The following is a 189,652-nucleotide window of genomic DNA, read 5'->3' on the forward strand; positions in this document are numbered from 1 at the left end:
CCACGCCTCCCGGGCCGCGTCCCGCAGCCGGCGCCGCATGTCCTTGTCGTCCTTTGGCAGCGCGTTGACGTGCCGGTGGCGCAGGCCCGCGACCGTGGGGTGATGGTCCCAGGAGCCGTCGTCGTCCTCGCCCGAGCTGCCCTCGGGCCAGAAGAGCGTCGCGGGCGACGGCCAGGCGTCGTCCCACGGACGCTCCGCCTCCGCGACCAGCCGCCACTCGTGGCCCGGCAGCCGGCCCTCCGGTGGTACGAGGGTGAGCCGGGCCCGCACGGTCACCGTGCCGCCGGCCCGCCAGCGGGCCTCGAAGACCCGCCGGGCCGGGTCCTCGGCCGCGGGCGGCTCGGCGAAGTCGTCGATGTCCCCGCTCTCCTTGTGCCGTCGCAGGGTGCGGCGGACGACGTTCTCGGGGGCGGGACCGGTGTGGCGGCCCCGGGCCGCCCAGAGGGTCTGCGGGGTGGTGGCGCGGTCGCCGGCGGAGTTCGACATGAGCCAATCTGCTGATGGGGGCGGGTGTGCCTCCCAGTATCACCGTTCAGCGGGGCGACACGGCGGCGGGGGCCCGGCCCCGCGCGTCGCCCGGGGGTGCGATCGGAGCGCGGGGTGTGCGCCGTACGCCCGGGGTGTGCGCGGTGCGCGTCAGGTGACCGCGGTTCACCCGTGCCCGGCCGGCGGTCGCGGCGTCCACAATGTCCGGCGAACGGGGCCCGCCCGTCCATCCGCTTCGGGGCGGACCCCGTTCACCCCGGCCGGCACCCACCGGAACGGAGGGAGCTTACGCCCCGCTCTCCCGCAGCATGTCCTCACGCTCGACGAGCTTCACGCGCTCGCGGCCCTGCGGCTCGCCCAGGGCACGCTCTGCGGCGTCCAGCCTGTACCAGCCCTCCCAGGTGGTGAAGCGGACGTTCCGCTCGGCGAGGAAGGCGTCCACGGCCTCCGGCTCGGGCGAGGCGGGGGTGTGCAGACGGCCGCCGGCGTAGTCGTCCAGCAGGTTGGCCACGGTCTCGTTGGCGTCGCCCTTGGTGTGGCCGATGAGGCCGACGGGGCCACGCCGGATCCAGCCGGTGACGTAGGTGGACTGCAGGTGGGTGCCGCCCTCCTCGATCACCCGGCCGCCCTCGTCCGGGACCGTTCCGGAATCGATGTCCCAGGGGAGCTTGGGCAGTTTCTCGGAGAGGTAGCCGACCGCGCGGTAGACCGCCGTGACGTCCCAGTCCTTGAACTCGCCGGTGCCCTTGACGTTGCCGGTGCCGTCCAGGGCGGTGCGCTCGGTGCGCAGGCCGACGACCTTCCCGTCCTCGCCGAGGATCTCGGCCGGCGACTCGAAGAAGTGGAGGAAGAGCTTGTGCGGGCGGTCGCCGACGTCGCGGATCGCCCAGTTCTCCAGCGTCTTGGCGACCATGTCGGCCTGCTTGTTGCCGCGCCGCGTCTCGATCGAGCCCTCGTCGTAGTCGATGTCCTCGGGATCGACGATGACCTCGATGTTGGGGGAGTGGTCCAGCTCCCGCAGCTCCATCGGGCTGAACTTCGCCTGCGCCGGGCCACGGCGGCCGAAGACGTGGATCTCCACGGCCTTGTTGGCCTTCAGACCGTCGTAGACGTTCGGCGGGATCTCCGTCGGCAGCAGCTCGTCGGCGGTCTTGGCGAGGATGCGGGCGACGTCCAGGGCGACGTTGCCGACACCGAGCACGGCGACCTTCTCTGCCTCCAGGGGCCAGGTGCGGGGCACGTCCGGGTGACCGTCGTACCAGGAGACGAAGTCGGCGGCGCCGTAGGAGCCGTCCAGGTCGATGCCGGGTATGCGCAGCTCGCGGTCGGCCATGGCGCCGGTCGAGAAGATCACCGCGTCGTAGAAGGCGCGCAGGTCGTCCAGGCTGATGTCCGCCGGGTAGTCGACGTTGCCGAACAGGCGGATCTGCGGCTTGTCCAGCACCTGGTGCAGGGCGGTGATGATGCCCTTGATGCGCGGGTGGTCGGGCGCGACGCCGTACCGGATCAGGCCGAACGGGGCGGGCATCCGCTCGAAGAGGTCGATGGAGACACCGGGGTCGGCGGCCACCTCGGACTTGAGCAGGGCATCGGCGGCGTAGATCCCGGCGGGGCCGGCTCCGACGATGGCTACCCGCAGGGGGCGCGGCATGATCAGGTTCCCTTCGAGCGTGAATGGGCGACTTGATCACGAAGCCTAAATTAAGGGTGTCCTAAGTCGGTACGCGGGTCCCGTCTATGACCTCATAAGCTGATCTTATGGCTGACCCAGAGGTGCCTTATGGACGGGGCGGTGTATCTCATGGCCGGGGCGGGCGGAGGTCGGGGCACGCGGCGCCCCTCGGGTAGGTGGCCGGCACATTGGTGCGCCGTGTCGACCGGCAGTCGCTCGGCCGGTTCCTCGCCGACGAGGTCGCCGCCATCGCCGCCCCGCTGGGCCTTGATCCCGGACAGGAACCTGGGACGCCGCGGCGGGCCCCCGTCAGGCCGGCCGGATGATCCGGTGGATCGCTGCCTCGCCGGCGCCGTAGATCGACTCCTCGCGGATGGACGATCCCGGTCCGGGGGCGTGGACCATCATTCCGTCGCCGACGTACAGGCCCACGTGCCGGTCGTCCTCGAAGAACAGGACGAGGTCGCCCGGTTCGAGCCCGGCGGCCGTGAGCGGCGTTCCGGCCAGCGCCTGCTCGTGCGCGGCCCGCGGCAGCGTGACACCGGCCGCCTTCCACGCGGCCTGGGTGAGGCTGGAGCAGTCGTAGGAGTCCGGCCCGGTCGCACCCCACACGCACGGCTTCCCGAGCTGCGCCCGGGCGAAGGCGATGGCCTTCGCGGCACGGAGAGCGCGAGGCGACTCGACCGAGGCGGGTGCGGGCAGGGGCAGGGGGAGGGGCACGGTGCCGGTCACGGGAACGGTGGTGCCGGCCGGCGGCGCGCCTGCCGTCGGCGCTGCCGACAGCGCGGGTTCCGCGCCCTGCCGCTGCCACTGGACCGTCGAGGTCATGGCGGGTTGCGCCGTCTGCCGCACCCCCGCCGACCAGTCGGGCGGTACCGGTACCGGCTGAACGGCGGTGTCCGGCGGGCCGAGCCGGGCGGTGCGCCCGGACAGCTGGTCTCGCGCTGTGTCGAGCTTGCGCCGAATTCCGGCCTTCGACGCAGCAGGGGACAGGCGAACGAATCCGGCGGTGCCGGGGAGTGTCCGGGGCAGCCGCACCGCCGCCGGCTGAGCGACGGGCTGCTCGGCGACCGGCAGAACGGCAGGGCTCACCGTTCCTGCCGTGGCCCAGCCGACCGGTTCCGCCGTTTCCGCCGTGGCCCAGCCGACCGTGTCCGCCCTTTCCGCCGTGGCCCAGCCGACCGTGTCTGTCGTGCCCCAGCGGCCCGGTTCTGCCGTTTCTGCCGTGGCCCAGCCTGCCGTGTCTGCCGTACCGCCGCTCAACGCCGGCGCGGAGTCTGGAAGTTCCATGCTGCTCGCGGCATCGACCAGCGCCGTCCGCCCGGTCTCCAGGGCCGGCGGGGGCCCGGTCTGCGGAGACCCCACCGGCAAGGGCCCGGCCGGAAGGAACCCCGCCTGCAAGGGCCCGGCCGGCAGGGACCCGCTCGTCGGCTCAGTCGCCGTTCCCGTCGTCAGTTCGGCCACTGCCTGGCCGGTGCCCAGTTCCAGCGCCGCGGGCCGCTGTCCGGGCAGACCGCCCATCTCCAGCGCCGCGGGCCGCTGCCCGGACAGACCGCCCATCTCCGTTGCCGCGGCCCGCTGTTGAGGCAGGCTGCCCATGCCCAGCGCCCGCCGCTCACCGCCCGGAAGGGCACGGCTCTCCCCGCCACCTCCCGGGAGACGAGGGGGAGCAAGGTCCTCGCTGCCACCTCTCGGGAGACCGAGGGGCTCACTGCCGCCAGCCGGCAGGGCGCGGGTCTGCCGCTCGACCTCCGCGAGCGGAAGCCCGTCCACCCGCTCTCGTGAACGCGCCGACGCGGCAGACCTGTCGGGCAGCCGGTCCGCGGGCAGTACGGCGGGGACGGTCGGGCCGATGTCGGCGCGTGCCGCGTCGAACCACTGCCGGGCGACCTCGTCCAGCGCCGGGTCCGGACGCCGGCCCGCCCGCTTGGCCAGCGGTACGCCACGTGAACGCGTCCGGGCGGCCATGGCCCGGGTCGCGTTGAAGTTACCGGTGTCGTTCTCCGCCCGGTCGTAGAGGGATGCGATCCGCTGTCGGACCTCGTCGCGGCTCTCCGGCGCCATGGAAGACGTGCTCCTTCCTTGCCCTGCAGGGCAGTTGGGCGGCTCGCCGGGGCAGAGCCGGGCGGCGGCCTCGCGTCAACCTAGCCAACGTGTGTACCTCGTGTGAAGGTTGAGGTGTGAAATGTCCGATACATATTCGTGATGTTCGCGACGGTGTTCGACAGGGAAGGGGCGGCGGCCATGGTTTCCTGTGAGGTCCCGGTGAATTCGTGATTCGGCTGAACGCAGTGGCTCCGCCCGCCGTATGAAGCCGGGGGACTCCATGCCCGGCCGCCGGCCACACCCACCGGCGGTCGGGCCACCGGCGATCACACACAGGGGACGACCTTGGTACGCAACAGGCGCAGACGCCCGACCGGCGCACGACGCGCGACCCTCGGCGCGGTCGCCCTGATGCTCGGCGGAGCCGGGCTCGTCGGGGCGAACGTCTATGCCTCGGCCACCGAGGGCTGGGGTGACGGATCCGGCACGGACGCATCCGGACGCGTGCTGTCCTCGGGCATGGCGACCATCGACTGCCCCGATGTCGGCAGTCGGCTGACGGCCGTGCCGGACGCGGCGCGTCCCGATGTCGACCGGGAACTCGCGGTGCTGGACCAGCAGATCGCGGCGGCGTACCAGCAGGTGCAGCAGGCGGGGCGGACCGGCGGCCAGGACGCCGGTTCTCCCGAGGAGACCATCGTGAAGCCGCTGGAGGAGAAGCGGTCGGAGTCCATCGGACGGATCGCCGACGCGATCGGCCGGGCCGGGGAGCGCCCGCAGGGCCTGGACGATCTGGCCGCCTGCACCCTGCGCCCCGGCGACAACGGTCAGGCCACCGGCACCCCGGGCGACGACGGCCGGCAGGGCGGCACCGGCCAGGGGCAGAACGGCGGCGGCCAAGGGCAGAACGGCGCCGGCCAGGGCGGCAACGGGCCCGTCGTCTCGGACTACGCGGACATCACCGCCGTACCGCCCGAGGCGCCGGCCCCGCCGCCGCAGGCCGACGCCTCGCGCGGCACGTTCACCTCCGACTGCGGGGTCAACGCGGGCGGCCTGTTCAACTCCGACAACGTCATCGTCGCCCCCGGCGTCACCAACGGCGCCCACCACTTCCACGACTACGTCGGCAACCAGGGCAACAACGCCTTCGCCGGCGACGAGGACCTGGCCAAGGCCGGTACGAGCTGTGCGGACCAGGGCGACAAGTCGTCGTACTACTGGCCGGTGCTGCGCCTGCAGAACGGCACCCGGGAACGGGACGCCGGAGCCCCGGGCGGCGGTACGGAAGGCAACGCGGGCCAGATCGTGACCCCCGAGCAGGTCACGCTGACCTTCGTCGGGAACCCGCGTGGCAAGGTCACCGCCATGCCGCGCCTGCTGCGCATCATCACGGGGGACGCCAAGGCCTTCGTCAACGGCCCCGGCAACGCCAACGCGTCCTGGAGCTGCACCGGTTACGAGAACCGGCAACTGAAGGACAAGTACCCGCTGTGCCCGCCGGGCAGCGACGTGGTGCGCACCTTCCGCTTCCAGAGCTGCTGGGACGGCCGCAACATCGACAGCGCCAACCACCGTACCCACGTGGCCTTCACGGCCCCCGACGGTTCCTGCCCGGCGGGCTTCGAGCCCATTCCGCAGCTCGTGCAGCGCATCGTCTACGACGTCGACGCGCCGAGCACCGCGGACGGCGGCCGTACCGTCCCGCTGTTCGCGGTGGACTCCTTCCCGGAGCAGCTGCACAAGCCCGTCACCGACCACGGCGACTTCATCAACGTCTTCGACGAGAACCTGATGGGCGAGATGGTCGACTGCATCAACTCCGGCCGCACCTGCGGTTCCTCCGCCGCCGACGACCCCGCCACGACGCCGACGTCCACGCCCACGGCGAGTTCGAGTGCCACGGCAGCGCCGGGTGGCGGCTCCGGCGAGGACAGCGGCGGAAGTGCCACCTCCGCGCCCGCTCCGTCGGCGTCCCGATCCGCTGAGGTGCCACGGCTCGACGCGACGACGTCGCCCGCCCGCACCACCCGGCACGACACGGACGACAAGGCGGCACCTGCCGTGTCCGCCGAACCCCGGTCCACGCCGGCGCGTTCGGCACCGGCCCCGTCCGTGGCCGCGTCGAGTCGGGCCGCCACCGCCGCCGCGTACGCCCCGCCGACGGTCGCGGGGACCGAACCCCAGGCGAGCCGGGGCGGTCTGGCGGAGACGGGCGCCCATCTGTGGCCCGCGGCCATCGGCACGCTGCTCGCCCTGTCGGGTCTGTTCATGCTCCTGCGGGCCAGGCGCATGCGCTACTGACGGTTCGCGGACGGCGGCGGCCACCTTCGAGGCGGTCGCCGCCATCCGCTCACGACCCCTTGTGGGAGCGCTCCCAAGAGGGTGAGGATGGGGCCATGCCGTCCCTCGATCCGAACCCGCTGATCCGGTCCTACCGCCCCGCCGACCGCGACGCCGTGGCCGACGTCTGCGTCCGCACCGCGCACAACGGGGGCGACTCCCGGGCCCTCTACCCCGACCAGCGCCTGATGCCGTCGCTCTTCGCCGAGCCGTACTGCCACTTCGACCCGGACCTGGCCTTCGTACTGGACGACGGCACGGGCCGGGCCGTGGGATACATCGTCGGTACGGCGGACACCGAGCGCTTCGTGAAGGACTTCCGGCGGAGCTGGATCCCCCGGCTGGCCGGCCGCTACCCGGAGCCCGTGGCGCCGCCCCGCACACCCACCGAGGAGATGATCCGCCTCCTGCACCACCCGGAGCGGATGCTCGTCCCCGAACTCGCCGCCTACCCCGCCCATCTGCACATCGACCTGCTGCCGCCCTGGCAGGGGCAGGGCCACGGCCGCCGCTTGGTGCACACCTTCCTCGACGCCCTGCACGGTAAGGGCGTCGAGGCGGTCCACCTCGGCATGGTCACCGTCAACACCGCCGCCCGCGCCTTCTACGACCGGGTCGGCTTCCACGAGATCCCGGTCGCCGACGCGGGCCCTCTCACCTACCTGGGCCGGGCCACGGCCCGTGCCTGAGCGGCGGTCCTCAGCCGACCCTGAGCGTCTGCTTGGCGAGGTCGTAGGCGGGCCGCATCTCCTCGTGCTCCTGGGTGTCCATGCCCCCGAGGTGCAGGACGACGGGGCCCTCGGGCGTGCTGACGGCGAAGGCGCTCTCCTTCTTCGTCTCGTCCAGGAGCTTGCTCGTGTAGAGGTACTCCACCTCCACCGCGGAGACGCCGCCGCCGGTCTTGAAGGAGTGGTACCTCGCCTTGCTGACGTTGTCCTCGGCGGCGACGAACGCGCGCAGCACACCTCCCGCGTCCGTGTCGCCGCCCTTGCCCCTCCACACGCGCAGGAAGCCGATGTTGCCCGCCGGCTTGGCGTCGATCTCACAGGCGGCCGTGACCGGGCCCTGCCGGAGGAAGGCGTCGGCGAGCGCCCCGCTGAGGTCGCCGTCCTCGCCCTTCGAAGACTCGGCCAACTCCTTGTCGGCGTCGATCGACTTGGCCTTCCAGTGCTGCGCGATGTCGAAGGTCACGGGCAGTTCGCAGGCAGAACCGGCCGCGCCGACCGTGCCGCCGCGGGCCGCCGCCGCACCCTTCGCACCCGTGCCCCCGGCCGCCGCGCCCTTGGCGCTCGCCGACGCGCTCGCGGACTTCTCCCCGCCGCCGTCCGCGGACTCGGCGCACCCGCCGAGCACCGCGGCGAGCGCCGCCGCCACGACGATGCGGCCTCCGACCGCCCCCACCCCGACCTGCACTGTTGCCTCCCCTTCGGTCCAGAGCCGTCACTGTAACCGAGGGCACCGACAACGCCGACCGCGATGCGGCTCACCGGACGCGGCTCACCGGCTGTCCCTCACCCGGCCTCGCGCACACAGTGCAGGAAGAGATGCGGCTCGGGTCCCGCCTCCAGGGCGCTCGGGGTGAACAGGGTCTGCTCCTCGGCCAGGACCGTCAGGCCCGCGCCGACGGCCACTCCGGTGAAGGCCTCCGCGGTGAAGCTCGTGATCCGGACCGGCTGCCCCATGAAGAGACCCTCGGTGTCCTCCAGGTCCAGCGGCACGGTGGCCAGCGCGACGAGGCCGCCGGGCCGTACCGCACGGGTCAGCTTCTCCACGACGGCCGCCTGCTCGGCGCGGGACATCTGCAACAGCGAGAAGTACGCGCACGCGGCGTCGAACGCGTCCTCGGGCAACGGCGTCTCCCGGATGTCGGCGAGCCGGAACTCGGCCCCGGGCACCTGCCGAGCGGCCAGGTCGACCATGACCGGTGAGACGTCGATGCCCAGCACGCGGTGTCCGGCCCCGGTCAGCGTCTGCGCGGTCGGGCGGCCCGTCCCGCTCCCCACGTCCAGCACCCTGCTGCCCGGCGCCAGCCGCTCCACCAGCCAGCGCAGCGACGCCCGGTGCGGTGCGGAGCCGGCGAACGCCTGCTCGTAGGCGAGCCCCAGCGCGTCGAACACCACGGCGGCCTGCGCCCTGCGGTCCTCGTCGACCACGGCTGATCCTCCTGTCTCGGTCCGGCCGCGCGTCCCGTCCCCGGCAAGCCGGTCGCGTGGCCCTGAACCGCGCCTCGAAGTGTGCTCCGAAGTCTGCCTGGAAAGTCGCCTGGAAGCCGCCGTTTGCGAGGGACGGTACGCGCACGGCAGGGTGCGGGATGTGCCTACCCTGCTGATCATCCACCACACCCCTTCACCGAACTGCCAGGCCCTGTTCGAGGCGGTCGTGTCAGGAGCGACGACACCGGAGATCGAGGGCGTGCGCGTCGTACGCCGGGCGGCCCTGTCGGCCACCGCCTCCGACGTGCTGGAAGCCCACGGCTACCTGCTCGGCACGCCCGCCAACCTCGGCTACATGTCCGGCGCCCTCAAGCACTTCTTCGACCAGATCTACTATCCCTGCCTGGACGAGACCCGCGGTCGCCCCTTCGGCTTCTACGTCCACGGCGGCAACGACGTCACCGGTGCCGTCCGCGCCATCGAGACCGTCACCACCGGCCTCGGCTGGCGCCGGGCGGCCGAGCCGGTGACCGTCACCGGCGAGCCGGGCAAGGCCGACATCCAAGCCTGCTGGGAGCTGGGGGCCACGGTGGCGGCGGGCCTGATGCCCGGCGCCTGAGCCGCCCGGACGCCCCCGCGGTGCGGTCGCATGAACGTGGGGTACCGGTCACGCGGCCACTGGAGAGGTCTTCGTGCGCCGTACGACGTCCGGGTGAGGGACCAAGGCCTCCCGGACGCCGGCATCCGCTGCCCCGGCGGCGGAGCAACTACGCACGGCCACCTCGGCGTTGCCCGCGCACGCACGAGCCGGGGGCCGAGCCCGCTCGCCCGGCACCTCGTCGGCGATCCGCGCGGTCAGCCTCCGCACCCGGGGCGCGTCCTCGGCGGCGAGCGTCGGCTGCCCTTACCCGTGCTCCCTCCCGTGCGCGTCGGCGCCGTCCCGGCCCAGGACGAAGGCGCCCCGAGCACGTCCTCCGGCGCCGGGCCGAACACCCCACGGGAACGTCCCGGGCACACCCGGCGGTGCGCGCGACCCGGCGGAGAGGGCCGCGCTGCCGGTCGCCAGGGCGATCAGGTCGTACGCGGCGAGAACGTCCATGGCGGCCATTCACCCACCGGCCGGTGGACACCACCCGTCAAACGGGCATTCGGAGCAGAATGGGCGTGCGCGGAAGCGCGGTGCCGGTGATGATCGGCACGGGGGAGACACAGCGGAGAGGAGGGCCCGATGCTGTCCGCATGGGCCGGGGCCCTGGTGCCCGTCTTCAGCGACACCGACGTGAGCGGCACCCGGCACCTGGTGCGGCCGTCCGGTACCGGATACGTCCTCGCCGCCAACCACACCTCGTTCTTCGATCCCGTCCTGCTCATCGGCACCCTGCACCGGCTCGGCCTGCGCCCCGCCGTACTGGCCACCGCCGGGCTGTGGCGGGTGCCCCTCCTGGGCCAGGTCCTCACCCGGGAGGGCCATGTGCCCGTCCACCGGGGCGGCCGCCGCGCCCCGGACGCCCTCCGGGCCGCCGCCGACGCCCTCACCGCCGGGCGCGGCGTGCTCATCTACCCCGAGGGCGGCCTGCCCCGCTACCGCGCCTCCCACGACCGCCCGCCCGGACGCCTGAAGTCCGGGGTGGTCCGTCTCGCGCTGTCCACGGGCGCCCCGGTGCTGCCGGTCGGGCACGCGGGCGCCCGCCGGGTCTCCTCCGGCAGCCTCGCCAGACAGCTCGCCGGCTGGGCCACCGCGCCCGTACGCCGCCCCCGCGTCCACGTGCACATCGGCCCCGCCCTCCGGCTGGACACGTCCGACCACCCGCTGGACGACCTGGAGACCGCCCTCGCCCAGGCATGGTCGATCGCGGTCAGCGCCCTGGAGGACGGGGCGGGGGAGGAAGCAGCCGAGAGGGAGGACCGGGCCGACGGGAAGCAAGGCCCCTGAGGGTGCGGCAGGTCAGGCGGGGGTGGCGGGCAGAGGAGGGCGGGCCCGGTGTGTACGCAACCTCCACCCCGCCGACCCCGCCGGCGCCCGGCACGGCGGCTCACCGGCCGGCTCGACGCCGGCGCCCGGCCGGTCCGCCGGTTCGAAGGCCCCGGCTGGGGCTACGGCGTACGGTGGCCGGACCCGGACCGGGTGACCGGGCGCCGCCGGGACGATTCCTGACGGCCGCGGCAGCGCGTCGGCGTCCCGGTGTCGTGCCGGTGCCACACGGCGTCCACCACGCGGCCGTCGGGCAGGGTGTGGCGGCGCGGGCCCTGGTCGGGGACGAAGCCCGCGTGGGTCAGGGCACGCCGGCTCGCGGTGTTCCCGGGCTCGGCCCCGGCCCGGACCGTGGCCAGTCCGAGGTGGGTGTGGGCCAGTTCCAGGCCCGCGCGGAACAGCTCCGCACCCAGACCCCGGCCACGGCAGCCCGGGGCCAGCCAGCCGCCCATCTCGCCCGCCAGGTGCTGTAGTTCGAGGGCACCGGCGTAACTGAGGTCGGACCGGCGCACGCAGACCAGCAGGAGCGGGTCGTCCGGGCCGGGCGCGAACGGCTCGGCCAGCTCGCGGGGGATCCGCCGGCCGTCCTCCCCGGCGGGCCGCCAGGCCAGCAGGGTACGGCGGACAGCGGGGTCGGGCAGCACCTGGTCCGCCTTGGTGCCGAGCCACCGTTGCGCCTCCGCGTCCGCGCTCGCGGCGAGCGCCGCCGCCACGTCCAGGAGGGTGCGCGGGGTGAACAGCAACAACCGCTCGGTGCCCAGCACATGCCGCCCGGGCTCGCACCGTCCCGGCACCGGAAGCCCCGACGCGATCCGGCTACGGCGGAACAGGGACCAGCCCATGAGACCCCCGGCACTCCGGCGCACACGGCGGACACGGCACCGATCCACCGACAGCACGGACGCTCCGCACCGGCGGCGAATCTAGCGGGTCCTGGGCGGGGATGCCGTACCGCCGTGGGATGCGGTCGAAGGCAGGGGCGCTGCTGAGGGTGCGGGCTCGGGTCAGTCCGCCTGTTCCTGGGAGCGGGGCTTGGGACGGGTGCCGGTCCAGGACGGGTCGGCGGCCGGGGTCGCGGTGGGGGTGAGGGTGTGGTGCATGGCTGTCCTTCGGACGAGTGGGGGATGGTCCGGGGGCGGTGTGGTGCGTGGTACGCGGGTTCCGGTGCGGCCTCCCCTCTCGTCGGCGCAGGAGAGATCTCTTCGCAGGAGAGATCTCCCACCCGCGGCGGTGTTCTTCAGCGGACGGCCGGGGCGGGACGTATGGCCCCGGAGGCGAGGTGGTCGGGGCCGTGGGGCCCAGGGAGTCGACCGGGTCGCTCGCCTCCGGGTGGTCCAGGGACGCCGGCGGGGGCCGGCAGCCGGTGCGGAGCGGTCATCGACGAGGACAACGGCCGTTTCCGTACGGCGAGTCGTCCGTCCTGGTCGGTCGGTCGAGGGAGCCGTCGGTGGAGGGAGGGCGGAGCCATCGCCGTGCGCCTTTCGTCCGGCCTCTGGGGTGAGGGTGCGGGCGTCGGCCGGCCGCTCGGGCAGCAGACGTCCCACCGCCTGCCGGCAGGCCGTGGTGGCGGCCAGTCTCCCCGAGCCGGCCGCGCCGCCTGCTCCATCGGTCGGCCGGAGCAGTGCGTCCACTCTGGCACCCGCCAACCACGCTCCGCAACCGACAAGTTGAAATTTGCAAGGGGCGAAGTGCATGCTGCATCCGCCGGAACGTGATCGAATGGGCGGAGCGCACGGATCACGTGCGAGGGTGTCCGGTGACCTGACGAGGGGGTGGGCGTGAGCGCGGAGACCGACTGGGGCGGCGCCCCGTCCGTGCTGCGCATGATCCTCGGCAGGCGGCTGGAGGAACTGCGCACCCGGGCCGGCCTCAACTACGCCGAGGCGGGCGCCGCCATCGGGGTCAGCCACTCCACGATCCGCCGCATGGAGGCCGCCAAGGTGTCCCGGCTGCGGCTCACGGACGCCGAGAAGCTCCTCCAGGTCTACGGCGTCACCGACCAGCAGGAGATCGACACCTTCCTGCAGTCCGTGCGCGAGGCCAACAAGCGCGGCTGGTGGCACACGTACCGCGATGTCATGCCCGACTGGTTCGCCGCCTACCTCAGCCTGGAACAGGCGGCCCTGCACATCCGCGCCTACGAGAACCAGTCCGTGCACGGCCTGTTGCAGACCGAGGACTACGCCCGCGCCCTGCTCACCGCCGCCGGCCCGCACGTCCGCGCGGAGGCCGTCGAGCGCCGCGTCGCCCTGCGCATGCGCCGCCAGGAACTGCTGACCAGAGCCACGCCGCCACGGCTGTGGGTGGTGATGGACGAGACCGTGCTGCGCTGGCCGGTCGGCGGCCCCGAGGTGATGCGCGCGCAGATCGACCACCTCATCGAGGTCAACCGGCTGCCCCAGGTCACCGTGCAGCTCATGCCGTTCGCCAACGGCCCGCACCCCGCCCTGACGGCCGGCGCCTTCCACCTCTTCCGGTTCCGGGCCCGTGAACTGCCCGACATCGCCTATCTCAGCGGCCTCCTCGGGGCCGTCTACCTCGACAAGGCCGACGAGGTCGTGGTCTACCGGGAGGCCCTGGACCGGCTGAGCGCCCAGGCCGCGTCCGCCAGGAAGACCGAGACCCTGCTCGCCGCGCTGCGCAAGGAGTGGTGACCCGCCCCGACACCTGCCCGCCCCACCACCTGCCCGCCCCGCCCTCGTACCTGCTGACGCGAAGCCCCGAGCCCCACCTGACCGAATGGGAGACACGGCGTTGCCCGACAACGGATGGCCGGCCGACCGGATCGACACCGAGAACGCCCACTCCGCCCGCATCTACGACTACATACTCGGCGGCAAGGACTACTACCCCGCCGACAAGGAGGCGGGTGACGCCATGTCCCGGGAGTGGCCCGCGCTCCCGGTGCACATGCGGGCCAACCGCGACTTCATGAACCGCGCCGTGCGCTGGCTCGCCGAGGAGGCGGGCATGCGCCAGTTCCTGGACATCGGCACCGGCATCCCGACCTCGCCGAACCTGCACGAGATCGCCCAGGCCGTGGCCCCCGAGTCCCGGGTCGTCTACGTCGACAACGACCCGATCGTGCTCACCCTCTCCCAGGGCCTGCTGGCCAGCGCCCCCGAGGGCCGGACCGCGTACATCGAGGCCGACTTCCGTGACCCGGCGGCCATCCTGGACGCCCCCGAGCTGCGCGAGACCCTGGACCTGAGCCGGCCCGTCGCCCTCACCGTCATCGCGATCGTCCACTTCATGCTGGACGCGGACGACGCGGTCGGCGTCGTACGGCGGCTGCTGGAGCCGCTGCCGTCCGGCAGCCACCTCGCGATGTCCATCGGCACCGCCGAGTTCGCGCCCGAGGAGGTGGGCCGGGTCGCCCGCGAGTACGCGGCCCGCAACATGCCGATGCGGCTGCGCACCCTGGACGAGGCCCACGCGTTCTTCACGGGCCTGGACCTGGTCGAGCCCGGCATCGTCCAGGTGCACAAGTGGCACCCCGACGGCAGCGGCGAACAGGGCATCAGGGACGAGGACATCGCGATGTACGGCGCGGTCGCCCGCAAGCCGTGACAGACCCGGGGCCGAGGTCCGACCCACCTCCCGGACCTCGGCCCCGCCTCCCGTCGTACGACGGCGCGCCTTCGCGCGGGAGCCGCCCGCACCGCAATGACCGACAAGACCTGCTCCGCAACGACCGGAAAGAGTGGAGTGGAGAGCGGAACCGGGAAGCGGGAAACGCGGTCTTAGGGTCTGTCGACGGCCGGTATCGGACCGGTCGCGAAGAAACCGGGGGAATGGGACACATGTCCATGCGCAGCCGTAAGACCCTCCTCACCGCCGCGGCCCTCACGGCCGGCCTCACCCTGGCCGCCGTCACGCCCGCCCTGGCGGGGGCCTCCGCGAGCGGCACGACCCGTGCCGCCGCCGTGTCGTCCGCGCAGGGCGACCCGCGGAACGTCACCCAGCACGTGGCCGACTTCTACGGCGCCTACATCGACGCCGTCTGGGCCACCGACGACCCCACCGCCGCGACCGCCGCCAAGGCGCTGCGGGGCTTCTACCTCTCCGCCGCCGCGCAGAAGAAGGTCACCGCCTTCGAGAAGAGGGAACACGCCGACGGCATCCTGTTCGCGCAGAACGTGCCGGTGAAGTGGAAGGTGGCCTACACCGGCTCCGGCGCCGGTCACGCCACCAGCAGGGTCACGCTCACCTGGGGGGACGGGCCGCACCCGCAGGTCAGCCGGATCGACGTCCAGTCCGACCTGAAGACCCTGAAGATCACCGACCTGAAGCCGGCCGGCTGACCGGGGCCCGGACGCGGACCCCGCCCCGCCCCACTCGGAGCGGGGTCCGCGCCCGCCGGGCCGTTCCTCCGCCGGGCCGCCCGGCGTCGCTCGGGCCGAGGCGGGCGCGGGCGCCCGGGGTCAGGCGTTGGGGTCGAAGGGGATGCCCGACGGCATGGAGTGCGCCAGCGCGTACTGGAAGTCGCCGTCGTCGATCTTGATCGTGGCGGCCCCGAAGTCCGCGCTCAGCAGCTTCTCGCGGTAGCCCGCCGGATAGCCGTTCCAGCCGACCAGCCGCGGGTAGAACCAGCCGCCCGTCACGTTCTCCGGCGGCTCGTCGTTGGTGTTGGCGAACCGGAAGCAGTGGGTCGAGACGCCGTCCTTGTGGTAGACGATCTTCGGGTGGGTGCCGTCGAAGCGCACCGAGGAGCGGGCCGCCACCTGGTAGCCCGAGTGCTGGGACACCGAGACGTACTGGACGCTGTTGTCCTTGATCCACACCACGACGTGCTCCCAGTCGTGGGTGTGCCCGATGGCGGCGGGCCCGAGGGTCGCCTGGTCCTTCTCGAAGTAGCTGGCGTACATCACCGCGCACCAGCCGTTGTTGCACTTCTCGCGCGAGTAGGTGTTGGCGTTGGCGAGCTGCGCGTAGTCGTGGCAGTGGCCGTTGACGTCACCCCCCAGCTTCAGGCCGGGGTTGATGGTGCCGTCGCTGCCGATGGCGGCGGTGGCGTAACAACCGTCACCGTCGTAGTCGTAGGCGGGGGAGAAGCTCTGTTCCAGGCCGTCGGCGTTCTGCGGCAGCAACTGCAGGACGCTGGCGCCGGCGGTGCCGGGCGAGGTGAGGACGAGGGCGAGCGCGCCGAGGGCGGCGGCGAGCGCGGAGGTCAACTGACGCACGTGGGCTCCCTGTTGTCGAGGCGCCGCAGATTCTCGCAACGCCTCGGCGGGAGGGGCCACCCTCCGAACTGAACTTTGCCGCAAGGCCAGTTGAACGTGGCGGTCGAAGCCACCCGAGTGGGTGCCGTCGTACCGCTATCGGCCGGAAGTCAGGCGTTCACCCTGACTCCGGCGCAAGACACGGTTCGGGCCGGTGCCCGGACGGTGTTTCGGCGGTGTCCGCGCCGGGGGCTCACCCGTGGCGGGCCTTCTCGCCGCGGCCGTGGTGGCGGCGGCGCTCGACGGGCGTGCGGTGCACCGCGATCAGCGCCGCGTCGTCGCCGAGCCGGCCGCCGACGTGGGCGAGCAGATCGCGCCGCAGGTGGTGCATCAGGGCTTCGGGGCTGTCCTCGGTCCACCGCGCGACCCGGTCGGCGAGCGGATAGAACCGGCCGTGCTCGTCCCGGGCTTCCATGACCCCGTCCGTGTAGAGCAGCAGCGTGTCACCCGGCTCGAAGGAGAACACGTCCAGGGTGTGCTCGGCACCCGCGTGCACCCCGAGCGGCGGCGACGGGTGCAGGCTCGGGACGGTCACGACGTGGCCGGGGCTCAGCAGCAGCGGCGGCGGATGACCACAACTCGTCATCCGGGTGACCGGGTCGCGGTCCGGGATGTCCACGAGCAGCGCGGTGGCGAACCGCTCGCCCTCCTCCTCGGGGCTCTCCAGATCGGCCGCGTAACGGGTGACGCTCTGGTCCAGCCGGGTCGCCAGCTCGGACAGCGGGATGTGCCGGTGGGCGCTCTCCCGGAACGAGCCGAGCAGCAGCGCGGCCTCACCGATGGCGGGCAGCCCCTTGCCGCGGACGTCACCGATGAGGAGGCGGACCGAGCTGTCGGACACGGTCGCCGCGTAGAGATCGCCGCCGATCTGGGCCTCGTCCTCCGCGGCCAGGTACAGCGAGGCGATCCGCAGCGGGCCGATCTGCTCGGGCAACGGCCACATCAGGACGTGCTGCGCGGCCTCGGCGACCGTGCGGACCTGGGCCAGCTGGGCCTGCCGGCGCTCGCGTAGGGTGCTGTAGAGGACCGTGAGCACCACGAGGATCACGAGGGTGACGAGCTGCACGACGTGATTGGTGGTGGTGAGCCCGCCGCGGTGGACGCCGATGAGGAACTGCGCGGCCACCGCGAGCGCCCCGATCCCCGCCGTCGCCCGGGGACCGGCGAAGGACGGGGTGAGCGCGGGCGCGATCACCAGGGCCGGCCCGAGATGGATGTCCCAGGGCAGCCGCAGGTCCGCCACCGTGATCACCACGATGAGCACGATCGGGAGGACCAGCAGCGCGTGGACCGACTGCCACCGCTGCCGGAGGCGGACGCGCGCCCCGGGTGCCATGCCTACCAGCGTGCTCCCGGCCTGGTCGACCGGCCACTCGCTGAGCGCCGCTGCCGCACGGCGACTGCCGTCGCCGCGCAACCGCCCCGCCCGCCGGTACCGCAGGCCCCGGCACCGGCGGGCGGGGCCTGCGGCACCCCGGCGCTCGTCATCGAAGGAGTGAAGCCTTCCGGTGACGCCGTGTCGCCGGCGGCGCGCCGGGTACCCGTACGCACCCCGGGGCCGATCCGGCCGCCCCGGGACGCAGGGTGCCGAATGGAGAGGTCATGACGCACAACGGGGAGGACACCGCGCCCCTCCGGCGACCGGAGGTCACCGAACTCCGGCTCGCCTCGGACGGGGCCGGCCTGGAGTTCACGTCCGCGCCGGAACCGGCGCAACTGCCGCACGACCGCAGTCAGGCGATCCTGGAGGCCGCCAAGGAGATCGGCTCGCTCCTCAAACGCGCGGGCCACCCCTTCGCGCTCGCCGGCAGCGTGGCGGTCTACGCCCACGGCGGCAGCCGCTACCTCCAGCACGACGCGGACTTCGCCATCCTGCCCGACGACGCCGAGGCGGTGGCCGCCACACTGAGCGAGGCCGGTCTGCCCGTGCGGACCCCACCGGAGGACTGGCTGCTGAAGACCACCTGCCACGGCCAGAACGTCGACATCATCTTCGCGCTGGCCCACCAGCCCGTCACCCGCGACATGCTCGACCGGGCACACGTCCTGCCGGTCGACTCGGTGCTCATGCCGGTCCTGTCGCCGACCGACCTGATCCGCAGCCTGATCAGCGCCTTCTCCGAGCACTACTGCGACTTCGGGTCGGTCCTGCCGGTGGCCCGCGCCGTCCGCGAGAAGGTCGACTGGGACGAGGTCCGCACGACCTGCGGCGGCCAGCCCATGCCGGCCGCCTTCCTCTTCCTTCTCGAACGGCTGAACGTGATCGATGCCCAGGAGGGGCAGCCATGACCGACACGAGCCCGCCGCCCCCGTCGGCGGCAGGGAGTCTCGACTACCGCGTCGCCCACCTCGCCGAGCACCTGGCCTGCGGAGACCTCGCGGAACTCGGCGTACGGCTCGAACTGCGCGGCGACGCCGTCCTGCTCACCGGCACCGTGCCGTCCACCCAGTGCCGGGACGACATCCTGCGCATGGCCCGCGAGGAACTGGCGGGGCACCCGGTCCACAGCGACCTGCTCATCGCCGGGACCTCCTCGCCCGACCACGGAGAGGACCTGACATGATCCGCGTCGCGGCCGTGGGCGACATCCACATGGGCCCCGAGAGCCAGGGCACCCTGCGGCCCTCCTTCGAGACACTGCCCGCGTGTGCCGACGTCCTGCTGCTCGCCGGCGACCTCACCCGCCACGGCACGCCGGAGGAGGCCGCGATCGTCGCCCGTGAGATCAAGGACCTCGGGGTGCCCGTCGTCGCCGTACTGGGCAACCACGACCACCACGACGAGCGGCCCGAAGAGGTCACCGCGATCCTCCGTGACGCGGGCGCGCACGTCCTCGAAGGGCAGGCGGCCGTCGTCACCGCCGACGGCGCCCGGATCGGGGTCGCCGGGACCAAGGGCTTCGGCGGCGGCTTCGTCGGCCGCTGCGCGGGGGAGTTCGGCGAACCGCTGATGAAGGAGTTCGTCCGCTACACCCGGCGGAGCGCGGACGGCCTGCACAGCGCCCTGAAGAACCTGGAGGAGTGGGACTGCGACGTGCGGATCGCGCTGACCCACTTCTCACCGGTGCCGGACACCCTGGCCGGGGAGCCGCTGGAGATCTACCCCTTCCTCGGCAGCTACCTGCTCGCCGAGGCCATCGACACCGGCGGCGCCGACCTCGCCGTGCACGGCCACGCCCACGCCGGCACCGAGCACGGCATCACCAGCGGGGGCGTCCGCGTACGCAACGTCGCCCAGCCGGTGATCGGCCAGGCGTTCCACGTGTACCACCTGCCTTCCCGGCACGGGTGACGGGACGGGGCGCCGGACGGTGCCGGGACGGGGGCCGGACGGTGCCGGGCGGGTGGTCCCGGGCGGGGCGAGCCGGTCGACGCGGATGGCATTGGCCGGGGCCAGTCGACTCACATCCGACGAGGCCGGCCCCGCCGGAGCCGTCGGCCCGCGCGGGCGCTCCGCCCGGGGGGGCACGCCGCCGTGCTCACCGCCTCACGGACGGTGGCGTGGCCGTCCTTCGTGGGGAGTGTGAGCCGCACCGGTTGGTCGCGCTGATGCCCGGTGCGGCCGGTGCCCGGTGGGGCTAGCGGTCGGCGCGGCTGGGGTCCGTGCGGATGGCCCCCGGGTACGGCTTGCCGGCCCGCCCGTGCCCCGCCGGGGGCGTCACGCCGCCGTGCTCAGTGCCTCGCGATCGGTGACGTCGCCGTCCTTCGTGGGCAGTGTCAGCGGCACCGGTTCGCAGCGGCGGCGCAGCAGCAGGCCCGCGCCGATCGACCCGGCGATGAGGAGGCCGCCGGCCACCAGCGCGCCGCGTGCGCCGGCCCACTCCATGAGCAGGCCCAGCAGCGGCGGACCGCCGAGGCTCCACACCGTGCCGACGCTGCTCCACACGCCGAGCACCCGGCCCCGCAGATGCGGCGGCGGATCGGTCTGGAGGACGGCCGTGCCGGCGGTGTCGGAGACGGACTCCACGATCGCCATCGGCAGCACCAGGACCAGCAGCACGGCCAGCGACGGCGACAGACCCGCCACCACCTGGAGCAGCGCGCCCCCCGCCGCCAGCAGACCCACGGTCCGCACGGACGGCCTGCGCAGCCGGGCGCCGAGAATGGCGCCGAGGATGCCGCCGACGGCGAGCACCGTGGACACCGTGCCGAACGCCCCGGCGCCGCCGGCCAGCGGTCCCGTGACGAGCACGGCGAGGGTCAGGCCGTAGTTGCGCCCGAAGACGGAGCTGAGCCCGGTGATGCCCGCGAGCGCGACCAGGCGGGGCCTGCGCGCGAAGAAGGACAGGCCCTCCCGCACGGTCATGCCCGCGCGCGCCGGAACCGCCCGAACCCCGGCCGCCGGCTCCCCGGCGGTCCCGGGCACCGGCCGCAGGAACGGCACCACCGCGGCCACGAACAGGAACGACAGCCCGTTCGCGGCGTACGCGGCGGACGTCCCGAGGAACCCGACGGTGACCCCGGCCAGGGCCGTGCCGGCCAGCCGGCCCGCGCTGTGCACCAGCGCGCCCACCCCGATCGCGGACGGCACGTCCTCCACCGGCACCAGATCGTTGCCGAGCAGGGCACAGGCCGGTCCGTCGACGGTGGCGATGACGCCGGTCACGCCGGCCAGCACCAGCAGCGCCGTCATGTCGATCCGGTCCAGCGCCACGAGCAGCGCGGTGGTGAAGGCGACCGCGGCGAGCAGGGCCTGACTGACGGTGACCGTCAGCTTCCGGGGCCAGCGGTCCACGGCAGCGCCGCCGAGCAGGCTCACGAACAGCGCGGGCGCCGCCTGCACGGACATGGACAGTCCGGTCGCCGCCGCCGAGCCCGTGATGTGCAGCACGAGCAGGTTCTGCACGGTGAGCTGCATCCACGTGCCGGCGTTGGAGACGAAGTTCGCGGCCGACCACCAGCGCATGCCCCGGTGCCGCAGGGATCGCCACGGCGAACGCGAGGCCGGGGCGGTGAGGGGTGCTGACGGGGGCTGGACAGGGTCAGAAGACACGACGGGGTACTCGGCAACCGGGAAAGTGGGAGGACCGGCGAGCCCGTCGGATCGGCAGCGCTGCACGGCCGGGGCTGCCAGGTCAGGGCGCCGACCATGGTGGCAGACGGGACGGCACGGTCGACGCCACCGCGTCCGCCGGTGCCCGCTGGTCTCCGCCAAACACCAGCGGGCATACGGTGGTTGGGGCGCGCGTGGGGTTCCTCACAGGGCCGGTTTCGGCCTGTCCGTTCCGGGTAGGCGCGGACGGCGGACCGAGCGGCCCACCGGAGGAGCACGGTCGTGCACCGGCAGGGACGGACGACGGCGCCGGACCCCCGCTCACGACCCGGCGCGGTCGGCCGCCGCTTCCCCCGCAGCGACACGGGACAGGCCACCCCGTGCCGGTAGCGAACCGGCCACCGAACGCGTCGCCCTGCGACTGCGGCTGCCGCTCCGGCGCCGTCTTCCTGCCCGTGTCCACCGCGGCGACCGCCGGCTTGCGAGGTGGTGTGCGGCACCTCACGGCGTCACAGCCGAGCGGTCCTGCGGCTCCCAGGACCCGCAGAGCCCCGGACCCCCAGGAGGCACCGTCGGCGCCATGACCAGGACCCGCGGTCGCCGGGCGGAGTTCCCCCGGGCTCACCTAGCGATTGACGGCCCTCATCCCCGCCTCGTCATACCGATCACCCGCCGCCGCAGGCAGCTCCGCGTCGATGCGGGCCAGGTCGTCCTTGGTCAGCTCGATGCCCACCGCGGCGGCGTTCTGCTCCAGGTACGTACGGCGCTTGGTGCCCGGGATCGGCACCAGGTCCTCGCCCTGGGCCAGCACCCACGCGATGGCGAGCTGGGCCGGGGTCACGTCCTTCTCGGCGGCGATCTCCTTCACCTTCTCCGCCAGCCGCAGGTTCGCCTCCAGATTGGCGTCCGCGAAGCGCGGGTTCGTGCGCCGGAAGTCGTTCTCGTCCAGCTCGTCGGGCGAGGTGAAGCGGCCCGCGAGGAAACCCCGGCCGAGCGGTGAGTACGGCACGAAGCCGATGCCCAGCTCCCGGCACGTGGGCAGCACCCCGGCCTCCACGTCCCGCGACCACAGCGAGTACTCGCTCTGCACCGCGGTGACCGGGTGGACGGCGTGCGCGCGCCGGATGGTCTCGGCGCTCGCCTCGCTCAACCCGATGTACCGCACCTTGCCCTCGGCGACCAGCTCGCCCAGCGCGCCGACGGTCTCCTCGATGGGCACGTTCGGGTCGACCCGGTGCTGGTAGTACAGGTCGATGTGGTCGGTGCCCAGCCGCTGCAGCGAGCCGTGCACCGAGCTGCGCACATGCTCGGCCGAGCCGTCCTGCCGGCCGACCGTGCTCATGTCGCCGGGGACGGCGTCGTCCATCCGGTAGTTGAACTTCGTGGCGATGACGTACTCGTCGCGGTGGCCCCGGATCGCCTCACCGACGAGCGACTCGTTGGTGAGCGGCCCGTAGACCTGCGCGGTGTCGAGGAAGTCGATGCCGAGTTCGAGGGCGCGCCGAATGGTCGCGATGCCCTCCTCCTGGTCGGCGGAGCCGTAGAAGGCGGACATCCCCATGCATCCGAGCCCGATGGCCGATACCTGGAGGTCCCGCAGCCTGCGCTTGTGCATGTGGGGTCACAGCCTTTCGTGCATTCGACGGTCGTTCTCCGGGCGCGAGGGCCTTCCTCCATCTAGCGACGGAATCCGGCACCCGGCATCCCGTGGGGGAGCCGGGTGCCGGCACGCGCACCGGCGCTGTGTGACGCTACGAGCTGGAGCGCTCTCCAAGTCAAGCCGTGCCGGGGGCGGGACGGTGTTCCGCGGTGTTACGGATTCAGCCGTACCGGCAGTTCGAACAGGTCGTTCTGGGTGACCACCGGCTTGTTGCGCAGCTCGGTCGCGGGGACCGCGAGCTCCAGGCCGGGGAAGCGGGCGTACAGTGCGGGCAGGGCGACGCCCGCCTCCAGACGCGACAGGGCGGCGCCGGGGCACACGTGCGGGCCGTGGCCGAAGGAGATGTGCCGGTTCCTCGTGTCACGGGTGATGTCGAACTCGCCGGCGGTCGGGCCGTGGGCACCCTCGTCGCGGCCGATCGCACCGTACGACACGATCAGCGCGTCGCCGGCCGGGATCACCGTGTCGCCGACCGGTACGTCCTCGGTCGCGAAGCGGATCAGGACGTGGGAGGTGGGGGTGGAGTAGCGGAGCGTCTCCTCGATGACCGCGGACCAGTCGGCCCGGCCCGACAGCACCAGGGCGCGCTGCTCGGGGTGGGTCGACAGATTGACGACGGCGTTGACGATCAGCGAGATCGTCGTCTCGTGGCCCGCCGCCACCATGAGCTGGAGGGTGGAGACGATCTCCTCGTCCGTGAGGTGGTCGCCGTCCTCCGAGGCGAGGATCAGCGCGCTGGTCAGGTCGTCGCCCGGCGCGGCCCGCTTGGCCGACACCGTCTGCGCCATGATCTGCGCCAGCTCCGTGAGGGTGGCGACGACCTCCTCCGGCGGCGTCTGCGTGGAGAAGAACTTCTCGAACAGCACCTTCAGCCGGGGCAGCAGGCCCTCGTCGATGCCCATCAGGTCGGCGATGACGTACATCGGCAGCGGGTAGGCGAAGGCCGCCTTCAGATCGACGGTCCCGCCGTCCGACGGCAGCGCGTCCAGCAGGTCCTGGGTGAGCTTCTCGATCCGCTCCCGCATCCGCTCCACCCGGCGCGGGGTGAGCGCCTGCGCGACCAGGGTGCGCAGCCGGCGGTGGTCGGCGCCGTCCACCGTGAGCATCGAGCGGCCCGGGTTGGCCAGGCCGATCAGCGGCCAGTCCGCTGGTATCTCACCGCGCCGCCACGCGCCCCAGACGTTGATGTCCTTCACCAGCCGGGGATCGGTGAGGAGCGCCTTGGCCTCGGCGTGGTGGGTGACGGCCCACACCGGGACACCGCCCGGCAGTTCGACGGCGGCGAGCGGGCCGGCCGCGCGCAGCGCCGCGCTCTCGGCGTCCAGGTCGGTGACGAAGGGATCGAGGGCGATGCGGGGTGCTTCGGTACCGGTCGTCATCGTGACGTGCCTCCCAGGGCAGGGGTCGGGTACGGCGGGTACGGCGCCGTTCCGGGGGCGGCCCCCGGGCGGGCGGCGGAACAGCGGTCGGCCGAGGCGCGGGTCAGCGGGCGGGTACGGGGCTGAACCGGACGGGCAGCCCGGACAGCCCCCTGAGCCAGGGCGAGGGCCGGCGCGTGAGGGACTCGGCGGGCACCGCCAGATCGATGTCCGGGAGCCGGTCCAGGACCACCTCGATACCGGTCCGGGCGATCACCTCGGCGATCTCCTGCGCGGGGAACGGGCAGCGGTGCTCGCCGTGACCGAAGGAGAAGTGCGCGTTGTTGCCGCCGGTCAGCGCGGAGGCGTCGGTCCTCACCTGCGGGTCGGAGTTGGCCCCTTGCAGACCGAGCAGCAGCAGATCACCGGCCTTGACGCGCCGGCCGCCGAGGTGCGTGTCGCGGGCGGCCCAGCGGCCCGCCACGTTCTGCGTCGGCGTGTCCTCCCACAGCACCTCGTTCATCGCCTCGGCGACGCTGTTGCGCCCGCCGAACAGGGAAGCGGCGAACCGGTCGTCCGTCAGCATCAGCCGCAGCGAGTTGCCGATCCAGTCGGCGGTCGGCTGGTGCCCGGCCGCCATCATCACCATCAGGTCCTGCGCGATCTCCTCGTCGCTGAACCCGCTCTCGTCGGCCAGCATCCGGGAGACCACGTCGGCCGCCGGCTCCTTCTTCCGGTCGGCCAGCAACTGCGCCATGGACGCGGCCAGATGGGCCTGTCCCGCCAGTGCCCGCTCCCGCCCGTCGATCATGTCGTTCAGGGCGGTGACCAGCCCCGGACCGTCCTCGTCCGGGAAGCCGTACAGCCGGGCCAGGACCCGTACCGGCAGCAGCATCGCGTACTGCGTGACCAGATCGGCCTCGCCCGCCGAGCACAGCGCGTCGATCAGTTCGTCCGCGAACCGCTCGGCGTGCGCCCGCAGTTCGAACGGGTCCACCTCCTCCAGCGCGTTGCTGACCATCGCCGCGCGCTGCCGGTGCCGTTCGCCGACCGTGTAGAGGATCGACGGCTGCTTGTGCCCGATCATCGGCAGCAGCGGCCAGTCCGCGGGGATGTTCTCCCACTGGTTCCACAGGTCGGAGTCCCGGCTGAACAGCACCGGGTCACCGGTCACCTGGTGCAGTTCCCGGTAGCCGAGCACCAGCCAGGCGGGGATGCCGCCGTCGAGCAGCACCGGCACGACGGCACCGTGGTCGCGCCGCATCTCCCGGTACAGACGGGCCGGTTCGGTCTGGAACCGGGGTCCGCTCAGCGGGACGGCGTCGGGCGTGGTCACACGAACTCCTGTCGGGGCAGGACCGTCCGCGCGGACGGGTCGGCGTACCGGTTCTTCACGTGCTGCACCAGAGTGATCAGCACCTGCTTGCCCGACTCCCGGGAGCGGGCGTCGCAGTCGACCAGCGGCACCTGCGGGTCCAGGTCGAGGGCCTCGCGGACGTCCGCGCCGGCGCGGACCGGGCCGCCGAAGTCGTTGCAGGCCACGATGAACGGCGTGCCGTGGTGCTCCAGCCGGTCGATGGCGTACCAGGAGTCGTCGATGCGCCGGGTGTCCACCAGGACGACCGCCCCGAGCGTGCCGGAGAACAGCCGGTCCCACAGGAACCAGAACCGCTCCTGGCCCGGCGCGCCGAACAGGTACAGCACATTGCGGGCGTCCAGGCTGATGCGGCCGAAGTCGAAGGCGACGGTGGTGCCGGACTTGCCGCGCACCTGGCGGATGTCGTCCACCGTCGCACCGGCCTGCGTCATCGTCTCCTCGGTGTTGAGGGGGCGGATCTCGCTGACCGAGCGGACCAGCGTGGTCTTGCCGACGCCGAAACCGCCCACGACCACGATCTTGAAGCCCTGGTCGGCGGTGGCACCCAACGGGGTGCGCGCGGGAGTGCGCGCGTCAGAGGTTGCGGAGTCCAACGAGCACCTGCTCCAGGATGTCGGGATCGGTAATGGCCGGTCTGCTCGGATGCCGGGCGCTGACCCGGCCCGCCGCCAGCAGATCGCACAGCAGCACCTTGGTGATGCCCACGGGCAGTCGCAGTTCGGCGGCGATCTCCGCCACCGAGGCGGGCAACCGGGTCAGCTCCAGGATCGCCACGTGCTCCGACTGCATGCCGGCCGCCGGCTCCGACTCGGCGACCACGAGGGTGACCAGGTCGAAGGGGTTGTCGGGGTCGGTGCGGGTGCGTCCCTGGGTGATGGTGTACAGCCGGTCGGGGGCGTCGTCCCGGCCCGGGCGGTTGATGCCCGGACGGTCCAGGTCCCGTCGGCCCGGGTCCGGTCGGCTCATGACGTGCGGGGCGGAGCGGTGAGGTGCTCGCCGAGCTGCTCCACCAGCTCGCTCATGTTGTGCCCGATGACGCCGGCGTCCGCGTCCTCCGTGGCGATCACGGCCAGATGGGCGCCGGCGCCCGCCTCCACGATGAACAGCACACCGCCGTAGAACTCCGTCATCGCCGAACGCACACCGCCGCTGCCGTCGCCGAACTCCACGGACGCGCCGTGCGACAGCGACTGGATGCCGGCGGCGATCGCGGCGAGCTGGTCCGCCTGGTCGACGCTCAGCTCCGGCGTACGGCACAGCTTCAGCCCGTCCCGGGACAGCACGAGCGCGTGCCGGGCCCCCGGGGTCCTCTCCAGCAGGCCCTCCAGGAGCCAGGTGAGCTTGTCGTCGGCGGTGGTCGGGCCGGTCATGAAGTGGTGTCGCCTTCCGGGTACGCGTGCGGGGGAGAGGGGGCGGGGGAGCCCTGGTCGTCGGCGCCGTGCGAGGAGTCGCCGGCCGGCACACCGTCGTCCGGGGGCGGGGTGGCTGCTCGCTCGTCCGGCGCCGTGGTGTGCGAGGGGTCGGTGGTGTGGTTCCGGGACCGGTCTGCGGTGGGGTCGGTACGGCGGGTGCCCGGTGCGGACGGGCGTACCGCCTGCCGGAAGCTGCTGAAGCGGGCGGCGCGGGTCCTGCCCACGTCGGAGGCCGGGGCGGTGCCGGGTACGTCGGCGGCCGGTGACGTGCGGTGGCGCGTGCTGTCCGGTGCGGTGTCGTGCTCGGCCGTGTGCGTCGCGGTGCCGTGCGCGGCAGATGTGGGTGCCGTCGCGGTGCCGTGCTGTGCGTCGTGTGGTGCGGTGTCGTGCTCGGGGGCGGCCGTTGGCGTGCGGTGCTCGGCCGTGTCCGTCGCGGTGCCGTGCGCGGCAGAGGTCGGCGCGGAGCGGGGTATGTCGGTGTTCGGCGCGGTGCCGGGGTCCGAAGTTCCCCGGGGCGTAAGGTGCTTGGGCGTTTCCGGCGCCGTCCGGGCGCGTTCCGCTCGGGCGAGGGTGCGGCCCCGGCGACGCCTGGGCAGACCGGCCGGACCCTCCTCCGTCGCCCCGGCGGACTCATGGACGACGGCGGTGTCCACGGCGGCCGGTGCCGGCGCGGACGGGCCGCTCTCCGGTCGCGGGGCCGCGGCGGCCGGATCGGCGGGTGCGGAGGCGGGGCTGGTCAGGATCTCCTGCGGGATGAGCAGCAGCACGCCCGTGCCGCCGCGCGCCGACGGCCGGAACGACACCTTGAGCCCGTGCTTGCGGGCGAGCCGGCCGACCACGGCGAGTCCGAGCCGGGTGCCGGTCAGACCGCCCAGTTCGGAGACGTCACCGGAGACCGCCCGCTCGGCGCGGCGCAGCTGCACCTCACCCATCACCAGCCCGCTGTCCTCCACGGACACGATGACCCCGGCCGGCACCTCCTCCACGTAGACGTGGACCTCGGCGGTCGGCGGCGAGAAGTTCGCGGCGTTGTCGAGGAGTTCGGCGAGCGCGTGCATCACGCCCTCGGCGGCGTGCCCGGCTACGGCGGCCTCGCTGACCGAGTGCACCCGCACCCGCCGGTACCCGGCGATCCGCCCCATCGCGCCGCGCAGGATCGACTCCATCCCGATCGGCCGCGCCCAGCGGCGGCCCGAACGCGCCCCGGTGAGCACGGCGATGGAGTCCGCGAGCCGGCCGGCCTGGGCGGTGCGGTGGTCGAGATGGAGCAGGTCGGCCAGCACGTCCTCGTCGGTGTGCCGGTCCTCCATCGCGCGCAGGTCGGCGAGGGTCGCGGTGGCGAGGGCCTGCATCCGGGCGGCGGCGTTGGAGGTCGCGGCGACCGCGGCCGCCCGTTCGCGCCGGGCGCGCTCCAACTCGCCCGAGAGACGGGCGTTCTCCTTCGCGAGCCGCTCCAGCTCCCGCGCGCCGTCCTCTTCGAGACGCGCGCGTTCGGCCGCGAACGAATCCGTGAACTCGGTCCGCTGCTGTGCGAGTTCGTCGATGAGCCGCTGCTGCTCCCGGCGCGCCTCCTCGGCCGTACGGGCCTGCTGCTGGAGCAGCCGACCGACGTCCTCGGTGACGCTCTCCAGCCTGCGCCGGGTGCCGCGCGCGATTCGCAGGGCGTGCGCGGCCGTGGCCACCGCCGCGCTGAGCACGACCGCGGCCGCGCCCGCGCCCGCGGCGAGCGGGGTGCGCACCGAGTCCGGCGCCGCCGCCACGGCCGCGCAGACCACGAGCGCCGACAGCGCACCGGTCACGACGAGGGCGGAGACGAACGTACGGAGGGAAGGTCGGTCGCCGGGATGCGTGGGCGCGGTCATCGGTCCGGTCTGATCCTTGCGGCGGAGACGGCAGGCTGGGCGGGACTGGCAGGAACATCGGGCGGTGCGACGTGACACCGGTGGTGAACTGACGGTCACTATACGAGAGTTCGTGATCGAAACAGAAAGGTTCCGTGTTCGTTCCGGACCGCGGCCCCGGACATGCCTGTGTCCGAGGACGTTTCCGCGGGTGTGCCGGTTGCCTCCCGGCCCCCTGTTTTCCGCGCCGTACGCCTGTGGGTCTTCCCACACCGGCGTGCCCCCGCGGCGGATCTTGACGCCCGCCTCCGGGCTCGCTGGACTGCACGGAGGGCGGGTCGGACCGGAGCGTTCCGTACATCCGTACGATGGCGCCTGAAGTGGACGGATGACGGACGAAACGCCTCGCACGGTCGGACCGCCGGGAGCGAGGCGAAGGGGGCGATGCGCATGACGGGGGACCCGACGGCGACGGGCTGCCGTGCCTCATGACCGCTGAAGGGCGCACCCCGCGAGTCCGCCCGCCGCTCGCGCGGCTCGCCCGGTTCACCGGACGGACACTGTCGGGCGAGTGGCACGCCATCGTCGTCGACCCGGTGCGGCGGCTCGTGCGGCGCGGACTGTCCGGGCTGCTGCTGGCCTTCGTCGCCGCGTTCGGCGTCATCTTCTTCCACGACATCGCCCAGCACCCCACGGGAGCGCTGTGGGTGGAGCGGCTCGGCGGGGTCCGGGCCGAGCTGCCGCTGTGGCTGTCCCTGCTCCGCACCCCCGTGTCGCTGTACGTCCCCGCGCTCGACCTGCCGGTCTGGGCGGGCATCACCCAGCTGTTCCTCGCCTTCGCCCTCGCCGAACTGGCCCTGGGCCGGGCCCGGACCCTGGTGATCGCCTACGCCACCACCCTGGCCGGCACCCTCACCGCCCGCCTGATGATCGCGCTGGGGCCCGGCTGGTGGGGGTTCGGGCTGCCGCCCGAGGCCGGGCGGGTCCTGGACACCGGGCCCTCCGCGGCCGTGGTCGGCCTGTTCACCTATCTCTCGGTGGTCCGGCGCGCGCCCGTGGTGTTCACGCTGACCGGCGGCTCGATGGTCTGGGAGTCCATCGCCGTCCCCAACCTGGCCGGCCGCGAGCACCTGATCGCGGTGGCCGCGGCCATCGTCCTCGGTCTGCTGCACGGCCGGGGGGAGCGGTTCCGCTCCGTCCTGCGGTCCCTCTGGCCCACGCGTCGACGGCACTCCCGCACCGCCCCGCCCGCCCCCGGTCCCACCCTGCCGGCCGAGCGCCCCGGAAATACCCATGCAAAGGTCCCGTCACATTTCCTCGAACGCTAGTCCGGCTCGGTGGAATCAGCAGAAACCTTTTCCGGGAAATACCTGCTTCGACCACCTGCTCTTCCGTGAGGACGGCGAGCCGGCCGAGGGCATCTGGGAATGCTGGACCACCCTCAGCGCGCTCGCCGAGGCCACCTCCCGTATTCAACTCGGAACGCTCGTCCTGTGCACCGCTTTCCGGAATACCGCCGTCCTTGCGAAAATGGCGGTGACGCTCGACTCGATCAGCACGCCCGCGCCCGCCGGCTCATTCTCGGACTGGGCGCCGGCTGGCACCGGCCGGAATTCGAGGCGTTCGGCATCGATTTCGATCACCGCGTGGCCCGCTTCGAGGAAGCCGTGCACATGATCGCGTCACTGCTGCGCACCGGAAAGGCGGAATTCGACGGCCGTTACTCGTGGGCCCACGGCGGCGAACTCCGTCCGCGCGGGGTGCGGCCGGGCGGCCCGCCCCTGCTGATCGGCGGCACCGGCCCCCGCATGCTCCGGGCGACCGCCCGCCACGCCGATCTGTGGAACGGCTGCTGGTTCGGGGACCCGGCCGGCTTCGCACCCGCTCTGCACACCGTGCGCGAGGCCTGCGCCGCCGTCGGCCGCGACCCGGCCACCCTGCGGATCACCGCCGGGGTGAACGTCGTACCCACCGCCCGCGCGGAACCGCCGGACCCGCGGCGGCCCGTCCTCGGCGGCACCCCCGCCGACCTGGCCGCGGGCCTCGCCGGCTACCGCGATTCGGCGTCGACCACCTCGTCTGCAACCTCAACCCCCACCACGCGGCGGCGCAGCGCGCCCTCACCGAGGCCCTCCGGCGCTACCGGAGCGAGCCGGACCCGACCGAGGAGGAACCCGTTCCATGACCTGGACGACCTGTACGACCTGATCGCCGAGGCCCTCACCGCGCACCTGGCCGCGTCCGTGCGCTACCCGGACCACCTGGCGCTGCCCGGCTTCCACATCTGGCTGGAGGCCGCCATCTTCACCCGGCCCCGGGCACCCGTGCACTTCGACATCCAGCACCAGGCCTTCGACTGGCCCCCGGGCACCGACACCGACCGCCTGCTCTCGTTCGCCCTGCCCCTGAGGGTGCCCGCGGCCGGCGGCGGACTGAACCTGTGGGAGGCGACGTACCAGGACTTCCGCCGCTCACTGGCACGCGGCTGGGTGGTGAGCGCCGCCGACCTGCAACGCTTCCACGCCCGGCGGTACGTCCCCTGCACACCCGGCCGGCTCTACGTGCACTCCGGGCACGTCCTGCACCAGGTCGCACCCAGCGCCGGCGTGCGCGCCGGCGACGAACGCCTCACCCTCCAGGGCCACGGCGTCTGGTGCGCCGACCACTGGCAGCTCTACTGGTGAAGCCATGACCGTACTCACCCCCGCCGACCTCGACGACTTCACCGAGCGCGGCGACTGCGTGCTGCGCGGCGCGTTCGACGAGCGCCGCGCCGCCCCGGTCCGGGACGCCGTCTGGCGGCGCATGCGGGACAAGGCCGGCATCGACCGCGCCGACCCACGCACCTGGCCCGCCGTGTACGACATCGAGGAACGGCTCGACCTGTCCGAGGTCCGCGCCTGCTTCCCCGACGTGCTCGCGCGGGCCGTCGAGGAACTGGTCGGACCGGGCCGCTGGCGCGGCGAGCGGGACTGGGGATTCTGGCCGGTGAACTTCGCCCACGGAGCGGACCGGCCGGCGGGGGCCGTGCCCGTGGAGGGCTGGCACGTCGACGGCAACTGGTTCCGGCACACCCTCGACGCACCCCACCAGGGGCTCCTCCTGATCGGCCTGTTCTCCGACATCGCGCCCACCGGCGGCGGCACCCTGGCCGCCGAAGGCAGCCACCGCCGTACCGCCCACGTCCTCGCCCCCCACCCCGGAGGGCTCGGCCACCGCGAGCTGTTCGACCTCGTCCTGGCCGAAGCCCTCGGCAACATCACCGAACTCACCGGCAGCGCCGGGGACGTCGTCCTGGCCCACCCCTTCCTCTTTCACACCCGCGGCTGCAAACACACCGGACCGCCCCGCTTCATCAGCAACACCGAGGAGGGCCTCACCGCACCCCTGCGCCTCCACAGCGGCGACGACCGGGCCCGTTCCGTACTGGAGCGATCCATCCGCTCCGCCCTCGCCGCGCCCGCGCCGGCCTTCCCCGGGGGACTGCGCTGCCGCTTCTGACCCGCCCGGCCCGGCGCGCCCGTGTGGCGCCGCCCACCCCGTCAGTGTGATGGTTTTCGCACATCGACCCGTGCGGGCACCCCCTAGGGTGGCCGCGAGTACGGCAGGCGTGGCTGACACCAGGGTGTTCGTCGCCGGCAGGCAGCTGAAGGGAATCCATGATGTTCCGCAAGGTGCTGGTCGCCAACCGTGGAGAGATCGCGATCCGCGCGTTCCGGGCGGGCTACGAACTCGGCGCGCGCACCGTCGCCGTGTTCCCGCACGAGGACCGCAACTCGCTGCACCGGCTGAAGGCCGACGAGGCGTACGAGATCGGGGAGCCGGGGCACCCGGTGCGGGCCTACCTCTCCGTCGAGGAGATCGTGGGCGCCGCCCGCCGGGCGGGCGCCGACGCCGTCTACCCGGGGTACGGCTTCCTGTCCGAGAACCCCGAACTGGCCCGCGCCTGCGAGGAAGCCGGCATCACCTTCGTCGGCCCCAGCGCGGCCACCCTGGAGCTGACCGGCAACAAGGCCCGCGCGGTAGCCGCCGCCCGCGCCGCGGGCGTCCCCGTTCTCGGCTCCTCCCAGCCCTCCACCGACGTGGACGAACTGGCGCGTGCCGCCGAGGAGATCGGCTTCCCGGTCTTCGTGAAGGCGGTCGCCGGCGGCGGCGGGCGCGGCATGCGCCGCGTGGAGGACCCGGCCCAGCTCCGCGAGTCCATCGAGGCCGCCTCCCGCGAGGCCGCCTCCGCGTTCGGCGACCCGACTGTCTTCCTGGAGAAGGCCGTCGTGGAGCCCCGCCACATCGAGGTGCAGATCCTCGCCGACGGCGAGGGCAACGTCATCCACCTCTTCGAGCGGGACTGCTCGGTGCAGCGCCGCCACCAGAAGGTCATCGAGCTGGCCCCCGCGCCCAACCTGGACCCGGAGCTGCGCGACCGGATCTGCGCCGACGCCGTCCGCTTCGCCCGCGAGATCGGTTACCGCAACGCCGGCACGGTCGAGTTCCTCCTCGACCGCGACGGCAACCACGTGTTCATCGAGATGAACCCGCGCATCCAGGTCGAGCACACCGTCACCGAGGAGGTCACCGACGTCGACCTGGTCCAGGCCCAGATGCGGATCGCCTCCGGCGAGACCCTCGCCGGCCTCGGCCTCTCCCAGGACACGGTCACCCTGCGCGGCGCCGCCCTCCAGTGCCGCATCACCACCGAGGACCCCGCCAACGGCTTCCGCCCGGACACCGGCCGGATCAGCGCCTACCGCTCCCCGGGCGGCTCCGGCATCCGCCTCGACGGCGGCACCACCCACGCCGGTACGGAGATCAGCGCGCACTTCGACTCGATGCTGGTCAAGCTCACCTGCCGGGGCCGCGACTTCCAGGCGGCCATCGGCCGGGCCCGGCGCGCGGTCGCCGAGTTCCGCATCCGTGGCGTGGCCACCAACATCCCGTTCCTCCAGGCGGTCCTCGACGACCCCGACTTCCAGGCCGGCCGGGTCACCACCTCCTTCATCGAGCAGCGCCCGCACCTGCTCACCGCCCGCTCCTCCGCCGACCGCGGCACCAAGCTGCTCACCTACCTCGCCGACGTGACGGTGAACCAGCCGCACGGACGGCGGCCCGACCTGCTCGACCCGCTGACCAAGCTGCCGCCGCTGCCCGCCGGCGAGCCGCCCGCCGGCTCCCGCCAGCTCCTCGTGGACCTCGGCCCCGAGGGCTTCGCCCGGCACCTGCGCCAGTCGCCGACCATCGGCGTCACCGACACCACCTTCCGCGACGCCCACCAGTCCCTGCTCGCGACCCGGGTGCGCACCAAGGACCTCCTCGCCGTCGCCCCGGTCGTCGCCCGTACCCTGCCGCAGCTGCTGTCCCTGGAGTGCTGGGGCGGCGCCACCTACGACGTGGCGCTGCGCTTCCTCGCCGAGGACCCCTGGGAGCGGCTGGCCGCCCTGCGCGAGGCCGTCCCCAACATCTGCCTCCAGATGCTGCTGCGCGGGCGCAACACCGTCGGCTACACGCCGTACCCGACCGAGGTGACCGACGCCTTCGTGCAGGAGGCCGCCGCCACCGGCATCGACATCTTCCGCATCTTCGACGCCCTCAACGACGTCGGCCAGATGCGGCCCGCCATCGACGCCGTACGCGAGACGGGCACCGCGATCGCCGAGGTCGCCCTCTGCTACACCGCGGACCTGAGCGACCCGTCGGAGCGCCTCTACACCCTCGACTACTACCTGCGCCTCGCCGAGCAGATCGTCGAGGCCGGCGCCCACGTCCTCGCCATCAAGGACATGGCCGGCCTGCTGCGCGCCCCGGCCGCCGCCAAGCTCGTCTCGGCGCTGCGCCGCGAGTTCGACCTGCCCGTGCACCTGCACACGCACGACACCGCCGGCGGTCAGCTCGCCACCTACCTCGCCGCGATCCAGGCCGGCGCCGACGCCGTCGACGGCGCGGTGGCCTCCATGGCCGGTACGACCTCCCAGCCGTCGCTGTCGGCGATCGTCGCCGCCACCGACCACTCCGACCGGCCCACCGGCCTGGACCTCCAGGCGGTCGGCGACCTGGAGCCGTACTGGGAGGGCGTCCGGAAGATCTACGCCCCCTTCGAAGCCGGCCTCGCCTCCCCGACCGGGCGCGTCTACCACCACGAGATCCCCGGCGGCCAGCTGTCCAACCTGCGCACCCAGGCCGTCGCCCTCGGCCTCGGCGACCGCTTCGAGGACATCGAGGCGATGTACGCCGCCGCCGACCGCATCCTCGGCCGGCTGGTGAAGGTCACCCCGTCCTCCAAGGTCGTCGGGGACCTGGCCCTGCACCTGGTGGGCGCCGGGGTCTCCCCGGACGCGTTCGAGGCGACCCCCGACAAGTTCGACATCCCCGACTCGGTGATCGGCTTCCTGCGCGGCGAGCTGGGCACCCCGCCCGGCGGCTGGCCCGAGCCGTTCCGCACCAAGGCGCTCCAGGGGCGGGCGGCAGCCAAGCCCGTGCCCGAGCTGTCCGCCGAGGACCGTGAGGGGCTGGCGAAGGACCGGCGGGCCACCCTCAACCGGCTGCTGTTCCCCGGGCCGACCCGCGAGTTCGAGACGCACCGCCAGTCCTTCGGCGACACCAGCGTCCTCGACAGCAAGGCGTTCTTCTACGGCCTGCGCCCGGCCAAGGAGTACGCCGTCGACCTGGAGCCCGGCGTCCGGCTGCTGATCGAGCTCCAGGCGATCGGCGAGGCCGACGAGCGGGGCATGCGGACCGTGATGTCCACGCTCAACGGCCAGCTGCGGCCCATCCAGGTCCGTGACCGTGCGGCGGCCTCCGACATCCCGGTCACGGAGAAGGCGGACCGCTCCAACCCGGGCCATGTCGCGGCACCCTTCGCCGGTGTGGTGACCCTGGCCGTCGCCGAGGGCGACGAGGTGGCGGCGGGTGCCACGATCGCCACCATCGAGGCCATGAAGATGGAAGCCACGATCACGGCCCCCAAGGCGGGCCGCGTCTCCCGCCTCGCCATCAACCGCATCCAACAGGTGGAAGGCGGCGACCTCCTGGCGGAACTGACCTGACACCACCGACCCCGCCGCCCCGGCCGGGCTCCGGGGCGGCGGGCACTTGGGGGGGTGCCGCACGGGCGCGACCGTCGGCAGACGGCTTCCCACGCCTGGCCGCCCGCGGGCGCCGCTGTCCGGGCGCGGGCGGGGTGCAGGGCGTCGAGTCGGACCCGGCACTGGTCCACTGTGAGTCGGACCCGGCGCTGCCCCAGCCTCCGCTACCCCCGGCCGATGAGGTGGCGCAGGCGGGCGAGGAGGAGGTTCGGGTCGTGCCGGGTGGTGGACGCGGCGCTCGGGACGTACACGGTTCGGCCGCGGACGGCCACGGAGGACGGGTTGGACAGACCGTCCCGTGCGGTGAGCACGGTCGTCACGGTGCCGTCCGCGCTGACCAGGACGACCCTGTTGCCGGTGTTCAGCGCGGCCAGCACGCTCCTTCCGTGGCCGGGAAACGCGAAGTCGTCGATGCCCGCGAGTCCGTCGGCCCGGGTCTCGACGGGTCCGGCGGCGCCGTCCGGGAGCACCGGGATGCGCAGCAGCGTGCCCCGGTCGGTGTTGGACACCCACACGGCGTCCCGGCGCACCTTGACGCCGTTGGCGCCGAAGCCGCGCGCCGGCGCCGCCGGGAGCGGAGCGAGCGCCGCGCCCTTCGCCCACGCCGTGGCCGAGCCGCCCGCCTGCGGGACGCGCCAGACGGTGCCACGTGCCGAGTCGGCGACGTAGAGCACGCCCCGCTGCTCGTCGAGGGCCAGCCCGTTGGGCAGCCCGTCGGCCGGCAGCGCGGCGATCTGCTCTGGCGCGTCGCCGGGGGAGAGGCGCCAGACGCCGGTCGCGCTGGTGCCGGTGGCGTAGTTGACGTACAGCGTGCCGTCGTGGGCGCGGGCGATGCCGGTGACCACGGGACTGTGCAGCAGGGGCGTACGGGAGTGCGCGACGGCGGGCAGGGTGGCGCGGGTTTGGACGCGGCCGTCGTCGGTGACGTGGGCGATCTGCCGGGCGAAGGCGAAGGCCAGGTCGGCGGAGCCGTCGGGGCCGAGCGCGATGTTCTCGGGCGTCTGCCCGGCGGCCAGGTCGAGGTGCGCGAGGACGCGGGTGTCGGTGACGAGCGGCTCATGGGCTGCGGCTGGCGCGGCGATGAGGCCGAGCGCGAGCGCGGCCGCGGCGGCTCCGGTCAGACGCGGGCGGCGGGGGAGGCGGGGCATGTGACCTCTTCTCGGTCGGCGCGGGGGGCGCCGGCGTGCGGGGTCACACCAACATGGCGGGGGACGGGGCACCGGTGGCGGGAGCCGGGGCCGCGGGATCGCCCGCGCGGACCACCGGCACGCGCCGTACGAGGCACACCGGGACGTGCCGTACGAGGCACACCCGCACGCTCGCTACGAGGCACACCGGGTGACGGACCGCCCGGCCGCGGTCCGCGCGGGCCCTGTCAGTCCCAGAGCGGATACGTCATGACCTGCTTGAAGCCCTCCGGACGGCCCTCCTGGTAGGTGAGGCTGATCCGGCTGTAACGCTGCACGTCGGGGTGCTTCTTCCAGGGTTCGGTGTCGTCGAGCCGGACGGTCACCGGGTACGCGTGGAAGGAGCCGGCCGCGCAGTACGGCTTGCAGTCGTTGACCATGTTCATGCCTTCGGCGACCGCTCCCTCCGGACTCCACTTGGTCCAGTGGAGTCCGGTGAGGCGGCTGTTTCCGTCGCCGCAGGCCAGGATGAAGTCACCGGGGCGGACGGTGCGGTTCCACAGGCAGTCGACCAGGACCGGCTGCGACGTACCGGTGTGGGACGGCGACGTACCGGCGCGGGGCTGCGTCGCTGCGGTGCCCGGCGGACTGGCCGTCGCCGTGGTCATGGCCGCTGTCAGCAGGGCTCCCGCCGCGAGGGCGACCGCCGTTCCCGTCACTGATCCGCGCATGGTCGCTCCCACCCGTCGTGCTGTGTCCGACCGCGTGCACCCGACGCTACGACCGTCCCGCCGTTCGCACCAGTCGCGCAGGTCGGGCCGCGTGTCAGCCGTGCGAGACGGTCAGCCCGTAGAAGGCCACGCGGGCACCGTTGGTGGTGCTGTCCGAGGAGGACTGGTTGTAGGAGCCGGCCTTGAAGTACTGCTTGTACGGCTTGAAGGAGGACGGGATGGCGTAATGCGTGGTCGTGCCGTTCACGGTCAGGTCGATGGTGTTCCCGCCGGAGACGGCGATGGTGTAGCTCCAGGTCTTGCCGATGGACACGTGCCCGACGGGGTGCTGGGTCTGGCCGCCGGCCGGCGAGTCCTCGGTGCCGAGGACGATGTCCCCGCCCGCGCGGTAGTACAGCTCCACCAGCGGCTTGGTCGAGGAACCGCCGGAGCCGAGGTGGATCTGGCCGACGCAGACGTTCTTGGTCACGGACACCACGCGCAGGGTCGCGCTCATCCGGTGGCTGCCGCTGAGCGCCCAGTCGGCGGCGGAGCCGTCGCGGTTCATCTCGCGCAGCTCGGAGCGGGCGTACTTGGAGTTCGGTGTGGTGACGCCCTTCTCGGGCGCCCAGAACGTCATGGCGCCGTCGCGGGTGTCGGTGTAGAAGTACGCGTCCTGGTAGCCGTTCGCGCCCTGGAGCCGGGACGACGGGATGGTGGTGGGCTTGCCGGGGGAGCCGACGGGCTCCTGGAGCTGCCACACGGACAGGTCGAAGTTGCCGCCGGGTGCGACACGCGGGTCGGCCGCGTCGGCGCTGCCGGTGCCGAGGGCGGTGAGCGCGATGGCGAGGACGGCGGTGGTCGTCGCCGCGGGTATCCGGGATCGGGTCATGTGGGGGGTCCCTTCGTCGGACCGGATGAGGATCGAGCGCGAGTCCAAGTTCATGTACGTGAACGCTGGACTCATTCTTGTCCTCCGATGACCCGAGAAGGTAAAGGTCTGAACCAGACACGTCAAGAGTGGGCGGCCGACTCGCACGTCATCGTCGGTCCCTCACCAGGAGCCCTTCGGTGCCGCTCGGCATCCCTGGCCTCTCACCGCGCTGGTGCCGACGTCGTCGACCCGGTCGCAGTGCCAGTCGTTCCGGCCCGCCCGGTCCTCGATGTAGACGCCGTCGCCTTCGGTGATCTCAAAGACCTTGGCGCACCCCTCGCCCACGAGCGTGCCGGAGTGCTGGTCCTCGGAGGTGCCGGCGCAGTCGTAGTAGTAGGGCGGCGCGGGCGCGGCGACGGCGGCCGGGGCCGGGAGCGTCCCGCCGCCCGCTGCCAACAGGCCGACGCAGAGGACCGTCACGGTCCGGCGGCGCGTGGTGCGAGCGCGCATGAGGTGTCCCTTCCGGTGCTCGGCCGGGTGAGCGGGCGGGTGCTGCCCCGGTCCCGGCCCCACGCGGGAGCGTTCCACCCGGCCGACCGCCCTCACGCACCGCTCACCCGAACGAGGACGGCGGGTGGTCCCCTGCGCGCCACGGACCGTCAGGCAGCTCCCGGCCGCCAGCTGACCGTCCGTCACGAGGACGGGCTCGCGATGCGCAGCCGTGCCGCGGGGGTCGGTGCCGTGGTCCGGCCGTCACATGGACGGGCTCGCGATGCGCAGCGGTGCCGCGGGGGTCGGTGCGGCGGCCTCGGCCTCGCCGGTGGCGTCCGCCCACCAGTCGGCACCGTCCTCGACGTAGCGCAGCAGCACGCCCTCACGGATCGCCCAGGGGCAGACGACGGCCCGGGGCAGGCCCATGAGCTTCAGCGCCGTGTGCCCGACGACCGCTCCGGCCAGGCTCTGGGCGGCGCGCGGCGCGGAGATCCCGGGCAGCTGGGCGCGTTCGGCGGCGGGCAGCCCGGCGAGGGCGTGCACCGCCGCGCGCAGGTCCCGGCAGACCAGCTCCCGGTCCACGAAGGGACCGAACCGTCCCGGCGCGGCCCCGGACAACCGGGCCAGCTGCTGGAACGTACGGGACGTGACGGCGGCGGTGCGCGGACGTTCCCAGCGGATCCGCGAGGCCACGTCCCGCAGTTCATGGCGGACACGCCGGCGCAGCTCCTTCAACTCGCCCGGTCCGGGCGGATCCTGGACGCCCAGGTACTCCCGGGTCAGCCGGTTCGCGCCGAGCGGCAGGGACGCGGCGAAGTCGGGCAGCCGGCCCCGGCCGAAGGCCACCTCCAGCGAGCCGCCGCCGATGTCGAGCAGTGCCAGCGGCCCCGCCTTCCAGCCCAGCCAGCGGCGCGCCGCCAGGAAGGTCAGCTCGGCCTCCGTCTCACCGGGCAGGGTGCACATGCGGATGCCGGTGCCGGACGCCACCCGTTGCAGCACCTCGTGGCGGTTGGGGGCGCTGCGCACCACCGCGGTCGCGAAAGCCAGCGGGCCGGCCGCGTGCCACCGCCTGGCCGTGGCCCCCGCCGCCGCCACCGCCTTCACCAGTCGCTCCACCGCCTCGTCGGCGATGGTGCCGTCCGGGCCGACCTGTTCGGCCAGGCGGAGCTTCCACTTGACGGTGTGCACCGGCAGCGGAACACCACCCTCCACATCTGCGATCACCAATCGGACCGTGTTCGACCCCGCATCCACCACGCTCACCCGCATGGCCGGGGAGTACCCAGTTCACCGGCGGCCACCCTTCACCACAGGGGGCGTGCCGGCGCACAGCGCACCCGGCCGCGTGCCTCAGGAGCGGCTCGCGCGGCAGTCGGAGGCGGACCGGTGGCGTGAGGCGCACGGGCCGGGGGCCGGCGGAGGCCAGTGCAGTTGCCTTGAGCATCCGCCCACTTCACAGGGCTCCTCTGCGCTTCGGCCCCGCCGCCGTCACCCGCAGCTGCCAGGCCCCGGGATACACTGCCCCGCCCCACCCCGACCGGAGGTCATCTCAGTGTTCCCCGCACGGGTATGCGCCATTGCCCCGCTGGCTCTGGTGATTCTCGCCCTGTCCGGCTGCTCTTCCTGGGGCTGCACCGACACGATGGCGGAGCGCGGTAAGGCGGGTGTCAGGGTGCAGGTCGTGGACACGGATGGGCAGCCTCTCGGCGTCACCGCTGCGGTCGTTGACTGGAGCCTTGAGCCTCACCCGCAGGTGCCCTCCGAAGGTGACCGGGTCCACTTCCACTTCCGCTTCGACGGCGCCGATGGATATTCCGACCCCGCAGTGGACGCCTGCGCGGTCGACAAGGAGCGTGTGGCGTTGGGGTGTCAGAGGGTTTCCTCGTCCCAGGCGTTCGGGCCGGCCGACGATCCCCTCACGGGCGACGACTGGCTCGCCGTCGAGCACCCTGAGCAGGTTGCCGCAGTGTTGCTGATCCCCAATGACCAGTCCTACGACCGACGCACCTGTGAAGTGGACATCAAGGACGGTGGCGGGATGCATCCTCCGGAACCACCCAGCAGGGGGGACCAGTTGTAGGGAGGTCAAGCCGGTTGAGCGCGAGGCACGGGTCTGCCGGCGCCCCGGTGTCTGCGCTGTTTGGTGGTCTGGTTGTGTGCCCATCGCCCCGGTGCGGGACCGCGCTTCCTGGATGGCCTCCTTCCAGGCGTTGGTCAGCGTGCGCGCTGTGCGCTCCGCCAGGCACTCAGCCCGGTGACGGCCCGCAAGGCCTGTACGACGTCCCGCCGGCGCTCACCCACACCCGTGAGCAGCACGGTGAACTCCGGTTCCTCCACCCGACGCCCCCTGCCTGGCCCTGCCGCCCTCCGGCCGGCGTGTCCGAATCCCGGCCCTGTGCGTCCCGACGGCCCCACCGCTGTCCTTGAATGGTCACCCCCACGGTGGGGGCGAGCGGCGGCAGGTGACGGAGCAGATGCGATGAGGGTACTGGTGATCGGCGGCGGTATCGCGGGGACCGCGACCGCCCTGGGCCTGCACAAGGCCGGTGTCGACGTCACCGTCTTCGAGGCCCACCCGGCCACGGCCGAGGACATCGGCGCCTTCCTCACCCTGGCGAGCAACGGCATGCGCGCCCTGGCCGAACTGGACGCCACGCACGCCGTCACGGCCGTCGGTTTTCCGCTGACTTCGCTGCGACTGCTCGACAGCCGGGGCACCGAGGTCGCGCACGCACCGCTCGGCGAGGCGGACGACCCCGCCCTGCGCTACCGCTGTCTGCGCCGCGGCGAGCTGAACGCGGCCCTCCAGGGCGAGGCGGTCCGGCGCGGCATCCGGCTGCGCCACGGCGCCCGGCTGGTGTCCGTGACGGACGGCCCGCACCACGTCACCGCCCACTTCGCCGACGGCTCCACGGCCACCGGCGACCTGCTCATCGGCGCCGACGGCCTGAACTCCACCGTGCGCGGGCTGCTCATGCCCGAGGTCCGGCCCGGGTACGCCGGCCAGCGGGTGTACTACGGCTACACCGGAACCGCGCCCGGTCCCGGCCCGGACGGCGCCATCACCATGGTGCGGGGCAGCGCGACCGCCTTCGGGTACGCCGTGTCGCCGGCGGGGGAGACGTACTGGTTCGCCCGCACCGGCGGCGATCCGCTGCCCGCCGGGAACCTCGCCGCGCCGCCCGCCGTGCTGCGGGCACGACTGCTGCCGCTGCTCAGGCAGGACGACACCCCTGCCGCCGCACTGGTCGAGGCCTCCGCCGACGCCCTCATGGTCACCAACGCCACGGAACTGCCGCTCGGCACCGCCTGGCGCACCGGGCGGGCCCTGCTCGTGGGCGACGCGGCCCACGCCGCCTCCCCGGCGACCGGCCAGGGCGCCTCGATGGCCCTGGAGGACGCCGTCGTCCTGGCCAAGGCCCTGCGCGACCTGCCCGATCCGCAGGCCGCGTGCGCCGGCTACGAGCGGCACCGCCGCCCGCGGACGGAACACAACATCACCGTCAGCGGCGGCCTCACCCGCGGCACCCGCACCCCGTCCCGCCCCGCACCCGGCACGCCCCCTCCCACCGGGCCGGACGAGCGGCTCATCCGCCAACTCGCCTGGAACACCCCGCTGTCCGCCACCCCGCCCGAGCCGGGCTGACCCGCCCCCGACCGCGTGCACGGGGCGAACGAGCCGACGGCCCTGTGACCGCGGGACGGGACCGGCAGTTGAAGGATCTGGTGTCCGAAGACTTGTGGCCGGGTTGGTTCATCTCTTAAATCAAAGCATGAACTAAGCCATGGGCCGTGCCCGTTGAACCCCCACACGTCTGGAGCCGCCGAATGAGACTGAGATCCCTGGGCGCAGCGCTGGCCGCCACGGCCGCGCTGCTCGCCCTGCCCACCACGCACCCCTCGGCCACCGCCGCCGAAACCCCCTTGTCCCAGGGGAAGTCCGCCACCGCGTCGTCCGAGGAGAACAGCGGCACCGCCGCCGCCAAGGCGGTCGACGGTGACACCGGGACCCGCTGGTCCTCGGCCGCGAGCGACGACCAGTGGGTCCGCGTCGACCTCGGGAGCACCGCCACCGTCACCCGGGTCGTCCTGAACTGGGAGGCCGCCTACGGCAAGGACTACAAGGTCCAGATATCCGGGGACGGGAGCACCTGGACCGATCTGAAGTCCGTGACCGGCTCCGACGGCGGCACCGACACGCTCGACGTGTCCGGCCGGGGCCGCTACGTACGGATGCTCGGCGTGCACCGGGCCACCGCCTGGGGCTACTCCCTCTGGGAGTTCCAGGTGTTCGGCACCACGGACGGCGCCCAGGCGGGCTGCGGCACCGCCAACGCGGCCCAGGGCAAGGCCGCCACGGCCTCCTCGACCGAGAACGCCGGCACACCCGCCTCCGCCGCCGTCGACGGTGACACCGGGACCCGCTGGTCCAGCCAGGCCGCCGACCCGCAGTGGCTCCGGGTGGACCTCGGCTCCGTACAGGACCTGTGCAAGGTGGACCTGAACTGGGAGGCCGCCTACGGCAAGGACTTCCAGATCCAGGCCTCCTCCGACGGGCAGAGCTGGAACACCCTCAAGACCGTCACCGGCGCGACCGGCGGCACGGCGTCCTACGACGTCAGCGGCTCCGGCCGGTACGTCCGGATCTACGGCACCGCCCGCGGCACCGGTTACGGCTACTCACTGTGGGAGGTCGCCGTGCACACCGGCACCACCGGCGTCCCGCCCGTCCAGGGCGGCGGCGACCTCGGCCCCAACGTCATCGTCGTCGACCCCTCGACCCCGAACCTCCAGCAGAAGTTCGACGACGTCTTCGCCAAGCAGGAGTCGGCCCAGTTCGGCACCGGCCGCTACCAGTTCCTGCTCAAGCCCGGCACCTACAACAACATCAACGCCCAACTCGGCTTCTACACCTCGATCTCCGGTCTCGGCCTGAACCCCGACGACACGCAGATCAACGGTGACATCACGGTCGACGCGGGCTGGTTCAACGGCAACGCCACCCAGAACTTCTGGCGTTCGGCGGAGAACCTCGCCCTCAAGCCCGTCAACGGCACCGACCGCTGGGCCGTCGCCCAGGCCGCGCCCTTCCGCCGCATCCACGTCCAGGGCGGCCTCAACCTCGCCCCCAACGGCTACGGCTGGGCCTCCGGCGGCTACATCGCGGACTCGAAGATCGACGGTACGGTCGGCCCGTACTCCCAGCAGCAGTGGTACACCCGCGACAGCTCGGTCGGCGGCTGGACCAACGGCGTGTGGAACATGACCTTCTCCGGCGTCCAGGGCGCCCCCGCCACCAACTTCGACAGCGGCCCGTACACCACCCTGGACACCACCCCGGTCTCCCGCGAGAAGCCGTTCCTGTACCTCGACGGATCCGCCTACAAGGTGTTCGTCCCGGCCAAGCGCACCAACGCGCGGGGCGTCTCCTGGCCCGCGAACGCCGGCACGTCGATCCCGCTCGACCAGTTCTACGTCGTCAAGCCGGGCGCCACGGCTGCCACCATCAACCAGGCCCTCGCCCAGGGCCTCAACCTCCTGTTCACCCCGGGCGTCTACCACCTCGACCAGACCATCGACGTCACCCGGCCGAACACCGTCGTCCTCGGACTCGGCCTCGCCACGCTCGTCCCGGACAACGGCATCGACGCGATGCACGTCGCCGACGTCGACGGGGTGCGGCTCGCCGGATTCCTCATCGACGCGGGCCCGGTCAACTCCGACACGCTGCTGCGCATCGGCACCCCCGGCGCCGCCGCCGACCACTCCGCGAACCCCACGACCATGCAGGACGTGTTCATCCGCGTCGGCGGGGCCGGGCCCGGGCTCGCCACCAACTCCGTGGTGGTGAACAGCGACGACGTCATCATCGACCACACCTGGCTCTGGCGCGCCGACCACGGCAGCGGCGTCGGCTGGGACACCAACCGCGCCGACTACGGCCTGCGCGTGAACGGCGACGACGTCCTGGCCACCGGCCTGTTCGTGGAGCACTTCAACAAGTACGACGTCTACTGGAACGGAGAACGCGGCCGGACGATCTTCTTCCAGAACGAGAAGGCCTACGACGCCCCGAACGCCGCCGCCGTCACCCACGACGGCATCACCGGCTACGCGGCCTACAAGGTCGCCGACTCCGTCACCACCCACGAGGCGTGGGGCCTGGGCAGCTACTGCAACTACACGTCCGATCCGTCGATCGTCCAGGCACACGGCTTCCAGGTGCCGGCGACCTCGGGGATCAGGATGCACGACCTGCTGGTGATCTCCCTCGGCGGCAAGGGCCAGTACGCGCACGTCGTCAACAGCACCGGCGCACCCACCTCGGGCACCGACACGGTCCCGTCCAAGGTGACGTCCTTCCCGTAGGACACCGCGCAGCCGACGGTCAGCCGCCGGCCAGGGTCTCGTGCGGGGCCTTCCGGTAGGTGTCCCGGTACAGGGAGGCGAAGCGGCCCGGGTGGTGGAAGCCCCACCGGGCCGCGATCTCCGTGACCGTGACCTCGCCGGGATCGGCGGCCACCAGTTCGTGATGCGCGTGCGCGAGCCGCACCCGGCGCAACTGGGCCAGTGGAGTGGTGTCCAGATGACGGCGGAAGGCGTACTGCAGCGCCCGTACCGTCACATGGGCCGCGGCGGCGATGTCCGCCACCGTGACGGGCTGGTCCGCGTGGTCGTCGATGTAGGCGAGCGCGCGGCGCAGCACCGCCGGGTGTGCGTCGGCGCCGTGGGCGGCGGGCTCGTCCAGCGCCGTGTTGGGGAACGCGGCCAGGACGCTCGCCGCCAGGTGCTGGGCGGCCGTGGCGGCGATCAGCGGCTGGTCCGCGATCTCGGCGTCGGACAGCACATCGTCCCGCAGGTGGGCGATCGTACGGCTGAGATGGCGGGCCGCGGCGGCCGAGCGCGGCCGGTGCCCGGTCAGCCGTACCGGCCGTGAGCCGTCCCCTGCCACCTGGGCGAGCAGTGCGGGATCCAGCATGGTGATGTTGTAGCGGGCGTTGCAGATGCGGCCCGCGTACGGCAGGTCCGGTGGCGCGAACAGCACCACGTCACCGGGGCCGAAGGAGTCCTCGACGCCCTGGAAGCCGTGGTCCCGCACGGTTCCCTCGTGCACGACGCACAGACAGATCCGGCCCAGCGGGGACACCGAGTAGGCCATCTCGAAGTCCAGCGCGAGCTCGTCGACACTCACCGCGGGGATGCCGGCGCGGTGGATCCGGGCCCGGGTCGAGCCGGGCGTCCCGCTGGCGATGCGCATTCTGGCGTAGGCCCGGCTGAGGAAATCCTCCGTCACGTCCAGGTCGTGGCTGTCGAAGGTGAGGGTGTCCATGCCCCCCGGCTGCCCCCGAATTCCGCTTCCACGGCCCGCCGACCAGCCATTTTTCGTTTTCTGTACCGCCGCTTGCCCTGTTGTTCGCCCAGCGGCTGGCGCTCGGCGGCCGGGTCTGCGGAGGGTGAGCGCATGATCGGACGCGACGAGCAGACGGACCAGCTGAAAGCACTTCAGGAGGAGGTGGAGCAGCTGCGCCATGCCCTCGGCTCGCACGCCCTGGTCGACCAGGCGATCGGCGTGGTCATCACCGTGGGCGGGCTGCGTCCGGAGCAGGGCTGGGAGGTCCTGCGGCACATTTCGCAGCACACCAACATCAAACTGCGGGAGGTCGCGCGCTGCCTGGTGGAGTGGCCGTCGCGCCGCCGGCTGCCCGAGGTGATCCGCCGGGCCCTGCCCGCCGCCGTGGAGCACGCGCGCACCCAGGCCGAGGCCACCGGCCGGGAGGACGAACGCGAGGTCCGCTGCGGCCGGCCGGGCTGAACGGCCGGGCCACGGTCGGGCCGCCGGGGCGTGCGGGCGTACGGCGTTCCGCCCGGGCCGAGCGGCCCCGCGGCCGTCAGTCCGCCGTCAGGTGCAGGTCCGCCCAGGCGCGGCCGCGCAGGTCCGCGTCCCCCAGGATGTCCACCGCCGTGCAGGCCAGCGCCTCCACCACCGCCGTCAGCACCCGGCGGGCCCGCTCCGAGGCAGCGGCCTCGGCGAACTCCGGCGTGTGGTCGGAGCCGTCGGCGCCCATGATCGCGACGAACGGGTGGATGGCGGGCACCCGGCCGCTGACGTTGCCGATGTCGGAGGAGCCCAGGTAGACGCCGGGCGTGGGCGCGGTGAGCGCGATCCCGGCGCGGTCCAGGTGCCCGGCGAACCGCTCGGACAGCACCGAGCTGTCCCGGAAGTGCTCGTACCGCACGCTCGCGCGTTCCACCGTGACGGTCGTGCCGGTCGCCAGCGCCACCCCTTCCGCGGCGGTGCGCAGCTGTTCCGCCAGCTCGTCCAGGGCGGCCGTCGTGACCGCGCGCAGCCCGAAGCGGCCCTCGGCGTACTCCGGGACGATGTTGGTGGCCGTACCCCCCTGGGTGATGATCCCCTGGACATGGGATCCCTCCGGCAGCCGCCGCCCGAGTGCCGACAGGACGTTGAACAGCTCGATCAGCGCGGCGAGCGCGTCGATGCCCTCCGTCGGGTTGCCCGTCGGGTGCGCGGCCCGGCCCCGGAAGCCGACCCGGTACTGCTCCTGCGCGGTCAGCGGCGCCCGCACCCAGTCGTACACCCCGGGGTGGAACATCAGGGCGGCGTCCACCCCGTCGAAGACCCCGGCCTCCACCTCCAGCGCCTTGCCACCGCCCCCCTCCTCGGCCGGCGTGCCCACCGCGAGGACCGTGCCCCCGGTGCCGTCCCGCACGGCCTCCGTGACCAGGGCCGCGCCCAGGCCCGCCGCCGCGATCAGGTTGTGCCCGCAGGCATGCCCGAGCCCGGGCAGCGCGTCGTACTCCAGGGGGAAGGCCACCACCGGCCGGCCCTCGCCCGAGCGGGCCGTGAACGCGGTCGGCAGGCCGGCGGCCTCCCGCCGCACCGCGAACCCCGCGCGCTCCAGTTCGCCCGTGAGCAGCTTCGCCGCGCGGTGCTCGGAGAACGCGGTCTCCGGGTCCGCGTGCAGGGCGGTCGCCACGGTCCACAGCGCGTCGGCGCGGCGCTCGGTCTCCTCCCGGATCCGCTGGTACAGCGACAAGAGACCTCCTGGGGTTCGGCGGGCGTGTTCCGTGCCCGCCCGGGTTCCACCGAACGGCCCCCTGACACCGGCCGCGTGTTTGGGGAGCGCGGCCGGTGCAACACGGTGGGTGCGGCACCGACCAGCTCAGGAGGACAGCCATGGATCACTCACGCGTACCCGTCCTGGAAGCTCTGCAGGAGTTCCGGCGGCGAGGAGACGTGGCGTACGGGCCACCCGGGCACAAGCAGGGCCGCGGTACCGATCCCCGGGTGGCCGAGATCCTCGGTCTGGACGTCTTCCGTTCCGACGTGCTCAGCCTCAACGGCCTGGACGACCGCCGCCAGTCCCAGGGCGTGCTGGAGCAGGCCCAGGAGCTGATGGCGGACGCGGTCGGCGCCGAGCAGGCGTTCTTCTCCACTTGCGGCAGCTCCCTGTCCGTGCGCACCGCGATGTGCTCGGTCGCCGGACCGGGGGAGAAGCTGCTGGTGTCCCGCAACGCCCACAAGTCGGTCATCGCGGCGGTGATCATCAACGGAGTGGAGCCGATCTGGGTCCACCCCAAGTTCGACGCCGAACGGCACATGGCCCATCCGCCCGAGGCCGACGACGTGCGCAACCGGTTGCGCGAACACCCCGACGCCAAGGGCATGCTGCTCATCACGCCCACCGACTGGGGCACCTGCGCCGATGTGCGCGCCGTGGCCGACGCCTGCCACGCCTCCGAGGTCCCGCTCATCGTGGACGAGGCGTGGGGCGCCCACCTGCCCTTCCACGACGGCCTGCCCGTCTGGGGCATGAACGCGGACGCCGACCTGGTCGTCACCAGCGTGCACAAGATGGGCGGCGCGATCGAGCAGAGTTCCGTCTTCCACCTCCAGCACGACCGGGTCTCGCCCACCGTGCTCAAACAGCGCGAGGACCTGCTCGGCACCACCAGCGCCTCCAGCCTGATCTACGCGGCCCTCGACGGCTGGCGGCGGCAGATGGTCGAACAGGGACACGGCCTCCTGGACGCGGCGCTGCACCGCGCCGAACGCGTCCGGGCCCAGCTGCGCGAGCTGCCGGGGCTGCGGGTGATGGGCGGGGAAATCATCGAGGAGGGCCTGGCCGCCGAGTTCGATCCCCTGAAGATCGTCGTCGACGTACGCGACCTCGGCATCAGCGGCATGCAGGCGGCCGAGTGGCTGCGCGCGAACTGCCACGTCGACATGGGCGGCTCGGACACCTGCCGGATCAGCGCCTCCATCACCCACGCCGACGACGAGCAGACCGAGAAGCTGCTGGTGGAGTCCGTGCGCTCATTGGTGGAACGCGCGGACACCATCGAGCGACGGCCCGCCGTGCACCTGCCCGAGCCCGGCGCCCTGGAGCTGGAGCAGGCGGTGCTGCCCCGCGACGCCTTCTTCGGCCCCGCCGAGGAGGTGCCCGCCGAGCGGGCCGTGGGCCGTATCGCCGCCGAGACGATCAGCCCCTACCCGCCGGGCGTGCCGGTCGTGGCGCCGGGCGAGGTGATCACCGCGGAGGTCGTCGACTACCTGCGCAGCGGTGTCGCCCACGGCTTCCTCATCCCGGACGCGGCGGACTCCTCCCTGGAGACCCTGCGGGTCGTGGCGCGCCCGTGACGGGCGGCCGAGGGGCCGTAGTCCAAGCCGTACTCCCGGACCCGTCCCGACCTGCGCCCGGCGGGGCCAGCGCCTAGGGTGGCCTGTGCGGGCGGCCGCCGGGTGACCGCCTGCCCCGGGTCAAGAAGCCGGCCCTGCTGACAACACGTCCTCGGCAGGCGGCACTTGGCCCTGCCGGTGGTCCCCGGGTCCGGATCAGCGTCCGGCGGGCCTCCCGCCCCGGCAACGCGATAGGAGACGGCCCGACTTCACCCCGACCGGAAATCCCCGTGATTCCCGGTTTCGGACGCCCCGGCCCGGGGACCTCGGTACGAACCTGTCACAACCCCTTTCATTCGACATTCGCCCGGTACGACCGGTTCCGGCCATGCCCCGACGTGGGCAGCCGTGCGTCGGACACCCACCTCGCCCCTGCCGGGCCCGCCCCGTGACCAGCGAAGGAATCAGAACTGATGAGCGAGACCAACCCCCTGAAGCGAGCGGCGGACAAGGTGGCGGACGCCCTGCAGGGCGGGCCGGCGGGTCCCGAGGACGGCATCCCCGGCAAGCCGGGACCCAAGTCGCCGCCGGTCGCCGAGCCGACCGACCCCCACGAGCCGTACCCGCCCAAGCCGGAGCAGAGCGGCCCGGACACCGTCTCGCCCACCGGGCAGCCGACCGGCGCCGACCAGGCGCGGATGGCACAGAGCGGCAGCTACCTGACCGACGCCCAGGGCACCCGGCTCTACGACACCGACCACTCCCTCAAGGCGGGTCCCCGCGGACCGGTGCTCCTCCAGGACCACCACCTGCGCGAGAAGGTCATGCACTTCGACCACGAGCGCATCCCCGAGCGGGTGGTCCACGCCCGCGGCGCCGGCGCGCACGGCGTCTTCCGCAGCTACGGCACCGCCGCCAACGTGACCAAGGCGGCCTTCCTCGCCGAGGACGTCGAGACCCCGGTGTTCGTCCGCTTCTCCACCGTGCTCGGCTCCCGCGGCTCCTCCGACACCGTCCGCGACACCCGGGGCTTCGCGACGAAGTTCTACACCAGCGAGGGCGTCTTCGACCTCGTCGGCAACAACATCCCGGTGTTCTTCATCCAGGACGCCATCAAGTTCCCGGACATCATCCACGCCGGCAAGCCGCACCCGGACCGGGAGATCCCGCAGGCGCAGAGCGCCCACGACACCTTCTGGGACTTCGTCACCCTGCACACCGAGGCCACCCACCACACTCTGTGGAACATGTCCGACCGGGGCATCCCGCGCTCCTACCGCACGATGGAGGGCTTCGGCGTCCACACCTTCCGCCTGGTCAACGCCGCCGGGGAGACGACCCTGGTGAAGTTCCACTGGAAGCCGAAGCTGGGCGTGCACTCCCTGGTGTGGGAGGAGGCCCAGATCATCAACGGCGTCGACCCCGACTTCCACCGCCGCGACCTCTACGACGCCATCGAGGCGGGCGCCTACCCCGAGTGGGAGTTCGGCATCCAGACCTTCCCCGACACCCCCGACCAGACCTTCGAGGGCATCGACCTGCTGGACCCGACGAACATCGTCCCCGAGGAACTGGCCCCCGTGCAGCCGATCGGGCTGCTCACCCTCAACCGCACCCCGTCGAACTTCTTCGCCGAGACCGAGCAGGTCGCCTTTCACGTCGGCCACCTCGTCCCCGGCATCGACATCACCGACGACCCGCTGCTCGCCGGCCGGCTCTTCTCCTACCTGGACACCCAGATCACCCGGCTCGGCGGCCCCAACTTCCCGCAGATCCCGATCAACCGGCCGCACTCGCCCGTCAACGACATGCTCCGCGACGGCTTCCACCAGACGGCCGTCCACCGAGGCGTGGCCCCCTACCGCCCCAACTCCCTCGACGGCGGCTGCCCGTTCACCCCCGGGGCGGACCTCGATGGCGCGTACGTCGAGACCCCCGTGCGCGTCCCCGAGGCGACCAAGGTCCGCGAGGCGCCCGAGTCGTTCCAGGACCACTTCAGCCAGCCCCGCAGGTTCTGGCTGAGCATGAGCCCGGTGGAGCGCGAGCACATCATCGGCGCCTACACCTTCGAACTCGGCAAGTGCTACGAACAGGCCATCCGGGAGCGGGCGCTGCAGGTCCTGGCCAACATCGACCCGGAGCTGTGCGAGGGCGTCGCCGCCGGCCTCGGCCTGCCCGCCCCCGCGCCCACGGTGCCGCTCGCCGACGTCGAGCCCAGCCCCGCCCTCTCCCAGGTCGGGCACACCTGGCCCACCGACGGCCGGATCATCGGCATCGTCACCGGCCCCGACGGGGACCTGGACGGCGTGCGGGCCGTACGCCAGCAGGTGCTGGACGGCGGCATGGTCCCGCTGATCGTCGCACCGGCCGGCGGCACCCTCGGCGACGGCGCGGACGCCCTGACCGTGCAGCGGACCTACGCCACCGCGCGTTCCGTGGAGTTCGACGCGCTGCTCGTGGCCGGCACCCCCGGCGTCGGCGCCGACGCCTACGGCGCCCGGGACGCCAAGGCAGGTCACCCCAACGGTCACCAGGCCACCCCCGACCCGCGGGTGGGGCTGCTGCTGGCGGAGGCCTTCCGGCACGGAAAGGCCATCGGCGCCGCGAAGGGCGGGCAGAGCGCCCTGGAGGCGGCGGGCATCCCGCTGGAGGCACCCGGTGTCGTCGCCGACGACACCGCCACCGCCGCGCTGCAGCAGCTCACCCAGCTGCTCGGCAGCCACCGGGTCTGGGAACGCTTCCCGTCCGCCGCCTGACGGTCACCGGACGGACGTCCGGACCCGTCGTACGAGCGTCGGCCCCACGCCGGCTCCCCACACCACCGGGAGCCGGCGCGGGGGCGCTCACTCCAGCGTGGTGCGGCACAGCAACAGGCAGATGTCGTCGTCGTGTTCGGAATCGTGGAGCATCGGCTTGAGCAGCGCGTCGGCCGCCCCGTCCAGATCCGCCAGATCCGACCGGCCGAGCGCCCCCATCGCCTGGGCGAGGCGGTCGATGCCCGCGTCGATCCCGGCCGACCGCCGCTCCACCAGGCCGTCCGTGTACAGCGCGAGCGTCGAGCCCACCGGGAGCTCCAGGGTGTGCTCCTCGTACGAGAACGCCATCGGAACCCCCAGCATGATCCCCGGTCTGGCCTCCAGCACCCGCACCTCGCCGTGCGGGCCGCGCGCGATGGCCGGCGGATGCCCGGCCGCCGCCCACACCACACCGGGCTCCCCGGGCGTGAACCGGGCGATCGCACAGGTCGCGTACAGCTCCGGCTGCTGATGCCGGAGCATCCGGTGCAGCAGGGTGAGGATGCGCGCCGGGCCGTTGCCCTCGACGGCGTAGGCGCGCAGCGCGGTCCGCAGCTGGCCCATGATCACCGCTGCGCGCAGCCCGTGCCCCGTGACGTCCCCTATCACCGCCAGCACACTGCCGTCCGGCTGCGAAAAGGCGTCGTACCAGTCACCGCCGATGTTCAGACCGTGCGTCGCCGGCAGATAGCGGGCGGCCAGTTCGAGACCCGGGGTGGCGGGCAGCTCGGTCAGCTGGGCCCGTTGCAGGGCCTCGGCCACGTCCCGGTGCTGTTCGTACTGGCGGGCGTTGTCCAGGGCGATGCCCGCCCGCCGGGCCAGTTCCAGCAGCATGACGGTGGTGTCCGGGTCGAAACGCTCGCCGGGCGCCGCCAGCGTCAGCACCCCCTGCACGGTGCGCGCGCCGAGCGGCAGGCACAGCAGCGGCCGGTCCGGGGAGAGCGCGGAGGCCGGCAGGTCGTCCACGCCGGGGAGGTCGCCGGGGTGGGGGCCCGCGTGCTGCGGGCGGCCGGTGCGCGCCGCCGTCACCGTGGCCGCCGCCCGCTCGGCCGGCAGGATCCGCTCGTCGTCCACGAGCCAGACGTCGACGTGCCGCGCGTACTCCGGGACCAGCAGCTCGGGCAGCCGGCGCAGGATGTCCTCGTGATCGAGGGAGGCGTTCAGCACCGCGCTCGCGTTGGCCAGGAAGGTCAGCAGACGGCGGGCCTTCTCCGCCTCCGCGCGCGCCACCCGCTCCGCGTCGAGGAGCTCGCGCTGCGCCAGCGCCGCCGCCTCCAGCTCGGCGTGCAGCGCCAGCACGCCCTGGTTGGTCTGGTGCAGCTCCTCCCGGTGGAACCGCAGCAGCTTCTCCGTCTCCGCCAGGTGCGCCAGCAGGGCGGCGGTGTCCTCGTCGGCGCCCAGCAGGGCCTCGGCGAGCGGGGCGTCGTCCAGGCCGGGAAGCGGGCCGGTCACAAGGGCGGGGCAGACGAGCGTGTGCTGCCACGGCTCCGGCCCGTCCAGGGCGACCCGCAGCTTCCCGCCCGCCTCGGCGCTCACGGCCAGTTCCGCGCGGCCGGCGTCGACGGCGCGGCGCAGCCGGGCGCCGAGCGCGGTCAGGAAGCGGGCGCGGTCGAGCGCGGACACCCCGGCGTCCGCGGTGAGCCGCGCCAGCAGGGCACGGGCGCGGGCCGCGTCCGCGGTGGAGGCGATGGTCCAGTTCTCAGAGGCGGCTGTCATGGGCGCTGGTCCGGCGGTCGGGGGCCAGTACGGCCACGCTGGTGTCGTCGCGAGCGGGGCGGGCCGGGCTGCCCGCGTCCCGCAGGATGGCCGCGGCCACCACGGACGGGTCGTGGGCGAGCAGCCGGGGGTCCTCCGGCGGTCGCCACCGGCTGGGCAGTCCGTCACTGTGCATCACGAGCAGGCTGTCCTGGCGCCACGGCACCCGGCGCACGGGCACCTGCGCGGGGAAGTACGCGCCGACGATCCCCGGATGGGAGACGAGGGACGTCCAGGAGTCCCCGGTGCGCACCCGGGCGCCGACGTTGCCGACGCCCGAGAAGCTGAGTTCCGCCCGGTCCGTGTCCACCTGGGCCACCGTGACCGCCGCGCCCCGGGTGGGCCGCAGCGCGGTGTGCAGCCGGCGCAGGATTTCGGCCGGCGGCAGATGGGCGGCGCGGCGCAGCTCCGCCACCGCCGCGGTGGAGGCGTGCGCGGCCTTCGGACCGTGTCCGAGACCGTCCGCGAGCAGCAGCGTCAGCAGGCTCCCCGAGCGCACCCAGCTCCACGCGTCACCGCACTGCTCGGCCTGCGTGAGGGCGACCGCGATCCCGCCCGCCGGCAGCGCTGTCGGCGGTGCCCCGCGCCTGACGGGCTCCGGGTCGATCCGCGCCGCCGCCACCGTCCCCCCGCCCGGCAGGCTGTACAGGTGGAAGGCGTTGGCGCTGCGCTGACAGCTGCCCAGACCCGCGCCGAGGGAGCCGGTGGCGGTGGACCAGCCGTCCCGACGCGCGGCGCCGACGTCGGCGATGCCCGGACCGTGGTCGAGCGAGAACAGCTGTACCGACAGGGCCTCCCCGCCGCCGGCCGGCGCCGTCACCAGGTTGACCACCATGCGGCCCCCGCCGGCGTGTTTGAGCAGGTTGGTGGCCAGCTCGGTGGCGACCAGCTCCGCGGCCGCCGTGCGCGCGGCGGCGAGGCCCGCCTCTGAGCACGCCTCACGGGCCGCGATCCGGGCGTCCCGGACACGCGTGGAGTCGTGCACCGGGATCTCCCACACCCGGCTCATCCCACCCCCGCACGGGACGCGGGCACCTGGGCCACCCAGGCGACGGCGGTGACGGTCGTGCCCCGGCCGGGCTCGGTGTCCACACTGAACTCGTGCACCAGCCGCTTCGCTCCGCTCAGCCCGAGTCCGAGGCCGCCGCCGGTGGTGTACCCGTCGGTCATGGCCAGTTCCAGGTCGCGGATGCCCGGACCGCTGTCGATGAAACGCATCCGCAGGCCCCGGCTGCGGCCGTTGTCCAACGGCGTGATCTCCGCCCGCCCGCCGCCGCCGTGCACCAGCGTGTTACGGGCCAGCTCGCTCGCGGCCGTGACCAGTTTGGTCTGCTGCACCAGACCGAAGCCGAGCTGCGCCGCGCACTGCCGCACCTGCTGCCGGACCCAGGCCAGATCCGCGTCCGAGCCGATGGGCAGGCTCGTCGCGGAAGCCTGGCCGGACGACTGCATCAGCTCCCCCTCTGTGCGAGCAGTTCCATGGCACGGTCGACGTCCAGGGCGGTGACCAGGCCGGGCAGGGTGAGCCCCAGCTCGACCAGGGTGATCGCCACGGCGGGCCGCATGCCGGCCAGGACCGTACGGGCCGCCAGCAGGCCGGCGGTGGAGGCGATCTCCGCGAGGACCCGGCCGAGGAACGAGTCGACGATGTCCACGCCGGAGATGTCGAGGACCACACCGGTCACCCGGCTGGTGGCGATGCGGTTGGTGATGTCGTGCTGCAGCTGTTCGGCCATGCCGTCGTGCAGCTCGCCCTGCAGGGAGACCAGCAGGACGTCGCCCAGGGCGAGCACCGGGACCTGGGACGGCTGGGCGGGAGTGGGCTGATTCACCGGGCGCTCGCACCCGTGTCCGCGCGGGACACCTCGATGCCCTGCTTGCCCAGCGCGTAGGCCAGCGCGTCGGACAGCGAGGCGCGGGTGAGCACCGAGCCCAGGTCGATGCCGAGCTGCACGATGGTCTGCGCGATGGCCGGACGGATGCCGGAGACGATGCACTCCGCGCCCATCAGGCGTGCCGCGGCCACCGTCTTCATCAGGTGCTGCGCGACGAGCGAGTCAACCGTCGGCACACCGGTGATGTCCAGGATGGCGTACCGGGCCCGCTGGTCGACGATGGCCTCCAGCAGCGACTCCATCACGACCTGGCTGCGCGCGCTGTCCAGCGTCCCGATCAGCGGTACGGCGACCGTGCCCTCCCACAACTTGATGACGGGGGTGGCCACTTCGAGGAGCTGCTGGCGCTGCCGCTCGATCAGCTCGGCGTTCGCGTCCAGCGCCGTCTCCATCACCACCAGGCGCAGCGTGCCGAGCAGCAGCGTCAGTGCCATCACGCATTCCTGGGCCTGCGGGGTGGCGGGGTCGTGGAACTCCTCGCGCAGCAGATCGACGGCGGGGACGCGCAGGCCGGCCACCTCGTCGGCGATCTGGGCCGGGGTGGATCCGGTGCGGGTCCGGGTCTGGGTCATCCGCCCCAACTGGTCACGCACCGGCGCGAAGCCGGGAGCCGCGATGTCCTCCAGCCGTCCGCCGACGGCCACGTCGGACAGCGCCTCCACCACGGCCTTGCACGCCTCGACCGCCTCGTCACGGGAGACGGTGAAGACCGAGCGGAACAGGGGGGCGTCGGCCCAGCGCTGGGCGATCTGCTCCTTGCGCCGTTCCAGGAAGGAACTCACCACCTGCGGGGCCGATTCGGCCGTGTCGTGCTCGGGCACTCTCATCCTCTCCTCTCGCACAGCCAGGTCCGCCGGTCGGCCGGCTCCCCGTACCGATCATTGCCGACCGCCCACCGTAGCCCCCGCCGTCCGACCGGACCAAACCCGGTCCCGGCAACTTTCCCCAGGTCAGCGTCCTTTGGCCGGAGACACCGCGGGGACCCCGAGCAGGCCGTGACGTACGCCGCTGCGCCGTGACGCGGGTCTCCTGTCCCGATGCGCGGGGTATGAGGTGTTTCACAGGGCTCTGTGCTGATGTGCGGGGTATCAGGTGCTTCGCGGGGTCCCGTGTCGCGGTGCGGGGAACGGGGCAGGCGCCAGGGCCCTGTGTCGCGGTGCGAGGCGCGGGGCAGTCGGCCGACAGGGGCGGGGCATGGCCCGGCCGTCGTCGGCCGTCGGCTCGTCCCGGTCTGCTTCCCGCGCACGTCGTTTCGGCTCCTTCGCTGCGTTCACGTGGTGCCGGCCCGCCGGTGTGTGCCGCCGGGCCGGTGTCGGTGAGCCGCCTACCCCGAAACCCGCGGGACTCTCCTCGCTGTTGCGGACGTCACCCGTGCGTGCGACCGGCCGTGACCGCAGGAGTCAGACGCGCGCCGGTGCCGGGGCCTCCCGGCGGACCGGTGCGGGGTCCGGCTGCGCGGAAGGCCGGCGACGGCGCAGCAGCAGGCGCCGTGCCGGGCGCTCCACCCCCTCGTACAGCACCCAGGACAGGCCGAGCGACACGGCGAACGCGGCCGCGGTGACCGCCGGCCCCGCCAGGGCGCCGAAGTGCGGCTTCTTGCCCACCAGCTCCGTGGCGGCGCGCAGGACCAGCAGGTGGACCATGTAGAAGGCAAACGACAGCTCCCCGAGCCGTACCATCCGCCGGCGGCGCCACAGGGACGGCAGCCCGTGCAGGTCGGCGACCGCCGCCGCCGGGATGAGCAGGGCGAACCCGGCGATGGTGCACACGGTGGCGGAGTAGCCGGGCGTGACCTGCGGAACCATGAAGTAGCCGATGACGGCCAGGGCGAGCGAGGCCTCCAGGCCGGGTCCGCGCCAGCGGCCGAGCAGCACCAGCCGTGCGGTGACCGCGCCGAGCACGAACTCCGGCAGCCGCGCGGCGGGGAACGAGTAGATCGAGTACGTCCACCAGTGGTGGGCGTCCGTCCAGGCCAGCACCAGGACCGCCGCCACCGACAGTCCGCCCAGCGCGGCCGAGCCGCGCGCCCCGAGCCGGCGCAGCAGCAGGATCAGCAGCGGGAAGGCGGCGTAGAAGAACGCCTCGCAGGCCAGCGACCAGCTCACCGGGTTCAGCGTCTGCCACCACGGACGCCACCAGGAGTGCAGCAGCAGCGCGTTCGCCAGCGCCTGCTTCACCGTCGGCCGTGCCTGGTGCGTCAGCGTGTACGCCATGACGAGGGAGATGGCGAGGGTGGCCAGGTGCACCGGGTAGATCCGGGCGACACGCCGCCGCCAGAAGGCGAGCGCCCGGTCGCGGGGCCGGGCCGACCAGGTCAGCACGAATCCGGACAGGACGAAGAAGAACGACACTCCGGTGGCGCCGGAGCCGAAGGCCCAGGACACGAGCCGGCCACCGGTGCCGCCGAACCAGCCGAAGTTGTGCACGTGCAGTCCGAAGACCAGCAGCGCCGCCATCCAGCGCAGCCCGGTGAGAGACGGCAGGGAGGGCAGGGCGGCCGGTGCGGTGGACCCGGCGGTCGCCGGGCCGGTCCGGGCGGGTGGCGTCCGGAGCGCCGGGGTCGTCGCCGTGGTCATCACATCACCTGCCGCAGGGGGATCGCGTGGGGCATGAAGGGGAACGTTGCCCGTCGGCCCCCGGTCCCTCACGCCCCAGGGGAAACATCACACTGCTGCCGAACGACGGACCGCCGTCCATGCCACGGACGGCGGGACCGCGTGCACCCGCACGGGTGAGCGTGTCCGCCGGACAGTCGTTGTGCGGGACCCGCCGCCGACCGGCGCCACCTCCGCGCCCACGGCTGAGTCACTGGTGCCGCCTACAAGGGGGGCAAATCCGGAAAAGCAGAAGTATGTTCCGATTAAAGCGACCACTGGTATCGTCGATAACATGAGCAATAGATCGCTGATCCTGGAGGCGGCGACCGAACTGCTGGAGGCGTCACCCACCGGGGACGTGGCCACCCGCGGCGTCGCCGAGAAGGCGGGTGTGCGACAGCCGGTCATCTACCGCCTCTTCGGTGACAAGGACAGCCTCCTGGCCGCGGTCGTGGATCAGGGGTTCGCGCGGTACCTGGCCGCCAAACGGGCCGCCGAGCCGACCGCCGATCCGATCGCGGACCTGCGGCGCGGCTGGGACCAGCACACCCAGTTCGCTCTGGAGCACCCCAACCTGTACCGCCTGATGGCCGCCCCCGGGCCGGCCTGCGTACCCAAGGCGATCGACGAGATGCACGCGCTGCTGCACGCCACGCTGGAGCGCGTGGCACAGGCGGGGCGCCTCGCGGTCGAGCCGGACCGGGCGGCCGACATCGTCATCTCGGCGAACACCGGTGTCGCGCTCACCCTGCTGACCCGGCCCGGCATGCGGTCCGGCACCGACCTGTCGGCGCGGGTCAGGGACGTGGTGCTGGCCGGGGTCCTCACGCCGGAGGCGTCCACGTGCGACGCGTCCCCGCCGGTGAGCACCCGGCGGGCCGCGACCACCCTGGCGGCGCTGCTGCGGTGCGACCCTCCACGCTCGTTCACCCCGGCGGAACGGGCGTTGCTGGCCGAATGGCTCACCCGGCTCATCGACGACGGCGCCACACCCGGATCCCGCGCCGGCTCATCCCGCACCAGCGGATCCCGCACCAACGCATCCCGTACCAATGGATCCTGCACCCCGGACCGGAGCACGACGTGACGGCTGCGACGACGAAGACATCCACCACCGAGGTCCTGCCCGCCTGCGACCGGGGATCACCCCATCCGCTCTGGCTGGCCGTCCCGTTGCTGCTGGTCATCGCCATCCCGACGGCCGACGCGTTCCTGCCGCCGGACATCCATCTCGCCCACCTCCTGGTCGTCGCCACCGCGTTCACCGCCATGGCCTACGGCCCGGGAGCCACGACGCTGGTCGGCACGCTCGCGGTCCTCGCGCTGATCGCCGCCGGCACGGAGCGGGGAACCCTCGTCACCGAGAGTGTGCTGGTCGAACTGGGCACACTCACCGCGCTCTGCGTGCTGCTGGTCGCCTTCACCCACCTGCGGGACCGGCGCGGACGGGAACTGGTCAGAGCGCGTGCGGTCTCGGACACCGCGCAACGCGTGGTCCTGCGTCCGCTTCCCACGCGCGCCGGACCGCTGTCCCTCGCCAGCGAATACCGCAGTGCCGAGGCCGACACCTACATCGGCGGCGACCTCTACGCCGCGGCCCGGACCGCCCGCTCCACCCGCCTGGTCATCGGGGACGTCCGCGGCAAGGGCCTCGCCTCCATCAGCGACACCGCCATCGTGCTGGGCGCCTTCCGCGCCGCCGCCCACCGCCCGGTCCCGCTGCCCGAACTCGTCGCCTACGTCGAGGACGCCGTCCACTGGGGCCTCAAAGAGTTCTCGGAAGTCGATCCGGACGTCGGGGAACGCTTCGTCACCGCCGTCGTGCTCGACATCCCGGACGACCAGCCCGTGCTGCACATGATCAGCTGCGGGCATCCGCCGCCCCTCCTGCTGAGCCGGTCCTCCGGGACCGCGACCGCGCTCCACGTCACCGACCCCGCCCCACCGCTCGGTCTGGGCGCCCTGTCGGACACCACCTACACGGCGGCGACCTTCCCCTTCCACGTCGGGGACAGGATCCTGCTCTACACCGACGGGGTCACCGAGACCCGCGACAGCGACGGCACGTTCTACCCGCTCGGCGAACGCCTGGCGAAGTGGTCCGACCTCGACCCCCGCCCGCTCCTGCGGGAGATCGTCGCCGATCTGCGCGACCACGCGGGCGGACTGGTCCAGGACGACATGGCCATGATGGTCGTACAACGCGACGGGACGCCCGCCGCCGGCTGACGGACGGAGCCACGTGACCCCGCCCGGCCGGACGTCACAGCAGGTCTTCGACGGTGATCGGGAACCGCCGCACCCGGCGGCCGGTCGCGTGGTGCACGGCGTTCGCGATCGCGGCGGCGGCGCCGACCTGACCGATCTCCCCGACGCCCTTGACGCCCAGCGGGTTCACCACGCCGTCGTCGACCTCGACCAGTTCCACGTCGATGTCGGGAGCGTCCGCGTTGACCGCGACCAGGTACTCGCCCAGGCTCGCGTTGGCCCACTGCCCGGTGCGCGGGTGCATGTGGTTGGCCTCCAGCAGCGCCTGGCCGAGGCCCCAGAGCATGCCGCCCATCAACTGGCTCCGGGCCGTCTTCGGATTGAGCACCCGGCCGGGAGCGAAGGCCCCGGTCATGCGCCGCACCCGGACCAGGCCCAGCTCCGGGTCGACGGCCACCTCCGCGAACTGCGCCCCGAACGTCATCATCGCGAACCCGGTGTCCCCGCCCGGCGGAGTCCACACGCCGAGTGCCTCGGCGTCGGGCTGGAAATTCCGCTGGAGCAGATCGGCGTACGACTCGGAGGCCGTCCCGGCGGTCATCACCCCGTCCCGCACGACCACGTGGAGCGGGTCGGCGCCGTGCAGCGGGGAGCCGGCGTCGGCGACGGCCCGTCGGACGAGCTGGTCGCGCAGTGCGGTCCCGGCACTGTGCACGGCGGCACTGATCATGCCCGCCCCCGCGGAGCCCACCGCGGCCGCGATGGTGGGCAGGTCCGTGTCGCCGTTCTCGAACCGGCAGCGGTCCACCCGCAGGCCGAGGGCGTCGGCGGCGACCTGGGTCATGACCGTGGTGACACCCGTGCCGAAGTCGGGGGTGGCGGCCTGGACGACCGCGGTGCCGTCGGCGTACACACGGGCCCGCGCCCGCTGCGGACCGGCGGGCGGGGCGACCGGGTAGCCGGCGCTCGCCATGCCCGTGCCGATCAGCCAGTGCCCCGCACGCCGCACGCCCGGCCGGGGGTCGCGGCCGTCCCAGCCGAAGCGCGCGGCACCCCGCTCGTAGCACTCGCGCAGGCCGCTGCTGGACCAGGGCAGGCCCGAGGAGGGGCTGACGTCCGCGTGGTTGCGCAGGCGCAGTTCGACCGGGTCCATGCCGAGTTCCTGGGCCAGTTCGTCCATCGCGCACTCCAGCGCGAGCATGCCGCTGGCCTCGCCGGGCGCCCTCATGAACGTCGGGGTCATCGTGTTGGCCCGGAAGATCCGGTAGACCCCGTCGAAGTTCGGGCAGGCGTAGATCTCCGAGGAGACACCGATGGACGGCTCGGCCCAGTCGTCGAAGTGCGAGGTCGGCGACAGCTTGTGGTGCCTGATCGCGGTCAGCCGGCCGTCACGCGTCGCGCCCAGGGCGATGATCTGCTCCTGCTCCTCGCGGTGTCCGACCGACGTGAACATCTGCTCGCGGGTCAGCACCAGCCTGACCGGCCTGCCGACCTCGCGCGCGGCCAGCGCGGCCAGCGCGGCATGGTCGTGGATCATGGCCTTGGAGCCGAAGCTTCCGCCCACGTGGTGAGTGACGACCCGGATCTTCGCCAGCGGTATCCCGAGCAGCCGGGCGACGGTGATCTGCGTGGCGTTGACGCCCTGGGTCGAGTCGTGCAGCACCAGTTCGTCGCCGTCCCACGCGGCGGTGGTGCCCGACGCCTCCAGGGGGTTGTGGTGGTTCGCGGCGTACGTGTAGGTCGCCTCCACCCGTACGTCGGCCTCGGCGAGGCCCGCCTCGACGTCCCCGCGCCGGATCCGGCCCGGCAGCCAGCCGCCGAAGATGCGATCGGGCACGTACGCCCGGTCGCGGCCCTGGTCGAGGGTGATCACCGGCCGTGTCTCCTCGTACTGGACGCGCAGCACGCTCGCCGCGTACCGGGCCCGTTCCCAGGTGTCGGCCACGACGATCGCGATGTGCTGGCCCGCGTAGTGGATCACGTCGTCCTGCATCGGGAAGAACGTCTGCCCCGGCGCCGCGGTGCCGGCCAGCGAGGGGACCAGCGGCGGCTGCTCCGCGATCCTCGGCAGGTTCCGGTGGGTGAGGACGGCGAGCACTCCGTCCTCGGCCAGCGCGGTACTGGTATCGATCGCGGTCACACGACCGCTCGCGACGCGGGATCCGACCAGGCAGGCGTAGGCCGTGCCGGGCACCGGTGTCTCGGCGGAGTAACGGGCACTGCCGGTGACCTTGGACCGGCCGTCGACGCGGTCGAGGGGCTGTCCGATGGCCGTCGCGGTCGTCATGCCGGGCTCCCGGTGCCGTCGTCGGTGAGGGTCTCCAGGGCACGCACGACGGCACGCTGGGCGAGGTCGACCTTGAAGGCGTTCATGGGGGTCGGCCGGGCGGCGGCCAGTTCGGCCCGGGCCGCCTGGGCGAAGTTGACGCGGTTCGCCGGGGCGCCGATCATGAAGTCCTCGACATGCTGCGCCCGCCAGGGCTTCGTGGCCACGCCCCCGAGCGCCACGCGGATGTCCGCCACCGTGCCGTCGACGAGGGACAGCGCGGCCGCCACCGAGACGAGTGCGAACTCGTAGCTCTCGCGGTCCCGCACCTTCAGGTACAGCGAGCGGCGGGCCACGGGCATCGCGGGCACCTCGATCGCCGTGATCAGCTCACCGTGTTCCATGGGGTGCTCACGGTGCGGCGAATCGCCGGGCAGCAGGAAGAAGTCCTCGAAGGCATAGGTCCGCTCGCCCCCGGGGGCCAGGGTGTGCACCCGCGCGTCCACCGCCATCAGCGCCACGGCCACGTCCGAAGGGTGAGCGGCGATGCAGTGTCCGCTGGTGCCGAGGACGGCGTGGCCGCGACTGAACCCGTCGAGCGCCGAGCAGCCCGTGCCCGGATCACGCTTGTTGCACGGTGAGCGGGCGTCCCGGTAGTACGAACACCGCACCCGCTGCAGCAGGTTACCGCCCATCGACGCCATGTGACGCAGCTGTGCCGAGGCACCCAGTTCCAGTGCCTGGCAGATCATCGGGTAGCGCTCACGCACCGTGGGCGACGCGGCGACCTCGCTCATCCGGGCGAGGGCTCCGATGCGCAGGCCGCCCTCACGGGTCGGCTCGATGGCGGTCAGCGGGAGGTGGTTGATGTCCACGAGCCGCCGGGGGTGCAGGACGTTCTGGCGGAGCAGATCGATCTCGGTGGTGCCGCCGGCGAGGAAGTCGCTGGTGGGGTCGGCGCTGACGGCGGCGACCGCGGTAGCGGGGTCGGTGACCCGGGCGTAGGTGATCGGCTGCACGGCAGGGCTCCTAGGTTCCGTCGCGGACGGCCCGGATCGCGGCCCGGATGTGCGGATAGGCGGCGCAGCGGCAGATGTTGCCGCTCATCCACTCCTTGATCTCGCCGTCGTCGCCGGCGTGCCCCTCCTTGAGCAGTGCCACGGCCGACATGATCTGGCCGGGTGTGCAGTAGCCGCACTGGAAGGCGTCCTCGGTGATGAACGCCTGCTGCATGGCGTGCAGTTCGTCCCCCTCCGCGAGCCCCTCGATCGTGGTGACCTCACGTCCCTCACACGTCAGGGCCAGTGTCAGACATGCCAGCACGCGGGTGCCGTCCACCCAGACGGTGCAGGCCCCACAGGTTCCCTGGTCACAGCCCTTCTTGGCGCCGGTGAGGAGAAGATGCTCGCGCAGGGCGTCGAGCAGGCTGACACGGGGCTCGATCTCCAGGGACCGCTCCACGCCGTTCACCGACAGGGTGACCCTGACCGGGCCAGGGCCCCGCTCCGCGAGTGTCTGCCCACGTTGGGTGAGGGATGGACCGTGTACAGACATGGGTCACCTCCAACAAGAGGGCGGTTTCATTCTCATACCGCCTCAAAAGTGCCGCAACCGTACGGCTCTGGTAGGGGGCGGAGTCGGGTGGTAGAGCCGCTACCCCCCTCGGTGCTTGCCCCTTCCACCCGGCCGACGCACGGTTGAAAGGGAAATAAGGGACAAAACGGAATGACGGTCCCTCATCTCCGACCCGACTGACAACACCTCAGAAACTGTGCAGAGGAGACTGGTTATGCGTTGTGCAAAGTGGCCCCTCGCCGCCGTGGCGGGTCTCGCCCTCGCGCTGGGCGGTGCCGCGGCGTCGGCCTCCGCCGCTCCGGCGTCCCCGGCGGCAGCCCACCACACCGTCGATGACCACGGTGGCCACGGAGGGTATGGAGGCTACGGAGGCTACGGACGGGGATATGACAACGTCCGGTACGACGTCGAGGACTACGGCTGGTACGGCGGTCACGGCTACGGCGGCTATGACCACGGTGGCTATGACCACGGCGGATACGGTCACGGTGGCCACGGCCATGACGGTTCCGGCCATGGAGGTCATGGCGGTGGTGGTCATGGCGGTGGTGGTCACGGCGGTGGTGGCCACGGCGGTGGTGGCCACGGCGGTGGTGGTGGCGGTCACGGCCGATAGTTCCGTCGCCAAGGGGACCGGCACCGCGCCGGCCCCCTTCGGCGTGTTCGTGGCGATGGGCCAGGGGGCCGCCCTGTGCGGTCGAAGAGCCACGCCGTCAGCCGCGAGCACCCGTACCCATGGCCGGCCGTTCCGCCCGCGCGGCGGCCTTCTCGGCCCGGCGCCGGGCCTCCCGGACCGCGCGGCCGGCCTGCCGCTCCCGGTCCCGGGCGTCCCGCTCCGCGCCCCGGGCCCGCTGCTGCTCCTCCTCGGCGTCCTGGAGCCGCTCCCGCAGCTCACGGAGCCGCTCCTCCGCGTCGGTCAGCCGTGCGCCGGCCTCCTCCGCCGCCCGCGCGGCGGCGTCGGCCTCCTCCTCGTGTGCGCGCAGCTCCCGCTCGGCCTCGCGTGCCTCGGCGCGGCGTCGGCGTTGCTCCTCCTCACGGGCCTTGTCCTCTCGCCGGCGCTTGTCCTGTCTCCGGCGCTCGTCTTCCTCGCGGTCCCGGTCCTGTTTCCGGCGCTCGCCGTCCTCGCGGCTCTTGTCCTGTTTCCGGCCCTCGTCTTCCTCGCGGCCCCCGCCCCCGGCAGGCTGCTTCGGCTCGGGCGCGGGCCGGCGGCCGAGCACGGCCTCGTCGGTCGCCGGGAACCCGATCGTCGAGTTGAGCGGCTTCACCAGCCGGCCGGCCGCCCACTCCCGCGCGGCCTCCGGATCGGCGAGCGCGGCGTGCAGGGTCTCCTCGACCTCGCGCTGGACGCCCTCGCTCACCGGGTGCCCCGCCTGCGCGGCCAACCGCCGGGCCTGCCGTCCCAGCGCGCCGATCACCTCGTTCTGCCGACGGGCCAGCCTGCGCAGCTGTGTCCCGTCCAGCTCGCGGTGCGCGCGGCGCAGCTCCTCGCCGAGGCCGAGCAGCGGCTGGACCTCTTCCCGCTGCCGGCGCACCAGCAGATTGCTGACCCAGGCGGCCAGGCTCGGCTTCCGCAACGCGCCGATCTCCTTGGCGAGGGCCTGGTCACCGGCCTTGCGGGCGTCCCGGGCGCGGCGGTCGCGGGCGGCCACGAACTCCTCCGGTCGCAGCCCGTACAGCTCGTCGGCGACGGCGTCCAGGTCCATGAGCGTCCCTCCCGACAGCCACCTCGGTGACGGGCTACGAGTCTCTCACTCGGCGGGTTGATGTGCTCTGTGGCTCGTCCGCTGTGCGGCGTGCACCGGCGGGTGTGCGTCGGGTGCACGGAGTCACCGGTTCGCAGGACTGTCGGGCTCGCCGCGCGGATCGCGCCCGTCCCGGGCAACATGATGCGGGAACGCCCGGTACGAGCCTCCGGCCGGCCCGGGATGCATTTGCCTGAGCAAGCGTCCGGCGGGCGGAACGGCGGGTGGAAGGGGGGCGGGGAAGTGGACGTGGGGCGACGACACGAGGCCAAAATTGCACCGTTCGTTTTCTTGAATCCCTCGTGTTTATGAGGATAGGTTCGGCGGCATGACCGCCTCCCCGACCCCGACCACCGCCGAGGAGCTCCGCGGTGCCGGCCTGCGCGTGACGGCAGCTCGCGTCGCGCTGCTGGAGACCGTCCGGGACGGCGACCACCTCGGTGTCGAGGCGATCGCCTCCGGAGTCCGCGATCGCGTAGGCCACATCTCCCTGCAAGCCGTCTACGAGGCCCTTCACGCGCTGACCGCGGCGGGTCTCGTACGCCGTATCGAGCCGGCCGGCCACCCGGCCCGGTACGAGGGGCGTGTGGGCGACAACCACCACCACATCGTGTGCCGGTCCTGCGGCGCCGTCGCCGACGTCGACTGTGCCGTCGGTGACGCGCCCTGCCTGACCGCCGCCGACGACCACGGCTTCGCCATCGACGAGGCCGAGGTCGTGTACTGGGGCCTGTGCCCCGACTGTTCCACCGGCCGCCGTTCCTGAGCACCGAGTTCCGCACAGTTCGGAAGGATTGCCATGACTGAGAACCACGACGCGATCGTCACAGACGCGAAGTCGGAGGAGGGGAGCGGCGGTTGCCCCGTCGCGCACGACCGGGCCCTGTACCCGGCCCAGGGTGGTGGCAACCGCCAGTGGTGGCCAGAGCGGCTCAACCTGAAGATCCTGGCGAAGAACCCCGCCGTGGCCAACCCGCTCGACGAGGACTTCGACTACGCCGAGGCGTTCGAGTCGCTGGATCTCGCGGCCGTGAAACGTGACATCGCCGAGGTGCTCACGACGTCGCAGGACTGGTGGCCCGCCGACTTCGGCAACTACGGCCCGCTGATGATCCGTATGGCCTGGCACAGCGCGGGCACCTACCGCATCAGCGACGGCCGCGGTGGCGCCGGGGCCGGCCAGCAGCGCTTCGCACCGCTCAACAGCTGGCCCGACAACGGCAACCTCGACAAGGCCCGCCGTCTGCTGTGGCCGGTCAAGAAGAAGTACGGCCAGAGCATCTCCTGGGCCGACCTGCTGATCCTCACCGGCAATGTCGCCCTGGAGACCATGGGCTTCAAGACCTTCGGCTTCGGCGGTGGCCGCGCGGACGTCTGGGAGGCGGAGGAGGACGTCTACTGGGGTCCCGAGACCACCTGGCTGGACGACAAGCGCTACACCGGCGACCGCGAGCTGGAGAACCCGCTGGCCGCCGTGCAGATGGGCCTGATCTACGTCAACCCCGAGGGCCCGAACGGCAACCCGGACCCGATCGCCGCGGCCCGCGACATCCGTGAGACGTTCCGCCGCATGGCGATGAACGACGAGGAGACCGTCGCCCTGATCGCAGGCGGCCACACCTTCGGCAAGACCCACGGCGCCGGTCCCGCCGACAACGTCGGCCCCGACCCCGAGGCCGCCTCGCTGGAGGACCAGGGCCTGGGCTGGAAGAGCACCTACGGCACCGGCAAGGGCGGGGACGCCATCACCTCCGGCCTGGAGGTCACCTGGACCAGCACCCCGACCCAGTGGAGCAACGGGTTCTTCAAGAACCTGTTCGAGTTCGAGTACGAGCTGGAGCAGAGCCCGGCCGGCGCCAACCAGTGGGTGGCCAAGGACGCCCCCGAGATCATCCCGGACGCGCACGACCCGGCGAAGAAGCACCGCCCGCGGATGCTGACCACCGACCTTGCGCTGCGCTTCGACCCGATCTACGAGCCGATCTCCCGCCGGTTCTACGAGAATCCGGAGGAGTTCGCGGACGCCTTCGCCCGCGCCTGGTACAAGCTCACCCACCGCGACATGGGCCCGAAGTCGCTGTACCTCGGCCCGGAGGTCCCGGAGGAGACGCTGCTGTGGCAGGACCCGCTGCCGGAGCGCGAGGGCGAGCTGATCGACGACGCCGACATCGCCACCCTGAAGACCAAGCTGCTCGAATCGGGCCTGTCGGTGTCCCAGCTGGTCACCACCGCCTGGGCGTCCGCCTCGACGTTCCGCGCCAGCGACAAGCGCGGCGGCGCCAACGGCGCCCGCATCCGCCTCGCCCCGCAGCGCGGCTGGGAGGTCAACGACCCCGACCAGCTGGCCCAGGTGCTGCGCACCCTGGAGAACGTCCAGCAGGAGTTCAACGCCTCCTCCGGCGGCAAGAAGGTCTCCCTGGCCGACCTCATCGTCCTCGGCGGTGCCGCCGCCGTGGAGAAGGCCGCCAAGGAAGCCGGCTACGAGATCCAGGTGTCCTTCACCCCGGGCCGTGTCGACGCGACCGAGGAGCACACCGACGTCGAGTCCTTCGAGGCGCTGGAGCCGACCGCGGACGGCTTCCGCAACTACCTCGGCAAGGGCAACCGGCTGCCGGCCGAGTACCTGCTCCTCGACAAGGCGAACCTGCTGGGCCTGAGCGCCCCGGAGATGACCGTCCTCGTCGGCGGCCTGCGCGTCCTCGGCGCCAACCACCAGCAGTCGCAGCTCGGCGTCCTCACCACGACGCCCGGCGTCCTCACGAACGACTTCTTCGTCAACCTGCTCGACATGGGGACGACGTGGAAGGCGACCTCCGAGGACCAGACCACGTTCGAGGGCCGCGACGCCGCCACCGGCGAGGTGAAGTGGGCCGGCAGCCGCGCCGACCTCGTCTTCGGCTCCAACTCCGAGCTGCGCGCGCTCGCCGAGGTCTACGCCAGCGACGACGCGAAGGAGAAGTTCGTCAAGGACTTCGTCGCCGCCTGGAACAAGGTCATGGACGCGGACCGCTTCGACCTCGTCTGACCGGCCGGCTCCACCCCGCCTGACCCGTTGAACAGCACGTCCGGGTCCGCCCCGCTGGGCGGACCCGGACGTCCTGCTTTCCGGCGGGACCGGGCGCGTCAGCGGCCCAGCGCCGCCGCGCCCGCCCGCGCGTACCGCTCGTCCAGGTCGCCCGACGGGGCGCCCGCGACACCGATGCCCGCGACCGGGGCGCCGTCGGCGGTCACCGGCGTACCGCCCGCGAGGAACAGCGTGCCCGGGATGTCCTTCAGGGTCGGTGCCTGCGCCAGCCGCTCGGTCAGCTCGGAGGTCGGCGCGTTCCAGGACACCGCGGTGAACGCCTTGCGCTCCGCGGACACGTACGACTGCGGGCCCGCCCCGTCTCCGCGCAGGGTGACCAGCGTGTTGCCGTTGCGGTCGACGACGGCCACGGACACGTGCCGGCCGTCCTTCTCGGCCGCCTCGACCGCGGCGCGCGCCGCCTTCGTCGCCGCGTCCAGGGTGAGGTGCGTGCTCCGGGTCAGCTCTCCGTTCCGGGCCGCGACGGGAGCGGCGGCGGGCGTGGCGTCCGTGGAGCCGGCGGCGTTTGCGGCCACCGTGCCGACGGCACCGGCACCGGCGACGGCCAGGGCGGCGCCGCCCACGAGGACGCGGGCACGCAGGGACGGCTTCTTGCGGCTGGGCATGCTGAGGGACCTTCCGGTAGGGGCTGGGCCGGGGGCGGAGTCGCTCCCGGAACCGATCCTCGGCCCGTTGCGGGCCGGCTTCCGTCGCCGGACCGGATGCCCCGGGGGTCATCCGATCGGATGACACCGAAGGTTCCGGGCGTGGGCACAATGGAGGGAGTTTGCCCAGTTCAGCGGGGAGATGGAGGTGCCCGCGGTGGTCCTGTCCGAGCGCGACGACACCCGTGCCCTCACCGTCGTCATGCACACGGCGTTCTTCGTGCTGCTGTCCGCGTCCGCCGCCCGCTACCTGGCCCGGCACGCCGGCGGATCGCACACCCCTTGGGTGATCGCCCTGTCCGTGCTGCTGGCCGCGCTCTACGTCCTCGGCCCTGCCCTCGGCACCCGGCCCGGCCCGCGCCGCCTCACCTGGCTCGGCCTCGTCGTCGCCGCGTGGGCGCTCCTCGTCGTCCTCGCCCCGAGCTTCGCCTGGTGCGCGGTCCCGCTCTTCTACACCGGCCTGCGCACCCTCCCACCGCGCACCGCGGTCCCGCTGGTCGCGCTCCTCACCGCGCTCGCGGTGGCCACCCAGCTCCGCCTGGCCGGCTGGCCCGACCCGAACGTGCTGCTGGCACCGCCCGCGGTGGCCGCCGTGGCCACCACCGTGTTCGTCGTCATGCAGCGCCAGGCGGCCCGCCAGGACGCCCTGATCGACGACCTGGTGCGCACCCGGCGCGACCTGGCGGCCACCGAGCGCCGCGAGGGCACCCTCGCCGAACGCGAACGGCTCGCCCGGGAGATCCACGACACCCTCGCCCAGGGCATGTCCAGCCAGCGCATGCTGCTCCAGGCGGCCGACCGCCTCTGGGACACCGCGCCCGGCACCGCCCGCGACCACGTCCGTACGGCGGCGGCGATCGCCGAGCGCAGCCTCGCCGAGGCCCGCCGCTTCGTCCACGACCTGACCCCGGCCGACCTGGCCGAGGGCGGCGGCCTGCTCCAGGCACTGCGCGCCGTCGCCGAGCGCGAGACGACAGCCACGCTCACCGTCCGCGTCCACGCCGAGGGCAGCCGACCCGTCCCGCTGCCCGCCCCCGTGGAGTCGGCCCTGCTGCGCATCGCCCAGGGCGCCCTCGCCAACGTCCGCGAACACGCGGCGGCCACCACCGCCACCCTCACCCTGACCTGCCTGGACGACCAGATCGTCCTCGACGTCACGGACGACGGCCGCGGCTACGACCCGCGCACCCCGCCCGCCCCCGGAGCCGCCCCGGCCGACGCGCGCGGACACGGCCTGCCCGCCATCCGCGCCCGCCTGCGCCAGCTGGGCGGCACCCTCACGATCGAGTCGGCACCCGGTGAGGGCACCGCGCTGTCGGCGGCGATCCCGTTGGAGCCGAGATGACCCACACCCCCGAGACGGCCGCACCGGCACCGGTGCGCATCCTCGTCTGCGACGACCACGCCGTCGTACCCGCCGGACTGCTGGCGCTCCTGCGCAGCGCCCCGGACATCGAGGTCGTCGGCGAGGCCGGCAGCGGTGAGGAGGCGCTCGCCCTCGCGCGCAGGACCGCCCCGGACGTCGTCCTCATGGACCTCCAACTGGGCGAGGGCATCGACGGCGTCGAGACCACCCGCCGGCTGCGCGCCGAGCCGTCCGCCCCGCACGTCCTGGTCCTCACCACGTACGACACCGACGCCGACGTCACCCGGGCCGTCGACGCGGGCGCCACCGGCTACCTGCTGAAGGCCGAGCGCGCCGAGGACCTGTTCACGGCGATCCACGCCGCCGCCCAGGGCCGCCCGGCCCTCTCGCCCCCGGTCGCCGACCGTGTCATGTCCCGGCTCCGCAACCCGCGCCCCACCCTGACACCCCGCGAACTCGACATCCTCACCCACCTCTCGCGAGGCCTCTCCAACCACGCCATCGCCCGCGCCCTCTACATCAGCGAGGCCACGGTGAAGACGCATCTGCGGCGCATCTACGACAAGCTCGGCGTGGACACGAGGGCGGGCGCGGTGGCGGTGGCGAAGGAACAGCGCCTGCTGGCCTGACCGGGGCCATGGAACGCCGGTCCGGACGACGGCCGCCAGGGGCGCGGGGCTGTGTCCCTGTGCGGCTCGGCCGCGTGGGCGCGACGAGCCACCGGAAACCCGCGGCCGGGCGACGACCTTCCCCCCGGCGACGCCGACGCGCGACAGCCCCCTACCTCCGCAACGCCTCGAACGCCTCCCGCCCCGCCACCCCGATCGCGAGGTCGATGTCCGGGGCCAGCCCCGCCCGCCGTCCGGCCCGGGTCAGCGCGGCGATCGCCACCCGCTCCCCGGACTCCGCCTCGACGACCCCGATCTCGTGCCGGAGATGCAGGAACGTGCCCGTCTTCCCGCTCCACCGCAGCGTGTCCGTCCGCAACTCGCTCGCCAGCCGCTGCGTGAACACCTGGAGCCCCATCAGCCGCCGCAGCTCCGCCGTCGCCCCGGGACCGGCGATCCCGTCGCACCACACGTGCTCCAGCAGGCCGACGAGCGCCGCGGCCGAACCGGCGTTGGCATGGGCCGGGTCCAGGGTCTCGATGGTGTGCCGGCCCGCCCCCTCGTCCCGGACGGCGAGTTCCAGCGCGAGGGAGAAGTCGTTGCCGGCGGCACCGGCGGCGCACTCGTACAGGTGGTTCATCCGGTGCCGCATCCGGATCCCGTCGCAGCCCCAGGCGCGCAGCCGCGCGTCGACGTCCGCCACCGGTACCAGGTCGAGCAGCGCGTCCGCGGCGGCGTTGTCGCTCACCGACAGCATGAGCGCGAGCAGGTCGCCGACGGCCACGGTGGCCGGGTGGCGGAAGGCGGCGAGCCCGGTGGGACCGACGCTGCTGGTGCCGGGATCCACCGTGACGGGGTGCGCCGGGTCGAGGTCACCGTGCGCGATCCGGTCCAGCACCACCAGGGCGAGCGGGACCTTCGCCACCGACGCCAGGGGGGTCGACTCCTCGATGTCGAAGCCGAGTTGCTCACCGCTGTCGAGGTCACGGGCGAGGAAGGAGCCGCGGACGCCGAGCGCCGTCCAGTCCGCGGCTATGGCCTCGGCGACATCGAGAAGGGCCCGGTCGTCGCCGACGTACACCGGCCGGTGCGCCGGTGCTGTGCCGGCCGGTGAGCGGTGCGCGGTGTTCATCGACCCGTCGTGCCTTTCGGTGAGGTGCCCGCCGAGCCCATCGGTGAGCCGTCTGCCAGAGTCATCCGCGAAGCCGTTGCCCCGCTCGTCCGCAAGCCGTTACCGCGCTGCCCCGCAAACCCTGGCCCGCTCACCCGCGAGCCGCCAGCCGCGCGTGCACGTCCTCGCCGCCGGCCCCCGGCACCGGCCCGCCATGCCGGGCAGGCGCCGCGCCCACGGCCGCTGCCAGCGGTGTGGCCAGCCAGCCCGGTACGGTTCCCGCGCTGTCGCGGCCCGGGGCGGCGCCCACGTCGTACCCCCGGTGCAGGGCGGGGTCGGCGAGGGGTCTCCAAGGGGCCCCGTGCTGCCGCGCGAACGGCTCGGTGCACAGCAGCACACCGCTTCCGGCCAGTGTCTCGGCGAGCGCGGTGGCCGCCGGGCCGGCCGGCCGGATCCTGCTCTCGGGCAGCCCGGCGCGCGCGGCTGCCCGAGACAACCGGTCCTCGAAGTACGGCACTTGGTCCTCCGCCGGGAGCAGCAGGGGCGGTGGTGCGGCGGGTCCGGCGGTGCGACCGCGGCGCGGCCGCAGCTCTTCGAGGTGGACCGTACGCCGCGAGGCCCCGCTCCCGGTCCCGCTGCCCTCCGGCACCGGCGCGGACGCCAGCCCCAACGGCGCCCGGAACGCGGCCTCTTCCGGCGGGGTCCGCACCAGCGCGTACCCGAGCGAACCGTCGGCCAGTCCGGAAACCCGCTCCAGGGGCGGCAGTTCCCGTATGCCGAGGGTGATCCCGTGCTCGGCGCCGGCGCGGAGGGCCCGGGCCAGCGCGACGGGGGCGCAGTCCGCGGGCACTCCGACGGCGCACACCCGGGACCGCCGGGCCGCGCGGGCGACCTGTCGCAACCGCTGGGCCCGGTCCAGCACGTCCCGGGCGTACGGGAGCAGGAGAACGCCCAGTTCGGTGGTCACGGTCTGCCGCCGGGACCGGTCGAAGAGCGAGCCGCCGAAGTGTTCCTCCAGCGTCTTGATACGGCGGCTGAGCAGCGGCTGGGCGATCCCGAGCCGGTCGGCCGCCTGGGAGAAGCTCGCCTCGTCGGCCGTGGCCACATACGCCTCCAGGTGCGCCAGGAGATCCATGCTGCACTCATATCAATTCGGTATGGGACCTTCAAAGTTCTCTCTTGGACATGAGTGGCCTCCCGCTGTTTCGCTGTGCCCGTCGCCGGCCTCCGGTGAAGACCGACGCCGGTGCGGACGCCGGCGACCGACCCCGCCGACCGACCCCGATGACGGGCCGACCTGGGAGGACCTCACCCATGACCGATCTCGACCGCCGCACCCGGCTGCCGCGTCGCCGCCTGATCAAGGCCGGCCTCGCGCTCACCGGCGCCGCCGTCACCACCACCGCGCTCTCCGCTTCCCCCGCCTCCGCGAGCCCGGACGCCGAAGCGCGCGCCGTACACGCCGAGCTGGCCGAGCTGGAGCAGCGCCACGGCGCCCGGCTGGGCGTGTACGCGCGCAACGTCCGTACCGGGCGGACCGTGTCCCACCGGGCGGGGGAGCGGTTCGCGATGTGCTCCACGTTCAAGGCGTTCGCCGCTGCGGCGGTCCTGCGCGACCGGGCCGGGTGCGCGCCGCTGGACCGGGTGGTGCACTACCCGCCGCACGACCTCCTGCCCAACTCCCCGCGCACGGAGGAGAACCTGGCGACCGGCATGACCGTGGCCGACCTGTGTGCGGCGGCCATCCAGTACAGCGACAACGCGGCCGGCAACCTGCTGCTCCGGGAGCTGGGCGGCCCGGCCGGACTCACCCGCTTCCACCGGTCGCTCGGCGACGAGGTGAGCCGGCTCGACCGGTGGGAGCCGGAGCTGAACACCGCGATCCCCGGGGACCCGCGCGACACCACGACCCCGGAGGCGATCGCCGCGAGCCTGGAGCGCGTCACCCTGGGCCGGGCGCTGTCCCGTGCCGACCGTGAGCGGTTCGTCGGCTGGCTGAAGGGCAACACCACGAGCTCGGCACGGTTCCGCAAGGGGCTGCCGAAGGAGTGGGTCGTGGCGGACAAGACCGGTACCGGCGACTATGCGACCGCCAACGACATCGGCGTGGCCTGGACGTCCCGGCGGACACCCCTCGTGCTGGCGGTCCTGTCCGGCAAGGACACCCCCGACGCCCCGGTGGACGAGGCGCTGATCGCCGACGCGGCGGCCGTCGTGGCCCGCACCCTCGCCCCTGGCGAGTAACTCCGGGCAGTATTCAGTGAATTCACTCATCTGAATATGAATCCTTCGCCTCCGACGGACGCCTGGCGGTGACCTTCGGCGGCAGCGTCGTGACGCCGTAGCCACCGCGCCACGGCCAGGGAACGCGGGAGGCCGCCGCGGGCGGCCTCCCGCTTCCTGCTGTCAGCGGGCGGAGTCGGTCCGGGTGATGCCCCTCGTCCAGGCGACCGACGGCAAGGGCACGTTGTCCGCCCGCGCTTGTTCAGCCGACCGGGTCGCCGGGTGACACGGGACGGACCTCCAGGTCCGCCGCGGCCAGCAGGTCGGCGATCAGCTCCGGTGAACCACCGACATAGGTGCTGGCCAGATCCACGTCTCCGCCCACGATCCAGGCGCGGTCCTGTGGCCACCACAGGTCGGGAAGCTCGGCGAACTCGTCCAGCGTCATGGGGGACAGGGCGTCGGCCAGCCGGCCGGCCAGCAGGATCTCGTCCCGGCCCGGTGTCTCGAACGTACCGAACCGGCCCCAGTCCCAGCGGCCGTACCCGCACCACAGCCCGAACCAGCACCGCTCAGGGGTCCCCGTGTGCCGGGTCAGGACGGGCAGCAGGGCCCGTGCGACGTCCGGCGGGGTCGGCCCCTCCCCGGGATGCTCGTCCCACACGCCGGGCAGGCCGTGGTCGGAGCGGTCGACATGGTCCTGGTCCGTCCCGATCACCTCGTGCCAGCGGGTGACCGGTGTGACGCGCGTGCCGTGGGCGGCGGCGACCGTCGACCAGCGCACCGGCCGCTCGTCCAGCCGGGCCGGGTGCAGGATCCGCGCGTAGGCGGCGAAACCCGGCGCGGCGACGCCCGCCACCGTGCCGAGCGCGCCCAGCTCCGATCGGGTCAGCCAGTCGGCGGGGGAGAGGTCGTCGGCCCGTACCCGAAGCCGGCCGTACCACTCCGGAGCGGGGTCCTGGTCGACCAGGGGACAGTCGTTCACCCCCACAGTGTGCCGTGCCGACCGCCCGGAGCGGTCGACCGGGCGGGCCGGGACCGAGGCCCCGGCCCGCCCCCCGCTCAGGACCCGGCAGGCTGCGAGTGGCTGCCGTAGGGGCGGGTGATGATCTCCATGCCGTGTCCGGCCGGATCCAAGAAGTACACGCCCCGGCCGCCGTGGTGGTGGTTGATCTCACCCGGCTGCCTTCCGCGCGGATCGGCGTAGTAGGTGATCCCGGCCTGCCGGATGCGGGTGAAGGCCGCGTCGAACTCCTCGTCGGAGACGAGGAAGGCGTAGTGCTGCATGACGATCGACTCCGCCGGGATGGTGGCGAAGTCAAGGGTCACCCCGTTGCTGGTGGCGACCGGAATGAACGGGCCCCACTCGGGCCCGACCTCCAGCCCCAGGACACGGGCCAGGAACGCGGCGGACTCCCGGTTGTCCCGGGCGTGCACGATGGTGTGATTCAGCTCGACTGACATGAGTGGAATGCCTCCGAGGGCAATCTCACGGGCAACTCCATGCCTCACCCGGCCGGTGACCGACACGCGATGCCGTACGACGATCTTACCGACACCGACACCGACACCGACACCGACACCGGCGCCGACGGGCCCCGGTCCACCACCTGGCCACCCGCCACGGTCAGCACCACCGGCATGTCGACGGCCCGTGTCGGTGGTCCGCCGGCTCGCGCACGGCACGCGGGCTGGGGGTGGCCATGCTGCCCGCCGGGATGAGAGACCGCGAGTTTCCCAGTACCGGCAGTAACATGATCACCTAGTTCCGGGTGTACCAGTCAGTCAACTCGGCGTCGTCCCAGCGACGCGCCCTGCCCGGAGAAGTCCATGTCTTCTGTCAACGACGCGTTGGACAACGCGCGCTTCACCTACGAGCAGCACATGCGGACCTGCCGCCAGTGCCACGCCGACGCCGCCCCCTGTGCCGTGGCGAAGCACCTCCTGCGGATCTACAACCTCGCCCGCAGGGACCGGATGCGGACCGGCGGCCCGGACACGTCCACGGCCTGACCTGCGCGACGCTTTTCACCCGTCGCGAGGAGGGAACCCGGTGGTCTGTCCCGTTCTCCGAGACACAGGAGGCCACCGTGACGGACCAGCAGGGTGATCGTCCGAACCCGGTCACACAGCACGCCCGCCCCGACTTCCCCTCCCAGGACCAGCCGCACCCGGGCTGGACCGGTCCGATGGACCCGCCGCCCGACCACGGCGAGGAGTCCTACCGCGGCGCCGGCCGTCTCGACGGCCGCAAGACCGTGATCACGGGAGGGGACTCCGGCATCGGCCGGGCGGTCGCGATCGCCTTCGCCCGCGAGGGCGCCGACGTGCTGTTCACTTATCTCGCCGGTGAGGAGGAGGACGCCCGCGAGACGTCCCGGCTGGTGGGGGACGCGGGACGCAAGGCGGTGGCCGTGTCCTGCGACATCCGCGACGAGGACAACTGCCGGTCGCTGATCGACCGGGCGGTCGCCGAGTTCGGCCATATCGATGTCCTCGTGAACAACGCCGCCTACCAGATGTCCCAGCCCGAGGGCATCGAGTCGATCAGCACCGAGCAGTTCGACCGGGTGATGCGCACGAACCTCTACGGCATGTTCTGGCTGACCAAGTTCGCCCTGCCGCACATCCCGGCGGGCGGCTGCGTCATCAACTCCACCTCGGTGCAGGCGTACAAGCCCAGCCCGCACCTGCTGGACTACGCGATGACCAAGGGCGCGATCGTCACCTTCACCCAGGGGCTGGCCCAGATGCTCGCCGAACGCGGTATCCGCGTCAACGCCGTCGCGCCGGGACCCGTCTGGACCCCGCTCATCCCGTCGACCATGCCCGACACGGCGGAGTTCGGTAAGCAGAGCCCGCTCGGCCGACCGGCCCAGCCCGCCGAACTGGCCCCCGCCTACGTGTACCTCGCCTCCCCCGAGGCGAGCTTCATCACCGCCGAGATCCTCAACGCGACCGGCGGCACCCCGCTGCCCTGACCCGCGTCCGCCGCGGGGAGCGGTCAGCCGGCCCGGAACGGCGGCTCGGCCAGGAGTTCCAGCAGCCATGCGGCGCTCTCCGCGGCCCCCGGCCGGGGGCCGCCGGGGGTACCGGGGAACATCCGGCCCCAGGAGGCGGCCCGGCCCAGCGCGCTCAGCCGCCAGGCGAAGTTCCGCCGCCCGCCGCAGCTCCGCCGTCGTGCGGCCGCCGCCCGTCCACGGCTCCAGATAGGCGTCGAGCATGCGCGCGTACTGGCCCAGCAGGGCTTCCCAGTCGGGCGGCCCGACCGGCTCCCGGTCCAGCACGGTCCGGAACAGCTCACCGCCGTCGGGGAGCAGCGCCCAGCCGCGTTCGGGGTCGACGGCCAGCGGGCGCAGCACATGCTCCGGCACCCAGCGGGCCAGCGCGGCGGCCAGCGGCCCCTCGAACACGCTGGCCGGCGGGTTCGCCTTGAACCAGACGGCGGCCCGCCGCCCGACGTCCCCCCGCCCACCGACCGGCACCCGGATCAGCACCGACCACGGGCGCAGCCGTACCCCCAGGGCGCCCTCCTCCGCGCGCAGGCCGTGCGCGGCGAGGTGAGCGGCCACCCAGTCGAGGGCCGCGGCACGCCAGGACCGGCGCTCCCACGGCGTCACCGCGTCCGGGTAGCGCCCCCGGTCGACCACCGTCGTGTCGTCCACTCGCATCGCGCCATCCCAGCACCGAGCCGGAGGGTCCGGCCAGCGGTTTTCCCCGCCCCGCCCCGCCCGCCCGGCCGCCGTGGCGTCGTACGGCGACGCACCCCGCACCGCCACAGCCACATACGGTGGGGAACCGGGCCCGAACGGCACCATCGGCCGGCGCGCCTGGGGAGAGCCGCCACCGTCACCACCGGCTTTCCGCCGCCACCCCACAGGTAGCCGCAGGCCGGGCCCGCGGGGCCTGCCCGCGTGGTCCGTCTTCTGCACGAGCGACTACGACAACCGGGCCGGCGCCTCAGTACTCCCGCGTCCGGTGCACTTCGCCCGTCCCCAGGGTGATCACGGCCCGGGGGCGCATGGGGCCGTCGTCGCGCCGGGACAGCAGGACCACCTCCCCGACCACCGCCGACAGGGTGCCGAGTCGCGCGGCACACTCGGCGGCAAGGCGGTTCGGGTCCCGGGTGCGGCCGAGGGACAGATGCGGGGTGAAACGCTCGCCGCGTCCCTGGCACAGCGGGAACCGCAGCCGCAGCTCCCGGTGCAGACGGGCCCAGGGTGCCGGGTCGACCGCGGCCGGGTCGAGCCACACCGTGGCGTAGTGCCGGTGCCGGAAGGACCGCACCCCCGCCAGGCGCGCTCTGAACGCCGTGCTTCGTGCCGCCCCGGCGGAGAGCAGCGGTACGGCCCGCTCGAACTCCTCCTCCGGTACGAAGCCGAACAGCAGGTTCACGTGCGGCGGCCACCGGCGCACCTGTGGATCGTGCTCCCAGCGGATCTCCTGGATCGCCGGCCAGAGTTCCGGCGGCGGCAGCCACGCCACCGCGGTCCGCGGCGTCGGCGCCACCCTGAGCGCGTCCGCCGGCTCGGCCCCGCCGGAAGCCGCGTACCCGTTCACCCGGCCGTGGTCCCGGACAGGGCGGTGCCGCAGTGACGCGGACGCCCGAGGGCGAGGAGGGCCGTGTCGTCGTCGAGTCCGTCGCCGAAGCTGACCAGCAGGCGGATGAGGGCGTCGATCACGGTGCGGGGGTCCGCGGGGGCGAGCTCGCCGGCGAACGACAGCAGCGCGTCGTAGCCGTACAGGTCGCTCTCTCCCGTGCGGGCCTCGGTGAGGCCGTCGGTGTAGAGCAACAGCGTGTCGCCGTGGTGGAGAGCGGTCCGGATCGTCGTGAAGGAGGCGTTGGGGAAGGCGCCGACCAGCAGTCCGCCGGGCGTCGGCAGGTACTCGGCCCGGCCGTCCGCCCGCAGCAGCAGCGCGGGCGGGTGGCCACCGGAGGCCAGGAGGACGCGGACGCTCTGCCCTTCGGATTCCAGGGTGCCGAAGACGGTGGTGCAGTAACGGGGGTCCCCGCCGCCGTAGCGTTCGAGGAGTGCCGAGTTGAGGGCGGACAGGACGGCCTCGGGACCGAGCCCGTGCAAGGCCGCGCTGCGCAGGGTGTAGCGGACGAGGGAGGTCGCCGCCGCGGCCTTCGGGCCCTTTCCGCAGATGTCCCCGAGGAAGAACGCGAAGCGGTCGTCGCCGAGGGGGAACAGGTCGTAGAAGTCGCCGCCCAGCTGTATCGGGGAGGCCGTGTGGTAGTAGGCGGCGGTCTGCACGCCGGGCACCGCCGGAAGACCGGCCGGGAGCAGGCTCTGCTGCAGTACGGCCAGTGCCTCGCGCAGCTGCTCGCGGTCGGCCTCCGCCTGGCGGCGGGCCTCCTCGGCCGCGCGGCGGGCGCGCAGCAGCTCGGTCTCGTAGGCACGCCGGTCGGTGGCGTCGAAGACGGTCGTGCGGATGAGCAGGGGACGTCCGTCGGCGCCGCGCTTCACGGCCGATGTGATCAGCACCGGAAGCCGGGACCCGTCCGCGACCTTCATGTCGAGCGCTATGCCACCCACATGCCCCTGCATGCGCAGCAGCGGCGCGTAGTGGGTCTCGTGGTACAGCTTGCCGCCCACGGTCAGCAGGTCGGCGAAGTGCCGGCGGTGCACGACCTCCTCCCGGGAGAGGCCGAGCCAGCCCAGCAGCGTCTTGTTGACCTTGACGATGGTGCCGTCCATCAGGGTGGACAGGTAGCCGCAGGGGGCGGACTCGTACAGCTCCTCCGTACTGTCCTCCAGCAGGGCGGTGACGTCCGTACCGATGAGTGGCCGTGCCTCCCCGGGGGGCCTGGGAGCCGGGCCGGAGCCGGACATCAGGCCAGCTCTTCCACGAACGTGGTGATCGCCCGGGCGGTGGCCTCGGGAGCGCTCAGTTGCGGGCAGTGGCCGGTGGCGGCCAAGGTGATCAGACGGCTGCCGGGGACGGCGGCGTGGACGTACGCGCCGACCTCCCGGGGCGCGATGACGTCCTGCGCGCATTCGAGGACCAGGGTGGGCACGGTCACCGTCTTCAGGTCCTGACGGCTGTCGGACAGGAACGTGGTGCGGGCGAAGACGCGCGCGATGTCCGGGTCGGTGGCGCAGAAGCTGTTGGTCAGCTCCGCGCCCAGTTCCGGCCGGTGGGGGTTGCCCATGATGACCCGGGCCATGGTCGCGGACCATCCGAGGTAATTGGCCTCCAGCGAGTCCAGCAGCTCGTGGATGTCCGCCGCGGTGAAGCCGCCGCGATAGTCCTCGTCGTCGATGTAGGAGGGTGAGGGGCACACCATGACCATGGAGCCGATCCGGCCCGGTACCGCCGTGGCGGCCAGGACGCCGACCATGGCGCTGACCGAGTGACCCACGAACACGGCGTCCCGCAGGTCCAGCTCCTCGCACACGTCCACCACGTCCTGGGCGTAGCCGTCCAGGGTCGCGTAGCGCTCCTCCCGCCAGGCGGCCAGGTCGGAGCGGCCGGAGCCGACGTAGTCGAACAGCACCACGCGGAAGCGCCGCCGCGCGAGGCCGGGAGTCACGAGGCGCCACAGGTTCTGGTCACAGCCGAAGCCGTGCGCGAGGATCAAGGTCCGACCGGACTCCTGCCCGATGACCCGGACGTTGTTCCTGCGGAGGATGCCCATCTGTCCATCGTCCCACGTCAGGGTCGGACTCGACGGTTCCGTCGCGCCGGCGGTCCCGGCGGTCGAGCGATCACACGGGGACAGCGCCGCACGCTGTGGCGGCGCTGTCGTCGACGCGTTCAGCCGGCCTTCTGCCGTTCGCGGAGCTCGTGCACGTTGCTCGCGGTGAGGGTGCCGTCCTGCTGCTCGTAGTGGGACAGGGCGAGACCCAGGCCGAAGAAGGTGGGGGCCCATTCGCCGACGAAGATGCCCCAGCGGTCGGCGCGGTCCAGGCCGGTGCCGGGTTCCATCTTCAGGGACCCTATCCACGCGGCCACCGTAAGGCCGATGGAGGCCATGCCGGCCAGGTAGGCGTGCTCGCTGCGGATGCCCATCTCGTGCATTTTCTTGATGATCATGGTGTGCTCCAGGTCATGCCGGTGATGCGGACGGTTGCAGTCGCTTCGACACCCACCCGGTTGCCCGATTTGCCGAGAGGCATGTCCATTTCGTGGTGTTTTGTGGCGTTTCTTGATTGCCGCTTCAACATGCCATCGCGGAAGGGCCGGAGCAGGTCAGTCCTTCACCGCTCCGCCCAGCCCGGAGACCAGCCGTCGCTGCACGAGGACGAAGAACACCAGCACCGGAACGGTCATCACCGTGGACGCCGCCATGACCCCGCCCCAGTCCGGCTCGTCGGGCTTGTAGAAGACCAGCAGGGCCATCGGCAGGGTCGACTGCGAGGTGTCGCTGATGATGAACGACTTGGCGAACAGGAAGTCGTTCCAGGCGGAGATGAAGGAGAACACGCTCGTGGCCACCAGGCCCGGCAGGACCAGCGGGAGGAGGATCCGCCACAGGAAACGCGCGCGGCTCGCCCCGTCCAGGTACGCGGCCTCCTCCAGGGACTCCGGAACGGCCCGCACGAATCCGCGCAGCATCCAGATCGCGAACGGCAGCGAGAAGGCGATGTGCGGCAGGATCAGGGAACCCAGCGTGTTCAGCTGACCGAGGTCCCGCATGAGGAAGAACAGGGGGATGGTGAGCGCCTCCACCGGCACCATCTGGGCCACCAGGAACATGATGAGCAGGGTGGTCCGGAACCGGAACCGGAACCGCGTCACCGCGGTCGCGGCGAGGAAGGCGATCAGCGCGGAGGCGATCACGACACTCACCGCGACGACAAGGCTGTTGACGAAGTACCGGCCGAACTCCTGCTGTCCGAACACGCGCCGGAAGGAGTCCAGCGACGGCGAGGCCGTCCAGGGTCTCGGCTCGGTGGACTCGATCTCCCCGGCCGGTCTGAGCGCGCCGAGCAGCATCCAGTACAGGGGGAAGGCGACGACCGCGGCGACCAGCAGCGCGGTCGCCTCGGCGGCGAGCCGCCAGGGCCGCCGTACCGCCCGACCGTGTACGAGGCTCACAGCTCCTCCCCTTGGCGGCGCAGCAGCCGCAGGTACCCCAGCGTGATCGCGAGCAGGACCAGCAGTGTGACGACGCCGATGGCGGACCCGAGGCTGTACTGCGAGGAGGCGAAGGCCTTCTGGTAGGCGTAGACGTTCAGGACCAGGTTCTGTCCGGCGATGCCGCCGCCGCCCGTCATCACGTAGATCTGGGTGAAGACCTTGAAGTCCCAGATCACCGACTGGACGGTGACGATGACGAGGATCGGTCTCAGGACCGGCGCCAGTACCGAGCGCCAGATCCGCCACTGCGAGGCGCCGTCCAGGGCGGCGGCCTCCAGGATCTCGGCCGGCACCGCGCGGATGCCGGCGTAGACGGTGACCATCACGAACGGGAAGGAGCACCAGACGACTTCGAGCAGGACCAGGAGGAACGCGCTGTAACGGCCGTAGGTCCAGGAGAAGTCACCGATGCCCAGGAGGCGGTTGACCGGGCCGAAGTCGGGGTCGAAGAGGAACAGCCAGACCGTCGAACCGGTGACGGTCGGTGTGGCCCACGCCCCCAGCGCGGCCAGCAGGAGGGCGAGTCGCGGGACCGCGCGGACCCGGGTGAGCAGGACGGCGAGCGCGCAGCCCACCGCCAGCGTGCAGACCACACAGGCCGCCGCGAAGCCGACCGTCGCCAGCAGCACCTGCCAGAACTGGTCGTCTGCGAAGAGTTCGGTGTAGTTGGCCAGGCCCCGGAAGCGGGTGGGCTCCCCGCCGCTGACCTGGGCCTGGGTGTACTCCAGGAACGAGATGAGGCCGAGCTGGTAGACGGGGTAGACCAGCAGGCCACCCAGAACGAGCAGTGCGGGCGCGAGACAGAGCCAGGGCGTCCAACCGCCCGAGGCGCGCGGGGCCGCGTTCGAGGTGCGGCTGCCGCCGCGTGGGCGCGACGGGCCACGCACCACCCGCACCCGCCGAGGCTCTGCGAGTTCCGCCCCGGAAGGCGCCGTCAGCCGGCTCACCTGGCGGTTCCGAACGCCTCGTCCATTTTCTTCGCCGCGTCGGCGGAAGCCGCCGCGACGTCCTTCTTGCCGCTGACGATCTCCTGGAACATCGTCGGCAGCACCAGCGAGGCGTCGATCTGGGCCCAGGCGGGCGAGGCGGGTACGAACCTGGTGCCGGCGGCGAGAGTCCGGACGAACGGCTTCACGTACGGCTTTTCGGCCGCGGCCCGCTGCCGTACGTCCGTGAAGGTCGGCAGGAAGCCCATCGTGTCGAAGAGTTCCCCTTGCGTCTTCTTCGAGGCGAGCCGTTTCATCAGGTCCACGGCGAGCGTGCGGTGCGACGTGCTCTTCAGGACGCCGATGTTGTTGCCGCCCGCGAACGCCGGCGCGATCGAGCCGGGCTTCACCCCCGGCAGCGGCACCACCGCGTACTTCCCCTTGACCTTCCCGGCCTCCACGGCGGCGTGGCTGAAGTCGCCGCCGATCGCCATGGCCGCCTTCCCGGAGGCGAACGCGGTCACGGTGTCGTTGCCGCCCATGCCCGCGCACTTGGCGGCGGGACAGTTGTCGTCGCCGAAGAGGGAGGTGTACGCCTCGATGCCCCTCCGGGCGGCCGGGCTGTCGATGGCGGAGGTGTACGCCCCCTCCTTGTCCGTGGCCAGATCACCGCCGTCGGCCCAGATGAACGGCATCGCGCCGTAGGTGTAGGCGCCGCCGACGGCGAGGCCGTACAGGCCGGGTCTCGCGGCCCGGATCTTCTTCGCGGTGGAGATCAGCTCGGCCTGCGACTTCGGTGCGCGCAGGCCGAGTTCGCGGAAGACGTCGGTGCGGTAGTACAGCGCGCGGACGCCGACGAAGTACGGCGCCCCGTAGACCTTGCCGTCCACGGTGACCGACTGCCGGGCGGTCGGATCGGTGTCCTTCGCCTCGCCCCAGGCGTCGAACTCCCGGGTGACGTCCGCGAGTCCGCCGTCCCGCACATAGCCGGCGGTGTCGGTGTTGCCGTACTCGATCACGTCGGGCGCGGACTTCGGGTCGTTGAAGGCGGCCTTGACGCGCTGGGCGCGGGTCTCCACCGGGATGTACTCGACGGTGACGTCGGTGCCGTCGTGCGCCTTCTCGAAGCCGGCGATCACCGTGTCGACGACGCGCTGCTTGGGCTGGTTGTCGACCTCCTGGAAGAGCCAGAGGCGCACGGTGCCGGTCTTCTCGTCCTTGTCGGAGGCGGAGGTGCCGGAGGTCTGGGGTGCGCAGGCGGAGACGAGGGCGGTGGCGAGCGCGGTGAGCCCGACGAAACGGACGGACAGCTTCATGCAGTGCTCCTCCGATGAGGCGTTGCAACATGCGCAATGGTGATTTCGCTGTGCACAACACATCGGAGGCTAGGCACTGCATGAACACGCCACAAGAGGGCGCCACCACTCTGTGACCCTGGGACGCACCCCGCGCAACGCCCGCCGCCCGCCGAGCGGTCCGCGGTCAGTGGACCGGGAAGCCGTTCAGCGCACCGGGAAGGCGGTCACCGGACCGGGAAGCCGAACTCGTACCCCTGCTGCTTCAGCCACGGCAGCACGGTGCGCAGGGCCGTCACCGTCTGGGAGCGGTCGCCGCCCGCGTCGTGGAAGAGGATCGTGGGCCCGTTGGGCACCTCCCGCTCGACGGTCGCGATGATCGCGTCGCTGCCCGGCCGCTCGAAGTCCTTGGAGTCGACGTTCCAGCCCAGCGGCCGCATCCCGTGCGAGGCCGCCAACTTCCGGCTGTACGGGGTGAACGCGCCGCCCGGGGCCCGGTAGTACATCGGCCGTACCCCGCCCGACGCCTTGGTGATCTGCCGCTCGGCGTCCTCGATCTGCTGCGCCTGGTAGGCCGGGGACTTGGTGTCCATGGTGGTGTCGTGCGACACCGTGTGGTCGCACAGCCGGTGCCCGGCGGCCACCACCTGCCGGACCAGCTCGGGGTGTGCCTCGGCCTGGGCGCCGACCATGCAGAACGTCGCCTTCACGCCGTTGTCGCGCAGCACTTGGAGCACCTGCGGGGTCCAGACCGGGTCCGGGCCGTCGTCGATGGTGATGTTCACCGCGTGCTCGCCCCGGTCGGAGGCGTGGACGATGGCGGCGGACACGGGATGTGCCCGGGGCGCGGCGGCCCGGGCGGAGGCGTGCGGTGCGGCCGGCCCGCCGCCGGTCTGGCCGGCCTGCGCCGTCCACACCGACGTGGCGGCGGCCACCGCCGTGACCCCGACCGCCGCCCCGATCACCCGGCCGTACCATCCCCGTCCACCATGCCGCGCCATGTCCGTCCGCCCCCTGCCGTGCCGATGCCTGTGCCGTGCCGATGAGGTGCCGTGCCGAAGCACCGCGCACCCGTTGCACCTGGCAGGACGGCCGGGGTTGAGGGAAGGATCCGTCTGTTACGGATCACGGACAGTTCCGGGGCGCGTCCGGGACAGTCGCCCGTCACCGGGGCCGGATCGCCCCGCTCGACCAGCGCGGCGGCGGCCGGTCCACGAACGGTGGCTGGTGTGGGGCGTGTCCTGCGGCTCCGTCCTCACGCTGCGCCAGGAACCGCTGACCCGGGAGCTGGGCAGACTGTTCCCGGCGGCATTCGCCCGCACCGTCGCCCGCTCCTGGGGAAACGGCCACTTCATCGGTGACGGCGGCTACGGCAGCGATGGCGGGGGCGCGGGGGAGAGCGCGACGGGCCGCACCGTCGGTACCGGCACGGAAGCGCTGGTCGTGGCGACGGACGCGTACGCGTCCGGCCGGATGTCACCGCCCGCTCATGACGGGCCGTGACATCCGGCGGGACATCGTCCAGTTCTGCGGACCCGGTCGCCTCGGGCGCCGAGGACCGCACGCGCCGCCCGGCGGGCGCTCAGCGCACCCGCCGGGAGGGTTCATTGGTGGCCGCTCATCCGGAGCGGCCGCTCACCAGTAGTGACGGCGGCCGGCGACCGCGTGTCCCATGGACCCCATGATCCACAGGATGGCTCCCACCACCAGCAGGATGACGCCGATGGTCCACAGGATCGAGATGCCGGTGATGAAGCCGATGATGAGCAGGATGATGCCGAGGGCGATCATGGCGTGCCTCCAGCCGATGACGGGGCTCCTGCCCTTCGAGTGCCCCCGAAACGCCCGTCCTATCAGCGCGCTCCGACTTTCAAGAAGTTCTGTCGACGATGTTGACTCGGCGATGCGGCGGCCTCACATTACCTAGCGGTAGCACCCCACGGTAACCCCGCTGCCACCCCACGGCCCGCAGCTCGCGGTCGCCCCCGCACGCCTTCTGCGTCGTCCCGCACCCCCAGCCCAGCGCGTCGCCCCCGCACGCCCTCGGTTCGATCGAGCCGCCCGTTCCCGTGCTCCACCACGCCCTGCACCACGCGCCACCGGGCGGAGCCACGGCACCGCCGTGCCCACGGCACCGCCATGCCCACGGCACCGCCATGCCCACGGCACCGCCAGGCCCACGGCACCGCCAGGCCCGTCCGTCCTGTGTCCTGTCCCGAGAGGGGAGAGCACCGCATGCCCATACCCACTCCGCGCCGCCTCCTCACGGCGGCCTCCGCGGCCGTCGGCGCACTGGTCCTCGGCCTCAGCACGGCACCCGCCCAGGCCACCACACCCCTGAACTACGCCGCCCTCGGCGACAGTTACAGCGCCGCCTCCGGTGTCCTCCCCGTCGACCTCACCAGCCCGCTGTGCCTGCGCTCCACGGCCAACTACCCCCACGTCATCGCCGCCCGGACCGGGGCCCGGCTGACGGACGTGACCTGTGGCGCCGCCCAGACCAAGGACTTCACCGAGGCCCAGTACCCCGGTGTCGCCCCCCAGGCCGACGCGGTGACCGCCGACACCGATCTGGTGACCCTCACCATCGGTGGCAACGACAACGGCACCTTCATCAACGCCATCACGGCCTGCGGCACCGCCGGCGTCCTGAGCGGCGGCAAGGGCAGTCCCTGTGCGGACCGGTACGGCACGTCCTTCGACGACGAGATCGACGCCCACACCTATCCCGCGCTGAAGTCCGCCCTGCGCGGCGTCCGGGCCAGGGCTCCCCAGGCCCGGGTGGCGGTGCTCGGTTACCCGTGGATCACGCCGGCCACCGCCGACCCGTCCTGCTTCGTCAGGCTGCCGGTCGCCACCGGCGACGTGCCCTACCTGCACGCCCTCCAGGCGCACCTCAACGCCGTGGTCCGGCGTGCCGCCGAGGAGACGGGGGCCACCTACGTCGACTTCTCCGAGGTCTCGGCCGGACACGACGCCTGTCAGGCCGTCGGGACCCGGTGGATCGAGCCGCTGCTGTTCGGGCAGAACGTCATCCCGGTCCACCCGAACGCCCTCGGTGAGCGGCGCATGGCCGAACACACCCTGAGCACCCTCGGCCTCGGCTGACGGACGCCGCCGCACCGGGGCCGCCGGTCAGGCGTCGGCGAGCAGCGGGTCGTACGGCGTGGAACGCTCACGGCCCGACATGAAGGCCAGGAAGTCCCGCACGAAGGCGCCCCGCGCGTACGTGCCGTCCGCGCCGGCCACGTCCCGGCGGAACCCGGTGCGGAACAGCGCCCGGTACTCGGCCGCGTCGACACGTTGGTCGCCGTCCGCGTCGGTGACGTCGAAGAGGACCTCGGCGACCCTGATCAGGGCGGGACCGGCGAGCGACGGCACGGCCGCCGCGTACTCCCGGGCGCTGACGCGGCCGTCGCCGTCGGTGTCGAGTGCCGCCTGGAGCTCGCGCCACCAGCCGGCGAAGGCGTCGTAGAGCCGCGTCTCCTCCGGCTCGTCCAGGTCGAGGCGGCCGGCGAGTTCCCGGGCCATGGCGGCGAGGTCGGGCCAGTCCAGATAGCCGTCCCCGGTCTGGTCCAGCACCGCCGCGAAGAACTCCTCAGCGCCCCGCCGCGCCGCGCCCCCCGGGTCGGGGTCCGGCTCTTCCGGCGGCAGGGGTGTGATCAGCCGGACCAGGGCCCCGGCCCGCTTCATCCGGTCCCGTAGCGCGCTGATCGTCCGGGCCCGGGGGTCGTCGCCGTCGGGGGAGAGGAAGAGCAGGTCGAGCAGGCCGTCGGTCCGGAGCAGGCCGTCGGGCAGGAACCGCGCGAGGCCGACGGCCAGGTAGGCGCTCTGCATCAGGGTCTGGGCGCCGGGCAGCTCGGGAAGCCCGGCCCGCCGTCGGAAGGGCTCCGGCAGGGACGCCACGGTGATGACACCGATGAGCGGGCCGACGAGCGCGCGGCCGGCCGCCCACAGCGTGGGCAGACCGTGCAGCAGCGGCGGCGCGGGCAGATGGTCGAAGAGCCGGTAGAGGATGACGCGCATCGCCTCCGTGTTCTCCAGCCGCTCCTCGACCACCCGGTCGTAGTACGGCCAGAACTCCTGGACGGTGGGCGGAAGATGCCGGGCATCACCCTCCAGCAGGGCGAGGTAGGCCCGGAATTCGGCGTACAGCCGCTCGATGACGTCCTGCTCCAGGGGCTGCCCGCTGAGGCGACACATCGTGACGCTGCTCTCGAAGAGCGTCGCGACCACCCAGGCCCGCACCTCGGGGTCCAGCGCGTCGTACGGCCGGTCGTGCGCGTCGGTGCCGCGCAGCCGGGCGTGCAGCCGGTTGAGCCGGGCCGCCTCCCTGCGCCGTACCTCGTCGTCGGGCCCGAACATGCGCTGCAGACTGACGATCGTGTTGCGCAGCCGTCGCCACGGGTGCGTCACGAACGTGGAGTTGTCGATCAGGGCTCCGCCGATCTGCGGGTGCGCCGCCTCCAGCACGGTCGCCCGGACGATGGCCGGCGCCCAGCGCGGATCATTGAAGAACGCGTGGAACTGGCTTCCCTCGCCGAAGAGTTGGCCGACACCGGCCTCGGTGCCGGTGTTCCTGGGCTCGTCGCCGCGCGTGTCCGTCACGGTCGTCGTCCTCCGTTCGCGTCGGGCGCCACGCCGCCGAAGCGGCGGTCGCGCTGCTGGTAGGCGTGCAGGCACTCCACGAAGTGCGGCGCGCGGAAGTCGGGCCAGAGCACCGGCGGGAACATCCATTCCGCGTAGGCGACCTGCCAGAGCATGAAGTTGGAGATGCGCTGTTCCCCGGAGGTCCGGATGACGAGGTCCACATCGGGGGTGTCGGGGAACGGCAGATGAGCGGCGAAGCTCCGCTCGTCCACGGTTTCGGCCGGCACCCCGCTGCGGATCAGGGACCGTGCCGCCGCCACGATGTCCCGGCGCCCGCCGTGATCGAAGGCGACGGTCAGCGTCATGCCCCGGTTCTCACCGGTGAGCGTCATCAGATCGGCGAAGTCCCGGGCCAGCGCCGGGGGGATACGGGGATCCGCCACCCCGAGGAACCGGCAGCGGATCCCGCGCGCGTGCAGCAGCGCGGCGTGTTTGCGCACCACGCGGCGGACCAGCCGCATCAGGAAGTCGACCTCGGCGCTCGGGCGCTGCCAGTTCTCGGTGGAGAACGCGTACAGGCTCAGCCACTCCACGCCGGCCGTCCGCGCCGCCTCGATGACGTCGATCACCGTCGTCTCCGCCGCGCGGTGACCCGACGTACGCGGCAGTGAACGCCGCGCCGCCCAGCGGCCGTTGCCGTCCATCACGCAGGCCACGTGCCGCGGCGTCCCGCGGACTGAGCCGCTGCCCCCAACCGTCACGCCTGCCCCCCCCCCGCAGCGATGAGCGGACCCCTCGTCCCGTCCAGAGTGGCAGCCCCGGGTTGCGGACACGGCACAACGCCCGCCGTTCACCCTTGGTACGGCTGTCCGAGGGGCGTGAGGCGCGTGCGGGGGCTCGCCTCCGGACGCGCGCTGGTGCTGCGCCCCACCCCGAACCGCCTGCCCGCCGGAGTGAACGCGGCTCGGGTGGCGCCTGGCGTCGGGGGACATGACGATCTCCTTACCGAGCCCCGCATCCGGTGCACCGAGCCCCGCGTCTCGTGCACCGAGCCCCGCCTCGTGTCCACCGAGTCCCGCCTCCTGTCCACCGAGTCGCGCGTCCCGTGTACCGGGTTCCGCGTCCCGCCCTCCACGGGGTTCCGCATCCCGTGCACCGGGTTCCGCGTCCCGTCGTCCACGGGGTTCCGCATGGCGCCGGCGTACCGGCCTCGCGGCCCTGGCCACGGCCTGCCTGGTGGCCGTCACCCCCTCCGTCCCCCCGGCCGCCGCCGCGCAGCAGCCCCGGGACGCGTCCCACGCCGGACGGCCTGACCCGGTTCGCCCGCGCGCTGCTCACCAGCCGGCTGCTGCCCGCACGGCAGCGCGCCGAGATGCGGCGCACGGTGGCCGCCGACCCCGACCGGCTCTGGCCCGGCGCCCGCTACGGGCCCGGCCTGATCTCCTCACCGCTCGCCGCGCCGCGTGACCCGGAGACGTACTGGCGTGATCTGCGGCGTGCTCGTCAACGCCACCGGCGATCCGCGCACCGTCCACCCCGTGGCGGAGGCGGTGCGCCGCGACTGGCCCGGCTCCCGCCTGGTGACCCTGCGCGGAGCGGACCAGCTAGCGGTGTACGGCGTCTTCGGCAGCCGGTGCGTGGACGGCGCGGTCAACAGCTACCTCGCGACCGGCCACCTCCCGCCCGGTGACCCCGCCTGCCCCACTCGCTGACCACCGGGTACGCGTCTGCCCGCGGCCGACGCCCGTCAGTGCTGCCGTCCCCCGCGCCGCCGGGCCGGCCGTGATAGTTTCAACTTCAACAAAAGTTGCCACTCGGAGGAGCCCAGGTTGACCAGCCCCGTCCAGGCCGGCGCCGACCGGCGGATCTACATCGACAAGCAGAGCCCCAAGGCGTACCACGCGCTGGTACAGACGTCCGAGGCGGTGCGCGCGGTCGCCGCCGACGCCGGCCTGGACCGCGTACTGGTGGAACTGGTCAACCTCCGGGTGTCCCAGCTGAACGGCTGCGCCTACTGCCTGCACCTGCACACCCGGGCGGCGCTGCGGGCGGGGGACACCCCGCAGCGCCTCGGCGTGCTCGCCGCCTGGCGCGACACCGACCTGTTCACGCCCGCCGAGCGAGCTGCCCTGGCCCTCGCCGAGGCGACCACGGCCGCGGCCGACACCGCCGCGCAGGACGCCGCCTACGCGACGGCGCGGGACGTCCTCACCGACGACCAGATCTCCGCCGTGATCTGGGTGGCCGTGACCATCAACGCGTTCAACCGGGTCTCCGTCATGAGCCGGCACCGGGTGCGGGCCGAGCAGTGAGGCGACGCGGGCGTACCGGCTGTCGGGCGTGACGCCCGTGCCGTGATCGGCGTGGACCGGGTGCATGTCTCCGGGACCGCCGGGTCCGGCCACCTGACAGCGCCGGCTTCCGGTCCTGCCGGGTGACGGCCGCCGGTTGGTCACAGACTTAATGTCAGGTAGCCTGACATTGATGCGTAGAGAACCGGAGGTTCCGCATGACCATCGAGTACGCCACCCGGAATCGCGCCCGCTCCTTCATCCCCCCGGAGCCCGGCAAGCCGTACTTCATCGAGAAGGGCCTGGGTGACCGGGCGCATCTGTTCGGTGACCTGGTGACGATCTACGCGGGCGGCGAACAGACCGAGAACGCGTTCAACTTTTTCACCTGCGAAGGCCCGAAGGGGGAGGTGATCCCCGCCCACTCCCACGCGGGCACCTACGAGGTCTTCTACATCACCCAGGGCGCCGTGCGGCTCTTCGTGGAGGACCTTGCGGGCGAGCAGTACGAGAAGCTGCTCACGCCCGGGGACTTCGGCTTCGTCCCGAAGAACTGCCCGCACGCCTACCGCATGGAGCGCCACCACTCACAGATCGTCGGCGTCGCCGCCGGACCGAACGGCACCTTCGAGCGGTTCTTCGAGGCCCTCGGCACCCCGGCGGACGAACTCGGCCTGCCCGCCCGGCCGTTCGTGCCCGAGCCGGAGAAGTTCACGACCGTCCCCCAGCGGTACGACGTGCGGTTCCTGCCCGACCACCAGTGGCGCACCAGGAGTTGACAAGCGTGCCGTACGTCCGGGCCCTGTGCGCGGGTGCCCTGGTCGGCGCCCTGTACGCGCTGCTGCGGGTCAGGTCGCCGGCCCCACCGCCGGTCGCCCTGTTCGGCCTGCTCGGCATGCTGCTCGGGCAGAGCCTGCTGGAGTTGCGGTGAGGCCGGGGGAGGGCTCGCGGCGCTCCGCCGCGGCCGATGTCGTGCGGGCCGCAGGGTGCCGCCGGGCCGTCCGGTGCCGCCTGGCTGTCCGCGTCCGCCGTTCCGCCGGCTTCCTGCGGGCCGCCGGCCTCGCCTTCGTCGCCGGGGGTCTGATGGGTGCCGTCTACTGGCTGCTCGGCCTCCGCTCACCCGCCCCGCCTCTGCCGGGACTGACGGGGTTGCTGGGCATCGTGATCGGCGAACGCGCGGTGTCGGCGGTACGGCAGCGCGCCCGCGCGGCCCGGACGACCCCGGCGTCGGCTCCGTCCGGCCCCGGTCCGGCGTCCGAGGCCCCGGATTCCCCGCACACCGCCCCCGCTCCCACCCCGTCCGACTCCCCTCCCACCCACGAGGATGCCGCCGATGAACCCGCCCGCTGACCGCCCCGGACTCGTCGACGTCCACGCCCACTTCGTCACCGACTCCTACGTCCGCCAGGCCAGGGCGGCCGGGCACGAGCGGCCCGACGGGGTGCCCGCCTGGCCGGTGTGGTCCGCCCGCGCGCATCTGGAGCTGATGGACCGCAGCGGCATCGACACCGCCGTGCTGTCGGTGTCGTCCCCGGGCGTGTCCTTCGGCGATCCGGCCGCCGCCCGAGCGCTGGCCCGCGAGGTCAACGAGGACGGCGCCGGGATCGTACGGGACCACCCCGGGCGCTTCGGGCTGTTCGCCTCGCTGCCGTTGCCCGACGTCGACGGCGCGCTCGCCGAGATCGCGTACGCCTTCGACCAGCTGCACGCCGACGGTGTCGTGCTGGAGACCCACAGCCACGGTGTCTACCTCGGCGACCCCCGCCTGGAACCGGTGTTCGCCGAACTGAACCGGCGCCGGGCCGTCGTCTTCGTCCACCCCACGTCACCGGTGTGCTGGGAGCGCTCCGCGCTGGGCCGGCCGCGCCCCATGGTGGAGTTCGTCTTCGACACCGCCCGCTCCGTCACCGACCTGCTCTTCGCCGGGACACTCGAACGCGACCGGGACCTCAAGGTCGTCGTACCGCACTGCGGGGGCGCGCTCCCGGTCCTGGCCGACCGGATCGACGGCTTCCTGCGACTGTTCATGCGGGACGAGGGGCAGGCACCGGACGCCGTCGCCCAGCTGCGCCGGCTGTACTACGACCTCGCCGGCCCGGGCTTCCCGCGCCAGGTGCCGGCCCTGCTCGGCCTGGCCGACCCGGCGCGGCTGCTGTACGGAAGCGACTACTGCTGGACGCCGGAGGACGCGGCCCGGGCGCACGCCGCCTCCTTCGAGAGCGCACCCGCACCGGTGCCGGGCACCAGCTGGCGCTCCCTGACCACCACCAACGCGCTGACCTTGTTCCCGCGCCTCGCCCGCTGAAGGACACGGTGCGTGAGGACGCCATGCCCGAGGAGGCTGTTGTCCAGGACACCGTGCCCGAGGACACCGTCCCCGACGAGGCCGTGGTCAAGGTCCCGGTCCCCCTACCCGAAGAACCCGTACCCGAAGAACCCGTACCCGAGGACCCCATGGATCAAGATCCCCCGCACGAGGGCACCGCGCCCGCCCCCGGCTTCCCGCTGGAGCTCCTCGACCCGCCGGACCCCCTGCGGCTGCCCCTCCCGTCGGCCGCGCGGCCCGTCCCGGGTGTGCGGCTGGTGCGTGGTGCCGTCTACGCCGTGCCGGACGGCAGTCGGCCGCTGGAGGCCGATCTGTGGCTGCCGGAGGAGGCGCGGGGGCCGGTGCCGGTCGTCGTCTTCGTGCACGGAGGCGGCTGGCGGACAGGACTGCGTGACGACCCCGGACCGCGGTTCCGGCACTGGCGGCCCGGACCGTTCGCCCGGCTCGCGCTCTGCGGTGTGGCCGTGGCCTGCCCGGACTACCGGCTCAGCGGCGAAGCCCGTCACCCGGCTCAGGTCACCGACCTGCGCGCGCTGCTGGTCTGGCTGCGGAACCGGGCCGCTGACCTCGGTCTGGACGCCGACCGGGTGGTCCTGTGGGGTGAGTCCGCCGGGGGGCACCTGGCGGCACTCGCGGCGCTCACCACCGCCGACGGCCGTGCCGGCACGGCGACCGTGCGCGGCTGCGTCACCTGGTACGCGCCCACCGACCTCACCCGCCTCGCCGAGGACCAGCCACCGGGCCGCTTCGACCCGCGCGACCCGGCCACTTCCGAGGCGCTGCTGCTCGGCGCCGCCCCCGTCGACGCACCCGGCCGGGCCCGGGACGCCAGCCCCGCGCTGCGGGTGACGCCCCAGGCACCGCCCTTCCTGGTGCTGCACGGCACCCGGGACGACCTCGTGCCCTGCGCGCAGAGCGACCGGCTCGCGGCCGCACTGCGGGCCGCCCGGGTCCCGGTCGACCATGTTCGGGTGCCCGGCGCGAACCACCTGTGGGTGGGGGCCGCGGAGGACGAGGTCGAGCGGTGCTTCACCAGGACGGCCGCCTTCATCGCACGACACTGCTCCGGAGGATAATCCCCTGGGTACCCGATCTTCCGAGGAGCCATGAGTCATCGCGCCGCAAACCTGCCCCAGCTCCTGTCCGAGGCCCGCCGCTGGTTCGAGGACGCCCTGTTCGCCAGCATGGAGGCGGTGGGTGAGCAGCCGGTGACGACGGCGCAGGCGTCCGTCTTCGCGATGCTCGACGCCGAGGGCACCACCGTCTCGGAACTCGCCCGGCGCAGCGGCGTCACCCGGCAGACGGCCCACCAGGCGGTGCACGGACTGATCGGCCTGGGGCTGCTGGAGCAGGTGCCCGACCCCGAGTCCGCGCGCCGGCGCCTGATCCGTACGACCGCCGAGGGGCAGCGGGTGCACGAGCGGGCGCAGGCCACGATCAAGGTGATCGAGTCGGTGCTGGTGGAGCGCATCGGGCCGGCCCCGGCCCGCGCCCTGCGGGAGGCGCTGACGTCCGACTGGGGAGAGCCGCCGCTCGTCGCCGCTCCCTGAGCCGCCTCACGTGGCGGGGTGCCGCTCCCCGGCCGGTACCGGCAGTATGACGATCCGCTGGACGGCCCGGCTGAGGACCAGCACGCCCGCCACGATCAGCAGGGCCCCGCACGCCTCCGGTACGAGCCACCAGCCCGTTCGGATCCGCTCGCCGAACAGGAAGACGCCCAGGGCCAGGCTCACCACCGCGTCTCCGATGGTCAGCGCGGGCTGTGCGGCGGCCAGCGGGCCGGCCTGGAGCGCGTTCTCCAGCAGGACCACGGAGGCCGCCCCGGCCAGCGCGAAGCCGTACGTCTGCCACGACCGCAGGAACGCCGCGAAGCCGTGGTCGGCGAATGTGCCGGAGGCCGACTTCAGCAGGGCGGCGGTCAGGGCGTTGCCGGTCGCGGACGCGGCCGCCAGCAGCGCGGCGCGCCGGGCCGGCGGCCGCCCCCGGCCGGCCAGCAGGACGGCCCCGGCCATCGCGCCGAGACACAGACACAGGGCCGGGATCCAGCGGACGAGCCGTGCCTGGTCGGTGGCGCCGTGCGGGGCGGCGGCGACGAGCAGGAGGGCGAGCCCGGCCACGCAGCCGCCCACCCCCCACCAGCCCCAGGGCGGCAGCCGCCGGTGCATCAGCGGGGCGGCGACGAGCAGCGCGAAGGGCAGCTCCAGGATGAAGAGCGGCTGGACCAGTGCGAGCGGGCCGTTGACCAGGGCGAGGCTCTGGAACAGCGCGGCGCAGACCACGCCGGCCATGCCGATCAGCCAGGCCGGCCGGCGTGCCAGCTCCGCGACCAGCCGGATCCCGCTGCCCCGCGAGACGGACGCCGCCTTGCGCTGGAAGGCGGTGCCCACGGCGTTGCTCGCCGCTCCCGCGACGGCGAACGCCGCGGCCAGTTCGATCACGACCGTCTCCTGCCTGCGGGTCGGTCTCCCGGAGGAGCTTCCGGCCTTCCCAGCCTACGGAACCGCACGGCCCGCCGCGGTCTGGCCGGAGCCTCCTCGCGCCGGGGCGCACCGGGGCCTGCCGACTGGTGCCCCGGTGTGCGGGTTGCTTCGCAGGGGTGTGCGGTGTCGCTTCGCGGGCGTGTGCCGGTCGGGGTTTCGGGGTGCGCCGGTCGGGGGTCGGGATGTGCCGATCGGGCCGCGGGGTGCGCCGGTCGGGGCCCGGGGTCCCTCGCCCGGTGCTCAGGATGTGCCGGTCGGTGCCGGGGTCTGCGAGTCCGTGGGGTGCCGGTCGGTGCCGGAGCCCGCCGGCCGGTGTTCGCCGGGCGGGGCCGGGAGGTCGCGCCGTGGCAGGGACCTCACGCCGTGGCCGGGCCGGTCGCGCGCAGGGCCGTGTCCGCCTGGCGCACACGCCACTCCTCCACGGTGTCCTGCTGGCGCCGGGCCCGTTCCAGGAGGGTGTCGAGCCGGCCGGGGTCCAGGCGCTTGTCGGTCGCGGCGAGCCGGCGCAGGGTGAGCCACCCCGCGGCCTTGCCCTCGACCGCCAGCCGCATCGCCTCCAGCTCCAGGACCGTGCTGAGCGGAGAACGCCGGACCAGACGGCCGTTCAGCTTCATGCGTCCCACCTTCTCGGCCGTCCAGGCCGCGCAGACCTTCGCGCGCCGCACCGGCACGTCCAGGTCCCGCATGATGTCCAGCAGGGCCGCACGGTCCTCGCCGATCTCCACGGCGACCGGCCCGAGGGCTCTGCCGAGCGCGGAGCCCCGGGCGGACCGCACCAGGTGGCCGATCCGCTGGGTGCCCGCCGTGGCACCGGCGAGGTGGTCGTTGAGGTAGATGCCGAGCAGCTTCATGTCGGCGCCGCCCGTGGTCTGGGGGCCGGGGGTGGCGGGACGGTTCATCGGGCGCCTCCTTCGTGGGTGCCATGGGGTCGTGCGTGGGTGCCATGGGGTCGTGGCCGCGGTGCGGCCGGCGGGCCGTCGCCCGCACCCCGGCCGTGAACCGGCCGTACGGGGTGCGAGATGCCCAGGCGTACCTTGTGCAGGCCGTCCGAGTAGTGCACGAGCGGTGCGGTCGAGGGCCGCGGCAACCCCGCCGCCCGGGTGAGGCTCTCCTCGACGGTGTCGAGCCGAGCCTCGCGCACCGGCCCGGGCGCGTGTTCGACGGGCGTCTCCCAGAGCGCGCCGAGCCGCCGGGTGAAGGCCCGCCACCGCGAGGTCAGCCATACGTCCAGGGGGCCGGGCCGGACCGGCTCGCCCGGGCGGACGGTCACCTCGTACGAGGGCCCGCCGCGTCGCCGGACGCCGGTGTAGAGCACGGTGTCCCCTCGGCGTGCCACCTCCAGGCGGCCCACGTGGTAGGGCACCCCGACCGCGCGGGCGGCCAGCATCACCGGGGAGGACACCTCGATGGACAGGAACCAGAGCCCTTCCCGGCCGTTCCGGTCGCGCACATAGGTCCGCAGATTGGTCTCGGGGAACGAGGGCAGCGCGAGCGGGATCCCGGGCGGGCGCACGTCGGCCATGACGAACGGGGTGAGGCTCACCCACGCGGCGCCGTCGAACGTGTCCACCACCAGACCGTCGGGCAGCAGACGCTGGACCTGGTCGGGGGCGTACGCCCAGTGCACGAAGGTCTGGGTCAGCCAGCCGGCACACAGCGCGGGCAAATACACGCGCTCCTCCGCTCCGTACGAGACCACGCGCACCGACTCCCCCGGGGGCCCGCGCCGAAACCAGGGGAGCGGGCCGGCCTGCCCGGGGCGCACCGGCTCAGGTGGCCCGGGTGCCGCCCCCGCGGCGGATCCGGCCCAGCAGGTCCCGGTGGTAGGCCGCGAGCTGACCGGCGGGCACGGGGGCGGGGCTGCCGGCGAGCGTGTACCAGGTGTCGCTGCCGGCGTGCTGGACGACGACCCGCACGCTGTGGCCGTCGGCGCTCAGGATGGTCGCGACGGTGAGGTCGCCGGTGATGACGCCGACCTCGTCGGTCATCGCGCCGCCCGGGCCGGCGGTGACCCGGTCGACGTAACGGGTGATGGCGGGAGGGATCTTCATGGGCGCAGGCTTCCATCAACACCGCCGTCCGCGCCCGCACCGCGCAGGTGTCGCCGTGCGTGTCCCCGTGTTGGGTGTGCCCGGCCGGGTCTCAGCCGAAGAGCGGGAACCGGTCCGCCGTCGTGCCCAGCGCGGCCCGGTCGGCGCCGGTGAGCGGGGCCCGGCCGGTGCCCACGCGCGCGTAGTGCTCGTCGGTCCAGTCCGGGGGCGCGGGCCGGCCGAGCAGCCCGTCCAGGGTGGCCCGTACCGCGGTCAGGCCCTCGGGCGCCGGCTTCGGTGCGCGCGGGAGCCGGACGGTCAGGTCGAGGTGGTGCACGGTCGCCTCCACGGCCAGGGTGGTCAGCAGGTCCCCGGCCGTGAGCACGTGCCCCTGGGTGGCGACGCGCTGCGCGGGATCGGCCGCCTCCGCCGCGTGCACGGTCGCTGCCAGCGTCTCCAGGTACAGGCCGCGCAGCTGGCCGAAGTCCAGGAACATGCTGCCGTTCACCCGTACCCAGCGCCGGCCGTTCGCGGCCCCGGTGGTGCCCGGCTGCCAGTCCTGCCAGTAGGTCACCGCGTCCCGGTCCGCCGGTTCCCGGACCGGTGTGTGCAGGGCCACCAGGGCGCGCTGGGCGTCCTGGAGGCAGTGGAAGACGAGATCGCGGACCGCCCAGCCGGTACAGCCGGTCGGCAGCCAGGACTCCTCGTCGTCCAGGTCCGCGACGGCCGCCGAGGCGGCCCCGTACGACGCGCGCAGGGCCCGCGCCGGGCCGGCGGGATCAGTGGTGTTCATGCGTTCCCTCGTTCCTCGTGTCACCCGGCGCACTCATACCCGGCTGGAGGTCGCCGTGTCCGCCGACAGCCGCTGGGCCAGGTAGATCGGGATCACCGACAGCAGGACGAGGACGGCGGCCACGACGTTCACCACCGGAGCCTGCTGCGGCCGGGTCATGTTGTCGAAGATCCAGATGGGCAGGGTCTCGATGCCCGGCCCCGCGGTGAACGTGGTGACCACGATCTCGTCGAAGGACAGGGCGAAGGCGAGCAGGCCGCCCGCCAGCAGCGCGGAGCGGACCAGCGGGAAGGTGATGTCCACGAAGGCGCGGAAGCTGGTCGCGCCGAGGTCCATGGCCGCCTCCTCGTACGAGCCGGCGGTTCGGCGCAGCCGGGCCACCACGTTGTTGAAGACCACGACGATGCAGAAGGTGGCGTGTCCGACGATCACGGTGAACAGCCCCAGTCCCACGCCGAGCGGCTCCAGCACCGTGCTGAAGGCCGAGTTGAGGGCGATGCCCGTGACGATGCCGGGCAGCGCGATCGGCAGCACCACGACGAAGGACACCGTGTCCCGGCCGAAGAAGCGGTGCCGGGCCACGGCGAACGCGATCAGCGTGCCGAGGACCAGCGCGACGGCGGTCGCCCCCAGCCCCGCCTTGACCGACACCCACAGGGCTTCGCGGGCACCGGAGTTGTGCGCGGCCACCGACCACCAGTGCACGGTGAGGCCCGGCGGTGGCCAGCTCGCGCTGCGGTCCGGGTTGAGGGAGTTGACCAGGACGAGCAGCAGCGGGACGTAGATCACCGCGAAGCCGAGCCCGGCGCCGATGCGCAGGGCGATGCGCGCGGTGCGGCTGAGGTGCATGGCGCTCTTCTTCTCCAGCTTCCGACGGGTGTGCGGGCGGGCTACAGGCTGTTCAGGGCGCCCGTACGGCGGATCGCCAGCAGGTACAGGACGATCACCGCCACGGGCACGGTGCCGAGGGCGGCGGCCATGGGCAGGTTGAGCTCGATGTTGGAGTACACGAGGTTGCCGATCAGCTGGGTCTTGCCGCCGACGATCTGCACGGTGATGTAGTCACCGAGGCTGAGCGAGAAGGTGAACACCGAGCCGGCGGCGACCGAGGGCAGCACCATGGGCAGGACGACCGAGCGGAAGGTCCGCCCCGGCCGTGCCCCGAGGTCGGCGGAGGCGTCCAGCAGGTTGGCCGGGAGCTGCTCCAGCGCCGTGTGGATCGGCAGGATCATGTACGGCAGCCAGAGGTAGGTCAGGGTGAGGACCGTGGCGGGCAGCCCGTAGCCGGGACCGTTCAGTCCGAACGGCGTGAGCATCCAGTCGGCGAGGCCGCCCTCGGAGAGGATCAGCCGCCATGCGTACACCTTGACCAGGTAACTCGCCCACAGCGGGGTGAGGATGGCCACGACGAGCAGCGGACGCCACTTCGGCCGGGCCACGCGCGCGGTGTAGAAGGCGACCGGGAAGGCGATCACCGCGCACAGCGCGGTCACCGCGAGGGCCACCCCGACGCTGCGCAGGATCACCTGACGGAAGACCGGTGTCGTGAACAGCGCGTGGAAGTTGTCCGTCGACCAGACCTTCACCACCTGGGAGGTGAAGGAGTCCGTCGTCCAGAAGGCGGAGACGAACAGCACCGCGAGGGAGCCGAGGTAGAGGACGGCGAGCCACAGCAGCGGGGCGGTGAGCAGGAGGGCCAGCCGCAGCCGGGGTCTGCGGTGCAGGGTTCCGGCGAGCCGCCGGACGGTGCCCCGGCCGGCGGCGGTCGGCAGATCGGTCGTCACGGCTCAGCCCTTGATCTCGGTCCAGGCCTGCACCCACTTGGCGTACGGGACGCAACGGACGTCCTTGCGGCCGTCGAGGCACTGCTCGATGGGCGTGTTCCAGAACGCGATCTTCTTCCAGTAGTTCTCGTCGGCGGCGTGGTAGACGGTGCAGAAGTTCTTGTCGCTGGTCTCGGCGCACGCCTTGGAGTTGGCGGGGGCCTCGCCGAAGTACTCGGCGACCTGGGCGTTGACCTTGGGGGAGACGATCCAGTCCAGCCACTTGTAGGCGCAGTTGGGGTGCTTGGCCTTGGCGGAGACCATCCAGGTGTCCGACCAGCCGGTCGAGCCCTCCTTCGGGACCAGCGCCTTGACCTTCGCGCCTTCGGAGGCGGCGAGGTTGGCGATGACCTGCCAGGTCGTGCCGACGACCGAGTCCCCGCTCTTGAACGTGGAGACCTCCTTGAGGTAGTCGCTCCAGTACTCGCCCACGTTCGCGTTCTGCTGTTCCAGCAGTGCCACGGCCGCGTCGAACTGCTTCTGGTCGAGCGCGTACGGGTCCTTGATCTTCAACTCCGGCTTGGTGGCCTTGAGGTACAGGGCGGCGTCGGCGATGTAGATCGGCGAGTCGTACGCGGTGACGTGCCCCTTGTACCGCGCGGCGTCGTCGAAGACGGCGGACCAGGAGGTGGGCGCCGGCTTGACCTTCGCGGTGTTGTACATCAGCAGGTTGGCGCCCCGGCCGTGCGGGATGCCGTACATCTTGCCCTTCACCGAGTTCCAGGCACCGTTCTTCAACCCGCTGAAGACGTCCTTGTAGTGGGGGACCAGATCGGTGTTGACGGGGGCCGCGTCACCGGAGGCGATCAGGCGCAGCGAGGCGTCGCCGGAGGCGGAGACGGCGTCGTACTCGCCGGTCTTCATCAGCTTGACCATCTCGTCCGAGCTGGCGGCGACCTTCGAGTGGACCTGGCACCCCGTCTGCTTCTCGAAGTCGGACACCCAGTCCACCTTGGGGTCGTTGGAGCCGTCCTCGACGTAGCCGGCCCAGGCGACGAGGTTGACCTGGCCCTCCGTCCTGCCGAGCTTCGCGGGGGCCTTGAGGTCGGGCGGGTTGAGGCCGGTGGCGGACGTACCGCCGGAGCCGGAGGAGTCGCAGGCGGCGGCGAGCAGCAGAGTGGCGGCGCAGACGGCTGAGGCGCGCAGGGTACGGGCGAGACGCACGGCGTTCTCCAGGGGGACGGTGTCAGGAGGGTGGGGGACGGTGTCAGGAGGGGAGCCGGACGGCGTGCCGGCGGTGCCACTGGAGGCGGACCCGGGTGCCGCGGTAGGCGGCGACGTCCGCGGAGGAGGTCTCCAGGTTCTGCTGGAGCGCGGTGAGCCGGCCGCCGCCGTCCAGGTCGACCAGGAAACGGGTGGCGTCGCCGAGGTAGACGACCTCGGCGACGGTGCCGGTGGCCGTGGCGTGCCCGGGCTCGTCGGCCTCGGCGGACTCCTTCAGGACGCGGATCTTCTCCGGACGGATGTTGTACGTGCCGGCGGAGCCGGTGATCCGGTGGGCCGCCTCGCCCTCCAGCAGGTTGGAGGTGCCGACGAAGGAGGCGACGAAGGGGGTCGCGGGGCGTTCGTAGATCTCCGCGGGGGTGCCGACCTGGGCGATGCGGCCCTGGTCGAACACGGCGATCCGGTCGCTCATCGTCAGGGCCTCCTCCTGGTCGTGGGTGACGAAGACGAAGGTGATGCCCACCTCCCGCTGGATGGCTTTGAGTTCGACCTGCATCTGCTCGCGCAGCTTCAGGTCGAGCGCGCCGAGCGGCTCGTCCAGGAGCAGGACGCGGGGGCGGCCGACGAGCGCGCGGGCGAGCGCGACGCGCTGGCGCTGCCCGCCGGAGAGCTGGGCGGGCCGCCGCTGGCCGTAGCCTTCGAGGCGCACCTCGGCCAGCGCCTTGCGGGCCCGGACCAGGCGTTCCGCCTTGGGTGTCCGGCGGACCCGCAACCCGTAGGCGACGTTCTGTTCGACCGTCATGTGCGGGAACAGGGCGAAGTCCTGGAAGACGGTGTGCACGTCCCGTTCGAACGGGGCGAGACCGGTGACCTCCTGCCCGGCGAGTTCGATCCGGCCCTCGTCGGGGGTCTCGAACCCGGCGACGAGGCGCAGCACCGTCGTCTTCCCGGAGCCGGACGGGCCGAGCATCGAGAAGAACTCGCCGTCCCGGACCTCCAGGTCGACCCCGTCGACGGCGGTGGTCCCGCCGAACGACTTCCGCAGGCCCTGGAGCCGGATGGCCATCCCCTCCATACGGGAACCTTTCTGGCGCGCTGAACGTTGACCGTAAACATATGAAGTCATAGGTCATAGCTCAAGGTCCCCTTAAGGTAAAGCTTGAGTCAACGCACGAGGTGATGGCCGTGAGGCAGCACGAGATCGACGGAGGCGCCCGCGAGGCGGTCTTCAGCCCGGTGGACAGCCGGGCCCGTGTGGACGCCGTCGTCCGCCGCCTCGGCGACGCCATCGAGCTGGGCCTCCTCGCCGACGGCGAGCAGCTTCCCGGCGAGAGCGAACTGGCCGGCCGGCTCGGCGTCTCCACGGTCACCCTGCGCGAGGCGCTCATGGCGCTGCGACAGCAGGGCCTGGTCACCACGCGCCGGGGTCGCGGCGGGGGCAGCTTCGTCTCCCTGCCCGACGTCCCCGCCGACGACCGGCTCAGGGTCCGGCTGCGCGGCTGGAGCACCGAGGAGCTGCGCGACCTCGGCGACCACTGGGCCGCCCTGTCCGGTGCCGCCGCCCGGCTCGCCGCCCAGCGCACCGAGCCCGCGGACCTCCAGCCCCTGCGCCGTACGGCCGAGGAGCTGGCGCACGCCGGGGACACGGCGGCGCGCAGCCGGCTGTACGGCCGCTTCCACGTCGAACTCGCCGCCGCCGCGCAGTCCGCCCGGCTCACCCGTGAACAGGTCGCCCTGCAGAGCGACGTGGGTGCCCTGCTCTGTCTGGTCCTGGCCGACGACGCATATCGTGAAGAAGTTGCGGACCGTCATCGCGCTGTCATCTGCGCCGTGCAAGATGGGGCGCACGAAACGGCCGGCACGCTGGCCGAGCGGTGCGTCAGGGAGTCGACGGCGCGGCTCGTCGCCGTACGTCTCACCCTCTGACCGCGCCGCGTCCGGTTCTTCGTCCGCTGGAGGACACCATGGGCGTCAGCGCCGGGCTCGCCACTGTCGCGACGGACCAGGAGGCGTGGGTGGCCGCGCGGGTGTGCGGCGCGCTGGAGGCCGTCTTCGCATCGGTCGCCGCCACCCGTGCAGACACCGCGGCCGTGCTGGAGCGGGTGGCCGCCGAGGGGCGCCGGCCCGCCAGCCGCGACCTCGCCGCGCTGCGCCCCGGCCTCCATCTGCGGCTGCGCCACGAGGAACTGGTCTCCGGCGCCGGCTTCGTCGCGGCCCCCGGACTGCTGGCCGACGTGCCGGCCTGGCTGGAGTGGTGGCAGGCGGGCGCCGACGGCGCCGTGCGCCCGCTGCTCCTCGACCTCGACCCCGGACGGTCGGCCTACTCCGACTACACGCACTGGGACTGGTTCGCGCTGCCCCGCGACACCGGGCGCCGGGCCGTCGCCGGACCGTACGTGGACTACCTCTGCTCCGACGAGTACAGCCTCACCCTGTCCGAACCGGTGCGGATCCAGGGGCGGTTCGCCGGAGTCGCCGCGGCCGACGTCTACCTGCGGCACTTCGAGGCGGCCGTGCTCCCGCTGCTGCGGCGCCTGCCCCGGTCGGCCCACCTGGTGAACGCCCGCGGCCGGGTCGCCGCCTCTGCCGACCCGGCCCACCTGGCCGGTTCCCTCACCAAGGGCCCGGACTTCGGTGAGCTCCTCACCGCCGGACGGCCCGGTGGGTACGACGGTCTGCGGCTGGTGCCGTGTCCGGGGGTGCCGCTGGTGCTGGTCCTGGCCTGAGCGCGCGCCGGCCGGCCGCGCGCACGCGCGTGACCCCGGGCCGGCCGTGCCCGGGGTCTGTCGTGCGGTACGGGGGCGTCAGGCCGCGAGGCGCTCCGCGAGCTGCTTGGCCTTGCTGGCCGCGGCCTCAAGGGCCTGGTCCCGGGAGGCCTCGTACAGCGGGATCAGCTCGGCCATCGCCGGGTTCTGCGGGGCCATGGTCAGCTCCGGGACGATGAAGTCCAGGTCCATGCCCAGGGCGTCGGCGAGGACGGCCGTGAGGTAGTTCTGGACGTACTCGTACCCCTCGCGCGGGGTGCCCGGCGCGTAGGAGCCGCCGCGGCTGGCGACGACGGTCACCGGGGTGCCCTTGGCGGACGGGGTCTCGCCCGCGGTGCGGCCGAACAGGATCACGTTGTCCAGCCAGGCCTTGAGGGTCGACGGGATCGTGTAGTTGTACATCGGCGCGCCGATCAGCACCGCGTCGGCCCGCTCCAGCTCCTCGATCAGCTTGACGCGCTCCGCGAAGACGGCGGCCTGCTCGGGCGAGTGCGCGGACGGGGGGACGAAGCCGGCGACGTGCGCCTCCGCCGAGAGGTGCGGCACGGGTTCCGCGGCCAGGTCCCGGTAGATGACCGTGCCGTCGGGGTGCTGCTCCTCCCAGTGCTTGCGGAAGGCCTCCGTCACGGCGCGGGAAGCCGACGCCTCGGTCGAGAACACGGACGAGTCGATGTGCAGCAGGGTGGGCATGGGGGATCTCCAGAAATGGGACGGGGCGGCCGGACGCCCGAGGCACCGGCTCACGTTTCGTTCAGAACTATGTTTAACACATCGACTTACTTTTCTTCAGCCCCCTACGGTGAGGTAGTAAGCTGGGGGCATGGCGGCGGAGCAGAACCACGACAGCGCGGCGTGCAAACGGGTGGACGATGGCATCACCCGTGTCTTCCAGTTGCTCGGCAAACGCTGGAGCGGGCCGATCGTGGCCGTCCTCGTCGAACAGCCCGCGTACTTCGCCGACCTGCGGCGGGCCATCCCCGGCATCAGCGAGCGCATGCTCTCCGACCGGCTCGCCGAGCTCGGCGCGGCCGGCCTCGTCCTGCGCGAGGTCGACGAGGGTCCCCCGCTGCGCGTGTCCTACCGGCTGACCGAGTCCGGCGCCGCCCTGGAACCCGCCCTGCGCAAACTGGGGGAGTGGGCCAAGACCTATCTGCCGGAGGTCTCGGGGTGCCCCGAGACCAGCCTGGAACGGCCGGCCGGGGCGCGGAGCTAGGAGCGGGCGCCCCGGGGGCCGCCCGCCGGTGACCGCCCTGCGGGGTGGTCTCCCATGATCGCCCAGGGGTGTGTTCCCCGATGGTCACCCGGCGACGTGGCGGCTGAAACCGCGTCAGTCGACCGGCCAGGTGTGCACCGGCGCGTTGAGGTGCATGTAGTCGATGTACACCTGGGTCATCCGGCGCAGCGCCTCGTGCCGGCCGGCGTGCGTGGTGCCGGCGAGGTGACGGAACATCTCCTTCTGCCACACCGCTCCGTTGCGTGCCGTGACACAACGCTGCTCGATGACGCCGAGCAGCGGCTCCCGCCACGCCGCGTCCATGCCCGAGTGCTCCAGCCCGCGGTGCGCGAGCGGGAGCAGCCGCCGCAGCACCAGCTCCGGCACCGGCACCTCGCCCATCCCGGGCCAGTACAGCAGCGCGTCGATGCCGTGCCGGGCGGCGGCGTGCAGGTTGTCCCGGGCGGCCGAGAAGGACATCCGCGACCACACCGGCCGGTCCTCCTCCACCAGGGCCCGGGTGAGGCCGTAGTAGAAGGCGCCGTTGGCGAGGGTGTCGGCCACGGTGGGTCCGGCGGGCAGCACCCGGTTCTCCACCCGGATGTGCGGCAGGTCGTTCGCGACGGCGTAGACCGGCCGGTTCCAGCGGTAGATCGTGCCGTTGTGCAAGGTCAGCTCGGGCAGCTCGGGGATGTCGCCGCGGTCCAGCGTCTCCGCCGGGTCCTGCTCGTCGCACAAAGGCAGGAGGGCCGGGAAGTACCGCAGGTTCTCCTCGAACAGATCGAAGACGCTGGTGATCCACCGCTCCCCGAACCACACCCGGGGCCGTACCCCCTGCACCTTGATCTCCTCCGGGCGGGTGTCGGTGGCCTGCTCGAACAGCGGGATCCGCGTCTCGTGCCACAGCTCCTTGCCGAACAGGAACGGGGAGTTGGCCGCGAGGGCCACCTGCACCCCGGCGATCGCCTGCGCCGCGTTCCAGTAGCCGGCGAACTCCTCGGGGGACACCTGGAGGTGGAACTGCGTGCTCGTGCACGCGGCCTCCGGGGTGATCGTGTCCGCGTAGGTGTGCAACCGGTCCGCTCCGTCGATCTCGATGCGCAGGTCCTCCCCGCGGGCCGCGAAGACCTGGTCGTTGAGCAGGCGGTAGCGGGGATTCTCCGACAGCGTGTCCTCGCCGATGTCCTCCTGCCGCAGCGTGGGCAGGATGCCGATCATGAGCAGGCGGGTGCCGACGGAGCGGGCCCGCTGGTCGGCGTGGTTCAGCGCGGCCCGGATCTCCGACTCCCAGGCGTCCGGACCGCCCGCCGTCAGCCGCCGGGGCGGGACGTTGATCTCCAGATTGAACCGGCCGAGCTCGGTGGCCCACGCCGGGTCGGAGATCGCCTCCAGCACATCGCTGTTCCGCATCGCCGGCTCGGCGGCGTCGTCGACCAGGTTCAGCTCGATCTCCAGGCCGACCTGCGGCCGCTCCGACTCGAACCGTGCCTCGCGCAGCATCTGCGCGAAGGCGTCCAGGCACTCCTGCATCTTGATCCGGTACCGGCGGCGGTCCTCGCGGGTGAAGACGAGCGCCGGGACATCGCGCCCCATCGACCCTCCAGCGTCCCTCGTCGGACACTTCTCCCCCCAGCGTGGCACCAGCGGCGGATGGCCACCAAGCGGACGGGGCGGGGGGCCGGGCCGGCCGTACGGGAGCGTGCGGTCCGGGGGGCGGGCGGCCGTGCCCGCCGGCCGGTTCGCCCGCGAGGAGGCCGAGGACGGTGATCACGTCACGGGATGGCGGGATGCGCCCCGTGACGCGGCGTACGGCGTGGCGGGCTTGCGCCCGGTGGAATTCGGCCGCGTGGAGGGCTGTACGCGCGGGGGGCTGAGAAGGTCGTCGTCGGTGGCCCGGGTGAGAGGGCCGTCGGTGACTCGGGTGAGGCCACCGGACCGGCCCGCCCGCTCAGCAGCCGCCTCGCGCCCAGGGCGAGGCAGTGGAGTCGGCCGCTGCCGTGCCGTCGGCCCGTGCGCCGCGAGGTTCGCGCGCGGGCCGGGCCCGTCGGTCAGGCGGTCTTGCGGGCCACGCCGCCATAAAAGCCGATCTCGGCCGAGTGGGGCGGCGGCGGGGCGTCCGGGCGCCAGAAGGGCACCTGGGCCAGGCCCGGTTCGACGAGGTCGAAGCCCTCGAAGAACCGCTGCACCTCCGCGTGGGTGCGCAGGTTCAGGGAGGCGGTCGCGTTGGAGTACACGGCCTGTGCGGCACTGCGGTCGGCGAAGTCGCCGGTGGCGTGCGAGAGCACCAGGAAACTGCCCGCGGGCAACGCGTCGCGCAGCGTGGCGACGATCTCGGCGGGCCGGTCCGCCTCGGTGAGGAAGTGCAGGATGGCGACGAGGAGCAGGGCGACCGGCTGGTCGAAGTCGATGAGCTGGCGGACGCCGGGGTGGTCCAGGACGGACCGCGGGTCCCGCAGGTCGCCCAGGATGATGCGGGTCGTACCGGACCGGCTGAGCAGGGCGTTGCCGTGCGCGGCCACGATCGGGTCGTTGTCGACGTAGGCCACGCGGACGTCCGGAGCCACCGACTGCGCGACCTCGTGCACGTTCGGCGAGGTGGGCAGCCCGGTGCCGACGTCCAGGATCTGGCGGACCCCGCTGCCGACGACGTACCGGACGGCGCGCTGCAGGAAGGCCCGGTTGGCCCGCACACCGATCCGCGCCTCGGGTGCCGCGGCGGCGAGTTGGTCACCGGCCCGCTGGTCCACCTCGTAGTTGTCCTTGCCGCCCAGCAGGTAGTCGTAGATCCGCGCGGGATGCGGTTTGCTGGTGTCGATGTCCACGGCCTCGAAGCCGTCCTTCATCACGCTGAGCTCCTCTCGACGACCGTCACGGCCTGGGTCCGCACACGGCCGGCCACAGCTTCCCACATCACCACTCAACTTCCGTCCTCGCCTCGGGAGTTCCCGCAGGCTGCCGACGTGATGTGGCGCGAGGACCGCGAGCGCCGAGCCCGCGCCGACCCCACGCCGTCCGTGCCGGGGCCGTGCCGCCGGGGCCGAGCCCACGCCGCCTGCGGGTCGCCTCACCCGGCCGGACCCTTCCGGCTGGCCCGCACGGACCCGGCGCCGCAGGGTCGGAACAGGATCGGGATCCGGACACGTCCGCCGGTGCGGACCCCACGGACCGGCACGTCGCCTGGCCGCATGGCGGTGGCGGGCCGACCGGCGGGAGCGGGGAACGGTGAATCCACGCGCTCGGGCCGTTCCCCGCCCCGCCGGACCCCGCCGGACCCCGCCGGCTCACGCCGCCCCGCGGGACCGCGCCCGGCACTCGTCGGACCCCGCCCGCGCCCGGCGCTCGTCGGACCGCGCCCGCTCGCGGCACTCGTCGGACCGCGCCCGCTCACGCCGCCCCGCCGGACCCCGCCCGCTCACGCCGCCCCGCCGGACCCCGCCCGCTCGCGCCGCCCCGCGCAGAGGCATCTCCGCCCTCGCCCACCCTTGGCGATCGCGCTCGCATGCACCCTGGCGGGCTTGCCATGTGAAACCGATCGGTTTACGGTGTTGGAAACAGATCGGTTTCCGATTTTGGAGCTGGACATGACGTCGATCAAGAACTCTGTCGCGCTGGTCACGGGCGGCAGCCGCGGTCTGGGCAAGGCGCTGGTGGAGGAGCTGTACGCGCGTGGCGCCGCCAAGGTGTACGCCACGGCCCGCGACCCGCGCAGCGTCACGCACCCCGACGCCGTACCCCTCGCGCTGGAGGTCACCGACCCCGCGTCCGTCGCGGCAGCGGCGGCGCAGGCCCAGGACGTCACCGTCCTGATCAACAACGCCGGCATCTCGGTCGGCGCGCGCTCGTTCCTGGACGCCGCGGTGGAGGACGTACGCCGGGAGTTCGAGACCAACTTCTACGGACCGCTGCTGGTCACCCGTGCCCTCGCGCCGGTCATCGAGCGCAACGGCGGCGGCCACCTCCTCAACGTCCACTCCGTCCTCTCCTGGATCGGTATCGCCGGCTCGTACAGCGCGACCAAGGCGGCCCTGTGGTCGCAGACCAACTCGCTCCGCCTGGAGCTGGCTCCCCGGGGCATCGGAGTCACCGGCCTGCACGTCGGCTACGTCGACACCGACATGGCGGCACATGTGGACGGGCCCAAGTCCGCCCCGCGGGACGTCGCGGCCCTCGCCCTCGACGGCGTGGAGGCCGGGGCGTACGAGGTGCTGGCGGACGACATCAGCCGGCAGGTCAAGGCGGGCCTCTCCGGAGACCTGGCCGCGATGTACCCGCAGCTGTCGGCCTAGCCGTACGGCCCCGAGCCGTCGGCCCCGAGCCGTCGGCCCCGCGCTGCCGCGACGGCCTCTCCACGCCTCGAATCCCCTGGCCGAGGACCCGCTTCCCCATCAGAACGGGGCCTGCGCGACCTCCTGGCCCGCGCCTGACCGCCGCCGTCGCCCCCGCGCCTGACCGCCGCCGTCGCTCCCCGCCCCGGGCCGGCCCCGGGGCTCGGGTGATTGTCAGTGGGTGCCCTTACGGTGAGGAGCAGTCGAGGACCTGCTGGAACGGCCGCGGGTCCGTCTGGGGGAGGGGTGTGCCATGTCCACGGCGTCCGCGGTGTCGACGACGTATCTGGAGCTGTCGCAGGAGGGCGACGGCGCCCACAAGTTCTACGAAGCCACCGTCGACGGACAGGTGGTGACGGTGCGGTACGGCAGGATCGGCGCGGTCGGACAGACGCAGACGACGACGTTCCCGACCGCGGAGAAGGCCCGGGCCGCCGCCGCGAGGAAGGTGGGGGAGAAGGTCCGCAAGGGATACGCCCCGGCGGTCCGGGGACAGCGGGCGCCCCGCGCGGTGACCCGCCGCCAGGTGAGCTCCGCGCCGTCCACCGCCCGTGCCGTGGCCCCGGTGCTGTGGCGCTTCCGCACCGGCTCCGCCGCGTTCGGCATCCATGTCGACGACGACCACTGCTGGGTGGGCAACCAGGCCGGTGACGTCTACACCCTGGACCACCAGGGCGCCGTCCTGGCCCGGTTCAGCCTGCCCGACGGTGTGAAGTGCCTGGTCGCGGACGACTTCTGGATCTACGCCGGCTGCGACGACGGCAAGGTCTACGACCTGTCCTCCAAACTCCCCTTCGCCGCCTACGACATCGCCGCGGACGTCGACATCTTCTGGCTGGACATCCACGAGGGTGTCCTCGACGTCTCCGACCGGGACGGCCGGCTCACCGTCATCGACCACGAGGACGAACACCAGTGGTCCCGCCGCAGCCAGGGCGAGCACGCCTGGATGGTCCGCGCCGACGACCGGGCCGTCTACCACGGCCACCACCGGGGCGTCACCGCCTACGCCCCGGACGGCGGCGGCGAGCTGTGGCACACGCCCACGAAGGGCGGCGTGCTCTTCGGCTGGCAGGAACGGGACGCGGTGTACGCGGGCACCGCGCACCGCGTGGTCCAGCGGCTGTCGAAGGACACCGGCGCCATCGAGGCGACGTACGCGTGCGACAGTGCGGTGTACTCGTGCGCCACCTCGCCCGGCGGCCGGTTCGTGTTCGCCGGGGACGCGGCCTCGTCCGTCTACTGCTTCGACCAGGACGGCACCCGCCTGTGGAAGCTCGGCACGGGCAGCGGCTCGGCACTGTCGATGCAGTACCGCGACGAACGGCTGTACCTGGTCACCACCGACGGTTCGCTGGTGTGCGTCGACGCGAGCGAGGCAGCCGTCTCGGCGGCCCAGCAGGGCACGGTGCCGGTGGTGCGGGACGTCAAACTCGCCGCCGCCACGCCGACGTACGCCCCGGCCACGGCGGTCGCCGCGGTGGCCACGATCGCCCAGGCGCCCGCGGGCTCGGTGGTGGTCGAGTGCGTCCAGGAGAGCGGCCGACTGCGCGTGCACGTCGTCTCCGACGGTTACGACTCCTCCTGGAACGTCCAGTTCCCGCGCGCGATACGCGAACCCGGCGCACGGTACGTCGTGGACGCCCTGCACCCGGCGGCGGGCGGCTTCTACCGCGTCCGCGGCGACATCCGCCGCCTGCTCTGACACCGCGTCACGGCACCGCGCCGAGCGGGAGACAGCGCACCGGGGGCTCGTCGACGCCCCCCGGTCACCCGGCGTTCCCGGCCTCAGCGGCGCCCATGGTCGCCCCGGCTCGCCCGGCGCCCCCGGCCTCCCCGGCTGACCCGGCGCCCCGGCCTTCCCCGGCTCACCCGGCCTCCCCGGCTCACCCGGCGCCGCCGGCTTCACCCGGTACAGCCATGCCCCGGCCTCCGCGTCACCGCCTCCGTCAGGCGTCCGTCCGTGAACAGGGCTCCCGCCGTCCTCCAGCGCCCAGCCGGCGGGCAGCGCTCCCTCGGCGACGGCTTGCCGGTAGGGAGGCGGCGGCCCGGTTCGCTGCCGTGGTGCGGGCACACGGAACCCGGCAGCAGGCCCAGCCCGTCCCGCAGGGAGGCGAGCGGACCGAAGGAGTCGGTGTGCGAGGCGTCGGCCCAGCAGTTGGCGCCGGCGCTGATCCCGCACAGCAGCGTCCCCCGGTCGCAGGACTCCCGCAGCAGCCGGTTCACCCCGTGCACGCGCCAGACGGCCGCCATGTTCGCGGGTGTTGCCGCCGCCGACGTAGATCACGTCCTGGGCCCCGTCAGGGGTGCACCGGCGCCGCCCTGCCGAGGAGGTCCCGGGCCGTGGGGAGTGCCTGGGCGCGGTCCTGAGGGACCACGCCGATGCGGGTGCGGCGGTCCAGGAGGTCGGACTCGTCCAGGGCGCCTTCGTGCCGTACCGCCCAGAGCAGTTCGGCGCGGGTGACCGGGTGGCCGGGGAGCACCGGCTCGGCCAGGGCGGGGTCCTGGGCGGCGAGGGCGTGGACCGCCACGGCCTCGGTGCCGTAGCGGCGGACCAGGCGGCGCGGTGCCGGCAGTGCGCGCAGGCGTTCGGGTGCGGCGGCGCCGGTCAGGGGCAGGGCGGCCGTGGGGGAGGGGGCGGCGCGCAGGCCCCGGGCCGCGGCCGCCGCGTCCACGGCGTCCTGCGCCATCCGCCGGTAGGTGGTGAGCTTGCCGCCGACGACCGTGGTGACACCGTCGGGCGAGGTCAGCACCGCGTGCCGGCGGGAGATGTCGGACGTACGGGGCGCACCCTCGGGGTCCTCGTGGGCGGAGGTGTCCAGCAGCGGGCGCAGTCCGGCGAAGGCACCGACGACCTCGTCCCGGGAGACGGGGGTGTCGAGGGCCGAGCCGAGCACGTCCAAGAGGAAGCCGATGTCGGTCTCGGGGACCTCCGGCACGTCCGGGATCCCGCCGTCGACCGGTTCGTCGGTGAGGCCGACGTAGACCCGGCCGTCCCCTTGGGGCAGGACCAGTACGAAGCGGTTGGTCTCCCCGGGGATCGGGATGTGCAGCCCGGCCGGCAGCGCGCCGAGCCGTTCCGAGCGCAGGACGAGGTGCGTGCCGCGGGAGGGCCGGATCCGGATGCCGTCGGTGAGGGAGCCCGCCCACACCCCGGTGGCGTTGATCACGGCGCGGGCCCTGATCTCGCCCTCCTCGCCGGTGAGTTCGTCGCGGATCCGGGCGCCCGCCCCGGTGAGCTCCAGGGCCCGCACCCGGGTCAGCACCCGAGCGCCGTGGGCGGCGGCCGTCCGGGTCAGGGCGGTCACCAGACGGGCGTCGTCGGTCACCTTGCCGTCCCAGGACAGCAGCCCGCCGCGCAGCCCGGCCGCGCGGACGGAGGGGGCGAGGTGCCGGGCCTCCGTCGCCGAGAGCCGGCGGGGCGCGGGCAGCACCTGCCGCGGGGTCCGGGCGGCCAGCCGCAGCATGTCCCCGGCCCGGAGCCCGGCCCAGGCCAGCGAGGCCTGGGCCCGGGACACCAGCGGGGTCAGCGGCAGCACGAACGGCTGGGCCGCCACCAGGTGCGGGGCCGTACGGGTCATCAGCACCCCGCGCTCGACCGCGCTCTCGTGGGCGACGTCGAACTGCGCGGAGGCCAGGTAGCGCAACCCGCCGTGGATGAGCTTGGAACTCCAGCGGGAGGTCCCGAAGGCCAGGTCATGGGCGTCCACCGCGACGACGTCCAGCCCGCGGGCCGCCGCGTCCAGCGCGGCTCCGGCGCCCGTGGCGCCCAGCCCGACGACCAGGACGTCGACGGTCCGGCCGTCCGCGGCCTCGGCCAGTTCCCGGCCGCGCCGGTGTGCGTTCAGGGACGAGCCGGGCGCGGCCTCGGTGTGGCTCATGGCGTCAGGGTCCTCTCCAGGAGGGTGCGCAGCTCACCGAGGAGCGCGGCGGAGTCCAGCTCCGGATCGTCCTCGTCGGTCATCGTGCGCAGGGACAGGGCGAAGGACTGCACGGTCAACAGCAGGACGCGCGCCTGCCGTTCGGTGTGGCCGGGCCGTACGGACCCGTCCGCGTGGCCCTCGCGCAGCGCGTCGGCCAGCAGCGCCAGCAGCGCCTCCTGGCTCGCGCCGCGCCGGTCGAGCACGTAGGGGAGGAGCAGTTCGGGATCGACGTCGACGATCTTGCGGAAGAGGGGGTGCGCGCGGAACGCCTCGACCCCGGCCACCAGTCCGTCCACGATCCGGGTGCGCGTGGCCGTGCCGGGCGCGGGCTCCGGTATGGCCCGGGTGGCCACGTCGATCCACTCCCGGGTCATCAGATCGCCCACCAGGCTGCGCAGGTCCGGCCAGCGCCGGTACAGCGTCATCCGGGAGACGCCGGCGCGGCGGGCCACGTCGGCGAGCGTGGTGCGCCGTACGCCGACGGCCAGCACACAGTCGCGTACCGCGTCGAGCACGTGATCGTTGTCCGAGCCGTTGCCCGAACCGTTGTGACGAATGGGCGTCATGTGTCACAGTGTAACGCCCCGGGGCCCGGGCGGAAGCGGCCAGGCCCCGCAGGCGGCGCCGAGCCGCACGGACCGAGCACCCCGACCAGCACACCCACCTGTGAGGACGACCGTTCAATGGACATGCTGTGGAACGGCTGGGGCGACCCGGCCAAGGCGGCGCCACTGCCCGACTCGGTGACCGGGCTGCTGCGCGACCTGCTCGGCGTCAAGCCGCGCAGCACGCCCGCGCTCGGCCTGGAGGACATCCGCCTGCCCGCCCCCACCGCGGACCCGGCCGCCCTGAAGGCGCTCGCCGCGGCCGTCGGCGGAGAGGAGCACGTCCGCACCGACCCGGAGAGCCGCGTCCGGCACACCCGCGGCAAGTCCACCCCGGACCTGCTGCGCATCCGCGCGGGCGACCTCGCCGACGTCCCGCAGGCCGTCGTCCTGCCCGCCGGCCACGACCAGGTGCTCGCGGTGCTGCGCGCCTGTGCCGCGCACGGCCTGGCCGTCGTACCCTTCGGCGGCGGCACCTCGGTGGTGGGCGGACTCGCCCCGCAGCGCAGCGCGTTCGTCGCCCTGGACCTGCGCCGCATGAACGGCCTGCTCGACCTGGACCCCGTCTCGCGCACCGCCGTCCTCCAGCCCGGCCTGCGCGCACCGGAGGCCGAGGCCCTGCTCGCCGGGCACGGCTTCACCCTCGGCCACTTCCCGCAGTCCTTCGAGTGGGCCACCATCGGCGGCTTCGCGGCGGCCCGCTCCAGCGGACAGGCGTCCGCCGGATACGGCCGCTTCGACGAGATGGTGCTCGGCCTCACCCTCGCCACCCCCGAGGGGACCATCGAGACCGGCCGCGCCCCCCGCTCCGCCGCCGGCCCCGACCTGCGCCAGCTGATCCTCGGCTCCGAGGGCGCCTTCGGCGTCATCACCTCCGTCACCGTACGGATCCGCCCCCTGCCCGAGACGCGGGTGTACGAGGGCTGGCGGTTCCGCTCCTTCCAGGAGGGCGCCACCGCACTGCGTCGGCTCGCCCAGGACGGACCCCGGCCGACCGTGCTGCGCCTGTCCGACGAGACCGAGACGCTCGTCGGCCTCGCCCAGCCCGAGGCCATCGGCGCCGGCCTGGCGCGGAGCGACGCCGGGTGCCTGGCGATCACGGGATACGAGGGGACGGCCGAGGACACCGCGCACCGCCGCGAACGGGCGGCGGCCGTCCTGACGGACTGCGGCGGCACCCCGGCCGGCGCCGAACCCGGCGAACGCTGGGCGCACGGCCGCTACTCCGCGCCCTATCTGCGCGACGCCCTGCTCGACGTCGGCGCCTTCGCCGAGACGCTGGAGACCGCGGCCTTCTGGTCCCGCGTCCCCGACCTCTACACGGCCGTCCGTACGGCGCTCACCGACACCCTCACCCGGGCCGGCACCCCGCCCCTGGTGATGTGTCACATCTCCCACGTCTACGAGAACGGCGCCTCGCTGTACTTCACCGTCGTCAGTGCCCAGGGCGAGGACCCGGTGGCCCACTGGGCGCCCGCCAAGCACGCGGCCAACGAGGCCGTGCTCGCCGCCGGCGGCACCATCTCACACCACCACGGGGTCGGCACCGACCACCGCGACTGGTACGTCCGCGAGGCCGGCCCGCTCGGCGTCTCGGCCCTGCGCGCCGTCAAACGCCGCCTGGACCCCCGAGGGGCTCCTCAACCCCGGCGTCCTGCTGCCCACCGACTGACCCACCCGATCCGACCGCCTGCTCCGGAGGCCCACCGATGCGCCAGTTCACCGCCGTCGTCAACCCCACCGCGGGCGGCTCCACCGGGGCGGCGACCCTGCTCCGGCTGGCCCGGCTGCTCCGCGAGGCCGGGGCGGAACTGGAGACGGAGTACAGCCACAGCCTCGCCCACGCCCAGGACATCGCCCGCGCGGCCGGTGAGCGCGGCCGGATCGTCCTGGCCGTGGGCGGTGACGGCATGGCGGGCGGCATCGGCGGCGCGCTCAGCGGCACCGGCACCGTCCTGGGTCTCGTACCGGCCGGACGCGGCAACGACTTCGCCCGCGCGCTCGGCCTGCCCGCCGACCCGGCCGCGCTCGCCGGCGTCCTGCTGCACTCCGAGCCCCGGCCCGTCGACACGATCGAGGTGGAGTCGGCCGTCCACCCGCGCACGGTGGTGCTGGGCAGCGTGTACGCCGGCGTCGACGCGGAGGCCAACCGGCACGCCAACAACGCCCGGCTGCTGCGCGGCGCCGCCTCCTACTACGCGGGCGGCCTGCGCGCCGTCACCACCTGGCGACCGGCCGAGTACCGCGTCACCGTCGACGGCGAGGAACACACCCACCGCGGCTACACCGTCGTCGCGGCCAACTCCCCCTACTACGGCTCCGGCCGGCTCGTCGCGCCCGGTGCGCGCGTCGACGACGGCCTGCTGGACGTCGTGCTGATCCGCGAGGCCCCGCGCCGGCTGTTCTTCGCCCTGATGAACGAGCTCAAGTCGGGCGCCCACGTCCACCGCCCGCAGGTGCGCGTCCTGCGGGGGAGGGAACTGCGCATCGAGGCGACCCGGCCCGTCCCCTACGGCGCCGACGGCGAGGTGGAGGCCACCCTGCCGGTCACCCTGCGGGTAAGGCCCGGGGACCTGCCTGTGCTGTACTGACGCCCACGACGCATCAGCCGCGCACCCCTGGGTAAGGAAGGAGTGCCTGGGGAGGGGAGCCGTATGTCGCTGGAGCAGGCCGAGGGTGTGGTGCGGGCGGTCGTCGTGTACGACGGGCGGCTGCTGCTGGTGCCGGACGCGGACGGCTGGACACTGCCCTCGGGCACCCCGGAACCGGCCGAGACCGCGCAGGCCACGGCGGCGCGGATCGTCTACGAGCTCACCGGTTACCTGGTCGACGGCACCGAGCCGCTGGAGCCCCGCGAAACGGCGGGGGAGACGGCCGTGGTCTGCCAGTTGCTGAGCGAGTCACCGTCGGACGGGGGCCGCTTCTCACCGGAGCAGGTGCGCTGGGCCCCGATGGAGGAGACCGCCGGCACACCGTTGCCGGAGAACGTGCGCACGTACCTGCGGGGGCACACGCCCGTGTGAGCCCCGCCGATCACTCAGGGTGTCCCGGGCCCGTCACGCGGTGTGCCCCCGGCTCCCGGTACGTACGGGCAGGCCGATTTCCCTCCGTTCCTTTGCGGTTGCGTGGCCATCCCCACGGGGGTTCAGTGAGTAGGGGCCATTTTGCGCCCTTTTTCCGGTTGCTGCTTCCCGTCCGTACCAGGAGCTGCCATGTCGATGTCGTTCGGTGCGCCGTTCGGTTCGTCGGATGCGTTCAACGAGTTGCTGAATCGTTTCTTCGGAATGTCGCCGACGACATCGCCGCCCGCGGTCCAGCGCGTACCCATCGGACGGCTGCTGACCGAATCGTCGCAGCAACTGCTGAACCTGGCCGCGCAGCGGGCCGCCGACGACGGCACCTCCGACCTGGACACCGAACACCTGCTCTGGGCGGCCACCCAGGTCGACCCCGCGCGCCGGCTGCTCTCCCAGGTGGGCGTGGACCCCGACGCGGTCGCCGCCGAGCTGGCCGAGGTCCTGCCGCGCGAGTCCGCCGAACCCTCCGCGCAGCCGGGCCTCACCCCGGCGGCCAAACGCACCCTCGGCGCCGCCTACGCCCGGTCCCAGGCGGCCGGCGTCTCCTACATCGGTCCCGAGCACATCCTCGGCGCCCTGCTCGGCGACAGCGACACGGGCGCGGCCCGGATGCTGCGCGCCGAGGGCCTGGACACCCGGCGTGTCGCGGGCCTGACCGAGCAGTCGGCGGCGCGCGCCGAGGCAGCCCCCGCCGAACGGAAGAAGCCGGCCACGACCCTGGACGAATACGGCCGCGACCTGACGGAGGAGGCCAAGGCCGGCAAGCTCGACCCGGTGGTCGGGCGGGCCGGGGAGATCGAGCAGACCGTCGAGATCCTCTCCCGGCGCTCCAAGAACAACCCGGTGCTCATCGGCGAACCCGGAGTCGGCAAGACCGCCATCGTGGAGGGTCTCGCCCAGCGCATCGTGGCGGGCGAGGTTCCCGGCGTCCTGAAGGACAAGCGCGTCGTCTCCCTGGACCTGTCGGGCATGGTGGCGGGCGCGCAGTACCGGGGTCAGTTCGAGGAACGGCTCAAGAAGGTCATCGAGGACATCCAGGCGGCGAGCGGCGACATCATCCTCTTCATCGACGAACTGCACACGGTCGTCGGCGCCGGCGCCACCGGCGAGGGCTCCATGGACGCGGGCAACATGCTCAAGCCCGCTCTCGCGCGCGGTGAACTCCACGTCGTGGGTGCCACGACCATCGACGAGTACCGCAAGTACGTCGAGAAGGACGCCGCCCTGGAGCGCCGGTTCCAGCCGGTGATGGTGCCCGAGCCCACGGTCGAGGAGACGGTGCAGATCCTCGAAGGACTCCGCGACTCCTACGAGGCCCACCACCAGGTCCGCTTCGACGACGAAGCCCTGGTCGCCGCCGCCGAACTGTCCGACCGGTACATCAGCGACCGCTTCCTGCCGGACAAGGCGATCGACGTGATGGACCAGGCCGGTGCCCGGGTGCGGTTGCGCAGTGCCGGACGCTCCACCGAGATCGTCAGCCGCGAGGACCGCATCGCCAAGCTGCGCCGTGAACTCGAACAGGCCGTCTCCGCCGAGGACTTCGAGAGGGCCTCGGAGCTCAAGCGGGACATCGCCGAGGCGGAGGGGGAACTCGCCGGCATCGAGGAGCGCCGCGAGGGCGTCGTCTCCGTCACGGCCTCCGACATCGCCGACGTCGTCTCCCGCCGCACCGGCATCCCGGTCTCCCAGCTCACCGCCAGCGAGAAGGAGAAGCTGCTCCGGCTCGAGGAGGAGATGCACGCGCGGATCGTCGGCCAGGACGAGGCGGTCACCGCGGTCTCCCAGGCCGTACGCCGCAACCGCGCCGGCATGGGCGACCCCCACCGCCCCGTCGGCTCCTTCCTCTTCCTAGGCCCGACCGGTGTCGGCAAGACCGAACTCGCCAAGACCCTCGCCGCCCTGCTGTTCGGCGAGGAGGACCGGATGATCCGGTTCGACATGAGCGAGTTCCAGGAGAAGCACACCGTCGCCCGGCTGGTCGGCGCGCCTCCCGGATACGTCGGCTACGAGGAAGCGGGCCAGCTCACCGAGAAGGTCCGCCGGCAGCCCTACAGCGTGGTGCTCTTCGACGAGGTGGAGAAGGCCCACCCCGACGTCTTCAACACCCTGTTGCAGATCCTGGACGACGGACGGCTGACCGATGCGCAGGGCCGCACCGTCGACTTCCGGCACTGCGTCGTCATCATGACGTCCAACATCGGCGCGCGCCGCATCCTGGACCACAAGGGCGATGTCTCCGGCCTCAAGGACGAGTTGATGGAGGAGCTGCGCACCCGGTTCCTGCCGGAGTTCCTCAACCGGATCGACGACATCATCGTCTTCCACGCCCTGACCGAGGACGACCTCGGGCAGATCGTGGACCACCTGCTGGACCGGAGCAGGCGCAAGGTGCGCGCGCAGGGACTGCGCCTGGAGGTCACGGAGCCGGCCAAGAAACTCCTCATCGCCCACGGCCACCAGCCGGAGTTCGGCGCGCGCCCGCTGCGCCGCACGATCCAGGCGGAACTCGACAACCGCATCGCCACCCTGCTGCTCAGTGGCGAGGCCGATCCCGGCGACACGATCGTCGCCGAGGTCCGCGACGACTCGCTGCACTGCACCGTACGCAGGAGCGAACCCGGAGAACCACCGGCGTCCCGGGAAGGCTGAGCGGAGGAGTCCGCGGTGCGGCCCCTCAGCCCCGCGGAGTCCACAGTGCTGCCCCTCAGCCCCGCAGGGCGTCCCGCACGCTGGGGTAGCAGGCCAGGAGGGGGGTGAGGCCGACGATCTCCAGGGTGCGCAGAACGGGCCGCCGTACGCCTGCCAGCCGTAGCCAGCCCCCCGGAGCGTGGGCCTGATGGGCGGCGATGAGGACGTTGATGCCGCTGGAGTCCATGAACGGCACACCGCTGAGGTCCGCGACGGTGCGCGCCCCGTCGGGGTCAGCGGGGGCGAGGGCCCGGCGGAGGGCGCCGGAGGTGTGGTGGTCCACCTCGCCGGTCACCGTGACGACGGTGACACCGTCCACGTCGGTGCGGGTGACCGACAGCGGCTCCGGCCCCGCCTGCTCGTTCGTGTCTCCCGTGTCTGCCACGCGTCCCTCGTCCACGTTCACCCGATCCTTGCCCAGAGCTTCCGTCTCCGTCAGGCTGCCCAGGATCGCCCGGAGGATGCAGGCCGACCCTCGCGCACTCCGGCGCACGCCCGGTGACCGCCGACCGAACAGGGATCGCCGCACCCGGCCGTCTTGTCCCGCGCCGCCCGGCGCACTTCAATGCTCTCCACCCCCGCAGGAGAACACCTGTCCCGCATCACCCAGTGAAGGGGTTCTTCTTGAGAGCCGTACGCGTGACAACCGTCACCGCCGCCGCCTGCGCCACCGTGCTCGCCGCCGCGCTGCCCTCCTCCGCGATCAACTCGTACAACGCCACGCCCGCGCCCGAGCGCACCGAGGTCGGGGCACTCGTGGCCACCTGGGACGACGACGGCGACCCGGCCACCCCGGACCGCGTCGACTGGGTGTGCTCCGGCACGATGGTCGACGCCGACACCTTCCTGACCGCCGCCCACTGCACCAGCGACTGGCCGGCCGGCGTCCGCTTCTCCGTCTCGCTGGACCAGGACGTCCAGGCCGGACTCGACGCCGCCGCCAAGAAGTACCCGGGTGACCCGGTGGCCCAGGCGAACGCCGTCGCTGTCCAGGGCACCGCGCACACCCACCCGGACTACCCGGGCCCCGCCTCCGACCCGCACGACATCGCGGTCGTCGAACTGCCCGCCGCGAAGGTCGCCGCCCGCTGGTCCTTCACGCCGGCCGCCCTGCCGACCGCGAACCAGCTCGGCGCCCTCGGCCCGCAGGGGCTGAACCACACGGACTGGTTCGTCGCCGGGTACGGCACGCAGGAGGCCGCCAACGGACCGGGTGGCCAGACCCACCCCGGCGGTGGCGTCCGGATGAAGGCCCCGGTCACGTTCAACGCCCTGAACGACTCCTGGGCCCGGCTCGGCATGACGGCCCCGCAGGGCAACGGCGGAGCCTGCTACGGCGACTCCGGCGGGCCCGACTTCGCCGTCATCGGCGGGAGGAACGTCCTCGCCGCCACGACCATCACCGGCGACACGCCCTGCTACGCCACGAACGTGGCCTACCGCCTGGACACGCCCGGAGCCCGCGCCTTCCTGGCACCGTTCGTGAAGCTGCCGTAGGCCCGCCGGCACCGTTCGGTGAAGCTGCCCTGGGCCCGCCGGCACCGTTCGTGCGGCTGCCGTGGGCCCGCGGGCCGGACACCGGGGGCACCGGTCCATGCGTGGAGGGGCCGGTGCCCGCCTCCGCCCGCGCGCGAGGACTGCGGGGACCGTGCGCCGCGCGGCCGGGAGGGCGTGGTGCCGGTGGCGGACATACGCTGATGTGGCCAGGGGTGTCGCGGGGGACGGCCGAGCGCTGAGCCTTCCCCGATGCGACGGCCCGAGCCGGCCGACGCGAAGGAGGTACCGGGATGGATCAGGAGAGGATCAACGAGTTCCTGGACCGCTTCGTCACCGACCTCGCGTCGACCGAGGCCGCCGGCACCATCGCGCTGGGTCACCGGCTCGGCCTGTACCGGGCACTCGCCGAGGGCCCGGCGACGCCCGAGGAGTTCGCCGCACGCACGCACTGCCATCCGCGCTACCTCACCGAGTGGCTGCGCGCCCAGGCCGCCGGGGGATACGCCGAGTACGACGCGGCGACCGGACGGTTCTCACTGACCGAGGAGCAGGCGTTCTGCCTGGCCGACCCGAACGGTCCCCACGTCGCCGCTGCCTTCCGCTTCGCCCTGGGAATGCTGCGCGCGGAGCCGCGCATCGCCGAGGCGTTCCGCACCGGCGAGGGCGTCGCCTGGCATGAGCACGATGCAGAGGTGTTCGTCGGGGTCGATGCCTTCTTCCGCCCCAACTACGAGGCCGAGCTGGTCCCGAACTGGATCCCGGCGCTGGACGGCGTGGAGGCGAAGCTGAACGCCGGGGCGCGGGTCGCCGACGTGGGGTGCGGTCTCGGCTCGTCGTCGATCCTGCTGGCCCAGGCGTATCCGCGGACGGAGGTCGTCGGTTCCGACTACCACGGCGAGTCGATCGCGCTGGCGCGCGAGAGGGCTGCCGAGGCCGGGGTCGCCGGGCGCGTCACCTTCCAGGTCGCCGGCGCGCAGACCTTCGAGGGCGCGGACTACGACCTGGTGGCCATGTTCGACTGCCTGCACGACATGGGCGACCCGCTGGGGACCGCCCGAAGGGTGCGCGAGGCGCTCGCCGCGGACGGCACGTGGCTTCTCGTGGAACCGCTCGCGTCCGACCGGATCGAGGAGAACTTCCATCCGGTGGGCCGGCTGTACTACAGCGGCTCCACGTTTCTGTGCGTGCCCAACGCCCTGTCCCAGCAGGGCGGTTACGCCCTGGGTGCGCAGGCCGGCGAGGCGCCGGTCCGCGACATGGCCACCGAGGCGGGCTTCACCCGCTTCCGCCGGGCCGCGCAGACTGCCTTCAACGCGGTCTATGAGATCCGCCCGTAGGCCGTAGGCCGTAGACCGTGGGGTGCCGGGGACCTGGCCGGCCCCGGCCGCCGCGAGAACACGCCTGGAAACGGCCGGGTCGGGTACCTACACCGGGTGGGCGGGTGAGCGTCGACCGTGACGAGGGCGGGGCGGGGGCGGCTGTGACGGAGAAGGCCGGGGGCTTCGAGGACCCGCCCGCCGAGGTGCTCGCCGCGGCCGCCGCCGCGTTCGGGCTGCTCGCCGCCCCGGCCCGGTTGCGTCTGATGTGGGTCCTGTCGCAGGGCGAGAGCGATGTCACGCACCTCGCCGACCGCGTGGGCGGTGCGCTGCCGGCCGTCAGTCAGCACCTGGCGAAACTGAAGCTCGCCGGACTGGTCCGCTCCCGCCGTGACGGCCGGCGGCAGATCTACCGCATCGACGACCCGGACGTCATGGCCCTGATGCATGCCGTGGTCGGCAGGCTGACCGCGCGCTCGTGCCCCTGCTCCCTCCCGGCGCAGGATTCACGCCGGACGCTTACCAAGGGCACGTAGACTCCGGCTGCCGTGCCGCCGCGGACGCGGACGGCCCCGCCATGAGATGCCTCGCCTGTGCATCGGCTGTGGATCCGCGCTGTTCCGGCAACGTGTTTGCTACATTGCGCAATCACGCAACCGACACGCCGCAGGCCCGACCGTTCAGGGGAGTGGGAGATGAGCGACCCGTGGGACGGGCCGGCCGGCCAGGGCACGCGCAGCCGTGGCGCGCGGGTGCCCCGGCAGCGCGGGGCCGAGCCGGACGACGCGCGTCCGCCGGGGGGCCGGGCCGCGGCCCGGGCGGCCTCGCGGGCGCGCGGCGGCAGGCGGTCCCGCCGGGCCCGGCCGGTGCGGCGCGGCAGGCGGCTGCTGAAGATCCTCGGGATCAGCCTGTCCCTCCTGATCGTGGTCACCGCCGGCGCGGGCTGGTGGTTCTACGAGCACCTGAACGGCAACATCCACAGCGTCTCCCTGGACGGCAAGGGCGGTACGGAGAAGGCCGACGGCTTCGGCCGTACCCCCATCAACATCCTGGTCATGGGCTCCGACGGCCGGACCAGCGCGACGGACTGCAAGCTCGGCGGCGGCTGCTCGAAGACCGGGGTGCAGACCGGCAGCAACGCCGACGTGGAGATGGTGCTGCACATATCCGCCGACCGCTCGAACGCCACCGTGATGAGCATCCCCCGCGACACCATGACCCAGGTCCCGGCCTGCAGGGACAGTGAGTCGGGGCAGTCCACGAACGGCTACTACGGCCAGATCAACAGCGCGCTGCAGTACGGGCCCGCCTGCCAGGTGGCCACCGTCCACCAGCTCACCGGCATACCCATCGACCACTTCGTCAAGCTCGACTTCTCCGGCGTCGTGAAGATGTCCGACGCCGTCGGCGGCGTCTCCGTGTGCGTCAGCGACGACGTCTACGACACCTACTCCCATCTGAAGCTGTCCAAGGGCACCCACACCCTCAAGGGCGTCGCGGCCCTGGAGTTCGTCCGCTCCCGGCACGGCTTCGGCGACGGCAGCGACCTCGGCCGTACGGTCTCGCAGCACATCTTCCTCAGCGCGATGATCCGCAAGTTCAAGAGCGCGGGCACGCTCACCGACCCCGCCGCGGTCTACCACCTCGCCGACGCCGCCACCAGGGCGCTGACCGTGGACGACGGCCTCGGCACCGTGAAGAAGCTGATCTCGCTCGCCGACGACGTGAACAAGGTGCCCACCAAGCGGATCACCTTCGCCACCATGCAGACGGCCGCCGATCCGGGCGACAGCGACCGGGTGGTGGTGGGCCCGGGGGCGAAGAGCCTGTTCGCCACCATCGCGAACGACCAGGCCCTGACCACCGGCTCCGGCAAGAAGTCCGCGGCGGCCTCCGCGACCGCCAAGGCGAGGTCCGGGGCCACCGCCTCCGCCGTGCCCGCGGCCGGGATCGCGGTGACGGTGGAGAACGGCACGGGCATCACCGGCCGCGCCTCCGCCCTCGCGACCGCCCTCACCGGCCAGGGCTTCAGCTCCGCCACGACCACGGCCAACGCCCCCAGCCCCGCCGGCAGCACTTCCCTCACCTACGGCACCGGCGACAAGGCCGCGGCGCAGACGGTCGCCAAGGCGCTCGGCCTGCCCGGGTCCCATCTGAGGCAGGGCACCGGCAGCGGCCTGACCCTGGTGATCGGCAGTGACTGGCCCAGCGGCACCAGCTACCCGGGTGGCTCGTCCTCGCCCGCGCCCGCCGACACCGAGGCCGCCGTCGGAGGCGCCCACGCCTCCACCGCCGACCAGGCCAGGACCTGCGCCAAGGTGAGCCCCTACAAGACGGTCACGTACGGCGGCGTCCCGATGACACCGTCCCAGGCCTACGCCGCGGCGCGGAACAAGCCCGACTCCGACGCCTGAGCGGTACCGGGGCCGGCCGTGGGGCCGTCGGCTCAGAGCTTGCGCCAGCGCGCGTTGCACCAGGAGAAGACACCGAACGCGGCCAGCCCGAGCGCGACCAGGGCGAGCAGCCACGGCCCGGCCGGCAGGTCCCGGAACGCGCGCAGGGTGTCGTCCATGCCCTTGGCCTTCCCCGGCTGGTGCTGGACGGCCGCGACGAGCGCGAACACACCGGCCGCCGCGAAGACGACGCCACGGGCCGTGCCGCCCGTCACCCCGAGGCCCTCCACGACCGGCCGGACCCGGGCCGACATGGCGCCGGTCCGCAGCTTGTCGCGGAACTTGCGTCGCACGGCCCGCACCGCGATCCACCCTCCGGCGATCACCACGGCGGCCCCCGCTACCCCGAGGAGCCACTGGCCGCCGGGCCAGTCCAGCACCCGTGCGGTGACGTCGTCGGTGTGCCGGTCGGAGGAACCGCTGCCGCTGCCCCGGTCCCCGGCCGCGTACGAGAGCACCGAGTAGGACACGAAGCAGTAGAAGACGGAACGGAACAGGGCCGCCGCGCGCCGGGAGAGCTTGGACCCGTCGGGGCCGTAGCCGCCGAACACCGCCTCCGTCAGCCGCCACAGCGCCATCCCGGCGAGGGCGACGCCCACGATCCACAGCATCGCCGAACCGAACGGCTTTCCGGCCAGCTCACCGAGGGCACCGCCCCGGTCGGCCTGCTGCCCGCCGCCGTCACCGCCGAAGGCGATCTGCACCGCGATGACGCCCACGAGTACGTAGATCAGCCCACGCGCCGCGAAGCCCGCCCGGGCCGCCGCGTCCACGGCCGGGCTGTCCGCCACCCGCCGCGCCCGGGACCGTCCCAGCGGTGTCCATGTCCGTGCATCCATACACCGCCGGATGCCCCCGGGTACGGGTCCGACACCTGTCCGCAGCCAGGGTCACCGGGACCAGGACGGGCAGGACGGGGACGGAGGGTTCCGCTCAGCGCGCCGCCGCGTCCGCTGCCACGCCCCGCGACGGGCCTCCGCCGACCAGCAGTACCGCGCAGGCCCCGGCCGTCAGCAGTCCACCGGCGAGGAAGGCCCCCCGCACACCGGCGAACGGCAGGACCAGACCTCCGAGCGCCGCGCCCGCCGCGATACCGGCGTTGTAGGCACCCGAGTTCGCCGCCAGGGCGAGGTCGGTGCGGCCCGGCGCCCAGTGCAGCATCGCGTTCTGGGCGGTCATGAACACCGGTCCGAGCGCACCGCCCATCAGCACCAGGCACACCACCGTCATGACCTGACGGCCGCCCGCCACGTACAGACCGAGCATGCCGAGCGCCTGGGTGGCCACGGCCGTGGGCAATGCGGCGTGCGGGAACCGGTCCAGCACCGCCGCGGTGGCGCTCACCCCGGCCAGAGACGCGGTACCGAAGGCCGCGAGCAGCACGCTGACGGTGCCGGGGGCGAAGGCGCCCACGCCGCTGAGGAACGCCACCAGGTAGGTGTATCCCGCGAACGCCCCCGTGGCGGAGAGGAATCCCGCCGTCAGTACGGTCCCGAACCGGCGGACGTCGGGGCTGCTGCCGTAGGCGGCGGGCTCGTCGTCCGGACGCGAGGTCGGCAGCAGCACGGCGACCGTCACCAGGCAGACCAGGCCCGGAACGGCCAGGGAGGCGACCGGCACCGGCCAGCCGCGCTGCCGGCCCAGCCAGGTCCCCGCCGGGACACCGAGCACCAGGGCGAGCGAACCGGCGACGGACAGCGCCCCGACCACACGCCCGCGCACCCCGGGGGCGAACAGGCCCACCGCGACCGGTCCCATCACCGCCCAGAACAGCGCCTGGGCGAGTGCGGTCAGCAGCCGTGCCCCGAGGAGCAGCCCGTACGAGCCGGCCCCGGCCCCGACCAGACTGGACACGACCAGCGCGGCCAGCAGCCCCGTGAGCACATGGCGCCGGGGCACCGCCCGCAGGGCGTGGGCGAGCGGCACGGAGGCGACGGCCACCGTCACGCCGTAGCCGGTGACCAGCAGCCCGACCGCCGACAGCGACACCCCGAGGCTGTCGGACATGAGGTCCAGGAGGCCGATGGGCAGGCTCTCCGCGGTGTTGAAGGCGAACGCGGCCAGCATGAGGGCCGCGAGCACCGCCGGGCCGCGCCATGCGGCCGGTCGTGCCGAGACCCCGCGGTCCCGTCCCGGACCGGCCCGCCGCGCTGGTTCCGTGACACCGCCCATGCGATCAGCTCACCGGCCGCACCGGTGCCACCGCAACCGAATTCCCGGCTCGCTGCCATGGCCGCAGCGTCCTGTGTCGGGCACATGTGCCAAGTCCGCGCGAACGCCCCTTGGCCACCCTTGCGTTGAGATGGCGTGGGGTAGGGTACGAGCTGTTCGGTTTGGTTTTCAGCTCGGGGGAGGGTCCATGGCTCAGCAGGAGCGAGCTGTACGGACCCGGCGTGCTGTTCTGGAAGCGGCCGCCGCCGTCTTCGCGGAACGCGGATACGCGGCCGCCACCATCGCCGAGATCCTGAACCGGGCCGGCGTCACCAAGGGCGCCCTGTACTTCCACTTCGACTCCAAGGCGGCCCTCGCCCGGGGCGTGCTCCAGGAGCAGCTGAGGACCGAGTACCACCTGCCCCGGGAACTGAAGTTGCAGGAGTGGGTGGACGCGGGCATGACCCTCGCCAAGCGGCTGCCGCAGGAGCCCGTACTGCTCGCCGGCGTCCGGCTCTCGGCCGATCTCCAGGGCCGCGACGTCCTCGGCAGCGCATGGCCCGCCTGGGCGCGGATGACCTCGTGCGTCCTGACGGAGGCGAAGGAACGCGGCGAGGTGCTGCCGCACGTGAACCCCGAGGAGACCGCCCAGGTCTTCCTCGGCGCCTGGATCGGCGTGCAGTTCGTCTCCCAGGCCGTGGCCGGCTGGGCCGATCTGGACGACCGTATGTCGGCGCTGTACGGGCACATCCTGCCCGCCGTCGCGGCCCCGGCCGTCCTCGTCCGGCTGGACACCGCCCCGGACCGGGGTGCCCGCGTGATCGCCGAGGTCCAGCAGGCGTCGCAGGCACTCGCCGGCGTCTCCGCCTGACTCCGGCCGTCGCGAACTCCCGCTTTGCGGCCGTCTCCCGGGCGGCGCGGGAGGGACACGTACCGGCGCGTATCAAACCGTCGGGACGGTTTACGACGGACCTCGTCCGCGGCCCCGGTCACGACCCGGCGCCCGGTCACGCCCGGTCGGCCGCGGGCACGAGGCCGGGGGCGAACCTGAACGGCACCGCCTCCATCAGCGGCTTGCGCCTGGTGTTGTGGAAGGCGGCGATCCGCCACGTGCCGTCCTCCCGCACCAGCGTGTACGTCTGCACCTTGCCGAGCCGGCGGGGCCGCCTGCCCTTGTAGGTGTCGCCGCGCCCGCTGACGATCGCCGTGTCCGGGCCGAGGAAGCGGATGCCGACGACCTCGTCCGCGAGCCGGGGGAGCGGCAGGGACGAGGAACACGTGATCTTCCGTCAGTACCTGGACGCCGTGGGCCTCCAGGGCCTGGCCAGCGCCGAGGCCGCGGGTCTGCACACCTCCGAGTGGTACGCGCTCAGCCTGCTCACCCGGGAGGGCGGCCTGACCTCGGGGGAACTCGCCACCCGCACCGGGCTCACCACCGGGGCCACCACCCGGCTGACCGACCGCCTGGAGCGCGCCGGATACGCGCGTCGGACGCCCGACCCCACCGACCGCCGCCGCGTGCACGTCGAACCCGTCCCGGACGCGCTCGACCGCGTGGCGGAGGTCGTGGGCCCGGCCCGCCGCCGTCTCGCCGAGGTCCTGGCCCACTACACACCCGACCAACGCGCCCTGATCTTCGACTACTTCGCCCGCGCGACCCCGGCGTTCCGCGCCGCGACCGAGGAGATCCGGGCGGCGGCCCCGCCCAGGCGGGCCAGGAAGTCCGGCTGACCCGAACGGACCGGCGCCCCGGGCGGCGGGGCGCTCGCGGACGCTCCCCGCTCTCCCGGGCGCTCCGGGCGTGGCATCATCGCCGTCGTCCGTACGACCGCTCCCCACCGGAAGGGCACGGGTTACGATGACGGACTGGGAGTGGGACGAGACCCTCTTCGCCGGCGCCGCCCCCTACTACCAGCGGGGCCGGCTGCCCTACGCCCCCGGGCTGGTCCCACGGCTCGCCGAGGTGCTCGCGGCCGACGGCACCGGTCGCCTCCTCGACGTGGGCTGCGGGCCGGGCACCGTCACCCTCCCCCTGGCCCCCCTGTTCCGCGAGGCCGTCGGCGTGGACCCGGACACCGGGATGATCACCGAGGCCACGCGCCGCGCCGCCGCCGCGGGACTGGCCGCCAGGACCCGCTGGCTGCGGATGCGCGCCGAGCATCTCCCGGCCGGTCTCGGCACGTTCGACGTGGCGGTCTTCGCCCAGTCCTTCCACTGGACCGACCGCGAGCGGGTGGCGCGGACCGTCCACGGCATGCTCCGGCCCGGCGGAGCACTGGTGCACCTGGCCGACCTGAAGACCGAGCGCCGTACGACCGCGGGCCTGCCGCACCCGGCCGTGCCCTACGCCGACGTCACCGGCCTGGTCCAGCGGTACCTCGGCCCCGTCCGCCGCGCCGGCCGCGGCCTGTTGCCGCAGGGCACCCCGGGCGGTGAGGCGGCGGTGCTCTCCGCGGCCGGATTCGACGGTCCCGAGCGGCACGTCGTACCCGGCGGACAGGCGCTGGTGCGCACCACGGACGACGTCGTCGCCTGGACGTTCTCGATGTCCTTCGCCGCCCCGCACCTGTTCGGCCCGGACCGCGCGGCCTTCGAGGCGGACCTGCGCCGTCTGCTCGGCGGTGCCTCCCCGGCGGGCCGGTTCGCCGAACGGGTGCCCAGTACCGAGGTGTTCGTCTGGCGCCGGCCGCGGCGGGCTCCGTCACACACCGGGCGAACCGGGTGACGACGGCTCAGGCCGGCCGTGCTCCGGCGGGACGGGCTCGCCCGCCGTCCTGTCGACGCGTATATCGATGAGAGGATGTATGTCCACGGTCACTAGGATGTGAGGCCAAGACAACCATGCGACCGGCCGTTCGTTGTGGGCCGGTCGGGGTCGCCGATGCCAGGGACCGCTCCCCGGGCTGCGGTGATCTTCCTTCCCAGGAGGACCCTCCGCATGTTCCGACGAATAGGCAACGCCGTCGTCCGTCATCCCATTTGGACGATCGTGGCGTGGCTGATCGCCGCGGTGGCCATCGTCGCCACCGCTCCGAGCCTGCCCTCGAACAGTGACGAGAGCAGCTTTCTGCCCAAGAGTTACGAGTCCATCCAGGCGGCGCAGCTCCAGGAGAAGGCGTTCCCCAGCGCCTTCACGCCGTCAGCGATCGTGCTCTACCAGCGCACCGACGGCGGCAAGCTCACCGCCGCCGACCTGCGCGACGTCACCCGGATCAGCTCCGAGCTGGGTGAGAAGCGCATCGACCAGGTACAGAAGGTCGTCCCCGGCCGGCCGTCCAAGGACGGCAGGTATGACCTGACCCTCGTCCAGATGGACAGCAAGACCGCCGGTCAGCCCGAACAGGCCGACGCGGCCAAGGAGTTGCGTGACGAGGCCAAGAAACTGGCCAAGGGCACGGACCTCGAAGCCAAGCTCGGCGGTTCCGCCGCGCAGGCGCTCGACCAGCAGGACTCGTCCAAGCGGGGCGAGGCGCTGATCGGTCTCGGCACCTTCGGGATCATCCTGATCACCCTGCTGATCATCTTCCGGGCGCCGATCCTCGCCGTACTGCCCCTGGTGCTGATCGGCCTGGTCTCCGCCGTCGCCAACGGACTGATCGCCTATGCCACCAAGCTGTTCGGGCTGGAGGCCAACAGCTCGATCTCGTCCATCCTGATCGTCGTGCTCTTCGGCGTGGGCACGGACTACTTCCTGTTCCTGATATTCCGTTACCGCGAGAGTCTGCGGGCCGGCGACGAGCCCAAGGAGGCCATGGTCAACGCGGTCGGCCGGGTCGGTGAGGCCATCGCCTCGGCGGCCGGAGCGGTCATCATCGCGTTCCTCGCCCTGGTCCTGTCCACGCTGGGCTTCCTCAAGCAGATGGGCCCGGCGCTCGCCATCGCGGTCGGTGCCACGCTGGTCGCGGGTCTGACCCTGATCCCGGCCGTGGTCTCGCTCATCGGGCCGAAGGTCTTCTGGCCCTCCAAGTCCTGGAAGACGGAGCCCGAGAACGCCCGCTTCGCCGCCCTCGGCCGGGGTGTCCAGCGCCGTCCGGCGCTGACCGCCGTCGTCTCCGGTCTCGTCCTGCTCGTGCTGTCGCTCGGCACCCTCGGCTACAAGGCCACCTTCGACCTGGCGTCGGGCTCCATGCCCAAGACCAAGGAGTCCATGGTCGTCCAGGACGAGATGCAGAAGGCGTACTCGGCGGGCGCCGCGGCACCGACCGACGTCTACCTGTCCAGCACCGACGGCAAGCCGCTCGACACGTCCGCATTCGACGCGTACGCCAGGAAGCTTGGCGCCGTGGACGGCGTCGCGAGCGCCCGCATGACCCAGCTGAACAAGGCGGGAACCACCGCGGACTTCACCGTCACGCTCAAGTACGAGGCGTCGACGGACAAGGCGATCGACGCGGTGGGCCGGGTCCGTGACGTCGCGCACGACGAAGCGCCCGAGGGCACCAAGGCGCTCGTCGGCGGCATGTCCTCGATCTACAAGGACATCAACGCGGCGGTCAACCACGACTACCGGACGGTCTTCCCCGTCGCCGCCGCCCTGATCATGGTCATCCTGGGGCTGCTGCTGCGCAGTGTGGTCGCGCCCTGGTACCTCATCGCCTCCGTGGGCCTCGGCTTCGGCGCCACCCTCGGTGCCACCGTGTGGATCTTCCAGGACGCGCAGGGGCACTCGGGCCTGATGTTCATGCTGCCGGTGATCATGTATCTCTTCGTGGTCGCGATCGGCACCGACTACAACATCCTCATGATCGCCCGGTTGCGTGAGGAGGCCCGTGAGGGCCGGGAGCCGCGCGAGGCCGCCGGCAGGGCGCTCCGGCACGCCGGGCCGACCGTGGCCGCGGCGGGCTTCATCCTGGCGGCGACCTTCGCCACGATGATGCTGGCCGGCAACTCGCTGCTCTCGGAGATGGGCTTCGCGGTCTCCTTCGGCATCGCGGTGGCCGCGTTCGTCATGGCGATGTTCTTCACCCCCAGCCTCACGGCCCTGATCGGCCACGCGGCCTGGTGGCCGGGCCACGCCGACCGGGCGGAGGTGCCGGCCACCGGCACCGGCGCTACGGCGGTCGGCTCCGGACCGGTCCGCGGTGAGGAGGACCGGGATCCGGCCGGGCGCCGCGGTTGACGGAGGCCGGTGGGACCGCTGAGTTCCGCCGGACGTCGTGACGGGCGGAGGTCGGTGACACCGGCCGGTTCCGCCGGGCGTCGCGACGGGCGGCGGCCGGTCTGATCGATGGGTCCTGCCGGGCCAGGTGGCCCGGCAGGACTTTTTCGTGCCCGGAGCGGGGATCCGCCGGTCCGGTCAGCCGGTGGCGGCGGGGCTGTGGAAGTAGTGGCCCTCGTCCAGATCCGCGAGGAGACCGGGCCGGACCGGTTCCCAGCCCAGCAGTTCGCGGGTCAGGGCGCTCGACGCGACGGCGTCGAAGCCGAGCGGGCCGCTCAGCCAGCCGAAGTGCTCGGCAGCGGCCTCGGGCGCCACGGAGGTCACCGGCACGTCCAGATGACGGCCGATCACTTCCGCGATGTCACGGAGCGCGACACCCTCCTCCGCCGAACCGTGCAGCACCGAGCCGGCCGGCGCCTTCTCGGCCGCCAGCCGGAACAACCGTGCGGCGTCGAGGCGGTGCACGGCCGGCCAGCGGGTGGTGCCGTCGCCGGGGTGGCCGGAGACGCCCCTGGCGCGGGCGACGGTGACGAGGCTCGCGACGAAACCGTTGTCCCCCTCGCCGTGGCACGTGGGGGAGAGCCGCACCACGGACGAGCGGACACCGCGTTCGGCGAGGGCCAGCGCCGCCTCCGCGGTGGTCTGCCGGATCGCGAAGTGCGAGCCGTCGAGCGCGGGCCTGTCCCGTTCGGTCACGAGCCGCCCGGGTGCGAGCCCGAGCAGCCCGGAGGCCAGGACGAAGGGCCGGCCGGTTCCGGCCAGGGCGTCGCCGAAGGCCTCCACGGCACGGCGGTCGGCCTCGGCCGCCTCCTGGAATCCGCCGCTGAAGGCCAGGTCGTGCTTGAAGGCGAGGTGGATCACCCCGTCCGAGGCGGCGGCCGCGTCCCGCAGCACGCCGAGGTCGTCGACGGTGCCGCGGACGACCTCGGCCCCGGCCGCGTCGAGCGCGGCGGCGGAGGCGTCGGAGCGGGCCAGCCCGACGACCTGGTGTCCCGCCTCGATGAGGTCGGGTACGAGGGCGGAGCCGATCCAGCCGGACGCCCCGGTCACGAAGAAACGCATGGGAGAACCCCAGACTCTTGATGTCAGTGACTGTCATGGACCCTAACACCCCATGTCAGTGACTGTCATCGCGTAGGATCTGCGCATGGGCAGATGGGAGCCGAACGCGCGCGAGCGCCTGGCGGAAGCGGCGTTGGAGCTCTACGGCGAACGCGGGTACGAGCAGACCACCGTGGCGGAGATCGCCAAGCGCGCCGGGCTGACCGAGCGCACCTTCTTCCGCCACTACGCCGACAAGCGCGAGGTGCTGTTCGACGGCTCGGGGGAGCTGGAGGAGCTGTTCGTGCGGGCGGTCGCCGGCGCGCCGGCGACCGCCGCGCCGATCGAGGCGCTGACCGCCGGACTGGAGGCGGCGTCGGAGGTCTTCGTCGACCGCCGTGCGTTCGCGCGCGCCCGGCACGCCGTGATCACGGCGAACGCGGAACTCAAGGAGCGCGAGCTGATCAAACTCGCCTCCCTGTCGACCGCGCTCGCCGGCACCCTGCGCGGGCGCGGCGTCCCGGAGCCGGCCGCGAGCCTCGCCGCCGAGGCCGCGGTGGCCGTCTTCAAGGTCGGCTTCGAACGCTGGCTGGCGGCGTCCGAGAACCGCGACCTGGTGCACCTGGTGCGGGAGGCGCTGACCGAGTTCAAGGCGGTGGCCGCCGGCTGAGCGGTGGTGGGGGACGGCCTGCTCCCGCCCGGCGCCCGGCTGCGTGCTGCTGCGCCGAGGGGGACCGGTGCCGTACGACTCAGGGGGTGGCGTCCGCCAGTTCCCGGAGGATCTCCACCGCCCGCTCGGCCTGCTCGTGGGGCACGAAGAGGTGGTCGTGGTGGAAGCCCGCCACGACATTGCAGCTCAGGCCCGCGTCGGCGAGCGCCCGGGCGACCGCGGCGGTCAGCCCGATCGCGTCCAGCGCGGAGTGGACGCGCAGGGTGATCCACCCGGCCACGTAGTCGTACGCCATCCCGGCCGCGTCCGCGTCCGCCTGCGCCAGCACGAGGGTGAGGCCCTCCTGCTCGGCGACCGTGACCACAGGAGAGCAGCCGGAGGGTACGCCGCCCTCGGCCATGGTGAAGACGAAGCGGCCCGGGTTCAGCTCCGGCCGCATGCCGCTTAGCAGGGTGCGCAGATCGGTCTCGCCTGTCACAGGTCCCACCCTACGGGCCGTGCGGACGGCCGGCCGCACGGCCCGGTGACGTGGATCCGGCGGGACCGGGCGCGCGGCGCGTGCTCGTGTGAGCCCTGTACGCGCCCCCGTTCGCGCGACAAGACTGCGCTGTCGGCGGGCAGCGGCCGGGCGCCGCCCGCGCATCGTCCGATCCCGGGGAAGGCAGGTCGGCCGCCGTGCTGTTGCGTCTGCCCACGTCCGTGCCGGAAGCCCGGGCATGCCTGGCCGAGGGGGCCGTGCCGATAGGCGGGGCGACTCTCGTGTGGGCGACCTGGCAACGGGACGGATTCCCCGGACTGGCCATGTCCCTCCGGGAGTTGCCGGAGGCCAACGTCCTGGGCCGGGAGACCGTGGGCGGCGCCGTGATCCTGCACCGGATCGACGAACGGGTGCCGGACGTCCTGCGGCTGGCCGCCGCCGGCATCGGCACCGGCGCGGTACGGCGTACGGCGACGGTCGGCGGCAACATCGTCGGCAGCACGCTGCGCTGCCTGCTGCCCGCCGCGCTCGTCCTGAACGCCCGCGCGACGGTCCTGGAGACCGACGGAGTCCGCGAGGCCGACCTGGCCGAGGTGGTCGCCAAGCGGCCGGTGCTCATCGGCCTGCGCTGGCGCACGCCGGTCGCCTCGGCGTACCGCAAGCTGCCCGGCGAGGCGGGCGGCACGCCACCCCTCGTCGTCGCCTCGGCCCTGCACGCCGGACGGGATGTGCCACACCGCCTGCGGGTCGCCGTACGGGACGGGTACGAGGTGCTCAGCGGCACCGCCCCCGGTGACGCCGGTGCCGACGAGACCCTCGACGCACTGCGCGGCACCGCCCTCGGCGCGCTGCCGGCCGCCGCCTGGGACGTCGTACGCCCCCAGGTGACCGACCTCCTGGCGAGCCGCGGCACGGACTGAGCGGACGGCTGCTCCCCGTGGCCGTCGCGGTCTTCGCGCGGGCGCCCCGGCCGCCGGCCGCGGAGTCATGAGCGTCGGTGGCGTGGCATCGTGGCGGGTATGGCGACGGAACCGGACGTGGCGGTACTGGTCGGGCTGCAGGCCGCAGGCAAGTCCACCTTCTACGCGCTGTGCCTGGCCGACCGGTACGCGCTGGTCAGCAAGGACCTGTTCCCGCGCGGTGCCCGCAACAAGCAGGGCCGGCAGATGCGGCTGGTGGCGGAGCACCTGGCCGCCGGACGGGCGGTGGCCGTGGACAACACCAATCCGTCACCGCAGGAGTGGGGCCCGCTGGTGGAGGCGGCCCACGCCCACGGGGCGACCGCGACGGCCTACTGGTTCCCGCCGGACGTGACGGGCTCCCTGCGGCGCAACGCCGCGCGCGGGGGCCGCGACCGGGTCCCCGACATCGGTGTCCTCGCCACGTCGAAGCGGCTGCGCAGACCGTCGCCGCGGGACGGCTTCGACGCGGTGCGCGAGGTCCGGTTCGACGGGCGGGGCGGCTTCCGGGTACGGGACTGAGCCGACCGACAACACAAGGCCAAGGAGGCCTGCCGTGGACGGATGGTACGTGGACGACCGCTGCGTGAACTGCGACGTGGCCCGGCAGTTCGCACCCGGACTGATCGGCGAGGCCGACGGGAAGTCGCGGATCCTGCGCCCGCCGGCCGACGAGGCGGAGAACCGGCGGTTGCACGCCGCCGTCTTCGCCTGTCCCACCCGCTCGATCCGGCCGGTGACCGGCCGCGCGGACCCGGCGCTGGACCCGTTCCCGATGCACCTGGACGACGGGGTGCTGATCTGCGGGCACAACTCGGCGCGCACCGCGGGCGCCAACGCGTACCTGCTGCCGCGTCCGTCCGGCACCAGCATGATGATCGACACGCCCCGCTGGAGCCGTGAACTGGCCGGACGGTACACGGCGTACGGCCCCGTCACGGACGTGCTGCTCACCCACCGCGACCATGCCGCGCACGGCCGCCGCTACGCCGACCACTTCGGCGCCCGGCTCTGGATCCACGAGGGCGATCTGGACGCCGCGCCGGACGCCGACCAGGTGATCCGCGGACTCGAACCGCTGGAGATCGCCGCGGGCGTCACCGTCCACCCGTTCCCCGGCCACACCCGCGGCAGCGTCCTGTACCTCGCCGACGACCGGTACTGCTTCAGCGGTGACAGCTTCTACTGGTCGCGTACGACCGGTGATCTGGAGGTCGCCGAGAGCGTGACCTGGTGCTCCATCGAGGCCCTGGCCGACTCCCTGGCCAGGACGGCGGGGCGGCTGCGGTTCGAATGGGTCCTGCCGGGCCACGGGGACCGGCGCCGGCTGCCCGCCGGGGAGATGTCCCGGCGGCTGCACGGCCTGACGGAACGCACGCGCGTGCTGCGGCCCCGTCCGATCGACTTCACGGGCGTCCGCTGGTGACGGCACGCCGCGCTGTTCCCTGACAGGCAACACCCGGGGCGCTGTCAGGATCACCGCCCCCGCGCCGGGCTCCTACCTTGTCGGTGCACAGGGTCCGACCGAAGGGGACGGGAATGAAGCGCAAGGCGACGGCACGGGTGCTGCCCGCGTTACTGGTGGCGCTCAGCGTGGTGGGCTCCGGGGCTCCGTCCTCGGCGCAGAACGAGAACCCGCCCGCGGCCCCGCCGACCACGGCGGTCGGACCGCAGTACGACACCACGCACGTCTACGTCACCCCCGGCTCCACGGACGCCTTCGTCGCGAGCTGGGAGGCGACCTTCGGCGGGACCCACACGGCCAAGGTCGTCACGACCGTCACCCCGACGCCCAGCACCACCGAGTCCGAGCTGGTCCTCTCGCCGGTCGGCACCCTGTCCGTGTTCGACTTCAAGACGCCCGTGCCGTACCCGTTCGGCAGCGAACGGACGGGCTGGCTCATGAGTGACTTCGACACGGGCGTCCGCCTGGCCCGCAAGAGCGGGGCCCAGGTCGTCGTCGAGCCCTTCGACGACCCCATCGGCCGCGACGCGGTCGTCCAGTTCCCGGGCGGCATCAACGCCCAGCTGTACTGGCACACCAAGGTTCCGTCGTACGTGCCGCTGGAGACAGTGCCGGACAACCGCGTCCATCTGACGCCGGACTCGGTGGACGCGTTCCTCCGCTCCTACCTGCGTTTCACCGGTGGCCGGATCGTCGCCGACCAGCGGGCGGCGGACGGCGGTGCCCTCGGCCGGCCCGGGGAGACGTACCGCCGCATCGCCCTCCGCTCCCCGTTCGGCAACACGGTCGTCAGCGTCACCGACGGCCACCTTCCCTACCCGTTCGGCCGGGAGACCACCGGCTACGCGGTGCAGGACCTGCCGGCGACGCTGCGCAGGGCCGGGGCATCGGGCGCGAAGGTGCTGTGGGGGCCGTACGCTTCGGGGGGCCGGTCCTCCGCGATGGTGGAGTTCCCCGGTGGCTATGTGGCTGAACTGCATGAAGGAGGGGAGCGCGGGTGACCGACGCGACGATGGGCGATGACGTGTACCAGCCGGACGGGTCGGAGGTGCAGGACGACGCCGGCTTGCTGGACGCGTCCGACACCCTGGACTACCGGAGCGGCGAAGAGGCCCTGGACGAGGGCTACTCACCGCCGGAGCGCCCCTGGGGCGTGGAGCACAGCGGCGTCACGGCGGCGGAGCGGTGGCGGGGGGAGAGCCTGGACGAGCGCCTCGCCGAGGAGGTGCCGGACATCGGCGTCCCGGAGGGCGACGGCCTCGGCGACACCTGGGGCACGGACGGAGAACTCGTCGACGACGAGGTCGGCGACGAGCGCGCCGGACGGCTCGTCGCACCGGACGAGGGCAGCCATGAGATCACCGAGTCCGACCTGTTCGCCTCCGACCGGGGCCTGGACGGCGCCGGGGCCTCGGCCGAGGAGGCCGCGATGCATGTGATCCCCGATGCCGACAGTTACTGACGCCCACCGCGGCCCGACAGGGAGGACCACCGGATGAGCACCGCCGAGCCGGGGCCGGACACCGGCCACCACCACCTGCGGCACCTCAGGGAACGGATGGCCGGGCATCACCGCCGTGCCCGGGCCGAGCAGGAGGAGTCCGCGCTGGAGGAAGCGATCGACGGGGCGGCCTTCGACCTGGCCGCCGACATCGCCCACCCCACCGCCGGTGGGCCGGAGCCCGGCTACGACGTCGACACGGACCTCGGCGTCGACCGGCGGTAGCGGCACCCGCGTCGCGCACCCGGACACCGCCGGCCGGTCTCGCTCCGAGGCCGGCCGGTCTCACTTGAGGGCTGCGCCGGCGATCCCGGCGGCCAGGTGGCGCTGGGCGGCGACGAGCAGCCCTGCCGCCGGGACGGACGCCAGGACCGCGGTGGCCATGACGGCGTTCCACTGGTTCGTGTGGGCGCCGAGGTACTCGTAGATGCCGACGGTGACCGGCCGCACCGACCCCGTGGTGTTCAGGGTGAGCGCGAAGAGGAAGTCGCCCCAGGCGAACAGGAAGGTGAAGAGTCCGGCGGTGATCAGCGCGTTCCGGCTCAGCGGGAGCACCACGGACCACAGGACGCGGAGCCGGCCGGCGCCGTCCACACGGGCGGCGTCGACGATCTCCCCGGGGATGCTCCGCATGAACGCGCGCAGGACGAGGATCGCGAAGGGCACGCCCGTGGTGGAGTCGGCGAGGATCAGCCCGCCGTAGGAGTTCAGGAGGCCCAGGTCGGTGTAAGCGCCGTACAGCGCGTTGGCCACCACGATGCCCGGCACCGTCTGGGTGACCAGGATGCCGAACAGCACGACCGTGGTGCCCCGCAGCCGGAGCCGGGCCAGTGCGTAGGCCGCCGGTACCCCGAGTCCGAGGCTCAGCGCCACACTGCCGAGGGCCACGACGAGGCTGGTGAGCAGGTTGCGCCCCTGATCGCGCAGGGCGGTGGCGTAGCCGCCGAAGTCCGGGTGGAGCGGGAACCAGCCCGCCCGCAGGACGTTGCCCGCCGGTTGCAGGGAGGCGTTGACCATCCAGTACACCGGGAACAGCATCAGCGCGAGCAGGACGATGCCCACGACCGTGGACAGGGGGCCGCGTGCGGGTCCGCGCTTCACCGAGGGCCCCTCAGGTGTTCCGGGCGCGCCGGTCGGCGCGCAGGTGGACGAGGGCGAAGGCCAGCGAGACGAGGACGAGCACATTGCCCATGGCGGCGCCGCGCCCGAACTCGAACTGCTGGAAGGACAGTTCGTAGGACCGGGTGGCCAGGGTCTGCGTCGCGCCGGCCGGTCCGCCGCCCGTCACCACGAGGATGATGTCGAGCACCTTCACCGTGTAGACGACGCCCAGCACCAGCACCACGCCGGCCACCGGCCGCAGCAACGGCCACGTGACATGGCGGAACGACGCCAGCCGGCCGGCGCCGTCGAGCTGCGCCGCCTCGTACAGCTGGGCCGGGATGTCCTGGAGACCGCCGTACAGGATCGCGGTGTTGAAGGGGACGCCCACCCAGATGTTGACCAGGACCACCGACACGAGCGCCTCGGTCGTGCCGGTCAGCCAGGGGATGCCCGAGGACAGCAGGTGGAGGTCGCGCAGCGCCTGATTGACGACCCCGCTGTCCGTGTCGAGCATCCACCTCCACGTCGTCCCGGAGACGACCAGGGGCAGCAGCCACGGCAGCAGCAGGAGCGACCGCAGCAGGCCGCCGAGAGGGAACTTCCGCTGGAAGAACAGGGCGAGGGCCAGCCCGAGCACGAACTGTCCGACGATCGAACCGGCGGTGAACAGGACCGTGGTGAGCAGGGTCCGCCAGAACACGTCCGCCGACAGGACGGTCGTGTAGTTGCGCAGGCCCACGAAGGGCGCGGTACCGGTGTAGAACGTCGCCACCGAGTACTCCTGGAAGCTCATCACGACGTTCTTGACCAGCGGGTAGCCGAAGAACAGCGCCAGGTAGGCCAGGGCGGGCAGCAGGAACAGCCACCGGGAGACCCGCGCCCACAGCCGCGCCCGGGACACCGCCCGCGCGGCCCCGTCAGGAACCGCTGGCGATCCGCTGGGCATGCCCGAGCGCTTCCCGCGGGGTCTGCTCACCCGTCAGCGCGGCCTGCACGGCGGTGTAGATCCCGGTCGCCGCACGCGGCCACTCGACGCCGAGCTTGCCGGTACGGGCCCGGGCCCCCTGCACGCTCTTGACGAAGGCGGCCATCGACGGTTCCTGCTCGGCGTACCGGGACGCCACCGAGGAGCGGGAGGGCACGGTGTGGTACTGCTCGGCCAGGGCGAGCATGTTCTCGGAGTCGTTCAGGCAGGCCAGGACCCGGGCGGCCTTCCGGTGCCGGGCCTCTGAGGAGCTCTGCGGGAGCGTCCACACCTCACCGCCGAGCGGGGTGACAAGGGGCTGGCCCGGCCGGCGGACGGGAAGGGGAGCCACGCCCCAGTGCAAACCCTTCGTCCGGTTCATCGCGGAGATCCGCCAGGGGCCGTTGACCATCATGGCCGTCTTGCCGGCGACGAACTGGTCGTGGACATCGGCCTGGGTCCAGTTCAGCACCGACTTCGACATGGACCCGCTCCTGACCAGGTCCACCCAGAGCTGGAGGGCCTGAGCGGCCTGGGGGGTGTCCAGCCGTGTCTCGTCGCCGCCGTTGGACCACAGGAAGGGCAGGAACTGCCAGGTGCCCTCGAAGGTGGCGTTGGCGTCCACGGCCATGCCGTAGCGGCCCGGCCGGGTGAGCTCGGCCGCGGCCGTCTTCAGCTCGTCCCAGGTCTTCGGTACGGCGACACCGGCCTCGGCGAGCATGTCCTTGTTGTAGAAGAGGGCGACCGTGCTGACCGTGGGCGCGAGCCCGTACACCTTTCCCCGGTACGTGCCCGCCGACCGGATGCCCTCGCTGTAACCGTCGGCGCCGATGCCGTACCGGTCCAGCGGGGTCAGCGCGCCGGTCCGCGCTATCTGCTGCAGGTCGGGGTTGTCGAGCATCAGCAGATCGGGCAGGGTCCGAGAGGAGGCCTGCCGCAGTACCTGCGGGACCAGCGACGCCCCCGGCACGCTCCTGTGCTCGACGGTGACACCGGCGGCCTTGCCGCAGGCGGTGAGCCGCTCGCCCCACTGGGCGTGCTCGGTCGCGTCGGTGTAGTAGTCGAGGGCGGTGAGGGAAGTCACCTCCCCGTCGGCGGATCCGGAGCCGGTTCCGCCGCACCCGGCGGCGGCCAGTACCAGGGCCACGGTTCCGAAGAGGGCGGTGATCCGCCGCACCGACGGTCTGGCCGCTGAGTTCATGGGGTGGTGCCTTCCAAGCGTCGCCGGTACCGGACTGCGCCGGGTTCGGATGAGGGGTCCATACCGGCATGTTCCGGTCCGAGCAGGGATGCTACCGGAAACGAACGATCGGAATATCAGCAGATTTCCAGGCGTCAGTACTGGGCTCCGTGGTCACCGCCCCGGCCCGCGGCCTCCCGGATCATCGCCGCCACGGCGTCCGGCCGTGACAGGACCACGGCGTGCGAACCGTCCACGACGCGTTCGGTGGCCGCCATGCGCTGGGCCATGAAGCGCTGAGCGGTGGGGTTGAGCATCCGGTCGGCGGCGGCGATGGCGTACCAGGACCGTTTGCGGGACCACGCGGGCGGTCCCGACCTCGCGGTCAGCGCGCCCCGCGCGATAGGACGCTGTGTCACGGACAGCACGCTGCCGAGCCGGGGTGCCAGATCGGCGGCGTACACGTCCAGGAAGCGTTCGCGGCGGATGTACAGCTCGCTGTCCGGGTCCGCCGGCGACCGCGCGGGAAGCCAGGCGGTGACGGTCGGATCCGGCCCCGGCATCGGGGAGAAGCGGTTCGTGACATCCAGCAGGGACTCGCCGGCGTCCAGCCCGAACCCCGCGACGTAGCACAGCGCCACGACGTTGTCGGCGTCGGCCTCGGTGATGACCGCGCCCCCGTAACCGTGGCCGGCCAGCACGACCGGGGCGCCGATCCGGCCCACCGCGCTCCTGAGGTAGGCGGCGTCGTGCGCGAGGCCGCGCAGCGGATTCGCCGGCGCGTACACCGTCAGCCCGGTGGCGTGCAGGTGCCGGATGACCCCCGCCCACGACGAGGCGTCGGTGAACGCCCCGTGCACGAGCACGACGGCCGGCGGTAATGGCGTGCGTCCGGGCACCTCGGTGACCTCCGGTGGGTGGGGTTCTCCAGCCAAGCCCATCCGGGTCGCGCCGGCATCGCGTGAACGTACCAGGAACCGCTCACTCGTCGGGCAGGGCCATGACCAGATTGGCCAGCTGCACCCGGGAGTTGACCGACAGCTTGCGGAAGGCGGACGTCAGGTGCGTGTTGACGGTGTGCGGCGAGACGACCAGCGCCTCCGCGGCCGTACGGTTGCTGTGCCCCTCGGCGATCAGCCGAGCGACCTTCTTCTCCGAAGCGGTCAGGGCGTCCCAGCCCTGGACCGGGCGCTGCCCGTCCGCCGCCCGCCGTCCGCCGGCCCCCGCACGCCGCAGATCGCGCTGGACGTGGGCCGCCATGGCGTGCGCGCCCGACGCGGCGAACGCGGCCTGGGCCTCGGTCAGGGCCGCCACCGCCTCGGTCCGCCGGCCCGTCGCCAGGAGCGCCCGTCCGAGGTCGGCCGAGGCCGCCGCCCGGACCAGTGGGCGCGGGCTCTGGCTGAGCAGGGCGACGGAACGTTCGAGCAGGACCGGGTCGTCGCACACCAGCCCGCGGGCGCGTGCCGCCAGACCCACGGCGGTGGGTACCGCCGGATTGCGCGCGGCGTGGGCCTCGGCCTGCGCCGCCAGATCCTCGGCGAGCGCGCGGTCCGCGCCGCGCAGGGCCACGCGGATCGCGGTGCCGACCCATGTGCGCAGCAGCCGCCAGCGCAGGAAGGGTGCCTCCCGCTGCACCTGCCGGACCCTGTCGACGGCACGTGCGGCGTCCCCGTCGACCTCCGCGTGGACGGCTTCCAGGAAGCGCACCGCGGCCGTGTTGCCCGGGTTCGGCTTGGCCGCCAGCCGCTCCCGCGCCTCGGCCAGGTGCTGCCGCGCGGCCTCCCGGTCGCCGCGCAGCAGGGCGATCCGGGAGCGGATCACCCGGCCGTTCACCTGCTGGACGTGCGCCCGCACCTCCTCCTCCAGGCGCTCCATCGTCACGAAGTCGGCCTCCGCGTCGTCCAGCCGGCCCAGTTCCAGGTGCTGCTGTCCCTGTGCCCACAGCAGCATCGCCTCACGGATCCCGCCGGATTCGTCCGCCGCCTTCGCCAGCAGCCGCTCGCTGGTGACGAAGTCGTCCATGTGCTGGTACGCGACGATCTCCTCGGGGAAGAAGGACGGGTCGACGGCACAGAGCGCGGTGAAGCGCTCCAGCGCGAGGGCGTTCTCCCCCGCGTTCAGCGCGATCTCCCCGAGCGCGAACAGGGCCTGTACGTGAGCCTCCCGGTCACCGGTCGCGACGGCGGCACGCAGCGCGTCCTCGCCGGCTTCCCGCGCCGGCGCCAGGTCCTGCGTCCGGGACAGCGCCAGCGCGCGCAGGCCGGCCAGCCGCGCCGCCACCTCCGGGGCCGCGCCGCCGACCGCGAGGGCCGCCTCGGTCCGGCGGCGCAGCTCGTCGGCGAGATCCAGGTTCCACAGCGTGCCGCCGAGGGCGGCATGGAGCCGGCCGAACGCCTCCAAGGGCGGCCGGCAGGCCAGCAGCCGGTCCCCGGTCGCGAGCGCCTCCCGGTTCCGGCCGGCCCGGGTCAGGGACACGATCGCCTCCTCACCCACGGTGAACCACAGCGGGCGTGCCACCGGCACCAGGTCCAGCGCGCGCGTCACCAGGTCGGCCGCGAGGCCCGGCGTGACCGGCAGCACGTCGTCGGCGGCGCGCCTGAGCAGCGTCACCGCTTCCTCGTCTCCTGGCTGGGCGCCCCTCAGGATGTGTGAGACCACGTCGATCGGCTGGTGGCCCGCGGCCACGAGCCGGCCCGCGGCCTCCCGGTGCAGCACCTTCCGGGCCGAGGGCGGGATGTCCACGTACACCGCCTGGCGCAGCAGGTCGTGCCGGAAGACGAGCTGGTCGCCGTCGTCGTCCAGCAGCCCCGCGCGCACGGCCTCCTCCAGCGCCGGGAGCAGCGTGACGGACGGCCGGCCGCAGAGCGCGGCGGCGTCCTGGAAGCCGAAACGGCGGCCCAGCACCGATCCCATCTGAAGGAAGCGCAGTGTGTCGGGGTGCAGCGAGCCGAGCCTGCCGCGGACGCCCACCACCAGTCCCGGCGGCACTGGCTCACCGGAGGCGCCGGAGGTCCGCAGCCCCGCGAGCATCTCGACGGCCAGGAACGGGTTGCCGCCCGCTCCGGCGAGCAGCTCGCGCACCCGCTCGTCGACGGCCGCCCCCAGGGCGTCACCGGCCAGCTCGCCGATGGCCGCGCCGGACAGCGGGCCCAGGGACAGGGTGCTCACCGGGAGCCCGTCCCCCACGGCCGCGACGATCTCCTCCGCCGGTCCGCCGACGCCTTTCCGCTCGGTCAGCAGCCACAGCACGGGTGAGGTCCGCAGACGACCGGGCAGCTGCTTGAGGGCGAACCGGCTCAGCGGGTCGGCCCACTGCACGTCGTCCAAGGCGATCAGCACCGGCACGCCGGCGGCCCGGTCCTCGATCGCCTCCGCGAGACGCTCCACCAGCCAGGTCCGCTGGTCGTGCCGGCGGGCGAGATCGACGAGCGCGTCGCCGGACAGCAGCGGCCGGTCGCCGTGCAGGACGCAGGTCGCCAACGACGACAGCGGCACGAGGTGGTGCAGCTCGTCGGCCTTGCCGAGACCGACGGAGAACCCCGCCGCCTCCGCCCTGGTGACGACTTCGCCGAGGAGCGTGGTCTTGCCGATGCCCGGTTCCCCGCGGAGCACGGCGAGCGCGCCGCTGCCCGTACGGGCCACCGCGTCGACCAGCGTCCGCAGCACCTCCAGTTCGGCCTCCCGGCCGCGCAGACCACTGCGCGACAGCGGTCCGCCTGACCCCGCCACCCTGCGCCCCTCCTGTCCGCATGCGCCGGTCAGGCCGGCGCCCCGGGGCCACTATGACAAAAACGGCAGCTCAGCGCATTGTCAGCGGGTGATGCGTGACCTGGCTCATGCCGAAGCGGCCGGTCCGGCCGAGAGCGAAGGGGGGCCCGCGGTCCTCCCGCCCCGCAGCGACGCGCACCGCTCGGGCAGGGCGGAGGCGCGCCACGCGGCGGGGGAGATCCCGTAGGCGGCCCGGAACACCCGGCTGAAGTGGGAGGCGCTGGTGAAGCCCCAGCGGTGCGCCACCGCGGCGACGGTCAGGTCCGCCGACTCCCGGCGGGCCAGGTCGCGGCGGCAGCGCTCCAGACGGCGTTGCTGGATCCACCGGCTGACGGTGATGTCCTCCAGCTCGAACAGCTTGTGCAGATAGCGCACGGAGATGTGGTGGGCCCGGGCGATGGAGTCCGGTGACAGATCCGGGTGCGCGAGGTGCCGGTCGATGTACGCCCGGATCCGCACCAGCGACATCCGGGCGCCGCTCGCCGAGTCCTCGGTCTCCCTGCCGAGCCGCTCCTCGGCCAGTGTCTGCACCAGGTCCACCACATTGCGGGCGATCAGCTCGCCCGTCCGCTGCGGATACGTCGCCGCGCTGTCCACGAGCCGGGACAGGAGCGGCGTCAGCAGGCCGCCGACCGCCGACTCGGAGCCGAGCGGAGCCGCCGTGATCTGCCGCAGGTCCGACTCGCCCAGACCCAGCACCTCCCGCGGCAGCACGAGGGACTTCGTCCGGAAGCGCTCCGGGAGCGTCAGCCGGACGGGCCGCGCCATGTCGTAGACGAAGAGCTGTCCGGGCCGTACGTGGGCCTCACGGGCGTCCTGTTCGATACGGGCGGTGCCCGCGCAGAGCAGTTTCACCACCACGTAGTCGTCGTTGTCGCTCGCCGCGATGAGCCGTCGGGTGCGCCGTGCCGTCTGCGGGTCGCCCTCCACGGTCACGGTCTGCATCGGGCCCAGCAGCGACGTACGGATCGTTCCGCGGTCGACCTCGTCGGGGACGCCCATGTCCACGGCGCCGAACGTCCGGGACAGGGCATCGCGCCAGTATGCTCGCCGTCGCTGGGCGGAAACCGTCTTCGTGCTGTAGAGGGTGCCTGGGCTCCCGGGGTCCGGTGTCGAGGGGTCCGACGACATGATCTCCGCCCTTCGGCCGTTGCGCTTTCGAAAACGCAGCGTGCCAGGACGGCCGGGTGATTACATCGCGTGAACGCGTGAGACCAGTGGTACGGACCGGACCGAGCGGTTCCGCCCCGGGCGGTCCGGAGCGGTCTCGCCCCGGACGGTTCCGGAGCGGCTTGGCCGGGGACGGTCCCGGAGCGGTTTCCCCGTGGACCGTTCCCGGGACGGCCGGTTCAGCGGGCGCCCGCCCAGGTGCGCCGTGCCCAGTCCGCGAAGGAGGTCCAGCGCACCTCCGGGTGAGCGGCGTGCAGGGCGGGGATGTCGACGCGGTAGCCGGGTCCGTTCAGGAACGCCCACATCGCGTGCATGTCCGGACTGCCGATCGCCGCCAGCGGGACCTGCTCGTGCCGGACCTCCCGCCCGATCGCCGCGCCGAGCGCGGCGGCCATCTGGGAGGGAGTGGGCGCGTCGCCGGCCAGCTCGATGCGCCGCCCGGTGTAGGGAGCGGGGTCGAGGAGCACCTCCGCCGCGAACGCGCCGAGGTCCGGTCGGGCGAGCTGCTGCAACGGCCGGTCGGGGGGCAGCGGCAGATCGAGGACCCCCTCCAGGATGCGGTCCGCACCGCCCAGCGCGTTGTCGAAGAAGTAGGTCGGCCCCAGGATCGTGTACGGCACGTCGCCGGCCGTGAGCTCCGCCTCGATGCGCGCCTTGCTCTCGAAATGCGGCACCCCGCTGTCCTGGTCGGCCCCCGCCACGGAGCTGAACACAAGATGCGGAACGCGCTTTTCCGTCGCGGCGGAGAGGATGGCCCGCCCCTGGTCCACCTCCGCGTCGACTCCGGCCTCGAAGGGAGTGGTGAACGCGAAGACACCCGCCACGCCGCTCATCGCCGAGGCCAGCGACGCGCGGTCGCTCAGTGATCCCGCCACCACCTCGACGCCCCGCTCGGCCAGTTCCCGGGCGGATCTCCGGCCCGGGTCACGCACCAGCGCCCGGACCCGCGCCCGGCGTGCCAGCAGCGCGTCGGTCACCGCCCCGCCCTGCCCGCCGGTCGCCGCGAGCACCAGAACCGGTTGGTCGGTCATCGAAGATCTCCCTCTTTCCTGTGCGGTGCGGGCGCCGCCCGGAGTGCGCCGCCCCCTTGGCCACCTTCCACCCCGGCCCGCCGTACCCGGCGTCACGGCGCGCGGATGGCCGAGGCCGTCCCCGAGGCGGACGACCTCGGCCGGTGCCCGGCCCCGGTGCCGGCCGGGGGCCGCACGGCGCGGCGAAACGCCGTTCGCCGTTCGCGGCGACCACGTGGTCGAGCTCCGCGCGCGGCTGAACGGGAACCCATGGGCGGCGGACCGGCGGCCACCGTGTCGTCGGCCGGCCGGTCCAGCCGGGTGGCCCTGGCCGGCGGATGGCCGATGGCCGGGCCGGGCGCGCGGCCGGCTGTGTGCCGGGGGGAGCCGGCCGAAGGCCTCGCCCATGAAGCGTCCGCCCTTCCGCCGGGGCCGGTGCGCCCGCAGTCGAGCACGCCCTGACGGACGGCCGCCTCGGCCGGCCCTCCGCCGAACCGCGGTGCCCGGCCGCGCTGTTCCTCTCCAGGCCGGGTCCGCGCGGGACGACGGCGTGGGAGGCGGGGCGCGCGGTCAGCGGTATCGGTCACGGACGCGCCGCCCGTTGCGTCGTGGGCGGTCCCCGCCGGGCTCAGGAGCGGACGAGCGGGGTGTCCACCAGGTGTTCGGCCAGGAACCAGGCCTGCAGTTCGCCGGTGCGGATGATCTGCGACACCAGCAGGTCGTTGGTGCCGTCGTCACCCAGCTCGGCGGTGCGGGCGGCAGCGTCGTGGGCCTCGGTCAGGATGGTCTCGTGGGCCTCCAGCAGCCGCGAGAGCATCGCCGGGACCTCCTCCACACCGTCCGGCGGGCGCGGGATCGACGTGATCTCGGCGACGTGCCGGGGGTCGCCCACCGCGACGCCGCCCAGGGTCTGGACGCGCTCGGCGAGGGTGTCGACCAGTTCCAGCTGCTCACCGGCGTGCTTGTCCAGCAGCAGGTGCAACTGGTAGAAGGTCGCGCCCCGCATGATCCAGTGGTGCTTCTTGTAGAGGCCGTACAGGATCTGGGTGTCGGCCAGCACCTTGTTCAGGCGCTGGCAGGAGTACATGCGCGCCTCGTAGGACAGGGCGATGGGGAACTGCTTGACGGTTCCGAACTCCTGGATGACCGCGCCCTTCTGGTGCAGCCAGGGCTGGCTGCTCGGGGGCTGGGTTCCGGTGGTCATGACGTGCCTCCTGCGGATGGCGTGCTTGCGTACGAGGTCGACGCTAGGTGCCGAACCGGGAGGCGCGTTGCCCCGGAGCGCACGCGTTGGTGCTCGTCAGCGCACCGGATGGCTCATCGGCCGGGTCACTCGCTGCCCGCCGTGAGCTGCTCCACGACATGGTCGAGATCGATGTGGCGGTGCTCGGTGCCCGGCGGCACCAGCATCTCGGTGCGGTGCAGGAAGGCCGTGACGGAGGCGCTCGCCAGTTCCAGGAGCGCCGATCCGGCGCGCGTCCGGAGCAGGACGCGGATCGAGTCGGGCCGGCCCTGGCGCCGCGGGTAGACCACCACGTCCCCGGACCCGGTGGGCCGGCGCAGCCCCTGGGCGAGGAGCGACCGGGCGAAGACCCACTCGACGCAGAGGGCGGAGGGGGCGCCCAGGGACAGGCACACGGCGTAGGGATCCGCCGCGGAGTACCGGAGTTCGGCCGGGACCGGTATCGGCAGTTCGTCGGCCACGGTGACGCGGACGCTGGTCTTGCATACGATCGGGTCCTCGTCCGCGGCCCCGGCAGGATCGTTTCTCATGCCGTCCCCCTGTCTGCGACGGTTCGGTTCGGTGTGGCGGCCCGCGCTCTGACGGACCGAGGTGCTGATGACGGTACGGCGGGTCCGGAGGAGTGGCTTGCCGACGAGTGCACGGGTTGTTGTCCGAAGAAGAAGCGCCTTGGCGTGGCCCGTGCGTCCGTCACGCGGACGGTTCGCGGGAACGCTCCGGGCCCAGTCCGTCCGGCGCTCGGGCCGGTCCGGCCGGATGATGGTTGAATGTAGAACAATTACTGGGTGGAGAGGTGATCCCCGATGAGCAATGTCGAGACGGAGCCCGTCGAAGTGCGCTGCGGCACCGAGGCGGACGGCGGGCCGCCGGCCGGGACGCCCCGGGTCGAGGTACTGACCCCGCGTGACGTACCCCTGGGCGGCCCGCGCGCGATGACCGTGCGGCGCACACTGCCGCAGCGCGCCCGGACCCTGATCGGTGCCTGGTGCTTCGCCGACCACTACGGCCCCGACGACGTCGCCGAGAGCGGCGGTATGGACGTCGCCCCGCACCCCCACACCGGGCTGCAGACCGTGAGCTGGCTCTTCAGCGGGGAGATCGAGCACCGCGACAGCCTGGGCAGCCACGCCCTCGTACGGCCCGGCGAGCTGAACCTCATGACCGGCGGGTACGGCATCAGCCACTCCGAGGTCTCCACTCCGCGCACCACCGTCCTGCACGGCGTCCAGCTCTGGGTGGCGCTGCCGGAGGAGCACCGCGCCACCGCGCGGGACTTCCGGCACCACGTCCCCGGGCCCGTACGGACCGACGGCGCCGAGATCCGGGTCTTCCTCGGCTCCCTCGCCGGCAGCACCTCCCCGGTGCCGACGTTCACGCCCCTGCTCGGCGCCGAGATCCTCCTGGAGCCGCACGCGGCCGTCACGCTCGCCGTGGACCCCGGCTACGAGCACGGTCTCCTGGTCGACCAGGGCGCCGTCCGCCTCGCCGACGTCCTGCTGAAGCCGGCCGAGCTGGGCTACGTCCACCCGGGCCCCGGCACGCTGACCCTGACCAACGAGTCGGACGACACCGCGCGGACGGTCCTCCTCGGCGGAACCCCCTTCGAGGAGGAGATCGTCATGTGGTGGAATTTCATCGGCCGGAGCCACGAGGACATCGTCAGGGCCCGCGAGGACTGGCAGAACTCCTCCGACCGCTTCGGCGCCGTCGAAGGATATCCGGGAGACCGTCTCCCCGCCCCCGTCCTGCCGAATGCCACCATCACTCCGCGCAGGAATCCGCCGCGTCACTGACGCCATCCGAAAGGCACCCCATGAGCCAGCCTTCCGCCACTCCGCTCGTCGAGCGTGTGGACGCCAGGAATCGCTACGAAATACTCGTCGACGGCAAGCGCGCAGGGCTGACCGCCTACCGCGACCGCGACGCGCAGCGCGTCTTCTACCACACCGAGATCGACGACGCCTTCGCGGGCCAGGGCCTGGCCTCCCGGCTCGTCCAGGAGGCGCTCACCGACGTACGGGAATCCGGGAAGCGGATCGTGCCCGTGTGCCCGTACGTGGCGAAGTTCCTCAAGCGGCACGAGGAGTTCGCCGACCTCGTCGACCCCGTGACGCCCGACGTCCTGCGGTGGCTGGAGGCCGAACTGGGCTGACCCCCGCCCCCGGCCGCCCGCCGTCCAGGGCCGGCGGCCGGCTGTCCGGGCAGCGCACCACCTCTGGCCCGAGAGCGCACACCGCCCGTGTTCCCCTCGCCCCGCGGCCGCCTCCGCGGTTAGTGTCCAGGCAGTCGAATTCCATCGGCGTGGCGTTCCCCGTGAACGGCCACGCAGCGACGGGCCGGATATCCCGCACGCATTCGCTGCCGGATACGGCCGTCGCCCGGTCAATTCCCGCCCCCACACGAACGAGGTGTTGTTGTGGAGCGATGGACAAGGCGCGAGGACGAACGGCTGCTCACCGGGAAAGGCCGGTATGTCGCCGATATTCACGTGCCCGGATGCCTGGACGCCGCATTTGTGAGAAGCAAGGTCGCCCACGGCTCGCTGCGGAGTGTGGACTGCGCCGCGGCGCGTGACGTGCCCGGTGTCGTGGGCGCCTGGTCGGCCGCGGACCTGCCGGACCTGCCGCCGGTTCCGCACACCCTGCTCGCCCGGCTGTCGACGCAGGAAGCGGTCGCGGGCCGGGAGTGGCCGGCGCTCGTCAAGGACCGGGTGCGCTATCCGGGCGAGGCGCTGGCGGTCGTCCTCGGCGAGGACCGCTACCGGGCCGAGGACGGGGCCGCCGAGGTCACCGCCGTGGTCGATCCGCTGCCCGCGGTGGTGACACCGTCCGCGGCCCTGGACGACTCCGTCCGCCTGTTCGACGGCCTCAGCAACACCGCCCTGCGGGGCGAGGCCGGCGCGCCCGTCGACCCGGCCGTCTGGCAGGACGCCGCCGCCGTGGTCGAGGCCACCTACCGGCAGCAGTTGCTCATGCCCAGCCCCATGGAGTGCCGCACGATCCTCGCCGTCCCCGAGGGGGACCGGCTGACCGTGTGGTCGGGGCACCAGATGCCGCACCGGCTGCGCCGCGAACTCGCCGCGCTGCTCGGCTGGTCCACCGACCGGATCCGGGTCGTCGTCCCGGACACCGGAGGCGCCTTCGGCTCCAAGAGCGCCGCCTTCCCCGAGTTCGTGGTCGTCGCCTACCTGGCCGTCACGCTCGGCCGGCCGGTGCGCTGGATCGAGGACCGCCTGGAGTCCATGCTCGTCGCCACCCGCGGCCGGGGCCAGGACCAGACCGTCCGGCTCGCCGCCGACGCCGAAGGGAACCTGCTCGCCTACGAGTTGACGATCAACGCGGACGTCGGCGCCTATCCGCACCTCGGCGTGGGACTGCCTATGCAGACGGCCTGGATGGCGCCCGGCGCGTACACCACGCCACACGTCCACGCGACCCTGCGCTCGGTGCTCACCAACACCATGGTGACCTACCCCTACCGCGGCGCCGGACGCCCCGAGGCCGCCATCGCCATCGAGCGCACCATGGACCTGCTCGCCCGGCGGCTCGGCATCGACCCGATCGAGCTGCGGCGGCGCAACTTCATCCCGCCCGACGCCTTCCCGTACGACACACCCACCGGCCGCCGTTACGACAGCGGGAACTACGCCGCCGCGCTGGACCTCGCGCTGGAGACGGCCGGTTACGAGGAGTGGCGCGCGGAACAGGCCCGCCGCCGCAGCGACCCGGACGCGCTGCCGCTCGGCATCGGCGTCTCCTGCTACGTGGAACGCTCGGGCGGCGAACCCGGCGGACTGCACGAGTTCGGCAGCCTGGAGGTCCACGAGGACGGCACCGTCACCGCCCGCTGCGGCGCCGCCCCCAGCGGCCAGGGGCACGAGACGGTCTTCCCGGCGCTCGTGGCCAAGACCCTCGGCATTTCCGAGGCGCGGGTCCGTCTCGTCGAGGGCGACACGGACGAACAGCCCGAAGGACTGGGCTCGTTCGCCAGCCGGTCGGCACAGGTCGACGGCGCGATGTTCCAGCAGGCGGCCGGCCTCCTGATCGAGCAGGCGCGCGAGCGCGCGGCGCGGCTGTGGGACCTGCCGGCCGACAAGGTCGCGTGGGCCGACGGCACCGTGCACGCGACCTCCGGCGGTTCGGCCGTCCTGGACCTGGCCGAACTGGTCAAGACGACCGGGCCGCTCCGTGTCGAGCACCGCTACGAGGCCGGCATGGCCTTCCCCTTCGGCGCGCACGTCGCCGTGACCGAGGTGGACCCCGACCTCGGCACCGTGAACGTGCTGCGGCTCGTGGCCGTGGACGACTGCGGAGTGGTCCTCAACCCCACCGTGGTGCACGGACAGGCGTACGGGTCCGCCGTGCAGGGCATCGGCCAGGCCCTCTACGAAGGCATGACGTTCGACGCGGACGGCGTGCCGCACCTGGCGGCCGGATTCCTGGACTACCTGCTGCCCACGTACACGGAGATCCCGCCCATCGAGATCAAGGACACCTGCACCCCCAGCCCCAGCACCCCGCTGGGCGCCAAGGGAGCGGGGGAGTCGGGCTGCATCGGCACCCCGGCCGCCATCGTCAACGCCGTGGCCGACGCCCTGCGGATCGCCGATCCCGACCTGCTCCAGATGCCGCTCACGCCGGACAGCGTCTGGCGGGCGGCCCGCGCCCCGAAGCACGAGGAAGGTGTCCGGTGAAACCCGCGTCCTTCGACTACGTCGTGCCCCGCACGGTCGCCGAGGCCGTCCAGGCGCTCGGCGACACCGACCGCGCGGCCCAGGTGCTCGCCGGCGGGCAGAGCCTGATCCTGGAGATGCACCTGCAACGCATCCGGCCGCAGCTCGTCGTCGACATCAACCGCGTCCCGGAACTCGACGGCATGCGCGTCGAGGGCGACGAACTGCGCGTCGGCGCCCTCGTCCGGCACGCGGCGTTCGAGTCGGCCGACGCCGTCCCCGGCCCCCTCGGCACCCTGCTGTCCCGGGCCGTCGTCAACATCGCCCACCCGCCCATCCGTTCCCGGGGCACCATGGCCGGCAGCTTCGGCTGGGCCCACCCCGCCTCGGAGTGGTGCGCCATCGGTGTCGCCCTCGACGCCACCGTCGAGGTCACCGGTCCCGACGGCGCCCGCTCCATCCCGGCGCGGGACTACTTCCTCGGTCCGTTCCGTACCGCGCGCCGGCCGCAGGAGCTGATCACCGCCGTACGCCTGCCGCTGCTCGGCGGGAACACCGGCGTCGGCTTCATCGAACACCGCCGCACGCACTTCTGCTTCGCCCAGGTCGCGGTCGCGGCGGCCCTCACCGTGACGGACGGCGTGATCAGCGACGCACGCATCGGACTGGTCAACTCCGCCGACCGCCCCCTCCGGGCCCGCGCCGCCGAACAGGCGCTGATCGGCGCCGACTTCACCTCGCTCACCGCGGGTCCCCGGCTCCCCGACGGCCATCCGTTCGCCCGCGCAGGCCGGGCCGCCGCCCAGGAGGACGCCGCACCCCTCGCCGAACCGTACGCCGACGTGGAGTACAAGCGGCAGGCCATCGCCGTCCTGGTCGGCAGGACCCTCACCGAGGCGGCGGCCGGCCTGCGCTCGCGTCCCGCCCCACGACAGGGAGACCCCCGATGAAGATCACGCTCACGGTGAACGGCACCGCGCACGCCCTCGACGCCGAACCCCGCCGCCTGCTCGCCGACGTCCTCCGCGACGACCTGGGCCTCACCGGCACCCACCTGGGCTGCGAGCACGGCATCTGCGGGGCGTGCAGCGTGCTCATGGACGGCGAGGCGGTCCGCGCCTGCCTGGTGCTGGCCGTACAGTGCGACGGCCGCTCGATCCGCACGGTCGAGGGCCTCGCCGGGCCCGACGGCGAACCCCACCCGCTGCAACGGGCGTTCTCCGCCGAGCACGCGCTGCAGTGCGGATTCTGCACCCCCGGCTTCCTCATGGTGGCCGCCGGAGCGCTCGACGCCGACCCCGGCCTCGCCGACAGACCCGACGCCGTCGAAGGCGTCGTCGGCTCCAACATCTGCCGGTGCACCGGCTACGAACCCATCCGGCGCGCCATCGCCCGCGCGGCCCGGGAACAGCGGGAGACCACGGCCTGACACGCCGGCCCCGCACGGAGCGCCCCGCACAGGGGGGCGCTCCCCGGACTGGCCGAGGGAAATGCGGGCGACCACCGCCTGACACGCGCCGGCCCCGCACGCGGCCCCCCACGCGGGGCGGTTCATGGACCGACCGAGGAGACACACATGAACGGTGACATCCGCGCCGGAGTGATCGACGTGCACGCCCACTGGCTGCCCCGCGACCTGCTCCCCCTGCCGCCCGGGAACCCGCTCGGCGGCATGAACGACCGCGACGGCGAACTCTTCCTGGGCGACGTCCCGCTGTCGTTCCCGACCAGCGCGATGACCGACATCGACACCATCGTCGCCGACACCCTGAAGGCCGGACTCGGCGCGCGCGTCATCTCCGCGCCACCCTTCGCCTTCCCCGTGCACGCCCCCGCCGAGGCCGACGACTACGTCGCCGCCTACAACGAACAGCTCGCCGACGCCGTCTCCCGCACGGAGGGCACCCTCGTCGGACTCGGACTGGTCCGGCTGGACGACGCCGACGCCGCCCGCGGGGAACTGACCCGGCTCGCCGCCGCCGACGGCATCGCGGGCGTCGCGGTCCCGCCCGTGGTCGACGGCCGCTCCTACGACCGGGGCGTCCCCCGGCAGATCCTCGGCATCGCCGCCGAACTGGGCCTGTCCGTCCTGGTCCACCCGATGCAGCTCCCGCGCGCCGAATGGGACCACCACTACCTGGTCAACCTCATCGGCAATCCGGTGGAGAGCACGACCGCCGTGGCCGGGGTCCTGCTCGGCGGCGTCCTGGAGGAATTCCCCGGCCTGCGGATCTGCTTCGTCCACGGCGGCGGCTGCGCGCCCGCGCTGCTGGGCCGGTGGGGACACGGCTGGCGCACCCGCGACGACGTGCGCCGCGGCAGCGGCCGGCCCCCGGCGGAGTCCTTCGGCCTGCTCTACTTCGACACGATCACCCACGACCCCGAGGTCCTCGCGCTGCTGCGGGCCCACGCCTCGCCCGACCGGATCGTGTGCGGCAGCGACTACCCCTTCGACATGGCACAGCCCGACCCGGTCGGCTTCCCGCTGGCACACGGCATCGACGCCGCGACGCTGGAAGCGAACGGCCGCCGGTTCCTCGGGCTGACCACGGCGAACCACGGCTGACGGCAGATCGGAGAGATCCCATGCGAGACCTGGCGCCCCGCCTGCTGGAGTGGCAGTCCGCCGGAGCCCGCTGCGCCCTCGCGAGCGTCGTCGCCGTCCGCGGCAGCGCACCCCTGCGCGCCGGGGCGGCGCTCTGCGTCCACGAGGACGGCACGGCCCTCGGCAGTGTGTCGGGAGGCTGCGTCGAAGGCTCCGTCTACGACCTGGCCCGTGAGGTGCTGGCATCGGGGGAGGCGCGGTGCGTGTCCTTCGGGTACGCCGAGGACGACGCGTTCGCGGTGGGGCTGATGTGCGGAGGCGAGATCGACGTCCTCGTCCAGGCCGTGGACGACGCCATGGTCCGGGTCCTCGCCGCCGCCCACCTGGCCGCGGCGGCGCGGCGCCCCGTCGTCGTGGCCCGCGTGCTGCCCGGACCCGGCGCGGGCGCCGGCTCCGTCGCCGTGTGGCAGGACGGCCACCTGGGCAGCACCGGCGACCCCGTCCTGGACCTGGCCGTCCTCGCCGACGCCCGCCGCATGCTCGACCGGGACGGCACCGCCGTACGGAGCTACGAGGCCGGTGCGTCACGGTCGTACGAGGACGGAGCGGAAGGGCCGTACGACGCCGGCGTGTCCCGTTCCCACGACGCCGGCGTGCCGGGCGAGCCGCGGGCCCCGCGCGTGCTGTTCGAGGCCTGGGCCCCGCCGCCCCGGCTGCTGGTCTTCGGCGCCAACGCCCATGCCGCCGCGGTGAGCCGGATCGGTGCCCTCCTCGGCTACCACGTCACGGTCTGCGACGCCCGGGCCGCCTTCACCACACCCGAGCGCTTCCCGGACGCCGACGAGGTCGTGGTCGACTGGCCCCACCGGTACCTGGCGGCCACGGAGACCGACCACCGGACCGTGGTGTGCGTGATGACGCACGACCCCAAGTTCGACGTCCCCGTCCTCGCCGAGGCCCTGGACCGGCCCCTGGCCTACGTCGGAGCGCTCGGCTCCCGCCGTGTCCAGGCACGCAGACGGGAGGACCTCGCCGCGGCCGGCGTGTCGCCCGACGCCGTCGCGCGGTTGCACGCGCCCCTCGGCCTCGACCTGGGCGCGTCGACTCCCGAGGAGACCGCCGTGTCCTTCGCCGCGGAACTCATCGCCGTCCGCTCCGGCCGCACCGCCCACCCGCTCTCCCTGCTGGACGGGCCCATCCACCCGACCACGACAACGGACCGTCCCGGCGCCCGGTGCGCTGCCGGAACCGATGCCGTGCGCGGACGGACAACCGCGGCGCTCGGCGCTCACTAGCGTGGGCCGGGCGCGAGGCAGGCCCTCCGTGCCCCCGCCCGGAGGGTCGTGCCGCAAGGCCCGAACCCGAGGAGTGCCATGGCCAAGCAGACCATCGCCGAACAGTACGTCGACCTCATGGCGCGCGCCGGTGTGCGCCGCATGTACGGCGTGGTCGGAGACAGCCTGAATCCCGTCGTCGACGCGGTCCGGCGGCACGCCGACGTCGAGTGGATCCAGGTCCGCCACGAGGAGGTCGCGGCGTTCGCCGCCGGAGCGGAGGCCCAGCTCACCGGGCGGCTCGCCGCGTGCGCGGGATCCTGCGGGCCCGGCAACCTGCATCTGATCAACGGCCTGTACGACGCCCACCGCTCGATGGCGCCGGTGCTGGCGCTGGCCGCCCACATACCGAGCGGCGAGATCGGCACCGGCTACTTCCAGGAGACCCACCCCGACCGGCTGTTCGCCGAGTGCAGCCACTACTCCGAGCTGATCTCCTCCCCGCGTCAGATGCCCCGCGTGGTGCAGACGGCCATCCAGCACGCCGTCGGCCGGCGCGGGGTGTCGGTCGTCGCCCTCTCCGGTGACACCGCCGCCGAGGACTCCCCGGACGCGTCACCCGAACTCGCCATGCCCCTGGACCTGCCCGCCATCCGCCCCAGCGACCAGGAGATCGCCCGGCTCACCGAGCTGGTCGACGGCGCCGAACGCGTCATGGTGTTCTGCGGCCGGGGCGTCGCCGGAGCCCACGCCGAGGTGATGGAGTTCGCCGCGAAGGTCAAGGCCCCGGTCGGCCACGCCCTGCGCGGCAAGGAACACATCCAGTACGACAACCCGTACGACGTCGGCATGAGCGGACTGCTCGGCTACGGCGCCGCCTACGAGGCCATGCACGAGTGCGACCTGCTCATCCTCCTCGGCACCGACTTCCCGTACACCGAGTTCCTGCCCCGCCACGTGCGCACCGTCCAGGTCGACGTGCAGCCCGAGCGGCTCGGCCGGCGCACCCAACTCGACTTCGCCGTCTGGGGAGACGTCCGCGAGACCCTGCGCTGCCTGACGCCCGCGGTGCGGGAGAAGCAGTCGCGCCGGTTCCTCGACCGGATGCTGGAGCGGCACGCGCACGCCCTCGAAGGCGCCGTCAGCGCCTACACGCGCGACGTCGACCGGCACACCCCCATCCACCCCGAGTACGTGGCCTCGGTGCTCGACGAAGAGGCCGCCGACGACGCCGTGTTCACCGTCGACACCGGCATGTGCTGTGTGTGGGCGGCGCGTTACCTCACGCCCAACGGCCGCCGCCGCATCCTCGGCTCCTTCGTGCACGGCTCCATGGCCAACGCGCTGCCCCAGGCCATCGGCGCCCAGTTCCTCGACCGGGGCCGGCAGGTCGTCTCGCTCTCCGGCGACGGCGGGTTCTCCATGCTCATGGGCGACTTCCTCACGCTCGTCCAGTACGACCTTCCGGTCAAGGTGGTCGTCTTCAACAACTCCTCCCTCGGCATGGTCGACCTGGAGATGATGGTCGACGGCCTGCCCCCGCACGGCACGAGCTACCCGCACGCCGACTACGCCGCCATCGCCACGGCCGCCGGAGCGCGCGGCATCCGGGTGGAGAAGCCCGGCCAGGTCCGGGACGCGTTGCGCGAGGCGTTCGCCCACGACGGGCCCGCGCTGGTGGACGTCGTCACCGACCCGGCCGCGCTGGCCGTGCCGCCGAAGATCACCACCGAACAGCTCACCGGCTTCGCCCTGTCCGCGAGCCGGACCGTCCTGAGCGGAGGCGTCGGCCGCATGGTCCACCTGGCCCGGGCCAACCTCCGCAACATTCCCCGCCCCTGACCCGGCACGCCCCTACCCGGCGAGCGCGGGGCCGGACCCGGCCGGTACGGCCGGCCCCGCCACGGTGTCGAAGGCATGGGTCACCTCGGGCACCGTCCCCGGCGCGAGCAGCTCACGGGCCTGCTCCTCGCGCCGGCGGTCGGTGTCCGTCCACCGGACGTGGTGCTGGGCCCGGTGTTCCGCCCAGGAGCCGACCAGGTAGTTCTCGACGAAGCGCGCCGGGTCGTTGCCGTCCTGGTAGAGACCCCAGGACAGGGCTCCCGTACGGCGCCGGGAACGGGCGACCTGACGCATGCGGACCGTGAACGCGGCCCGGTTCCCGGCAGGGACGCGGTAGACGACGGAGACCAGGACCGGGCCGTCGGACTCCCCGGGCTCGAACACCAGGGGAGGGGCCGGCCAGTGGTCGGACGGCGTGGGGTCGATGCCCTCCGCGTCGTACAGCGGCCACCGGCGCACACTGGCCGCGCTGAGCACCATCACCGCACCGGCGATCAGCAGGCACGCGCTGAGCCCCACCCAGTCCGCGACCGCGCCCCACAGCGGTGCCGCGAGCGCCTGACCGCCCTGGAAGACCAGCAGGTACACCGCGAGGCCACGCGCCCTGACCCAGCCGGGCAGCCGCGTCTGCACGGCCGCGTTGAGGGTGGACAGCACTCCGATCCAGGCGAGTCCCGCCGGCAGCAGGGCGATGGTGACCAGCCACGGTGTGCGGACCGTCGCCAGCACTGCCAGCACGCCGGCGAACACCAGGGCGCCGGCGGCGAGCGTGCCGTTGGCACCCAGCAGGGCACGGACGCGCGGCAGCGCGAACGCCCCCGCCACGGCCCCCACGCCCACCGCCGCCAGCAGGAGCCCGTAGCCGCCCGAGCCGAGGCCGAGGGAACTGCTCGCGGTCAGCGGCAGCAGTGCCCACAGCGCGGCACCGCCGGGGATGAACAGGAGCGTGCGCAGCAGCACCCGGCGGACGCCGGGGGCGTTCCACACATAGCGGCGGCCGGCGTACAGGGCCGCCAGCAGTCCGTCGTTCCCGGGGACGGTGGCGATTGCCGCCTCCGGGCGCCGCCACGCCACGAGGACGGCCGCGATGCCCAGGTAGGAAGCCGCGTTGAAGGCGAAGACCCAGCCCGCGCCCGCCGCCGCGACCACCGCCCCGCCGAGCGCCGGACCGACGGCACGGGCCAGGTTCATGTTCACCGCGCCCAGCGCCGCGGCCTGGCCGAGCCGCCGGCGTTCCACCAGTTCCGGCTGGATCGCCTGCCACGCCGGGCCCATCAGCGCGGTGCCGCACCCGAGCAGGAACGTGAGCACGAGCAGCACCACCGGGGTCAGGGCGTCCAGGAACGCCAGCACGGCCAGCACACCGGACACGGCGAGCATCGCGAACTGCGCGGCCAGCAGCACCGAGCGCCGGTCGAAGCGGTCGGCGACCACCCCGGCGGGCAGGGCGAGCAGGACCACGGGAAGGCCGGCGGCGGTCTGTACGAGCGTCACCAGCGCGGCGCCGTGCCCGACCAGCAGCCACTGCGCGCCCACGGTCTGCATCCAGCTGCCGATGTTCGAGACCAGCTGGGCGATCCACAGGGCCCGGAAGACGCGCGCCGCGAGCGGGGCCCAGGGGGAGTCGGTCGCGGCGGGCGGGGAGGCTGAAGACGTGCTGCTCATGCCCGGACAGTAGGGGCCGCCGTCCCTGGGCTGTTGACCGTGAGCGCATGGGGTGTGACCCGGCAGCGCAGCCCCCGGTCACTGTCTTGTCACTCTTTTCGCACATCCACCCGCCTACGCTCCGGGCGAAGCGGAGCCCGGTCCGGATTCCCCGGAACGGCCGCTTCACACACGGCAACGGTTCGGAGGCAAGGGCGGTTCATGTCGCGCACAGCAACGTCCCTGATCGACAGGCGCACGGTCGGCACGTCCACCGCCGGCACGTCACCGGACAGCGGGGCGCGGCGGATGCCCATGGGCCTGGACATCGTCACCAGGGACGCGGTACCCGCACGCCTGCCCCGGGAGCGGCCGCCGGGCGCGCCGCCGGGCCCCGCGGCACTTCCCCGGCGGCTGATCGCCCGGGAGAGCGGCGAGTACCTCTTCGTCGGGCTGCGCGGCACCGTCGGCGCCCTGCTCGCGCGGCAACCCGTCACGGACACGGTCCTCGGCCCCGGTGACATCTGCTTCTACGACGTGCACCAGCCCCCGGTGCTGGACTTCCCGCGGCATGTCCGCCTGAAGGTGTTCCTGCTCCCGGGTCAACTGCTCGGGCTGACCGGGTCGGACGTGCCCCGCCTCACACACGCGCCGGTACCCCTGACGTCCCGGCTGGGCGCCCTGGTCTCGCCGTTCCTGTCCGACTTCGCCGACACGACGGCGGTGGCCCGGTCCGCGGTCGGCGACATGCTCGCCTGGAACGCCGTGAGCCTGCTGTCCACCCTGGCCGGCGAGCATCTGGCCGACCAGGCGCGGGGACCGGGGCAGGACACCCGGGCGCCGCTGATGTCGGACATCCTGGACTTCATCGACCTGCGGCTCGGTGACACGGACCTGTCTCCGGAGACGATCGCCCGCGCCCACCACATCTCCGTGCGCTACCTGCACAAGCTGTTCCGGGAGGAGGGCACGACGGTCGGCCGGCTGATCCAGCGCCGGCGGCTGGCCGAGTGCCGGCGCGTCCTCACCCTGCGTTCCGCGGAGCACATGACCATCGCGGCTGTCGCGCACCGCTGGGGCTTCGCCAGCCCCACCCACTTCAGCCGCGTGTTCCGCGCCACCTACGGAATGTCGCCCAGCGAATGGCGGCAGTTCGCCGGGCGGGGCGACCGGGAGGCCGGGGGATGAACCCGTCCGGACGGACGGCTGCCGTCCGGACCGAGGGTTTCGGTCCCAGTGGAGGGCGTCCGTCCGGACCGAGGGTTTCCGTCCCAGTGACGGGCTTCCGTCCGGATCGTGGCTCGTCGTCAGGACGGCGGCCGGGTCCAGGCGGCGCCGTCGGCGGACAGGCGGTGGGTCACCACGGAGGTGACCGCCAGGAGCAGCAGGGACAGTACCAGGGTGAGCACCAGATGCCCGTGCAGGACGAGTTCCGCGCCGACGAGGGCGCCGAGCAGCATGGCCAGCACGGACAGGATCCGGCGGCCGGGCCTCGGCGCCGCACCGCCCGCCGCCGGCGAGTCCGCGGCCAGACCGGTGAGGGTCAGCGTCAGTACGGTCGTGGTGAGGTCCGGCACGCCGAGGCGCCGGGCGACCGCGTTCTGCAGGCCCATGGCGAGCCCGAGGCACACGATGAGCGTGTACTCGACGCCGGTGGTGACCCGGCCGTCGGCCACCGCCGTGACGACGACGGCGACGGCGACCAACACCGTCTGGGCGGCGGTGGCCGTCTTCAGCAGGTTCCCGCGGTGCCCCGCGAACCGGGTCCCCAGCCGGCCACCGGTCAGCGCGCCGGCGAGGAAGGCCACCAGCGCGACGACGGAGGCCAGCACGGACAGGGTCTGGGCACCTGCCAGGGCGAAGCCGAGGAACACCACGTTGCCCGTCATGTTGGCGACGAAGACGTGACCCAGCGCCAGATAGCTCACCGCGTCGACCAGACCGGTGACCACGGTCAGCGTCAGCATCAGGGGAGGCAGCGGGCCGTGCCGGTCGCCCTTGGGCGGGACCAGCGTGTGGGCCGCGTCAGTCAGCAGGCTGCGCATGGGTCTTTCCTTCCGGTACCAGGGGCGGGCGATGCAGCACCAGCCGGGTCAGCAGCCCGCTCGCCGGGCCGATCACTATCGTGGCGACCGCGACCCACACCGGCCACGGCGTGACGCCGAGCGCGTGGTCGAGGGACCACGCGCCGGGCCCCGTGAGGGCCAGCGCCGCGGAGACGATCACGAGGACCAGCGGGTACTCGTAGCCGTCGTTCTGCACCCAGAGGCCCTTGGGCCACTTGACGGTGCCCGCGACCGTCATCACGCCCATGGCGGCCATCGCCGCCAGCGGCGTGAGCAGACCGGCGGTCAGGAACAGGCCGGCCCCGATCTGGCCGGCCCCCGCGACGACCGCGGTCAGCCGGCCCCCACGGAACCCGTCGTGCCGGAACTCCTCCGTTCCGCCTGCCAAGCCGTGGCCCCCGAGCCGGAAGCTCACCTTCTGCACTCCGTGGCCGGTGATGAGGAGTCCCACCACCACCCGGAGGACCAGCAGTCCCGCGTCCATCTCTTCCTGCCTGTTCCTGACTCGGTCCTTGATCGCTGTGCTGGGGGAGGGCTCAGCCGGCCGCGTGGCCGCCGATGAAGGTCTGGGCGTACACCAGGCCGAGACCGTAGGCGCCGCCGTGCTCCTTCACGACCTCCGTCACCGGCACGTACGTCTCGCCGCGGGCCCAGTCACGCTGGAGCTCCAGCAGCACCTGCACCCAGGTGACCGGCACCGCGCCGCCCTGGATCATGCGCTGGACGGCGTGCTCGTGGGCCTGCGGGCTGACACCGCCGGAGGCGTCCGTGACGACGTACACCTCGTAGCCCTGGGCGATGGCGGAGAGCACCGGCAGGACGACGCAGACCTCGGTCCACAGACCGGCGATGACGAGCTTCTTGCGGCCGGTCGCCTTGACGGCCTCGACGAACGCGGTGTCCTCCCAGGCGTTCATCGTGGTGCGGTCGACGATCTTCTGGTCCGGGAACACGTCCGCGAGTTGCGGCAGGATCGGACCGGAGAAGGACTCGGCGGCCACGGTGCTCAGCACCACCGGCACGTCGAACACCTTGGCGGCCTTGGCCAGGCCGAGGGTGGAGTTGATGATCGCGGTCCGGTCTCCGCTGCCGGTGCCGAAGAACATCTGCGGCTGGTGGTCCACGAACAGGACCGCGCAGTTGTCCGGGGTCAGCAGGTCGGGGCTGGGAGACGCGGTGACCTGGGCGATGTCGACCATGAGAGTGCCTTTCCATTCATCAGTGGCGGCGCGGACGGGCGTCCGCGCCGGACAACGACCGTCCTGGGGACGGGGTCTGTGGGTGCTGACCGGCGGGGACCGCTCAGAGGGCGAAGCAGGGATCGAACGGCATGTCGGCGGCGCCGGGGGCCAGGCCGCGCCGTGCGCGCCAAGCGCGATGCTGCTCCGACTCCGCGACGGCCTCACCGAGGGCCTCGGCCTGGCGCACACCGGCCGGCCGTGACGCCTGGTAGCCACCGAAGTGCGCCACCGGGCTCCAGGCGGGGGTGACGGGCGGCAGCTCCTCGTCCAGGCCCTCGTACTCCCGGGCGGCGTAGACGATCCGGCCGCCGGTGACCGTGAGCAGCGACTCGATGTGCGCGATCTCCGGTTCCGGCACGGTGAAGTAGTCGTCGGACAGCACCGCGAGGTCCGCGTAACACCCCGGCCGCAGTACGCCCTTGACCTGCTGCTCGCCGGTCAGTTCGGCGCCGGCGACGGTGAACATCCGCAGCGCGGTCTCCCGGTCGACACGGTTGCCGGGGGAGCGGAGCACCAGGTCGCCGATGTCCCGCCCGCTCACCATCCAGTGCAGGGCGACCCAGGGGTTGTAGGAGGACACCCGGGTGGCGTCCGTGCCGGCCGCCACGGTCAGTCCGCGGTCCAGCATGGCCCGGATGGGCGGCGCGTCCGCGGCGGCACCGGGGCCGTACCGGCGCAGGAACGCCTCGCCCTGGAAGTACAGCCGGTTCTGGACGGACATGGCGCCGCCGAGCGCGGCGACACGGTCGAGGCTCTGTGCCGAGACCGTCTCCGCGTGGTCGAACAACCACCGGTTCCCCGCGGGGAAGAGCCCCTCGGCGGCCAGCTTCTCGAAGACCGCCAGATCCCGGCGGATCGTCTCGTCGTACGTGGCGTGCAGCCTGAACCCCCAGCCGTTCTCCATGAGGAGACGTACGGCCTTCTCGAACTCGCCCTCGTAGTCGCCGAGTTCCGGGCGCGGCTGGCTGAAGTTCTCGAAGTCCGCCGCCGCCCAGGTGAGGTTCTCACCCGCGCCGTTGAGACGCAGCCACGCGTCCCCGTCCTCCGGGCGGGCCATCTCGATCCAGCGGGTGAGGTCGGCTATCTCCTGGCCCGCGGTCTGCGGGAAGAGGTGATAGGCGATGCGCAGCGACAGCTGACCGGCCTTCGCCAGCTCGACGACGGTGCTGTAGTTCTCGGGGAAGTTCTGGAAACCGCCGGCGGCGTCGATCGCCGAGGTCAGGCCGAACCGGTTGAGCTCGCGCAGGAAGTGACGGGTCGACACCTTCCTGTCCTCGCCCTCCAGAACCGGCGCCTTGGCCAGCGTCGAGTAGAGGACGAGGGCGCTCGGCGCGGCCAGCAGCATGCCGGTCGGTTCCCCGTCCCGGCCGCGGACGATCTGTCCGCCCTTCGGCTCGGGCGTGTCCTTGGCGAACCCGGCGGCCCGCAGCGCCGCCCGGTTGAGGACGGCCGACTGGTACAGGTGCAGTACGAACACCGGGGTGTCGGGGGCGGCGGCGTTCAGCTCGGCCACGGTCGGCAGCCGCCGCTCGGCGAACTGGTCGGCCGACCAGCCTCCGACCACCCGCACCCACTGGCCCTTCGGCGTCCGCGCGGCCTGTTCCCGCAGCATCGCCAGGGCCTGACGGAGCGTCCGGACCCCGTCCCAGCGCAGCTCCAGGACGTAGTTGAGACCGCCCCGGATCACGTGCAGATGGGCGTCGTTGAGTCCCGGGATCGTCCGCCGGCCGAGCGCGTCCACCACCTTCGTGGCGGGACCGACGTGCGGGGCGACGTCCTTGTCGTCACCGACGACCGTGATGACACCGCCTCGCACCGCGAGCGCCTCGGCGCGTGGGCGGCGCGGATCCCCCGTATGGATGCTGGCGTTGCGGACGACCAGCTCCGCGGCATCGTCGATGGCCTGGGGAACCAGCCCGCCGACCGGCATGACAGACACGTGTGCGAGACCTCCTCCGTGGTGGGCGCCCTGGATGTCCGCTGCGCCCGCGCTCGGCGGCCGGGAAGGGCGACGAGCGGAGCGAGGGGAAGAGCGATCAAAGACGCGGGCGAGAAAGAGCGGTGATGGCGCGAGAGTCCGCCGTCGTACCGATGGGCGAACCGCGACCGCTGCGCCCTCAAGCTACGGCCGGGCGACACCGCCGTGTGTCCCGTCCGCGCACTCTGCCGTTCCCCACAGCGCACTCGGCGTGCGGTGGCCGGCATTCGTGCACTTTGAGGACGCGAGACGTGCACGGACGGGCAATCGTGGTGCGGACGGCGGTTCTACGGTTGCGCTCAGCGGCGCCGGAGTGCCCAGCACGACGATCCGGCTCGTATGCCGGAACGACCGGCGCCCCTTACGCACGTCCAGGAGATTCCCATGTCTGATGCCCAGGCGCCGGTGACGCCGGTACTGGAGCCCGCCGCGGCCGAGTTCGTGGCGGCGACCGCCAACCCGCCCTACCTCTTCGACCTGGCCCCCGCCGAGGGCCGCAAGGCCGTCGACGAGGTCCAGTCCGGCGAGATCGACAAGCCCGCCGTCGACGAGGAGTGGATCACCGTCCAGGGCGGCCCCACCGGCAGCGTCCGGGCACGGATCGTCAAGCCCGCCGGCTCCACCGGCACCCTCCCCGTCATCTTCTACATCCACGGCGCCGGCTGGGTCTTCGGCAACGCCCACACCCACGACCGCCTCGTGCGCGAACTCGCCGTCGGCGCCGAGGCCGCCGTCGTCTTCCCCGAGTACGACCTCTCGCCCGAGGTCCGCTACCCGGTCGCCATCGAGCAGAACTTCACCGTCGCCAAGTGGGTCGTGGAGGAGGGCGCCTCGAAGGGCCTGGACGGCTCCCGCCTGGCCGTGGCGGGTGACTCCGTCGGCGGCAACATGACCGCCGCGCTGACCCTGATGGCCAAGGAACGCGGCGGCATCCCGCTGGTGCAGCAGGTGTTGTTCTACCCGGTCACCGACGCGAGCTTCGACACGCCGTCCTACCACCAGTTCGCCACCGGCTACTTCCTGCGCCGCGACGGCATGCAGTGGTTCTGGGACCAGTACACCACCGACGAGACCGAGCGCGCCCAGATCACCGCCTCCCCGCTGCGCGCCACCACCGAGCAGCTCACCGGTCTGCCCCCGGCCCTGGTCATCACCGGCGAGGCCGACGTGCTGCGCGACGAGGGCGAGGCCTACGCCAACAAGCTCCGCGAGGCCGGTGTGCCGGTCACCGCCGTCCGCTTCCAGGGCATCATCCACGACTTCGTGATGCTCAACGCCCTGCGCGGCACGCACGCCGCCGAGGCCGCCATCACCATGGCGGTCCGCACGCTGCACGCGGCCCTGCACACCGCCTGACCCCGAGGAGACACACAGACATGAGCGCCACTCCCACCGTCGTCCTGGTCCACGGCGCCTTCGCCGACGCGGCGAGCTGGTCCGGGGTGATCGAGGAACTGCAGAGCCACGGCATTCCCGTGATCGCGCCGCCGAACCCGCTGCGCGGCCTCGCGTCCGACGCCGCGTACGTCGCCTCCGTCGCCTCCCAGATCGACGGTCCGGTCGTGCTGGTCGGCCACTCGTACGGCGGTGCGCTGATCACCGTGGCCGGCACCACCGAGAACGTCGTCGGCCTCGTCTACGTCGCCGCCTACGCCCTCGAAGAGGGCGAGAGCCTCGGCGAGCTCCAGGGCCGCTTCCCGCTCTCGCCGCTGGTGAGCAACCTCAAGCAGTGGACGTACCCCGTCCCGGGCGGCGAGCCCGCCGTCGAGGTCACCATCGCCGAGGACGCGTTCCCGTCGGTCTTCGCCGCCGACGTGCCCGCGGAGGTCACCAGGATCCTCGCGGCCGCGCAGCGCCCGCTGGCCGCCGCGGCCTTCGAGGAGACGGCCTCCGCCGCCGCCTGGAAGACCAAGCCGTCCTGGGCCCTGGTGGCCGGCGCCGACAACGCCATCAACCCGGAGGTGGAACGCTTCGGCGCGAAGCGGGCCGGGGCGACGATCGTCGAGATCGAGGGCGCCTCGCACGCCGTGGCCGTCTCCCAGCCGAAGGCCGTCGCCGAGCTGATCCGCGACGCGGTCCGCGCGACCGGCTGACCCGGCTCCACGAACGACCGCGCGGACGCCTCCCCCGTATCGCGTCCGCGCGGTCTCGCGCGCCCACCCCGCACACGGACGGTGGGGGCTCAGCTCACCCGGTCGTACCGGCCGAGGAACCGGAAGGAGTCGTCCTCCACCTGGTACAGGAAGTACACGGCGTCCGGTTGCAGCGCGAGGGCGTGCGTGTCGTCGAAGCGGAGCGTCTTGGCGAGGCCCTGGTAGGTGAGGCTGAAGAGGCGCTGTGCCACGGCACCCGGTGCGCCGTCGGCCGAGCCGCCCAGTGACTCCAGGGCCCGCGCGACCAGCCCCACCGCGTCGTACGCCTCCGGTGCCCAGCGGCCGGGTGCGGTGCCGTAGGCCGCGCGGTGGGCGGACCCGAACGCCGGGGACACGCTGCCGGGGTCGGTGAAGGGGGTGCCGAACAGCCAGCCCTGGGCGGCCGGTCCGGCCTGCTGGAGGAGGGCCGGGCGCATGATGTGCCAGGTGCCCAGCCGTGGCCCGGTGAAGCCCGCGTCCGCGAGGGCACGGGCGCAGGCTGCGGCGCGCTGCGGCGACGTCCCGCTGAAGACGACGGCCTGTGCCCGGGCGGCGAGGGCGGCGCGGACGGCGGGACGGAAGTCGTCGCTGCCGGCGGCAACGGAGTGCACGCTGGTCGTGCCGTCGTGGGGCGGGGCCAGCGTGAGGGCGTCGGTGAGGTCGGCGCCCGCCTGCCCCGCGGCCCGGTCGTCGATGACGGCGGTGCGGTCGACCGGGCGTACGGCGTTCAGGTACCTGATGAGAGGCAGCGCCAACTGCCGTTCCGGGCCCCGGGTGGCGCAGAGGGTCCGCAGCCCACTGGCGTCGAGTCGTGGATCGGACACGGAGATCAGCACCATGGCGGTGTCCGCGGCCTGGTAGCGCGGGCCCGCGGCGAGGGCGGCGGTGGCCGTGCCGGGGCCGAGGACCGCGCTGACGCCCGCGTGGGTGAAGCGCTCGGCCGCCTGCCGGGCCCGGGCGGCGTCGCCCCGGTCGTCGTAGGTGTCGAGCGCGAGACGGAAGGCGATGCCGGCGCGCGCGTTGTGGTGCGCCACGGCGAGGCGCGCCCCGCGCTCCTGGGCCACGCCGTCCGCCTTGCCGTCGCCGGTCAGATCGGCCTGGAAGCCGAGGGTGCGCACGGGCAGGCCGCCGGAACCGCCGCCGGCCCCGCGTCCGGCCGTCAGGTAGGCGGCGGTCCCACCGCCGACCGCCACCACGGAGGCCGCCGCGCTCCCCATGAGCAGGATGCGCCGGCGCGTCGGTGGCCGGGCGTCGGCCGGTCCGGGGGCGGCCGGGCCGGTGACGGTGTCCTCGCCCGCCGGCCGTTGGGGGGTGGGTGCGTCCAGGGCTCGCGCGGATGGTCGGGGAGCGGGGGTGTCCGGGGCTCGCTCGGACCGCCGGGGGGTGGGGATGTCCAGCGCTCGCGCGGACCGTTCGGCGACCAGGCGCAGGACCGCGGGCGGCAGCCAGTCCTCGTCCCGTGCTCCGGGAACGTCCCGCGCCGGCGAGGTCCGCGGGTCCCGCAGGGCGGCCCCCAGCCGGGTGGCCGTCGGGCGCCGCGCGGGATCCTTGGCCAGGCAGGCCCCGATCAGCGACCGCAGGCCGGCGGGTACGTCCGTCAGGTCCGGTTCCTCGTGCACCGTGCGGAACAGGACGGCCGCCGCGTGCCCGGTGCCGAACGGGCGCCGTGCCGAGGCCGCGTACGCCAGGACGCAGCCCAGGGAGAAGACGTCACTCGGCGGGCCGACCTCCTCCGCACGGGCCCGCGCCTGTTCCGGTGAGAGGAAGCCGGGGGTGCCCACGACGGCGTCGGGTGCGGTGAGCGCGGTGGCCCCGGCGGCGTGGGCGATGCCGAAGTCGATCAACCGGGGGCCGTCCAGGCCGAGCAGGACGTTGCCCGGCTTCACGTCCCGGTGCACCAGCCCCGCCGCGTGGACGGCGCTGAGCGCCTCCGCCAGCCGGAGGCCCAGGGTCCGTACCGTCGCGACGGGCAGGGCGCCGTGGCCGTCGACCGCCTCGGCCAGGGCGGGACCGGGCACGAACTCCGTGGCCAGCCAGGGCTTGCGGGCCTCCGGGTCGGCGGCCACGACCGGCACCAGCCAGCGTCCGGTCAGGGCGCGCACGGCCGTCACCTCCCGCCGGAAACGGGCGCGGAAGGCCGGGTCCGCCGCGTGCTCGGCGCGGATCACCTTGAGCGCGACCAGCGTCCCGCCCGCGCTGCGGGCGAGGTAGACCACGCCCATGCCGCCGGCGCCGAGCCGGGCCAGCAGCCGGTGGCCGCCGATGTCCTCGGGGTCGTCCGCCACGAGCGGGCGCATCAGAGAGCCGCCTCGCCCGCGTAGGCGTACCGGCCGCCCCTCACCTCGTAGCGGAAGACGTCGTACCCCTTGAGCATCCGGTTCTTGTCGAACGCGTACGTCCGCACGAGCCCCTTGTAGGTGCCCTTCGTCAGCAGGTCGTACAGCCTGGTACGGGACGGCCGGCCGCCCGCCTCGGTGACGCGGGTGATGACCATCCGGGCCACGTCGTAGGCCTCCGCCGCCCAGTACGGGGGCGCGGAGCCGTAGCGCCGGCGGTAGGCGGCGGCGAAGCTCCGCACGCGCGCGGCCGAGGGATCGATGTACGGCGCGAAGACCTGCCAGCCTTCGGCGGCCGGGCCCGCGGCGGTCAGGAACTCCTGATCGGCGGCCGGGTAGCCGAGGACGCGGACGCCGGTGAAGCGCTGCTCGGCGAGGGCACGGGCGACGACCGCCGCGCGCGCCGGTGTGCCCGTGTAGACGATGCCGTCCGGCTTGTGGGCGAGCATCTGCGCGACCACCGGGGCGAGGTGCCCGGCCAGTCGGGGCACGACCCGTGGCTCGGCCTGGATCTTCACGAGACCGAGGGACTGGAAGGTGGTGTGACCGAGCTGCCAGGCCGCGATGCCGCCGTCGCGGTCGATCAGGACGCCCGCGCGTCTGGCGCCCGCCCTGCCGAGCCCGAGGGCGATCAGCGCGGGCGACACGCCGTACCCGGGAACGGCCTGGAGGAAGTGGCGTGGCCGCGAGGTGCCGTACACCTCCTGTGCGGAGGAGGCCGTGAGCTGCGGGACGAGCTGGGCGTCGTACGTGTCGAGGCTCGCGCCGGTGGTCCGGTCGCCGGTGGAGCCGATGACGGCGAGCAGGTCCCGGTCGGCCGCGAGGGTCCGGGCGGCCCGTGCGGCGCGGGTCTCGTCGCCCCGGTCGTCGGCGACCTCCAGGGTGAGCGTGAACGGCTTGTCCGCGCGGGCGTTGAACTGCTCGACGGCCAGGCGTACGCCCCGTTCTTGGGCCTTCCCGACGGCTCTCTGCGGGCCCGTCAGGTCGGCCTGGACGCCGAGCACCCAGCGGCGGGCGGCGGGTGTGGGGTCGTCGTCGCGACGGGACGCCCAGAAGGCCGCGCCGCCGCCCGCGGCGAGCAGGGCCGCGCCGCCGAGGAGCAGCAGGCGGCGACGGCTGCCGGGGCGCGGTGACGCGTCCCCGGGAACTTCCGTGGTCGACTCGTTCTCCGGAACTTCCATGGGCAGTTCGTCCGCGGGAGCTTCCGTGAGGCGTTCGTTGCCGGGAACTTCCCCGGGGCGTCCGTCCTCGGGAACTTCCGCCGGCCGCTCGTCCGTTGTCGCGTCGAGGGCCGTCGCCTCGATGTCCGGCAGGGCGAGCATCGCGGCGGAGCGGTCCGCGATGAGTCGTACGACGTCGTCGGGCAGCCAGTCCGCGGTGTCGGCGGGAGCGTACTCGCCGAGCGCCTCGTCCACCTCACGGGCGGTGGGCCGGGCGGCCGGGTCCTTGGCGAGACAGCGCTCCAGCGGCTCGCGCAGGCCGTCGGGGAGGCCGTCGAGGTCGGGCTCGTCGTGCACGGTGCGGTAGAGGAGGGCGTCCACGGCTCCGGTGCCGAAGGGCGGGCGGCCGGTGGCGGCGTACGAGAGGAGGCAGCCCAGGGCGAAGACATCACTGGCCGGAGTGGCGGGGTGTGCCCGCGCCTGTTCCGGCGCCAGGAAGCCGGGGGTGCCGACGACCATGTCGGCCGAGGTGAGGGCCGTCTCCTCGGTGGCGCGCGCGATGCCGAAGTCGATCAGGCGGGGGCCGTCGAGGGCGAGGAGGACGTTGCCCGGCTTGACGTCTCGGTGCACGAGTCCCGCGTCGTGCACGGCGGTCAGCGCCCGGGCCAGCATCCGGCCGAGCGCGCGTACCCCGCGCGGCGGCAGCGGACCACAGGCGGCGACCGCCTCGGCGAGCGAGGGTCCCGGCACGAACGCGGTGGCCAGCCAGGGCGCGGGCGCGTCCGGGTCGGCGCCGGTCACCGGCACGGCCCACGGGCTGTCCACGCGCCGGGCGGCGGCGACCTCGCGGCGGAACCGCGCGCGGAACTCGGGCTGGTCGGCGTACTCCGGCAGGATCACCTTGACGGCGGCCAGCTCCCCGGACCCCGCACGGCCGAGGTAGACCACGCCCATGCCGCCCGCGCCGAGCCGGGCGAGCAGACGGTGGCCGCCGATCCGGGCGGGGTCGGAGGGGGCGAGCTTCTCGGTCATCGGCGGCTGCCCTTCGTGACGGTGGACCCGGAGGCCGAGGGCGAGCCGGTACCGGCCGGGACGTCGTCCCGCTCGATCGCGCGCCGCAGGCCGGAGCGCATCCTCGTGTGCGGGTCCCTCAGCCGGTCGAACAGGTCCGTCCGGGACCAGCCCTTGGCGCCCTTGGCCGAGACCGCGACGGTGAACGGGCCGATGCGGGTCTGCTCCCAGACGTAGGGGTGGGGACCGCCGAGCCGGTCGCTGGTGTACGCGCCGGTCTCGGTCAGGGTGTCGTCGGCGTAGCCGTTCCCGGAGTCGCCGAGGGCGCTCGGGACGTCGGTGAGGTCCGTGAGCACCTCACCGGGGCGCAGCAGCTGGGAGGGGCAGCGCAGCATCTCCTCCAGCACCTCGGCGTTCTCCCAGTCGGCCTGCTCGGCGGTCCGGTGCACCGTGACGACGGCGCTCAGCGTGAGCGGTCCCCGGCCGCCACCGGCCGGGACCTCGTAATGGCGTGTCAGGGAGGCGAGCACGTCCTTCGGGAGCGCCCGCTGCTCCCAGGCGCAGTCGTCCCCGAGCACCGCCCAGCGCCGCGGGTCGCTCTCGTACGGGCTGCGGCGGACCGTGTCCGGACCGAACGCGGAGGGCTGCGCGAGGACATCGCGGACCAGGGCGGCGGCCTCAGCCGCGGTCGTCGGCAGCTTGGCCGGGTCGATGTCGACCACGGCGGTCGGCGAGGGACTCGCGCTGACCGCGCCCTGGGCCGTCGTCCCGGCCGCCGGTCCGCGGGGCCCCTCCCCACCGGAGGTGCAGCCGGCCAGCAGCACGCCGCACACCGCCACGGCGCAGCCCAGCCGCGCCGCCACCCCTCCCAGCACCACACGTTCCCCCATGCATCGCCGGACCACCGTTCGGCCTCATGCTAGGCGGCAACTTCCGTGTACCGGCCACCGGTTGACGATCGTGGCCCAGCTGTGCCACGGCTGTCACACAGTCCCGACCCCGCCACGCCGGCCGTCCGGTCCCGGTGCGACTCAGTCCTTGCCGGGCCGGACGAGTTCGGAGGCGAGGCGGACGGTGGCCCGTCGACCCTCACCCTCGGCTACGCCGCCGTGTACTCCAGCTTCCTCCGCCACGCCGAGGCCGCCGCCCGCCGGTACGGCGTCGACACTCGCACGATCCTCGGGGCGAGCGAGGTCATGCGCGACATCTTCGCGCAGGCGGGACACGACGTGCGGGGCTGAGCCCGGCGCGTGGGGCCCTTCCTCGGCGGCGGTGGGCGTCCGCGCCCCCGCGCGGGCGAATCGCGCCCCCGTTGATGTGACATACCGTCACCGCGTGATTACTGTGGAGCTGTGATCATGTCGTGGGGCAGCGGTGGCGGACGCGCGGGGCGCTCCCGTCGTGCCGCCCTGCTGGTCGGGCTGGTCCTGGTGATCGCCGCCCACCTCACCGGCGCCGTGCACGCCTGCTCCTTCGCCGGCCCGGACCCGAGCGCCCCGGTGGCGCAGGACGTCCGGCAGGTCGCGGACGGAGCCGGTGAGACGGGTTCGAGCGGGCCGCCCCAGCACCGGCACGCGGCGGACGGGCACGTCGACCACACGGCGGACCGGCCGCGAGCCGCCCTGGACGACAGCGCCCTCGACGCCGAGACGCACCAGCCGCTCCTTCCCGCCGGGCTCCGCGGGCCCGTCATCCCCACCGCTCGGTGCAGACCGCCCGGTGTCTCTCCCTCCTGTGCGAACAGCTCCTCGCTCGCGCTCGTCCGCGTGCTACGGCAGTAGGCCCGCGCCCGCACGCCCCCGCCCCTGCGCGGCCCGGGGCGTGCCTCGCGCGCCACCCCCCTTCTCGCACAGCGCCCGCCGCAAGACCGTCGGGCGCGAAGGAGCCGCACGCCATGCACCCCTCCCTGCCCGGATTCCTCCCCGAACCCCTGCCCGGAGCACTCCCGGAACCCCTGCCCGAACCCTTCCGGAGCCGCACCCCCCGCCTGCGGACCGCCCGGCGCCCCGCCCACCTCGTCGGCGACACCCCGGTCCTGTGGGTGGACGAACCCTTCGCCCCGCCCGGCCGCGGCTTCCACGCCAAGCTGGAAGGCGCCAACCCGGGCGGCCTCAAGGACCGGCCCGCCCTGCACATGGTCCGGGAGGCCCGCCGGCGCGGAGACCTCGCGCCGGGCGCGCCGGTCATCGAGTCCTCCAGCGGCACCCTCGGCCTCGGCCTCGCCCTGGCCGGGCTGACCTACGGCCATCCGGTGACCGTCGTGACCGACCCCGGCATGGAACCGGCCATGGAGCGCCTGCTCACCGCGCGGGGCGCACGCGTTCTCCAGGTCGCCGCGCCGCACCCCGAGGGCGGCTGGCAGGAGGCGCGCCGCGCGTGCGTCGCCGAGCTGCTGGCCCGCACGCCGGGCGCCTACTGCCCGGACCAGTACCGCAACCCCGACAACGCCGCCGCCTACCGTCCCCTCGCGGCCGAGCTGATCGCCCAACTCGGCTGGGTGGACGTACTGGTGGCGGCGGTCGGCACGGGCGGACACTCCGCCGGCGTGTCCGCCGTACTGCGTGAGGTCTTCCCGCGGCTGACGCTCATCGGGGTGGACTCGGTCGGTTCGGTGATCTTCGGCCAGCCGGCGGGGCCCCGTCTGATGCGCGGCCTCGGTTCCAGCATCCACCCGGACAACGTCGCCTACGCGGCCTTCGCCGAGGTCCACTGGGTGGCCCCGGCCGAGGCGGTCTGGGCCTGCCGCCAACTCGCCCGACGGTACTGCGCCTCCGGCGGCTGGAGCGTCGGAGCGGTGGCGCTGGTGGCTGGATGGGCGGCGCGGACGTACCCCGCCGGGACGAGGATCGCCGCGGTCTTCCCCGACGGCCCCCACCGCTACCTGCACACGGTCTACGACGACGGCTGGTGCCGCGAACACGGCCTCCTCGGGCGGACACCGCCGCCGGAGCCCGACGACATCGCCGAGCCGGACGCGCGCGTGGTGACCCGGTGGACACGGTGCGGCCGGGTCCGCGACCCGCTCGGGCGCGACCTGACGAAGGCGGGTGCCCGGTGAAGCGGCTACGGCTCCCCACGGACTCCTTCGACCGGCCGGCCCGGCTGCTGATGGTGAACCAGTTCGCCATCAACCTGGGCTTCTACATGCTCATGCCCTACCTGGCCGACCACCTGGCCCATGGCCTCGGCCTCGCCGCCTGGGCGGTCGGCCTGGTGCTGGGGGTGCGCAACCTCTCCCAGCAGGGCATGTTCCTCGTCGGCGGCACCCTCGCCGACCGCTACGGCTGCAAGCCGATGATCCTGACGGGATGCGCCCTGCGCGCGGTCGCCTTCGGGCTGCTGGCGGTGGCCGCCTCGCTCCCCGCCCTGGTGGCGGCCTCGGCGCTGACCGGCCTGGCGGGTGCGCTGTTCAACCCGGCCGTCCGCGCGTATCTCGCGGCGGACGCCGGCGAGGAGCGCAGGGTGGCGGCGTTCGCCGCGTTCAACGTCTTCTACCAGGCGGGCATCCTCGTCGGCCCGCTCGCCGGACTGGCCCTGCTGACCTGGAACTTCAGCGCGGTGTGCACGGTCGCGGCCACCCTCTTCGGCGCCCTCGCCCTGCTGCAGTCCCGCGCCCTGCCCGCCCGGCCCCCCGCCGGCCGCGGCACCGGACCCGCCTGGCGGGCGGTCGCCGCCGACTGGCGCACCGTCGCCGCCAACCGCCCCTTTCTGCTCTTCGCGGCCGCCATGAGCGGCTCCTACGTCCTGGCCTTCCAGGTCTACCTCGCCCTCCCGCTGCACGCCCGCGCGCTCTTCGGTGAGCGGACCGGATGGGTCACCGGCGCGGTCTTCGCCGCGTCGGCGCTGGCCGCGCTGGCGGGCCAGCTCAAGCTGACGGCGTGGGCGCAACGCACCCTGTCCGGACCGCAGGTCGTCGTGTGGGGGCTCGTGGTCATGGGCGTGGCCTTCCTGCCACTGCTGCCCCGCTCCTACGGCGCTCCGGCCGGGCTCTGCGCCCTGACGGTGTGCGCGGTCCTGCTGGCCTGGGGCGGGGCGCTGCTCTACCCCTTCGAAATGGACACCGTGGTACGGCTCTCCGGCGACCGGCTCCTCGCGACGTACTACGGCGCCTACAACACCGCCTCCGGCATCGCGATCTCAGTCGGCAACCTCGCCGTCGGCGCGCTGTTCGACACCGGGGTGCGATGGCTGCCGTGGGCGGCCCTGGCCGCGACCGGTCTGGGCTGCGCCGGCCTGGTCGCCCGGCTGCACCTGGGTGGACACCTGGGGGTACGGCCCGCGCCGGTGGCCGGATGACGTGTCGCCGGACACAGGGGTGCCTCCACGTGCTGTCGGCGGCAGGATGGACGGATGGCAGCAGAGAGGCACCCCATGTTCGACGACCTGGACGTCCGCGCGCTGTCCCGGCGGCCCGGAGCCAAGTGGAGCCGCGTCGAGCCGGACGTCCTCCCGGCGTGGATCGCGGAGATGGACTTCCCGCCGGCCCCCGCCGTGCGTGAGGCCCTCGCGCGGTGCGTGGACGACGACCTCGGCTACCCCTCCTGGGACGGCCGGTCCGTCCAGAACCCCCTAAGGGCCGCCTTCGCCGAGCGGATGGGTGAACGTCACGGCTGGGTGCTCGACCCCACCCACGTCAGGGAGTTCACCGACATCAACCAGGGCCTGCAGGCCGTACTGAACGTCGCCACGCGGCCCGGCGACGGCGTCGTGGTGCACACGCCGACCTATCCGCCGTTCCTGGAGACGATCGCGGGCATGGGGCGGCGCCTCCACCCGCTGCCGTACACGCCGGACGGCGAGAGCTGGACGTTCGACGCCGACCGGCTCGACCGGGAACTGCGGGAACGGCCCGCCCGGGTGCTGCTGGTGGTCAACCCGCACAACCCGACAGGACGCGTGCTGCGCCGCGAGGAACTGGAGACACTGGCACACCTCGCGCTCCGTCACGGTCTGCTGGTCGTCGCGGACGAGATCCACTCCGACCTCGTCCACGCCCCGCACCGGCACCTCCCGTTCGCCGCCCTCTCGGCCGAGGTGGCAGCGCGCACGGTGACCCTGACGTCGGCCACGAAGGCGTTCAACGTGCCGGGACTGCGCTGCGCCGTAGCCCACGTCGGCGCGGCCGAGGTCCGCGAGGCGCTGGCCCACCCCACCCATGTGTACGGCGAACCCAACACCTTCGGTGTCGCGGCCACCCTGGCCGCCTGGCGGGACGGGGACGCCTGGCTGGCGGAGCTGCTGCCGGTCCTCGCGCGCAACGCCCGGTCGGTGCGCGAGGAACTTCCCCCCGGCGTGCACTACCGGGTCCCGGAGGCGACGTTCCTCGCCTGGCTCGACTGCCGCGGTCTGGAGCTGGACACCGATCCGCAGACCTTCTTCCTGAAGAAGGCGCGCGTCCTGCTCAACGACGGCCGCACGTTCGGGGCGGAGGGCGAGGGCTTCGTACGGCTCAACTTCGGGACGTCGCAGAGCATCCTGCGGGAGATCCTGCACCGGCTCCGGAACGCCCTCGCCTGAGGCGGCCGGGTTTCCGCCGGCCGGGCAGCCGTCGGCCGCGGCAGCTCAGGGCGAGGGCGTGCCCGCCCGCCGCCCGGCTGGAGGGCCTGCCGTGGTGAACGACCCCTCGCCCGCGCGGCCCGCGCCGCCGCACCCGCTGCCCGGAGCCGTCGGCCTGTCCCACCTCAGCCCCTACCCCTGGGAGTCCGCCGACGGCGTGTGCGGCGGCAGCCCGCACCTGCACCTGGTGTGCACCGAGGCGTACGTCGTCACCGCCGGCCGGGGCGCGGTGCAGACCCTCAGCCCCAAAGGTCACCGGGACATCCCGCTGCGGCCGGGCTCGGTCGCCTGGTTCACGCCGGGCACCGTGCACCGCATGGTGGAGGGTGCCGGCCTGCGCGTCACCGTGCTGATGCAGAACAGCGGTCTGCCCGAGGCCGGGGACGCCGTCTTCACCTTCCCGCCCGCACTCCTCGCCGACCCCGACCGGTACGCCGCGGCGGCCACGCTGCCGCCGGGCACCGGCGCGCAGACGGAGGCGGCGGCCCGGCGCCGCAGGGACCTCGCCGTCGAGGGCTACCTCCTGCTGCGCCGGGCCCTCGTCGCCGGGGACGACGGCCCCTACCGGGACTTCCAGCGCGCCGCCGCCCGCCTGGTCCGCGCCAAGGTACCCGTCTGGCGCGCACTGTGGCGCGCGGGCGCCCTGGCCACCGCCGAACGCACCGGCGCCCACCTCGACGCCCTGGAGTCCGGGGACACCGCCCATCTCGGGGAGGCCACCGCGTACGAGACCGGACCCGCCCGGCTCGCGGCCTTCGGGATGTGCGGCCGCCGCGACGAGTACGCGCTGCCGGGGACGACACCGCCGTACGACACCGACTGACCGACCGGTTCCGACGCACCCGATCCGTCGGCGAGGTGCCGCCCGGGGCTGCGGCACGACGGCCACCGGTGCACAGCAGGCTCGTCGCGGTCAGGGCAACGTCCGGCACAGCAGGGCCGCGGGGCCGGGGCGGCTGCCCACGCGGGTGGTGAAGGCGATCCCGGCGGCGTACTCGGTCGTCGCGCACTGGCCCTTGAAGGCGCCGTACGCGAAGTCCCCGCCGGCGCCGCCGGCGGGACGGTTGTCGGACCGGTCGAACCACACCGTGCGCCCGGCGCCCGCCGGCGCGGTCCGTGCCGGGACGCACAGCGCCGCCGACACGCGCTCTCCCCGCAGGCTGTAGCCGATGAGGAACTCCCCGGCGGGACACTGGTACTTGGTGTACCCGGACGCCCAGTCCCCGCCGGCCGGTACGTGCCGCTCGTCGGTGACGACCGTCTGGCGGGCGTCGGCGGCGCGCAGGTCTCCCGCCCCGGCGTCGGCGCACAGACCACGCCCGCCGGTGTGGCTCAGTCCGGCCAGTCCCGTACCGTCGGGGCAGGCCGCCTTGTACGCTCCCGGATCCCAGTCTCCCGTGGCGCGCACCCGCGGCGACATCACCGCGTCTCCGTGATCGGTGCTCAGCATGCGCCAGAGCGGGACGGACGCCACGGGGCCGGTCGTGCCCGGCGAGGACATCAGACGCTGCCATGCGGTGGCGCGCCAGTCTCCGGGGTCGAGGATGCCGGAGCGGTGCCCCGCGGCGTCGTAGCGCAGCAGTGCCCAGTCGTCGTGGCCCTCGAAGCCGACCAGCGGCCAGAACGCGAAGTCGGCGTCATGGTCCGCGAAGTAGTCGGTGACATGGCCGAACCAGGTGCGGGCCGCCGCGTTCGTCTCGTTCGACCCGATGCCGAACTCGCTCACCCAGACGGGCGCGGTGTAGTGCCGTCCGGTCTCCTCCACGAAGAACGCCTCGTCGTCCAGGGCCGCGGCCAACTCGGCGCGGGACAGGTCCTGGTAGCGGGCGTCGTGGGTCTCGCCGAGGCCCGTGGCCCCGCTGTGGCGGGGGCCCGTGTAGCCGTAGAAGTGGGCGGAGTAGACCAGTTTGCGGGCGTCCAGAAGGGTGTGCGAGAGGGTGCGCGCGGGGGTGAGGACCGGCCGGCCGTGGGGGAGTCCGTCCACCGGTACGCCGGTCCAGTTGATGCCCTCGATCACGATGAGGAGACGCGGATTCGCCTCGGTGAGGATGCGGTCGGCGGCCAGCTGGGCCGCGCCGTACCAGTCGTGGTCGTCCCCCAGCCCCCAGTTGGGGTCGTCCAGCACGTCACGCCGCACCTCGTTGTACAGATCGGCGCCGACCACGCGCGGCACGGAGGCGTAGCGACGGGCCATGAACACCCAGTCGTCCGCCCATCGCTCGGTGGACTGCCCGCTGTTCCACCGCTCGTTGCCGTCGATGCCGCAGCACCACCGGGAGGTGTTGGTGTGGTTGTTGAGCACGACGGCGAAACCGCTGTTGCTGAGCGCCTCCACCACGGCGTCGTAGATCTCCAGCGGTGTCCTGCCGCGCAGTTCGGGGTTGGCCGCGACCGCGCCGTCGGGCACGGGCGCGGTGCTGTGGATCATCTCGTTGGAGAACGGCAGCCGGATGGTGTTGATCCCCGACTGATGGAAGTCCGCCATCAGTCGGGGCAGCGGTACGCGGTCGAGGCCGAGCGGAATGCCGTGCGAGTCCTGCCCGGCGTGGTGGCCGGCCGGGTCCGCGGCGCTGCCGCTGCCGGTCCAGGAGCCCTGGGCGCCGTCCCAGTTGGCGCCTTTGAGCCGGAAGCGGTCGCCGTGCGCGTCGACGATGTACCGGCCCCGGGTCGACAACGGCGCGGACCAGGCGGCCTGGTCCGGCTCGTCGACGCCGACCCGGGCGGGCGCGGTGCGCGGCGGCACGGCGGCGGAGGCCGAGGCGGTGGCGGTGGCGCCGGTGGTGGCTGTGAGGAGGAGTCCCACGGCGGTGACGGCGAGCCGCAGCGCGGCTGGTGGCGTCGGCATGAGGGCAGCCCTTGGGGGTCGGAGGGGGGAGCCGGGCGGTGACCGGTCGACGGCACCGCCCGGCTGCGGTGCCCACCACCGTGCCGGGAAGGACCGCCAAGGTCCATACCTACGACGGCCGGCCCGCGGCGGCCTCAGCGGTGACAGGTGGTGACCCCCGGGTGCCAGCGGCAGGCGATCCCGGCGAAACCGCCGCCCGCGACGACATCGACGCCGAGCGCGTCGCCGCCGCGCACCACCTGCCGGTCCTGGACCAGCCCGTCGGCGCCGTCCCGGATCGTCTCGACCAGCCACCGTCCGGCCCCGAGGGTCAGCGGCACCTCGGCCCTGCGTGCGGGACCGGCGTACACCCCGCCGAGGAACCAGCGGTCGCCGCCGCGCCGGGCGAGGACCGCCTCCTGCCCGGGTGCGCCCGCGAGCAGCCGTGTGTCGTCCCAGGCGGCGGGCAGTTGTGCGAGGAAGTCCCGGGCGAGCGGCCGGGCGTCGTACGACTCCGGGCTGCCCGCGAGCATCTGCAGCCCCGACTCGTAGGCGACGGCGAGGCCGGCCTCGGCCGCGTCGGAGTTCGGGCGCTGGCCGACACGCTGGAAGCCGCCGGGCGTGAAGTCCATGGAGCCGAGGACGTTGCGGGTGAACGGCAGGGTGGTCAGGTGGACGGACGTGTTGGTGCGCTTCTCCTCACCGCCGACCCCCTCCATGGTCATGACCTGCGGCCAGGTGCGCTGGATGCCCTTCGGGATCGTCGAACCGTGGAAGTCGACCATGAGGTGGTGTTCGGCCGTCCCCTTGAGGATGGCGTCGTACCACTGGAGCATGGACTGCGACTCCGAGTTCATGAAGTCGATCTTGACGCCCTTGACGCCCCACCGTTCCAGCGTGGGCAGCCACTGGGCGCGTTCCTCGGGCGTGTCCAGGTCGCGCTGGTGGATCCAGACGACGATCCCGACGCCCTTGGCCCGCGCGTACTCGGTGAGCTGCGGCAGCCAACTGTTCGTCTGCCAGTCGGGGTCTGTGGTGTCCCACGCGTCGCTCTTGAAGTACCAGCCCGCGTCGACGGCCTCGTACGGCCAGTGCCGTGCGGCGGCGTAGTCGACGTACGCCTTCTGCGCCGTGAGGCTCTGGCCGGCCGCGCGGCCTCCGGCGAGCCAGGTCCACAGCACGGTGCCGGGCCGGATCCACGAGGGGTCGGCGACCCGGGAGGCTGGGGCGAGGTCGTCGGTGAACGTGGACCGCGTGACGGTGGCCAGGCTGCCGGTGACCATCGCCCGCCACGGCGTGGCGAGCGGGCCCCCGGTGCTGTGGATCCGCTCGTCGGCGAGCGCGACCCGGTACGTGCCGCTGCCCTGGTCGTGCGCGAGCCGGGCACCGGAGTAGGCACCGGTCAGGCCCGACTCGGCGAGCAGTGTGTAGCCGCCGTCGGTCGCGAACAGCGCCTGGTCCGAGTACGAGCCGGTGGGGGCGGTCCCGGCGGAGTACTCGGCGAACTGGCCCTCGTTGTCGACCCGGTAGGGGCTGAGCCACGCGCGCGCGTCCGTCGGCAGGGTGAACGCGGAGGTCTCGCCCAGCACGTCGCCGTGTCCCCCGGGCAGTACGTACCGGTAGGCGACACCGTCGGCCGCGGCACGGACGACCAGGTCGAACCGGGCGCCCGCGGCGGTGCCGAACGACAGCCGCGTCTCGTTCATCAGGGACCGCCGGTCGAGCCGTTTGCCGGACTTCGTCCGGTACCGCTCGTCGACCAGCCGGTCCGTGCGGTGCAGGAACCGCAGGCCCTGCGAGAGATCGGCCCGCTCGGTGCGGATGCCGACGGGGGACGGCTCGATGACCGTCCGCCCGCCGCGGGACACCGACAGGTCCAGGGTGCCGGTGGTGTCGTCCAGGGACACGCGGGCGCGCGGTGCCTGTGCCGCCGCGCCGGGTCCGGGCGCGGACACGGTCCAGACGTGTGCCCCGGAGCCGGTGTCCTGGCCGGCCCGTGCGGGCCCGCCGCTGAGAAGCGAGGCCGCCAGCCCGGCGCACAGCGCGGCGACCGCGGTCCTGATCGGAACCGCCATGAGAACCCTCCCGGGTGAAGGAGTCGGGGTGGGAGACGGGTACGGACAGCCGCGCGGTGCCCCGCGGGGAGGAGCGGGGCGTGGGGACGGTCGTGCGCGGCGTCCGGTGGGCCGGATCGGCGGTGGGCGGCGATCGCGCGGTGTCCTTCGAGGCGGACGCGGGGCGGGCGCGCGATACCCGACGGGCCGAACCGGTCATGGGGGGCGGCCGCACGGCCCGTGTGGGCCGGGCCGCGATCGGGGTCGGCCGTTACGGCAGTCCCCAGGCCGGACCGGGTTCGCTGACGGCCACCGGGGCGATGACCAGGTCGGGGCGGGACCCGGAGTGGACCAGGACCTCGCGGCCCTTGGGCAGGTCGATGGCGAGGGTGCCGTCGCCGAGGTCCCGGGTGTGCGCCGGGGAACCGTCGTCCAGCAGCACGGTGAGGGTTCCGCTCAGGCCGTGCCGGAGCCTCAGCGGCTCGCCCGCCAGGCTCTTGACCCGGATGAACCGGGTGACGCCCGCCTCGCGGACGGCGCTCACCAGGAAGGCGCCCTGCGTGCGGAAGTCGTGCAGGGTGACGTCCGCCCAGGCCGAGGGGACGGCCGGGAAGACGCGGACCACCCCGCCCCAGCTCTGGCAGAACATGTCGTGCAGCGACTGCGAGGCGGACAGCGGCGTCTCGATCACCGGACCGGCCTCGGTGTAGTGCGTGTTGGCCCGGCACGGGTAGCGGGTCGTGGGATCGAAGAACTTCCGCAGGTAGCCGAGCGCGGTGTCGCCGTCACCGGTCATGGCGTGGATCGACGCGGCACCGGTGTAGCTGTAGCCCCGGTGGGCGCCGGTCAGCGCGTGCCAGTGGGTCACCGACTTCGTGATCAGCTCGCGGTTCTCGGGCTGGTCCCAGTTGACCAGGTACAGCGGGTACACCATCAGCATGTGCGAGTAGTGCCGGTGGGACTGCGCGTACGGGGTGTCGGCGCCGATCATGAACCCGTTGTCGTCGACCGGGTACGGCGTGAGCCGGGCCAGCACGTCCTGCCAGCGGGGCGCCGACTCGTCCCGGATGCCGAGCAGTTCGGCCGACTCCAGCAGCGTGCGGCAGCCCCAGCGGATCAGCGCGAGGTCGTAGTTGGTGTCCTGCGGCGGCACGACGGGGTACTCCGGCGAGAGCGTGCTCGGCAGGTGGAGCTTGCCGTCGCTGCCGGGGGTGAGGAAGTGCAGGTAGTAGTTGACCGCCCGGCGCAGCACCGGGTAGATCGTGTCCCGCAGCAGGGCCTTGTCCATGGTGTGCCGGTAGGACAGCCACACGTTGTGCAGCGCCCAGGTGAGGTCGCCGGTCTCGGCGCCGGTGCCCGGCTCTCCCACGGAGCGGTTGGCGAACATGTCGGAGCTGCGGCCGATCCCGGAGCTGTCCTTGCGGTAGGCGGCGGGCACGTTGGCGATGAGCTGTTCCTGGTTCTGCCGCAGCGTGCCGGCGAGCGCGTCGAGTTCCAGGTGGTTGGAGCCGTGGATGAGCCAGTACTCCAGCTGGACGTTGAGGTTCCACCAGACCGCCGGCCAGGGGGTCGGCTCCAGCCAGGGCCCGCTGGTGGCCATGACGGGCCCGCCCGCGCGGCTGGCGGAGGCGACCTTGTAGAGCTGGATCCAGTGGAAGCTCTGCAGCCGCTGGTCGGGGAAGGACACGAAGCTCTTCCGGTAGAAGGCGTGCCACCAGCGGACGTGCCGCCGCCTGAGGGCCGCGTACGACGTCCCGCGCCGCAGGTTGCGCAGCGAGTCGGTCTCGGCGGCGGTCCCGGAGGGGAAGCTGTGGCCGACGCTGAGCAGCAGTTCGTCGCCGGTGCGACGGTAGGCGGTGGCGGTCTGCCCGCCCCCGGTGAGCGGCTGGAGCACCTGCTCGGTGCCGTCGGCGGCGGTCCGGGTGGTCCAGGGCGGGTTGCCGGTGTAGCCGGCGGGCGGGGCCTCCTGGATCTTGCGGGGGCTGATGGCCTCCTCGGGGTGGAAGGTCCAGGTGACCCGCTCGCCGCCGCGCGCCGTCACGCGCACGGCCAGGACCTCGTCGTGGATGAGGGCGGCCAGGGTGAGCGTGCCCGCGGTGGTGGTCACGGTGCCGGTCAGCTCGGCGTTCCACAGGCTCAACCGCCAGTCCACGGCGATGATGGTGCCGACCGGTTCGAGGGTGAGGTGTCCGACCGGCAGCCGGCAGGTGCCCCAGCCGCTGCCGAACTCGGGCCGGTGGTCCTGGACCCGGCCGTGCTGGACGGTGAACCGGATCTGGTGGGCGTCCGGCTCCCGGTAGATCATGCTGCCGAGCAGCCCGTCGCCCAGGAACGGGCCCTCGTGCCAGAGCGCGGGCAGCCGGCTCCACAGCAGGTCCTGTCCGCGCAGGAACGTCTCCCAGGCGCTGTCGTCGGCCATGGCGGAGCGGAGCCGCCACGGCCGTCTGCCGCCCGCCGGGCCGGCGTCCCCGCCCGTCCCCGCCTGTTCCGCGTGCGCCGCCCCCGGCAGTGCCGCCACCGCGGCTCCGCCCAGCGCGGTACCGAGCACGGATCTCCGGGCCACCGGTGAGCGCTTGTCCGACTGTGAGGCCATCGTCGTCCTCCAGACCTGACGGATCGTCGATACATCGGGTGTATCGGCGAACCTAGGTACCCTTCGTGCACCTGTCAATCGTCCGGACAGTGAACGAACCGGCCGTTTGTGAGTGACACATCGGATGTCTGCGCGGTCGTTGGTCGGATGTGGCAGGTGAAAGGGGTTGCGTCCCGGGTAGCGTCCGGGGGCTTTCCGTAACCCGACGGCGCCACGAGGAAGCCCCTGGCGCGTGGGCCGCGGGTCGTGCCGGCCCGTACGCCAGGGGCGTGTTGGAGGTCGGTCAGCAGTAGAGGTTGCCACCCGGGCTGACGCCGAGGATCTGGGTGAACCTCTGGTAGGCGTCGACGCGGCTCTGGACCTGGGCGGGGTTCTTGCCGTCGCACTCCAGGGAGCCGTTGATGCTGCGGATGGTCTGGCCGAAGCCGGCGCCGTTGACCATGGCGTCGTGCGGGGTCATGGTGCCGGGTCCGGACTGGGTGTTCCAGTACCACAGGCCGGTCTTCCAGGCGACGGCGGAGTCGTTCTGCACCAGCCAGGGGTTGTTGAGCAGGTCGATGTGGAGCGCGTCGCCGGCGGCCTTGTAGTTGAAGTTCCAGGACAGCTGGATGGGGCCGCGCCCGTAGTAGGCGGCCTGGCCCGCCGGGCAGCCGTACGGCTGGTTCGGGTCGCAGTAGTGCGGGTAGTTGGCGGTGTTCTGCTCGACGACGTACACCAGGCCGCCGGTCTCGTGGCTGACGTTGGCGAGGAAGGCGGCGGCCTCCTGCTTCTTCACGGTGTCGCTGCCGGAGTTCGCGAAGGCGGGGTAGGCGCTGAGGGCGGCGGTCAGACCGCTGTAGGTGTAGAAGGGGTTCCGGTTCGGGAACATCTGGTTGAACTGGGCCTCGGAGACGACGAACCCGGAAGGCGTGGTGCCGCCCCCGCCGCTCGCCGGCGCGTTCCACTTCTGGTTCGCCCCGCCGGTGCAGCTCCAGATCTGCAGGCGGGTGCCGTTGGCGGAGTTGTTGTCCCGCACGTCCAGGCACTTGTTCGCGGCCGGGTTGACGATGTCGTGCGCGGCGGTGACCACCCACTGCTGGTTGGCTCCGCCGGAGCAGTCCCACAGCTGTACGGCGGCTCCGTCGGCCGTGCTGCGGTCGACGACGTCCAGGCACTTGCCGAGCGCCCGCAGGGTGCCGTCGCCGGGGTTGGACCACCGCTGGGCGTTCGTGCCGTTGCAGTCGTAGAGCTGGACGGCGGTGCCGTTGGCGCTGTTCGCGCCCGCCACGTCGACGCACTTGCCGGCGAGGCCGGTGATCTGTCCGTCGGCGGCCTGGGCCGGGGTGACGGCGAACAGCACGGCGAGGCAGGCGGCGACGGAGGCGGCCAGCGTCCGTCCGAGTTGCACGCGTCTCATCGGTATCCGTCTGAGGTACGGGACATTCATGGGGGATGCGCTCCAGTTCACGGGGCGTACTGGGAGGGGGGACGTGCGGACGTGCGCGGCCCAGGCAGGGAGTGGGCCGGCAACTCGGTGACCTGCCCGGTCAGTTGAGGACGGTCTGGGTGACGACTATGTGTCCGGCGTCCGGGTTCAGGCTTCCGCCGAGCCGGCTGAACGCGCCGTCGGTGAGGTCGAGGCACTTGGGCTCCTGCGGAGTCTGCACGAAGGTGCCCCGGTCGTTGATGCGGACCACCAGCGAACGGCCGTTGGCGACGTTGGTCACCTGGACGCGGGTGCCGAACGGCAGTTGCGGCTGACGGCTGAGGGAGGTCGCCGCCGTGTCGGCGTTGTTGTCGAAGACCTCGCCGCTGGCCGTCAGGGCGCCGGGCGGCTGAGGCCCGTAGTGCGTCGCCCAGCACTGCTCGGCCGGCTGCTGCGCGGCGGGGG

171 protein-coding genes and 5 pseudogenes (1 of these 176 only partly in view) are annotated in these 189,652 nt (G+C 73.2%); 81 read left to right on the forward strand and 95 right to left on the reverse strand.

From position 1 onward, the window contains the following. The 3 genes from C3492_RS20170 to C3492_RS20180 all read right to left on the reverse strand — a co-directional run. Nucleotides 1-486 carry the start of a hypothetical protein gene (locus C3492_RS20170; RefSeq protein WP_103813142.1) on the reverse strand. The gene continues 729 nt to the left of window position 1, outside the view, so 486 of the gene's 1,215 nt are visible here — the first part of the coding sequence; it begins with the start codon at nucleotides 484-486; its stop codon lies beyond the left edge, outside the window. A 286-nt stretch (nucleotides 487-772) separates the two neighbouring features. Further along, nucleotides 773-2,137: an FAD-dependent oxidoreductase gene (locus C3492_RS20175; protein ID WP_103813143.1), complete on the reverse strand. Its 1,365-nt coding sequence runs from the start codon at nucleotides 2,135-2,137 to the stop codon at nucleotides 773-775. A gap of 330 nt (nucleotides 2,138-2,467) precedes the next feature. Then, nucleotides 2,468-4,222 carry an NlpC/P60 family protein gene (locus C3492_RS20180; protein ID WP_258055773.1) on the reverse strand — a complete coding sequence of 585 codons (1,755 nt, stop codon included), beginning with the start codon at nucleotides 4,220-4,222 and terminating at the stop codon, nucleotides 2,468-2,470. A 393-nt stretch (nucleotides 4,223-4,615) separates the two neighbouring features. Here C3492_RS20180 and C3492_RS20185 point away from each other — a divergent pair, with 393 nt between their 5' ends. Together C3492_RS20185 and C3492_RS20190 are read left to right on the forward strand one after the other, a co-directional pair. Then, nucleotides 4,616-6,505, forward strand: a complete 1,890-nt coding sequence (locus C3492_RS20185; RefSeq protein WP_103813144.1) for a DUF1996 domain-containing protein — start codon at nucleotides 4,616-4,618, stop codon at nucleotides 6,503-6,505. A gap of 95 nt (nucleotides 6,506-6,600) precedes the next feature. After that, on the forward strand, nucleotides 6,601-7,233 hold the full coding sequence (locus tag C3492_RS20190) for a GNAT family N-acetyltransferase (protein ID WP_103813145.1): 633 nt from the start codon (nucleotides 6,601-6,603) through the stop codon (nucleotides 7,231-7,233). Between the two features lie 10 nt (nucleotides 7,234-7,243). Here C3492_RS20190 and C3492_RS20195 read toward each other — a convergent pair whose 3' ends face one another. Next, nucleotides 7,244-7,957, reverse strand: coding sequence for a lipoprotein (locus tag C3492_RS20195; protein WP_103813146.1), 714 nt, complete (start codon nucleotides 7,955-7,957; stop codon nucleotides 7,244-7,246). Nucleotides 7,958-8,055: 98 nt separating this feature from the next. Further along, on the reverse strand, nucleotides 8,056-8,697 hold the full coding sequence (locus C3492_RS20200; RefSeq protein ID WP_258055774.1) for a bifunctional 2-polyprenyl-6-hydroxyphenol methylase/3-demethylubiquinol 3-O-methyltransferase UbiG: 642 nt from the start codon (nucleotides 8,695-8,697) through the stop codon (nucleotides 8,056-8,058). Between the two features lie 160 nt (nucleotides 8,698-8,857). On the opposite strand from C3492_RS20200, the gene C3492_RS20205 reads away from it, so the two are divergent. Then, complete coding sequence (locus tag C3492_RS20205) at nucleotides 8,858-9,316, forward strand: flavodoxin family protein (protein ID WP_103813147.1); 459 nt, start codon at nucleotides 8,858-8,860, stop codon at nucleotides 9,314-9,316. A gap of 285 nt (nucleotides 9,317-9,601) precedes the next feature. Here C3492_RS20205 and C3492_RS20210 read toward each other — a convergent pair whose 3' ends face one another. Continuing rightward, entirely contained in the window at nucleotides 9,602-9,796 is a 195-nt protein-coding gene (locus C3492_RS20210) for a hypothetical protein (protein ID WP_146075698.1), read from the reverse strand. 129 nt (nucleotides 9,797-9,925) lie between these two features. Between C3492_RS20210 and C3492_RS20215 the strand changes: the two genes are divergently transcribed. Then, nucleotides 9,926-10,630 (forward strand): 1-acyl-sn-glycerol-3-phosphate acyltransferase, encoded by a 705-nt coding sequence (locus C3492_RS20215; RefSeq protein ID WP_103813149.1) that lies wholly within the window; start codon nucleotides 9,926-9,928, stop codon nucleotides 10,628-10,630. Nucleotides 10,631-10,791: 161 nt separating this feature from the next. Here C3492_RS20215 and C3492_RS20220 read toward each other — a convergent pair whose 3' ends face one another. Beyond that, on the reverse strand, nucleotides 10,792-11,511 hold the full coding sequence (locus tag C3492_RS20220; RefSeq protein WP_103813150.1) for a GNAT family N-acetyltransferase: 720 nt from the start codon (nucleotides 11,509-11,511) through the stop codon (nucleotides 10,792-10,794). Nucleotides 11,512-12,447: 936 nt separating this feature from the next. Between C3492_RS20220 and C3492_RS20225 the strand changes: the two genes are divergently transcribed. The 3 genes from C3492_RS20225 (at nucleotide 12,448) to C3492_RS20235 (ending at nucleotide 14,973) form a co-directional block, all read left to right on the forward strand. Beyond that, the gene (locus C3492_RS20225; RefSeq protein WP_103813293.1) at nucleotides 12,448-13,323 is read left to right on the forward strand and encodes a helix-turn-helix transcriptional regulator; all 876 of its coding nucleotides are present in this window, start codon (nucleotides 12,448-12,450) and stop codon (nucleotides 13,321-13,323) included. Nucleotides 13,324-13,423: 100 nt separating this feature from the next. Beyond that, a complete protein-coding gene (locus C3492_RS20230; protein ID WP_103813294.1) occupies nucleotides 13,424-14,239 on the forward strand; it encodes an SAM-dependent methyltransferase in 816 nt (271 codons plus the stop codon). A 233-nt stretch (nucleotides 14,240-14,472) separates the two neighbouring features. Next, nucleotides 14,473-14,973, forward strand: a complete 501-nt coding sequence (locus C3492_RS20235) for a hypothetical protein (RefSeq protein WP_103813151.1) — start codon at nucleotides 14,473-14,475, stop codon at nucleotides 14,971-14,973. Nucleotides 14,974-15,093: 120 nt separating this feature from the next. Here the strand turns inward: C3492_RS20235 and C3492_RS20240 are convergent, their stop codons facing one another. Together C3492_RS20240 and C3492_RS20245 are read right to left on the reverse strand one after the other, a co-directional pair. After that, on the reverse strand, nucleotides 15,094-15,852 hold the full coding sequence (locus C3492_RS20240; RefSeq protein ID WP_103813152.1) for an NPP1 family protein: 759 nt from the start codon (nucleotides 15,850-15,852) through the stop codon (nucleotides 15,094-15,096). 232 nt (nucleotides 15,853-16,084) lie between these two features. Beyond that, on the reverse strand, nucleotides 16,085-17,227 hold the full coding sequence (locus C3492_RS20245; protein ID WP_103813153.1) for a PP2C family protein-serine/threonine phosphatase: 1,143 nt from the start codon (nucleotides 17,225-17,227) through the stop codon (nucleotides 16,085-16,087). A gap of 266 nt (nucleotides 17,228-17,493) precedes the next feature. Between C3492_RS20245 and C3492_RS20250 the strand changes: the two genes are divergently transcribed. Genes C3492_RS20250 through C3492_RS20260 form a run of 3 tightly spaced genes read left to right on the forward strand, consistent with a single transcriptional unit; the run spans nucleotide 17,494 to nucleotide 19,183 of the window. Then, nucleotides 17,494-18,180, forward strand: a complete 687-nt coding sequence (locus C3492_RS20250; RefSeq protein ID WP_103813154.1) for a hypothetical protein — start codon at nucleotides 17,494-17,496, stop codon at nucleotides 18,178-18,180. After that, nucleotides 18,177-18,455, forward strand: coding sequence for a BON domain-containing protein (locus C3492_RS20255; protein ID WP_103813155.1), 279 nt, complete (start codon nucleotides 18,177-18,179; stop codon nucleotides 18,453-18,455). The genes C3492_RS20250 and C3492_RS20255 overlap by 4 nt, the downstream gene beginning before the upstream one ends. Continuing rightward, nucleotides 18,452-19,183 (forward strand): metallophosphoesterase, encoded by a 732-nt coding sequence (locus C3492_RS20260; RefSeq protein WP_103813156.1) that lies wholly within the window; start codon nucleotides 18,452-18,454, stop codon nucleotides 19,181-19,183. Before C3492_RS20255 ends, C3492_RS20260 begins: the two co-directional genes overlap by 4 nt. A gap of 366 nt (nucleotides 19,184-19,549) precedes the next feature. Here the strand turns inward: C3492_RS20260 and C3492_RS20265 are convergent, their stop codons facing one another. The 8 genes from C3492_RS20265 to C3492_RS20300 all read right to left on the reverse strand — a co-directional run bounded on the left by C3492_RS20265 (nucleotide 19,550) and on the right by C3492_RS20300 (nucleotide 28,554). After that, the gene (locus C3492_RS20265) at nucleotides 19,550-20,884 is read right to left on the reverse strand and encodes an MFS transporter (protein WP_103813157.1); all 1,335 of its coding nucleotides are present in this window, start codon (nucleotides 20,882-20,884) and stop codon (nucleotides 19,550-19,552) included. Nucleotides 20,885-21,509: 625 nt separating this feature from the next. Continuing rightward, entirely contained in the window at nucleotides 21,510-22,499 is a 990-nt protein-coding gene (locus C3492_RS20270; protein ID WP_103813158.1) for an aldo/keto reductase, read from the reverse strand. Nucleotides 22,500-22,696: 197 nt separating this feature from the next. Next, a complete protein-coding gene (locus tag C3492_RS20275; protein WP_103813159.1) occupies nucleotides 22,697-23,923 on the reverse strand; it encodes a cytochrome P450 in 1,227 nt (408 codons plus the stop codon). Between the two features lie 103 nt (nucleotides 23,924-24,026). Beyond that, a complete protein-coding gene (locus C3492_RS20280; protein ID WP_103813160.1) occupies nucleotides 24,027-25,238 on the reverse strand; it encodes a cytochrome P450 in 1,212 nt (403 codons plus the stop codon). Next, nucleotides 25,235-25,873, reverse strand: a complete 639-nt coding sequence (locus C3492_RS20285) for an ATP/GTP-binding protein (protein ID WP_258055776.1) — start codon at nucleotides 25,871-25,873, stop codon at nucleotides 25,235-25,237. Before C3492_RS20285 ends, C3492_RS20280 begins: the two co-directional genes overlap by 4 nt. Beyond that, nucleotides 25,854-26,201, reverse strand: a complete 348-nt coding sequence (locus C3492_RS20290) for a DUF742 domain-containing protein (protein WP_103813295.1) — start codon at nucleotides 26,199-26,201, stop codon at nucleotides 25,854-25,856. Before C3492_RS20290 ends, C3492_RS20285 begins: the two co-directional genes overlap by 20 nt. 41 nt (nucleotides 26,202-26,242) lie before the next feature. Continuing rightward, complete coding sequence (locus tag C3492_RS20295) at nucleotides 26,243-26,650, reverse strand: roadblock/LC7 domain-containing protein (protein WP_014676781.1); 408 nt, start codon at nucleotides 26,648-26,650, stop codon at nucleotides 26,243-26,245. Beyond that, complete coding sequence (locus tag C3492_RS20300) at nucleotides 26,647-28,554, reverse strand: ATP-binding protein (RefSeq protein WP_103813162.1); 1,908 nt, start codon at nucleotides 28,552-28,554, stop codon at nucleotides 26,647-26,649. The genes C3492_RS20295 and C3492_RS20300 overlap by 4 nt, the downstream gene beginning before the upstream one ends. Before the next feature lie 467 nt (nucleotides 28,555-29,021). On the opposite strand from C3492_RS20300, the gene C3492_RS20305 reads away from it, so the two are divergent. The 5 genes from C3492_RS20305 to C3492_RS20325 all read left to right on the forward strand — a co-directional run bounded on the left by C3492_RS20305 (nucleotide 29,022) and on the right by C3492_RS20325 (nucleotide 35,570). Further along, complete coding sequence (locus C3492_RS20305) at nucleotides 29,022-29,861, forward strand: hypothetical protein (protein ID WP_103813163.1); 840 nt, start codon at nucleotides 29,022-29,024, stop codon at nucleotides 29,859-29,861. Continuing rightward, nucleotides 29,827-30,210: an LLM class flavin-dependent oxidoreductase gene (locus C3492_RS45120; RefSeq protein WP_219822082.1), complete on the forward strand. Its 384-nt coding sequence runs from the start codon at nucleotides 29,827-29,829 to the stop codon at nucleotides 30,208-30,210. The genes C3492_RS20305 and C3492_RS45120 overlap by 35 nt, the downstream gene beginning before the upstream one ends. Continuing rightward, the gene (locus C3492_RS45125) at nucleotides 30,162-31,217 is read left to right on the forward strand and encodes an LLM class flavin-dependent oxidoreductase (RefSeq protein ID WP_258055792.1); all 1,056 of its coding nucleotides are present in this window, start codon (nucleotides 30,162-30,164) and stop codon (nucleotides 31,215-31,217) included. Before C3492_RS45120 ends, C3492_RS45125 begins: the two co-directional genes overlap by 49 nt. A 4-nt stretch (nucleotides 31,218-31,221) precedes the next feature. Further along, on the forward strand, nucleotides 31,222-32,034 hold the full coding sequence (locus C3492_RS20320) for a hypothetical protein (protein ID WP_103813165.1): 813 nt from the start codon (nucleotides 31,222-31,224) through the stop codon (nucleotides 32,032-32,034). 161 nt (nucleotides 32,035-32,195) lie between these two features. Continuing rightward, entirely contained in the window at nucleotides 32,196-35,570 is a 3,375-nt protein-coding gene (locus C3492_RS20325) for a pyruvate carboxylase (protein WP_103813166.1), read from the forward strand. A 203-nt stretch (nucleotides 35,571-35,773) separates the two neighbouring features. On the opposite strand, the gene C3492_RS20330 is transcribed toward C3492_RS20325, so the two are convergent. The 5 genes from C3492_RS20330 to C3492_RS20350 all read right to left on the reverse strand — a co-directional run bounded on the left by C3492_RS20330 (nucleotide 35,774) and on the right by C3492_RS20350 (nucleotide 40,081). Next, nucleotides 35,774-36,757 (reverse strand): SMP-30/gluconolactonase/LRE family protein, encoded by a 984-nt coding sequence (locus C3492_RS20330; RefSeq protein WP_103813167.1) that lies wholly within the window; start codon nucleotides 36,755-36,757, stop codon nucleotides 35,774-35,776. 227 nt (nucleotides 36,758-36,984) lie between these two features. Next, the gene (locus tag C3492_RS20335; RefSeq protein WP_103813168.1) at nucleotides 36,985-37,467 is read right to left on the reverse strand and encodes a hypothetical protein; all 483 of its coding nucleotides are present in this window, start codon (nucleotides 37,465-37,467) and stop codon (nucleotides 36,985-36,987) included. 94 nt (nucleotides 37,468-37,561) lie between these two features. Beyond that, on the reverse strand, nucleotides 37,562-38,338 hold the full coding sequence (locus tag C3492_RS20340; RefSeq protein ID WP_103813296.1) for a polysaccharide lyase family 7 protein: 777 nt from the start codon (nucleotides 38,336-38,338) through the stop codon (nucleotides 37,562-37,564). Nucleotides 38,339-38,500: 162 nt separating this feature from the next. Beyond that, complete coding sequence (locus tag C3492_RS20345) at nucleotides 38,501-38,830, reverse strand: hypothetical protein (RefSeq protein WP_103813169.1); 330 nt, start codon at nucleotides 38,828-38,830, stop codon at nucleotides 38,501-38,503. Nucleotides 38,831-39,073: 243 nt separating this feature from the next. Further along, nucleotides 39,074-40,081, reverse strand: coding sequence for a Ppx/GppA family phosphatase (locus C3492_RS20350; protein WP_181140467.1), 1,008 nt, complete (start codon nucleotides 40,079-40,081; stop codon nucleotides 39,074-39,076). Between the two features lie 283 nt (nucleotides 40,082-40,364). Between C3492_RS20350 and C3492_RS20355 the strand changes: the two genes are divergently transcribed. From C3492_RS20355 to C3492_RS20365, 3 genes are all read left to right on the forward strand, one after another. Next, nucleotides 40,365-40,892 carry a hypothetical protein gene (locus C3492_RS20355; protein WP_219822083.1) on the forward strand — a complete coding sequence of 176 codons (528 nt, stop codon included), beginning with the start codon at nucleotides 40,365-40,367 and terminating at the stop codon, nucleotides 40,890-40,892. A 399-nt stretch (nucleotides 40,893-41,291) separates the two neighbouring features. Continuing rightward, the gene (locus tag C3492_RS20360) at nucleotides 41,292-42,458 is read left to right on the forward strand and encodes an NAD(P)/FAD-dependent oxidoreductase (protein WP_103813171.1); all 1,167 of its coding nucleotides are present in this window, start codon (nucleotides 41,292-41,294) and stop codon (nucleotides 42,456-42,458) included. A 182-nt stretch (nucleotides 42,459-42,640) separates the two neighbouring features. Continuing rightward, entirely contained in the window at nucleotides 42,641-45,181 is a 2,541-nt protein-coding gene (locus C3492_RS20365; protein WP_103813172.1) for a discoidin domain-containing protein, read from the forward strand. 19 nt (nucleotides 45,182-45,200) lie between these two features. Here the strand turns inward: C3492_RS20365 and C3492_RS20370 are convergent, their stop codons facing one another. Beyond that, nucleotides 45,201-46,142, reverse strand: a complete 942-nt coding sequence (locus C3492_RS20370; RefSeq protein ID WP_103813173.1) for a helix-turn-helix transcriptional regulator — start codon at nucleotides 46,140-46,142, stop codon at nucleotides 45,201-45,203. A gap of 132 nt (nucleotides 46,143-46,274) precedes the next feature. Between C3492_RS20370 and C3492_RS20375 the strand changes: the two genes are divergently transcribed. After that, nucleotides 46,275-46,625, forward strand: a complete 351-nt coding sequence (locus C3492_RS20375; RefSeq protein WP_103813174.1) for an ANTAR domain-containing protein — start codon at nucleotides 46,275-46,277, stop codon at nucleotides 46,623-46,625. A gap of 76 nt (nucleotides 46,626-46,701) precedes the next feature. Here the strand turns inward: C3492_RS20375 and C3492_RS20380 are convergent, their stop codons facing one another. Further along, nucleotides 46,702-47,868: an amidohydrolase gene (locus C3492_RS20380; RefSeq protein WP_103813175.1), complete on the reverse strand. Its 1,167-nt coding sequence runs from the start codon at nucleotides 47,866-47,868 to the stop codon at nucleotides 46,702-46,704. A 140-nt stretch (nucleotides 47,869-48,008) separates the two neighbouring features. Between C3492_RS20380 and C3492_RS20385 the strand changes: the two genes are divergently transcribed. Both C3492_RS20385 and C3492_RS20390 read left to right on the forward strand, forming a co-directional pair. Then, complete coding sequence (locus tag C3492_RS20385) at nucleotides 48,009-49,472, forward strand: aminotransferase class I/II-fold pyridoxal phosphate-dependent enzyme (RefSeq protein ID WP_103813176.1); 1,464 nt, start codon at nucleotides 48,009-48,011, stop codon at nucleotides 49,470-49,472. A gap of 452 nt (nucleotides 49,473-49,924) precedes the next feature. Further along, complete coding sequence (locus tag C3492_RS20390) at nucleotides 49,925-52,207, forward strand: catalase (protein ID WP_103813177.1); 2,283 nt, start codon at nucleotides 49,925-49,927, stop codon at nucleotides 52,205-52,207. An 87-nt stretch (nucleotides 52,208-52,294) separates the two neighbouring features. Here the strand turns inward: C3492_RS20390 and C3492_RS20395 are convergent, their stop codons facing one another. The 6 genes from C3492_RS20395 to C3492_RS20420 all read right to left on the reverse strand — a co-directional run bounded on the left by C3492_RS20395 (nucleotide 52,295) and on the right by C3492_RS20420 (nucleotide 58,472). After that, complete coding sequence (locus C3492_RS20395; protein WP_103813178.1) at nucleotides 52,295-53,962, reverse strand: PP2C family protein-serine/threonine phosphatase; 1,668 nt, start codon at nucleotides 53,960-53,962, stop codon at nucleotides 52,295-52,297. Continuing rightward, complete coding sequence (locus tag C3492_RS20400; protein ID WP_181140468.1) at nucleotides 53,946-55,010, reverse strand: SpoIIE family protein phosphatase; 1,065 nt, start codon at nucleotides 55,008-55,010, stop codon at nucleotides 53,946-53,948. The genes C3492_RS20395 and C3492_RS20400 overlap by 17 nt, the downstream gene beginning before the upstream one ends. Next, nucleotides 55,007-55,453, reverse strand: coding sequence for an ATP-binding protein (locus tag C3492_RS20405; RefSeq protein ID WP_103813180.1), 447 nt, complete (start codon nucleotides 55,451-55,453; stop codon nucleotides 55,007-55,009). The genes C3492_RS20400 and C3492_RS20405 overlap by 4 nt, the downstream gene beginning before the upstream one ends. Continuing rightward, complete coding sequence (locus C3492_RS20410) at nucleotides 55,453-55,833, reverse strand: STAS domain-containing protein (protein WP_103813181.1); 381 nt, start codon at nucleotides 55,831-55,833, stop codon at nucleotides 55,453-55,455. Before C3492_RS20410 ends, C3492_RS20405 begins: the two co-directional genes overlap by 1 nt. Continuing rightward, nucleotides 55,830-56,723 carry an STAS domain-containing protein gene (locus C3492_RS20415; RefSeq protein WP_181140469.1) on the reverse strand — a complete coding sequence of 298 codons (894 nt, stop codon included), beginning with the start codon at nucleotides 56,721-56,723 and terminating at the stop codon, nucleotides 55,830-55,832. Before C3492_RS20415 ends, C3492_RS20410 begins: the two co-directional genes overlap by 4 nt. 573 nt (nucleotides 56,724-57,296) lie before the next feature. Continuing rightward, a complete protein-coding gene (locus C3492_RS20420) occupies nucleotides 57,297-58,472 on the reverse strand; it encodes an acyltransferase (RefSeq protein WP_103813183.1) in 1,176 nt (391 codons plus the stop codon). A 313-nt stretch (nucleotides 58,473-58,785) separates the two neighbouring features. Here C3492_RS20420 and C3492_RS20425 point away from each other — a divergent pair, with 313 nt between their 5' ends. Beyond that, nucleotides 58,786-59,580: a TetR/AcrR family transcriptional regulator gene (locus C3492_RS20425; RefSeq protein WP_103813184.1), complete on the forward strand. Its 795-nt coding sequence runs from the start codon at nucleotides 58,786-58,788 to the stop codon at nucleotides 59,578-59,580. After that, nucleotides 59,577-60,722 carry a PP2C family protein-serine/threonine phosphatase gene (locus C3492_RS46660; protein ID WP_103813185.1) on the forward strand — a complete coding sequence of 382 codons (1,146 nt, stop codon included), beginning with the start codon at nucleotides 59,577-59,579 and terminating at the stop codon, nucleotides 60,720-60,722. The genes C3492_RS20425 and C3492_RS46660 overlap by 4 nt, the downstream gene beginning before the upstream one ends. Nucleotides 60,723-60,756: 34 nt before the next feature. Here C3492_RS46660 and C3492_RS20435 read toward each other — a convergent pair whose 3' ends face one another. The 5 genes from C3492_RS20435 to C3492_RS20455 form a co-directional block, all read right to left on the reverse strand. Next, the gene (locus C3492_RS20435) at nucleotides 60,757-62,988 is read right to left on the reverse strand and encodes a xanthine dehydrogenase family protein molybdopterin-binding subunit (RefSeq protein ID WP_103813186.1); all 2,232 of its coding nucleotides are present in this window, start codon (nucleotides 62,986-62,988) and stop codon (nucleotides 60,757-60,759) included. Further along, nucleotides 62,985-63,986 carry a xanthine dehydrogenase family protein subunit M gene (locus tag C3492_RS20440; protein WP_103813187.1) on the reverse strand — a complete coding sequence of 334 codons (1,002 nt, stop codon included), beginning with the start codon at nucleotides 63,984-63,986 and terminating at the stop codon, nucleotides 62,985-62,987. The genes C3492_RS20435 and C3492_RS20440 overlap by 4 nt, the downstream gene beginning before the upstream one ends. A gap of 10 nt (nucleotides 63,987-63,996) precedes the next feature. Further along, nucleotides 63,997-64,521: a (2Fe-2S)-binding protein gene (locus C3492_RS20445; protein ID WP_103813188.1), complete on the reverse strand. Its 525-nt coding sequence runs from the start codon at nucleotides 64,519-64,521 to the stop codon at nucleotides 63,997-63,999. Nucleotides 64,522-64,729: 208 nt separating this feature from the next. Next, nucleotides 64,730-65,149 carry a hypothetical protein gene (locus C3492_RS44680; protein ID WP_181140470.1) on the reverse strand — a complete coding sequence of 140 codons (420 nt, stop codon included), beginning with the start codon at nucleotides 65,147-65,149 and terminating at the stop codon, nucleotides 64,730-64,732. 106 nt (nucleotides 65,150-65,255) lie between these two features. Then, on the reverse strand, nucleotides 65,256-66,245 hold the full coding sequence (locus tag C3492_RS20455) for a hypothetical protein (protein ID WP_103813190.1): 990 nt from the start codon (nucleotides 66,243-66,245) through the stop codon (nucleotides 65,256-65,258). Between the two features lie 367 nt (nucleotides 66,246-66,612). Between C3492_RS20455 and C3492_RS20460 the strand changes: the two genes are divergently transcribed. Together C3492_RS20460 and katG are read left to right on the forward strand one after the other, a co-directional pair. Next, a complete protein-coding gene (locus tag C3492_RS20460) occupies nucleotides 66,613-67,050 on the forward strand; it encodes a Fur family transcriptional regulator (RefSeq protein WP_103813191.1) in 438 nt (145 codons plus the stop codon). A 33-nt stretch (nucleotides 67,051-67,083) separates the two neighbouring features. Next, nucleotides 67,084-69,309, forward strand: a complete 2,226-nt coding sequence (gene katG / locus C3492_RS20465) for a catalase/peroxidase HPI (RefSeq protein WP_103813192.1) — start codon at nucleotides 67,084-67,086, stop codon at nucleotides 69,307-69,309. 98 nt (nucleotides 69,310-69,407) lie between these two features. Here the strand turns inward: katG and C3492_RS20470 are convergent, their stop codons facing one another. Further along, a complete protein-coding gene (locus tag C3492_RS20470) occupies nucleotides 69,408-69,974 on the reverse strand; it encodes a heme-binding protein (protein ID WP_103813193.1) in 567 nt (188 codons plus the stop codon). A 181-nt stretch (nucleotides 69,975-70,155) separates the two neighbouring features. Between C3492_RS20470 and C3492_RS20475 the strand changes: the two genes are divergently transcribed. Beyond that, on the forward strand, nucleotides 70,156-71,358 hold the full coding sequence (locus C3492_RS20475; RefSeq protein ID WP_258055777.1) for a sensor histidine kinase: 1,203 nt from the start codon (nucleotides 70,156-70,158) through the stop codon (nucleotides 71,356-71,358). After that, a complete protein-coding gene (locus C3492_RS20480) occupies nucleotides 71,355-72,008 on the forward strand; it encodes a response regulator transcription factor (RefSeq protein ID WP_103813194.1) in 654 nt (217 codons plus the stop codon). The genes C3492_RS20475 and C3492_RS20480 overlap by 4 nt, the downstream gene beginning before the upstream one ends. 151 nt (nucleotides 72,009-72,159) lie before the next feature. Here C3492_RS20480 and C3492_RS20485 read toward each other — a convergent pair whose 3' ends face one another. After that, on the reverse strand, nucleotides 72,160-73,119 hold the full coding sequence (locus C3492_RS20485; protein ID WP_103813195.1) for a serine hydrolase: 960 nt from the start codon (nucleotides 73,117-73,119) through the stop codon (nucleotides 72,160-72,162). 130 nt (nucleotides 73,120-73,249) lie between these two features. Beyond that, a complete protein-coding gene (locus C3492_RS20490) occupies nucleotides 73,250-74,233 on the reverse strand; it encodes a LysR family transcriptional regulator (protein ID WP_103813196.1) in 984 nt (327 codons plus the stop codon). 179 nt (nucleotides 74,234-74,412) lie between these two features. Between C3492_RS20490 and bla the strand changes: the two genes are divergently transcribed. After that, entirely contained in the window at nucleotides 74,413-75,342 is a 930-nt protein-coding gene (bla, locus tag C3492_RS20495) for a class A beta-lactamase (RefSeq protein ID WP_103813197.1), read from the forward strand. Nucleotides 75,343-75,583: 241 nt separating this feature from the next. Here the strand turns inward: bla and C3492_RS20500 are convergent, their stop codons facing one another. Further along, nucleotides 75,584-76,306, reverse strand: a complete 723-nt coding sequence (locus tag C3492_RS20500; RefSeq protein ID WP_258055778.1) for a hypothetical protein — start codon at nucleotides 76,304-76,306, stop codon at nucleotides 75,584-75,586. Nucleotides 76,307-76,383: 77 nt separating this feature from the next. Continuing rightward, nucleotides 76,384-76,785 carry a VOC family protein gene (locus tag C3492_RS20505; protein ID WP_103813199.1) on the reverse strand — a complete coding sequence of 134 codons (402 nt, stop codon included), beginning with the start codon at nucleotides 76,783-76,785 and terminating at the stop codon, nucleotides 76,384-76,386. Nucleotides 76,786-77,151: 366 nt separating this feature from the next. Here C3492_RS20505 and C3492_RS20515 point away from each other — a divergent pair, with 366 nt between their 5' ends. Then, nucleotides 77,152-77,334: a hypothetical protein gene (locus C3492_RS20515; protein WP_103813201.1), complete on the forward strand. Its 183-nt coding sequence runs from the start codon at nucleotides 77,152-77,154 to the stop codon at nucleotides 77,332-77,334. Nucleotides 77,335-77,411: 77 nt separating this feature from the next. Further along, nucleotides 77,412-78,302 carry an SDR family oxidoreductase gene (locus C3492_RS20520; protein WP_103813202.1) on the forward strand — a complete coding sequence of 297 codons (891 nt, stop codon included), beginning with the start codon at nucleotides 77,412-77,414 and terminating at the stop codon, nucleotides 78,300-78,302. Nucleotides 78,303-78,325: 23 nt separating this feature from the next. On the opposite strand, the pseudogene C3492_RS45875 reads toward C3492_RS20520, so the two are convergent. The 9 genes and pseudogenes from C3492_RS45875 to C3492_RS20565 all read right to left on the reverse strand — a co-directional run bounded on the left by C3492_RS45875 (nucleotide 78,326) and on the right by C3492_RS20565 (nucleotide 86,631). Continuing rightward, nucleotides 78,326-78,992: pseudogene (locus tag C3492_RS45875) on the reverse strand (hypothetical protein). A 289-nt stretch (nucleotides 78,993-79,281) separates the two neighbouring features. Further along, entirely contained in the window at nucleotides 79,282-79,881 is a 600-nt protein-coding gene (locus C3492_RS20530) for a 2'-5' RNA ligase family protein (RefSeq protein ID WP_103813203.1), read from the reverse strand. After that, nucleotides 79,878-81,161 carry a PP2C family protein-serine/threonine phosphatase gene (locus tag C3492_RS20535; protein WP_103813299.1) on the reverse strand — a complete coding sequence of 428 codons (1,284 nt, stop codon included), beginning with the start codon at nucleotides 81,159-81,161 and terminating at the stop codon, nucleotides 79,878-79,880. The genes C3492_RS20530 and C3492_RS20535 overlap by 4 nt, the downstream gene beginning before the upstream one ends. Next, nucleotides 81,158-81,964 carry an alpha/beta fold hydrolase gene (locus tag C3492_RS20540; RefSeq protein WP_103813204.1) on the reverse strand — a complete coding sequence of 269 codons (807 nt, stop codon included), beginning with the start codon at nucleotides 81,962-81,964 and terminating at the stop codon, nucleotides 81,158-81,160. Before C3492_RS20540 ends, C3492_RS20535 begins: the two co-directional genes overlap by 4 nt. A 119-nt stretch (nucleotides 81,965-82,083) precedes the next feature. After that, nucleotides 82,084-82,362: a hypothetical protein gene (locus C3492_RS20545; RefSeq protein WP_103813205.1), complete on the reverse strand. Its 279-nt coding sequence runs from the start codon at nucleotides 82,360-82,362 to the stop codon at nucleotides 82,084-82,086. A 156-nt stretch (nucleotides 82,363-82,518) separates the two neighbouring features. Beyond that, the gene (locus C3492_RS20550) at nucleotides 82,519-83,367 is read right to left on the reverse strand and encodes a carbohydrate ABC transporter permease (RefSeq protein WP_103813206.1); all 849 of its coding nucleotides are present in this window, start codon (nucleotides 83,365-83,367) and stop codon (nucleotides 82,519-82,521) included. Continuing rightward, the gene (locus C3492_RS20555; protein WP_103813207.1) at nucleotides 83,364-84,305 is read right to left on the reverse strand and encodes a carbohydrate ABC transporter permease; all 942 of its coding nucleotides are present in this window, start codon (nucleotides 84,303-84,305) and stop codon (nucleotides 83,364-83,366) included. The genes C3492_RS20550 and C3492_RS20555 overlap by 4 nt, the downstream gene beginning before the upstream one ends. 47 nt (nucleotides 84,306-84,352) lie before the next feature. Then, entirely contained in the window at nucleotides 84,353-85,651 is a 1,299-nt protein-coding gene (locus C3492_RS20560) for an extracellular solute-binding protein (protein WP_103813208.1), read from the reverse strand. A gap of 206 nt (nucleotides 85,652-85,857) precedes the next feature. Next, nucleotides 85,858-86,631, reverse strand: coding sequence for a polysaccharide deacetylase family protein (locus tag C3492_RS20565; protein ID WP_103813209.1), 774 nt, complete (start codon nucleotides 86,629-86,631; stop codon nucleotides 85,858-85,860). Nucleotides 86,632-86,866: 235 nt separating this feature from the next. Between C3492_RS20565 and C3492_RS20570 the strand changes: the two genes are divergently transcribed. Then, nucleotides 86,867-87,133 (forward strand): hypothetical protein, encoded by a 267-nt coding sequence (locus C3492_RS20570; protein ID WP_146075700.1) that lies wholly within the window; start codon nucleotides 86,867-86,869, stop codon nucleotides 87,131-87,133. 132 nt (nucleotides 87,134-87,265) lie between these two features. Here C3492_RS20570 and C3492_RS44685 read toward each other — a convergent pair whose 3' ends face one another. Then, on the reverse strand, nucleotides 87,266-87,421 hold the full coding sequence (locus C3492_RS44685; protein ID WP_014676832.1) for a DUF6131 family protein: 156 nt from the start codon (nucleotides 87,419-87,421) through the stop codon (nucleotides 87,266-87,268). A 444-nt stretch (nucleotides 87,422-87,865) separates the two neighbouring features. Here C3492_RS44685 and C3492_RS20575 point away from each other — a divergent pair, with 444 nt between their 5' ends. Then, a complete protein-coding gene (locus C3492_RS20575) occupies nucleotides 87,866-88,738 on the forward strand; it encodes an SGNH/GDSL hydrolase family protein (protein ID WP_103813211.1) in 873 nt (290 codons plus the stop codon). Nucleotides 88,739-88,765: 27 nt separating this feature from the next. Here C3492_RS20575 and C3492_RS20580 read toward each other — a convergent pair whose 3' ends face one another. Both C3492_RS20580 and uppS read right to left on the reverse strand, forming a co-directional pair. Continuing rightward, on the reverse strand, nucleotides 88,766-90,238 hold the full coding sequence (locus C3492_RS20580) for an oxygenase MpaB family protein (RefSeq protein ID WP_103813212.1): 1,473 nt from the start codon (nucleotides 90,236-90,238) through the stop codon (nucleotides 88,766-88,768). After that, a complete protein-coding gene (gene uppS, locus C3492_RS20585) occupies nucleotides 90,235-90,936 on the reverse strand; it encodes a polyprenyl diphosphate synthase (RefSeq protein ID WP_103813213.1) in 702 nt (233 codons plus the stop codon). The genes C3492_RS20580 and uppS overlap by 4 nt, the downstream gene beginning before the upstream one ends. A 581-nt stretch (nucleotides 90,937-91,517) precedes the next feature. Between uppS and C3492_RS46920 the strand changes: the two are divergent. From C3492_RS46920 to C3492_RS20630, 8 genes and pseudogenes are all read left to right on the forward strand, one after another. Beyond that, nucleotides 91,518-91,932, forward strand: a pseudogene (locus tag C3492_RS46920) (alpha/beta hydrolase); the annotation flags it as partial. Nucleotides 91,933-92,049: 117 nt separating this feature from the next. After that, complete coding sequence (locus C3492_RS20600; protein WP_103813214.1) at nucleotides 92,050-92,532, forward strand: carboxymuconolactone decarboxylase family protein; 483 nt, start codon at nucleotides 92,050-92,052, stop codon at nucleotides 92,530-92,532. A gap of 197 nt (nucleotides 92,533-92,729) precedes the next feature. Continuing rightward, nucleotides 92,730-93,290 carry a quercetin 2,3-dioxygenase gene (locus C3492_RS20605; protein WP_103813215.1) on the forward strand — a complete coding sequence of 187 codons (561 nt, stop codon included), beginning with the start codon at nucleotides 92,730-92,732 and terminating at the stop codon, nucleotides 93,288-93,290. 5 nt (nucleotides 93,291-93,295) lie between these two features. Beyond that, nucleotides 93,296-93,442, forward strand: a complete 147-nt coding sequence (locus tag C3492_RS20610) for a DUF1427 family protein (RefSeq protein ID WP_103813216.1) — start codon at nucleotides 93,296-93,298, stop codon at nucleotides 93,440-93,442. Further along, the gene (locus C3492_RS20615; RefSeq protein ID WP_103813217.1) at nucleotides 93,439-93,861 is read left to right on the forward strand and encodes a XapX domain-containing protein; all 423 of its coding nucleotides are present in this window, start codon (nucleotides 93,439-93,441) and stop codon (nucleotides 93,859-93,861) included. Before C3492_RS20610 ends, C3492_RS20615 begins: the two co-directional genes overlap by 4 nt. Then, nucleotides 93,845-94,816: an amidohydrolase family protein gene (locus C3492_RS20620; protein ID WP_103813218.1), complete on the forward strand. Its 972-nt coding sequence runs from the start codon at nucleotides 93,845-93,847 to the stop codon at nucleotides 94,814-94,816. The genes C3492_RS20615 and C3492_RS20620 overlap by 17 nt, the downstream gene beginning before the upstream one ends. A gap of 8 nt (nucleotides 94,817-94,824) precedes the next feature. Next, nucleotides 94,825-95,913: an alpha/beta hydrolase gene (locus tag C3492_RS20625; protein ID WP_219822084.1), complete on the forward strand. Its 1,089-nt coding sequence runs from the start codon at nucleotides 94,825-94,827 to the stop codon at nucleotides 95,911-95,913. A gap of 30 nt (nucleotides 95,914-95,943) precedes the next feature. Then, nucleotides 95,944-96,387, forward strand: a complete 444-nt coding sequence (locus C3492_RS20630; protein WP_103813219.1) for a MarR family winged helix-turn-helix transcriptional regulator — start codon at nucleotides 95,944-95,946, stop codon at nucleotides 96,385-96,387. A 6-nt stretch (nucleotides 96,388-96,393) separates the two neighbouring features. Here C3492_RS20630 and C3492_RS20635 read toward each other — a convergent pair whose 3' ends face one another. From C3492_RS20635 to C3492_RS20675, 9 genes are all read right to left on the reverse strand, one after another. Then, nucleotides 96,394-97,275, reverse strand: coding sequence for a DMT family transporter (locus C3492_RS20635; RefSeq protein ID WP_103813220.1), 882 nt, complete (start codon nucleotides 97,273-97,275; stop codon nucleotides 96,394-96,396). 398 nt (nucleotides 97,276-97,673) lie between these two features. After that, complete coding sequence (locus tag C3492_RS20640; RefSeq protein WP_103813221.1) at nucleotides 97,674-98,216, reverse strand: hypothetical protein; 543 nt, start codon at nucleotides 98,214-98,216, stop codon at nucleotides 97,674-97,676. Next, nucleotides 98,213-99,016 (reverse strand): YqjF family protein, encoded by an 804-nt coding sequence (locus C3492_RS20645; protein WP_374938357.1) that lies wholly within the window; start codon nucleotides 99,014-99,016, stop codon nucleotides 98,213-98,215. Before C3492_RS20645 ends, C3492_RS20640 begins: the two co-directional genes overlap by 4 nt. Nucleotides 99,017-99,086: 70 nt before the next feature. Then, nucleotides 99,087-99,368: a hypothetical protein gene (locus C3492_RS20650; protein WP_103813222.1), complete on the reverse strand. Its 282-nt coding sequence runs from the start codon at nucleotides 99,366-99,368 to the stop codon at nucleotides 99,087-99,089. A gap of 91 nt (nucleotides 99,369-99,459) precedes the next feature. Further along, nucleotides 99,460-100,140 (reverse strand): maleylpyruvate isomerase N-terminal domain-containing protein, encoded by a 681-nt coding sequence (locus tag C3492_RS20655; RefSeq protein ID WP_103813223.1) that lies wholly within the window; start codon nucleotides 100,138-100,140, stop codon nucleotides 99,460-99,462. 33 nt (nucleotides 100,141-100,173) lie between these two features. Further along, nucleotides 100,174-100,989, reverse strand: a complete 816-nt coding sequence (locus tag C3492_RS20660) for an ABC transporter permease (RefSeq protein ID WP_103813224.1) — start codon at nucleotides 100,987-100,989, stop codon at nucleotides 100,174-100,176. Nucleotides 100,990-101,030: 41 nt separating this feature from the next. Further along, the gene (locus C3492_RS20665; RefSeq protein ID WP_103813225.1) at nucleotides 101,031-101,924 is read right to left on the reverse strand and encodes an ABC transporter permease; all 894 of its coding nucleotides are present in this window, start codon (nucleotides 101,922-101,924) and stop codon (nucleotides 101,031-101,033) included. Between the two features lie 3 nt (nucleotides 101,925-101,927). After that, a complete protein-coding gene (locus C3492_RS20670) occupies nucleotides 101,928-103,127 on the reverse strand; it encodes an ABC transporter substrate-binding protein (RefSeq protein WP_103813226.1) in 1,200 nt (399 codons plus the stop codon). Nucleotides 103,128-103,170: 43 nt separating this feature from the next. Further along, nucleotides 103,171-104,202, reverse strand: a complete 1,032-nt coding sequence (locus C3492_RS20675; RefSeq protein WP_103813227.1) for an ABC transporter ATP-binding protein — start codon at nucleotides 104,200-104,202, stop codon at nucleotides 103,171-103,173. Between the two features lie 104 nt (nucleotides 104,203-104,306). On the opposite strand from C3492_RS20675, the gene C3492_RS20680 reads away from it, so the two are divergent. Both C3492_RS20680 and C3492_RS20685 read left to right on the forward strand, forming a co-directional pair. Next, the gene (locus C3492_RS20680; protein WP_103813228.1) at nucleotides 104,307-105,053 is read left to right on the forward strand and encodes a FadR/GntR family transcriptional regulator; all 747 of its coding nucleotides are present in this window, start codon (nucleotides 104,307-104,309) and stop codon (nucleotides 105,051-105,053) included. 38 nt (nucleotides 105,054-105,091) lie between these two features. Beyond that, nucleotides 105,092-105,853 carry a hypothetical protein gene (locus tag C3492_RS20685; RefSeq protein ID WP_103813229.1) on the forward strand — a complete coding sequence of 254 codons (762 nt, stop codon included), beginning with the start codon at nucleotides 105,092-105,094 and terminating at the stop codon, nucleotides 105,851-105,853. Between the two features lie 78 nt (nucleotides 105,854-105,931). Here C3492_RS20685 and C3492_RS20690 read toward each other — a convergent pair whose 3' ends face one another. Further along, a complete protein-coding gene (locus C3492_RS20690) occupies nucleotides 105,932-106,582 on the reverse strand; it encodes an FMN-dependent NADH-azoreductase (RefSeq protein ID WP_103813230.1) in 651 nt (216 codons plus the stop codon). A 130-nt stretch (nucleotides 106,583-106,712) separates the two neighbouring features. On the opposite strand from C3492_RS20690, the gene C3492_RS20695 reads away from it, so the two are divergent. Next, nucleotides 106,713-107,105 (forward strand): helix-turn-helix domain-containing protein, encoded by a 393-nt coding sequence (locus C3492_RS20695; protein ID WP_103813231.1) that lies wholly within the window; start codon nucleotides 106,713-106,715, stop codon nucleotides 107,103-107,105. Nucleotides 107,106-107,219: 114 nt separating this feature from the next. Here the strand turns inward: C3492_RS20695 and C3492_RS20700 are convergent, their stop codons facing one another. Then, nucleotides 107,220-108,698 carry a glutamate-cysteine ligase family protein gene (locus C3492_RS20700; protein ID WP_103813232.1) on the reverse strand — a complete coding sequence of 493 codons (1,479 nt, stop codon included), beginning with the start codon at nucleotides 108,696-108,698 and terminating at the stop codon, nucleotides 107,220-107,222. Nucleotides 108,699-109,153: 455 nt separating this feature from the next. Further along, nucleotides 109,154-109,948, reverse strand: coding sequence for an SAM-dependent methyltransferase (locus tag C3492_RS20705; protein WP_181140474.1), 795 nt, complete (start codon nucleotides 109,946-109,948; stop codon nucleotides 109,154-109,156). A gap of 738 nt (nucleotides 109,949-110,686) precedes the next feature. Here C3492_RS20705 and C3492_RS20710 point away from each other — a divergent pair. Beyond that, the gene (locus C3492_RS20710) at nucleotides 110,687-111,391 is read left to right on the forward strand and encodes an SDR family oxidoreductase (protein ID WP_103813234.1); all 705 of its coding nucleotides are present in this window, start codon (nucleotides 110,687-110,689) and stop codon (nucleotides 111,389-111,391) included. Nucleotides 111,392-111,683: 292 nt separating this feature from the next. Next, nucleotides 111,684-113,135: a WGR domain-containing protein gene (locus C3492_RS20715; RefSeq protein WP_103813235.1), complete on the forward strand. Its 1,452-nt coding sequence runs from the start codon at nucleotides 111,684-111,686 to the stop codon at nucleotides 113,133-113,135. A gap of 180 nt (nucleotides 113,136-113,315) precedes the next feature. On the opposite strand, the pseudogene C3492_RS44690 reads toward C3492_RS20715, so the two are convergent. The 3 genes and pseudogenes from C3492_RS44690 to C3492_RS20730 all read right to left on the reverse strand — a co-directional run. Then, nucleotides 113,316-113,726: pseudogene (locus C3492_RS44690) on the reverse strand (Type 1 glutamine amidotransferase-like domain-containing protein); the annotation flags it as partial. Nucleotides 113,727-113,730: 4 nt separating this feature from the next. Further along, entirely contained in the window at nucleotides 113,731-115,311 is a 1,581-nt protein-coding gene (locus C3492_RS20725; RefSeq protein ID WP_103813236.1) for a glycerol-3-phosphate dehydrogenase/oxidase, read from the reverse strand. Further along, nucleotides 115,308-115,919, reverse strand: coding sequence for a TetR/AcrR family transcriptional regulator (locus C3492_RS20730; RefSeq protein ID WP_103813237.1), 612 nt, complete (start codon nucleotides 115,917-115,919; stop codon nucleotides 115,308-115,310). Before C3492_RS20730 ends, C3492_RS20725 begins: the two co-directional genes overlap by 4 nt. Nucleotides 115,920-116,036: 117 nt before the next feature. On the opposite strand from C3492_RS20730, the pseudogene C3492_RS20735 reads away from it, so the two are divergent. The 4 genes and pseudogenes from C3492_RS20735 to C3492_RS20750 all read left to right on the forward strand — a co-directional run bounded on the left by C3492_RS20735 (nucleotide 116,037) and on the right by C3492_RS20750 (nucleotide 121,687). Then, a pseudogene (locus C3492_RS20735) lies at nucleotides 116,037-117,630 on the forward strand (FAD-binding oxidoreductase). A gap of 37 nt (nucleotides 117,631-117,667) precedes the next feature. Next, nucleotides 117,668-118,549: a YegS/Rv2252/BmrU family lipid kinase gene (locus C3492_RS20740; protein ID WP_103813238.1), complete on the forward strand. Its 882-nt coding sequence runs from the start codon at nucleotides 117,668-117,670 to the stop codon at nucleotides 118,547-118,549. A gap of 63 nt (nucleotides 118,550-118,612) precedes the next feature. Then, a complete protein-coding gene (locus tag C3492_RS20745) occupies nucleotides 118,613-118,981 on the forward strand; it encodes an NUDIX hydrolase (protein ID WP_103813239.1) in 369 nt (122 codons plus the stop codon). 189 nt (nucleotides 118,982-119,170) lie between these two features. Beyond that, on the forward strand, nucleotides 119,171-121,687 hold the full coding sequence (locus C3492_RS20750; protein WP_103813240.1) for an ATP-dependent Clp protease ATP-binding subunit: 2,517 nt from the start codon (nucleotides 119,171-119,173) through the stop codon (nucleotides 121,685-121,687). A 55-nt stretch (nucleotides 121,688-121,742) separates the two neighbouring features. Here the strand turns inward: C3492_RS20750 and C3492_RS20755 are convergent, their stop codons facing one another. Further along, entirely contained in the window at nucleotides 121,743-122,147 is a 405-nt protein-coding gene (locus C3492_RS20755) for an STAS domain-containing protein (protein ID WP_103813302.1), read from the reverse strand. 218 nt (nucleotides 122,148-122,365) lie between these two features. Between C3492_RS20755 and C3492_RS20760 the strand changes: the two genes are divergently transcribed. From C3492_RS20760 to C3492_RS20775, 4 genes are all read left to right on the forward strand, one after another. Then, a complete protein-coding gene (locus tag C3492_RS20760; protein ID WP_258055781.1) occupies nucleotides 122,366-123,223 on the forward strand; it encodes a trypsin-like serine protease in 858 nt (285 codons plus the stop codon). 290 nt (nucleotides 123,224-123,513) lie between these two features. After that, nucleotides 123,514-124,560 carry a trans-aconitate 2-methyltransferase gene (locus C3492_RS20765; protein ID WP_103813241.1) on the forward strand — a complete coding sequence of 349 codons (1,047 nt, stop codon included), beginning with the start codon at nucleotides 123,514-123,516 and terminating at the stop codon, nucleotides 124,558-124,560. Between the two features lie 143 nt (nucleotides 124,561-124,703). Next, the gene (locus C3492_RS20770) at nucleotides 124,704-125,075 is read left to right on the forward strand and encodes a metalloregulator ArsR/SmtB family transcription factor (RefSeq protein WP_103813304.1); all 372 of its coding nucleotides are present in this window, start codon (nucleotides 124,704-124,706) and stop codon (nucleotides 125,073-125,075) included. A 159-nt stretch (nucleotides 125,076-125,234) separates the two neighbouring features. Beyond that, a complete protein-coding gene (locus C3492_RS20775) occupies nucleotides 125,235-126,953 on the forward strand; it encodes an LCP family protein (RefSeq protein ID WP_258055782.1) in 1,719 nt (572 codons plus the stop codon). 32 nt (nucleotides 126,954-126,985) lie between these two features. Here the strand turns inward: C3492_RS20775 and C3492_RS20780 are convergent, their stop codons facing one another. After that, complete coding sequence (locus C3492_RS20780) at nucleotides 126,986-127,831, reverse strand: DUF1206 domain-containing protein (RefSeq protein ID WP_258055784.1); 846 nt, start codon at nucleotides 127,829-127,831, stop codon at nucleotides 126,986-126,988. Between the two features lie 94 nt (nucleotides 127,832-127,925). Further along, a complete protein-coding gene (locus C3492_RS20785) occupies nucleotides 127,926-129,059 on the reverse strand; it encodes an MFS transporter (RefSeq protein ID WP_181140475.1) in 1,134 nt (377 codons plus the stop codon). Nucleotides 129,060-129,351: 292 nt separating this feature from the next. Here C3492_RS20785 and C3492_RS20790 point away from each other — a divergent pair, with 292 nt between their 5' ends. Beyond that, nucleotides 129,352-130,014 (forward strand): ScbR family autoregulator-binding transcription factor, encoded by a 663-nt coding sequence (locus C3492_RS20790; RefSeq protein ID WP_103813242.1) that lies wholly within the window; start codon nucleotides 129,352-129,354, stop codon nucleotides 130,012-130,014. Nucleotides 130,015-130,150: 136 nt separating this feature from the next. On the opposite strand, the gene C3492_RS20795 is transcribed toward C3492_RS20790, so the two are convergent. Next, a complete protein-coding gene (locus tag C3492_RS20795) occupies nucleotides 130,151-130,426 on the reverse strand; it encodes an SgcJ/EcaC family oxidoreductase (RefSeq protein ID WP_308461154.1) in 276 nt (91 codons plus the stop codon). Between C3492_RS20795 and C3492_RS20800 the strand changes: the two genes are divergently transcribed. The 3 genes from C3492_RS20800 to C3492_RS20810 all read left to right on the forward strand — a co-directional run bounded on the left by C3492_RS20800 (nucleotide 130,371) and on the right by C3492_RS20810 (nucleotide 134,262). After that, on the forward strand, nucleotides 130,371-130,874 hold the full coding sequence (locus C3492_RS20800; RefSeq protein ID WP_103813243.1) for a MarR family winged helix-turn-helix transcriptional regulator: 504 nt from the start codon (nucleotides 130,371-130,373) through the stop codon (nucleotides 130,872-130,874). The two genes, C3492_RS20795 and C3492_RS20800, sit on opposite strands and share 56 nt — an antisense overlap. Before the next feature lie 127 nt (nucleotides 130,875-131,001). Continuing rightward, entirely contained in the window at nucleotides 131,002-131,868 is an 867-nt protein-coding gene (locus C3492_RS20805) for a class I SAM-dependent methyltransferase (RefSeq protein ID WP_103813244.1), read from the forward strand. A 213-nt stretch (nucleotides 131,869-132,081) separates the two neighbouring features. Continuing rightward, nucleotides 132,082-134,262 carry an MMPL family transporter gene (locus tag C3492_RS20810; RefSeq protein WP_103813245.1) on the forward strand — a complete coding sequence of 727 codons (2,181 nt, stop codon included), beginning with the start codon at nucleotides 132,082-132,084 and terminating at the stop codon, nucleotides 134,260-134,262. Nucleotides 134,263-134,439: 177 nt separating this feature from the next. Here the strand turns inward: C3492_RS20810 and C3492_RS20815 are convergent, their stop codons facing one another. After that, complete coding sequence (locus C3492_RS20815; RefSeq protein ID WP_103813246.1) at nucleotides 134,440-135,363, reverse strand: SDR family oxidoreductase; 924 nt, start codon at nucleotides 135,361-135,363, stop codon at nucleotides 134,440-134,442. Nucleotides 135,364-135,448: 85 nt separating this feature from the next. Here C3492_RS20815 and C3492_RS20820 point away from each other — a divergent pair, with 85 nt between their 5' ends. Continuing rightward, nucleotides 135,449-136,012 (forward strand): TetR/AcrR family transcriptional regulator, encoded by a 564-nt coding sequence (locus tag C3492_RS20820; RefSeq protein WP_103813247.1) that lies wholly within the window; start codon nucleotides 135,449-135,451, stop codon nucleotides 136,010-136,012. Nucleotides 136,013-136,091: 79 nt separating this feature from the next. Here the strand turns inward: C3492_RS20820 and C3492_RS20825 are convergent, their stop codons facing one another. After that, nucleotides 136,092-136,490 carry an ACT domain-containing protein gene (locus C3492_RS20825; RefSeq protein WP_103813248.1) on the reverse strand — a complete coding sequence of 133 codons (399 nt, stop codon included), beginning with the start codon at nucleotides 136,488-136,490 and terminating at the stop codon, nucleotides 136,092-136,094. Between the two features lie 197 nt (nucleotides 136,491-136,687). On the opposite strand from C3492_RS20825, the gene C3492_RS20830 reads away from it, so the two are divergent. From C3492_RS20830 to C3492_RS20855, 6 genes are all read left to right on the forward strand, one after another. Next, nucleotides 136,688-137,410: an FAD binding domain-containing protein gene (locus tag C3492_RS20830; protein WP_103813249.1), complete on the forward strand. Its 723-nt coding sequence runs from the start codon at nucleotides 136,688-136,690 to the stop codon at nucleotides 137,408-137,410. 99 nt (nucleotides 137,411-137,509) lie between these two features. After that, complete coding sequence (locus C3492_RS20835; RefSeq protein ID WP_103813250.1) at nucleotides 137,510-137,971, forward strand: AAA family ATPase; 462 nt, start codon at nucleotides 137,510-137,512, stop codon at nucleotides 137,969-137,971. A 34-nt stretch (nucleotides 137,972-138,005) separates the two neighbouring features. Further along, nucleotides 138,006-138,875 (forward strand): 4Fe-4S domain-containing protein, encoded by an 870-nt coding sequence (locus C3492_RS20840; RefSeq protein WP_103813251.1) that lies wholly within the window; start codon nucleotides 138,006-138,008, stop codon nucleotides 138,873-138,875. Nucleotides 138,876-138,988: 113 nt separating this feature from the next. Next, nucleotides 138,989-139,915, forward strand: a complete 927-nt coding sequence (locus C3492_RS20845) for a glyoxalase (protein WP_103813252.1) — start codon at nucleotides 138,989-138,991, stop codon at nucleotides 139,913-139,915. An 11-nt stretch (nucleotides 139,916-139,926) separates the two neighbouring features. After that, nucleotides 139,927-140,376, forward strand: coding sequence for a DUF5709 domain-containing protein (locus C3492_RS20850; protein ID WP_181140476.1), 450 nt, complete (start codon nucleotides 139,927-139,929; stop codon nucleotides 140,374-140,376). Nucleotides 140,377-140,409: 33 nt separating this feature from the next. Next, a complete protein-coding gene (locus C3492_RS20855; protein WP_103813254.1) occupies nucleotides 140,410-140,640 on the forward strand; it encodes a hypothetical protein in 231 nt (76 codons plus the stop codon). A gap of 60 nt (nucleotides 140,641-140,700) precedes the next feature. On the opposite strand, the gene C3492_RS20860 is transcribed toward C3492_RS20855, so the two are convergent. The 9 genes from C3492_RS20860 to C3492_RS20900 form a co-directional block, all read right to left on the reverse strand. Next, the gene (locus C3492_RS20860) at nucleotides 140,701-141,516 is read right to left on the reverse strand and encodes a carbohydrate ABC transporter permease (protein ID WP_103813255.1); all 816 of its coding nucleotides are present in this window, start codon (nucleotides 141,514-141,516) and stop codon (nucleotides 140,701-140,703) included. Between the two features lie 10 nt (nucleotides 141,517-141,526). Next, nucleotides 141,527-142,465 carry a carbohydrate ABC transporter permease gene (locus tag C3492_RS20865; protein ID WP_258055785.1) on the reverse strand — a complete coding sequence of 313 codons (939 nt, stop codon included), beginning with the start codon at nucleotides 142,463-142,465 and terminating at the stop codon, nucleotides 141,527-141,529. Then, complete coding sequence (locus C3492_RS20870; RefSeq protein ID WP_258055786.1) at nucleotides 142,437-143,684, reverse strand: ABC transporter substrate-binding protein; 1,248 nt, start codon at nucleotides 143,682-143,684, stop codon at nucleotides 142,437-142,439. The genes C3492_RS20865 and C3492_RS20870 overlap by 29 nt, the downstream gene beginning before the upstream one ends. 134 nt (nucleotides 143,685-143,818) lie before the next feature. After that, nucleotides 143,819-144,598, reverse strand: coding sequence for an alpha/beta hydrolase (locus C3492_RS20875; protein ID WP_258055787.1), 780 nt, complete (start codon nucleotides 144,596-144,598; stop codon nucleotides 143,819-143,821). Nucleotides 144,599-144,644: 46 nt separating this feature from the next. Then, nucleotides 144,645-147,392 carry an AAA family ATPase gene (locus C3492_RS20880; RefSeq protein WP_103813258.1) on the reverse strand — a complete coding sequence of 916 codons (2,748 nt, stop codon included), beginning with the start codon at nucleotides 147,390-147,392 and terminating at the stop codon, nucleotides 144,645-144,647. Nucleotides 147,393-147,497: 105 nt separating this feature from the next. Beyond that, nucleotides 147,498-148,562, reverse strand: coding sequence for a helix-turn-helix domain-containing protein (locus C3492_RS20885; RefSeq protein WP_103813259.1), 1,065 nt, complete (start codon nucleotides 148,560-148,562; stop codon nucleotides 147,498-147,500). A 218-nt stretch (nucleotides 148,563-148,780) separates the two neighbouring features. Beyond that, the gene (locus C3492_RS20890) at nucleotides 148,781-149,632 is read right to left on the reverse strand and encodes an NmrA/HSCARG family protein (protein WP_103813260.1); all 852 of its coding nucleotides are present in this window, start codon (nucleotides 149,630-149,632) and stop codon (nucleotides 148,781-148,783) included. 607 nt (nucleotides 149,633-150,239) lie between these two features. Further along, nucleotides 150,240-150,815: a Dps family protein gene (locus C3492_RS20895; protein WP_030640487.1), complete on the reverse strand. Its 576-nt coding sequence runs from the start codon at nucleotides 150,813-150,815 to the stop codon at nucleotides 150,240-150,242. Nucleotides 150,816-150,940: 125 nt separating this feature from the next. After that, on the reverse strand, nucleotides 150,941-151,384 hold the full coding sequence (locus C3492_RS20900; protein ID WP_103813261.1) for an SsgA family sporulation/cell division regulator: 444 nt from the start codon (nucleotides 151,382-151,384) through the stop codon (nucleotides 150,941-150,943). 273 nt (nucleotides 151,385-151,657) lie between these two features. On the opposite strand from C3492_RS20900, the gene C3492_RS20905 reads away from it, so the two are divergent. From C3492_RS20905 to C3492_RS20940, 8 genes are all read left to right on the forward strand, one after another. Further along, entirely contained in the window at nucleotides 151,658-152,647 is a 990-nt protein-coding gene (locus tag C3492_RS20905; RefSeq protein ID WP_103813262.1) for a pirin family protein, read from the forward strand. A gap of 20 nt (nucleotides 152,648-152,667) precedes the next feature. Further along, a complete protein-coding gene (locus C3492_RS20910) occupies nucleotides 152,668-153,006 on the forward strand; it encodes a GNAT family N-acetyltransferase (protein ID WP_103813263.1) in 339 nt (112 codons plus the stop codon). A gap of 363 nt (nucleotides 153,007-153,369) precedes the next feature. Continuing rightward, the gene (locus C3492_RS20915; RefSeq protein ID WP_258055788.1) at nucleotides 153,370-155,547 is read left to right on the forward strand and encodes a xanthine dehydrogenase family protein molybdopterin-binding subunit; all 2,178 of its coding nucleotides are present in this window, start codon (nucleotides 153,370-153,372) and stop codon (nucleotides 155,545-155,547) included. Next, nucleotides 155,544-156,476: a xanthine dehydrogenase family protein subunit M gene (locus tag C3492_RS20920; protein ID WP_103813265.1), complete on the forward strand. Its 933-nt coding sequence runs from the start codon at nucleotides 155,544-155,546 to the stop codon at nucleotides 156,474-156,476. Before C3492_RS20915 ends, C3492_RS20920 begins: the two co-directional genes overlap by 4 nt. Next, nucleotides 156,473-156,955 (forward strand): (2Fe-2S)-binding protein, encoded by a 483-nt coding sequence (locus tag C3492_RS20925; RefSeq protein ID WP_103813266.1) that lies wholly within the window; start codon nucleotides 156,473-156,475, stop codon nucleotides 156,953-156,955. The genes C3492_RS20920 and C3492_RS20925 overlap by 4 nt, the downstream gene beginning before the upstream one ends. Before the next feature lie 147 nt (nucleotides 156,956-157,102). Then, nucleotides 157,103-158,092 carry an amidohydrolase family protein gene (locus C3492_RS20930; protein ID WP_103813267.1) on the forward strand — a complete coding sequence of 330 codons (990 nt, stop codon included), beginning with the start codon at nucleotides 157,103-157,105 and terminating at the stop codon, nucleotides 158,090-158,092. A gap of 20 nt (nucleotides 158,093-158,112) precedes the next feature. Beyond that, entirely contained in the window at nucleotides 158,113-159,366 is a 1,254-nt protein-coding gene (locus C3492_RS20935; RefSeq protein ID WP_103813268.1) for an XdhC family protein, read from the forward strand. A gap of 78 nt (nucleotides 159,367-159,444) precedes the next feature. Further along, on the forward strand, nucleotides 159,445-161,187 hold the full coding sequence (locus C3492_RS20940) for a pyruvate dehydrogenase (RefSeq protein ID WP_103813269.1): 1,743 nt from the start codon (nucleotides 159,445-159,447) through the stop codon (nucleotides 161,185-161,187). A 12-nt stretch (nucleotides 161,188-161,199) separates the two neighbouring features. On the opposite strand, the gene C3492_RS20945 is transcribed toward C3492_RS20940, so the two are convergent. Further along, nucleotides 161,200-162,852: an MFS transporter gene (locus tag C3492_RS20945; RefSeq protein ID WP_103813270.1), complete on the reverse strand. Its 1,653-nt coding sequence runs from the start codon at nucleotides 162,850-162,852 to the stop codon at nucleotides 161,200-161,202. A gap of 201 nt (nucleotides 162,853-163,053) precedes the next feature. Here C3492_RS20945 and C3492_RS20950 point away from each other — a divergent pair, with 201 nt between their 5' ends. Continuing rightward, complete coding sequence (locus C3492_RS20950) at nucleotides 163,054-164,019, forward strand: AraC family transcriptional regulator (protein ID WP_103813271.1); 966 nt, start codon at nucleotides 163,054-163,056, stop codon at nucleotides 164,017-164,019. Between the two features lie 119 nt (nucleotides 164,020-164,138). On the opposite strand, the gene C3492_RS20955 is transcribed toward C3492_RS20950, so the two are convergent. From C3492_RS20955 to C3492_RS20970, 4 genes are all read right to left on the reverse strand, one after another. Beyond that, a complete protein-coding gene (locus C3492_RS20955) occupies nucleotides 164,139-164,876 on the reverse strand; it encodes a YoaK family protein (RefSeq protein ID WP_103813272.1) in 738 nt (245 codons plus the stop codon). After that, on the reverse strand, nucleotides 164,857-165,381 hold the full coding sequence (locus C3492_RS20960; RefSeq protein WP_103813273.1) for a DoxX family protein: 525 nt from the start codon (nucleotides 165,379-165,381) through the stop codon (nucleotides 164,857-164,859). Before C3492_RS20960 ends, C3492_RS20955 begins: the two co-directional genes overlap by 20 nt. 52 nt (nucleotides 165,382-165,433) lie before the next feature. After that, nucleotides 165,434-166,096, reverse strand: a complete 663-nt coding sequence (locus tag C3492_RS20965; protein ID WP_103813274.1) for a hydrolase — start codon at nucleotides 166,094-166,096, stop codon at nucleotides 165,434-165,436. Between the two features lie 103 nt (nucleotides 166,097-166,199). Further along, on the reverse strand, nucleotides 166,200-168,068 hold the full coding sequence (locus C3492_RS20970; RefSeq protein ID WP_258055795.1) for an amidohydrolase: 1,869 nt from the start codon (nucleotides 168,066-168,068) through the stop codon (nucleotides 166,200-166,202). Nucleotides 168,069-168,500: 432 nt separating this feature from the next. On the opposite strand from C3492_RS20970, the gene C3492_RS20980 reads away from it, so the two are divergent. Together C3492_RS20980 and C3492_RS20985 are read left to right on the forward strand one after the other, a co-directional pair. Beyond that, the gene (locus tag C3492_RS20980; protein ID WP_103813309.1) at nucleotides 168,501-169,472 is read left to right on the forward strand and encodes an alpha/beta hydrolase; all 972 of its coding nucleotides are present in this window, start codon (nucleotides 168,501-168,503) and stop codon (nucleotides 169,470-169,472) included. Between the two features lie 20 nt (nucleotides 169,473-169,492). Beyond that, complete coding sequence (locus C3492_RS20985) at nucleotides 169,493-170,209, forward strand: alpha/beta fold hydrolase (RefSeq protein WP_103813276.1); 717 nt, start codon at nucleotides 169,493-169,495, stop codon at nucleotides 170,207-170,209. A gap of 89 nt (nucleotides 170,210-170,298) precedes the next feature. Here the strand turns inward: C3492_RS20985 and C3492_RS20990 are convergent, their stop codons facing one another. Genes C3492_RS20990 through C3492_RS21000 form a run of 3 tightly spaced genes read right to left on the reverse strand, consistent with a single transcriptional unit; the run spans nucleotide 170,299 to nucleotide 175,645 of the window. Then, entirely contained in the window at nucleotides 170,299-172,545 is a 2,247-nt protein-coding gene (locus C3492_RS20990) for a bifunctional serine/threonine-protein kinase/ABC transporter substrate-binding protein (RefSeq protein WP_103813277.1), read from the reverse strand. Further along, nucleotides 172,545-174,776: a bifunctional serine/threonine-protein kinase/ABC transporter substrate-binding protein gene (locus C3492_RS20995; protein WP_103813278.1), complete on the reverse strand. Its 2,232-nt coding sequence runs from the start codon at nucleotides 174,774-174,776 to the stop codon at nucleotides 172,545-172,547. The genes C3492_RS20990 and C3492_RS20995 overlap by 1 nt, the downstream gene beginning before the upstream one ends. After that, nucleotides 174,773-175,645 carry a hypothetical protein gene (locus C3492_RS21000; protein WP_258055790.1) on the reverse strand — a complete coding sequence of 291 codons (873 nt, stop codon included), beginning with the start codon at nucleotides 175,643-175,645 and terminating at the stop codon, nucleotides 174,773-174,775. The genes C3492_RS20995 and C3492_RS21000 overlap by 4 nt, the downstream gene beginning before the upstream one ends. 195 nt (nucleotides 175,646-175,840) lie before the next feature. Between C3492_RS21000 and C3492_RS45880 the strand changes: the two are divergent. The 6 genes and pseudogenes from C3492_RS45880 to C3492_RS21030 all read left to right on the forward strand — a co-directional run. Further along, nucleotides 175,841-175,936, forward strand: a pseudogene (locus C3492_RS45880) (hypothetical protein); the annotation flags it as partial. Nucleotides 175,937-176,113: 177 nt separating this feature from the next. Next, entirely contained in the window at nucleotides 176,114-176,536 is a 423-nt protein-coding gene (locus C3492_RS21010) for a hypothetical protein (RefSeq protein ID WP_258055796.1), read from the forward strand. A 113-nt stretch (nucleotides 176,537-176,649) separates the two neighbouring features. Next, nucleotides 176,650-177,813: a PLP-dependent cysteine synthase family protein gene (locus tag C3492_RS21015; protein ID WP_103813280.1), complete on the forward strand. Its 1,164-nt coding sequence runs from the start codon at nucleotides 176,650-176,652 to the stop codon at nucleotides 177,811-177,813. Beyond that, complete coding sequence (locus C3492_RS21020; RefSeq protein ID WP_103813281.1) at nucleotides 177,810-179,051, forward strand: MFS transporter; 1,242 nt, start codon at nucleotides 177,810-177,812, stop codon at nucleotides 179,049-179,051. The genes C3492_RS21015 and C3492_RS21020 overlap by 4 nt, the downstream gene beginning before the upstream one ends. A gap of 54 nt (nucleotides 179,052-179,105) precedes the next feature. Beyond that, nucleotides 179,106-180,272, forward strand: coding sequence for a MalY/PatB family protein (locus C3492_RS21025; RefSeq protein WP_258055791.1), 1,167 nt, complete (start codon nucleotides 179,106-179,108; stop codon nucleotides 180,270-180,272). A gap of 91 nt (nucleotides 180,273-180,363) precedes the next feature. Then, entirely contained in the window at nucleotides 180,364-181,134 is a 771-nt protein-coding gene (locus C3492_RS21030) for a cupin (protein ID WP_103813283.1), read from the forward strand. A 90-nt stretch (nucleotides 181,135-181,224) separates the two neighbouring features. On the opposite strand, the gene C3492_RS21035 is transcribed toward C3492_RS21030, so the two are convergent. The 5 genes from C3492_RS21035 to C3492_RS21055 all read right to left on the reverse strand — a co-directional run. Next, entirely contained in the window at nucleotides 181,225-183,156 is a 1,932-nt protein-coding gene (locus C3492_RS21035; protein WP_103813284.1) for a glycoside hydrolase family 5 protein, read from the reverse strand. Between the two features lie 134 nt (nucleotides 183,157-183,290). After that, nucleotides 183,291-185,210 carry a glycoside hydrolase family 97 protein gene (locus C3492_RS21040; RefSeq protein WP_181140471.1) on the reverse strand — a complete coding sequence of 640 codons (1,920 nt, stop codon included), beginning with the start codon at nucleotides 185,208-185,210 and terminating at the stop codon, nucleotides 183,291-183,293. Nucleotides 185,211-185,460: 250 nt separating this feature from the next. Further along, nucleotides 185,461-187,782, reverse strand: a complete 2,322-nt coding sequence (locus C3492_RS21045) for a Tat pathway signal sequence domain protein (RefSeq protein WP_181140472.1) — start codon at nucleotides 187,780-187,782, stop codon at nucleotides 185,461-185,463. A 283-nt stretch (nucleotides 187,783-188,065) separates the two neighbouring features. After that, on the reverse strand, nucleotides 188,066-189,178 hold the full coding sequence (locus C3492_RS21050) for a chitinase (RefSeq protein WP_181140473.1): 1,113 nt from the start codon (nucleotides 189,176-189,178) through the stop codon (nucleotides 188,066-188,068). A 130-nt stretch (nucleotides 189,179-189,308) separates the two neighbouring features. Next, nucleotides 189,309-189,652, reverse strand: a 344-nt coding sequence (locus tag C3492_RS21055) for a septal ring lytic transglycosylase RlpA family protein (protein ID WP_219822085.1), incomplete at its 5' end; no start/stop codon positions are given.

Origin of the sequence: Streptomyces sp. Ru62 (assembly GCF_002920615.1) — a bacterium.
Taxonomy (GTDB): domain Bacteria; phylum Actinomycetota; class Actinomycetes; order Streptomycetales; family Streptomycetaceae; genus Streptomyces.

Bases quoted from the DNA above. Each gene is read 5' to 3' on its own strand.
- C3492_RS45120 (WP_219822082.1), top strand. From the start codon at position 29,827: ATGCAAAGGTCCCGTCACATTTCCTCGAACGCTAGTCCGGCTCGGTGG.
- C3492_RS20965 (WP_103813274.1), bottom strand. From the start codon at position 166,096: ATGGTCGACATCGCCCAGGTCACCGCGTCTCCCAGCCCCGACCTGCTG.
- C3492_RS20710 (WP_103813234.1), top strand. From the start codon at position 110,687: ATGACGTCGATCAAGAACTCTGTCGCGCTGGTCACGGGCGGCAGCCGC.
- C3492_RS20895 (WP_030640487.1), bottom strand. From the start codon at position 150,815: ATGACCACCGGAACCCAGCCCCCGAGCAGCCAGCCCTGGCTGCACCAG.
- C3492_RS20435 (WP_103813186.1), bottom strand. From the start codon at position 62,988: ATGACGACCGCGACGGCCATCGGACAGCCCCTCGACCGCGTCGACGGC.
- C3492_RS20900 (WP_103813261.1), bottom strand. From the start codon at position 151,384: ATGAGAAACGATCCTGCCGGGGCCGCGGACGAGGACCCGATCGTATGC.
- C3492_RS20695 (WP_103813231.1), top strand. From the start codon at position 106,713: ATGGCGGCGGAGCAGAACCACGACAGCGCGGCGTGCAAACGGGTGGAC.
- C3492_RS20560 (WP_103813208.1), bottom strand. From the start codon at position 85,651: ATGAAGCTGTCCGTCCGTTTCGTCGGGCTCACCGCGCTCGCCACCGCC.
- C3492_RS20565 (WP_103813209.1), bottom strand. From the start codon at position 86,631: ATGGCGCGGCATGGTGGACGGGGATGGTACGGCCGGGTGATCGGGGCG.
- C3492_RS20370 (WP_103813173.1), bottom strand. From the start codon at position 46,142: ATGGACACCCTCACCTTCGACAGCCACGACCTGGACGTGACGGAGGAT.
- C3492_RS21035 (WP_103813284.1), bottom strand. From the start codon at position 183,156: ATGCCGACGCCACCAGCCGCGCTGCGGCTCGCCGTCACCGCCGTGGGA.
- C3492_RS20415 (WP_181140469.1), bottom strand. From the start codon at position 56,723: ATGAGAGTGCCCGAGCACGACACGGCCGAATCGGCCCCGCAGGTGGTG.
- C3492_RS20845 (WP_103813252.1), top strand. From the start codon at position 138,989: ATGAAGCGCAAGGCGACGGCACGGGTGCTGCCCGCGTTACTGGTGGCG.
- C3492_RS20910 (WP_103813263.1), top strand. From the start codon at position 152,668: ATGAGCCAGCCTTCCGCCACTCCGCTCGTCGAGCGTGTGGACGCCAGG.
- C3492_RS20985 (WP_103813276.1), top strand. From the start codon at position 169,493: ATGAGCGCCACTCCCACCGTCGTCCTGGTCCACGGCGCCTTCGCCGAC.
- C3492_RS20685 (WP_103813229.1), top strand. From the start codon at position 105,092: ATGGGCGTCAGCGCCGGGCTCGCCACTGTCGCGACGGACCAGGAGGCG.
- C3492_RS20980 (WP_103813309.1), top strand. From the start codon at position 168,501: ATGTCTGATGCCCAGGCGCCGGTGACGCCGGTACTGGAGCCCGCCGCG.
- C3492_RS20705 (WP_181140474.1), bottom strand. From the start codon at position 109,948: ATGAAGGACGGCTTCGAGGCCGTGGACATCGACACCAGCAAACCGCAT.
- C3492_RS20505 (WP_103813199.1), bottom strand. From the start codon at position 76,785: ATGTCAGTCGAGCTGAATCACACCATCGTGCACGCCCGGGACAACCGG.
- C3492_RS20785 (WP_181140475.1), bottom strand. From the start codon at position 129,059: ATGCTGGCCGCGTTCGCCTTCAACACCGCGGAGAGCCTGCCCATCGGC.
- C3492_RS20850 (WP_181140476.1), top strand. From the start codon at position 139,927: ATGGGCGATGACGTGTACCAGCCGGACGGGTCGGAGGTGCAGGACGAC.
- C3492_RS20405 (WP_103813180.1), bottom strand. From the start codon at position 55,453: ATGCAGTCGTCCGGCCAGGCTTCCGCGACGAGCCTGCCCATCGGCTCG.
- C3492_RS20390 (WP_103813177.1), top strand. From the start codon at position 49,925: ATGAGCGAGACCAACCCCCTGAAGCGAGCGGCGGACAAGGTGGCGGAC.
- C3492_RS20250 (WP_103813154.1), top strand. From the start codon at position 17,494: ATGACGCACAACGGGGAGGACACCGCGCCCCTCCGGCGACCGGAGGTC.
- C3492_RS20300 (WP_103813162.1), bottom strand. From the start codon at position 28,554: ATGACCGCGCCCACGCATCCCGGCGACCGACCTTCCCTCCGTACGTTC.
- C3492_RS20925 (WP_103813266.1), top strand. From the start codon at position 156,473: ATGAAGATCACGCTCACGGTGAACGGCACCGCGCACGCCCTCGACGCC.
- C3492_RS20680 (WP_103813228.1), top strand. From the start codon at position 104,307: ATGGCCGTGAGGCAGCACGAGATCGACGGAGGCGCCCGCGAGGCGGTC.
- C3492_RS20260 (WP_103813156.1), top strand. From the start codon at position 18,452: ATGATCCGCGTCGCGGCCGTGGGCGACATCCACATGGGCCCCGAGAGC.
- C3492_RS20780 (WP_258055784.1), bottom strand. From the start codon at position 127,831: ATGGATGCACGGACATGGACACCGCTGGGACGGTCCCGGGCGCGGCGG.
- C3492_RS20190 (WP_103813145.1), top strand. From the start codon at position 6,601: ATGCCGTCCCTCGATCCGAACCCGCTGATCCGGTCCTACCGCCCCGCC.
- C3492_RS20835 (WP_103813250.1), top strand. From the start codon at position 137,510: ATGGCGACGGAACCGGACGTGGCGGTACTGGTCGGGCTGCAGGCCGCA.
- C3492_RS21000 (WP_258055790.1), bottom strand. From the start codon at position 175,645: ATGGGGGAACGTGTGGTGCTGGGAGGGGTGGCGGCGCGGCTGGGCTGC.
- C3492_RS20935 (WP_103813268.1), top strand. From the start codon at position 158,113: ATGCGAGACCTGGCGCCCCGCCTGCTGGAGTGGCAGTCCGCCGGAGCC.
- C3492_RS20400 (WP_181140468.1), bottom strand. From the start codon at position 55,010: ATGAGCCGGGTGTGGGAGATCCCGGTGCACGACTCCACGCGTGTCCGG.
- C3492_RS20515 (WP_103813201.1), top strand. From the start codon at position 77,152: ATGTCTTCTGTCAACGACGCGTTGGACAACGCGCGCTTCACCTACGAG.
- C3492_RS20630 (WP_103813219.1), top strand. From the start codon at position 95,944: ATGAGTCATCGCGCCGCAAACCTGCCCCAGCTCCTGTCCGAGGCCCGC.
- C3492_RS21015 (WP_103813280.1), top strand. From the start codon at position 176,650: ATGCACCCCTCCCTGCCCGGATTCCTCCCCGAACCCCTGCCCGGAGCA.
- C3492_RS20765 (WP_103813241.1), top strand. From the start codon at position 123,514: ATGGATCAGGAGAGGATCAACGAGTTCCTGGACCGCTTCGTCACCGAC.
- C3492_RS20420 (WP_103813183.1), bottom strand. From the start codon at position 58,472: ATGACCACGGCGACGACCCCGGCGCTCCGGACGCCACCCGCCCGGACC.
- C3492_RS20490 (WP_103813196.1), bottom strand. From the start codon at position 74,233: ATGGATCTCCTGGCGCACCTGGAGGCGTATGTGGCCACGGCCGACGAG.
- C3492_RS21025 (WP_258055791.1), top strand. From the start codon at position 179,106: ATGGCAGCAGAGAGGCACCCCATGTTCGACGACCTGGACGTCCGCGCG.
- C3492_RS20470 (WP_103813193.1), bottom strand. From the start codon at position 69,974: ATGCCCAGCCGCAAGAAGCCGTCCCTGCGTGCCCGCGTCCTCGTGGGC.
- C3492_RS20700 (WP_103813232.1), bottom strand. From the start codon at position 108,698: ATGGGGCGCGATGTCCCGGCGCTCGTCTTCACCCGCGAGGACCGCCGC.
- C3492_RS20945 (WP_103813270.1), bottom strand. From the start codon at position 162,852: ATGAGCAGCACGTCTTCAGCCTCCCCGCCCGCCGCGACCGACTCCCCC.
- C3492_RS20385 (WP_103813176.1), top strand. From the start codon at position 48,009: ATGGATCACTCACGCGTACCCGTCCTGGAAGCTCTGCAGGAGTTCCGG.
- bla (WP_103813197.1), top strand. From the start codon at position 74,413: ATGACCGATCTCGACCGCCGCACCCGGCTGCCGCGTCGCCGCCTGATC.
- C3492_RS20730 (WP_103813237.1), bottom strand. From the start codon at position 115,919: ATGACGCCCATTCGTCACAACGGTTCGGGCAACGGCTCGGACAACGAT.
- C3492_RS20540 (WP_103813204.1), bottom strand. From the start codon at position 81,964: ATGGGCATCCTCCGCAGGAACAACGTCCGGGTCATCGGGCAGGAGTCC.
- C3492_RS20350 (WP_181140467.1), bottom strand. From the start codon at position 40,081: ATGCGGGTGAGCGTGGTGGATGCGGGGTCGAACACGGTCCGATTGGTG.
- C3492_RS20930 (WP_103813267.1), top strand. From the start codon at position 157,103: ATGAACGGTGACATCCGCGCCGGAGTGATCGACGTGCACGCCCACTGG.
- C3492_RS20650 (WP_103813222.1), bottom strand. From the start codon at position 99,368: ATGAAGATCCCTCCCGCCATCACCCGTTACGTCGACCGGGTCACCGCC.
- C3492_RS20180 (WP_258055773.1), bottom strand. From the start codon at position 4,222: ATGGCGCCGGAGAGCCGCGACGAGGTCCGACAGCGGATCGCATCCCTC.
- C3492_RS20455 (WP_103813190.1), bottom strand. From the start codon at position 66,245: ATGGACCTGGACGCCGTCGCCGACGAGCTGTACGGGCTGCGACCGGAG.
- C3492_RS20750 (WP_103813240.1), top strand. From the start codon at position 119,171: ATGTCGATGTCGTTCGGTGCGCCGTTCGGTTCGTCGGATGCGTTCAAC.
- C3492_RS20175 (WP_103813143.1), bottom strand. From the start codon at position 2,137: ATGCCGCGCCCCCTGCGGGTAGCCATCGTCGGAGCCGGCCCCGCCGGG.
- C3492_RS20340 (WP_103813296.1), bottom strand. From the start codon at position 38,338: ATGACCCGATCCCGGATACCCGCGGCGACGACCACCGCCGTCCTCGCC.
- C3492_RS20375 (WP_103813174.1), top strand. From the start codon at position 46,275: ATGATCGGACGCGACGAGCAGACGGACCAGCTGAAAGCACTTCAGGAG.
- C3492_RS20640 (WP_103813221.1), bottom strand. From the start codon at position 98,216: ATGAACCGTCCCGCCACCCCCGGCCCCCAGACCACGGGCGGCGCCGAC.
- C3492_RS20220 (WP_103813150.1), bottom strand. From the start codon at position 11,511: ATGGGCTGGTCCCTGTTCCGCCGTAGCCGGATCGCGTCGGGGCTTCCG.
- C3492_RS44685 (WP_014676832.1), bottom strand. From the start codon at position 87,421: ATGATCGCCCTCGGCATCATCCTGCTCATCATCGGCTTCATCACCGGC.
- C3492_RS20660 (WP_103813224.1), bottom strand. From the start codon at position 100,989: ATGCACCTCAGCCGCACCGCGCGCATCGCCCTGCGCATCGGCGCCGGG.
- C3492_RS20775 (WP_258055782.1), top strand. From the start codon at position 125,235: ATGAGCGACCCGTGGGACGGGCCGGCCGGCCAGGGCACGCGCAGCCGT.
- C3492_RS20890 (WP_103813260.1), bottom strand. From the start codon at position 149,632: ATGACCGACCAACCGGTTCTGGTGCTCGCGGCGACCGGCGGGCAGGGC.
- C3492_RS20325 (WP_103813166.1), top strand. From the start codon at position 32,196: ATGTTCCGCAAGGTGCTGGTCGCCAACCGTGGAGAGATCGCGATCCGC.
- C3492_RS20960 (WP_103813273.1), bottom strand. From the start codon at position 165,381: ATGGACGCGGGACTGCTGGTCCTCCGGGTGGTGGTGGGACTCCTCATC.
- C3492_RS20865 (WP_258055785.1), bottom strand. From the start codon at position 142,465: ATGCCCAGCGGATCGCCAGCGGTTCCTGACGGGGCCGCGCGGGCGGTG.
- C3492_RS20545 (WP_103813205.1), bottom strand. From the start codon at position 82,362: ATGATCATCAAGAAAATGCACGAGATGGGCATCCGCAGCGAGCACGCC.
- C3492_RS20270 (WP_103813158.1), bottom strand. From the start codon at position 22,499: ATGCACAAGCGCAGGCTGCGGGACCTCCAGGTATCGGCCATCGGGCTC.
- C3492_RS20335 (WP_103813168.1), bottom strand. From the start codon at position 37,467: ATGCGCGGATCAGTGACGGGAACGGCGGTCGCCCTCGCGGCGGGAGCC.
- C3492_RS21050 (WP_181140473.1), bottom strand. From the start codon at position 189,178: ATGAGACGCGTGCAACTCGGACGGACGCTGGCCGCCTCCGTCGCCGCC.
- C3492_RS20990 (WP_103813277.1), bottom strand. From the start codon at position 172,545: ATGCGCCCGCTCGTGGCGGACGACCCCGAGGACATCGGCGGCCACCGG.
- C3492_RS20940 (WP_103813269.1), top strand. From the start codon at position 159,445: ATGGCCAAGCAGACCATCGCCGAACAGTACGTCGACCTCATGGCGCGC.
- C3492_RS20810 (WP_103813245.1), top strand. From the start codon at position 132,082: ATGTTCCGACGAATAGGCAACGCCGTCGTCCGTCATCCCATTTGGACG.
- C3492_RS20740 (WP_103813238.1), top strand. From the start codon at position 117,668: ATGCGCCAGTTCACCGCCGTCGTCAACCCCACCGCGGGCGGCTCCACC.
- C3492_RS20295 (WP_014676781.1), bottom strand. From the start codon at position 26,650: ATGACCGGCCCGACCACCGCCGACGACAAGCTCACCTGGCTCCTGGAG.
- C3492_RS20970 (WP_258055795.1), bottom strand. From the start codon at position 168,068: ATGCCGGTCGGCGGGCTGGTTCCCCAGGCCATCGACGATGCCGCGGAG.
- C3492_RS20245 (WP_103813153.1), bottom strand. From the start codon at position 17,227: ATGGCACCCGGGGCGCGCGTCCGCCTCCGGCAGCGGTGGCAGTCGGTC.
- C3492_RS20460 (WP_103813191.1), top strand. From the start codon at position 66,613: ATGACCGCCTCCCCGACCCCGACCACCGCCGAGGAGCTCCGCGGTGCC.
- katG (WP_103813192.1), top strand. From the start codon at position 67,084: ATGACTGAGAACCACGACGCGATCGTCACAGACGCGAAGTCGGAGGAG.
- C3492_RS21045 (WP_181140472.1), bottom strand. From the start codon at position 187,782: ATGGCCTCACAGTCGGACAAGCGCTCACCGGTGGCCCGGAGATCCGTG.
- C3492_RS20855 (WP_103813254.1), top strand. From the start codon at position 140,410: ATGAGCACCGCCGAGCCGGGGCCGGACACCGGCCACCACCACCTGCGG.
- C3492_RS20955 (WP_103813272.1), bottom strand. From the start codon at position 164,876: ATGCGCAGCCTGCTGACTGACGCGGCCCACACGCTGGTCCCGCCCAAG.
- C3492_RS20605 (WP_103813215.1), top strand. From the start codon at position 92,730: ATGACCATCGAGTACGCCACCCGGAATCGCGCCCGCTCCTTCATCCCC.
- C3492_RS20235 (WP_103813151.1), top strand. From the start codon at position 14,473: ATGTCCATGCGCAGCCGTAAGACCCTCCTCACCGCCGCGGCCCTCACG.
- C3492_RS20885 (WP_103813259.1), bottom strand. From the start codon at position 148,562: ATGTCGTCGGACCCCTCGACACCGGACCCCGGGAGCCCAGGCACCCTC.
- C3492_RS20805 (WP_103813244.1), top strand. From the start codon at position 131,002: ATGACGGACTGGGAGTGGGACGAGACCCTCTTCGCCGGCGCCGCCCCC.
- C3492_RS20995 (WP_103813278.1), bottom strand. From the start codon at position 174,776: ATGACCGAGAAGCTCGCCCCCTCCGACCCCGCCCGGATCGGCGGCCAC.
- C3492_RS20575 (WP_103813211.1), top strand. From the start codon at position 87,866: ATGCCCATACCCACTCCGCGCCGCCTCCTCACGGCGGCCTCCGCGGCC.
- C3492_RS20950 (WP_103813271.1), top strand. From the start codon at position 163,054: ATGTCGCGCACAGCAACGTCCCTGATCGACAGGCGCACGGTCGGCACG.
- C3492_RS20905 (WP_103813262.1), top strand. From the start codon at position 151,658: ATGAGCAATGTCGAGACGGAGCCCGTCGAAGTGCGCTGCGGCACCGAG.
- C3492_RS20690 (WP_103813230.1), bottom strand. From the start codon at position 106,582: ATGCCCACCCTGCTGCACATCGACTCGTCCGTGTTCTCGACCGAGGCG.
- C3492_RS20790 (WP_103813242.1), top strand. From the start codon at position 129,352: ATGGCTCAGCAGGAGCGAGCTGTACGGACCCGGCGTGCTGTTCTGGAA.
- C3492_RS20485 (WP_103813195.1), bottom strand. From the start codon at position 73,119: ATGAACACCGCGCACCGCTCACCGGCCGGCACAGCACCGGCGCACCGG.
- C3492_RS20395 (WP_103813178.1), bottom strand. From the start codon at position 53,962: ATGACAGCCGCCTCTGAGAACTGGACCATCGCCTCCACCGCGGACGCG.
- C3492_RS20480 (WP_103813194.1), top strand. From the start codon at position 71,355: ATGACCCACACCCCCGAGACGGCCGCACCGGCACCGGTGCGCATCCTC.
- C3492_RS20800 (WP_103813243.1), top strand. From the start codon at position 130,371: ATGCCGACGACCTCGTCCGCGAGCCGGGGGAGCGGCAGGGACGAGGAA.
- C3492_RS20655 (WP_103813223.1), bottom strand. From the start codon at position 100,140: ATGAACACCACTGATCCCGCCGGCCCGGCGCGGGCCCTGCGCGCGTCG.
- C3492_RS20360 (WP_103813171.1), top strand. From the start codon at position 41,292: ATGAGGGTACTGGTGATCGGCGGCGGTATCGCGGGGACCGCGACCGCC.
- C3492_RS20820 (WP_103813247.1), top strand. From the start codon at position 135,449: ATGGGCAGATGGGAGCCGAACGCGCGCGAGCGCCTGGCGGAAGCGGCG.
- C3492_RS20675 (WP_103813227.1), bottom strand. From the start codon at position 104,202: ATGGAGGGGATGGCCATCCGGCTCCAGGGCCTGCGGAAGTCGTTCGGC.
- C3492_RS20425 (WP_103813184.1), top strand. From the start codon at position 58,786: ATGAGCAATAGATCGCTGATCCTGGAGGCGGCGACCGAACTGCTGGAG.
- C3492_RS20870 (WP_258055786.1), bottom strand. From the start codon at position 143,684: ATGAACTCAGCGGCCAGACCGTCGGTGCGGCGGATCACCGCCCTCTTC.
- C3492_RS20715 (WP_103813235.1), top strand. From the start codon at position 111,684: ATGTCCACGGCGTCCGCGGTGTCGACGACGTATCTGGAGCTGTCGCAG.
- C3492_RS20745 (WP_103813239.1), top strand. From the start codon at position 118,613: ATGTCGCTGGAGCAGGCCGAGGGTGTGGTGCGGGCGGTCGTCGTGTAC.
- C3492_RS20320 (WP_103813165.1), top strand. From the start codon at position 31,222: ATGACCGTACTCACCCCCGCCGACCTCGACGACTTCACCGAGCGCGGC.
- C3492_RS20185 (WP_103813144.1), top strand. From the start codon at position 4,616: ATGCTCGGCGGAGCCGGGCTCGTCGGGGCGAACGTCTATGCCTCGGCC.
- C3492_RS20445 (WP_103813188.1), bottom strand. From the start codon at position 64,521: ATGTCTGTACACGGTCCATCCCTCACCCAACGTGGGCAGACACTCGCG.
- C3492_RS20620 (WP_103813218.1), top strand. From the start codon at position 93,845: ATGAACCCGCCCGCTGACCGCCCCGGACTCGTCGACGTCCACGCCCAC.
- C3492_RS20330 (WP_103813167.1), bottom strand. From the start codon at position 36,757: ATGCCCCGCCTCCCCCGCCGCCCGCGTCTGACCGGAGCCGCCGCGGCC.
- C3492_RS20215 (WP_103813149.1), top strand. From the start codon at position 9,926: ATGCTGTCCGCATGGGCCGGGGCCCTGGTGCCCGTCTTCAGCGACACC.
- C3492_RS20345 (WP_103813169.1), bottom strand. From the start codon at position 38,830: ATGCGCGCTCGCACCACGCGCCGCCGGACCGTGACGGTCCTCTGCGTC.
- C3492_RS20725 (WP_103813236.1), bottom strand. From the start codon at position 115,311: ATGAGCCACACCGAGGCCGCGCCCGGCTCGTCCCTGAACGCACACCGG.
- C3492_RS20275 (WP_103813159.1), bottom strand. From the start codon at position 23,923: ATGACGACCGGTACCGAAGCACCCCGCATCGCCCTCGATCCCTTCGTC.
- C3492_RS20365 (WP_103813172.1), top strand. From the start codon at position 42,641: ATGAGACTGAGATCCCTGGGCGCAGCGCTGGCCGCCACGGCCGCGCTG.
- C3492_RS20305 (WP_103813163.1), top strand. From the start codon at position 29,022: ATGACCGCTGAAGGGCGCACCCCGCGAGTCCGCCCGCCGCTCGCGCGG.
- C3492_RS21010 (WP_258055796.1), top strand. From the start codon at position 176,114: ATGTCGTGGGGCAGCGGTGGCGGACGCGCGGGGCGCTCCCGTCGTGCC.
- C3492_RS20815 (WP_103813246.1), bottom strand. From the start codon at position 135,363: ATGCGTTTCTTCGTGACCGGGGCGTCCGGCTGGATCGGCTCCGCCCTC.
- C3492_RS20255 (WP_103813155.1), top strand. From the start codon at position 18,177: ATGACCGACACGAGCCCGCCGCCCCCGTCGGCGGCAGGGAGTCTCGAC.
- C3492_RS20475 (WP_258055777.1), top strand. From the start codon at position 70,156: ATGGAGGTGCCCGCGGTGGTCCTGTCCGAGCGCGACGACACCCGTGCC.
- C3492_RS21040 (WP_181140471.1), bottom strand. From the start codon at position 185,210: ATGGCGGTTCCGATCAGGACCGCGGTCGCCGCGCTGTGCGCCGGGCTG.
- C3492_RS20210 (WP_146075698.1), bottom strand. From the start codon at position 9,796: ATGGACGTTCTCGCCGCGTACGACCTGATCGCCCTGGCGACCGGCAGC.